The 226,324-nt window shown below is 70.4% G+C and carries 204 protein-coding genes, 1 tRNA gene, 1 other RNA gene and 3 pseudogenes (2 of these 209 cut by a window edge); 79 read left to right on the forward strand and 130 right to left on the reverse strand.

The annotated features are described in order from the left end of the window. Together JOD52_RS14595 and JOD52_RS14600 are read right to left on the reverse strand one after the other, a co-directional pair. Window positions 1-970, reverse strand: partial view of a glycosyltransferase gene (locus tag JOD52_RS14595; RefSeq protein WP_204410768.1) — the 5' portion only. 851 nt of this gene lie to the left of the window's left edge; the window shows 970 of its 1,821 coding nt (coding positions 1-970); its start codon is at window positions 968-970; its stop codon lies off the left edge, out of view. Window positions 971-1,171: 201 nt separating this feature from the next. Next, window positions 1,172-3,040, reverse strand: coding sequence for an outer membrane protein assembly factor BamB family protein (locus tag JOD52_RS14600; protein WP_204410770.1), 1,869 nt, complete (start codon window positions 3,038-3,040; stop codon window positions 1,172-1,174). 191 nt (window positions 3,041-3,231) lie between these two features. Between JOD52_RS14600 and JOD52_RS14605 the strand changes: the two genes are divergently transcribed. Both JOD52_RS14605 and JOD52_RS14610 read left to right on the forward strand, forming a co-directional pair. Beyond that, window positions 3,232-3,693 carry a helix-turn-helix domain-containing protein gene (locus JOD52_RS14605; RefSeq protein WP_204410772.1) on the forward strand — a complete coding sequence of 154 codons (462 nt, stop codon included), beginning with the start codon at window positions 3,232-3,234 and terminating at the stop codon, window positions 3,691-3,693. After that, window positions 3,690-4,115, forward strand: a complete 426-nt coding sequence (locus JOD52_RS14610) for a ribonuclease HepT family protein (protein WP_204410773.1) — start codon at window positions 3,690-3,692, stop codon at window positions 4,113-4,115. The genes JOD52_RS14605 and JOD52_RS14610 overlap by 4 nt, the downstream gene beginning before the upstream one ends. A gap of 96 nt (window positions 4,116-4,211) precedes the next feature. Here the strand turns inward: JOD52_RS14610 and JOD52_RS14615 are convergent, their stop codons facing one another. From JOD52_RS14615 to JOD52_RS14660, 10 genes are all read right to left on the reverse strand, one after another. Continuing rightward, window positions 4,212-5,675, reverse strand: coding sequence for an APC family permease (locus tag JOD52_RS14615; RefSeq protein WP_204410775.1), 1,464 nt, complete (start codon window positions 5,673-5,675; stop codon window positions 4,212-4,214). An 87-nt stretch (window positions 5,676-5,762) separates the two neighbouring features. Further along, on the reverse strand, window positions 5,763-7,055 hold the full coding sequence (locus tag JOD52_RS14620) for a Fic family protein (RefSeq protein ID WP_017823140.1): 1,293 nt from the start codon (window positions 7,053-7,055) through the stop codon (window positions 5,763-5,765). A gap of 139 nt (window positions 7,056-7,194) precedes the next feature. After that, window positions 7,195-8,637, reverse strand: a complete 1,443-nt coding sequence (locus JOD52_RS14625) for a sugar nucleotide-binding protein (RefSeq protein ID WP_204410777.1) — start codon at window positions 8,635-8,637, stop codon at window positions 7,195-7,197. 14 nt (window positions 8,638-8,651) lie between these two features. Next, window positions 8,652-9,656, reverse strand: a complete 1,005-nt coding sequence (rfbB, locus tag JOD52_RS14630; protein ID WP_204410779.1) for a dTDP-glucose 4,6-dehydratase — start codon at window positions 9,654-9,656, stop codon at window positions 8,652-8,654. A gap of 193 nt (window positions 9,657-9,849) precedes the next feature. Beyond that, window positions 9,850-10,743, reverse strand: coding sequence for a glucose-1-phosphate thymidylyltransferase RfbA (gene rfbA / locus JOD52_RS14635; protein WP_017823137.1), 894 nt, complete (start codon window positions 10,741-10,743; stop codon window positions 9,850-9,852). Between the two features lie 25 nt (window positions 10,744-10,768). Then, a complete protein-coding gene (locus JOD52_RS14640) occupies window positions 10,769-12,085 on the reverse strand; it encodes a glycosyltransferase family 4 protein (protein WP_204410782.1) in 1,317 nt (438 codons plus the stop codon). After that, entirely contained in the window at window positions 12,082-12,447 is a 366-nt protein-coding gene (locus JOD52_RS14645; protein ID WP_204410784.1) for a PRC-barrel domain-containing protein, read from the reverse strand. Before JOD52_RS14645 ends, JOD52_RS14640 begins: the two co-directional genes overlap by 4 nt. Before the next feature lie 52 nt (window positions 12,448-12,499). Continuing rightward, entirely contained in the window at window positions 12,500-13,321 is an 822-nt protein-coding gene (locus JOD52_RS14650) for a TetR/AcrR family transcriptional regulator (protein ID WP_204410786.1), read from the reverse strand. Further along, entirely contained in the window at window positions 13,318-14,418 is a 1,101-nt protein-coding gene (locus JOD52_RS14655) for an aspartate-semialdehyde dehydrogenase (protein WP_204410788.1), read from the reverse strand. Before JOD52_RS14655 ends, JOD52_RS14650 begins: the two co-directional genes overlap by 4 nt. Next, complete coding sequence (locus JOD52_RS14660) at window positions 14,415-15,935, reverse strand: aspartate kinase (RefSeq protein ID WP_204410790.1); 1,521 nt, start codon at window positions 15,933-15,935, stop codon at window positions 14,415-14,417. The genes JOD52_RS14655 and JOD52_RS14660 overlap by 4 nt, the downstream gene beginning before the upstream one ends. A gap of 392 nt (window positions 15,936-16,327) precedes the next feature. Between JOD52_RS14660 and JOD52_RS14665 the strand changes: the two genes are divergently transcribed. From JOD52_RS14665 to JOD52_RS14685, 5 genes are all read left to right on the forward strand, one after another. Continuing rightward, a complete protein-coding gene (locus JOD52_RS14665) occupies window positions 16,328-17,191 on the forward strand; it encodes a carbohydrate ABC transporter permease (RefSeq protein ID WP_017823131.1) in 864 nt (287 codons plus the stop codon). A 12-nt stretch (window positions 17,192-17,203) separates the two neighbouring features. After that, window positions 17,204-18,163 (forward strand): carbohydrate ABC transporter permease, encoded by a 960-nt coding sequence (locus tag JOD52_RS14670; protein ID WP_204410792.1) that lies wholly within the window; start codon window positions 17,204-17,206, stop codon window positions 18,161-18,163. 157 nt (window positions 18,164-18,320) lie between these two features. After that, on the forward strand, window positions 18,321-19,682 hold the full coding sequence (locus JOD52_RS14675) for an ABC transporter substrate-binding protein (protein WP_204410794.1): 1,362 nt from the start codon (window positions 18,321-18,323) through the stop codon (window positions 19,680-19,682). Between the two features lie 927 nt (window positions 19,683-20,609). Further along, window positions 20,610-21,533: an ATP-binding cassette domain-containing protein gene (locus tag JOD52_RS14680; RefSeq protein ID WP_204410796.1), complete on the forward strand. Its 924-nt coding sequence runs from the start codon at window positions 20,610-20,612 to the stop codon at window positions 21,531-21,533. Beyond that, window positions 21,533-22,654 (forward strand): ABC transporter permease, encoded by a 1,122-nt coding sequence (locus JOD52_RS14685; protein ID WP_204410798.1) that lies wholly within the window; start codon window positions 21,533-21,535, stop codon window positions 22,652-22,654. The genes JOD52_RS14680 and JOD52_RS14685 overlap by 1 nt, the downstream gene beginning before the upstream one ends. A gap of 20 nt (window positions 22,655-22,674) precedes the next feature. Here the strand turns inward: JOD52_RS14685 and JOD52_RS14690 are convergent, their stop codons facing one another. Beyond that, entirely contained in the window at window positions 22,675-24,381 is a 1,707-nt protein-coding gene (locus JOD52_RS14690) for a hypothetical protein (protein WP_204410800.1), read from the reverse strand. A 69-nt stretch (window positions 24,382-24,450) separates the two neighbouring features. Then, a complete protein-coding gene (recR, locus tag JOD52_RS14695) occupies window positions 24,451-25,044 on the reverse strand; it encodes a recombination mediator RecR (protein ID WP_259840628.1) in 594 nt (197 codons plus the stop codon). A gap of 54 nt (window positions 25,045-25,098) precedes the next feature. Between recR and JOD52_RS14700 the strand changes: the two genes are divergently transcribed. The 3 genes from JOD52_RS14700 (at window position 25,099) to JOD52_RS14710 (ending at window position 27,885) form a co-directional block, all read left to right on the forward strand. After that, window positions 25,099-25,863, forward strand: a complete 765-nt coding sequence (locus JOD52_RS14700; protein WP_204410804.1) for a CDP-alcohol phosphatidyltransferase family protein — start codon at window positions 25,099-25,101, stop codon at window positions 25,861-25,863. A gap of 32 nt (window positions 25,864-25,895) precedes the next feature. Beyond that, window positions 25,896-27,275: a glycoside hydrolase family 125 protein gene (locus tag JOD52_RS14705; RefSeq protein ID WP_204410807.1), complete on the forward strand. Its 1,380-nt coding sequence runs from the start codon at window positions 25,896-25,898 to the stop codon at window positions 27,273-27,275. A gap of 76 nt (window positions 27,276-27,351) precedes the next feature. Next, a complete protein-coding gene (locus JOD52_RS14710) occupies window positions 27,352-27,885 on the forward strand; it encodes a GyrI-like domain-containing protein (RefSeq protein WP_239551919.1) in 534 nt (177 codons plus the stop codon). A 260-nt stretch (window positions 27,886-28,145) separates the two neighbouring features. Here JOD52_RS14710 and JOD52_RS17610 read toward each other — a convergent pair whose 3' ends face one another. The 3 genes from JOD52_RS17610 to JOD52_RS17615 form a co-directional block, all read right to left on the reverse strand. Beyond that, window positions 28,146-31,220 (reverse strand): DNA polymerase III subunit gamma and tau, encoded by a 3,075-nt coding sequence (locus JOD52_RS17610; RefSeq protein WP_338124112.1) that lies wholly within the window; start codon window positions 31,218-31,220, stop codon window positions 28,146-28,148. 45 nt (window positions 31,221-31,265) lie between these two features. Next, window positions 31,266-32,213, reverse strand: coding sequence for a hypothetical protein (locus JOD52_RS14720; protein WP_204410813.1), 948 nt, complete (start codon window positions 32,211-32,213; stop codon window positions 31,266-31,268). A 75-nt stretch (window positions 32,214-32,288) separates the two neighbouring features. Further along, on the reverse strand, window positions 32,289-32,420 hold the full coding sequence (locus JOD52_RS17615) for a hypothetical protein (RefSeq protein ID WP_017823119.1): 132 nt from the start codon (window positions 32,418-32,420) through the stop codon (window positions 32,289-32,291). A 233-nt stretch (window positions 32,421-32,653) separates the two neighbouring features. Here JOD52_RS17615 and JOD52_RS14730 point away from each other — a divergent pair, with 233 nt between their 5' ends. Next, window positions 32,654-33,874, forward strand: coding sequence for an IS110 family RNA-guided transposase (locus JOD52_RS14730; RefSeq protein ID WP_204408911.1), 1,221 nt, complete (start codon window positions 32,654-32,656; stop codon window positions 33,872-33,874). Window positions 33,875-33,894: 20 nt separating this feature from the next. Here JOD52_RS14730 and JOD52_RS14735 read toward each other — a convergent pair whose 3' ends face one another. From JOD52_RS14735 to ffs, 10 genes are all read right to left on the reverse strand, one after another. Further along, complete coding sequence (locus JOD52_RS14735; protein WP_204410815.1) at window positions 33,895-34,317, reverse strand: hypothetical protein; 423 nt, start codon at window positions 34,315-34,317, stop codon at window positions 33,895-33,897. Continuing rightward, complete coding sequence (locus JOD52_RS14740) at window positions 34,317-34,730, reverse strand: hypothetical protein (RefSeq protein ID WP_204410817.1); 414 nt, start codon at window positions 34,728-34,730, stop codon at window positions 34,317-34,319. Before JOD52_RS14740 ends, JOD52_RS14735 begins: the two co-directional genes overlap by 1 nt. Beyond that, complete coding sequence (locus JOD52_RS14745; RefSeq protein ID WP_204410819.1) at window positions 34,727-35,578, reverse strand: slipin family protein; 852 nt, start codon at window positions 35,576-35,578, stop codon at window positions 34,727-34,729. The genes JOD52_RS14740 and JOD52_RS14745 overlap by 4 nt, the downstream gene beginning before the upstream one ends. Window positions 35,579-35,591: 13 nt before the next feature. Beyond that, the gene (locus JOD52_RS14750) at window positions 35,592-36,305 is read right to left on the reverse strand and encodes a hypothetical protein (protein ID WP_259840643.1); all 714 of its coding nucleotides are present in this window, start codon (window positions 36,303-36,305) and stop codon (window positions 35,592-35,594) included. Continuing rightward, window positions 36,302-36,442 carry a hypothetical protein gene (locus JOD52_RS14755; protein ID WP_204410821.1) on the reverse strand — a complete coding sequence of 47 codons (141 nt, stop codon included), beginning with the start codon at window positions 36,440-36,442 and terminating at the stop codon, window positions 36,302-36,304. Before JOD52_RS14755 ends, JOD52_RS14750 begins: the two co-directional genes overlap by 4 nt. After that, window positions 36,439-36,582: a hypothetical protein gene (locus JOD52_RS14760; RefSeq protein ID WP_204410823.1), complete on the reverse strand. Its 144-nt coding sequence runs from the start codon at window positions 36,580-36,582 to the stop codon at window positions 36,439-36,441. The genes JOD52_RS14755 and JOD52_RS14760 overlap by 4 nt, the downstream gene beginning before the upstream one ends. Before the next feature lie 4 nt (window positions 36,583-36,586). After that, the gene (locus tag JOD52_RS14765) at window positions 36,587-37,333 is read right to left on the reverse strand and encodes an ATP-binding protein (RefSeq protein ID WP_338124028.1); all 747 of its coding nucleotides are present in this window, start codon (window positions 37,331-37,333) and stop codon (window positions 36,587-36,589) included. Then, a complete protein-coding gene (gene istA / locus JOD52_RS14770) occupies window positions 37,330-38,892 on the reverse strand; it encodes an IS21 family transposase (RefSeq protein WP_204408388.1) in 1,563 nt (520 codons plus the stop codon). Before istA (JOD52_RS14770) ends, JOD52_RS14765 begins: the two co-directional genes overlap by 4 nt. Window positions 38,893-38,993: 101 nt before the next feature. Next, the gene (locus JOD52_RS14775; RefSeq protein WP_204410825.1) at window positions 38,994-41,282 is read right to left on the reverse strand and encodes a nitric-oxide reductase large subunit; all 2,289 of its coding nucleotides are present in this window, start codon (window positions 41,280-41,282) and stop codon (window positions 38,994-38,996) included. Between the two features lie 523 nt (window positions 41,283-41,805). Next, an RNA gene (ffs, locus tag JOD52_RS14780) (signal recognition particle sRNA small type) lies at window positions 41,806-41,902 on the reverse strand. Window positions 41,903-42,171: 269 nt separating this feature from the next. Here ffs and JOD52_RS14785 point away from each other — a divergent pair. Further along, on the forward strand, window positions 42,172-43,779 hold the full coding sequence (locus JOD52_RS14785; RefSeq protein WP_204410827.1) for an alanine/glycine:cation symporter family protein: 1,608 nt from the start codon (window positions 42,172-42,174) through the stop codon (window positions 43,777-43,779). A gap of 155 nt (window positions 43,780-43,934) precedes the next feature. Here JOD52_RS14785 and JOD52_RS14790 read toward each other — a convergent pair whose 3' ends face one another. Further along, complete coding sequence (locus tag JOD52_RS14790) at window positions 43,935-44,939, reverse strand: aldo/keto reductase family protein (RefSeq protein ID WP_017823112.1); 1,005 nt, start codon at window positions 44,937-44,939, stop codon at window positions 43,935-43,937. Window positions 44,940-45,138: 199 nt separating this feature from the next. Between JOD52_RS14790 and JOD52_RS14795 the strand changes: the two genes are divergently transcribed. From JOD52_RS14795 to JOD52_RS14815, 5 genes are all read left to right on the forward strand, one after another. Beyond that, window positions 45,139-46,848 carry a sodium-dependent transporter gene (locus tag JOD52_RS14795; protein ID WP_204410829.1) on the forward strand — a complete coding sequence of 570 codons (1,710 nt, stop codon included), beginning with the start codon at window positions 45,139-45,141 and terminating at the stop codon, window positions 46,846-46,848. 57 nt (window positions 46,849-46,905) lie between these two features. Next, the gene (locus tag JOD52_RS14800; RefSeq protein WP_017823107.1) at window positions 46,906-47,013 is read left to right on the forward strand and encodes a methionine/alanine import family NSS transporter small subunit; all 108 of its coding nucleotides are present in this window, start codon (window positions 46,906-46,908) and stop codon (window positions 47,011-47,013) included. A gap of 441 nt (window positions 47,014-47,454) precedes the next feature. After that, the gene (locus JOD52_RS14805; RefSeq protein ID WP_204410830.1) at window positions 47,455-48,342 is read left to right on the forward strand and encodes a hypothetical protein; all 888 of its coding nucleotides are present in this window, start codon (window positions 47,455-47,457) and stop codon (window positions 48,340-48,342) included. After that, complete coding sequence (locus tag JOD52_RS14810; RefSeq protein WP_204410832.1) at window positions 48,339-48,770, forward strand: phage holin family protein; 432 nt, start codon at window positions 48,339-48,341, stop codon at window positions 48,768-48,770. Before JOD52_RS14805 ends, JOD52_RS14810 begins: the two co-directional genes overlap by 4 nt. Beyond that, the gene (locus tag JOD52_RS14815; RefSeq protein WP_204410834.1) at window positions 48,767-49,402 is read left to right on the forward strand and encodes a DUF3618 domain-containing protein; all 636 of its coding nucleotides are present in this window, start codon (window positions 48,767-48,769) and stop codon (window positions 49,400-49,402) included. The genes JOD52_RS14810 and JOD52_RS14815 overlap by 4 nt, the downstream gene beginning before the upstream one ends. A gap of 76 nt (window positions 49,403-49,478) precedes the next feature. Here JOD52_RS14815 and JOD52_RS14820 read toward each other — a convergent pair whose 3' ends face one another. The 4 genes from JOD52_RS14820 to JOD52_RS14835 form a co-directional block, all read right to left on the reverse strand. Further along, window positions 49,479-50,303: an energy-coupling factor transporter transmembrane component T family protein gene (locus JOD52_RS14820; protein ID WP_204410836.1), complete on the reverse strand. Its 825-nt coding sequence runs from the start codon at window positions 50,301-50,303 to the stop codon at window positions 49,479-49,481. Then, window positions 50,303-52,192, reverse strand: a complete 1,890-nt coding sequence (locus JOD52_RS14825) for an ATP-binding cassette domain-containing protein (RefSeq protein WP_204410838.1) — start codon at window positions 52,190-52,192, stop codon at window positions 50,303-50,305. The genes JOD52_RS14820 and JOD52_RS14825 overlap by 1 nt, the downstream gene beginning before the upstream one ends. Before the next feature lie 16 nt (window positions 52,193-52,208). Next, the gene (locus JOD52_RS14830) at window positions 52,209-53,228 is read right to left on the reverse strand and encodes a DUF8171 family membrane protein (protein WP_204410840.1); all 1,020 of its coding nucleotides are present in this window, start codon (window positions 53,226-53,228) and stop codon (window positions 52,209-52,211) included. Window positions 53,229-53,300: 72 nt separating this feature from the next. Beyond that, a complete protein-coding gene (locus tag JOD52_RS14835; protein WP_204410842.1) occupies window positions 53,301-54,992 on the reverse strand; it encodes an HAD-IA family hydrolase in 1,692 nt (563 codons plus the stop codon). 185 nt (window positions 54,993-55,177) lie between these two features. On the opposite strand from JOD52_RS14835, the gene JOD52_RS14840 reads away from it, so the two are divergent. Further along, window positions 55,178-56,179 (forward strand): LacI family DNA-binding transcriptional regulator, encoded by a 1,002-nt coding sequence (locus JOD52_RS14840; RefSeq protein ID WP_017823099.1) that lies wholly within the window; start codon window positions 55,178-55,180, stop codon window positions 56,177-56,179. A 91-nt stretch (window positions 56,180-56,270) separates the two neighbouring features. Next, window positions 56,271-56,355, forward strand: a tRNA-Ser gene (locus JOD52_RS14845). 277 nt (window positions 56,356-56,632) lie between these two features. Here JOD52_RS14845 and JOD52_RS14850 read toward each other — a convergent pair. The 4 genes from JOD52_RS14850 to JOD52_RS14865 form a co-directional block, all read right to left on the reverse strand. Then, the gene (locus tag JOD52_RS14850) at window positions 56,633-57,937 is read right to left on the reverse strand and encodes a TRAP transporter large permease (RefSeq protein WP_017823098.1); all 1,305 of its coding nucleotides are present in this window, start codon (window positions 57,935-57,937) and stop codon (window positions 56,633-56,635) included. Further along, window positions 57,934-58,458: a TRAP transporter small permease gene (locus tag JOD52_RS14855; RefSeq protein WP_204410844.1), complete on the reverse strand. Its 525-nt coding sequence runs from the start codon at window positions 58,456-58,458 to the stop codon at window positions 57,934-57,936. The genes JOD52_RS14850 and JOD52_RS14855 overlap by 4 nt, the downstream gene beginning before the upstream one ends. Window positions 58,459-58,544: 86 nt before the next feature. Beyond that, window positions 58,545-59,591, reverse strand: a complete 1,047-nt coding sequence (locus tag JOD52_RS14860; RefSeq protein WP_017823096.1) for a TRAP transporter substrate-binding protein — start codon at window positions 59,589-59,591, stop codon at window positions 58,545-58,547. 7 nt (window positions 59,592-59,598) lie between these two features. Continuing rightward, window positions 59,599-62,352 carry a glycoside hydrolase family 31 protein gene (locus JOD52_RS14865; protein WP_239551920.1) on the reverse strand — a complete coding sequence of 918 codons (2,754 nt, stop codon included), beginning with the start codon at window positions 62,350-62,352 and terminating at the stop codon, window positions 59,599-59,601. 270 nt (window positions 62,353-62,622) lie between these two features. Between JOD52_RS14865 and JOD52_RS14870 the strand changes: the two genes are divergently transcribed. The 4 genes from JOD52_RS14870 (at window position 62,623) to JOD52_RS14885 (ending at window position 67,293) form a co-directional block, all read left to right on the forward strand. Further along, window positions 62,623-63,648, forward strand: coding sequence for a hypothetical protein (locus tag JOD52_RS14870; protein ID WP_204410846.1), 1,026 nt, complete (start codon window positions 62,623-62,625; stop codon window positions 63,646-63,648). A gap of 419 nt (window positions 63,649-64,067) precedes the next feature. Then, complete coding sequence (locus tag JOD52_RS14875) at window positions 64,068-65,219, forward strand: hypothetical protein (RefSeq protein WP_338124113.1); 1,152 nt, start codon at window positions 64,068-64,070, stop codon at window positions 65,217-65,219. Between the two features lie 140 nt (window positions 65,220-65,359). Beyond that, complete coding sequence (locus JOD52_RS14880; RefSeq protein ID WP_204410847.1) at window positions 65,360-66,532, forward strand: LLM class flavin-dependent oxidoreductase; 1,173 nt, start codon at window positions 65,360-65,362, stop codon at window positions 66,530-66,532. A 47-nt stretch (window positions 66,533-66,579) separates the two neighbouring features. Continuing rightward, entirely contained in the window at window positions 66,580-67,293 is a 714-nt protein-coding gene (locus JOD52_RS14885; RefSeq protein ID WP_204410849.1) for a CE1759 family FMN reductase, read from the forward strand. Between the two features lie 115 nt (window positions 67,294-67,408). Here JOD52_RS14885 and JOD52_RS14890 read toward each other — a convergent pair whose 3' ends face one another. Beyond that, window positions 67,409-68,281 (reverse strand): sulfatase-like hydrolase/transferase, encoded by an 873-nt coding sequence (locus JOD52_RS14890; protein WP_204410851.1) that lies wholly within the window; start codon window positions 68,279-68,281, stop codon window positions 67,409-67,411. A gap of 47 nt (window positions 68,282-68,328) precedes the next feature. Between JOD52_RS14890 and JOD52_RS17275 the strand changes: the two genes are divergently transcribed. Together JOD52_RS17275 and JOD52_RS17280 are read left to right on the forward strand one after the other, a co-directional pair. Then, a complete protein-coding gene (locus JOD52_RS17275; protein WP_338124136.1) occupies window positions 68,329-68,778 on the forward strand; it encodes an FAD-binding protein in 450 nt (149 codons plus the stop codon). A 117-nt stretch (window positions 68,779-68,895) separates the two neighbouring features. After that, window positions 68,896-69,324 carry a D-arabinono-1,4-lactone oxidase gene (locus JOD52_RS17280; RefSeq protein ID WP_239551921.1) on the forward strand — a complete coding sequence of 143 codons (429 nt, stop codon included), beginning with the start codon at window positions 68,896-68,898 and terminating at the stop codon, window positions 69,322-69,324. 58 nt (window positions 69,325-69,382) lie between these two features. Here JOD52_RS17280 and JOD52_RS14900 read toward each other — a convergent pair whose 3' ends face one another. Both JOD52_RS14900 and JOD52_RS14905 read right to left on the reverse strand, forming a co-directional pair. Next, the gene (locus tag JOD52_RS14900) at window positions 69,383-70,402 is read right to left on the reverse strand and encodes an aldo/keto reductase (RefSeq protein WP_204411766.1); all 1,020 of its coding nucleotides are present in this window, start codon (window positions 70,400-70,402) and stop codon (window positions 69,383-69,385) included. A gap of 59 nt (window positions 70,403-70,461) precedes the next feature. Continuing rightward, the gene (locus JOD52_RS14905; RefSeq protein WP_204410853.1) at window positions 70,462-71,304 is read right to left on the reverse strand and encodes a DUF1206 domain-containing protein; all 843 of its coding nucleotides are present in this window, start codon (window positions 71,302-71,304) and stop codon (window positions 70,462-70,464) included. Between the two features lie 190 nt (window positions 71,305-71,494). Here JOD52_RS14905 and JOD52_RS14910 point away from each other — a divergent pair, with 190 nt between their 5' ends. The 7 genes from JOD52_RS14910 to JOD52_RS14940 are packed head-to-tail and all read left to right on the forward strand — an operon-like array spanning window position 71,495 to window position 75,629. After that, a complete protein-coding gene (locus JOD52_RS14910) occupies window positions 71,495-72,169 on the forward strand; it encodes a DedA family protein (RefSeq protein WP_017823069.1) in 675 nt (224 codons plus the stop codon). Beyond that, window positions 72,166-73,215, forward strand: coding sequence for a Sir2 family NAD-dependent protein deacetylase (locus tag JOD52_RS14915; RefSeq protein ID WP_083871721.1), 1,050 nt, complete (start codon window positions 72,166-72,168; stop codon window positions 73,213-73,215). Before JOD52_RS14910 ends, JOD52_RS14915 begins: the two co-directional genes overlap by 4 nt. Before the next feature lie 56 nt (window positions 73,216-73,271). Beyond that, window positions 73,272-73,829 (forward strand): hypothetical protein, encoded by a 558-nt coding sequence (locus JOD52_RS14920; protein ID WP_017823067.1) that lies wholly within the window; start codon window positions 73,272-73,274, stop codon window positions 73,827-73,829. 46 nt (window positions 73,830-73,875) lie between these two features. Next, on the forward strand, window positions 73,876-74,103 hold the full coding sequence (locus tag JOD52_RS14925) for a FitA-like ribbon-helix-helix domain-containing protein (protein ID WP_017823066.1): 228 nt from the start codon (window positions 73,876-73,878) through the stop codon (window positions 74,101-74,103). Beyond that, window positions 74,100-74,495, forward strand: coding sequence for a type II toxin-antitoxin system VapC family toxin (locus JOD52_RS14930; RefSeq protein WP_017823065.1), 396 nt, complete (start codon window positions 74,100-74,102; stop codon window positions 74,493-74,495). The genes JOD52_RS14925 and JOD52_RS14930 overlap by 4 nt, the downstream gene beginning before the upstream one ends. Before the next feature lie 43 nt (window positions 74,496-74,538). After that, window positions 74,539-75,288: a phosphotransferase gene (locus tag JOD52_RS14935; protein ID WP_017823064.1), complete on the forward strand. Its 750-nt coding sequence runs from the start codon at window positions 74,539-74,541 to the stop codon at window positions 75,286-75,288. A 20-nt stretch (window positions 75,289-75,308) separates the two neighbouring features. Beyond that, a complete protein-coding gene (locus JOD52_RS14940) occupies window positions 75,309-75,629 on the forward strand; it encodes a nucleotidyltransferase family protein (protein ID WP_017823063.1) in 321 nt (106 codons plus the stop codon). A 170-nt stretch (window positions 75,630-75,799) separates the two neighbouring features. On the opposite strand, the gene JOD52_RS14945 is transcribed toward JOD52_RS14940, so the two are convergent. Next, entirely contained in the window at window positions 75,800-77,026 is a 1,227-nt protein-coding gene (locus JOD52_RS14945; RefSeq protein ID WP_083871719.1) for a cellulase-like family protein, read from the reverse strand. A 158-nt stretch (window positions 77,027-77,184) separates the two neighbouring features. Continuing rightward, window positions 77,185-78,852 (reverse strand): molybdopterin-dependent oxidoreductase, encoded by a 1,668-nt coding sequence (locus JOD52_RS14950; RefSeq protein ID WP_204410854.1) that lies wholly within the window; start codon window positions 78,850-78,852, stop codon window positions 77,185-77,187. Between the two features lie 205 nt (window positions 78,853-79,057). Between JOD52_RS14950 and JOD52_RS14955 the strand changes: the two genes are divergently transcribed. From JOD52_RS14955 to JOD52_RS14965, 3 genes are read left to right on the forward strand one after another with little or no spacing between them, the layout of a single operon-like run. Next, entirely contained in the window at window positions 79,058-79,603 is a 546-nt protein-coding gene (locus tag JOD52_RS14955) for a dihydrofolate reductase family protein (protein ID WP_204410856.1), read from the forward strand. 52 nt (window positions 79,604-79,655) lie between these two features. After that, window positions 79,656-79,913: a type II toxin-antitoxin system Phd/YefM family antitoxin gene (locus tag JOD52_RS14960; RefSeq protein WP_204410858.1), complete on the forward strand. Its 258-nt coding sequence runs from the start codon at window positions 79,656-79,658 to the stop codon at window positions 79,911-79,913. Further along, window positions 79,898-80,296 (forward strand): PIN domain-containing protein, encoded by a 399-nt coding sequence (locus JOD52_RS14965; RefSeq protein WP_204410860.1) that lies wholly within the window; start codon window positions 79,898-79,900, stop codon window positions 80,294-80,296. The genes JOD52_RS14960 and JOD52_RS14965 overlap by 16 nt, the downstream gene beginning before the upstream one ends. Window positions 80,297-80,360: 64 nt before the next feature. Here the strand turns inward: JOD52_RS14965 and JOD52_RS17285 are convergent, their stop codons facing one another. Beyond that, window positions 80,361-81,617, reverse strand: coding sequence for a glycoside hydrolase family 3 C-terminal domain-containing protein (locus JOD52_RS17285; RefSeq protein WP_239551922.1), 1,257 nt, complete (start codon window positions 81,615-81,617; stop codon window positions 80,361-80,363). A gap of 259 nt (window positions 81,618-81,876) precedes the next feature. After that, window positions 81,877-82,710: pseudogene (locus JOD52_RS17290) on the reverse strand (glycoside hydrolase family 3 N-terminal domain-containing protein); the annotation flags it as partial. A gap of 169 nt (window positions 82,711-82,879) precedes the next feature. Here JOD52_RS17290 and JOD52_RS14975 point away from each other — a divergent pair. Further along, window positions 82,880-84,331, forward strand: a complete 1,452-nt coding sequence (locus JOD52_RS14975) for an APC family permease (RefSeq protein ID WP_017823056.1) — start codon at window positions 82,880-82,882, stop codon at window positions 84,329-84,331. Window positions 84,332-84,389: 58 nt separating this feature from the next. Here JOD52_RS14975 and JOD52_RS14980 read toward each other — a convergent pair whose 3' ends face one another. The 4 genes from JOD52_RS14980 to JOD52_RS14995 are packed head-to-tail and all read right to left on the reverse strand — an operon-like array spanning window position 84,390 to window position 86,312. Further along, complete coding sequence (locus tag JOD52_RS14980) at window positions 84,390-84,818, reverse strand: NYN domain-containing protein (protein WP_017823055.1); 429 nt, start codon at window positions 84,816-84,818, stop codon at window positions 84,390-84,392. Beyond that, entirely contained in the window at window positions 84,818-85,684 is an 867-nt protein-coding gene (locus tag JOD52_RS14985; RefSeq protein ID WP_204410862.1) for a hypothetical protein, read from the reverse strand. The genes JOD52_RS14980 and JOD52_RS14985 overlap by 1 nt, the downstream gene beginning before the upstream one ends. A gap of 23 nt (window positions 85,685-85,707) precedes the next feature. Next, on the reverse strand, window positions 85,708-86,097 hold the full coding sequence (locus JOD52_RS14990; protein ID WP_204410864.1) for a type II toxin-antitoxin system VapC family toxin: 390 nt from the start codon (window positions 86,095-86,097) through the stop codon (window positions 85,708-85,710). Continuing rightward, window positions 86,094-86,312, reverse strand: coding sequence for a type II toxin-antitoxin system Phd/YefM family antitoxin (locus JOD52_RS14995; RefSeq protein WP_239551923.1), 219 nt, complete (start codon window positions 86,310-86,312; stop codon window positions 86,094-86,096). The genes JOD52_RS14990 and JOD52_RS14995 overlap by 4 nt, the downstream gene beginning before the upstream one ends. Window positions 86,313-86,447: 135 nt before the next feature. Here JOD52_RS14995 and JOD52_RS15000 point away from each other — a divergent pair, with 135 nt between their 5' ends. Together JOD52_RS15000 and JOD52_RS17795 are read left to right on the forward strand one after the other, a co-directional pair. Continuing rightward, entirely contained in the window at window positions 86,448-87,242 is a 795-nt protein-coding gene (locus JOD52_RS15000) for a 5-oxoprolinase subunit PxpA (RefSeq protein WP_204410868.1), read from the forward strand. Window positions 87,243-87,264: 22 nt separating this feature from the next. Next, on the forward strand, window positions 87,265-88,974 hold the full coding sequence (locus tag JOD52_RS17795; RefSeq protein ID WP_204410870.1) for a carboxyltransferase domain-containing protein: 1,710 nt from the start codon (window positions 87,265-87,267) through the stop codon (window positions 88,972-88,974). A 235-nt stretch (window positions 88,975-89,209) separates the two neighbouring features. Here JOD52_RS17795 and JOD52_RS15010 read toward each other — a convergent pair whose 3' ends face one another. After that, entirely contained in the window at window positions 89,210-89,998 is a 789-nt protein-coding gene (locus JOD52_RS15010; protein ID WP_204410871.1) for a GNAT family N-acetyltransferase, read from the reverse strand. A 179-nt stretch (window positions 89,999-90,177) separates the two neighbouring features. On the opposite strand from JOD52_RS15010, the gene JOD52_RS17295 reads away from it, so the two are divergent. After that, window positions 90,178-91,392: an MGH1-like glycoside hydrolase domain-containing protein gene (locus tag JOD52_RS17295; RefSeq protein ID WP_338124114.1), complete on the forward strand. Its 1,215-nt coding sequence runs from the start codon at window positions 90,178-90,180 to the stop codon at window positions 91,390-91,392. A gap of 28 nt (window positions 91,393-91,420) precedes the next feature. Here the strand turns inward: JOD52_RS17295 and JOD52_RS15020 are convergent, their stop codons facing one another. After that, a complete protein-coding gene (locus JOD52_RS15020) occupies window positions 91,421-91,909 on the reverse strand; it encodes an NUDIX domain-containing protein (RefSeq protein ID WP_204410873.1) in 489 nt (162 codons plus the stop codon). Between the two features lie 126 nt (window positions 91,910-92,035). Here JOD52_RS15020 and JOD52_RS15025 point away from each other — a divergent pair, with 126 nt between their 5' ends. The 7 genes from JOD52_RS15025 (at window position 92,036) to JOD52_RS15055 (ending at window position 98,439) form a co-directional block, all read left to right on the forward strand. Continuing rightward, window positions 92,036-93,499, forward strand: a complete 1,464-nt coding sequence (locus tag JOD52_RS15025; protein WP_017823044.1) for an MFS transporter — start codon at window positions 92,036-92,038, stop codon at window positions 93,497-93,499. Between the two features lie 283 nt (window positions 93,500-93,782). Then, window positions 93,783-93,959, forward strand: a complete 177-nt coding sequence (locus tag JOD52_RS15030) for a twin-arginine translocation signal domain-containing protein (protein ID WP_204410875.1) — start codon at window positions 93,783-93,785, stop codon at window positions 93,957-93,959. A gap of 190 nt (window positions 93,960-94,149) precedes the next feature. Beyond that, window positions 94,150-94,623: an N-acetylmuramoyl-L-alanine amidase gene (locus tag JOD52_RS15035; RefSeq protein ID WP_204410877.1), complete on the forward strand. Its 474-nt coding sequence runs from the start codon at window positions 94,150-94,152 to the stop codon at window positions 94,621-94,623. Between the two features lie 133 nt (window positions 94,624-94,756). Next, the gene (gene istA / locus JOD52_RS15040) at window positions 94,757-96,319 is read left to right on the forward strand and encodes an IS21 family transposase (protein WP_204408388.1); all 1,563 of its coding nucleotides are present in this window, start codon (window positions 94,757-94,759) and stop codon (window positions 96,317-96,319) included. Continuing rightward, a complete protein-coding gene (locus JOD52_RS15045) occupies window positions 96,316-97,062 on the forward strand; it encodes an ATP-binding protein (RefSeq protein WP_338124028.1) in 747 nt (248 codons plus the stop codon). Before istA (JOD52_RS15040) ends, JOD52_RS15045 begins: the two co-directional genes overlap by 4 nt. Before the next feature lie 4 nt (window positions 97,063-97,066). Beyond that, a complete protein-coding gene (locus JOD52_RS15050; RefSeq protein ID WP_204410878.1) occupies window positions 97,067-97,351 on the forward strand; it encodes a hypothetical protein in 285 nt (94 codons plus the stop codon). A 230-nt stretch (window positions 97,352-97,581) separates the two neighbouring features. Next, on the forward strand, window positions 97,582-98,439 hold the full coding sequence (locus tag JOD52_RS15055) for an SMP-30/gluconolactonase/LRE family protein (protein ID WP_017823041.1): 858 nt from the start codon (window positions 97,582-97,584) through the stop codon (window positions 98,437-98,439). 337 nt (window positions 98,440-98,776) lie between these two features. Here JOD52_RS15055 and JOD52_RS15060 read toward each other — a convergent pair. From JOD52_RS15060 to JOD52_RS15085, 6 genes and pseudogenes are all read right to left on the reverse strand, one after another. Beyond that, window positions 98,777-99,031, reverse strand: a pseudogene (locus tag JOD52_RS15060) (glycerol kinase); the annotation flags it as partial. A gap of 110 nt (window positions 99,032-99,141) precedes the next feature. Continuing rightward, the gene (locus tag JOD52_RS15065) at window positions 99,142-99,888 is read right to left on the reverse strand and encodes an ATP-binding protein (RefSeq protein WP_338124028.1); all 747 of its coding nucleotides are present in this window, start codon (window positions 99,886-99,888) and stop codon (window positions 99,142-99,144) included. Further along, on the reverse strand, window positions 99,885-101,447 hold the full coding sequence (gene istA, locus JOD52_RS15070) for an IS21 family transposase (RefSeq protein ID WP_204408388.1): 1,563 nt from the start codon (window positions 101,445-101,447) through the stop codon (window positions 99,885-99,887). The genes JOD52_RS15065 and istA (JOD52_RS15070) overlap by 4 nt, the downstream gene beginning before the upstream one ends. Window positions 101,448-101,609: 162 nt before the next feature. Continuing rightward, window positions 101,610-102,899 (reverse strand): annotated as a pseudogene (gene glpK, locus JOD52_RS15075) (glycerol kinase GlpK); the annotation flags it as partial. Window positions 102,900-103,048: 149 nt separating this feature from the next. Further along, a complete protein-coding gene (locus JOD52_RS15080; protein WP_239551924.1) occupies window positions 103,049-103,801 on the reverse strand; it encodes an MIP/aquaporin family protein in 753 nt (250 codons plus the stop codon). A gap of 274 nt (window positions 103,802-104,075) precedes the next feature. Beyond that, window positions 104,076-105,815 (reverse strand): FAD-dependent oxidoreductase, encoded by a 1,740-nt coding sequence (locus JOD52_RS15085; RefSeq protein WP_204410880.1) that lies wholly within the window; start codon window positions 105,813-105,815, stop codon window positions 104,076-104,078. Window positions 105,816-105,937: 122 nt separating this feature from the next. On the opposite strand from JOD52_RS15085, the gene JOD52_RS15090 reads away from it, so the two are divergent. Continuing rightward, complete coding sequence (locus tag JOD52_RS15090) at window positions 105,938-106,897, forward strand: sugar-binding transcriptional regulator (protein ID WP_017823037.1); 960 nt, start codon at window positions 105,938-105,940, stop codon at window positions 106,895-106,897. A 175-nt stretch (window positions 106,898-107,072) separates the two neighbouring features. Here the strand turns inward: JOD52_RS15090 and JOD52_RS15095 are convergent, their stop codons facing one another. After that, a complete protein-coding gene (locus JOD52_RS15095) occupies window positions 107,073-107,633 on the reverse strand; it encodes an ASCH domain-containing protein (protein WP_239551925.1) in 561 nt (186 codons plus the stop codon). Then, window positions 107,630-108,502: a formate dehydrogenase accessory sulfurtransferase FdhD gene (gene fdhD, locus JOD52_RS15100; RefSeq protein WP_204410882.1), complete on the reverse strand. Its 873-nt coding sequence runs from the start codon at window positions 108,500-108,502 to the stop codon at window positions 107,630-107,632. The genes JOD52_RS15095 and fdhD overlap by 4 nt, the downstream gene beginning before the upstream one ends. A 177-nt stretch (window positions 108,503-108,679) precedes the next feature. On the opposite strand from fdhD, the gene JOD52_RS15105 reads away from it, so the two are divergent. Then, window positions 108,680-109,015, forward strand: coding sequence for a hypothetical protein (locus JOD52_RS15105; protein ID WP_204410884.1), 336 nt, complete (start codon window positions 108,680-108,682; stop codon window positions 109,013-109,015). 203 nt (window positions 109,016-109,218) lie between these two features. Here the strand turns inward: JOD52_RS15105 and JOD52_RS15110 are convergent, their stop codons facing one another. From JOD52_RS15110 to thiD, 11 genes are all read right to left on the reverse strand, one after another. Beyond that, entirely contained in the window at window positions 109,219-109,692 is a 474-nt protein-coding gene (locus JOD52_RS15110; protein WP_204410886.1) for an SRPBCC family protein, read from the reverse strand. A 56-nt stretch (window positions 109,693-109,748) separates the two neighbouring features. Next, entirely contained in the window at window positions 109,749-110,720 is a 972-nt protein-coding gene (locus tag JOD52_RS15115) for an ABC transporter substrate-binding protein (RefSeq protein WP_204410888.1), read from the reverse strand. 171 nt (window positions 110,721-110,891) lie between these two features. Next, window positions 110,892-111,563, reverse strand: coding sequence for an ABC transporter permease (locus JOD52_RS15120; RefSeq protein WP_204410890.1), 672 nt, complete (start codon window positions 111,561-111,563; stop codon window positions 110,892-110,894). Next, the gene (locus JOD52_RS15125; RefSeq protein ID WP_204410892.1) at window positions 111,560-112,342 is read right to left on the reverse strand and encodes an ABC transporter permease; all 783 of its coding nucleotides are present in this window, start codon (window positions 112,340-112,342) and stop codon (window positions 111,560-111,562) included. The genes JOD52_RS15120 and JOD52_RS15125 overlap by 4 nt, the downstream gene beginning before the upstream one ends. Then, window positions 112,339-113,202: a betaine/proline/choline family ABC transporter ATP-binding protein gene (locus JOD52_RS15130; RefSeq protein ID WP_204410894.1), complete on the reverse strand. Its 864-nt coding sequence runs from the start codon at window positions 113,200-113,202 to the stop codon at window positions 112,339-112,341. Before JOD52_RS15130 ends, JOD52_RS15125 begins: the two co-directional genes overlap by 4 nt. 224 nt (window positions 113,203-113,426) lie before the next feature. Beyond that, on the reverse strand, window positions 113,427-114,215 hold the full coding sequence (locus JOD52_RS15135; RefSeq protein ID WP_204410896.1) for a class II glutamine amidotransferase: 789 nt from the start codon (window positions 114,213-114,215) through the stop codon (window positions 113,427-113,429). A 105-nt stretch (window positions 114,216-114,320) separates the two neighbouring features. Next, window positions 114,321-115,148: an amino acid ABC transporter permease gene (locus tag JOD52_RS15140; protein ID WP_204410898.1), complete on the reverse strand. Its 828-nt coding sequence runs from the start codon at window positions 115,146-115,148 to the stop codon at window positions 114,321-114,323. Further along, window positions 115,145-115,843: an amino acid ABC transporter permease gene (locus JOD52_RS15145; protein WP_204410900.1), complete on the reverse strand. Its 699-nt coding sequence runs from the start codon at window positions 115,841-115,843 to the stop codon at window positions 115,145-115,147. The genes JOD52_RS15140 and JOD52_RS15145 overlap by 4 nt, the downstream gene beginning before the upstream one ends. Before the next feature lie 79 nt (window positions 115,844-115,922). Further along, window positions 115,923-116,915: a glutamate ABC transporter substrate-binding protein gene (locus JOD52_RS15150; protein WP_204410902.1), complete on the reverse strand. Its 993-nt coding sequence runs from the start codon at window positions 116,913-116,915 to the stop codon at window positions 115,923-115,925. A 151-nt stretch (window positions 116,916-117,066) separates the two neighbouring features. Further along, window positions 117,067-117,903 carry an amino acid ABC transporter ATP-binding protein gene (locus JOD52_RS15155; RefSeq protein ID WP_017823027.1) on the reverse strand — a complete coding sequence of 279 codons (837 nt, stop codon included), beginning with the start codon at window positions 117,901-117,903 and terminating at the stop codon, window positions 117,067-117,069. A 374-nt stretch (window positions 117,904-118,277) separates the two neighbouring features. After that, complete coding sequence (thiD, locus tag JOD52_RS15160) at window positions 118,278-119,078, reverse strand: bifunctional hydroxymethylpyrimidine kinase/phosphomethylpyrimidine kinase (RefSeq protein WP_204410903.1); 801 nt, start codon at window positions 119,076-119,078, stop codon at window positions 118,278-118,280. A 279-nt stretch (window positions 119,079-119,357) separates the two neighbouring features. Between thiD and JOD52_RS17800 the strand changes: the two genes are divergently transcribed. Both JOD52_RS17800 and JOD52_RS15170 read left to right on the forward strand, forming a co-directional pair. After that, entirely contained in the window at window positions 119,358-120,014 is a 657-nt protein-coding gene (locus tag JOD52_RS17800) for a GtrA family protein (protein ID WP_204410905.1), read from the forward strand. A gap of 132 nt (window positions 120,015-120,146) precedes the next feature. After that, window positions 120,147-121,436 carry an aminotransferase class I/II-fold pyridoxal phosphate-dependent enzyme gene (locus JOD52_RS15170; RefSeq protein ID WP_204410908.1) on the forward strand — a complete coding sequence of 430 codons (1,290 nt, stop codon included), beginning with the start codon at window positions 120,147-120,149 and terminating at the stop codon, window positions 121,434-121,436. A 70-nt stretch (window positions 121,437-121,506) separates the two neighbouring features. Here the strand turns inward: JOD52_RS15170 and JOD52_RS15175 are convergent, their stop codons facing one another. Together JOD52_RS15175 and JOD52_RS15180 are read right to left on the reverse strand one after the other, a co-directional pair. Beyond that, entirely contained in the window at window positions 121,507-122,568 is a 1,062-nt protein-coding gene (locus JOD52_RS15175; RefSeq protein ID WP_204410910.1) for a hypothetical protein, read from the reverse strand. Window positions 122,569-122,702: 134 nt separating this feature from the next. Then, entirely contained in the window at window positions 122,703-124,913 is a 2,211-nt protein-coding gene (locus tag JOD52_RS15180) for a 3-hydroxyacyl-CoA dehydrogenase NAD-binding domain-containing protein (RefSeq protein WP_204410911.1), read from the reverse strand. Window positions 124,914-125,146: 233 nt separating this feature from the next. On the opposite strand from JOD52_RS15180, the gene JOD52_RS15185 reads away from it, so the two are divergent. After that, window positions 125,147-126,367, forward strand: a complete 1,221-nt coding sequence (locus JOD52_RS15185; protein ID WP_204408911.1) for an IS110 family RNA-guided transposase — start codon at window positions 125,147-125,149, stop codon at window positions 126,365-126,367. 295 nt (window positions 126,368-126,662) lie between these two features. Then, the gene (locus tag JOD52_RS15190; protein ID WP_204410913.1) at window positions 126,663-127,433 is read left to right on the forward strand and encodes a hypothetical protein; all 771 of its coding nucleotides are present in this window, start codon (window positions 126,663-126,665) and stop codon (window positions 127,431-127,433) included. Window positions 127,434-127,442: 9 nt separating this feature from the next. Here JOD52_RS15190 and JOD52_RS15195 read toward each other — a convergent pair whose 3' ends face one another. From JOD52_RS15195 to JOD52_RS15205, 3 genes are all read right to left on the reverse strand, one after another. Beyond that, a complete protein-coding gene (locus tag JOD52_RS15195) occupies window positions 127,443-128,327 on the reverse strand; it encodes a hypothetical protein (protein ID WP_017823020.1) in 885 nt (294 codons plus the stop codon). A 25-nt stretch (window positions 128,328-128,352) separates the two neighbouring features. Continuing rightward, the gene (locus JOD52_RS15200) at window positions 128,353-129,189 is read right to left on the reverse strand and encodes a hypothetical protein (protein ID WP_017823019.1); all 837 of its coding nucleotides are present in this window, start codon (window positions 129,187-129,189) and stop codon (window positions 128,353-128,355) included. A 157-nt stretch (window positions 129,190-129,346) separates the two neighbouring features. Beyond that, the gene (locus JOD52_RS15205) at window positions 129,347-130,339 is read right to left on the reverse strand and encodes a hypothetical protein (protein WP_204410916.1); all 993 of its coding nucleotides are present in this window, start codon (window positions 130,337-130,339) and stop codon (window positions 129,347-129,349) included. Between the two features lie 192 nt (window positions 130,340-130,531). On the opposite strand from JOD52_RS15205, the gene istA (JOD52_RS15210) reads away from it, so the two are divergent. Beyond that, complete coding sequence (gene istA, locus JOD52_RS15210; protein ID WP_204408388.1) at window positions 130,532-132,094, forward strand: IS21 family transposase; 1,563 nt, start codon at window positions 130,532-130,534, stop codon at window positions 132,092-132,094. Next, a complete protein-coding gene (locus tag JOD52_RS15215; protein ID WP_338124028.1) occupies window positions 132,091-132,837 on the forward strand; it encodes an ATP-binding protein in 747 nt (248 codons plus the stop codon). The genes istA (JOD52_RS15210) and JOD52_RS15215 overlap by 4 nt, the downstream gene beginning before the upstream one ends. Window positions 132,838-133,202: 365 nt before the next feature. Here JOD52_RS15215 and JOD52_RS15220 read toward each other — a convergent pair whose 3' ends face one another. From JOD52_RS15220 to JOD52_RS15240, 5 genes are all read right to left on the reverse strand, one after another. Next, the gene (locus JOD52_RS15220; protein ID WP_204410919.1) at window positions 133,203-134,525 is read right to left on the reverse strand and encodes a glycoside hydrolase family 32 protein; all 1,323 of its coding nucleotides are present in this window, start codon (window positions 134,523-134,525) and stop codon (window positions 133,203-133,205) included. 38 nt (window positions 134,526-134,563) lie between these two features. Continuing rightward, window positions 134,564-135,385: a carbohydrate ABC transporter permease gene (locus JOD52_RS15225; RefSeq protein WP_017823016.1), complete on the reverse strand. Its 822-nt coding sequence runs from the start codon at window positions 135,383-135,385 to the stop codon at window positions 134,564-134,566. 64 nt (window positions 135,386-135,449) lie between these two features. Next, entirely contained in the window at window positions 135,450-136,331 is an 882-nt protein-coding gene (locus JOD52_RS15230; protein ID WP_204410920.1) for a carbohydrate ABC transporter permease, read from the reverse strand. Beyond that, the gene (locus JOD52_RS15235) at window positions 136,328-137,713 is read right to left on the reverse strand and encodes an extracellular solute-binding protein (protein WP_204410923.1); all 1,386 of its coding nucleotides are present in this window, start codon (window positions 137,711-137,713) and stop codon (window positions 136,328-136,330) included. The genes JOD52_RS15230 and JOD52_RS15235 overlap by 4 nt, the downstream gene beginning before the upstream one ends. Before the next feature lie 192 nt (window positions 137,714-137,905). Then, on the reverse strand, window positions 137,906-138,979 hold the full coding sequence (locus JOD52_RS15240) for a substrate-binding domain-containing protein (RefSeq protein ID WP_204410926.1): 1,074 nt from the start codon (window positions 138,977-138,979) through the stop codon (window positions 137,906-137,908). Window positions 138,980-139,158: 179 nt separating this feature from the next. Here JOD52_RS15240 and JOD52_RS15245 point away from each other — a divergent pair, with 179 nt between their 5' ends. Continuing rightward, a complete protein-coding gene (locus JOD52_RS15245) occupies window positions 139,159-139,905 on the forward strand; it encodes a hypothetical protein (protein WP_204410929.1) in 747 nt (248 codons plus the stop codon). Window positions 139,906-139,926: 21 nt separating this feature from the next. Here the strand turns inward: JOD52_RS15245 and JOD52_RS15250 are convergent, their stop codons facing one another. From JOD52_RS15250 to JOD52_RS15260, 3 genes are all read right to left on the reverse strand, one after another. After that, window positions 139,927-140,409, reverse strand: coding sequence for a hypothetical protein (locus tag JOD52_RS15250; RefSeq protein ID WP_017823011.1), 483 nt, complete (start codon window positions 140,407-140,409; stop codon window positions 139,927-139,929). A gap of 68 nt (window positions 140,410-140,477) precedes the next feature. After that, window positions 140,478-141,758 carry an acyl-CoA dehydrogenase family protein gene (locus JOD52_RS15255; protein WP_204410931.1) on the reverse strand — a complete coding sequence of 427 codons (1,281 nt, stop codon included), beginning with the start codon at window positions 141,756-141,758 and terminating at the stop codon, window positions 140,478-140,480. Continuing rightward, window positions 141,758-142,975: an acetyl-CoA C-acetyltransferase gene (locus JOD52_RS15260; protein WP_204410933.1), complete on the reverse strand. Its 1,218-nt coding sequence runs from the start codon at window positions 142,973-142,975 to the stop codon at window positions 141,758-141,760. Before JOD52_RS15260 ends, JOD52_RS15255 begins: the two co-directional genes overlap by 1 nt. 190 nt (window positions 142,976-143,165) lie before the next feature. On the opposite strand from JOD52_RS15260, the gene JOD52_RS15265 reads away from it, so the two are divergent. The 4 genes from JOD52_RS15265 (at window position 143,166) to pdxH (ending at window position 146,029) form a co-directional block, all read left to right on the forward strand. Next, the gene (locus JOD52_RS15265; protein ID WP_204410935.1) at window positions 143,166-143,729 is read left to right on the forward strand and encodes a GNAT family N-acetyltransferase; all 564 of its coding nucleotides are present in this window, start codon (window positions 143,166-143,168) and stop codon (window positions 143,727-143,729) included. Between the two features lie 142 nt (window positions 143,730-143,871). Continuing rightward, complete coding sequence (locus tag JOD52_RS15270) at window positions 143,872-144,162, forward strand: hypothetical protein (protein WP_204410937.1); 291 nt, start codon at window positions 143,872-143,874, stop codon at window positions 144,160-144,162. Between the two features lie 53 nt (window positions 144,163-144,215). Continuing rightward, on the forward strand, window positions 144,216-145,298 hold the full coding sequence (locus JOD52_RS15275) for an alpha/beta hydrolase (RefSeq protein WP_204410939.1): 1,083 nt from the start codon (window positions 144,216-144,218) through the stop codon (window positions 145,296-145,298). Further along, on the forward strand, window positions 145,295-146,029 hold the full coding sequence (gene pdxH, locus JOD52_RS15280; protein WP_204410941.1) for a pyridoxamine 5'-phosphate oxidase: 735 nt from the start codon (window positions 145,295-145,297) through the stop codon (window positions 146,027-146,029). Before JOD52_RS15275 ends, pdxH begins: the two co-directional genes overlap by 4 nt. A 42-nt stretch (window positions 146,030-146,071) precedes the next feature. Here pdxH and JOD52_RS15285 read toward each other — a convergent pair whose 3' ends face one another. Further along, the gene (locus JOD52_RS15285; RefSeq protein WP_239551926.1) at window positions 146,072-146,476 is read right to left on the reverse strand and encodes an ArsR/SmtB family transcription factor; all 405 of its coding nucleotides are present in this window, start codon (window positions 146,474-146,476) and stop codon (window positions 146,072-146,074) included. Window positions 146,477-146,626: 150 nt separating this feature from the next. Between JOD52_RS15285 and arsB the strand changes: the two genes are divergently transcribed. Beyond that, on the forward strand, window positions 146,627-147,670 hold the full coding sequence (gene arsB / locus JOD52_RS15290) for an ACR3 family arsenite efflux transporter (RefSeq protein WP_275579207.1): 1,044 nt from the start codon (window positions 146,627-146,629) through the stop codon (window positions 147,668-147,670). Window positions 147,671-147,700: 30 nt separating this feature from the next. Here arsB and JOD52_RS15295 read toward each other — a convergent pair whose 3' ends face one another. After that, window positions 147,701-149,668: a heavy metal translocating P-type ATPase gene (locus JOD52_RS15295; protein WP_204410943.1), complete on the reverse strand. Its 1,968-nt coding sequence runs from the start codon at window positions 149,666-149,668 to the stop codon at window positions 147,701-147,703. Between the two features lie 40 nt (window positions 149,669-149,708). Continuing rightward, the gene (locus JOD52_RS15300; protein WP_017823001.1) at window positions 149,709-149,963 is read right to left on the reverse strand and encodes a heavy-metal-associated domain-containing protein; all 255 of its coding nucleotides are present in this window, start codon (window positions 149,961-149,963) and stop codon (window positions 149,709-149,711) included. A gap of 122 nt (window positions 149,964-150,085) precedes the next feature. Between JOD52_RS15300 and JOD52_RS15305 the strand changes: the two genes are divergently transcribed. Both JOD52_RS15305 and JOD52_RS15310 read left to right on the forward strand, forming a co-directional pair. Continuing rightward, window positions 150,086-150,820: a Crp/Fnr family transcriptional regulator gene (locus JOD52_RS15305; protein ID WP_204410945.1), complete on the forward strand. Its 735-nt coding sequence runs from the start codon at window positions 150,086-150,088 to the stop codon at window positions 150,818-150,820. 34 nt (window positions 150,821-150,854) lie between these two features. Next, window positions 150,855-151,640, forward strand: coding sequence for a DsbA family protein (locus tag JOD52_RS15310; protein ID WP_204410947.1), 786 nt, complete (start codon window positions 150,855-150,857; stop codon window positions 151,638-151,640). Between the two features lie 27 nt (window positions 151,641-151,667). Here the strand turns inward: JOD52_RS15310 and JOD52_RS15315 are convergent, their stop codons facing one another. The 4 genes from JOD52_RS15315 to JOD52_RS15330 form a co-directional block, all read right to left on the reverse strand. Beyond that, window positions 151,668-152,531, reverse strand: a complete 864-nt coding sequence (locus JOD52_RS15315) for a GH25 family lysozyme (protein ID WP_017822998.1) — start codon at window positions 152,529-152,531, stop codon at window positions 151,668-151,670. Window positions 152,532-152,540: 9 nt separating this feature from the next. Continuing rightward, on the reverse strand, window positions 152,541-153,284 hold the full coding sequence (locus tag JOD52_RS15320; RefSeq protein WP_204410949.1) for a glutamine amidotransferase: 744 nt from the start codon (window positions 153,282-153,284) through the stop codon (window positions 152,541-152,543). A 163-nt stretch (window positions 153,285-153,447) separates the two neighbouring features. Next, window positions 153,448-154,203, reverse strand: a complete 756-nt coding sequence (locus JOD52_RS15325) for a GNAT family N-acetyltransferase (protein ID WP_259849624.1) — start codon at window positions 154,201-154,203, stop codon at window positions 153,448-153,450. A 106-nt stretch (window positions 154,204-154,309) separates the two neighbouring features. Continuing rightward, entirely contained in the window at window positions 154,310-154,801 is a 492-nt protein-coding gene (locus tag JOD52_RS15330; RefSeq protein WP_204410951.1) for an Hsp20/alpha crystallin family protein, read from the reverse strand. A gap of 183 nt (window positions 154,802-154,984) precedes the next feature. Between JOD52_RS15330 and JOD52_RS15335 the strand changes: the two genes are divergently transcribed. Further along, the gene (locus tag JOD52_RS15335) at window positions 154,985-155,221 is read left to right on the forward strand and encodes a hypothetical protein (protein WP_204410953.1); all 237 of its coding nucleotides are present in this window, start codon (window positions 154,985-154,987) and stop codon (window positions 155,219-155,221) included. Window positions 155,222-155,313: 92 nt separating this feature from the next. Here JOD52_RS15335 and JOD52_RS15340 read toward each other — a convergent pair whose 3' ends face one another. Together JOD52_RS15340 and JOD52_RS15345 are read right to left on the reverse strand one after the other, a co-directional pair. Beyond that, complete coding sequence (locus JOD52_RS15340) at window positions 155,314-156,072, reverse strand: GNAT family N-acetyltransferase (protein WP_338124117.1); 759 nt, start codon at window positions 156,070-156,072, stop codon at window positions 155,314-155,316. Between the two features lie 112 nt (window positions 156,073-156,184). After that, complete coding sequence (locus tag JOD52_RS15345) at window positions 156,185-156,664, reverse strand: Hsp20/alpha crystallin family protein (protein ID WP_204410956.1); 480 nt, start codon at window positions 156,662-156,664, stop codon at window positions 156,185-156,187. A gap of 418 nt (window positions 156,665-157,082) precedes the next feature. Here JOD52_RS15345 and JOD52_RS15350 point away from each other — a divergent pair, with 418 nt between their 5' ends. Continuing rightward, the gene (locus JOD52_RS15350) at window positions 157,083-157,715 is read left to right on the forward strand and encodes a pyroglutamyl-peptidase I (protein ID WP_204410958.1); all 633 of its coding nucleotides are present in this window, start codon (window positions 157,083-157,085) and stop codon (window positions 157,713-157,715) included. A gap of 643 nt (window positions 157,716-158,358) precedes the next feature. Here the strand turns inward: JOD52_RS15350 and JOD52_RS15355 are convergent. The 3 genes from JOD52_RS15355 to JOD52_RS15365 form a co-directional block, all read right to left on the reverse strand. Continuing rightward, the gene (locus JOD52_RS15355) at window positions 158,359-159,282 is read right to left on the reverse strand and encodes a rhomboid family intramembrane serine protease (RefSeq protein WP_204410960.1); all 924 of its coding nucleotides are present in this window, start codon (window positions 159,280-159,282) and stop codon (window positions 158,359-158,361) included. 158 nt (window positions 159,283-159,440) lie between these two features. After that, the gene (locus tag JOD52_RS15360; protein ID WP_204410962.1) at window positions 159,441-160,598 is read right to left on the reverse strand and encodes a winged helix DNA-binding domain-containing protein; all 1,158 of its coding nucleotides are present in this window, start codon (window positions 160,596-160,598) and stop codon (window positions 159,441-159,443) included. Window positions 160,599-160,729: 131 nt separating this feature from the next. Continuing rightward, window positions 160,730-161,266: a peptidylprolyl isomerase gene (locus JOD52_RS15365; protein WP_204410964.1), complete on the reverse strand. Its 537-nt coding sequence runs from the start codon at window positions 161,264-161,266 to the stop codon at window positions 160,730-160,732. Between the two features lie 140 nt (window positions 161,267-161,406). On the opposite strand from JOD52_RS15365, the gene JOD52_RS15370 reads away from it, so the two are divergent. The 4 genes from JOD52_RS15370 to JOD52_RS17635 all read left to right on the forward strand — a co-directional run bounded on the left by JOD52_RS15370 (window position 161,407) and on the right by JOD52_RS17635 (window position 167,513). Continuing rightward, on the forward strand, window positions 161,407-161,772 hold the full coding sequence (locus JOD52_RS15370) for an HIT domain-containing protein (RefSeq protein WP_204410967.1): 366 nt from the start codon (window positions 161,407-161,409) through the stop codon (window positions 161,770-161,772). Between the two features lie 246 nt (window positions 161,773-162,018). Beyond that, window positions 162,019-162,813, forward strand: a complete 795-nt coding sequence (locus JOD52_RS15375) for a hypothetical protein (protein WP_204410969.1) — start codon at window positions 162,019-162,021, stop codon at window positions 162,811-162,813. Between the two features lie 345 nt (window positions 162,814-163,158). After that, the gene (gene gluQRS / locus JOD52_RS15380; RefSeq protein WP_204410971.1) at window positions 163,159-164,073 is read left to right on the forward strand and encodes a tRNA glutamyl-Q(34) synthetase GluQRS; all 915 of its coding nucleotides are present in this window, start codon (window positions 163,159-163,161) and stop codon (window positions 164,071-164,073) included. Between the two features lie 176 nt (window positions 164,074-164,249). Beyond that, entirely contained in the window at window positions 164,250-167,513 is a 3,264-nt protein-coding gene (locus JOD52_RS17635; RefSeq protein WP_204410973.1) for a YhgE/Pip domain-containing protein, read from the forward strand. Here JOD52_RS17635 and JOD52_RS15390 read toward each other — a convergent pair. From JOD52_RS15390 to JOD52_RS15410, 5 genes are all read right to left on the reverse strand, one after another. Further along, window positions 167,491-168,903, reverse strand: a complete 1,413-nt coding sequence (locus JOD52_RS15390; RefSeq protein ID WP_239551927.1) for a UDP-glucose dehydrogenase family protein — start codon at window positions 168,901-168,903, stop codon at window positions 167,491-167,493. The genes JOD52_RS17635 and JOD52_RS15390 overlap by 23 nt on opposite strands. Continuing rightward, the gene (locus tag JOD52_RS15395) at window positions 168,900-169,823 is read right to left on the reverse strand and encodes a phosphotransferase family protein (protein WP_204410975.1); all 924 of its coding nucleotides are present in this window, start codon (window positions 169,821-169,823) and stop codon (window positions 168,900-168,902) included. The genes JOD52_RS15390 and JOD52_RS15395 overlap by 4 nt, the downstream gene beginning before the upstream one ends. A 4-nt stretch (window positions 169,824-169,827) precedes the next feature. Beyond that, window positions 169,828-170,574, reverse strand: a complete 747-nt coding sequence (locus JOD52_RS15400; RefSeq protein WP_338124028.1) for an ATP-binding protein — start codon at window positions 170,572-170,574, stop codon at window positions 169,828-169,830. Further along, window positions 170,571-172,133, reverse strand: coding sequence for an IS21 family transposase (gene istA, locus JOD52_RS15405; protein ID WP_204408388.1), 1,563 nt, complete (start codon window positions 172,131-172,133; stop codon window positions 170,571-170,573). The genes JOD52_RS15400 and istA (JOD52_RS15405) overlap by 4 nt, the downstream gene beginning before the upstream one ends. 159 nt (window positions 172,134-172,292) lie before the next feature. Then, the gene (locus JOD52_RS15410) at window positions 172,293-173,657 is read right to left on the reverse strand and encodes a phosphotransferase (protein ID WP_204410976.1); all 1,365 of its coding nucleotides are present in this window, start codon (window positions 173,655-173,657) and stop codon (window positions 172,293-172,295) included. 233 nt (window positions 173,658-173,890) lie between these two features. Between JOD52_RS15410 and JOD52_RS15415 the strand changes: the two genes are divergently transcribed. Next, window positions 173,891-175,111: an IS110 family RNA-guided transposase gene (locus JOD52_RS15415; protein ID WP_204408911.1), complete on the forward strand. Its 1,221-nt coding sequence runs from the start codon at window positions 173,891-173,893 to the stop codon at window positions 175,109-175,111. A 17-nt stretch (window positions 175,112-175,128) separates the two neighbouring features. Here JOD52_RS15415 and JOD52_RS15420 read toward each other — a convergent pair whose 3' ends face one another. From JOD52_RS15420 to JOD52_RS15440, 5 genes are all read right to left on the reverse strand, one after another. Beyond that, window positions 175,129-177,087 carry an ABC transporter ATP-binding protein gene (locus JOD52_RS15420; protein ID WP_204410978.1) on the reverse strand — a complete coding sequence of 653 codons (1,959 nt, stop codon included), beginning with the start codon at window positions 177,085-177,087 and terminating at the stop codon, window positions 175,129-175,131. Next, window positions 177,087-178,379: a glycosyltransferase family 4 protein gene (locus JOD52_RS15425; protein WP_204410980.1), complete on the reverse strand. Its 1,293-nt coding sequence runs from the start codon at window positions 178,377-178,379 to the stop codon at window positions 177,087-177,089. Before JOD52_RS15425 ends, JOD52_RS15420 begins: the two co-directional genes overlap by 1 nt. Then, the gene (locus JOD52_RS15430) at window positions 178,376-179,665 is read right to left on the reverse strand and encodes a glycosyltransferase (RefSeq protein ID WP_204410981.1); all 1,290 of its coding nucleotides are present in this window, start codon (window positions 179,663-179,665) and stop codon (window positions 178,376-178,378) included. The genes JOD52_RS15425 and JOD52_RS15430 overlap by 4 nt, the downstream gene beginning before the upstream one ends. After that, window positions 179,655-180,866 (reverse strand): glycosyltransferase family protein, encoded by a 1,212-nt coding sequence (locus JOD52_RS15435; protein WP_204410983.1) that lies wholly within the window; start codon window positions 180,864-180,866, stop codon window positions 179,655-179,657. Before JOD52_RS15435 ends, JOD52_RS15430 begins: the two co-directional genes overlap by 11 nt. Before the next feature lie 427 nt (window positions 180,867-181,293). Further along, window positions 181,294-182,964 carry an ABC transporter transmembrane domain-containing protein gene (locus tag JOD52_RS15440; RefSeq protein ID WP_204410985.1) on the reverse strand — a complete coding sequence of 557 codons (1,671 nt, stop codon included), beginning with the start codon at window positions 182,962-182,964 and terminating at the stop codon, window positions 181,294-181,296. Between the two features lie 673 nt (window positions 182,965-183,637). Between JOD52_RS15440 and JOD52_RS15445 the strand changes: the two genes are divergently transcribed. Then, entirely contained in the window at window positions 183,638-184,339 is a 702-nt protein-coding gene (locus JOD52_RS15445) for a DsbA family oxidoreductase (protein WP_204410986.1), read from the forward strand. Between the two features lie 68 nt (window positions 184,340-184,407). On the opposite strand, the gene JOD52_RS15450 is transcribed toward JOD52_RS15445, so the two are convergent. From JOD52_RS15450 to JOD52_RS15490, 10 genes are all read right to left on the reverse strand, one after another. Beyond that, entirely contained in the window at window positions 184,408-185,334 is a 927-nt protein-coding gene (locus tag JOD52_RS15450) for a VOC family protein (protein WP_204410988.1), read from the reverse strand. A gap of 246 nt (window positions 185,335-185,580) precedes the next feature. Beyond that, window positions 185,581-186,573 (reverse strand): NAD-dependent epimerase/dehydratase family protein, encoded by a 993-nt coding sequence (locus JOD52_RS15455; RefSeq protein ID WP_204410989.1) that lies wholly within the window; start codon window positions 186,571-186,573, stop codon window positions 185,581-185,583. Between the two features lie 158 nt (window positions 186,574-186,731). After that, window positions 186,732-187,184, reverse strand: coding sequence for a hypothetical protein (locus JOD52_RS15460; protein WP_204410991.1), 453 nt, complete (start codon window positions 187,182-187,184; stop codon window positions 186,732-186,734). Window positions 187,185-187,189: 5 nt separating this feature from the next. Continuing rightward, window positions 187,190-188,479 carry an amidohydrolase gene (locus JOD52_RS15465; protein ID WP_204410993.1) on the reverse strand — a complete coding sequence of 430 codons (1,290 nt, stop codon included), beginning with the start codon at window positions 188,477-188,479 and terminating at the stop codon, window positions 187,190-187,192. Between the two features lie 95 nt (window positions 188,480-188,574). Next, entirely contained in the window at window positions 188,575-189,258 is a 684-nt protein-coding gene (locus JOD52_RS15470) for an NUDIX hydrolase (protein WP_017823951.1), read from the reverse strand. Between the two features lie 216 nt (window positions 189,259-189,474). Further along, complete coding sequence (gene glpX / locus JOD52_RS15475; protein ID WP_204410995.1) at window positions 189,475-190,482, reverse strand: class II fructose-bisphosphatase; 1,008 nt, start codon at window positions 190,480-190,482, stop codon at window positions 189,475-189,477. Window positions 190,483-190,648: 166 nt separating this feature from the next. After that, a complete protein-coding gene (locus JOD52_RS15480; protein ID WP_259804703.1) occupies window positions 190,649-191,770 on the reverse strand; it encodes an alpha/beta hydrolase in 1,122 nt (373 codons plus the stop codon). A gap of 30 nt (window positions 191,771-191,800) precedes the next feature. Then, on the reverse strand, window positions 191,801-192,310 hold the full coding sequence (locus JOD52_RS15485) for a DUF2871 domain-containing protein (protein WP_204410997.1): 510 nt from the start codon (window positions 192,308-192,310) through the stop codon (window positions 191,801-191,803). A 229-nt stretch (window positions 192,311-192,539) separates the two neighbouring features. Continuing rightward, the gene (locus JOD52_RS17315; protein ID WP_239551928.1) at window positions 192,540-192,668 is read right to left on the reverse strand and encodes a putative transporter small subunit; all 129 of its coding nucleotides are present in this window, start codon (window positions 192,666-192,668) and stop codon (window positions 192,540-192,542) included. 42 nt (window positions 192,669-192,710) lie between these two features. Continuing rightward, on the reverse strand, window positions 192,711-194,414 hold the full coding sequence (locus tag JOD52_RS15490) for a sodium:solute symporter family protein (RefSeq protein WP_239551929.1): 1,704 nt from the start codon (window positions 194,412-194,414) through the stop codon (window positions 192,711-192,713). Between the two features lie 979 nt (window positions 194,415-195,393). Here JOD52_RS15490 and JOD52_RS15495 point away from each other — a divergent pair. The 3 genes from JOD52_RS15495 (at window position 195,394) to JOD52_RS15505 (ending at window position 199,348) form a co-directional block, all read left to right on the forward strand. After that, on the forward strand, window positions 195,394-196,854 hold the full coding sequence (locus JOD52_RS15495; protein WP_239551930.1) for an HNH endonuclease: 1,461 nt from the start codon (window positions 195,394-195,396) through the stop codon (window positions 196,852-196,854). A 195-nt stretch (window positions 196,855-197,049) separates the two neighbouring features. Further along, window positions 197,050-197,964, forward strand: coding sequence for an ATP-grasp domain-containing protein (locus tag JOD52_RS15500; RefSeq protein ID WP_204410999.1), 915 nt, complete (start codon window positions 197,050-197,052; stop codon window positions 197,962-197,964). 295 nt (window positions 197,965-198,259) lie between these two features. Next, window positions 198,260-199,348: a Gfo/Idh/MocA family protein gene (locus JOD52_RS15505; protein ID WP_204411001.1), complete on the forward strand. Its 1,089-nt coding sequence runs from the start codon at window positions 198,260-198,262 to the stop codon at window positions 199,346-199,348. Window positions 199,349-199,363: 15 nt separating this feature from the next. Here JOD52_RS15505 and JOD52_RS15510 read toward each other — a convergent pair whose 3' ends face one another. The 6 genes from JOD52_RS15510 to JOD52_RS17320 form a co-directional block, all read right to left on the reverse strand. After that, complete coding sequence (locus tag JOD52_RS15510; RefSeq protein WP_204411002.1) at window positions 199,364-201,091, reverse strand: AMP-binding protein; 1,728 nt, start codon at window positions 201,089-201,091, stop codon at window positions 199,364-199,366. A gap of 31 nt (window positions 201,092-201,122) precedes the next feature. After that, entirely contained in the window at window positions 201,123-202,481 is a 1,359-nt protein-coding gene (locus JOD52_RS15515; protein ID WP_204411004.1) for an MFS transporter, read from the reverse strand. Continuing rightward, window positions 202,471-204,159 carry an ABC1 kinase family protein gene (locus JOD52_RS15520; protein ID WP_204411006.1) on the reverse strand — a complete coding sequence of 563 codons (1,689 nt, stop codon included), beginning with the start codon at window positions 204,157-204,159 and terminating at the stop codon, window positions 202,471-202,473. The genes JOD52_RS15515 and JOD52_RS15520 overlap by 11 nt, the downstream gene beginning before the upstream one ends. 77 nt (window positions 204,160-204,236) lie before the next feature. Continuing rightward, entirely contained in the window at window positions 204,237-204,686 is a 450-nt protein-coding gene (locus JOD52_RS15525; RefSeq protein WP_017823962.1) for a dihydrofolate reductase family protein, read from the reverse strand. A 190-nt stretch (window positions 204,687-204,876) separates the two neighbouring features. After that, window positions 204,877-205,146 carry a CopG family transcriptional regulator gene (locus JOD52_RS15530; RefSeq protein WP_204411008.1) on the reverse strand — a complete coding sequence of 90 codons (270 nt, stop codon included), beginning with the start codon at window positions 205,144-205,146 and terminating at the stop codon, window positions 204,877-204,879. A 4-nt stretch (window positions 205,147-205,150) separates the two neighbouring features. Next, window positions 205,151-205,564, reverse strand: a complete 414-nt coding sequence (locus JOD52_RS17320) for a hypothetical protein (protein ID WP_239551931.1) — start codon at window positions 205,562-205,564, stop codon at window positions 205,151-205,153. Between JOD52_RS17320 and JOD52_RS15540 the strand changes: the two genes are divergently transcribed. The 3 genes from JOD52_RS15540 to JOD52_RS15550 all read left to right on the forward strand — a co-directional run bounded on the left by JOD52_RS15540 (window position 205,548) and on the right by JOD52_RS15550 (window position 208,682). Then, entirely contained in the window at window positions 205,548-206,483 is a 936-nt protein-coding gene (locus JOD52_RS15540; RefSeq protein WP_204411010.1) for an aldo/keto reductase, read from the forward strand. The genes JOD52_RS17320 and JOD52_RS15540 overlap by 17 nt on opposite strands. Window positions 206,484-206,556: 73 nt before the next feature. After that, window positions 206,557-207,387, forward strand: a complete 831-nt coding sequence (locus JOD52_RS15545) for an MBL fold metallo-hydrolase (protein ID WP_204411011.1) — start codon at window positions 206,557-206,559, stop codon at window positions 207,385-207,387. A 158-nt stretch (window positions 207,388-207,545) separates the two neighbouring features. Further along, window positions 207,546-208,682, forward strand: coding sequence for a glucose-1-phosphate adenylyltransferase family protein (locus tag JOD52_RS15550; RefSeq protein ID WP_204411013.1), 1,137 nt, complete (start codon window positions 207,546-207,548; stop codon window positions 208,680-208,682). A gap of 30 nt (window positions 208,683-208,712) precedes the next feature. Here the strand turns inward: JOD52_RS15550 and JOD52_RS15555 are convergent, their stop codons facing one another. From JOD52_RS15555 to JOD52_RS15590, 8 genes are all read right to left on the reverse strand, one after another. Beyond that, window positions 208,713-209,723, reverse strand: coding sequence for a TolB family protein (locus tag JOD52_RS15555; RefSeq protein WP_204411015.1), 1,011 nt, complete (start codon window positions 209,721-209,723; stop codon window positions 208,713-208,715). Next, window positions 209,723-210,589: a substrate-binding domain-containing protein gene (locus tag JOD52_RS15560; RefSeq protein WP_204411017.1), complete on the reverse strand. Its 867-nt coding sequence runs from the start codon at window positions 210,587-210,589 to the stop codon at window positions 209,723-209,725. The genes JOD52_RS15555 and JOD52_RS15560 overlap by 1 nt, the downstream gene beginning before the upstream one ends. Window positions 210,590-210,642: 53 nt before the next feature. Continuing rightward, window positions 210,643-213,156 carry a glycosyl hydrolase 2 galactose-binding domain-containing protein gene (locus JOD52_RS15565; protein WP_204411018.1) on the reverse strand — a complete coding sequence of 838 codons (2,514 nt, stop codon included), beginning with the start codon at window positions 213,154-213,156 and terminating at the stop codon, window positions 210,643-210,645. Continuing rightward, window positions 213,153-214,013 (reverse strand): ABC transporter ATP-binding protein, encoded by an 861-nt coding sequence (locus tag JOD52_RS15570; RefSeq protein WP_204411020.1) that lies wholly within the window; start codon window positions 214,011-214,013, stop codon window positions 213,153-213,155. Before JOD52_RS15570 ends, JOD52_RS15565 begins: the two co-directional genes overlap by 4 nt. Next, complete coding sequence (locus JOD52_RS15575; protein ID WP_204411022.1) at window positions 214,010-214,942, reverse strand: ABC transporter ATP-binding protein; 933 nt, start codon at window positions 214,940-214,942, stop codon at window positions 214,010-214,012. The genes JOD52_RS15570 and JOD52_RS15575 overlap by 4 nt, the downstream gene beginning before the upstream one ends. Further along, window positions 214,939-215,931: an ABC transporter permease gene (locus JOD52_RS15580; protein WP_204411024.1), complete on the reverse strand. Its 993-nt coding sequence runs from the start codon at window positions 215,929-215,931 to the stop codon at window positions 214,939-214,941. The genes JOD52_RS15575 and JOD52_RS15580 overlap by 4 nt, the downstream gene beginning before the upstream one ends. Before the next feature lie 11 nt (window positions 215,932-215,942). After that, window positions 215,943-216,929, reverse strand: a complete 987-nt coding sequence (locus JOD52_RS15585) for an ABC transporter permease (RefSeq protein ID WP_204411026.1) — start codon at window positions 216,927-216,929, stop codon at window positions 215,943-215,945. Window positions 216,930-217,005: 76 nt separating this feature from the next. Then, window positions 217,006-218,727 (reverse strand): ABC transporter substrate-binding protein, encoded by a 1,722-nt coding sequence (locus JOD52_RS15590; RefSeq protein ID WP_204411028.1) that lies wholly within the window; start codon window positions 218,725-218,727, stop codon window positions 217,006-217,008. A gap of 205 nt (window positions 218,728-218,932) precedes the next feature. On the opposite strand from JOD52_RS15590, the gene JOD52_RS15595 reads away from it, so the two are divergent. Next, on the forward strand, window positions 218,933-220,084 hold the full coding sequence (locus JOD52_RS15595) for an ROK family transcriptional regulator (RefSeq protein ID WP_204411031.1): 1,152 nt from the start codon (window positions 218,933-218,935) through the stop codon (window positions 220,082-220,084). Between the two features lie 16 nt (window positions 220,085-220,100). Here JOD52_RS15595 and JOD52_RS15600 read toward each other — a convergent pair whose 3' ends face one another. Further along, a complete protein-coding gene (locus tag JOD52_RS15600; protein ID WP_259850119.1) occupies window positions 220,101-222,524 on the reverse strand; it encodes a glycoside hydrolase family 3 C-terminal domain-containing protein in 2,424 nt (807 codons plus the stop codon). Window positions 222,525-222,775: 251 nt separating this feature from the next. Here JOD52_RS15600 and JOD52_RS15605 point away from each other — a divergent pair, with 251 nt between their 5' ends. Together JOD52_RS15605 and JOD52_RS15610 are read left to right on the forward strand one after the other, a co-directional pair. Continuing rightward, a complete protein-coding gene (locus tag JOD52_RS15605) occupies window positions 222,776-223,795 on the forward strand; it encodes a LacI family DNA-binding transcriptional regulator (protein WP_204411035.1) in 1,020 nt (339 codons plus the stop codon). Between the two features lie 62 nt (window positions 223,796-223,857). After that, on the forward strand, window positions 223,858-224,892 hold the full coding sequence (locus tag JOD52_RS15610) for an ADP-ribosylglycohydrolase family protein (protein ID WP_204411037.1): 1,035 nt from the start codon (window positions 223,858-223,860) through the stop codon (window positions 224,890-224,892). 27 nt (window positions 224,893-224,919) lie between these two features. Here JOD52_RS15610 and dhaL read toward each other — a convergent pair whose 3' ends face one another. Beyond that, window positions 224,920-225,618: a dihydroxyacetone kinase subunit DhaL gene (dhaL, locus tag JOD52_RS15615; protein WP_204411039.1), complete on the reverse strand. Its 699-nt coding sequence runs from the start codon at window positions 225,616-225,618 to the stop codon at window positions 224,920-224,922. 10 nt (window positions 225,619-225,628) lie between these two features. Beyond that, a protein-coding gene (locus JOD52_RS15620; protein WP_204411041.1) for a dihydroxyacetone kinase subunit DhaK crosses the window boundary here: on the reverse strand, window positions 225,629-226,324 show its 3' portion. The gene runs 303 nt beyond the window's last position; 696 of the gene's 999 nt are visible here — the last part of the coding sequence; its start codon lies off the right edge, out of view; the stop codon is at window positions 225,629-225,631.

A 226,324-nucleotide genomic window follows, 5' to 3' on the forward strand; every position in this document is an offset into this window, starting at 1 on the left:
GCTCCTCGGCCACCGCGTGGGAGGCGATCCACGTCTGCTCGGCCAGGCCCCGCACCTCGTACACCCACGGGATGCCCGTGGCCTCGGAGACGGCCTGGGCCACCAGGGCGTTGGGGTACGGGGTGGTGGCGTGGATGACGTGGGGGCGCAGCTCGCGCACGATCTTCAGGGCCTCGGCGACCTGCTGGGCCAGGCGCTCCTCCTGGGTGGCGCCCAGGCGGGACGGCAGGCAGCGGCGGTAGCGGATCCCGTCGACCACGTCCTCGTCGGCCGCGAGCACCTTGCCCACCATCACCGGGTAGCCGGTGCGGGTGAGCGCCGCCGACTCCACTCCCGCGTCCTTCAGCGCGCGCAGGATCCGGTGGGAGCGCAGGGAGTAGCCGGACTGGGTGTGCGGCAGGGAGTTGGTGAGCACGTGCAGCACCCGCATCGACTCATCGGGGCTCGGCACGGAGGCCCCGCTCGCCGAAGGCGAACGAGCGGCCGTGCCAGGGGCCGGGAGCCGGAAGCCGGGCTGCAGCAGACGCAGTTCGCTCTCCAGCCGGCGGGCGTGGCGAGCGGTGCCCTGCCCGGCCTCGTGCAGCAGCTGCACCGCCTCGTCGAGCCGGCCCTGTGCCCAGGTGGCACGGGCACGGGACAGAGCGGGGGCGTCACCGGGCACCAGCTCGGGCCGGTCCAGCAGCACCGCGACCGCGGCGTGCAGACGGGATCCGGAGGCGGATCGCCGCCGCAGGGCCTGCTCAGCCCCCGTCGGGTCGCCCTCCATGGCGGCACCGAGCGCCTGCAGGGACGTGCCCGGCAGCACGGAACCCGCACGGCGCAGCACGGCGCCGACCCGCGTGCGGACAGGCAGGGGGGTGCGGCGGCTCACCTGGACGGCGAGAAGTGCGGGATCGTCGACAAGATGCTCCAACCCGGATTGGGCGAGCAACTGCAGATTGCGCAGCAGCGGGGGAACGCTGCGAGCCACGCTGCCTCCCGCATGGTCGACGGTCGTGCTTTGTGCACGGCTGACCAGATCGTACCGCGAGGTCTCAGAGTTCTCCCAGGGTCACTACTACGATTCGATCACAGAAAAGCCAGGAGTATCAGGTATTTCTCGCATTTGCGGGCAACACGGCGGCGGTGGTCACCGGCCGACGGGCCTCCAGCCGGTCGTTCCCTCGCCCCCTCACCCCTCGAGGATCACCTGCTCCAGCTCCTTCTCGGGCATCTCGTCCACCGCGGGCTTGCGCAGCACGAAGAACACGATGCCCATCACCACCCAGGCAGCCAGGGCGATCAGCGGCTCGGTGGCCAGGGCGCCCGGGGAGCCGGGCACGACCAGCAGCAGGAAGCCCACCGACAGCACCGCCCCCACGATGGCGATCACCTTTGGCGCAGCGACCCTGAGATCCGCGCCCTGATCCGCGACGGGGAGATCGCCGACGGCATCACGCTCTCGGCGCTGCTGCTCGCCGGGCTCGGGGACTGAGGACGTCAGCGAGCGGCTGGCCCAGCTCGGCCGCGCCCCGATCAGCACCAGCCGGTCCCCGGCGGCGACGGCCACCTGGCCGGGTGCGACGGGCGCGACGACCCAGACGTCGTCGGGTGTGAGCAGCGACCCGGTCACCTGGCCGGTGGCCGTGTCGACGGCGAGGATCCTGCGGGCGAGGGTCAGGTCGTCGACCGCGAGGAAGGGGTTGCGGCCGGGGTGGTCCTCGACGTCGTAGCGCACCACGACCGCGCCGTGCGCCGCCTCGACCCCGGGGACGATCGTGGTGCCGGTGACCCCGAACGACCAGGTCTCCTCGCCGGTCGCAGGATCGACCGCGGTGATCTGCTGGTCCCTCCTCTGCACGACGACATCCGTGCCGGGCACCCCGGTGCGGGGCGCGGCGCGGCTCGAGAAGAAGTCCAGCGGTCCGACCGCCTGCCGGGCCCCGGTCTCCGGATCCAGCGCATACGCCTCGACGGGGACGTCCTCGCCGGGCGTCTCGCCGTCGGCCTCCTGGACGGTGCGCAGGGTCCCGTAGATCCAGTCGCCGATCGCGGCCGCGCCCCGGCCGAGGCACGGCAGATCCCGCTCCCAGGACACCCGGCCGTCGGCGGACCAGCCGCGGGTCGTGCACAGGCCGTCCGGACCCTGCTCCGCCGACTCGTGGACGACGACGTCGCCCATCACCCCGAGGAAGCCCGCCACCTCGAGGGTCCCGAGCACCTCGCCGGTCGCGGGGTCGAGGAGATCCGTCGGCCGCGGCGCGCGGGTCGACGAGTCCGGGCCGTGCACCGCCGCGACCGCCGGGATCTCCCGCGGCTCCCCGGGATCGACGTCGACCTGGCGGACCGTGCGGAGGCCGAGCGGACGGGGATGGGAGGCGCGGGACCAGGCCTCCGTCCCGTCCGGGCCGATGCCGAGCGTGCGGCAGGACTCATGGTCGGCGTCGTCCGCGCAGGTGACGACCACGAGGGCACCGTCAGCGGCGGCGACCGGTTCGCGGAGATGGTGGCCCTCGAGATCGATCTCGACGGGAGCGCCGTCCCCGTCTCCCACCGCCGCCTCGGCGGGATGGCTCCACAGCACCTCTCCGCCCGGGGAGATCCACTGGGTGAGGACCTGGCCCGGTCGGCTCTCGTGCTGCACCAGCACGTGCCCGTCGGTCGCGACATGGAAGCGCCGCGGCGTGCCTGCGCCCGACGGATCGTGCACCCACAGCTCTTCCCCGCTCGCGAGGTCCACCGCGTGGAGGCCCACATCGTCCGAGTACAGCAGCCGTGTCCCGTCGGAGTGGACCCTTCGCACGAACCCCTGGACGTCGAGGGACCACAGTGGGTCGCCGTGCAGCTCCCGGACGGCGAGGCGCCACGGGACGGCGACGGCGAGCGCGAGGGCGAGGACGAGCAGAGCTGTGCCGAGGGCGCGCCAGCGGGTGGTCGGCAGCGCCGTGAGCAGGACGAGCACGCCCACTGCCGCGAGCGCGAGGGCGAGCAGGTACGGGACGAGCCCCCCGCCGGTCCACAGCACCGCGCCGATCGCCGCCGCTGCGCCGAGCACGACCACCGCCCCGATGCCGATCCGCCGGCGCGCCTGCCGCTCCCCCGTGGCCCCTCCCCTGGTGTCCTCACCTCGGGCGGTTCTCCCGCCCTGGTCAGTCAGGCTATCGAGGGCGCGGCCCGGGCGAGGCATTTAGCGGATCGACCGATGCACACTCACCCACCCAGCCGCATACCACGCTGGGTATGCTTAGCGTCATGAGCGTGCCGCTCCAGGATGCCCCCCGGGTGCTCCGCGCCGCCCGCGAGGATGCCGGGATGACGCAGCGTGCGCTGGCCGAGGCGGTCGGAGCCCAGCAGCCGCACATCGCGGCCATCGAATCCGGGCGTCGAGCGGTCTCCGCCGAGATGCTCGCCCGATTGCTCGCCGCGGCGGACTACCGCCCCTCCCTCGCTCTGGCCGCTCATCGGGACGAGCTGCTGGCCCTCGCCGCGCGGCGGGGACTCCACCACGTCAGAGTCTTCGGCTCCGTCGCCCGAGGATCGGACCATCACCAGTCCGATGTCGACCTCCTGGTGTCCCGGGACCCTGACTCCGACCCCCTGGACTATGCGCTCTTCGTCGCCGACGCGTCCGACCTGCTCGGGTTCCCGGTCGACGTGGTGATCGACGGGGTGGAGACGCCCGAGCACCTCCGGGAGACGGCGGTGCCGCTGTGAGCTCGGCAGACGATTCCCCGTCGGCGCGGCACCGGTGGCGGATCCAGGGCCGCGCCGAGTGCGAAGCCCCCGGTGCGCCCTCGCCCGCGGAGGCGCTGCTGGTCGAGCTCGACCGCATCCAGGTCCGCCTCGACGACGTCATCGAGCAGGGGCGCCCGGCCTTCTTCGAGGGCTCGGGCAGCTATGACCGGGCGACAGTGGCCGTCATCCGACTCGCCGCGCTGTTCGAGGATCCGAGCCGCTTCGCACCATTCCTCACCGCAGTGGCGGACGACGAGCGCCGGGGGATCATCACGACCCGGAACATCGCCGCACACAGCGGCTACCGGGCGATGGACGCCGACCTCTTCTGGCAGACCACCACGGAGCACCTGCCGGGCGTCATCGCGCGTCTCCGCACTGAAGTCGAGTCGGCTCCCTGACGGCGCAACTCACCGAATTGTCCGCTGTGCTTCCACTACTGGAAGCACAGCGGGCAAAACCGTGAGGGGCGGGCCTCAGCAAGCCCGCTCGCCGGCTCACCCCTCGAGGATCACCTGCTCCAGCTGCTCCTCGGGCATCTCGTCCACCGCGGGCTTGCGCAGCACGAAGAACACGATGCCCAGCACGACCCAGGCAGCCAGGGCGACCAGCGGTTCGGTGGCCAGGGCGCCCGGGGAGCCGGGCACGATCAGCAGCAGCAAGAAGCCCACCGACAGCACCGCCCCCACGATGGCGATCATCTTCGCCAGCTTGGTCCGTCCCGGCGACCAGTCGTCCTGCTCGGCGATCTTGAACGCCACCAGGCAGGTGACGAAGTAGGCCACGGTGACGCCCACGGAGGTCATGTCCACGATCCACAGCAGCGCCGAGCGGCCGAAGAACGGGGACGGGGAGGCGATCAGGATCGCGACCGCGACCGCCACCACGGGGGTGCCGAAGCGGTGGCTGACCCGCCCCAGCACGGGCGGCAGCATCCGGGCCCGGCCCATCGTCATCAGGATCCGGCTGGCGGAGACGGTGAACCCGTTCAGCCCGGTGATCACGCCCATGAACACGGCGATCACCACCAGTGCGCGGCCCCCCGGGCCCAGCATCGCGGTGATCGCATCGGCCGTGGCCCACACGGAACCGTCGACGCTGCCGCCGGCGTGGGAGGCCGCCACCGAGGTCACCAGGATCATCGTGAGGTAGATGGCGCCGGAGGCGAAGATCGCAGCCACGATCAGGCCCATCGCCTTCTTCGGGGAGAAGTCGAACTCACCGGCCGCCTGGGGCACGTTGTCGAAGCCCACGAACGCCCACGGCGCGAACGCCACCATGACCGCGATCGCCGCGAACGGGGACACCTCCGCGGGGAAGCCCTGGTACAGCGGCACGGGGTCCTGGAGGTACAGCACCGCAGTCCACACCAGGATGATGGCCACCGCCGCCATCATGATCACGCAGGCGTAGAACTGGAAGCGTCCCGACAGCGCCGCGCCACGGGCGTTGAGCGCACCGGCGATGATCATCGCGGCCAGGGCCACCACCACCTCGTGGGCGTGGATCTCCCAGCCGGCGATCGTGTACAGGTAGCCGCGCTCCATGACCGAGGGGAACAGCTGGCGGAACACCAGGGTCATCGCCGAGGCGTTCAGCGCGATGATGCACGCGTACGCCAGAGCCAGGAACCAGCCCACCACGAAGGAGGCGTACCTCCCGAAGGCGTGCAGCGTGAAGGAGAGCTCCCCACCGGTGACCGGCAGCGCCCGGATCACCAGACCGTAGGAGACGGCGATGATCGCCATCAGCACCGTGCCGATCGCGAAGCCGATCAGCGCACCGGCGGTGCCGCCGTCGGCCAGCCACTGCACCGGCAGGATGAACGCACCCCAGCCCACGGCAGAGCCCAACGCGATCGCGAACACCCACGCGGGCTTCATCGTCCTCTCGAGCTTGCGGGCCTCGGCGTGCGCGGCGGCGTCGACCGGGGAGGACGCGGGGCTGTCCGATGCGGACATGAAGAGGCTCCAGTAATCCGGGGGCGTGACTGGGGACACACGCTACCGGCGTTCGGCCTGGCCGGAGACCGACACCTCCGCCGCTGTTCACAGGGGAGGGCGCTGAGGTGGAGCAGGAACCCCCGGGTGCGGAGGCGACTTCCGGGTGTCGAACTTCGTGCTCGCCAATCGTCTTTCAGCCCACGTGATCAGATCCAGGACCTCGCCCGACACATACGCGTGACGACCGGAACCGATCGACCGTCGAGTGAGGATCTCAGCCTCATGCAGCTCATCAAGCGCACGAAGTGCAGCAACCCTGGACACCCCGTGGATCCTCTGCGCCGTATCGACGGTGAGGACGGGTGTACCCACCATGTCCGCCAGGATCAACGCTGTGGCGGAATCACTGCGAAGTGCTCGTTGACTCCCCCGCCGCTGGCGCGACGACGTCAAGCGCTGCTCCCACTCCTCCCGGATCTCCGACAGCTCTCCGGACAGCGTGACGGCCTGTTCGCTCGCCAGAAGGGTCACCTCCGCGAAGAAGCTGATCCATCGCTCACGACCACTGCTCCCGCTCCCCCGGCCCTCGACGTCACGGAACTGCTGAAGATGATCGACGTACCTGTCACGCAGCGTCGAGAGCACGAGGCTCACGGGGAGCACCGAGTCAGGGGTGAGACCTCGCCGGGTGAGAACCGAGTGGATCAGAGCTCGACCAACCCGTCCGTTCCCGTCGGTGAAGGGGTGGATCGTCTCGAACTGGGCGTGGACGAGTGCGGCCTGCACGATAGGTGCGTGCGAGGCACCGTTCATGTAGTCCACGAGGTCCTGCATCGCCGGTTCCACACGGACCGCAGGAGGCGGGACGAAATCCGCGTCGAGTGGATGCCAGTCGGATCCACCGATCCAGTTCTGGACGTCCCTGATCCCGTGATGGTGGGGTTCATCGCGCAGCAGGCTCCGGTGCAGGTCGATGATGCTCTCCACGGTCACCAGCGGCGCGCCGACCAGGCGTGTGGTCGCCTCACGAACCAGTGTCATGTTGTTGGCGACCATCTGTGCCGGTGCGCTGACACCCTGAACGGTCTCGCTCTGGCCGAGTTCGGCGAGCGCCACCTGCCGCGCCGACGGCGCGATCCCCTCGATCCGCGATGAAGCGATCGCCTCGGAGCGCAGCAGGAACCTGGAGATCGCCGGGAGGTCATCGCTAAGGCCGGTCAACGACCTGACCTTCGACTCCGCCGTGGCGAGCAGATGTTCGGCCTCCCGACCCAGCACGAGAGGAGCCTGGACGAGAGTGTCGGGAACATACGCGAGGAACGGCCCGGAGCGCCGGTCGCGCCGTGGCAACCCCGACACCGCGGACGACTGCCATTCCTGTTCTTCCCACGCGTTCATGTAGTCCTCACCCGGCCGCTGACACCTCGATGATGTTCGGATAACTCTTATCCTTACATCTCGGGGCGCCGCCCGCCCGGATAACCGCTACCTGTTCCTGACTTCTCCCAGGCAACGGCGCCCCACATGGTGCTCGCCCTCACCCCCGCTGCAGGTACTCCCCCAGCGCACGCATGTGGTCCCGCACCTCGAAGCCGGTCGCCTCGATCTTCGCCAGGTCCAGCGCGGAGTTGCGCGGCCGGGGCGCCACGGTGCCGTCGCCCTCGGCCTTGCCCTGGGCGGCGTAGTACGCGGCGGTGCTCACCGGGTGCACCCGTGCGCGGTCGTGACCGGCAAGGGCGAACACCTCTGCGGCGATGTCGGCCCAGCTCATCGGCTCCCCTCCTCCGCTGAGGTTGTACACCCCGGGCTGCGGCCGCTGCGTGAGCAGGTGGTCGATCGCGGCGGCGAGATCACTGGTGAAGGTGAGGCGGCCGATCTGGTCGTCCACCACCGTCGGGTCGATCCCCCGCTCGGCCAGCTGCGCCATCGTCCGTACGAAGTTCGTGCCCTCGCCGATCACCCAGCTGGTGCGCACGATGTAGTGATCCGGCACGGTGGCGACCAGCTGGTCACCTGCGGCCTTGGTCTGCCCGTACACGCCCAGCGGACTGAGCGGTTCGGCCTCGTCGTGCAGCTCGCGCTCACCGTCGAACACGTAGTCGCTGGAGACGTGCACCAACGTGGCCCGCTCCCGCCGGGCCGCCTCCACCAGGCGGCCCACACCGGTGACGTTCACCGCCCAGGCCTCGCGCCTGCCCTCGGGGGTCTCCGCGGCATCGACTGCGGTGTGCGCGGCGGCGTTGACGAGCACGGCGTACGGGGAGAAGTCGAAGGCGTCCACGCTGGCGGCGTCGGCGATGTCCAGCTCGTTGCGATCCACGGCGTCGACGTCGGCCCGGCCCTGCCAGCGCTCGGCGAGCGCGCGGCCCAGCTGGCCGCCGGCGCCCACCACCAGGGTGCGGCGCGGCGGCACCGGGGTGACCTCCGAAAGTCGGGGGTGGGCCTTGTCCTTCTCGGACAGCTCCGCCTGCTCCAGGGGGATGGGCCAGGGGATCGCGGCGGTCTCATCGGCCAGGTTCAGGAAGGTGTACTGGGCCTGTGCGGCTTCGGACCAGTGCGCGCTGACCAGGTAGGTGTACGCGGCGGGCGCTTCGAGGGTCTGGAAGGCATTGCCCACCCCGCGCGGCACGAAGATCGCCGTATCGGGGGTGATCTCGTGGTGGTAGGTGGCCCCGAACGTCGGGCCCTCGCGCAGATCCACCCAGGCGCCGAACACGCGGCCGGTGGCCACCGAGATGTACTTGTCCCACGGCTCGGCGTGGATGCCGCGGGTGACACCCACCGCCTGGTTGAAGGAGATGTTGTTCTGCACGGGGCCGAAGTCCGGCAGCCCGGCGGCAACCATCTTCTGGCGCTGCCAGTTCTCCTTGAACCAGCCGCGCTGATCGCCGTGCACAGGCAGGTCGATCACCAGCAGGCCGGGGATCGGGGTGGTGTGGACGGCCAGCTGCTTCGGGCCCGCTGGTGCCGCGGCGGTCATGTCGTCTCCCCCGCTCACTGGCCGGCCCTTGCGTACTTGGCCTCGGTGGCCTCCTTCTGAGGGCGCCACCAGGCCTCGTTGGCCCGGTACCAGTCCACCGTGGCGGCCAGGCCCTGCTCGAAGTCACCGTAGGCGGGCTGCCAGCCCAGCTGCTCGCGCAGACGGGTGGAGTCGATCGCGTAGCGCAGGTCGTGACCGGGGCGATCGGCCACATGGTCGTAGTCGCCCGTGTCGCGGCCCATGATCTGCAGCAGCAGCTCCACGACCTCCTTGTTGTTCTTCTCCCCGTCGGCACCGATCAGGTAGGTCTCACCGATCTGCCCGCGCTCCAGGATCGCGAGCACCGCGGAGGAGTGGTCATCGGCGTGGATCCAGTCGCGCACGTTGGTGCCTGCGCCGTACAGGCGGGGGCGGATCCCGTCGATCAGGTTGGTGATCTGGCGGGGGATGAACTTCTCCACGTGCTGGCGGGGCCCGTAGTTGTTCGAGCAGTTGGAGAGGGTGGCCTGCACCCCGAAGGAGCGCACCCACGCGCGCACCAGCATGTCGCTGCCGGCCTTGGTGGCCGAGTACGGGCTGGAGGGGTTGTAGGCGGTGGTCTCGGTGAACCGCTGCGGGTCATCGAGTTCCAGGTCCCCGTACACCTCGTCGGTGGAGACGTGGTGGAAGCGGGTGCCGTGCCTGCGGGCCGCCTCCAGCAGCGTGTACGTGCCGATCAGGTTGGTGTGCAGGAACGGGGAGGGGTCGGCCAGGGAGTTGTCGTTGTGGGACTCGGCGGCGTAGTGCACCACCGCATCGGCCTGCTCCACCAGCGGGTCCACGGTCGCCGCGTCCGCGATGTCCCCCACCACCAGGCGCACCCGCTCCTCCGGCAGGCCCTCCAGGGAGGCCCGGTTGCCGGCGTAGGTGAGCGCATCCAGCACGGTCACGGTGTCATCGGTGTGGGACAGCACGTGGTGGACGAAGTTGGAGCCGATGAAGCCGGCTCCACCGGTGACCAGCAGGTGACGAGAGGCCACGGGGACTCCTAGCGCGAGGGTGCTTTTCTGCCATTGTGGCACCTGCCTGCCGCGCAGAGCAGCGCAGGCACAGGACGCGCGCTCGCGGCGGGGCGCAGTCCGCCAGCGGAGCGCAGCTGTCGTTTCAGTGCCCTGCGGCCGCGATTCACGCCCGCTCGCGTCGCTGCCGCCCCCTGATTCCGCGCTTCCGCCCTCAGCCCGCGTTCCCGGAGCGGTCGGCCAGTTCCCGTTCGAGCATGTCCAGCAGGTACCGCCCGTAGCCGGACTTCACCAGCGGCTCCGCGCGCTCACGCAGTTCCTGATCGCTCAGGTAGCCCATGCGCCAGGCCACCTCCTCAGGCGCCCCGATGGACAGGCCCTGGCGGTGCTGCACGGTGCGGATGAAGTCCCCAGCAGCGGCGAGGTCATCGAAGGTGCCGGTGTCCAGCCAGGCGGTGCCGCGGGTGAGCACCTCGACCTGCAGGGTGCCCTCCTCGAGGTAGCTGCGGTTGAGGTCGGTGATCTCCAGCTCGCCCCGGGCGGAGGGGGTGAGGGCCTCGGCCCGGGAGACCACGGTGTCGTCGTAGAAGTACAGGCCGGGCACGGCGAGGTTGGAGCGGGGCCGGGCAGGCTTCTCCTCCAGGGAGAGGGCACGGCCGGTGTCGTCGATCTCCACCACGCCATAGGCGGTGGGGTCCTTCACCCAGTAGCCGAACACGGCGGCTCCGTCGAGCTCACGGTAGCGGCGCAGCTGGGTGCCCATGCCCTGCCCGTAGAACAGGTTGTCGCCCAGCACGAGGGCCGCCGGGCCGCCGTCCAGGAACTCCTTGCCCAGCACGAAGGCCTGGGCGAGGCCGTCCGGGGAGGGCTGCACCACGTACTGAAGGTTCACGCCGAAACGGGATCCGTCACCGAGGACCCGCTGGAACGCGGCTTGATCCTCCGGGGTGGTGATGATCAGGATGTCGCGGATCCCGGCGAGCATCAGGGTGCTCAGCGGGTAGTAGATCATCGGCTTGTCGTACACCGGCATCAGCTGCTTGGAGACGCCGATGGTGAGCGGGTGCAGTCGGGAGCCGGTCCCACCGGCCAGGATGATTCCACGCATACTGCGCAGTATCCCAGGTCCGGGCTCAGGCCCCGGCAGTGCGCCCCTCCATCGCGTTGCCCCGCACCACGTCTTCCAGCATTCCCAGGTACCTGGCAGCCAGCACATCATCGTCGGCATGCTCGGCCACCCATGCCCGGCCGCTGTCGCGCACGGCCGCCAGGGAGCGGTCCGCGGCGAGACGGCCCCACAGGCGGACCAGGGCGTCCTCGTCCTGCGGGGCCAGCACGTCCCCGGCGCCCGCCTCCCGCACCACCTCGGCGGCTTCCCCGTCCAGCAGGGCGGTGACGTGGCGGCGGGTGGCCAGCAGTTCGTACAGCTTGGAGGGCACCGTCCACGCGAACGGAGCCCAGCCGCGCAAGGACACCACCACGGTGTCGGCCCAGGCGTACTGCTCCTCCACGTCGCTGTGCTCGATGCGAGGCAGCACCTGCACCGGGGCGTCCAGTTCGTGGGCGAGGGCCGCGAGCGCCGTGGCCTCCACGCCGTGACCGATCATCCGCACCTCGATGGGCACGCCCTGCTCACGGAGCCGGGCGGCGGCCCGTACCAGGGTGTCCAGCCCCTGGGAGCGGCCCATGTTGCCCAGGTACAGGCAGCGCAGCTCCGGATGGTCGCCCGGTGCATGATCGACCTGCGGGTGCACCCCGTCCAGGTCGGTGCCGTTGCGCACCACCTGCGGCTCTGCGATGCCGCGCTCCCGCAGCACCTCGGCGAAGCGCCCGGTGGTGGTGACCACCGTCTGCGCGCCCTGCTGCCAGTGGGTCACGGTGTGGTGGACGGCGCCCTTGGCGTAGCCGATCAGCAGGCCCAGTCCCTTGCGCAGCGGGGCCGGGCTCGCCGCGTGGGCGAGCTCCACCGGCACCGCCCCGGCGGGGCCCACATGGGTGACCAGGTCCGGCCAGGCGTCGCGCATCTCCGCCACCAGCGGCACCTTCCAGTGCAGGGCCAGCACACGGCCCACCAGCAGGCTGGGGATCGCCGGGGCGGTCGCGATCACCACGTCGGGCCGGGCATCGGGCCGGGTGAAGCGGCGCAGCAGCCGGCGCAGGGAGTCGGCGGCGGCCACGACGTGGTCGGCGGTGCGGGTGCCGATGTCGGAGCGGTGCGGGAGGTAGGCGGTGCGCACCACCGTCTCCCCGTGCTCCCCTCGCTCCACGGCCCCCACCCGGTGGTCGCGGCTCTGCTGCGGGGTGGGCCTGCCTGAGGGGTAGTGCGGCACGGGGGCCGCCACTGTGACCTGGTGACCGGCGGCGACGAAGCGCTGGATCAGGGCCGACCAGCGCCGCTGCGGGGCCCCGAACTCCGGTGCGTAGTAGTGCGTGACCAGGAGGATCCTCATGCCCGGGGTGCCTCCTCGATGCCCAGTGCCCGGGCCGCGCGGCGCAGGGTCTGCGGATCGGCGTGGGCCGTGTCCGGCGGGGCAGCGCCGGCGCGGGCCGCGGCGGCGTCCACCACCAGGGTGAGGGCCTGGGAGGGGGTGTCGAACAGCTCGGTGAGGGCTCCTGGGGCGATCGCGACAGCTGGCAGCAACACGGTGCGCCCCCGCAGACGCCCCACGGTCACGGTGATCGCGGCCAGCTGGCCGGTGGCGTCGTGCAGGTAGATGTCCCGCACCCGCCCCACGTGCTCTCCGTCGCTACCGTGCACGGTGGCGCCCGACAGCTCCAGCACGTGCTGGGGCGCGGGGATGTGGCGGGTCACCGGTGGTCGACCTCCTCCTGGGCGGGGCGGCGGTGCGCCCCGGGGACCGTGGTCAGTCCCTCAGGTAATGGTGCACCAGTCTGCGCACATCCTCCACCGGATCGGTCTGGACCGAGGGCTGCAGGGGGCTGACCGACTGTTCCCGAACGGCCAGGCTCAGCAGCAGCGAGAAGGTTGACCGTGCAACGAAGGCGACATCGACGCCGTCTGCCACCCGTCCCTGCTCCTGGAACGCCGTGAGCACCGACTCGAAGACGTGCTCGTGCACCAGGCGCAGGCGGGCGATGCGGAAACGGCCCGGGTGCTCGGGGTTCACGATCTCGGCGGAGAGGGTGGCCAGCAGTGCCATCGGATGCGTGGTGGGGTCCCAGGGGCCGGCCAGCGCCGCGTCCAGGGCAGCGGGCGAGCCGGACATCTGCTCCACGGAGTCCAGCAGTCCCTTGGCGTGGGCCTCCAGGCGGTCGATCACCGAGCCCAGCAGCACGTCCTTGGAGGCGAAGTGGTGCAGCATCCCTGGGTGGGAGATCCCCACTCGGCGGGAGATGTCGCGCAGGCTGGCGCCGTGGTAGCCGCGCTCGGCGAACAGGGCGGCGGCCCCGTCGAGGATCTCCTCGCGGCGGCTGGGTGCCTGCGGGGCGACGGGACCGGCGGTGTCCACTGCGGAGTGGACGTTGCGGATCAGCTCACAGTCGTCGGCAGGCTCGACCTCACCGGATCCCAGGGCCCGCAGCGCCCGGGTGATGGGGTCGATGTCCCCGGCGGGCTCGGGGGCCCGATCGAGGGTCTCCTCCCCTGCCCGGTCGGAGAGGAAGGTGGCAAGGGGCGTGGGACCCGGACGGCCATTGGCGAGCGGGCTGAGCTCCGGCATCGTCATGAGTGATCCTTCCCGGCGAGAAGCTCGGTGATCTGGATGGCGTTGAGAGCGGCACCCTTGCGCAGATTGTCGGCCACGGCGAACAGCACCAGGCCACGACCGTCGGGAACCGATTGGTCCTGACGGATGCGGCCCACGAAGGTGCCGTCGCGACCGGCGGCGTCCAGCGGGGTGGGCAGGTCGGTGACGGTCACACCTTCGGCGTGCTCGAGCACGGCGCGGGCGCGCTCAGCATCCAGGGGCCGTTCGAACTCGGCGTGCACCGCCACGGCGTGACCGGTCATCACGGGCACCCGCACACAGGTCCCGGCCACCGGCAGCTCCGGCAGGCCCAGGATCCTGCGGGACTCGTGGCGCAGCTTCTGCTCCTCGTCGGTCTCCCCGGAGCCGTCCTCCACCAGGGAACCGGCCATCGCCAGCACGTTGAAGGCGATCGGGGCGACGTACACCTCGGGGGCGGGCAGCTCCACAGCAGAGCCGTCGGTCGCGAGCTCCTCCATCCGGTCGGCACCGGCGCGCAGCTGGCGGGCCAGTTCCGCCACACCCTTCACACCGGAGCCGGAGACGGCCTGGTAGGTGGCGATCTGCAGGCGGGTGAGCCCGGCCTCCTCGTGGAGAGCCTTCAGGGCGGGCATCGCGGCCATGGTGGTGCAGTTGGGGTTGGCGATGATCCCGCGGGGACGATCAGCCATCGCCCCGGGGTTCACCTCGGCCACCACCAGCGGCACCTGCTCGTCGCGGCGCCACGCGGAGGAGTTGTCCACCACCACGGCGCCGGCCTCCACGAAGCGGGGCGCGAGGGTCTTGGAGGTGGCGCCACCGGCGGAGAAGATCGCGATGTCGATACCGGCACCGGCACTGTCGGCGCCGGTGAGGTCCGCGCTCTCGGCGTCCTCCACGGTCAGGTCCAGGCCCGCATACTGCACGGTGGAGCCGGCACTGCGGGCGGAGGCGAAGGCGCGGATGGCGCGGTGGGGCACGGCGCGCTCGGCCAGCAGGGTGAGCATCACGCGGCCCACCTGGCCGGTGGCGCCCACCACGGCGATGACGGGCCCGTCGGCCGCGTAGCCGGGGGTGTCACTGAAGTCGGTGCTCATCGTCCGGTCCCTCCGTACACCACGGCCTCGGTCTGCTCGGCGTCCAGCCCGAACGCCGTGTGGATCACGCGCACCGCGTCGTCCAGGCGGGACTGCTCGGTGACCACCGAGATGCGGATCTCGGAGGTGGTGATCATGTCGATGTTGATGCCGGCCTCGCCCAGGGAGCGGAACAGGGTGGCCGAGACACCGGGCGAGGACTTCATGCCGGCACCCACCACGGAGACCTTGCCGATCTGGTCGTCGTAGCGCACCTCGCGGTAGCCGATCGCCTCGTGGGCCACCTCGATCGCGGCCAGCGCCGCGGGGGCGTCGGTCTCCGGCAGGGTCAGAGAGATCGCGACGGTGTCGTCGGTGGTGGAGGTGTTCTGGACGATCATGTCGATGTTCGCGCCGGAGGAGGCGACCACGTCGAACAGCATCGCGGCCTTGCCGGGGGTGTCCGGCACTTCCACGACGGTGATCTTGCCCTGGCTGCGGTCGTGCGCGACGCCGGAGATGATCGGCGCCTCGAGGCCGGGAACTGCGGACTCGTCCACGGGGACCTCCTGGGTGGGGACGGTGGAGCGGGGAGTGGGGGACTGCGGGGTGGAGTGCGACGGATCGGTGGGCACCGGGGTTGCGCTCGAGGAATCGGGGGGCACCGTACCGGCGCTTCCCGGGTTCTGGTCGACGGTTTCCGACCATTCGGTCGGGAGCCACCGGGTGGGGTCGGCGGCGTCGCGGCGGGGCACATCGGCGGCACGCACGGTGACCTCAGGGTCAATGGGGATCTCGCGCTGCAGATCGTCCGAGACGATCGTGCCCAGGCGGCCCGAGTAGGAGCTGCGCACGTGCAGCGGCACCCCGTAGCGGCGCGCGTACTCCACGCTGCGCACCATCAGGATCTTCGCACCGTTGGCAGCGAGGTCCAGCATCTCCTCGCAGCTGATCAGCGGCACCCGACGGGCGGCCGGCACGATCCGCGGATCGGCAGTGAACACCCCGTCCACGTCGGAGTAGATCTCGCACACGTCGGCATCGAGCGCCGCGGCCAGCGCCACCGCGGTGGTGTCCGAGCCGCCCCGGCCCAGGGTGGTGATCTCCTTGCTGAGCTGGGAGACGCCTTGGAAGCCGGCCACGATTGCCACAGCTCCCTCGTCCACCGCGTCGCGGATGCGACCGGGGGTGACCTTCTGGATGTGGGCCTTGCCGTGGGCGCCGTCGGTGATCAGGCCCGCCTGGGAGCCGGTGTAGGCGCGGGCCTTGATCCCCAGCGCGTTCAGCGCCATCGACAGCACCGCCATAGAGATCCGCTCTCCGGCGGTGAGCAGCATGTCCAGCTCGCGCGGCGGCGGCGTGGGGGTGATCTGGGCGGCCAGGTCCAGCAGTTCGTCGGTGGTGTCGCCCATCGCGGAGACCACCACGACCACCTGGTGGCCGGCGCGGGAGTACAGCGCGATCCTGTCCGCCACACGCTTGACCGAGGCCGCGTCGGCCACGGAGGACCCGCCGAACTTCTGGACCACCAGGCTCATGGAACTCCTCAGGTTGGGGACGGCGAGGTCACGGTGCTCTATCGGTGCATCGTCCTGCGATGACGCTGCGGTGACGGCGCAGCGGCGCGCGAGGGCGTCACCCGGAAGCAGCGCCGCGGGGGCGACGGTACGCGAAGGCGCACAGGCGTCAGCGGGACCGCGGGCCCTCGCCACTTCCGGTTGGTGCGCCACCATTCTAGGAGCCGACGGGCCCCGGGGTGCGGAACTGCCATGAACGATGGACGCACCTGGGAACGGTACCCCCTCCCGGTATCGGCCGCGCGTCGGGCCGGCAGCAGTACGCACACCCGCGCAGGGCCCCGACTGCTATAGGTTGAGCCGGTGCCGGAGAAGTCGACAGGCTCCGGCGAGGGTGACGAGGAAGAGGCACGATGAATGCTCGGCGACCGCTGATCGGCTGGCTGCTGATCGCCCCGAGCCTGATCGGCGTGACCGCCTTCCTGATCCTCCCGGTGATCCTCGCCTTCGTGATCTCCCTGTTCAACTGGGACCTGCTGGGCACCCGACAGTTCGTGGGCCTGGACAACTACACCACCCTGATCAGCGGCGGCACCCTCATCAACTCCCTGCTGGTCACCGCGATCTTCACCCTGATCTCCGTGCCGGTGTCCCTGGCGCTCGGGCTGGCGCTGGCCACGCAGCTGGTGCGGGCCCTGCCCGGCTCGGCGATCGTGCGGGTGATCGTGGTGATCCCCTGGGTGTGCGCCCCGTTGGCCCTGGGCGTGGTGTGGAAGTGGATCTTCCAGCCCTCGGTGGGCGCGCTGAACCAGATCCTGGGGGTGCGCATCGAGTGGCTCACCGACCCGCAGCTGGCGCTGCCGGCCGTGGCGTTCGTGGCGATCTGGCAGAACGTCGGCTACATCTCGCTGTTCTTCCAGGCCGGCCTGGGGAAGATCCCCACCTCGATCTACGAGGCCGCCCGGTTGGACGGCGCCGGCTCCTGGCAGCAGATGTGGCACATGACGATCCCGCTGCTGCGACCCACCACGTTCTTCCTGGCGGTGACCCAGGTGGTGGCCAGCTTCCAGGTGTTCGACATGGTGTTCGCCCTCACCGGCGGCGGCCCCCAGCGCCGCACCGAGGTGATCGCCTCCCTGATCTACAACGAGGCGTTCGAGGCCTCCCGCCTGGGCCGCGCCAGCGCCGTGGCCGTGATCCTGTTCGTGATCCTGGTGGTCATCACCCTGATCCAGCAGCGGTACTTCTCTCGCCGCATCACCTACGACATGAGCTGAGAGGAGGACGTCATGACTGCACAGCACCCATTGGACGCCCAGCCCCCATCCGACGCTCAGGCCCCATCGGACGCTCGGACCCCGTCGTCGGGCCGGACCCCGTCGGCCCGCACCGCCCGCGACCGTCGCACCCCGCGCGGCCTGCACTCCCGGCGCCTGCTCGCTCACGCCGGCACCTACCTGGTGCTGCTGGTGGCCGCCCTGCTCACCCTGGCGCCGTTCCTGGTCTCGGTGATGACGGCCTTCACCTCCCGCCAGCAGTTCGCGCAGCAGGGGCCGATGACCGTGCCGGACCCGCCGGTGCTCGACAACTTCGTGCGCCTGTTCACCGACCCCGACGGGTTCGTGACCCCGGTGGTGGTGACCGTGCAGATGGTCGCGGTGATCCTGGCCGGACAGATGGTGTTCTCCGTGCTCGCCGCCTACGCCTTCTCCCACCTGCGCTTCCCCGGGCGCGATGCGCTGTTCTGGGTGTACGTGGCAACCCTGATGGTGCCGCAGGTCGTGGTGGTGGTGCCGCTGTACCTGATGATGAGCGAGATCGGCCTGCGCAACACCTTCTGGGCACTGGTGCTGCCGTTCGTGCTGGGCTCCCCGTACGCGATCTTCCTGCTGCGGGAGAACTTCCGCTCGGTTCCCACCGAGCTGATGGACGCGATGCGCATCGACGGCGCCGGCACCGGCCGCCTGCTGTGGAACCTGGTGGTGCCGCTGAACCGCCCGATCATCGTGACGCTGGTGCTGATCACCGTGGTCACCCACTGGAACAACTTCATGTGGCCAATGGTGATCACCTCCGGACCCACCTGGCGGGTGATCACGGTGGCCACCTCCGCCCTGCAGTCGCAGTACAACAACAACTGGACCCTGGTGATGGCCGGCACCACGCTGGCGATGCTGCCGCTGGTGATCCTGATGATCGTGTTCCAGAAGCAGATCACCCGCTCGGTGGGCGAGACCACGCTGCGCTGAGCGCGTCGTCCGTCATCGGACGTCATCGCAGGTCACGATCCGGCCACCATGTCGACATACCCCCTCCGGGTCTCGTCATAATGGGAGCACCAGCCCACGCCGCCCCAGGCACCCCGGAACTTCCGGCACCCGCCTGGCGCCAACGGAAGGATCCGCCATGCTGAACCGTCGAACGATGCTCGCCTCCCTCGCCGCCGCCGGCCTCGCGGGGACCGCCGTGGCCTGCTCCCCCTCCGCCGAGAACGGAGGCTCCGGTGGCGGCAGCGGCAACGGTGGCAGCGATGGTGGTGGCGGTGCAGCCGGCACCCTCACCTTCCGCCTCTGGGACGAGCTCGCCCAGCCCGCCTACGAGGAGTCCTTCAAGGCGTTCACCGAGCAGCACGGCTGGAACGTGGACATCGACCTGGTGCCGTGGGGCGACTACTGGACCCGCCTGCCCCTGGACGTGGCCAGCGGCGATGCGGCCGACGTGTACTGGATGAACTCCGCCAACTACATCCAGTACAAGGACTCCGGCGACCTGCTGGACATCAACGAGGTCCTCCCCGATGCCTCCGACCAGTGGGAGGACAGCGTGGTCGAGCTCTACTCCCGCGACGGCGGCCTGTGGGGCGTGCCCCAGCTGTGGGACTCGATCGCGCTGTTCTACAACAAGAACCTCACCGACGAAGCAGGCGTGGATCCCAACGGCCTGGCCTTCGACCCGTCGGCCGATTCCGACACCCTGCGCGAGGCCGCCACGGCACTGACCCTGGACGGCGAGGGCCGCCACCCGGGCGAGGACGGCTTCGACCCCGACAGCCGTGCGCAGTTCGGCTTCAACTCCCAGGCCGATCGCCAGGCCATCATCGGCCCGATGCTGGCCTCCAACGGTGCGCAGTGGCAGGACCAGGACACCTACACCTTCGCCTCCGAGGAGGGCATCGCCGCCTTCCAGTACATGGCGGACCTGGTGAACGTGGACCAGGTGGCACCCAGCGCGGCCGACACCAACGAGAACGGCGACTTCAGCCGCGACCTGTTCACCCAGGGCAAGCTGGGCCTGTTCCAGTCCGGCCCCTACAACCTGGGCAACATCTCCGAGGGCGTGGGCGACACCTTCGAGTGGGCGATCGTGCCGCCGGTCGCCGGTCCCGCCGGCCCCAAGTCACTGGTGCACGGCGTGGTCGCCGTCGGCAACGCTAAGGCCGACGAGACCCAGCAGGAGGGCATCGCGCTGCTGCTGGAGTGGCTGGGTTCGGCCGAGGGTCAGCGTCCGATCGCCGAGAAGGGCGTCGCGTTCCCAGGCCACAAGGAGGCGCAGGACGCCTTCATCGCCTTCTGGGACGAGAAGGGGGTGGACGTCAGCGTGTTCGTCGACGCCGCGAAGGATCCGGCCGAGGCCGATACCGGTGCGCGTGCCAACGCCGGCCTCACCGCCGCGATGCCGATCTTCCAGGAGATCTTCATCGGCCGCCTGCCCGCGGCCGAGGGCGTTCCCCAGGCCCAGGAGGAGGGCAACGCCGCGATGGGCGTGTGACGCCTCGCGTGATCGGCGCCTGACGGATGACGCGATGGGCGCCCGCCGATGCCTCGCGTGATGGGCGCCCGCCGCCGCCTCGCATGATGGGCACCTGACGCCTGTCGTGATGGGTGCCTGAGGCCTGGCGTGATGGGTGCCTGAGGCCTGGCGTGATGGGTGCCTGAGGCCTGGCGTGGCCTGCGCAGACTGAGAGCGGGACGCATCTGGGAACCACGATCGGTTCTGAGGTGCGTCCCGCTCTCAGCGTCCACTGCCCCCGTAACCCCGTGACCCCGTAACCCCGTGACCCCGTGCGGCCATTACCCGTTGGTATGCACAGATAGTTGTCGCTTTGGTGCCGCCAGAGCGACAACTATTCGTGCCTCGAGGGCGCGGGACCGGGTGCAAGCGGGGGACCGACCCGAACGGGCGGGACCAGGCTCGAGCGGGGAGGGACCGACGCCAACGGGCACCACCGAGCGCGAACGGGCACTGCCGGGTGCGAACGGGCTGGATGGTTCGAGGCCCCCTCCACCAGCCCCCCACGAATCGTGCCCGTAATGTGCTCGAGTCCAACCCCCGTGGGGCCTGTTCCCGTGGGACGCTCAACGCATGACGCAGAGCACACCGCCGCCCGGGGGGCCGGGGCGCGAGGACCGAACCAACACCGGGTACCAGTACGGCTACGACCCCGCAGAGCATGGATCTGCACCGGCATCCACCCCCGGCGAGCCCGACTCGCCGCACGGTGAGCAGTGGCCGGAGCCCATCAGGCCGGGGCGGCCCGACCGTGGGCAGGCGAGGTCAGGGCCCCGGCCGGCCGCACCCGTGGCAGGGGCGACCCCGGCCTCAGCACCGGCCCCGCCCCCGGATGCACCGAGCACACCCACAGCACCAGTCGCCCCCTCCGCGCAGGAGACCGCTCCCGGTATCCGCGCCGAGCACGTGAGCCGCGCCTTCGGCAGCGTGCAGGCGGTGCTGGACCTCAGCTTCGAGGCACCGCGCGGCGCGGTCACCGCGCTCGTCGGCCCCAACGGCTGCGGCAAGTCCACCCTGATGCTGATGCTGGCCTCACTGCTGGCCCCGGACTCCGGGCGGGTGCTGATCGGCGGGATCGACCCCACGAAGGACTCCCCCGCCGTGCGCCGCATGGTGGGGTGGATGCCGGACCAGTTCGGCGCCTGGGACTCCCTCCGGGTGGCCGAGGTGCTGGAGGTGATGGGCCGCGCCTACTTCCTGCCCACCGCGCAGGTGCGGGAGCGCACCATGGAACTGCTGGACCTGATGGACCTGCAGACCCTCGCCCAGCAGCCCGCCCATGTGCTCTCGCGCGGGCAGAAGCAGCGCCTGGGCCTTGCCCGCACCCTGGTGCACTCCCCGCAGCTGCTGATCCTGGACGAACCGGCCTCGGGCCTGGACCCCGCCTCACGCAGGCGCCTGCTGCGGGTGGTGCGGCAGGCGGCGTCCGACGGCACCACGGTGCTGGTCTCCAGCCACATCCTCTCGGAGCTGGAGGAGATGGCCGACCACGTGGTGTTCATGGACGCCGGCCAGGTGGTGGACGCCAGCAGCGTGCGCGCCCTCGCCGCCCGGCCCCGCACCTGGAGAGTGGAGTCCCTGGACCACGAGGCCCTGGCCCGTGCCCTCGAGGCAGTGGGCGTGCGGCACGGCGGCGTCGCACCACCGGAGAGCACCGCCAGCGGTCACGCCGAGGCCACCATCGACCTGCCCGACGAGGCCACCGCCGCCCGACTGCTGGCCGACCTCGCCGCCCATGACGCCCGGGTGGTCTGCTTCGGGCCCGCCACCGGCCGGCTCGAGGCCGCCTACCTGTCCTCCGCCGCCGCCCAGCGCCAAGGAGCCCTGTGATGAGCACCCCCACTGCCTCCCCGAGCCGCGCCGCGAACGGTGCCCTCTCCCTGCGGCTGCGCGGCCTGCGCCTGGTGACCTCCCTGGAGCTGCGGCAACGGATCCGCTCGCGCCGCTGGTACGTGGCGCTCGCGGTGTGGACCGTGGCGCTGCTGCTGATCGGCCTGGTGATCCTGGCGCCGACGGCCCTGGTGGGCGACGCCACGGGCTTCCGCGCCACCGCCCGCGTGGTGTTCAGCCTGCAGATGCTGCTGGTGCTGTTCGCGATGCTGCTGGTGCTGCCGGCGATGTCGGCCGGATCCATCAACGGCGACCGCACCGCCGGGACCCTGGCCACCCTGCAGTCCACACTGATCTCCCCGCTGGAGATCGTGCTGGGCAAGCTGACGGCCGGCTGGCTGACCGGGCTGGCGTTCCTGCTGCTGGCGATGCCGTCGGTGCTGCCCACGGCCCTGCTGGGCGGGGTGGGCCCGCTGTACCTGCTGCGGCTGCTGCTGATGATCGCCGCGCTCGCACTGTGCGTGACCGCAGTGGGGCTGGGGCTCTCGGCGATCACCGCCCGCCAGCTGGGATCGGTGGTGCTGGCATACGTGGCGGTGTTCGGGGTGACAGTGGTGGGGCCCATCCTGTGGGGCTCCTCGGCCGCGTTCCTGCAGGAGCAGCGGGAGGTCACCGTGCACTACCAGGAGTTCGACCACACCGCGGACGGCAAGGACTCATGGGCCCCGTCGCGCTGCGTCGAGTCCGTCGAGGAGCGCACGGTGATCCGTGTGGATCTCTCCCAGCCGCTGATCTGGCCGAACCCCGTGCTGCTGCTGGCCGATGTGGCCCCGCCCATGCATGACGCGATCGGGCCCAGCCCGGACGAGCCATGGGACCTGCTGCAGGTCATGCAGCTGGGCCTGCGGCACGCCACCCAGCCGCTGCACCCCAGCAACTTCAACTCCTGCTCCGCAGGGAACGAGGGGTACCCCGAGAACGTGGGCAGCCCCGCGAATCGCCCCATCTGGCCGCTGGGCCTGGGTACCTGGTTCCTGGTGGGCGGTGCCTCGGTGGCCCTGGCCACCTGGCGCCTGGCGGTGCCGATCCGGAAGCTCGGCAAGGGGATCCGCATCGCCTGAGCCGGGCAGCACCGGCGGGCTCAGCGCTCGCGCAGCCCGGTGATGCTGTCGGGGATGTGGTGACCTGTCGCCTCCGGGGCCTGGTGGGGCGGGGCTTGGAACGGGGAGCCGTCACCGCCGAAGTCCGGCAGGCGCCCGGCGATCACGTCGGCCTCGCGCACCTCGGTGGTGCGGGCCCCGGGCAGGGACTCATCGATCCACAGTCGTTCCCCGGCGGCGTCGAGGTCGAAGATCTCCAGGGTGTGGTCCTGGCCGTCGGCCTGGAGGCGCTGGCGCAGGTGGGCGCGCACGGCGGGGTCCCGGGCCCGGTCGGCGCGGGTGCCGATGTCCGGGGCGATCAGGGCGTGTGGGGCCTCGCGGCGCATGTACCGGTGGGCGGGCCCGTAGTACACGGCTCGCAGGCCGCTGCGCAGGGCCGATGCCGATCCCAGCCCGAGCAGTGCCACTGCCACCAGTGCGCCGAGCACCACCCAGGTCCACGACAGGCCTGTGCTGGCCCCGAGCAGTTCGAGCACCAGCGCGGTGAACGCGATCGCGGCGAGCGCCGCGCCGGCGACGATCCAGCCGGAGAGCCCCACCACGCGGGCCTCCCAGGGGTTCACGCGGGCTCGGTGCGCCCAGGACGGGTAGGAGCGCTGGTCCGTCACTTGGGCACGCTGGGATCTTGACAGCGGCGCTGCCAGCGCGGGCGCGAACGCGGCGGCGGCCACGGTGACCAGGGCGATCAGGGCCGCCCCAAGGACGGTGGGCCAGTTCAGGGGGGCGGACTGCACCGCCTGCAGGTCCCGCCCCATCCCGGTGAACACCGCGACCACGTCGGCGATGCCGAAGACCATCACGCCCAGTCCCAGCAGCGCGGGCGCCACCCATCGCAGCCAGGCGCCGCCCTGCACCAGCACGGAGGTGGCGAGCCCCCGCGGGGTGAGGGCGCCGGCAGCCTCGGGGGTGCCGGGGTTCGGGGGCAGGTGGCGGCGCTCCTGGGCCAGCACCTGCCGGGCGGCCCGGCGGCGGGCGTCGTGGTCGCGGTCCAGCCGGGCGGTGGTCTCCAATGCTGCGGCGGGGGTGATGCCCAGGACCCGCGGGGCGCTCATCCAGGAGCGGATGCTGACCCAGGCCAGCATGATGGCGAGCAGCCCGGCGCACAGGGCGGTGAGCGGCCCGGGGCTGAGGCTGGGCCAGTGCAGGAACGGCACCCGACCGAAGGGTTGGGCCACCAGGATGATCAGGATCGCGACGGTCACCAGTACCGGTGCCATCAGCACGGCGGTGATGCGGGTGGCGACGGTGCGTTGGAACCCGGCCTCGCTGAGGTGGTGGCGCGGGTTGATCCCGGAGATCGCGATCGCCGCCAGCGGCAGCAGTGCCACGCTGATCGCGGTGGCCGCGGCGGGGAGGAACAGGACGGTGGTCCACAGTCCGCTGGAGGTGAAGCCCAGCGATCCCAGCGCTGCCCGCAGGTAGTGCGGTTCGACCAGGCCCACCAGCAGGCTCAGCGACCAGAAGGTGGGCGAGGCGCCCGAGACGTACACGAACACCAGCACGAGCCACATGGTCATCAGTACCAGGGCGGGCACCCACACGATGCGCAGCATGCGGCGGGTGAGGGCCCTGCGGGAGTCGATCAGGATCTCCCCCGGCGGCACCAGGGCCGGGTTCTCCTCCGGCAGCCGCGGCGGTGAGGGGAGGTCCGTCAGCGGTGGCAGGGCGCGGTCGAACGGTGAGGTCATCGCTGCTCCTGTCGGTCGCGTCGGGCGGGCTGGTACGGGGGGGTAGGGCCGGATGTCAACCGGAGGGGGTCAGACGGAGCGGCGGCCCAGGAAGGCCCGCCCCAGGGTCATCTCGTCGGCGTAGTCGAGGTCACCGCCCACGGGCAGGCCTGAGGCCAGGCGGGTCACGGTGATCTCCAGCGGCTGCAGCAGGCGGGAGAGGTAGGCGGCGGTGGCCTCCCCCTCGATGTTCGGGTCCAGCGCCAGGATCACCTCGGTGGTCTCCCCCGTGGCCAGGCGCTTCATCAGTTCGGCGATGCGCAGGTCGTTCGGGCCCACCCCGCCGATCGGGTCGATCGCGCCGCCGAGCACGTGGTACCGGCCCTTGAACTCGCGGATCCGCTCGATGGCGACGATGTCCTTGGACTCCTCGACCACGCAGATCAGCTCGTCGCTGCGGCGGGTGTCGGCGCAGATGCGGCAGCGGTCCTCGGCCGAGACGTTCCCGCAGATCTCGCAGAACCGCACCGTGTCCTTCACCTTCACCAGCACTTCGGCAAGGCGGCGCACGGAAGCGTCATCGGCGTCCAGCAGATGGAACGCGATGCGCTGGGCCGACTTGGGGCCGATGCCCGGCAGCTTGCCGAGCTCGTCGATGAGGTCCTGGACGATGCCTTCGTACACCCGGCCAACTGTAGTTCCCCAGGCTGACATGCGGACGGCTGGCAGAATCGGGCGATGCTGCGACCTCGGCGAGCGCTGCGCCTCCCCGCTCCACGCCTCACCACCCCGCGTGAGGGGATCGTGCGCGGCCTGCATCTGGGCGTCGCACCCGTGGTCGCAGCCACCACATGCCTGGCCGACGGGCTGGGGCCGGCCCGCGGGGCCGTGGCGGCGGGCCTGGCGCTGGGCGGCTCCGTGCTGACCGATGTGCTGCTGGGCCCGGAGCCGCTGACCCCCGCCGATCACGTGACACGCTTCCGCTCGTCCCTGGTGGCGGCGCAGGCGGGCCGGCTGGTGGCGGGCGGGCTCGCTGGGGGTGGCCACCCGACCCGAGGCGCGCCCGACAAGGGCCGTCGCACCGTGGCGCAGGCGGCCGTGTTCACCCTCGCGATCGGCCTGGATGCCGTGGACGGCCAGGTGGCCCGCCGCACCGGGAGCTCCACACAGCGCGGCTGGCGCTTCGACCTGGAGGCCGACGCGGCCGCGATCGCCGTGCTGGCCGCGACGATGGTGCACCGCACGGGGTGGGTGCTGGTGCCCGGTTCGCTGCGCTACGTCTTCGGCGGGCTGCGTCAGGTGGCACCTGCTCTGCGAGGGGGCTTGCAGCCGCGGCTGTCGCGACGGGTGGCCGCGGGAGCGTCGATGGTGGCGCTGGTGATCACCACCTGGCCTCAGGTGCCGGGGCGGGCCGTGCATGTGCTGAGCGCTGGGGCCACTATGGCTCTGCTGGCCTCCTTCGGCCGGGACAGCGTGGACCTGCTGCGCGGAGCATCCCGCTAGCCTGGATGCCCGCCCCGCTCCCGAGGAGTCCCATGGTCCAGCTGCCGAACACACTGCTCGACGCCGTGCACGCACGCCTGCTCGAGGGCCTGCCCGCCGAGCCCTCCCGCGAGGAGATCGCCCGCCGTGTGGTGGCGTACCTGCGCAACACCGCGGAGACCACCGTGAACGTGGAGGCCGACGGCACCACCTTCGTGATCACCGGTGACATCCCGGCGATGTGGCTGCGTGACTCGGCCGCCCAGCTGACCCCGCTGCTGCGCCTGGTCGTCGGCGGCGTGGGATCGGACGAGGACCGGGCGCAGCTGGTGGCGCTGCTGTCGGGCCTGCTGCGCCGGCACTGGCAGTACATCGCGCTGGACCCGTACGCCAACGCCTTCAACCGTGAGCCCGACGGCGCCAGCTGGGACGAGGACGACACCGACCGCGACAACCCCTGGGCGTGGGAGCGGAAGTTCGAGCTGGACTCCCTCTCCTATGGTCCGGACCTGGCCTGGCGGCTGTGGAAGGCCACCGGGGACATCTCCTGGGCCGATGAGAACTTCCTGCCCGCGGCCCGCGCGATCCTGGAGACGGTGCGCACCGAGCAGCACCACGAGGAGCGTTCGGGGTACTTCTTCCGCCGGGCGGACGTGCCCTCTCAGGACACCCTGGCGCGGGAAGGGCGGGGCTCCCTCACGGCGCACACGGGGCTGGTGTGGGCAGGCTTCCGCCCCAGCGACGATGCCTGCGAGCTGGGCTACAACATCCCCGGCAACCACTTCCTGGCCCTCGCCCTGGAGCGGCTGGGCGAGCTGCTGGACGCGGTACCAACCGCCTCGCAGGGCAGCACCGCGGGTCAGGCGGAGACCGAGTCCGAGGCGAAGGCCGCTCCGGGGCCGGGCACCCTGGCCGCCGAAGCCCGTTCCCTGGCCGCCGAGATCCGCGAGGCGCTCTTCGCCCACGGTCTGATCGACGGCCCGGACGGGGAGCGCATCTGGGCGTACGAGGTGGACGGTCTGGGCAACCACGTGTTCCTGGACGACGCCAACGTGCCCAGCCTGCTGTCCCTGCCGTACCTGGACTGCGCGGACTCGGCCGACCCGATCTACCTGGCCACCCGGCGCGCGGTGCTCTCGCGGCAGAACCCCTACTACTACGCGGGCCTGTTCCTGGAGGGCGTGGGATCCCCGCACACCCCGAAGGACCACGTGTGGCCGATCGCCAAGAACATCGAAGGGCTGACCAGTTCCGATGCCGTGGAGAAGCGGCGGATCCTGGAGCAGCTGATCCGCACCGACGGCGGCACCGGGATGATGCACGAGGGCGTGCACGTGGACGACCCGGCGGTGTTCACCCGCGAGTGGTTCTCGTGGTCCAACTCGATGTTCTGCGAGCTGGCCCTGGACCTGGCGGGCGTGGCGCGCACTTGAGCGGCAGAGTACCGTCGGAGCAGGTCACCGCCCCGAGTCCCACCCCACCACGAACAGGACCACAACGATGACGTCGATGCCGCACCCTTACGACGAGACCGAGCCGATCATCCCGTGCCGGGTGGAGGAGGCCGTCAAGGTCCCCACTGCGGTGGTGAAGAAGAAGGACTTCCCGATGTACGAGATGTCGTCCCTGATGGACGGCACGTTCTCCCATCTGGCGGAGGCGCTGGCCGAGGTGGGGATCGCCCCGATCGGACCCGCAGTGGCACTGCACCATCGGATGCCGGTGGACACCGCTGACCTCGAGGTGGGCTTCCCGATCGACAAGCCCCTGACCGAGACCCTCACCCTGCCCAGTGGGTACGAGGTGGTCGGGTCGGTGCTGCCTGGTGGGCGCGTGGGCGTGGTCTCGCATGTGGGCAGCTACGGCGGGCTCGCGGAGACCTGGGGCGCGTTCACCGAGGACATCGGGCTGTCCGGTGAGCAGATGGTGTACCCGTTCTGGGAGATGTACGTGACCGTGCCCACCCCGGAGGTGGACCCGTCGACCCTGCGCACGGACCTGTTCCACCTGCTGGAGCCGCGCAGCGGCGGCAGCGACAAGTAACGACAGCGACGCCGGCAACACCGAGGGCAAGTAGGCGACCTGCGGGCCACGACCGCCGCGTGCACGGAGCCGAGTGCGGGCATCGAGCCGCAGATTTTGGGGTCTATCCGAGCGGATAAGCCCCAAAATCTACGACTCGCCTGACGCGCGGGTCGAACCCACCTGACGCGCGGATCGAACTCGCCTGACGCGCGGGTCGAACCCACCTGACGCGCGGGTCGAACCCACCTGACGCGCGGGTCGAACCCACCTGACGCTCCTCAGTACTCCGGACGCTCCTCGATCACTTCGAGCACCTTGCCGCCGAGCACGGTCTCGATGACCTCGCGGCCGGTGCGGCGCGTGTACTCCGCGTCCTCGTCGTCACGGGTGGCCCCGCCGGTGGGGTCGTCATCGGCGGGATCGGGTCCCGAGTCGCCTGCAGGGCCATTGCGCACCACCCCGAACTTCCGATTGGCATTGCGGGAGGCAAGGGCGGCTTCCCGCGCCAGATCGGCACCGGAGCGCGGCCGCTGCTGGCCGTCGGCATCCTGCGAGGAGTCGGCACCCTGCACGGAGCGATCCGCTGAGGGGACACCGCTCTGCTGCGGTGCAGACGCCGACTCCCGAACAGGCACAGGCGCAGCGGCCGTCGACGAGGGGGCCGCCTGGCCTGCCGAACCGAGCGAGCCGCGTGGATCTGGGGAACTGGCTGAGGAGCCTGGGTCGCTCGATGCCGGGGTATCCGTCGGCGTCGAGCCCGTCGGGGCGCCTGCACCGGTGGCCGGCCGCGAGCGCACCACACGCCCCTCGGCGAGCGCTCGGCGAAGGGCAGCCTGCCCGTAGGTGCGCGGCTCCCCCTCGGGGAGGCTGTCGCGGCCCTCGTCCTCGACCACGGGGATGTCCCCGTCATCGGCCGCGGGGGCGGAGGCGGGTGCGAAGGCGGGCGCAGTTGAGGTGCTGGGCGCGGGCACGGCGTCGTCCTGGCACGGCTGCGGGGACGGCACCTCGCGCTGCGGCCGGGCCGGCGCGGCTGTCGGTCCGTTCCCGCGCCAGGAGGAGTCCTCCGGGTCCGGCGGGAAGTGGTCCTCCGGCTCCGGCGGGTAGGGGTCGTCGGGCTCCGGAGGGTAGTCCTCCGGAGCCGCCGACGTGCGCGAGGCGCGTCCCTCTGGCCGAGGCGCGGACTCCGGCCGGGACTCTTGCTGCGGGGTGGCCTCGTGCTGGGGCGGTGCGGTCTGAGCCGGTCGCTCCTGCTCGGGGGCCTTTCGGGCCGACCCGCCCAGGGTGGCGACGGCGACGTCACCCCAGCTCTGCGCAGCACGATCCCGTGCCGAACCAGGGGGCGATGCGGGCGGGGCATCCTCCGCGTCCGACGCGGCTGCGGTGTGGGCCGAGCCGGAGTCGGAGCCCTGCGGGCGGGGAGCGCCTCGATCGCTGCCACCGCGCGGGCCAGCGGAACCGCCGGACCCGCTACCCGGACCTCCGGAACCGCCACCCGGCCCCCCGGACCCGCCGCTGGATCCACCGGACCCACCACCGGGGCCAGGGTCCTCCCCCACCACGGCGTCCACCGTGACCTGCACCCGCATGATGCGCTGCACGGCCTCGGCCAGGTTCTGCGCCGCGGTGCCGCGCCGGAACGCCGACAGCAGCCCCTCCGTGCGGAAGCCCAGGATCAGCGTGGATCCCTCCGCGCCGTGCACATGGGAGTTCTGGGACAGAAGTGCCCAGCTGGGGCGCCTGATTTGGGCGAGCTCGTCCATGATCGCGGACCAGTGCCCGCGCACCTCGTCGGGATCGAGGCCGCCGCCGCCACCGCTGTTCGGGGGCTGGGCGGGCGGCTGCACCGGGGCCGCGGGCTGCGCCGGAGCAGAGTCCTGCGCCGGGGCTTGGGGCTGCTCCTGCGCAGGTGGTCCCGCCGGCGGCGAGGTCGGGGCCGACGAGGCGGGCGGCTCCTGCGCAGGGGCCTGCTCAGGAGCGTCGTCGAGCGCCCGGGCGGAGGGCGCGGAGGCGGCGGAAGGAGGCTGAGACTGCTGCGCCGGAGGTTGGGACTCCTGCTGCTGGGCGGGCGCCGGCGGCTGCGCCGGTGCGCGCACCCCTCGCGCCTGGCGGGCGGCGTCGGCCCTCTCCTGGGCGATGCGGCGTGCCTCGTCACGTCCCGACCCGCCAGCGGGCCCGGCCTCACGATCCGCTTGCGCCCCGGGGGCGGCACCACCGGGCGCACCGGCCTGCCCGGCCACCGCGCCGGCACCCGTCTGGTCACGCAGCACCAGGCGCGCGGCGAGCAGCTCCAGGTGCACGCGCGGCGAGGTGGCCCCGCTCATCGTGGACAGCGTCTCGTGGACCAGCTCACCGGCCGTGGACAGGTCCACCGGCTGGAAGGTGGAGGCCTGGGCGTGCATGCGCTCGAGGTCGTCCGCCGGGATGTGCGGCAGCAGGTCACCGCCGCGATCGGGCACGGCGGCCAGCACGATCAGGTCCCGGATCCGCTCCAGCAGGTCCTCCACGAAGCGGCGCGGCTCATGACCGGTGGAGATGACCTCCTCCACCACTCCGTACAGGGTGCCGGCATCACGCTGGGAGATCGCCTCCACCGCACGGTCCAGCAGGGCGGTGTCGGTGAAGCCCAGCAGAGCGATCGCGGTGGGGAAGTCCAGGCCGTCGTCCCCGGCGCCGGCCATCAGCTGGTCCAGCACCGACATCGAGTCACGCGCCGAGCCGCCACCGGCGCGCACCACCAGCGGCAGCACGCCGTCGCCCACGGGGACCTGCTCGGCATCGCACACCTCCCGCAGGTACGGGCCCAGCACCTGCGGGGGGATCAGACGGAAGGGGTAGTGGTGGGTGCGGGAGCGGATGGTGCCGATGACCTTGTCCGGCTCCGTGGTGGCGAACACGAACTTCACGTGCTCCGGGGGCTCCTCCACCAGCTTCAGCAGGGCGTTGAACCCGGCGGAGGTGACCATGTGGGCCTCGTCGATGATGAACACCTTGAAGCGGTCCCGCACGGGCGCGAAGGAGGCGCGCTCTCGCAGCTCACGGGCATCATCCACACCACCGTGGCTGGCGGCGTCGATCTCCACCACGTCCAGGCTGCCGGCACCGTCGCGGGCCAGGTCACGACAGGAATCGCACTCGCCGCAGGGGGTGTCGGTGGGGCCCTGGGCGCAGTTCAGGCAGCGCGCAAGAATGCGGGCCGAGGTCGTCTTCCCGCAGCCGCGCGGCCCGGAGAACAGGTAGGCGTGGCCGATCCGGCCGGCGTTCAGCGCACGCCGCAGGGGCGTGGTGACATGGTCCTGGCCGATCACCTCGGCGAAGGACTCCGGACGGTATCGACGGTACAGAGCAGTGGCCACCCCCACAGGCTAGTGGAGGGGACTGTCAGTCGGAGCCGCTGTGGATCAGTCCGAGGCCCCGCCGGGCTCATCGTCCGGCGCCGACGGGGCGTCATCAGAAGCACCCAGCTGGGACCGGCGCCGCCTGAGCCTGCCCAGGGTCATCCAGAACACCAGCAGCACGAACGCCACCGGGATGCCGACGTCGAACACCCAGTCGGGCACGTCGAACGGCAACGAGAACGAAAGCTCCGGGATCCAACCGAGCAGGGTCTCGCGCAGCCATGCCAGAGCGCGGCCAATCGGCCCCAGGATCGCGTCGATCCACTCCCCCACCGGGCGCAGCAGCTCCGCGATCCACTCCACCGGCGGGCGGATCAGGGACTCGACCCACTCCCGCAGCGGGCGCAGGAGGCCACTGAACAGCGCGCCGATGCCCAGCAGCGGGATCAGGTACTTCGCGGCCGTGAACGCGGCACTGACCAGAGCGAACCGCGCCGGGTGGGCGATACGTCGCTGTTCACGGTGCCAGGAGGCGCTGCCCTTCTCGGGCACGAGCGGAGTTGGGTAGAAACCGCCCATCCGCTCCCCCTCCGCACCGCCCAGCACATCCACCTCGCCCTTGCCGCCCAACCCGGCGGTGCTCACCCGGATCCGCTCGGCGATGCGCAGCTTCCCGTTCTCATCGGGGCGTCGCACCGCATAGTCGACCTTCATGAAGTAGTCCTCGGCGCTGAACGCGAGGCCGTCCGCCGCACCGCTGACCTCGCCGCCGGCCGCCTCCCGGGCCCCGGAGCCCACGCTCACCGTCTCGGTGCGAGGCTTCGACTCCCGGCGGGGGTCGTGGAAGACGCCGTCGATGATCACTGTGGCCCAGGTGTCCATCACGCCGTGACGCGCCCGCACCACGTAGGTGTGGCCCCCGACGGTCCCGCGGTACACGGTGACCTGGGGCTGCTTCGAGGTCTCGTCGACGGGCTCGGTGGTCGTCCCGGCGGGCTGGGTGGTGGCCATGTCTCCAGCCTGCCGAATCTCACCGCGCGCTGCCATCGACCCAATGGCCGAGGCCGGGCCGACGAAGGGATGAGATCAGAAGAGGATGAAGCAACCGGCCCCGAACAGGATCAGGAACGCGAACAGGGCGAAGCTCATGAAATTGTTCTCGGCCGCGGTGGGTTCGCGGTCCTCGGGGACCCAGTCGTCCTCGTGTGCGGTGCTCACTGGTGCACCATCCTTAGTGCGGCCTTGTTCGGTAAGGTCGTGACCACTCGGTCCCGGTGGGTGCACGGCCATTTGTGCGTGCCGTTCGACGGCCACGATGAGTTCTGCCGGCCCCGCCGGGCCGAGGCCATCTGAACGGCGTCAGGAACATGCCCCTTTGAGGGCCGAGCAGTGAGCTTCCGGCAGATGACCTCCACCAAGTGGTGCTCCTTCGATGAACCTGGAGTACGCGCATGTATGTCGGATGGGACTGGGGCAATACCACCCATGCTGTCGCTGTGATCGATGACCAGGGCCAGGTGATCGACCGCTGGCCCTGCCCCCACACCGAGGACGGGATTCGAGCCACCCTGGCCCGCCTGGCCAGCCACGGCCCTCCGGCTAGGCTGCCGGTCGCGATCGAGACCACCCGCGGGCTGGTGATCGACCGTCTCCTGACCGCCGGGCATCCCGTGGTCCCGGTCCATCCCAACGCGTTCAACGCCGTCCGTCCCCGCTGGGGCGCTGCCCGCGCCAAGGACGACCCCGGCGACGCGTTCAAGCTCGCCGACTACCTCCGCACCGACGGGCACCGCCTGCGGACCCTGCGCCCGACCGAGCAGGCGACCCTCGAGCTGCAAGCGCTGGTCCGGGCCCGCGAGGACCAGGTCACCGCCCGCGTGGCCGCGACCAACCAGCTCGCCGCCCTGCTGGCCGAGCACTGGCCCGGCGCCGGGGTGGTGTTCGCCCGCCTGGACTCCGATATCGCCCTGGCCTTCTGCGACAGGTTCCCCACCCCAGCCTCGGCCAAGCACCTGGCCCCGGCCAGAATGCGGGACTGGCTCGCCCGGCAGCACTACTCCGGCCGCGTCGACCCCGCTGCCCTGGTGGCCAGGCTTCGTGGGGCCCCCGCGCCTGCCTCGCGGCTCGGTGAGGAGACGATCACCGCGCTGGTTCGCACACAGGTCCAGGTCATCCGGGCCCTCAGAACAGCGATCGATGACCTTGAAGCCCAGATCGAGACGGCTCTGGCCGCCCATTCCTGGGCAGCGTTGATCCAGCCCCTGCCCCGGGTGGGGATCGTCAACCTCGCCCAGATCATCGGGGAGATCGGACCGTTGCTCGAACACGCCTCCAACGCTGACCAGCTCGCCGCCGAGGCAGGCGTCGTGCCCGTCACCCGCGCCTCGGGTAAATCCCACGCGGTCGTGTTCCGCTACGCCACCAACCGGCGGGCCCGCCAAGCCCTGGTCCGCTGGGCAGACAACTCCCGCCACGCCTCGCCCTGGGCGAAGAACATTTACGAGACCGCACGCGCCCAGGGCAAACGCCATGCCCATGCCGTGCGGATCCTGGCCCGGGCCTGGCTGCGGATCATCTACGCCTGCTGGCGCGACGGCACCTGCTACGACCCCGCCACCCACCAAGCCCACAGAACCGACAGAACACACAAAACCACCGCTCTCGCGGCCTAGAGGTTGACTCAGGGAACTCATCAGATCACTCCTAGTCTGCTCAGTTCGGTGACGGTCGAGATCGCGAGGATCACGAACACGACCGTGATGAACGCGGTGTAGGTCCAGCGGTGGCGGTGGTCGGCCCGCCAGAACCGCCGCAGGCTGACCACGCCGTTGACAGCGGCGATCGCGCACAGCGCCAGGCCCACCGGCGCCGCCACCCAGCCGGCGAGGCTGAGGATCGGGATCAGCACGGGGATCGCCACGTAGGTGATGACGCAGCGCAGCGCCGAGATCACCACCGAGACCCGGAACGCCTTGTGCGCCCCCTCTCCGGAGCGCAGGTCGGTGCCGGTGATGCCGAGCAGGCGTCGCATCGCACGGTCCGCGGTGCCGTCGGAGCGGAACCGGCCAGGGCGCGCTGCCGGGACGTCGACGCCCTGCAGCTCGGAGGAACTCATCAGTGGGCCTCGGATCCCTGGTCGTGCGCGGCCGGCTCGGCGTCACGCGCGTCCTCGGCCCGGCCCTTGGCCCGCCCGTGCCGGATCAGGCTCATCGCACCCATCCCGGCGGCCACCAGGCCCACGATGCCGATCAGCCCGCCGATGAAGAATCCCCAGTACAGCGGCTGCATGCGGATAGCCGAGTCCTCCACCCCCATGCCGCTGCCGATGAGGATCCCGAAGAACGGGGCCAGCAGCGCCACGACCACCCCGAGCAGCACCCTCCACAGTCCGGGCGGGGTGGGCACCAGATGCACCGGTCGGCCCGGGGGCACGGGGGCGTCGTGGTCGGCCTGCGGGGTGGCCGTGGGCGGGACGGTCGTGGTGGGGGCGCCTGCTGTGGCGCCCTGGGTGGAGGTGGTGTCGTTCATCGTGATCGCCCTTCTGCGCGGTCGTCGACGACGGCCAGTCCGTGCGTCTCAGAGGAACTGCGGGGGGTGCCGGTCTCCTGGCGGTTCTCGCCACCGGGCGCGAACTGGTTCAGCGCGCCCATCAGGGGGCCGACGATGTCCATGGGCAGCGGGAACACCACCGTGGAGTTCTGGTCCGCACCCAGCTCCAGCAGGGTCTGCAGATAGCGCAGCTGCAGCGACGCCGGTGCCTCGCTGAGGGTCTTGGCCGCATCGCGCAGCTCCTCGGACGCCTCGAGCTCACCGTGGGCGCTGATCACCTTGGCGCGGCGCTCACGCTCGGCCTCCGCCTGGCGGGCCATCGCCCGCTGCATCATCTCGGGGATCTCCACGTCCTTGATCTCGACGACCACCACGTCCACTCCCCAGGGCACGGCCTGCTGGGCGATCGACTGGTAGAGGTCCTCGTTCAGGTCGGCCCGGTGAGCGAGCAGGGTGTCCAGGTCCGCGCGACCCACCACGGAGCGCAGGGTGGTCTGGGCGAACTGGGAGGTGGCCACCGCATGGTTCTCCACCGCCATCACCGAGCGCACCGGGTCGGCCACCTTGAACATCACCACGGCGTTGACGCGGGCGGTGACGTTGTCGCGGGTGATGACCTCCTGCGGGGGGATGGTCAGGGTGACCACGCGCTGATCCACCCGCACCGAGCGATCCAGGAACGGCAGCATGATCACCAGGCCCGGCCCCAGCGGCCCGCGCAGCCGGCCCAGGCGGAACACCACCAGCCGCTCGTACTCGCGCACCACCTTCAACGAGGCGATGAGCAGCACGATCAGCAGTGCGACCACCACGATCGCGATGATCATGGACGCGGGAAGACTAGACATTCTCCTCAGCCCTCTTTCGTTCCGATGCGTAGCGGGTGCGCCCCAGAGTGAGAGCGACGGGGGCCTCGGAGTCCGGTCGGCGGTCGGAGGCGTAGCTGGTGCGACGACGCTGCACGGCCTCGATCGTCGCCGCCCGCTCCTCCAGGTTCTCGTCCAGCGACTTGAACAGCACCCCGTCGGGGTCCACGGGGCTGTGCCGCAGGTGCGACCACAGCGGGATCCCTGCCACGGCGGTCACCCCCGCGATCACCAGCAGCACCAGCTGGCTGGGCCAGTGCTGCACGGTGAACGAGGCGACCACCGGGAACACCACGGCCAGCACGGTCACCGCGCAGGCGATGCCGCGGTGGAAGCGGGCGGACTCGGAGGAGGGCCAGGCATCGACCGTGCGCCCCACCTCCTTACCGTCGTCCGAGGTGGTGCAGGTGTCCTTGACCGGGCAGGAGTTGCACACCAGCGGGCTGCCGCGGTACCGCATCACCCGGTTGTCCGGGTCGAAGGACTTCGGCCACAGCCACTGGTCCTCCGGGCACAGCCAGGCGTCGTGGTCCTCGTGGTACACGAAGCCCTCGGTGTGCTGCTCGTCGTTGGCGAGGTGCGCGCGCTTGGCCAGCAGGTCGATCCCGTAGGCCACCAGCACCAGGGCCAGCGCGTACCCGGCGGCGAGCCACGCGGTGAGCTCGATGCCACCCACCAGGCCGGTCACGAGGCCGGTCCTTCCCCGTCGTCCCGGCGGCGATCCGAGGCGTACCGGGCGCCGACAGCGACGTGCTCGCCGGTGCGGTCCTCACGGGCCTCCGGGGTCTCCTCCACGAACAGGGTCTCCGGCTCCATCCGGGTCACGGTGGCCTTGATGCCGTGCCGGACGCCCAGCTGAGTATTCGTAGTCGTGGGAGCCACCGAATCTTGCTCTTGGGGACCGCCGATCGTGCCGACGGGGGCCAGTAGCCGCCGCGGTGGGGACCACTGGCTCCCGCCGGCATCGGGTCACTGGGGCAGTGCGGTGTGTTCTCGCATGTTCCTGTCGCCGGTGTCGATCCAGATTGTGTTGTGCACGATGCGGTCCATGATCGCATCGGCGTGGACTGCTCCACCGAGCCGGGCGTGCCAGTCCTTCTTCGGGTACTGGGTGCAGAACACGGTCGAGCCGGTGTCATAGCGGCGCTCGAGCAGTTCCAGCAGCATCGAACGCATTCCCTCGTCAGGATGGTCCAGCAGCCACTCGTCGATCACCAGCAGCGAGAACGTGGAGTACTTCCGCAGGAACTTCGTCTGGCCCTGCGGCTTGTCCTTTGCCAGGGCCCAGGCCTCTTCGAGGTCGGGCATTCGGATGTAGTGGGCTCGGAGCCGGTGCTGGCAGGCCTGCTTCGCCAGCGCGCAGCCGAGGTAGGACTTCCCTGAGCCGGTGAAGCCCTGGAAGACCACGTTCTGTTGCCGCTGGATGAAGGAGCAGGTTGCCAGTTGCGCGATCACGTTCCGGTTCAGTCCCCGTTCCTCGACCAGATCCAGCCGCCGCAGGTCCGCTCCGGGATAACGCAGCCCCGCCCGGCGGATCAGACCCTCGACCTTTCCATGATTGAAGATGGAATGCGCCTCGTCCACGATCAGCTGGAGCCGTTCCTGGAACGACATCCCCAGCACGTGAGCCTCATCCTGGGCATCGATCGCGTCCAGCAGCGCGGTCGCGCCCATCTCGCGCAGCTTCCGCTTCGTGTCGTTATCGATCACGCTCACCGGACACCTCCGGCGTAGTAGTCGGCGCCACGGACGTATCCGCCGTCTTCCGCGGGTTCCTCGCGGGGTGGACGCAGGGCGGCGACCTTGTCCTGCCCGGTGGCCAAGATCGGGTGCAGATGCGCATAGCGCGGTGAACGGACCCGTCCCGTCAGCGCGAGTGCGCAGGCCGCCTCGACCCGATCTACGGAGAAGCGGCGAGAGAGCCGTAGCACCGCCAACGCGGGATCCAGGCCCTGTTCCACGATCGGCACGGACTCGAAGATCCGCTGGATCACGATCACCGTGGCCGGCCCGACCCGATCTGCCCACGCCCGCACCCTCTGCGCGTCCCAGGCCTGGAAACGCTCGCCCGCAGGTAGGTCCGCGTCGTTGGTGCGGTACTCATTGCTCGCGGTCTCCGGGAGCAGCAGGTGACTGGTCAGTCGCTGGCTGCCCTGATAGATCTCCAGCGTCCGGGCCGTGATGCGCAGATCGACCTTCGCGCCGATGTGCGCGAACGGCGCGGAGTAGAAGTTCCGCGCGAACGTGACGTGCCCGTTCCTGCCCACTCGTCGTCCGTAGTGCCATGTCGAGATCTCGTAGGGCACCGCCGGCAGCGGCGTCAGCAGCGGCCGCTCCTCCGCGTCGAACACGCTGGCGCGGGATCCGGGCCGCTTCTGGAACGGCTCCGCGTTATAGGCCTCCATCCGCTGCCCGATGGCGGCTGCAAGTTCGGGCAGGGACGTGAATCGCTGATCCCGCAGCCCGGCGATGACCCAGGTCGCGACGTGCGCGACGGTGTTCTCCACGCTCGCCTTGTCTTTCGGTTTCCGCACCCTCCCCGGGAGCACCGCCGCCGAGTAATGCGCTGCCATCTCGCGATACGCATCGTTCAGGACGATCTCGCCCTCGCGGGGGTGCTTCACCACACCGGTCTTGAGGTTGTCCGGAACGATCCTCGGGACCGTCCCGCCCAGCGCCTCGAACATCGCTACGTGCGCTCGCAGCCAGGACTCCTGGCGCATATCCAGCGCCGGGAAGCAGAACGCGTAACGAGAAAAAGGCAGGCAGGCAACGAACAAGAACACCTTCGAGACCTCGCCGGTGACCGGATCGGCCAGCTCCATCGTGGGGCCGGACCAGTCGACCTCCACGCTCTGGCCGGCCTTGTGACCGACTCTCGAAGCGGCACCGGTGACCATGACGTGGTGCTGGTAGGTGCGGCAAAACCGGTCATACCCCATCGCCGGATCCCCAGCCGCCGTGGTCGCGTCGAAGTACTCGCCGTGCAACAGCTTCAGCGTCACGCCGACCCTGGCCATCTCTCGATGGACCTGTTCCCAGTCCGGCTGTGCGAACACGCTCTCGTGCTCGCCCCGGCCCGGGAACAACCGGGCATACACCTGCTCATCGGCGACGTCCGCGATATCGCCCCACCCGATCCCTGCAGCGTCAGCGGCCTCGAACACCGCCCTCACGGACTTGCGGGACATGCCCTGCGAGGACGAAATCGCTCGCCCCGACAGACCTTCTGCGCGCAGCTGGAGCACCAGCTTCGCCCTGATCTTCCGTACCATTCCAGATTGCTCCTTCCGCCGCGTGCCCTATACACACGGCGGAAGGAGCGTAGACAGAGCGGCCCCAACGACACCACTGGTGGTCCCGAACGACGCCACCGCTACGGCAGCGACGTGGCACCCGAACCCTCGATCAGCGGACCCCAGCGAGGCGAATATTCACCCAGCCAGGCGATGTACACGAAGGGCAGGATCCCGCCGATCAGGAACAGCACGTCACCGGGCATCCGCATCCACTCCAGCGCCACGTTGCCGGGGTTGGAGAGGTAGCCCAGGGTGCGGGCCTCGAAGTAGCCCTGGTTGACCGACGCCCACAGCTGCAGCACGCCCAGCGGCAGCAGCGTCGCGAACATCATCCAGGCCAGGCCGATGTTGAGCGACCAGAAGGAGATCTTGGCGAGCTTCTCGGGCCACTTATCGGGCTTGATGATGTAGCGCAGGGCGAACAGTGCCAGGCCCACGGCCATCATTCCGTACACGCCCATCATCGAGCCGTGCGCATGGTTCGCGGTCAGGGAGGTGCCGATCTGGTAGTAGGAGACGATCGGCAGGTTCACCAGGAAGCCGAACACACCGGCGCCCAGGAAGTTCCAGAAGCCCACGGCCACCAGGAACATGACCGCCCAGCGGTGCGGGAACGGGGCGCTGGACCGGGACTCCTGGCGTGCCCCGAGCTGGAGGAACGTCCACGCCTCGACGGTCAGGAACGTCAGCGGGATGACCTCCAGGGCGGAGAACACCGCACCGAGGGCCATGTGCTCCACCGGGGTGCCGGAGAAGTACAGGTGGTGCATGGTGCCGATCACGCCGCCGGCGGAGTACAGGATCACGTCCAGCAGGATGATCTGGATGGCGATCTTGCGGCGCACCACGCCGAGCATCACGAACAGGTAGGCCACCATCACGGTGGTGAACAGCTCCAGGAAGTCCTCCACCCACAGGTGCACCACCCAGAAGCGCCAGAACTCCGCGACGGTCAGGTGGGTCTCGTTGGTGGCCAGCAGGCCCACCGCGTAGAAGGCGGGGATGGCCAGGGCCGCGTAGGCGAACAGCCAGGGCATGTTGAACTTCGACTCGGTGCGCAGCCGCGAGCGGATCGCCCGGAAGATGATGATGAACCACAGGAACAGGCCGATCACCAGCAGCACCTGGAACACGCGCGGCAGGTCGAGGTACTCCCACTGCTGGGAGAAGAACGGGGAGTCCTTCGCCCATTCGGGGCCGTAGATGCTGATCGCGGTGCCGCCGAACATGCCCACGACCACCAGGGCGACCGCGCCGAGCAGGCCGTAGGACAGCAGGTGCTGCCCCTTGGGTTCTCGTCCGGCGATGATCGGCGCCAGGAAGATCGCGGCTGCCAGGAACGACGCGGCCGTCCACAGCAGCGACAGCTGCACGTGCCAGGTGCGGGCCAGGTTGAACGGGAAGATCTGGGCCAGGTCGAAGCCGAAGAAGCCCTGCAGTTCGACCCGGTAGTGCTCCACGGACGCGCCCACGGTGGCCTGGATCAGGAACAGCAGGGAGACGACCAGGAAGAACCAGGCGGTGGACTTCTGGGCCTTGGTGATGCCCACCTCGCCGGGCTGGAGGAACTTCAGGGCCGTGGTGTCGTTGCCCTTCCAGCCCAGCTTGTTGCTCCAGCGGCCGAAGATCGCGAACAGGATGCCCAGCCCGCCCAGCAGGGCCACCAGGGAGATCGCGGACCACACCAGGATGTCGGCGGTGGGGTGGTTGTCCACGCGCGGCTCGGCCGGCCAGTTGTTGGTGTACGAGTAGTCCAGGCCCGGGCGCTCGGCGGCGCTGGCCCACGCGGTCCAGGCGTAGAAGGCGGTGAGGTCGTGGATCTCCTGCTCATCGGTGATGGCGTTGGGGATCAGGCCGTTCGCAGTGGTGGGGTCGCCGAAGAAGTCCCCGTAGTAGCCCTTCAGCTCCTCGAAGGCGCTGATCTGCTCGTCGGTGAGCACCAGGGTCCCGGTCTCCTCGTCGTACCGGTTGGTGCGCTGCATCTCGGAGGTGGCGGCCGCCGGCTCCTGCACGCCCTGCGCCTCGAGCTGCTCGCGGATGTGCTCGGTGCTGAGCCGCAGGTACTCGGCGGTGTAGTCCGGGCCCAGGTAGGCGCCGTGGCCCACGATCGAGCCGTACTGCTGGATGCCGCGGGACAGGAAGATGTTCTGTCCGCTGGTGATCTGCTCCTGGGTGTAGATCACCTCGCCGTCCTCGCTGACCACCTGCTGGGGCAGGGGCATGGAGTGCGTGTAGGTGCGGTAGGCGAGGACGCCCATCACGAAGAACCCGAACACCAGCACGAGTGCGACGCCCTGCACCCAGCCCTTGGAGATGGCAATTTCCGAACCGGTGCGCTTCTGATCACTTTTCTCTATCACACTCATGCCAGTGATCCGTTCTGTCGAGGATGCGACTCGGAGGGATTCCGGTCGACAGCTTCTCGGAGAGTACTCAGGTTTCTCAGGGCGCGTCAAGCAACCATCACAGCAGGTCAGGTGGTCTTTTCGGGCGCTCTTACAGGCGTCGACACTGTCCTGTGAATGATGCAGATCAAGTAACAGGATGAATTCTCGACGCACAGCATCTGATATCGTGGAACACATTTCGGACACTCGTCCACGGAAATGTCCGGGTGGTGCGAATAGTGCACCCGATCGCGCGTGGAATGACCAGATGGCCGCGCCCTGAACAGGGGCGGCAGCGCGATGGATGACGGCACGATGGGGACTACGGGGCGTTGGAGCGACATTCGTCGTCACTCCCGCGTCCCGCCGGGATGCAGGTGGTCGAGGCCGGATCTCGCGGGCGGTCGGCGGCCTGCGGTGCAGGTCACGCTACGCCGCTTCGGCATCGAAGGCGAGGGCCGGCGCACAGTCCGCGGGGCTGGTCGCGGGCTGGTCGCGGGCATGAAGTGACCCCCCGTGCACCTGCCAGAGCCCGCCTGCCCTTGCTGCCGTCAAGCCCTGGGGGAGTTCAGCGAGATGACACCACACGAGGGGTCGCCCACGAGTGTAGCGGTCCCGGCCGCAAGGTTCGAGGCGGTGTGCGGTATGCCGCTCAGCGCGTGGTTCAGCTCAGCGGCCGGTTCAGCCCCCGGGCGTGAGGCCTTAGGTAACGACACTGCAACGGAACGGGGATCACCCGGTTTCCTGTCACCGTGTCGACTACTGTCCCCAACAGCACAAAGCCGTGATCCCCTTCACACGGCGGTGCTGTCGCCGTCATCGCTGTGCCCCGCAGTCCCCGTCCCCCTCTGTCCCCCAGGAGAGTTCCATGAGTTTCGCCGACATGATCAGTGCCACCAATGGGGTGATCTGGTCGATCCCCCTGGTCGCCCTGTGTCTCCTCGCCGGCCTGTACTTCTCGATCCGCACCGGGTTCGTGCAGCTGCGCGGCCTTCCCGACATGATCAAGCAGCTCATCGGCGGTGAGAAGTCCGTCGACGGCACCTCCTCGTTCCAGTCGCTGATGATGTCGCTCGCCAACCGCGTGGGCATGGGCAACATCGGTGGTGTGGCCACCGCGATCGCCTTCGGCGGCCCCGGCGCCGTGTTCTGGATGTGGACCGTGGCCTTCCTCGGCGCGTCCACGTCGTTCATCGAGTCCACCCTGGGACAGATCTACAAGGAGAAGGACCCGGACACCGGTGAGTACCGCGGTGGCCCGGCCTACTACTTCGAGAAGGCCTACCGACACAAGGCACCCGGTCTCTCCCTCGCCTTCGGCGTCCTGTTCGCCATCACCACGATCTTCGCCATGAGCTTCTTCCTGCCCGGCGTGCAGGCCAACGGCCTCTCCTCCGCGATGAACAGCGCCTGGGGCGTCCCCACCTGGGCCACCGCCATCGGCATGGTCATCCTGCTGGCCTTCATCGTGATCGGCGGCGTCAAGCGCATCGCCATGTTCGCCGCCTACGTGGTCCCGCCGATGGCGATCCTCTACATCCTCGCGGCGCTGCTGGTGTTCTTCGTGAACTTCGACCAGATCCCCCACGTGTTCGGAGAGATCTTCTCCGGCGCCTTCGGCATGCACGCCATCTACGGCGCGATCATCGGCCTGGCCATCAAGTGGGGCGTGCAGCGCGGCATCTACTCCAACGAGGCCGGTCAGGGCACCGGCCCGCACCACGCTGCCGCCGCCGAGGTATCCCACCCGGCCAAGCAGGGCTTCGTGCAGGCCTTCTCCGTGTACATCGACACCCTGTTCGTGTGCACCGCCACCGCGTTCATCATCATCTCCACCGACATGTACACGGTGTTCCAGGACGAGACCTTCCCGGCCGAGGGCGACCCGCTGTACGTGGGTGAGCTCGGCCAGGACGTCGAGCCCGGCCCCGGCTTCGTCCAGGCAGGATTCGACACCTTCGCCCCCGGCCTGGGTGCCAGCTTCGTGGCGATCGCGCTGGCGTTTTTCGCCTTCACCACGATCGTCGCGTACTACTACATGGCCGAGGTCAACGTGGTGTACCTCGCCCGCCGCCTCCGGAACCCCCTGCTGCGCCGCGCGATCATCCGCTTCCTGCAGGGCCTGGTCCTCATCTCCGTCGCCTACGGCGCCGTGACCTCCGCCGGCTCCGCCTGGGGCCTGGGCGATATCGGTGTGGGCTCGATGGCCTGGCTGAACATCGTGGGCATCCTGGTGGTCCAGGTCCCCGCGCTGAAGGCACTGAAGGACTACTACCAGCAGAAGAAGCAGGGGATCGACCCGCAGTTCGATCCCCGCGCGCTGGGCATCCACGGCGCCGAGTTCTGGGAGCACCGGGCCGATGGCCTCGCCCTCCAGGGCCGCACCGGGGCCGACGTGAAGGAGCAGGCCGCCGATCAGGCCGCCCGCCCCGACGGCTACGGCCCTGCGGGCGGACCGGGCTCGCACAGCGCCTGACCCGGGAGGCGGCGCCGCGCTCGGCGATGCCGACCCGCACGGCGCCGCCCCTCCCCCGACGACGAACGACCCGGTCCGCATGGGCCGGGTCGTTCGCTGTGTGGGGCCAGACGGAGCTGCGGCTCCCGACCTCAGGGCGGGCTCTGTGTGGGCCGTCAGGCCAAGCGCTGTGCGGGCGAGACGGTCTTGGCCGGATCCGTCTCGGGCAGGTCGCCAAGGACCTCGTCGATGCGGGCCATGACGTCGGCCTCGAGGCGCACCCCGGCGGCCTTCACGTTCTCCGTGACCTGCTCGGGGCGGGAAGCGCCGATGATGGCGCCGGCCACGTTGTCGTTGGTGAGCACCCAGGCCACGGCGAGCTGAGCCATGGTGAGGTCCAGCTCCTCGGCGATGGGGCGCAGGCCCTGGACCGCCTCGAGAGTGGGGTCGTTCAGGAAGCGCTTGATCATGTCGGCGCCGCCCTTCTCGTCCCGGGCGCGGGAGCCCTCCGGCGGTTCGGCACCGGGCTGGTACTTACCGGTGAGGATGCCCTGGGCGACGGGCGACCACACGATCTGGGAGACGCCCAGCTCCTGCGAGGTGGGCACCACGCGCTCCTCGATCACGCGCCACAGCATGGAGTACTGGGGCTGGTTGGAGACCAGCTGGATGCCCAGATCGCGGGCCAGCTGGTGGCCGGCGCGGATCTGGTCGGCGTTCCATTCGGAGACGCCGATGTACAGGGCCTTGCCGGCGTGGACCACCTCGGCGAAGGCCTGCATGGTCTCCTCCAGCGGGGTCGCGTAGTCGTAGCGGTGCGCCTGGTAGAGATCCACGTAGTCGGTCTGCAGGCGGCGCAGGGAGCCGTCGATCGATTCGCGGATGTGCTTGCGGGACAGGCCGGTGTCGTTGTGGCCCTTGGGGCCGGTGGGGAAGTACACCTTGGTGAAGATCTCCAGCGACTCGCGACGCTCGCCCTTCAGGGCCTCACCGAGCACCACCTCCGCGGCGGTGTTGGCGTAGGTGTCGGCGGTGTCGAAGGTGCTGATACCGGCGTCGAGAGCGGCCCGCACGCAGGCGGTGGCGCGCTCGTCCTCCACCTGGGAGGCGTGCGTGAGCCAGTTGCCGTAGATGATCTCGCTGATCTTGAGGCCGCTGCGGCCGAGGTGTCGGTGTTCCATGTGGAAACACTACGGCGAGCGCCTGCCCCTCCAGAAGGGGCCATACCCGCTGCCCCAGGAGGAGGGCCTCGTGCACCGGGGACCACGGTGCGGACCCCCGTGGCAGACCCACCGGGTGTGACCTAGGATACGGCCACCCTGCAGGCCCGTCCCCCACGGGCCTGCGCGCTTCCCCGACCCGACAGTCCGAAAGCGAACCATGAGCACCTCGCACCCCTCCTCCCCCTCCCCCGGCAAAGGCCCAGCCCCCGGCACAGGACCCACTCCCGGCACCGGCACCGGCGGCGCACCCCGCGCCGACCGCGGCGCCTTCTCGGGCCGCACCGCGTTCATCTTCGCGGCCATCGGATCCGCCGTGGGCCTGGGGAACATCTGGCGCTTCCCCGCCGTGGCCTACGACAACGGCGGCGGCGCATTCATCCTCCCGTACCTGGTGGCCCTGCTGACCGCCGGCATCCCCCTGCTGTTCATCGACTACGCGATCGGCCACCGCTGGCGGGGCTCACCCCCGATGGCATGGCGCCGCCTGACCCGCTGGACCGAGTTCATCGGCTGGTGGCAGGTGCTGATCTGCGTGGTCATCGCCGTGTACTACGCGCTCATCATCGCGTGGGCCGCCAATTACACCGTCTTCTCCGTCGACACCCGCTGGGGCGACGACCCCGGCGCCTTCTTCGGCTCCTTCACCCGGGCCCTCGAAGGGGCCGACGTCACCGTCGCCTTCGACTACGTCCCACCCGTGCTCATCACCTGCATCCTGGTGTGGGTGGCCATCGTGCTGGTGATGGTGCTGGGTGTGCACAACGGCATCTCCAAGTCCGCGATGATATTCATCCCGCTGCTGGTGATCATGTTCGTGATCCTGGTGGTGCGGGCCATGATGCTGCCCGGCGCCTTCACCGGCCTGAACGCCCTCTTCCGGCCCAACTGGGGCGCGCTGCTGAGCCCGGGGGTGTGGGTCGCGGCCTACGGCCAGATCTTCTTCTCCCTGTCGGTGGCGTTCGGCATCATGCTCACCTACGCCTCCTACCTGAAGAAGAACACCGACCTCACCGGCTCCGGCCTGGTGGTCGGCTTCGCCAACTCGAGCTTCGAGATCCTGGCCGGCATCGGCGTGTTCAGCGCGCTGGGCTTCATGGCCCAGGCGCAGGGCGTCGCGGTCGACGAGGTGGTCTCCTCCGGCATCGGCCTGGCGTTCATCGCCTTTCCCGCCATCATCGGCGAGGCCCCCGGGGGTGCACTGATCGGCGTGCTGTTCTTCGGCTCCCTGGTGCTGGCCGGCTTCACCTCACTGGTCTCGATCGTGGAGGTCGTCATCTCGGCGATCGGCGACAAGTTCGGGCTCTCCCGCGTGCCGGCCACGCTGCTGGTGACGGTCCCGCTGGGCCTGTTCTCGATCGCGGTGTTCCCCACCACCATGGGCCTTGCCCTGCTGGACGTGATGGACAACTGGGTCAACCAGTACGGCATCGTCGGTGCCGCCCTGGTGAGCACCGTGGCGCTGGTCTACCTGGTGCGGGCCCTGCCCACACTGCGCGACCACCTGAACCTGCGCGGTTCTTTCCGCCTGGGCATGGGATGGACCGTCTGCGTGGCGGTGATCGTGCCGATCGTGCTGGGCGTCTCGCTGATCGCCTCCACCATCGACCTGATCGGCGGCGAGGGCACCTACTCCGGCTACCCGCTGTGGTTCAACATCGTGTTCGGCTGGCTGATGGCACTGAGCCTGGTGGTGGGCGGCGTGGTGCTGTCCCTGCTGCCCTGGCCCCGCGACTCGAACCTGAACCGGCCGGACTCCGACGGGGATGAACTGGCACCGCCCGTGGTCCCTGGCACCGGCCTGTCCGGCCATGGCGTGGCCACCCCCCACCAGCTGCGCCCGGCCGGGCCACAGGACGGCCGTTCCTGAGGCCCGTATTCCCAGGCACCCAACCTCTCTACTGTTCCCGAACTCCAGGAGGAGTCAATGTCCGTCTCCGCGATCGTCATGATGGCCGTCTCGATCCTCACCGTGTGGGGAGGACTCGTGGCCGCGGTGCTGAACATCATGCGCCACCCCGAGAGCGACGTCTGACCAGCACTGCTCGAGGCCCTGACCGTTGCGCCCGCGCCACGGTCGGGGGCCTCGACCATGTCCGCGGCATCGCTCGAAAGCCCCGGATGTGACCTAGGTCTACCGGTTGGTCATGGATCGGGACGATCCGACACGGACCAGGGACCAACTTCCCAAGTCGGGCACAGCGGTCACCCGGCAAGGGTGCGCCCGCGTCGTCACAAGCGCTACGGCTCACATCACCGCTGGCCAGCGCGAAATGTGGAGGAGAAGGCGAAGGAGTGAGCGACCCCGGGAGGGGTGACGCGCGAATAAGCGCGGAAAATCGCGCGATTATACGACAGCGCTCCGCACCTACCGACCGTTTAGGCTTACGATTCTGCAACATCACACGCTCCCGCCTAGGGTGGGGTCATGGCGCCCACACAACCGGTGTGCGTTTCGAGACCCGGGAGGTATGTCATGACCGATCCCTACCGTGACCAGGACCAGACCCACCGCGGGGAGCCGTGGAACCAGCCGCCCACCCCGGGCGCGCCCGGCACCACGTCCGGTGGTGTGGAGGGCCAGGGAATCCCCGGCCCCGGCGTGCAGGGCACCGCGGTGCCCCCGCCACCCGTCCCCCACGGCGACGACAAGAGTGGAACCGGCCAGCAGGCCAAGGACTCCGCACGCAACGTCGCCGAGGACACCAAGCAGGCAGGCGGCGCTGTGGCCGGCACCGCCAAGGACGAGGCCCTCAGCGTGAAGGACGATGCCGTGCGCGAGGGACGCAAGCTCTGGGACGAGACCTCCTCGACCCTCAGCACCCAGGCCTCCGACCAGCTCAACCGCGCCGCCGGCACGGTGCGCACCTTCACCGACGACCTGGCGCGGATGTCCCGCGGCGAGAAGCCCGAGGACGGCCTGGCCACCGATCTGGCCCAGCAGGTCACCGACCGCACCGGCGCCCTCGCCGACTGGCTGGAGAACCGCGAGCCGGCCGACGTGCTGACCGAGGTCAAGAGCTTCGCCCGCCGTCGCCCCGTCGCGTTCCTGGCGATCGCCGCCGGCCTCGGCTTCGCAGCCGGGCGCCTCACCCGCTCCGTCGCTCAGGTCCACTCCGACGACGACGACCAGGACGTCTGGGCCAGCCGCACCGATACCGCGGGCTCCTACGGCCCGGGCGACGGCCAGTACCGGGCCACCCCCGTGGACCCGTCCGTCGGCCAGGCGGTCCCCGGCACCCCGGGGTACAACGCACCCGGTCAGCAGGGCTACCCCTACGACGCTCCGGTGCCCCCCGCCGAGCCGACCCGTCCGGTGCCCCCGCGCCTGCCCGAGACCGATGGGCGAGGTGACATCCGGTGAGCTCCCAGTACACCCCTCCACCCACCGAGGCCGAGCGCCGGGCGGAGACGGAGTCCTTGGGGACCCTGATGTCCAAGGTCACCACGGACCTGTCCACGCTGATCCGACAGGAGATCGCGCTGGCCAAGGCCGAGCTGACGATCTCCGCCAAGAAGGCGGGCAAGGGCGCCGGGATGTTCGGCGGCGCCGGTGTGGCAGGTCACTTCGTCCTGCTGTTCCTGTCCATCGCCCTGTGGGCCGCCCTGGGCGGCACCGTCATCGGCTACGCATGGGCCGGCGTGATCCTCGCGATCCTGTGGGCGATCCCGGCCGTCATCCTCGCCGTGGTGGGCAAGAAGAACATCGACGAGATCGAGGGCGCTCCGCAGACCGCCGAGACCCTCAAGCAAGTCCCCGAAGCCGTTACTCCCTCTAAGGAACCGCGATGAACCAGCAGCATCCTGACGAGATCCGTGCCGATATCGAGCGGACCCGCTACAACCTGTCCAACGACGTGGACGCCATGGCCGAGAAGGTCACGCCCTCCAACGTCGCCCAGCGCCAGGTCGACAAGGCCCGCGGTGCCGTGCGCGACGCCGTGGGCGGCGTCAAGGACCGCGTGATGGGAACGGCCGACGGCGTCGGCACCAGCGTCTCCGACACCGCATCCAGCGCCAAGCACGGCGTGCAGTCCGCGGCGCAGGACGCCGGTGACGCCGCACGCCGGGCACCCCACCAGATCAAGCGGCAGACCCAGGGCAACCCCCTGGCCGCCGGCCTGATCGCCCTGGGCGTGGGCTGGCTCGCGGCCTCGCTGCTGCCCGCCTCCCAGAAGGAGCAGGAGCTCGCCTCCCGCCTCGAGGATCGCGCACAGCCGGTCCTCGACGACGTCAAGGACCAGGCCCGCCACGTGGCCGAGGAGCTCAAGGAGCCCGCTCAGCAGGCTGCCCAGAACGTCAAGGAGTCCGCTCAGGACAGCGCCGAGAACGTGAAGCTCGAGGCGCAGATCCAGAAGGACGAGGTCACCGACTCGGCCAAGAGCAACGCCGAGGACGTGCGCAAGACCGCGCAGGACGGCTGACACCCTCCTGCTCGTCGACGGCCCGGAGGCCCGCACCGCCTGATGGTGCGCGGTCCCGGGCCGTCGGTGCGCCTGCTCAGCGGTACAGCGGGAACTGCACCCCGAGCCAGAACGCTGCGGCGACGGCCAGCACCGAGGCGGCCACCACCGCCACGTCCAGGGCCGTGACCCTCAGGTACGCCAGGCGCAGGGACCGCCCGCGCGGGTTGGCCGCACCGTAGGTGAAGCCGCGGGTCTCCAGCGCCTCCACGGTGGTGCGCACGTTCTTGGCCGTGTTCAGCATGATCGGGTAGAACGCCGTCACGGCCAGGGTGCACCACTGCAGGATCACGCGCCATCCCAGGATCCCGCGCCGCTGCGGCGGGGCGTGGCGCAGGCGCTGCCCCTCGAACACCGTCACGTACTCGTCCACCAGGATCGGCAGCATGCGGTACCCGTAGCTGACGCCGAAGGCCAGCAGCTCCGGGGCGCGCAGTGACAGCAGGGCATCGGAGAGCTTCTCCGGGTCCAGCGACACGAACGCGGCCATCGACGCCATCGACACCGCCCCCAGCTTGAGGTTCAGCTCCGCCAGGGCCACCAGGGTGTCGAGGTCGCCACCGAACAGGAACGCTGCGATGAACAGACCGATCACGTCGGCCCCCAGGCCGATCACGAACAGCCCCAGCACCAGTGGCCCCACACGGGCCAGCGCCACCGAGACCACCCCCAGGCCGAACAGGCCCAGCAGCACGGTGAGGTTGTGGGTGAACCAGGGGGCGATCGCGAGGATCAGGTACCACAGCAGCACCATCCGCGGATCCATCCGGGAGAAGATCCCGCCGCGGGTGGAGTAGGCGGTGCGCAGCAGTTCCAGGCGCACCCAGTCCACGCTGAGCACGTCGTGGGTCTTGCGGGCCATCAGCGGTGACCTCCCAGGACGAGGGCGGGCGCAGGCACAGGCTCGTGCGCGGAGTCGGAGTCGGGGTCCTGGTGGTCGGGCGGCTCGGCGAGCTGCAGGTGTCCGCGCAGCTCCGCGGCGGTCAGCGGGAGGGGTTCGATGCCCAGCTGGTGCGCGATGCGGGCGGCCTGCGGGGGCACCAGGCGTGCCTGCCGGGTGATCTCCGGGCGGGAGAACAGCTCGCGGGGGGTGAGGTCGGCCAGGACGCGGCCCTGGTCCAGCACGATCACCCGGCTGGCCCAGGTGGCCACCAGCTCCATGTCGTGGCTGGCCACCACCGCGCAGCGCACCGTGTCGGACAGGGAGTCGAGCATCCCGATCACGTCGTCGCGGGAGCGCACGTCCAGGCTGGAGGTGGGTTCGTCCAACAGCAGCAGGGAGGGGCGCATGGCCAGGCCGATCGCGATGGTGGCGCGTCGCTGCTGCCCGCCGGAGAGGCTGCGGCCATCGCGCTCGGCCAGGGGTGCCAGGCCCACCCGGTCCACCACCTCGTCCACCAGGGCCTCGGCGCCGGGCACCCGCCGGCCGGTGGGGAACAGGGCCACGTCCGCCCGCACGGTGTCCTTGAGGAACATCCGCTGGGGGTGCTGGTACAGGTAGGAGACGCGGTCGGCCAGGCGCGCGGCCGAGCGCGAGCGGGTGTCGATGCCGGTGACGGTCACGGTGCCGGAGCGCGGCACGATCAGGCCGGTCAGCAGCTTCATCAGGGTCGTCTTGCCGGCGCCGTTGGTGCCCACCAGGGCCACGCGCTCCCCGGCACGGAGGTCGAGGTCCAGGTCCACCAGCACCGGCGCGAGATCGCCGCGCACGGTGCGGTAGCCGTGGTTGACACCCACGAGCGAGGCGACGACCTCATCGCAGGGGGCGAGCCCGCCTGACGGGGTGTCGCCTCCTGACAGTGCGGTGCCTCCTGGCAGTGCGACGCTGCCGGAGGGCGCAACCACAGGCGCCTCGACCGGGGCCGGTCGGTCCTGCACGTGGGGCCTCAGCATCGGTACGGCACTGTCCACGTCCAGCGCCACCGACTCGGCACCCACCGCAGCGGTGAGGGCCACGGCGTCCGGGGCGGGGATGCCGTTGGCCTCCAGCTCACTGTGCCGGTCCATCGCCTCCTGCACCGGTAGGTGCCACACGGGGGCGCCGTCGGCCATCAGCACCACGGAGCGGGCGAACTCCGCGATGAACTCCGCGTGGTGCTCGATCGCGATCACGGTGATGCCGTGCTCGCGGTTCAGCTCGCGCAGCCGCAGGTAGATCTCGCGGGCCCGGGCGGGGTCGAGCTCGGCCACGGGCTCGTCGACCACCACCACCTCGGGGCGTAGCGCCAGCGCCGCGGCGAGCGCCACCAGGTGCGCCTGACCGCCGGAGAGCTGCCACACGAAGTGATCGCGCAGGTGGGAGATGCCCAGCTGCTCCAGGGCCTCCTCGGTGCGCTCGCGGTAGTCCTCGTGACCGAAGTTCAAGGGTCCGAAGGCGACCTCGTCGCGCACCGTGGGGCGCACCAGCTGGTTCTGGAAGTCCTGGTAGACGTACCCGACACGGCTGGACAGCTCGGCGACCGACGAGTCCCAGGTGTCCACCCCGTCCACGTGGACGTGGCCGGCGAAGTCCCCGTTCCAGTAGTGCGGGACCAGGCCGTTGAAGGTCTTGCACAGGGTGGTCTTGGCGGAGCCGTTGCCCCCGACCACCGCCACGAAGTCCCCCCGCTCGATGGTGAGGTCCACGTTGCGCAGGGTGTCGCGGTCGGTCCCGGGGTAGCGGAAGGAGAGGTCCTTGACCACGATCACCGGGTCGGCAGCGGGGGCGGCGGAAGTGGCGGGGACAGGCGGGGTGGGGGCGGCGGTGTGCACGTCGGGCTCCGGTCCCTCAGCGCTGCGGCTGGTCGGACTCGGCCCGCAGCCCCGGGTCGGTGGGCAGCTCCGGGTCGGTGGGCAGTTCGGTATCAGCAGCGGTGCGGGAGAGGCGGAACAGGATGATGGCCACCAGCATCACCACCGCGATCGCGACCACGGGGACCACCACGAACCAGCTGCCGAGCTGGTCCAGGAAGTCCGGCTCCCATTCGCCGGCGTTCAGGTCGAACGCCTCCAGGAAGGCGAAGCCGAAGGAGGCGACGGCCAGCAGCAGCGCGAAGCCCACGAACAGCGGGGTCCTCGGGGCGCGGCCGGGGATGGGCTCACCGGGGACGCGGGGACGCATGCCCATCAGCGGCTCGATCTTCCCGTGCAGCGCCGGGATCAGCCACATGGCGGGGATGGCACCCAGCAGGATGCCGCTCATCAGCACGTCCACGCCCAGGCCGATGACCTCCAGGGTCAGGACGGACTCGGGCAGGCCCTCGACGAACTCGGCGTCCTCCACGCCGATCCACACCTTGGCCAGGTCCACCACGGCCGAGAGGATCTTGTCGACCAGCACCAGCACGATCGCGCCGATGAAGATCTGGGGCCGGCTGCGGGGATTGCGGATCAGGGAGCCGGCGATGTAGACGGCCAGGAACATCTGCAGGTAGCCCTCCACCTCGGCGAGGCCGGAGAAGTCGCCCATCAGCAGGTCGGTGAAGACGATCTCCCCCAGCGGGGCGCCGAGCGCCGCCCAGAACGGGGAGAACAGGGCCGCCATCGCCAGCGGCACGAACACCATGTAGGAGACGGAGATGTCGACCGGGCCGATGGAGGGGTCCGGGATGATCTCCAGGATGATGTTCGACAGCCCGAACAGGGACATCGACAGCACGAAGATCATCAGCTTCTGGGACGTGGTCAGGTCCATACGGCGCAGGCCGTCGACGGTGCCGCGCAGGGTGCCGCGGCGCCGGTCGCCATCGGAGCTGCGAGGGGTCTGGGGCGTCGGGGGCTGGGTGGACGCAGGGGTCTGGACGGACATGGCGTTCTCCTGGGGTGAGAGAAGGGATGCGGAGTGGGTACGGGACGGAGGACGGGTCAGGTGGAGGACGGGTCAGGTGGCGGGGGTGAGCCGGGCGGCGAGCACGTCGATGAGGTCAGCCGGGGAGTCGAGCACCAGGTCGGCGTGACCAGCGGCGAGGGCCGACTCAAGGGCGGCATCGGGGTCCTTGCCACCGCGCAGCAGGCACACGGTGCCGATGCCGGCGTCCTTCCCGCCGCGGCCGTCGTTCAGGGCCTTGTCGCCCACGTAGACCACGTCGGCACGGTCGGTGGCCAGTCCCGCGAGCGCGGCGTCGAACACGGCGCGGCCGGGCTTGCGCACCCCGATCTCGTCGGAGTAGGCGGCGGGGCCGATCAGGTGGCCCACGCCGTAGCGGTCCAGGATCTCCCGCACCCCACGACCGGAGATGGTGTTGGAGACGATGCCGACCACGACGTCGTTCTCGGCGCACCACCGGATCAGGTCGATCACGCCGGGGCGCGGGGCGGGCAGGGACTTCGCGCGGTGCAGGGCCAGGGACAGCTGCGGGGCCTCCAGGCGCAGGACGGCGCGCAGCGGCTCGGGCAGATCCGCCCCGACCAGGTCGCCCCACAGGACGGCGGGGTCCACCTCGTCGTGGCGGTGGCCCGGATCGGCCAGGGCGTCCCGTTCGCGCTTGCGGGCGCGGTGGCGGTCCCAGCCATCGGCGACGGCCTGCGCGGCATCCTCCAGGGTGAGCTGGATGCCGATGCGCTCGGCGAGGGCGAGGATCATGCCGCCCACCTCGCGGTCCCGCTCCGGGTTCGGGGAGGACTCGGTGATCACGCCCCCGTGGTCCAGGAGCAGGGCGGGGCGGGCGGGAGCGGGTCGCGGGCGGGTGGTCGCGGCGTCCGGCACGGTCGTCCCCGCCATCTGCACGGCCGGGGCTGGGGCCGCATCGAGGGCCTCGCGCAGCGGGTAGATCAGGTCCTCGGGGGTCTCGAGCACCAGGTCGGGGGTGTCGGAGACGTGGAACGGGGGGTTGTCGGTGCGGCGGTCGCGGGTGATCACCACGGCACCGGCGTGGGCCCGACGGCCGGCGGCCACGTCCCGGTCGAAGGTGTCGCCCACGTACCAGGCCTCCTCGGGTCGCACACCCAGGGCGTCGGCGGCCAGGCGGATCATGCCGGGGTGGGGCTTGCGGATCCCCACCTCGTCGGAGTAGATCTGCACGCCGAAGTGGTCGGCGAGGCCGTGCTGCTCGAGGATCCGGCGGTGGGCGCGACCGGAGTGGGCGTTGGAGACGATGCCCAGGCGCAGCCCGCGCTCCCGAGCGAGGTCCAGCAGCGCCGGGATGCCGGGGCGCACGTGGTGGTCGGCCACCAGCGGTGCCATCGCCGCGAGGATCGCCGAGGCGTCCAGGGCGAGGGCGGCGCGCACGGGGGCGGGCAGGTCGGCCAGCAGGAACTCGCCGACGATCTCCCGGGGGTCCAGCTCGCGCGGCTCCTGCCGGCGCGAGGAGGCGTTCTTCCACAGGGACAGGGCGGTGCGGCCGGCCCGCAGCGAGGCCTCGACCTGCGCGACGTCGAGCTCGGCGCCGAGCGCATGCCCGCGGGCGGCCAGCTGGGTCGCCAGGTCGCGGGCCCAGGTCATACGGGCGGTGGTGGAGAAGACCACGCCCCCGAAGTCCAGCAGCAGGGCCCGAGGGGCGGGCAGAGCCGGCGCCGGAGCCGACTGCGCGGTGACCGAGCGGGACTCGGCGAGGAAGGAAGGCGCGGTGCTCACGTCTCTCCGTTCGAGGGGGTCCGACCCGCTCCGGGCCGGCACCTCCCACGCTAGGAGGGCCCGGGGGGCGGCTTGTGAACGCCGGGTGAACCCGGTGACACACCTTCGCCACTGGACCTGAAACTCTTCAGATGCCCACGTCGGGCCGGGGATGCCGACGGCCGGGCAGGTGGTAGACGTGGCCCATGCCGCGCTCCCGCCCCACCCTCGCCGACGTCGCCCGTGCAGCCGGAGTCTCCTCCGCGACTGCGTCGATGGCGCTGAACGACCGGCCCGGCGTGCGGCACGAGACGCGCCTGGCGGTGCTGGCGGCGGCCCGGACGGTGGGGTACCGACGTGCCGGCCGGGGCACCAGCGGGCTGATCGGGGTGCTCCCCACGGACCTGGGGAACCCGTACCACACCGATGTGATCGCAGGGATCGAGGAGCAGGCCGAACGGCAGGGCACGGGGGTGGTGATCGCCCATGGGAGGCGCGACAGCGCCCACCTCGAGCGCCAGCTGCAGCGACTGCTGGACCTGGGGGTGGACGGCGTGATCGCGGTGACGACCTGGCTGAGCCCCACGGCGCTCGAGGCGGCCGCGGCACTGCTGCCGGTGGTGGTGATCGGGCGCATGCAGGATGCGGTCCCGGGCACCGATACCGTGCGCAACGATGACGAGGCGGGGGCGGCGCTGGCCGTGCGCCACCTGGTGGAACGAGGGCACCGGCACCTGGTCCACGTGACGCTGTCCACGCGGCCCGGACCGGCCTCCCGACGCGCCGGGTTCCTGGCCGAGGCGGAGCGCCTGGGGCTGCGGGACCGGGCGCGGGTGATCGGCCCCGACTCCCCGGCGGAGGGCATGGAACTGGTGCTGCGTGCCTTGCGCCGCGGGGACCCTGACGCCCCGACGGCCGTGTTCGCGGCCAACGACATCGCCGCGGTGTCGGTGCTGCACCGCGCCGCCGATCGTGGGATCCGGGTGCCCGAGCAGCTGAGCGTGGTCGGCTACGACAGCTCGACGGTGGCCCTGACGGTGCGCCCGCACCTGACCAGCGTGAACCAGCCTCGATCGGAGATGGGCAGGCTCGCCGCCCAGATGCTGCAGGAGCGGTGGCGGGGCCGGGCGCACGACGCGGTGAGTGTGGTCGCCCCGGTGCTGCGGGTGCGCGGCTCCACCGGTACCGGGCCGGCGCTGCTGTCGTAGGCGGTCCGCGGGATGCCGAATGTGACCTGCGCCGTCCTGGTTCGCGCTGATCGCAGGCGTCAGGTAATCTGTACCTCGCTCTATGAGCGCTGGAGGATTCGCCTAGCGGCCTATGGCGCACGCCTGGAACGCGTGTTGGGTTAACGCCCTCGGGGGTTCAAATCCCCCATCCTCCGCCGTGTCCTGAGTCGCGACATCGTTGACAGACGATGTCGCGACTCAGGCTTTTTTGCGTGGGTTCACTGGCTGGCCGGGGCGGGGTGTCTGGGTGGGTGTGCTGTGGGTTCGCGGGAGCTTGGGCTGGTAGTCCCGGCCGGGGTCGGTGCGGTACTCACCGGTCAACGATCACCAGCACGATCCCTGCCCAGGGCTGTGTCGTGAACTCACACACCCCATCCCGCGCCGTGTGACCAGCGATGATGGTGTTTTCCGTGCTGGTTTGGCTGTGCAGGATCACTCGAGCGAGCCAGTGAGCCCCGGCAGCCACAGCGACAGCGCGGGCACGTACGCGATGAGGATCAGCAGTGCGATAAGCGCGGCGAAGAACGGCAGCAGGCGCGGCACCACCCGCTCGATGCTCACCCCCGTGATGCCGGTGGCGACGAACAGCACCGACCCGACCGGCGGGGTCATGGTGCCGATGCACATCGCCATGATCAGCACCATGCCGAAGTGGACCGGGTCCATGCCTACGCTCTCTGCGATGGGCAGCATGATCGGGGTGAAGATGAGGATCGCCGGCGTGATGTCCAGGAACGTGCCCACGGCCAGCAGCACAATGAGCATCAGAGCGATTACCACCGGCCCGGAGGAAGCGACCGACAGCATGGCGTCGGTGATCGCCCCGGGGATCCCGCTGAACGCCATGATCCAGCTCATCGCGCTGGACGCGGCCACGAGCAGCATCACCACGCCGGTGGCGCTCACGGTGTCGCGGATGATCCGCGCGATCGCCTCCCGGTTCAGCGCCCGGTAGATCAGGGAGAGCACCAGGCAGTACACGACGGCGACGGCTGCACCCTCGGTGGCGGTGAAGACGCCGGCCACGATGCCCCCGACCACAATGATGATCAGCAGCAGCGAGGGGATGGCACGCAGCAGCACAATGAGCCCCTGCCGTAGGCCAACGCCCTCGCCGCCACGCAGCCCCTGGCGCAGCGCGATCACGGTCGCCACCGCGATCACCACGAGGCCCATGAGGATGCCGGGAACGTATCCGGCCATGAACAGCGCTGAGACGGACACGCCACCGGCGATGGTGGAGTAGACGATCGCTGCGGTGGTCGGCGGGATGAGCAGCCCGGTGGAGGCGGAGGAGATGTTCACCGCGGTCGAGAACGCCGGGTCATACCCTTCCTCCTCCTGTCGCCGGTGCAGGGTGCCACCGATCGCGGCAGCGGAGGCCACCGCAGACCCGGACAGGGCGCCGAACAGCATGTTCGCCACCACATTGGTGTGCGCGAGGGAGCCGGGCACGCGACCGACGATCACGAGTGCCAGGTCGATCAGGCGCCGCGCGATACCGCCGCTGTTCATGATGTTGCCGGCGAGGATGAACAGGGGGATCGCCAGCAGCGGGAAGCTCTCTACGCCGCCGGTCATCTGCTGCCCGAGGATGAAGGTGGCGTCGCTCCAGCCGAGCACCGCGACGATGGTGACGAAGCTCGAGACGCCGATCGCAATGGAGATCGGGACCGATGCGAACAGCAGCAGGAAGAACAGCCCGAACAGCAGAAGGGCAGCACCGAGGGCGCTCATCGCTTGTCCTCCGTCCGTGTCGAGGGACGGCTGGTATCCGCCGTGGATCGGGTATCGCCTGCGACGGCTGAGGGCTTAGTCGCCTGGGTCGCCTGCGTCGCCGCGGCTGCCTGGCTGCTCGTGCCGTCGGCCGACGGGTCCAGCAGGGCGGTGACCTGAGCAAGAGCAATCATCAGGCCGCTGATCGGGACGATCGCGTAGACGGCGCCACGGGAGATGCCCAGCAGCGCCGACATATCGCCCAGCGAGGACAGCACCAGCATCACACCGCCGATACCGAGCACGAGCACGGCGAACAGCAGCACCAGCACGTCCACGGCGCGGGTCAGTCCGCGCCGGGCGGGGGCCGACAAGCGGTCCGGAAGGATCGACAGCGCCATGTGCCGACGCTCGAGGAATGCGTACGACGCCGCGAGGAAACTCGTCCAGATCAAGGCGTATCGCACCAGTTCCTCGGTCCAGGCGGTGGGCTGGTTCAGCGCGTAGCGCGTGACGATCTGGATCATGACCAGCACGGTCATGAGTACGAGCAGTGTGCCTGCGCTCCACAGCAGGGCCGTGGCGAGGCCGCGGCGGATGGTTGCGATGCCTCTCATACCAGCTCTCCTCAGCCTCGTGCCTTCTCGATGATGTCCAGAACGTCGGCCACCTCGGGGAAGTCCGCGCCGAACTCGTCGACCACCTCGCGGGTTGCCTCCCGGAAGCCCTCCTGATCGATGTCCTCGATGAACTCCACGCCCATCTCGGCCGCCGCGGAATAGGACTCCTCGATACTGGTGGCCCAGTCCTTCTTGTGGTTCTCGGTGGCGGCTTGCGCGGCCTCCCGCAAGGTGGTGCGGTCCTGTTCATCCAGCCGCTCCCAGGCGGGCGTGCCAATGGTGAGCAGGTCGGGGATGCGCGTGTGCTCGGTGAGGGAGAAACACTTGGCTACTTCGCCGTGCCCGGACTGGTCCAGCGCGGTCTCATTCGATTCGGCGCCGTCGATCAGCCCGGTCTGCAGGGCGGTGTAGATGTCACCGAAGGCCATGACGATCGGGGAAGCGCCCAGCGCGGACATCATCCGCACCTGTGTGCGCATGTCCTGGATGCGGATCTTCAACCCGGCGGCATCCTCCGGTGTACGCACCGGGGTGCTGCCGGTATAAAAGGAGCGGGCGCCGGAGGTGAAATAGGTCAAGCCCAGCAGGCCAGCATCCTCATTCGAGGTGAAGAAGCGCTGCATGGCGTCGGAGTCGAGCGCCGCGTAGTAGTGCTCTTCGGAGTCGAACACGTAGGGCAGTCCGAATGCGTGGTAGCCCGGGTTCCAGGCGGCAAGCCCTGGTGAGCCGACGCGGGTCATATCGACGATGCCCTGGCGCAGCTGGCCGAGCACCTGGGGTTCGCTCCCCAGCTGTCCGCTGTCGAACATGGAGATCCGCAGCCGGCCCTCGCTGCGCTCCTCCACCTCAGTCGCGAAGGCGGCGAGGGCCTTCGACGTCACGTGCTGTGGGTCCAGACTGTTGGCCAGTGACAGCGTGAGCGGTGCGGAGCTGCTGGCGTCCGCACTGGTCATCTGCCGGGAGGGGTCGCCGCAGCTGGCGAGTGCCATCGACCCGAGGCCAACGGCGCCAGCGAGCGCCAGAGCGCGGCGCCGGGTGGGGAGCGCGTGGTTCATCGCAATCTCACATTCCGATCATGTCGAAGGGCTCGACGCTGACCACGATGCGGTGGTCGGCACCGTCGTCCGGCATGCGCACCAGGGCGCGGCCGAGCTCCGGGTCGTAGTGCCAGGCCCGCCGTGCCGCATCGAAGCGCGGGCGGTGCAGCTCCTGGTCAATGCGCTCACCGTCGATCTGCACCCAGTACGGGGCACTGGACGGGCAGATCACCTCCCACTGCACGTGGCTGAGCGGGCTGCGGAAAGAGCCTGAGCGTGTCAGTGTGATCTCGATGCGGTCACCGCCATTGACGGTGATGGTGGATTCGCGCAGGTCGCCGCACTCGTAACCGCGGGTTGCGCCGTCGTCCTCGTAGAGCACGAACTCGGCGGGGCCGTCGGCAGCGGCCGGGGGTGCGCACAGAATTCGCAGACTCTCGGGTCCCGCGCCGGTCAGACTCATCGGCTGCTCGGCAGCGATCGGCAGGATCGCACCATCGGGCAGGAACAGCGGGATGGAGGAGAGGTCCACGTCCAGGGTGATCTCCTGCCCGCCCTCGTGCACGCGTCCTGTGTCGAGCTCGTGGAAACGCCGCCCGGCAGGCAGACGCACGGTGCGGGTCCGCGCCCCCTCTTCGAGCACGGTCGCGACCAGCAGGGCGTCGCCGAGCATGAACTCGCTGCTGGTGGTATCCAGTGCCGGGTCCTGCTGGAAAGCGGAGACCATCGGCTCCATCAGCGGCAGACCCTCGACATACGCGCGGCGCATCAGCGAGTACAGGTAGGGCGTGAGGCGGTAGCGCAGCAGGATCGCCTCGCGCACGAGCGGAGCGACCGACGGATGCATCCACGGCTCAGTGACCGTGTTGTCGCTGTTGACCGAGTGGATGGAAAAGCGCGGCTGGAAGATGCCGTGCTGAACCCAGCGCAGCAGCAGCTCGGGGCCGGGCCGTGGACCGGCGAAGCCGCCGATGTCACAGCCGTGATGGGCCACACCGGACAAGCCCATCCCGAGGATCGTGGCGATGTTGTGCTGCAGCGATCGCCAGGAGGTGAAGTTATCGCCCGCCCACGTCTGGGCGTACCGCTGGATGCCGGCGTGCCCGGCACGGCACACCACGAACGGGCGAGCGTCGGGGTCGACGGCGCGGATCGCGTCATGGGTGGTGGCGCACATGAGGTTCGCCATCACGGTGCGCAGTCGGCCGATGGTGGCGCCGTGGCCTTCGAAGTCGACCCGGGCATCCTGATCCACGATCGAGTCGTACTCGCAGTTGTCGTTCCAGACCGAGAGCGTGCCCTTGTCGAGCACGGCCTCCTGCAGCCAGGTCGCCCAGGCCTCGCGGGCGGCTGGGGACGTGAAGTCGACGAACCGGCCGGGGCCGCCCCACCACATGCCACGCTCGGCGTCGGGGGCGACATCGGCGTCGGCTGCATGGTTCGCTGCGTTGTCGATTCCGGAAGAGCCGTCGGGTCCGGCGGAGCCATCTGCCCCAGCCGGGCCGTTAGCCCCGCCTGCATCGCTCTGCGTGCCCTCTGCTGTGCGCACGAGGACGCCGGCACTCGCGAACTCGCTCAGGCGCGGGTGCACGTCGAGGATGCCGGGCTTCACATTGGGGGAGACGACGATGCCACGCTCGCGCATTGACGCGAAGAACCCCTCGGGATCGGGAAAGCGGTCATCGTTCCACGTGAACACACAGCGTTTCGGCCCGTCGGCCGTGTCCTGGGTGGTGTAGCCGGAGGAGAGCTGGAAGCCGTCCACCGGGATGCCTTCGCTGCGCGCGGTGTCGATGAAGTTCAGCAGCGCCTGGTCGCAGTCGCGATCCAGTTCGGCGTAGAACATGGACGAGGCGAGGTAGCCCAGCGCCTGCCGCGGCAGCATGGCGGAGCGGCCGGTGAGCATCGTGATGCGCCGCACGACGTCACGGATCGACGGGCCAGCGATGACGAACAGATCCAGGTCCCCGCCGTCGGCGCGCATGCGGGTACGGCGCGGCCAGTAATTCGAGTGCTCGCGCGCGAGATCCAGATCCAGCGCCCACGTCGTGTGCCAGAACATGCCGCTGGCTCGCCGGGTGGCGCGGTCCAGGCGGATCCCGGCCGGGATGTGTTTGTACAGCGGATCCGAGTTCTCGGGGTCGAAGCCGAGTGCGTCCTTCGGGCTCAGCGTCAGGGCGCGACGGGACTTGTCCAGGCTCCCGGTGCTCTCACCGAAGCCGTAGAACGCGTCGTGCTCGCCGGCCACGGCATAGTGCAGCACGCGCTTGTTGGTGTCCTGCTGCCAGGCGATCCCCGGCACGTCGCGGTGCAGCACCTGGCCGTCCTGATCCGTCACCGTGATCGCGAAGGGGTTGCGGTCCACACGCACGGTGAGTCGGCCGCCGCTGATCAGCACGTGGTCGTCCTCATCCGCGTCGATCGTGAGCGGGAGGGGATCGACGCGAGTGCGCTCCTCGCCAAGCACGGGATCAAGGCGGTCTTCCCAGGCGGTGGTGACCAGGCTGTAGGAGGCTTCCTCGAAGGCTCCGTCGAAGCTGGCACGGATTCTCAGCACTTCGGGCGTGAGCAGCAGCAAACGGATCTCTGGCCCGTTGGTGAGCAGGCGGATCCAGGGGCCGTCTGTGTAGACGGCTTGCAGCGCACGGGCGATGAGCATCGCTCTCCGACTCCTTCGGCGGTCTCGGCACAGGGCAACGCAGGGAACACAGCAACGGTGTCGAGTCACTGTGACATGCTCCACCGGTTGCCGCGCATTGTCATCGATTGCCGTCCGCAACGAACACGACCCCCGGTTCGTCAACGATGACGCGACTCACCGGTCAACGATCACCAGCACGAGCCCTGCCCAGGGCTGTCAACGATGTCGTGAACTCGCACACCCCATCCTCCGCCGAACGAAAGGCCCCTGACCTGCGATGCTGATCGCGAGTCAGGGGTCTTTCGCATGCTCCGAGCGGCAGCGTTCCGCCACCTGCCCGCACACCGTCCCCCGAGCCCAGGCACCCCGATATCCTTCGTGTGAGCCAGCGCATGGGAGGGGGACGTGATGTCGGCACCAGATTCAGGGGGCTACGGCCAGGCGCCACCGCCGAAGAAGCCCTGGGCCCTGATCACGGTGGCCTCGGGCTGCATCCTCACGCTGCTGCTCGGGATCGGCGGTGGGATCACCTACCTCGCGCTGTCCGACCGCGGCGAGCAGACGGCAGGACCCACCACCACGCCGGAGCCCGAGACCACCACGCCGTCGCCGGCCACCGAGACCCCCACCACGGAGACCCCCACGGCGGAGGCCCCGACCTACAGGATCATCTCCCCGATCGACGAGGTCGAGGGCAGCGCCGATGACGTCTGGGCGATCCTGGCTGCCTCCCCCCTCACCGAGGGCACGATGGAGGCGACCGGCACCTGCGAGCTGCCGGCGACACCGGTGGATCACGACGCCGAGCAGCTGCAGACCCTCCTCGACGCCGCCGGCGCCTGCCTGAACCGGGTATGGGCGACCGCGAGCTCGGACCGGAACCTGCCCTGGATCCCGCCGAGGATCCAGGTGTACACCTGGCCGGACATCCCGGAATCCCCGTGCGAGCCGGACACCTTCGAGCAGACCTCGCCGCGTCAGTGCAATCTCGACGGGGTCCTCTACTGGCCGCTGGGCGCCGGGTACGGGGCACAGCAGGAGGATCCGGCGAAGGTCCCCACCATGTACCTGTGGGACCTGTCGCTCAACTACCTCAACGGCATCACCTGGAACACGGGGATGTGGCCGTACTACCGAGCGCTCGACGCGAAGCTCAAGGACGATCCGGACCGGCAGGCGGAGGCGAATCGGCGCTACTGGCTGCAGCACCTGTGCCTGGCGAGCGCGGTGAGCATGCGCGTACCCGAGGCCTCGCAGCCCTCCCAGCAGGTGCGGGACATGCTCACCAGCGTGGAGCACTGGACCCCGGCTGACGCCTCCACCTCCACCATCGCGCCGGAGTCCCGTGCGCACTGGGTTCGGCAGGGATTCGAGGCCGGGGGCGATCTCACCCGCTGCAACACCTGGCTGGTGCCGGCGGAGCAGGTCGCGTGAGCCGCGGACACGGCCTGGACGGCCCCGGCGCGGGGGTCGACGAGGAGGACACCGTGCTGCGCCCGGCTCTGCCGCCGCAGGAGGACCACTCCTCGTGGGCGCCGCCGCCGGGACCTGGACCCGAGCTAGCGGAGTCCACCCTGGCGCCGTCCGAGGACTTCATCGCCAGCGTTCCCAGCCCGGCCCCGCAGGCACCCGCCGCCGGCTCCGATCAGGACTTCATCGATTCTGCACCGCCGCCCTCCGGGGGAGGCCCAGACCCCGCGTCGCCTCCGTGGGGGACGTACCTGCACAGCAGTCTCACCACCGCGGAGCCCCCTGGCCCGCCGGCACCGGCATCGCCTCCTCCGGCCGCATCCTCAGCGCCCGCGGCACCGCCTGCTCCCGCGGCATCGCCTGCTCCCGCGGCATCGCCGGCGGTGCCGAGCTCCGGCGGCTCACCGGCCCTCGCCGAGCGCGAGTACCGGCCCGCCGACGCCGCCCCGATCCAGCGGTTCGACCAGCGGCCGCGCTTCCAGTTCCCAGTGGACCCCGACCCCGTGGCGAGTCCCTCGTCGGCCGCTGCTGCGGGCTCTGGGAGTGCTGCGGGGGCAGCGGGCCTGCCACCGGGGGTCGATGCGACGTCCCCACGGCAGCGCAGGCTGCTGGCGCCCACCATCGCCCTGGGGTGTGCGGTGCTGCTCCTGCTGGGCATCGGTACCGGGGTGGGCCTGCTGTGGCTGGACCAGCCCGGGACTCCCGCCGCCCCGCAGCAACCCACCGCGAGCTCCGAGGAGGACCCGGTGGATCCCGCTCAGTGGCGCCCCCTGGAGGAGGGCGAGCAGCCCGAGGGGACCCCCGAGGAGCTGCTGCAGGTGATGGCCACCAACCCGCTCACCGCGGCCACGCTCTCGGTCCCGGCCGGCTGCAGCCTGCCGGCCTCGGAGGGGAAGGTTCCGGACGACCAGCTGCAGGCCTACCTCGAGTCGGGCGCCTCATGCCTGGAGACCACCTGGGGCGATGCTCTCGCCCAGCAGGGCGTGGAGTTCACCGCCCCCGAGGTGGTGGTCCACCCCGCCGCGGAGCCGCCCGCCGCATCGAGTTGCGCACCGGAGACCTTCACCGGCACCGCTCCGCGCGCGTGCATCGGTGACGACACCCTGTACTGGCCGGCCGAATGGGATCCCGGGTTCTCCACCACCTCCGCCGTGGAGTCGCCGCAGCTGTACATGTGGCACCTCTCGTACTCGTACGCGGTGTTCGCGGTGGCCGCCACCTCGATGCACACCTACTACGGGGCGCTGCTGGAGAGCGCGGAGGGAGACACCGCACTTACCGACGAGCTGCGTCGCCGGTACGCGCTGCAGCAGTCGTGCTTCGGCTCTGCGGCGGCATTCCAGAAGCCCACCGGGCCGCGCCCCACGGACCGGGTGGAGGAGTTCGTGACCTCGCTGGAGGCGCAGGCGGAACCTGCGAGCGCCGCCGAACCGTCGGCCCGGTCGCGAGCGGCGTGGGTGAACACCGGGAAGGCGGCCAATGGGGACCTCTCGCAGTGCAGCACCTGGGAGGCTCCGGCCGACCAGGTGGGCTGAGGTCGGCTGGATCGGACGGACGTCATCGACGCCACACGGGGCGGCCTTGCGCCCGACCGATAGATAGTTTAGTTTTGAACTATCGCCAGGGGGGTGCGCCTGCACCGACCGGGTCCCACACACCTCGTCAGGAGCGCGACATGCAGTTCGGAATCTTCTCCATCGCCGACATCACCCCGGACGTGAACACCGGGAAGGTCCCCACCGAGAACGAGCGCCTGAAGTCCATCGTGGAGCAGGCCAAGCTCGCCGAGCAGGTGGGCCTGGACGTGTTCGCCCTGGGTGAGCACCACAACCCGCCGTTCGTGACCTCCTCCCCCACCACCACCCTGGCCTACATCGGTGCGCAGACCGAGAAGATCATCCTCTCCACCGCCACCACCCTGATCACCACCAACGACCCGGTGAAGATCGCCGAGGACTACGCGATGCTGCAGCACCTCACCGGCGGCCGCGTGGACCTGGTGATGGGCCGTGGCAACACCGGCCCCGTCTACCCCTGGTTCGGGCAGGACATCCGCAAGGGCGTCGAGATCGCGATCGAGAACTACGATCTGCTGCGCCGACTGTGGCGCGAGGACGTCGTGAACTGGGAGGGCCAGTTCCGCACCCCGCTGCAGCAGTTCACCTCCACCCCCCGCCCCCTGGACGGCGTGGCCCCCTTCGTGTGGCACGGCTCGATCCGCTCCCCGCAGATCGCCGAGCAGGCCGCTTACTACGGTGACGGCTTCCTGCACAACAACATCTTCTGGCCCATGAGCCACACCAAGCAGATGGTGCAGCTGTACCGCGAGCGCTTCGAGCACTACGGCCACGGCACCGCGAAGCAGGCGATCGTGGGCCTGGGCGGCCAGGCGTTCATGCGCAAGAACAGCCAGGACGCCTGGAACGAGTTCCGTCCCTACTTCGACGCCGCGCCCGTGTACGGCGGCGGCCCCTCGATGGAGGACTTCACCCGCATGACCCCGCTGACCGTCGGCTCCCCCGAGCAGGTCGCGGAGCGCTACCTGACCATGGCCGACGAGGTGGGCGACTACCAGCGCCAGATGTTCCTGATGGACCACGCGGGCCTGCCCGCCACAACGGTCCTGGAGCAGATCGAGCTGCTGGGCACCGAGGTGGTGCCGGTGCTTCGCAGGGAGCTGGACGCCCGTCGTCCGGCCGATGTGCCCGATGCCCCCACCCATGCCTCGCTGGTGGCTGCGGCCGAGGCCGAGCGCGGCGCCTTCGACGCCACCTACAAGTTCGAGACCGGTGACAACTGGACGGGTCTGCGCGCGGAGGACTCCCGCAGCGCCAACCGCCTGGCCTGACACCACGCCGACACCCAGCCACCCGCTACCCCGAAGGGAGCACTCCCATGACCGAACCGATCCGCATCGTGGCGCTGGCCGCAGGACTCTCCACCCCCAGCTCCACCCGCATGCTCGCCGACCAGCTCTCCCGCGCCGCCCGCCTCGAGCTGGAGCGCACGGGCGCGGTGGTGGACGTGCAGACCGTGGAGCTGCGCGAACTGGCGCACGACATCACCGACGCCATGCTCACCCGCTTCACCGGCGAGCGCCTGGGCGTGGTGGTGGAGTCCATCCGCACGGCCGACGCGGTGATCGCGGTGACCCCCGTGTTCAACGTGGGCCCCTCGGGGCTGTTCAAGTCCTTCTTCGACGCGATGGACATCGAGATCTGGAAGGACAAGCCGGTGCTGCTGGGGGCCACGGCGGGCACGCCCCGCCACTCCCTGGCGATCGACTACGCGATCCGCCCGATGTTCGCGTACCTCAAGTCACAGATCGTGCCCACCTCCGTGTTCGCGGCAGCGGCGGACTTCGGTGCGGACACCGAGGGGCAGGCCGACGCACTGCCGCTGTCCTCCCGGATCCGCCGCTCCGCTGCGGAGCTGGTCACCATGCTGCGCACCGCCGGTGCAGCCGCTGAGGCCACCCCCCGGTCCTCGACAGGCGCGCCTGCCACCGACGGCTCCCAACCCGATACCGGGGCCGAGGCCTCCGGCAACGGGCTGGACGCCGAGTTCGCCGACTTCGTGCCGATGGGCAAGCTGCTGGGCCGGGACTGATCCCTCGCAAGCTCCGGCCGAGGTCGGTCGACCGAGCCCCCGCCCTGCTGGTGGTGGACATCCGCGACCGCGCCGACGAGCTCTCCCGCTGCCTGGGCGCTGGGCGCCGCGGCTCTCAACCGCCGATGCGCTCCAGCCATGCCTCGCGCAGCGCCAGCAGTTCCTGGACCACCTCGGGGTGCTGGTCCTTCACATCGGCCGCCGCGGACTCGTCGGGGCTCTCGCCTATCGGCACCAGGCTGAGGCCCTGGCCGATGTCCGTATGCTCCACCCTCTGCAGGGCCTCGCGGTGGGGGCCGTCGTCCACGGAGCGCAGCTTCCACTGCGGGGTGCGCACGGCCCACTGGAAGCCGGTGTCGAAGTGCAGAGCGTCGTGGCCGGCGCCGGCCGCCTCCCATGCCGGGCGCAGGTCCTTCCCGTCGATGGGCAGGCCGGCGGGGAGCGTGGCACCGGTCGCGCCAGCGAAGGTGGGCAGCAGGTCCATCGCGGAAACCAGGGCCGGCGAACGCTGCCCGGCAGGCACGGTGCCGGGCCAGGAGACCACGAACGGCACCCGCACCCCGCCCTCGAACAGGCTGTACTTGGTGCCGTGCAGCGGGGTGTTGTCCCCGTAGTTGCAGGTGGAGCCGCCGTTATCGGTCAGGTACACCACCAGGGTGTCCTCCCGGCGGCCCGTGGCCTCCAAGTGGTCCAGCATCCGCCCGATCTCGCGGTCCATGATCTCCAGCTGCGCCAGGTAGTAGGCGCGGCCGTGCTCGAGGTGCGGGGAGATCGCGCCGTCGTACCAATCCACGTAATCGGCGGCATCGGAGTCGAAGTCGTCGTGGGCGGGCAGGGCGCGGGCGTCGAGCTCGTCCTGCGGCAGCTGCCAGGCGAAGTTGTGCACCGCGTTGTAGGCGACCATGCAGAAGAACGGGTCCTGCTCCTGGGCCTCGGCGCCGCCCTCCCCCATGAAGGCGATGGCCTGGTCGGTGAACTCCACGGTCACGTGACGCTCGCACGGTACGGGTCGGGGCCGGGGTGCGCTACGGCCACGTGGCTCAGGCGGCTGCCCGACAGGGTCTGGCTCTGTCCAACATGGGGTCTCTGCCGCACATCTCCGTGGGGGGCTCCAGCTCTACTGGAACGCACGGATCGGGCAGCAGACATCCGGTGCTGGCGGCTTCCGTGCGGGCCATCGAAATGGTGACCGCCGGCGGAGACCTGCTCGAGCTCTCACGGGAGAGCACACCGGACGTGTTCGACGGGGCAGTCCTGTCCCTGGGGTCCCTCGGAGTGTTCACCCACCTCACCCTCGATCTCGTCCCCGCTTTCACCCTCCGGCAGTCGGTGTACCTGGACCTTCCTCCGGAAAATATGTCTCAGGACGTCGTGGCTGCCGCGCTCGACGATGCCTACAGCGTCAGCCTGTTCCACTCCTGGACCGGAAGCATCGACCAGATCTGGGTGAAGCAGCAGTCCGATCTGCCGCGGGAGGATCGATAGCACGGCGCACGTCTCGCAGAGAGCTCGGTGCATCCGTTGCCGAGCATGCCGCCGCACCACTGCACTGATCAGAGCGGCGAACCCGGCCCGTCCTACGAGAGGCTCCCGCACTTCCGCATGCAGTTCACCCCGAGCAGCGGGGATGAGATCCAGTCGGAGTACTTCGTGGCCCGCGAGGATCTGGTCTCCGCGATGACGGCGGTCCTGCCTCTGGCCGAACGCATCCGCCCCCTGCTGCACGTCTCGGAGGTGCGCACTGTCGCCGCTGATCAGCTGTGGCTCTCCCCCGCATACGAACGGGACAGTGCGTGCATCCATTTCACGTGGAAGCGCCTTCCCGAGAAGGTCGAGGCCGTGCTGCCGCAGATCGAGGCGGCTCTCACCCCGTTCTCCCCACGGCCGCACTGGGGCAAGGTTTCCACCATCGCTCCCGAGGTGGTGACGTCCCTGTACCCCCGCCTCGGCGACTTCCAGACCCTGCGGGACCGACTGGACCCTGATCGCACGTTCGCCAACGACTATGTCGACCAGTTCCTCGGGGCGTGAGCAGGCGGACGACTGAGGCAGCGGCTGGCACGAACCACGGATGCAGGTCGCTCCTGATTCACCACTGCGGGTGGATGCTCTCCCGCAGCAGCTCGTCGTAGGTGGCGCGCACGGCGTCGTCGAAACGGTCCAGCACCGCCTGCTGCTCAACGGTGGCCTCGCTGCCGGCGGCGGCGTTCCTGCGGGCCTGCTCGGCGCTGCGGGCACCGGGAATGGCTGCGGTGACACCGGGCCGACCCACGATCCAGCGCAGGCTGGCCTCGGCCAGCGGCATCGCCCCGTCGAGGGCCTCCTCGAGCCGGGCCACAGCCTCGAGGCCCAGGTCGAAGTCCACCCCGGAGAAGGTCTCACCCTTGTCGAACGCCTCGCCGTGGCGGTTGAAGGTGCGATCGTCGTCGGCCGCGAAGGTGGTGGAGGCGGTGTAGCGGCCGCTCAGCAGGCCGGATGCGAGCGGAACTCGGGCGATGATGCCGACGCCCTGGGACTCGGCCAGCGGCACCACCTCGTCCAGCGGCTTCAGCCGGAAGGGGTTCAGGATGATCTGGATGGAGGCCAGATGCTCGCGCTCCAGGGCCTGCAGCGCCTCGCCACAGGTCTCCACGCTCACGCCCCAGGCGGCGAGCTTGCCCTCCTGGACCAGGGTGTCCAGCAGGTCGAACACGCGGTCCTCGCCGTAGATCGCCGGGGGCGGGCAGTGCAGCTGCACCAGGTCCAGGGTGTCCATCCCGAGGTTCGTGCGGGAGCGGTCGATCCAGGCGCGGATGTTCTGCTCGGTGAAGGTCTCCGGGGCGAAGGGATCCGCGCGACGGGATGCCTTGGTGGCCACGAAGTGGGGCTTGCTCGCAGCGTCGGAGTCCGCGGCGCTCTCTGCGCGGAAGGCACCCACCAGGCGCTCGCTGCGGCCGTCGCCGTACACGTCGGCGGTGTCGAAGAAGGTGATGCCGGCACCGTGCGCGGCATCGAGGACTGCGGTGGCGTCGGTCTCGGAGACCTCGCCCCAGTCGCCGCCGAGCTGCCAGCAGCCCTGGCCGATCACGGACAGCGGGCGACCCAGGCGGGCGGGGGTGCGGTACTGCATCGTCATGGCGTGCTCCTCAGGTCGGGGGAACGGGTCATCGCGCGTGGGGCGGGTCCGTCTCACATGGACGCGTAGCGAGAGCGCAGGATCGAGTAGATCCCGTAGAGGATCAGGCCCGCACCCACCACGGCCAGCAGCACGGTGCCCGCCGGCAGCGTGGCCATCTGCTTGATGGCGCCGTCCATGCCGGTGGCCTTCTCGGGGTCCGCACCGATGGCGGCCCAGCCGAACAGCACGCCCACGCCGACCAGCGCGAGCCCCTTGGCGACATAGCCGGCCATCCCGGTGACCACGACGGCCTTGCCCACGTTGCCACCGCCGGTGGCCTTCAGGTCCTCCTCGAACTTGCGGGTGACGCCCTTGACCACGTGATAGATCCCGATGCCGATCACCACCAGGCCGGCGATCCCCACCAGGATGCGACCTGCCGCGTTCTGGAGGAACATGCCGGTGATCTCGGAGGTCTGCTGGCCGGAGTCGCTGCTGCCTCCGGTGGCGAAGCGCAGGGCCGTGAAGGCGAGGGCCGCGTACACCACGGCCTTGCCGGCGGACTTCACCACATGCTTGACCACGTCCTTGGTCTCGCGCTCCCGCTTGCCGCCGAACCAGGCCTCGGCCGCGAACCACAGGGCCAGGGCGATCATGGCGATGCCGCCGATCCACAGCAGGACCATCCCGCCGGGGGCGGAGGCCAGCGTGCTGAGCGCACCGGACTGGTCGGCATCACCGCCACCGGAGCCGAAGCCCACCTGCAGGGCGATCCAGCCGATCAGCAGGTGCACCACGCCGCTCATGATGAAGCCGGCCCTCGCGGCCTTCTCCATCCAGGGATGGTCGGCCACCTGCTCGGCCTTGTCCTCGACGTCCTTCGCTGCGCCGCGGGCGCCACCGTTCTGTGCCATGACCGCAGGATATGTGGCTTCGGAGCCCGCCATGCCGCACACCCCGAGATGACCGTGCGGTCACTGCGCTGTTCCCGCACCGAGGCGTTCACCGGCACGTCACCCGCACCCGTTAGTCTCCGCCTCGGCCCCTGGTTCACCGGACGGCCACGGGCAGCACGCCCCCTGACCTCGCCAGGACGGAGCACGCATGGATCTTGCCGGTCTCGCGATCCGCCTGATGGAGTTCCTGGGCGGCCCCGGCATCGCACTGGTGATCGCCGCGGAGGCGCTGTTCCCGCCGGTGCCCGGGGAGCTGCTGCTGCCGTTCGCCGGGGTGAGCGCCGCAGCGAACGGCCACCACGTGCTGGTGCCGATCTTCTGGACCACCCTCGGATCCGTGGTCGGCGGCCTGGGCGTCTATGCCGTGGGGCGGGCACTGGGGCTGGAGCGCACACGGGCCCTGGTGCAGCGCCTGCCGCTGCTGGAGCAGAGCGATGTGGATACGGCGGTGCGGTTCTTCGACCGTCACGGCTTCCCGGCGGTGGCGATCGCGCGCTTCGTGCCGATGGTGCGCACCTTCATCTCGATCCCCGCGGGCATCGAGAGGATGCCGGTGCTGCTGTTCGCGGCGGCCACCGGGCTGGGCTCGGCCCTGTGGAACGCGGCGTTCGTGGTGGCCGGGTACTACTTCGGAATGGCCGGCGGGGAGGCCCTGGAGGCCTTCGTGCGGATCTACTCGCTGATCGTGGCCGGCTTCGGGATCATCGCCGGCATCGCCTTCGCGACGCAGCGGATCCGCAGCCGCCGTGACGTGGCCGATGATTCGGGCGATACCGAGGATCAGGGCGGCACGGAGGATCAGGGCCCTACCCTGGAGGAATGAGCAGCCACCAGGGACCGACGGGCCGGGCGGGACCCGCCGCGGACGTCGGCCGCTGGTTCTCCACCGCCACCCAGCCCGCAGCACCCCCGACACCAGGGCCCGCATCGCTCCCTGCACCGGTTGTGCCCGATGCCGCGCCGTCGGCCCCCAGCACCTCGCGCCCCCTGTTCCGCCTGCCGGCCTGGGGTCCGGTGCCCGATGCGCAGTACGGGCACCGGAGTTCGCCCACGCTGCTGGCCGAGGCCTGGGACCTGCTGCGCGGGGAGCCGACGGCGGTGCTCACCGGGGCGGGCATGTCCACCTCCTCGGGGCTGCCGGACTACCGGGGCCGGGACGCGGTGCCGCGCGCACCGATGACGTTCCAGGAGTTCATGGGATCCGACCTGGCCCGCAGGCGCTACTGGGCCCGCTCCACGGTGGGATGGACGCAGTTCCTGCGGGCCCGCCCCAACTGCGGCCACGAGCTGTTGGCCCGGCTCCAGGCCGGGGATCTGCCGGTCACCGGGGTGATCACCCAGAACGTAGACGCCCTGCACCAGCAGGCCGGTTCACGCCCGGTGGTGGACCTGCACGGGCGGTTGGACCGGGTGCGCTGCATGGGCTGCGACACCGTGAGCGGGCGCGAGGCCCTGCACCGGCGGATGCTGTCGATGAACCCCGCCCTCGCCTCCCGCCTGGCTGAGCTGGCGGCCGATGCCGCCCAGGCCCCCGACGGCGACGCGGAGGTGGACCGCACCGCCGACTTCCGCTACCCGGCCTGCCCGCTGTGCGGCGGGATCCTCAAGCCCGACGTGGTGTTCTTCGGCGAGTCCGCCCGCCGCGAGGTGGTGCGCGAGGCGTACGCGCTGGTGGAGGAGGCCTCGCGGCTGCTGGTGCTGGGATCGAGCCTCACCGTGCAGTCGGGCCTGCGGTTCGTGCGCGCCGCGGTGAAAGCGGGCACGCCGGTGGTGATCGTCAACGACGGCCCCACCCGCGGGGACGAGCAGGCCACGCTGCGCATCCACGGACGGATCGAGGACGTACTGGCGGCCTGGGCCGGATCGTGACCGAGCGGTGACCTGCAGGCACTGTTCCGGCAGTGCTCGGCGGCGCACACTGAGCCATGAGATCGCGCCGACTCCTGGCCCTGCTGGGCTCCCTGCTGCTGGTCATGCCGCTGTCCGGCTGCAACGCTGCCGGGTGGATCGGCGTACGGCTCGAGGGTGACGTGCTCCAGGTCGCGGTCCCGGCCTGCGTGGAGCAGCCCACCAGAATCATCGTGAGCCTCATCCACGACGACTACGACCCGGACGACGACCCCGACGCCAGCACCAGGCGCGTGGAGCGCACGGTGTGGAGGGCGGAGGGGCCGCTCACGCTGCCGGAGGCCCAGGGTGAGTACCGAGTCATCCCGCTGGACGAGTCCCTGTCCCCGGACACCAACGGCACCTACCAGGGAGCACTCGAGGCCCTGGACCCGCCCCAGAAGGACGTCATGCTAGAGGTGAGGGTGGAGCTGGACAACGCGGTCGCCGCTGCCGGCTTCGTGAGCATCGAGAGCACGCGAGCACTGCGGATCGCGTCCGAGGACGGCCTGTTCTCCTCCGGTGACCACGAGGGGCATCGGATCGAGGACCTGGACCTCGAGAACACGGACCTGTGCCCCACCAGGCGGTGGTGACCGGACAACACCGGCAGGGTTGCTTGCACACTGCTAGCATTCCCCCATGAGCACCCTGTACATCCGCGATGTCCCCGACGAGGTCACCGCGACCCTCAAGCGCAGAGCCGCCCAGGAGGGCCTCTCCCTCTCCGGCTTCGTGGCCCAACAGCTCACAAAGATCGCCTCGACCCCGTCGAATGCCGACCTGATCGACCAGCTCGGTGCCATGCGACGCGACAGCGGCCCCGATATCCAGGAGATCCTCTCGGAGCTGTCGAACGGTCGCCGATGATCGTCGTGGACGCCTCGGCGATGATCGAGGCCCTCGTGGGTCCGTCCCCCCATCCCACCCTGCTGCACGCTCTGGCGCACGAGCCGATAGCTGTCCCCCATCTGCTGGACCTCGAGGTGCTCTCGGTCCTGCGCGGGCTGGAGAGATGTCGTCGGATCGACCCCGTCGATGCGCAACGGAAGCGCCAGATATACGGCGCCCTCACGATCTCCCGCTACGAGACGCTCGCGATCGCGGATCGCATCTGGGAGCTGCGGCACCAGTTCACCGCCTACGACGCCAGCTACCTCGCCCTTGCCGAAGCGCTCGGCTGCACCCTGATGACCTGCGACGCCATGCTCGACACCCCCGGCCACGATGCACAGGTCAGCCTGGTCCTGCCGGCGCCCTGAGGCACCCCCTCCAGTGCGGCATCCTCCTCGTACGGTGGGGCCCATGGATGACGAGATCGAACTGGCCGGCGGGAACATGGGGCCGGTGTTCCGGCGCGGAGACCGGGTGCTGCGCAGCAGTGGGCCGTGGACGCCCTCGGTGCACCGACTGCTGGAGCACTGCCGGGCGGTCGGGATGGACGCTGTGCCCCGCCCGTTCGGGATCGAGGCGGACGGGCGCGAGGTCCTCGAGTTCCTCCCCGGCGTCGTTCCCGCGTACCCGATGCCCGCGTGGGTGTGGGAACCCGCAGCCCTCAGGTCCTCGGCGGCTCTGCTGCGTCGCTTCCACGATGCCTCGGCGAGCGCGGACCGCAGCGGGCCGTGGCGGTCCGCGCCCCGGGAGCTGGCCGAGGTGGTGTGCCACAACGACGTCGCGCCGTACAACGTGGTGTTCCGCGAGGGGCAGGCGGCCGGCCTGATCGACCTGGACTTCGCCTCCCCCGGCCCCCGGATCTGGGACCTGGCCTACCTTGCCTATCGGGTGGTGCCGCTGAGCACCGATCGGGCCGACGGCTTCACCGATGCCGAGCGGCTGGAACGCCTGGCGCTGCTGCTGGACACCTACACCGAGCAGACCCTGCCGGAGGGCACACAGGCCATCACGGTCACGTCCACCCTTGCCACGGTGATCGAACGACTGCAGGCCCTGGCCGCATTCTCACGGCAGCAGGCCGTCGAGCTGGCGAACCCGGAGCTGGCCGAGCACGCGGAGCTGTACGACCTGGACAGTGACTACATCCGATCGCTCAGGTAGCCCGCGACTATCCTGATGCCATGAAGTCCGTGACGGCAGAGAGCTCCACGTTGCGCGCTGCGCTCGTCGCGCAGCGCGATCTCCTCGAGGATGTCATGTCGCGCTATCGCGCAAGCAATCCCCGCATCTTCGGCTCTGTCGCGCGCGGTGACGCCTCGACGCACAGTGACATCGACCTGCTCGTCGACCTCCACCCCGACGGAGGGAACGCCCTGCTGCGGCTGTCCGGCATAGCCGAAGAGTTGAGCAATGCTCTGGGCACGAGAGTGGATGTCGTCTCTGTTCCCATGCTTCGCACAAAGGTCTCACAGACCGCCCTCGACGACGCGGTGGCCCTGTGAGCCGCTCAGACCAGGCACGATGTGGTGACATCCTCGCCGCAACCGAGCGTTGCCGGAGCTATGCGCCCTACTTGCGCTCCGATGAATATGCAGCGATGGCTTATGACGCCGTCCTCCGGAATCTGGCGGTGATCGGAGAAGCCGTTCGATCTCTGCCCGAACAGATTCGATCACACCCGTAGACCACTCCCCCGGACGTGGCCGTCGGCCCGCGCTGCGACCGTCTCGCCGCCCACGTCCCTGGAAGGAACCGTGTCAGCGAGGTCCGCATCGAGAGTCGCCGAGGTGATGGCCCGGGTCAGGCGACGGTGCCACTCCACCTCCCGCCACATCCCCACGAACTGCGGGCCGCAGAAGTTGCTGGTGGCCATCCCTGCCCATCGCCCGGTGCCTGCCGCATACTCCACCGCCCGGGCGTTGAGGTCCAGGATCCAGTCCCACTCCAGGCCGGGCCAGTCCTTGTAGTCCACCAGCGACCAGCACTCCGAGGTGTAGAGGGGCTTCCCGACGGCTCGTGACCAGTCGGCCATGGTGTCGATCATGGTGAACAGTGCCTCGTCGTGGCGCAGGCGGTCACGTTCGTACTCCTCCCGGCCGTGCCGTGCCAGACGTCGATACCCCTCATCGGAGAATCGCGGTTGGTGATACCCGACCCGCCGGTCGTAGTCCCCGGATTCGCTGTTGGCCATCCACACGTGGACCTCCAGCACGTCCAGGAACCCGACCTCCTGGTCGGGCCAGGTCGCCAGCTCGGTGGAGACGGAGAAGGTGAGGTCCAGATCGGGGTGAACGGTGCGCACACCGTCGATCGCCGACCTCATCCACACTGCCACCTCCGGCGTGGAGCGCGCCGCGTACCGTCTGCCCGGCTCTCCCGGGGCGATGCGTCGGATCGACGGATCGGAGTACAGGAACGGGGCCCAGATGTCGAGCGGGAACTCGTTGCAGAGATCGACGAACAGCACGGTGTCGAGCAGACCGGCCTGGTCGAGGTGACGGAGGGTCTCCACCCAGATCCCGGCCAGGTCCTGGGGACTGCGGATCCACATCCGGGTGTCCTCAACGTCCTCCCGGAACCAGCTGGAGAGGATCACTGCCACCCCGTGGCGCCGCGCGGCGGTCAGGAAGGCGATCAGGGCCGGCAGCACGCGCACCCGGACCGGAGCCGGTGCGCCCCACATCTGCTGGTTCCACACGGGCACCAGCTCCCACTCGCGGTACGGACCCGCTGCCACCAGATGGGGGTAGGCATCGATCCGGACGGTGTCGTACCCGCGGTCGGTGAGTTCATCCAGCGCCTGCTCCCAGTCCTCGTAGCCCGCGCCGGGCCATCGGCGCTCCAACCACGAGAAGTCCCACATGGCCAGGGCCACCGGAGTCGTCGTGCTGTGCGTCATGCGTGGGGCACCCATCTCGTCCGAGTCTCGGGAGCGCGGAAGCAACCGATCGTCCTTGGAGCGTAGGGAGCGAGCTGGGAGCTCGTACAGCAGGTCGGCGGAGGATCATTCGCCGTTCACCCGGGAGTGTCCCGTGCGGAGGGGTGTGTCGGCTGCGCCTACCGCACCCGCAGGGGCACGGTGTGCCAGCCGCTGGCGCCGTCCGGTGCGGGGTTGGCCCGCTGGGAGGTCTGGATCTGCCCGGTGCCGTCCACGGCGCGCACGGTCACGGTGTGCTCGCCCGGCAGGGCGTCCTCCCAGGTGAGGGACCACTGCCGCCAGCAATCGTCGTTCGCGGAGGCCCCGAGGTCGGCCTGCTGCCAGTCGCCGTCGTCGATCTGCACCTGCACCTCGGCGATGCCGCGGTGGGGTGCCCAGGCGGTGCCGCCCAGCTCCACGGTGCCGGCTTCGACGGCCACGCCCTGTGTGGGCACGTCCAGGCGGCAGGCGGTCTTGATGGGGCCGCGCTCGGACCAGCCGCGGTCGGACCAGTAGGCACGGTCATCCGCGAAGCGGGTCACCTTCAGCTCCTCCACCCACTTGGTGGCCGAGACGTACCCGTACAGCCCCGGCACCACCATCCGCACCGGGTACCCGTGCTCCGGCGGAAGCGGTTCACCGTTCATGGCGACGGCCAGCAGGGAGGCCCGGTCGTCGGTGAGGGCCTCCAGCGGCGTGGAGGCGGTGAAGCCGTCCACGGAGCACGAGAGCACCATGTCGGCGCCGTGCTGCACGCCGGCCCTCTCCAGCAGGGTGCGGATCGGGACGCCCAGCCAGGTGGCGTTGCCCACCAGGTCCCCACCCACCGAGTTGGAGACGCAGGCGAGCGTCACGTGCGCCTCGGTCATCGGTTCGGCCAGCAGCTGCTCGAAGGTGAGGGTGAGCTCGTGGTCCACCAGGCCCGTGATGCTCAGGCTCCAGGTGGTCGGGTCCACGCGCGGCACCGCGAGGGCGGTGTCGATGCGGTAGAAGTCGTCCGCCGGAGTGAGGAAGGACGGCATGCCGGGGACCCTCACCTGGGCCTGCGGTGGGATCGGGGTGGCGGCGACCGCGGGCGGGGGTGGTCGGAAGCGGGCGCGGGCGGCCTCTGCGGCCGCACGGGCGCTCCCGGCGAGGCGGGAGGGCACGCCCACGGCGAGCGCGAGCACGGCCGTGCCTGCGGCGGTGATCAGGAACCGACGGCGGGCGGCACCGAGCGCGGTGCCCGTCCCCGCCCCGGGAGCTGCCCTCCGGGCTCCCCCGTCGGCCGACCCGGCGGCGGCGCTCCGGGCGAGGCCCAGCATGCGGTGCAGCACAGCGGTACCGCCGAGCGTGCCGAGCAGCGTGGGGACGGCGTCGACGAGGCCGGTGCCGGGACGGGTGATGACCACCAGGGCGGCCAACAGGCCCAGCCCGGCGAGCGCGAGGACGGCCAGGAGCCGGGACCTGCGGCCCAGCAGGCCGATACCGGCGGCGAGGAGGGCGTAGACAGCACCCATGCACAGGAACAGCACCAGCTTGTCGGCGGTGCCGAACAGGCTGATCACCAGGTCCTTCACCGCCGCAGGCACCATGTCGATGAAGGCCCCGCCCACGGCCACGAACGGCGAGGCGGGGGCGGAGGTTCCGGGCAGCAGCAGGGAGAACAGTTCAGCCAGTGCCACCAGCACCCCTGCGCCGACGATCGCGGACAGCACCGCGAACGGACGAGGGATCAGGGTGGGCCGGGCCTCGCCCGGGCCGACAGTTCGGGCCGTGCCCGAGGATCTCTGCGGCGCAGCGCGGGGTGCCTGCGTGGGACTGGCCATGGGGCCTCCCTCTCGGATGGGCGCTCAGCGTAGGCCTGTCCACTGGGAGTCCCCGGCGAGGACCGGGCACGTCGGCTCCGACGGGAGTTCGGTGGGACCGGTGCATCAGCCCTGTCGGATGACGGGGACCAGGAGGATAGTGGGACGGTACGGGAGCCGGGGCCCGAGCCACGGCACCGCACCGGACCGCACCGGGAGGCCTGCCATGACCCGCACCGTCTACTACGCCGCATCCACGCTCGACGGCTTCCTGGCCGACGAGCACGACTCCCTGGACTGGCTGCTCCACCAGGACATCGACCCCGAGGGCCCCGGAGGCAACGACGCGTTCATGCGCTCGGTGGGCGCGATCGTGATGGGCCGGGCCACCTACATGTGGCTGCGCGACCATCTGGAGGCCGACGGCGACGGCTGGCCGTACACGGTGCCGGCCTGGGTGCTCTCCCACGCGGAGCTGCCCGGCATCGAGGGGGCCGACCTGCGCTTCGCCTCCGGGCCCGTTGTTCCCTTGCACGCCGAGCTGGTGGCGGCGGCCGGTGCCAAGGACGTGTGGGTGGTGGGCGGCGGGGGCCTGGCCGGGCAGTTCGTGGATGCGGGCCTGCTGGATCAGCTGGTCATCGCGATCACCCCGGTCACGCTGGGGGCAGGGAAACCGCTGCTGCCCCGCCGGCTCGACCTGACGCTACGAACGGTGGCCCGGAACCGGGCATTCGTGTGCGCCACCTTCGACGTGCTCGGGCCGATGCGGTAAGTGCCCTCGCTGGCATCTATCCAGATATCTGATTATCAGATAGGGTGGACGGATGCGGACCATCAGCGCGACGGAAGCCTCCCGGCACTTCTCCGATCTGCTCGACGCGATCGAAGCCGGCGATGCTGTCGTGGTCACTCGCGGGAACCGGCCAATCGCTGAGATCCGTCCTGCCCCGCGCCACACCGGGCGGGACCTTCGAGAAGCACTGCAGAAGATCCCCCCTCCGGATGACCGCTTCCGTACGGACATCGCCGAAGCCCTGGACTACGTCGTGGACATGACGGAGAACCCGTGGGACGACGACTGATCTTCGACACCAACCTGCTGATCGACTACGAGCGCGGCAGGCTGGATCAGCGATCCTTCGACGACGATGAGCTGGCGATCGCCTCCATCACGGTCGCGGAGTACCGCATCGGCATTGAGTTCGCGCAGACTGCGCAGCAGGTCACCCACCGCGAGAGCGCACTGGAGGCGATCATCGATGCGGTCGAGGTGCTGGACTATACGGAGGCGACAGCTGCCCATCATGCGCGGCTGATCGCACACGCCCGTCGTTCGGGCAGGCCGCGCGGGGCGCACGATCTGATCATCGCCGCACACGCCGCGCAGACCGGCAGGATCGTGCTGAGCCGCGACGCCGCGGCACGCTTCGGCGACCTGCCCGGTGTCCTCCCGGAGAGTCCCTGACCCGCACCGCCCGGCCCCACCGCGGCATCCACCCACAACACCACAATGTGACCGCGCAGGGATCTCACATGGCGGCGTTGATGGCGTCCACCAGCTGCTGGATCATCGCGCGGTCCAGACCCCCGAGGCCGGAGAGCCGGTTCAGGGGCATCTGCGCGATCATCTTCTGCATCTCGGGGTCCTCGGCGATCGGCATCTGGGCGAACAGGGGTGCCAGCACCGCCTGTGCGGCAGGCAGTGCCATCACCTCGCCGACGGTCCAGGTGGTGTCCACCACCGGCGTGGGCTCGTCGCCTAAGACCTCCACCTCGGCCCGCAGCGGCAGGTCGCGGCTGGAGAACCCGACCTCGACGGCGTAGGTGCCGGTCTCGACCACCCAGGTCCCGTCCACCACCGACCAGAACTGCAGGTCCTCGCGGGGGATGCGGATGCTGAGCTGTTCGGAGGCGCCGGGCTCCAGCGTCACGTCGCCGAAGCCCTTCAGCTCCCGCAGGGCCCGGGTGACCGTCGAGCCCTCGACGGACACGTAGGCCTGGACCACCGCACGGCCGGCCCTCTCCCCGGTGTTGGTGACGGTGACGGTGACGTCCAGGCCGTCGGCCCCGGAGGTCACGGCCAGGTCCCCCAGCTCGAAGGTGGTGTAGGACAGGCCGTGGCCGAAGGGGTAGGCCACCTCGGTGCCCAGGGCATCGAAGCCGCGGTAGCCCACGAACAGTCCCTCCCCGTAGCGCACCCTGGAGTGGTCCCCGGGGAAGTGCAGATAGGAGGGGGTGTCCTCGAGGCGCAGCGGGATGGTCTCGGCGAGGTGACCGGAGGGGTTCGCGCGGCCGAACAGCACGTCGGCCACGGCCTCGCCACCGGCCTGGCCCAGCAGCCAGGTCTCCAGCACTCCGGGAGCGGCGGTGACCGCTGCGGGCAGGCGCACGGCGGAGCCGTTGGACAGCAGCACCACCACCCGGCCCGTGACCTGCCGGATCGCCTCCAGCAGCTCGACCTGGGCGGCCGGCAGCTCCATGTCCTCGCGGTCGTAGCCCTCGGACTCCACGTCCTCACCCAGGCCCAGGAACAGCAGCACCGTGCCGCCTGCCTCGGCGGTGCGGCGCGCGAGGTCCACGGCCTCGCCCTGCAGGCCGGCGTCGGCGTCCTTGCCGGGCTCGAAGCCGCGGGCGAAGGGCACCTCGGTGCCGGTGAGGGACCGGATCGAGTCCAGGGCGGTGGTCAGGCGCGGCGGGTTCACGTGGGAGGAGCCGGCGCCCTGGTAGCGGGGCGTGGCGGCGAAGTCGCCGATCACGGCGAGGGGGGGTGGGGCCGGTGCATGCATCGCCCGTCCCGGAGCCCCCGGCGCCGGGATCCTTCCCGCCGCCAGCGGGCACGTCCAGCGGCAGGATGCCGTCGTTCTGCAGCAGTACGATCGCGCGGCGAGCGGCCTCGAGTGCCACCTGGTGGTAACCCTCCACGTCGATCTCCGTCTCGGCCTCGGAGAGGTTCTCGACGCTGCGGCGGATCAACTGCTCGACCAGGCCCGCGGCCCGGTCCACGGCAGCCTGGTCCACGGTGCCGTTCTCCAGCCCTGCCCGCAGGTCCTCCTCACCGGCGGGATCGGCGGGCATCTGTAGGTCCAGGCCCGCAGCGACAGCGCGCCCGCGGTCGGCCACCGCGCCCCAGTCCGAGACCACCAGGCCCTCAAATCCCCACTGGTCCCGCAGCACCTCGGTGAGCAGGAACGGGTTCTCCGAGGCCAGGGTGCCGCCCACGGCGTTGTAGGAGCACATCACCGTCCACGGCTGGGCCCGGGTGACCACGGTGCGGAAGGACCGCAGGTAGATCTCGTGCAGGGTGCGCTCGTCCACCTCGGCGCTCACGCGCAGCCGGTCGGTCTCCTGGTTGTTGACCGCGAAGTGCTTCAGCGAGGTGCCCACGCCCTGCTCCTGCACGCCATCGACGTAGGCGGTGGCCAGCTCCCCTGTCAGGTGGGGGTCCTCGGAGAAGTACTCGAAGTTGCGCCCGCACAGCGGTGAGCGCTTGATGTTGATGCCGGGGCCCAGCACCACCGAGACCTGCTGGGAGCGGGCCTCCTCGGCGATCGCGCGGCCCACGGCGGCGGCCGTCTCGCGGCTCCAGGTGGCGGCCAGGCCCACCGCCGGTGGGAAGCAGGTGGCGGGCTCGGTGTCGTTCAGGCCCAGGTGGTCGCCCTCGGAGGACTGCTTGCGCAGCCCGTGCGGCCCGTCGGTCACCATGATCGAGGGCAGCTCCTGCGAGGGCACCTCGTGCAGGTGCCAGAAGTCCCGACCGCCGGTCAGCGCGATCTTCTCGTCGGCGGTGAGCCGGCTCCTCTCGCTGGCGGTCGGGTTGACGGAGTTCTCGGAGTTCTCGGAGTTCTCGGAGTTCTCGGAGTTCTCGGAGCTGATGGTCATGCGGGTCCCCTCCCGGGCCGGACGTCCTCGTGCGGTCAGTGAAGGCTATACCGAGACGGGGGCCGGGCACATCGCGGTGGGGCCGCGGTTCCAGCATTGCCTCTGGCAGGTGTGCTGGGCAGGCACAATGTGGGGCACACGTGGGATCGACATCAACGGAAGGACCTCCATGGCGGAGCTCAAGAAGTCCCTCGGCCTGCCCTCCCTGATCGCGCTCGGCGTGGCCGGGGTGGTGGGGTCGAGCTGGATCTACACCTCCTCGACCTTCTTCGCCGACCTCGGGGCCGGCGGCATGATCCTGGGCCTGCTCGCCGGCGCCGCGCTCGCGGCCTGCGTAGCCCTGGCCTACGGGGAGCTCACCTCCGCCATTCCCCGCGCCGGCGGCGAGGTGGTGTGGGGGTACGCGGCACTGGGGCGCAGTGCCGGTTTCGCCACCGGCTGGTTCCACATCGGCGCCTACATCGCCTCCCTGTCCTTCTACGTCACGGCGCTGGGCACACTGCTGGCCAAGTACATCCCCGCGATGAGCGAGATACCCCTGTACACGGTGGCCGGTGAAGCAGTGACCCTCCCGGTGCTGGCCGTGGGCGTGGTGCTGGCCCTGGCCGTATTCGCCCTGAACTGGTTCGGGGTGTCCCTGGGTGCGCAGATCCAGGTTGCGCTGTTCGCGGTGATGATCCTGATCGGTGTGGTGCTGGTGGGAGCGGCCCTGGTGGTGGGCGAGCCCTCGAACCTGTGGCCGATGTGGACCCCCGAGCAGTCCCCCGCCGAATCCACCCTGCGGATGGTGGTCCCCGGCATCACCTACGTGGTCGGCTTCTCCCTGGTGGCGGTGCTGGCCGAGGAGTCAAGCCTGAAGCCCCACCAGGTGGGCCGCGCCGTGGTGCTCACCGTGGCCGTCGCCGCCGCCTTCTACACCGCGGTGCTGCTGGCCACCGCCTATGTGGTGCCCTGGGAGGACGTGGCCGGCATGGAGCTGGGCACCATCGACGCCTTCACCGCCGCCGGCATGCCGGTCCTCGGCTTCGCCGCGTTCCTGATCTCGGTGCTGGGCCTGGTCACCAGCTTCATCGGCCTGTTCGTGGCCTCCAGCCGCGTGGTGCTGGCCCTGTCACGGGCGCGCCTGCTGCCGGCCGGCCTCGCCCACATCGACGAGCGCTCCGGGGTGCCGCGCCGGGCCCTGCTGTTCGTGCTGGCTGCCACCCTGGGACTGGGCTGGCTGGGCCCGGGCGCGATCGTGTGGTTCCTCGACGCCGGCGGCGTGTTCCTGGGCATCGTGTGGCTGCTGGTGGTGATCGCCAAGTACCGCATGCCGCGCCGCTACCCCGGCCTCGAGTACGGCTACCGGGCCCGGCCCGCGTTCCTGCCGGCCCTGGGCGCGATCGGCGCGGTGCTGGTGATCGCCTTCGCCCTGATCCCGCAGACGGGCATGTCGCTGATCTGGCCCGAGGAGTACATCCTGCTGGCCGCCTGGGCGGTGCTGGGCGCGATCCTGTTCCTGATCACCCCGGCACCGAAGGACCGCGAGGGCGCGTTCCGGGACCTGCTGGGCCCGCACGCCGAGATGCTGCTGGCCGCGCGGCGGGAACCTGCTGGCAGGGAGTCGGCCACGCGGGGCTGAACGGGGCGTGGCTGAACGAGACGGGCCTGACCTGGCCGAGTGATGACGCGCTACGGGCTCACTGGTCCAGGCTCACCCGGAGCTCCCGTGGACCCAGGGACGCGACCCCCAGCGGGGCCAGTCGGGAGAGCAGGCCGCGGTCTGCCGTCGCGACGGTGACCTGCGTGCCCCTTGCTGCCAGGGCGTGACAGCGGGTGACGATCTCGTCGTCGCCGGAGCCGTCAGCGTGCACAACCTCCAGCCGCTCGATTGTCCCGGTTGGTACGCCCGCGCGCGCCTTCCCCTCCAGCACCAGCTCGATCAATTCGTAGGGGAGGGTGGCCGACGCCAGCTGACGGGTGAGCCTGGCGGCAGCCCCCGCCCGGTCCTTCCACCACCCGTCGGGCACGCTGCCGACCACGTTCGCCCCGTCCACCACCAGGACCCGCTCGGCGATCGGCCGCTCGGGCGATGAGTCCGGCTGCTCGGACCACGCGGACCCGCCCATCAGGCCTCGAAGGCGATCAGCTGCTCCGCGACCTGCCGCAGACCGTCGGCATCCAGCACCCGGGCGTGCACCTGCGCATCGGCCCCCTCAATCAGCAACAGCTCCTGCGCGGTGGCGGCGAGGTTGCACTGCTGGACGCCCCCGCCGGCGGCCCGCACCACCGTCACCACGCTCATGGCGAGGGTGCCGGCCAGGCGCTGCGCGAGATCCTGCACGCGGTCCTGCACGCCGTCCTGCGCTGCGTCCTGGCCGAGCTCGCCACCCCCTCCCGCCGCTGCGGTGGAGACGCCGGCGGGGTCCACCAGGGCGGCGATGCGCTCCGGGACCTGGCCGGGCCGCAGGGGTGTGAAGTGGTGGATGCCGGAGGCGGTGACCTCCTCCTCCAGCACCCCGCTGGGGTGGGCGTAGTAGTACAGGCGGTTCAGCTGGGTGCCGCCGGTGGTGTTCATGGTGCGCTCCACGGAGGCGACCACGTTGGCCGCGCGGCGCAGCACCAGGCAGCCGTCGAGCACCGGCACGGCCTGCCAGCGCCTCCCGGTGCCGCCCTCGGTCCGATCGATGAGGATCTGCACCTGACCGGAGGCGACCAGGGAGCGCAGCCCCACGCCGGCGGCCAACTCGCGGTGCTCGGCGTGCTCGGCCAGCCACGGCAGGGCAGTGAGCTGATCGGCACGGTCACCGTCCATCCCGGCCAGCTGCTCGTCGGTCAGCGACAGCACCGGGGCGGGGGCGACGTCGTCGGCCCGTCGCAGGACCTGGGCCGCACTGTCGAGGCTCCCGGCGGTGTACGCGGGACCGTCGGTGCTGTTAGCGGGGATACCAGCAGGCAGGTCCGGGTGGGGCGTCGCGGTCGAGGTGGCGTCCATCCTGCGAGCGTATCGGGGCGATCTCAGCGGCGAGCATCGAGCAGGCCAGGTCGATCCAGTGCCAGCAGCACGCGATCGGACGTGATCAAGTAGCAGTCCTCCACCTGTCTCTGGGCAAGGAGCATGCGGTCGAACGGATCGTGTCGTGCCAGGTCCGGCTCCCCCAGCAGCGCCACAGCGTGATCAGATCGGAACGGCAACTCGACCAGGCCGGAGCCGCTGAACACCCCGGGGAACGTATCCGAGCCGGGCAATGTCAGCCTGCCGAGCATGTGCTTGATGGCGATCTCCGAGACGGAGATCGCTGAGAAGCACACACGGTCCTGCTGGATGAGCAGTCGCCGGGACTCAGGACCAAGACGGGGATCGTCATCGACCAGCCACAGCAGGGCGTTCGTGTCGAGGAGGATCATGCTGGCCCGTAGAACATGTCGGCGATCTCCTCATCAGCCCCGTCGAAGACCTCGGGGTCGCACGCGAAGGCACCCCTGGCGAGACCGAAGTCCACCCGCCGGGCACGATGGGGGACGAGATCCACCAGAGGCTCCCCCGCACGGGCGATCGTGATCTCCTCGCCATCGAGTGCGCGCTTCACCAGCGCGGAGAGACTCGATTTCGCCTCATGCATGTTGACTGTCGTAACCATGCTCTCAAGGTAGTGGACTAGACCGGGCTAAGTCTATAGCTGCCGTCGTCGTGCGTTCTATGCCTTCACGACGGACAATGGTCTGCACGGCCATCGACCGTCCTGGAAGGAGCCGATGTGAACCGCACCGCCACTGACACGGACGTCCCTGCCTCGATCGACCTCAACGCCGACCTCGGGGAGGGCCTGGGGGTGTGGCCGATGGGGGACGACGAGGAGATGCTGCAGGTGGTGGCCACCGCGAACATCGCCTGCGGCGCCCATGCCGGGGACCCGTCGACCATGCGTCGGGCCTGCGCCGGGGCCGCCCGGAACGACGTGGCGATCACCGCCCATGTGGCCTACCCGGACCTGCTGGGCTTCGGTCGGCGCTTCCTGGACATCGCCCCCGGCGAGCTCACCGACCAGGTGATCGCCCAGGTGGGAGCACTGCGTGCGATCGCCGCGGCCGAGGGCACGCGGGTGCGCGGGGTGAAGCCCCACGGCGCGCTGTACAACGCCCTCGCGCACCACGAGGTGCAGGCCGCCGCAGTGCTGACGGCCCTGATCGAGCTCGGGATCGAGGGCCCGCTGCCGCTGGTGGCCGCGCCGGGCTCCGTCGTCTCCCGCCTGGCCGACGATGCGGGGATCCCGGTGGTGCTGGAGGCGTTCACCGACCGTGCCTACACCGCCGACGGCACGCTGGTGCCGCGCTCCGTGCAGGGCTCCGTGCTCACCGACCCGGATCAGGTGGTGGCGCAGGCGCTGTCGATCACCCGCGAGCACCGGGTGCGCACGCTGGACGGCACGTGGATCCCGATCCGGGCCGGCAGCCTGTGCCTGCACGGAGACACTCCCGGAGCGGTGGCCCTGGCCCAGCAGGTGCGGGCGGCGCTCGAAGCGGCCGACGTGCAGGTCAAGGCCATCCTGTGACCGTCCGCCCGGGAGCTGCCCCGTGACCGCCGAGCCGGCGACCGTGCGGCAGGCCGGGGAGCACGCGATCCTCGCCGAGTACCCCGACACCACCACCGTGCTGCAGGTCGCCGCGGCCCTGCACGACCTCGCCCCGCCGCGGCTCCGTGAGGTGGTTCCGGCCGAGCGCACCCTGCTGCTCGTCGGCACGCCGCTGTCGACCCCGGACGAGCTCGCCCATCTGCTGACCGACCTCAGCGTGCGGCCCCTCGACCTCACCGGTGGCACCGAGGTGGTGATCCCGGTCGTGTACGCCGGGGAGGATCTGGATGATGTGGCCGACCTGCTGGGCCTCTCCCCCACTGCACTGGTTGACGCACACACCGCAACCATGTGGACGGCCGCGTTCGGTGGTTTCGCTCCCGGGTTCGCGTACCTGATCACGGGGGGTGGGCCGACGTCCGGCCCACCCGGCCGGGGCGGCGCGGCGGGGACGGAACGGACTGATCGAGCATCTGAGGACCTGGTGTGGGACGTGCCCCGCCGTTCCGAGCCTCGCACCACGGTCCCCGCCGGATCGGTGGCCCTCGCCTCCCGGTACAGCGGCATCTACCCGCGCCCCTCCCCCGGCGGCTGGCAGCTGATCGGCCACACCGACGCCGTCCTGTTCGACCCCTCGCGTCGGGAACCGGCCCTGCTCACCCCGGGTGCCAGGGTGCGTTTCGAGGCCCGACGGGGCAGGGTGTCGGCGAGCTCGGTGGGGCGGCTCGCCGCTACGATCAGGCCGCGCACCGGTGGATCCGTGCGCGTGCCTCGTCAGCCGGATCAGCCCGTCTCCCACGCTGCGTTCACGATCCTCGCCCCGGGGCCGCTCGCCCTGGTGCAGGACGGCGGACGGCCCGGGCATGCCGCGATCGGGGTGAGCCGCTCAGGGGCGTTCGACCGCAGCGCCCTGGTGCGCGCCAACCGCGCCGTGGGCAACGAGCCCTTCACCCCCGCGCTGGAGCTGCTGGTGGGGCCGATGCGCCTGCGGGCCGAGGCTCCGACCGTGGTGGCGGTCGCCGGGGCGCCCGCCCCGGTGACGGTGACCAGGCGCGATACGGAGACCGGCCACCTGGAACTCTCCCCTGAGGTCGAGAGAGGGCGGGCGATCGCCCTGGATCCCGGTGACCTGGTGGAGATCGGGCCCGTCACGCACGGCCTGAGGATGATGCTCGCGGTGCGCGGCGGCGTGGTGGTGCCACGCCAGTTGGGCTCCGCATCCCGCGACACGCTGTCGGCTCTCGGGCCCGAGCCCCTGGCCACCGGGGACACGGTGCACGTGGGCCCGGAGCACGGGCTCGACGCCGTCCCCTGGTGCGACGCCGGGGTTGCCGGCGGGCTCGCGGTCGACGAGCACCCCGCCCCCGCCGAGGTGCCGATCGTGCTGGGCCCCCGCCACGTCGAGCTCGGCGAGGCGGCGGTCACGGCACTGCTGGGCCAGGAGTGGACCGTCCGGGCCGATTCGGACCGCATCGGTGTGCGCCTTGACGGCACGCCCCTGCCGGTGCCGGACGGGGCTGGGTCCCTGCCCAGTGAGCCGATGGTGCCCGGGGCGATCCAGGTGCCGCCCTCGGGCCTGCCGGTGGTGTTCGGACCCGACGGGCCCGCGACCGGCGGCTACCCCGTGATCGGGGTGCTGACCCCGGAGGGTCTGGACCTGCTGGCCCAGGCCGCACCGGGGTCGACGCTGCGGTTCAGGGACGCCGCATAACGGAGCGAGTAGCGGCGCTGCAGGACGAGCCGGCCGCACTGGATCGGCCCGGGTTCTCTGCCGCTCCTTTGTGGGAGCTTCCCGCGGGTCACGCCTCCTCGTCGGCGAGGCCCTCCAGGGCGTTGTGGGCGGCGTGCTCGCACAGGTGGTCGGCGGGACGGCGCTCGGTCCAGGACCCGCTACCCCCGAGGGGGCCGATAGTGCCGCTCGCAGCTACTGAGGCCCACGCACCGGCTCAGCAGCGCCACTCGTAGGGCGTGGTGGTGGAGACCTTCACCAGTCCCTGCCGTTCGAGGATCGGGCGGGAGTACTCGGTGGAGTCGCTGTGCACGAGCGTCTTGCCGGCGGCGAGCGCGGAGCGGGCCCGGGCTGCGGTGAGCGCCCGGTAGATGCCGCGCCCCCTGTGCTCGGGCAGGGTCACCCCGCCCCAGATGCCGGCGAACTCGGTGCCCGGCACCGGTTCGAGGCGTCCGGCGCTGACCATCCGCCCCTCCAGCTCCGCCACCCACAGCTCCATGCCGTCCGCGCGGGCCAGGCGGGCCAGGAGGGCGTCGGCCCGGGCGGGGTCCGGATCCTCGCCGAAGCCGATGTCGGCCATGGCGCTCATCGCGCGCACCTCGCGCTTCTCCTGAAGGGTGCGCAGGGTGACGCCGGGAGGGGGCGGGGTGTCAGCGGCGAGGGCCTGGAGCGGGCCGACCATGATCGACTCGGTCTCCTGCGGTGCGAACCCGGCCTCGACCAGGGCGTCGTGGAGCCCCGGGGCATGGTCGTGACCGCGGGTCTTCCACTCGATCCGGGTGACCGACGGGGCCTCGCGGTAGTGGTCCAGGGCGGAGGCGACCAGGTCACGGACCCGGGGCTCGTCGGCCCCTGCGAGGTCGCGGTAGGTGACGAACCCGCGGCCGCCGGGGAAGGTGACCAGGCGCAGCGGGCCCAGGGTTCGAACGGCGGTCGCGCTGGGAGTCTCGGCGTCGGTGCGCAGCTGCTGGTCGTATGCGCGCAGGTAGAGGGCGGCTGTGCTCATGCACGGAGTACACCACGCCACGTGCACCCGGGCGAGCGAGTGCCTGCCGGCAGCGGGGCGGCGGATCCCCCGCCCCCGTCCTGCTGGCTTCCCCAGCACCCGCCCAGGTGGCGGGCGTAGACACACCTCCACCGCATCACCACCGAGCTCCCCACCCCGCCCGTTTGGAGGACCCGCCCGTGGCAGCACCCCGTTTCACCGTCGACCCCTGGATGCTGCGGGAGGACCCCGTGGACGTGGACGCCCTGGCGGTCTCCGAGACGGTGCTGTCGCTGCCCAACGGGTTCCTCGGGATCCGGGGCAGTCTCGACGAGGCCAGCCCCAGCTCGAGCCGCGGCACGTTCCTCGCCGGTGTCCACGAGACCCACCCCCTGGCCTACCCGGAGGGTGGCTACGGCCTGCCCGAGGAGGGTCAGGCGATCGTCTCGGCCGCGGACGGCATGTCGATCCGGGTCACCGTCGACGGCGACCCCCTGGACGTGCGCACTGCTGACGTGGAGCACCACTCGCGCACACTCGACCTGCGCGGCGGCACCCTGGACCGGACCCTGCGCTGGCGCTCCCCCGCAGGTGCGCGCCTGGAGCTGACCACCCGGCGCCTGGTGTCCCTGGCACGCAGGTCCGTCGTGGTGATCCGCTGGCAGCTGTGCTGCCTGGAGGGATCCGCACGCATCACGGTGCGCTCGGAGCTCACCGTCGGCGTCGCCCCGCCGGCGATCTCGGCCGACGACCCCCGCGTCGCCGAGGCGCTCGACAAGCCGTTCGAGGCGCTTGCTCTCAAGCGCACGGCTGCGGGTGGCGCCCTCAGCCAGCGCACCTGCCGCACCGGGATCGGGCTGGGGGCAGCGGTCGCCCATGACCTGCATGAGGGATGCCCGGCCACGATCGACACCGTCGTGGAGGACCACTGGTGCCGCGACGAGGACGGGCCGTACATCGCCCTGGCACTGGACGGGACGAAGCAGCGGGTGGACGGGGTGGCTTCGAACATGGGGCACCTGCTGGGCACCGGCCTGCTGGATGCGGAGCAGGAGCGGATCGTGGTGGACCGCCTGGTGGATCCCACCATGTTCACCGGGTACGGGGTGCGCACCCTGTCCTCGGACAACGGTGCGTACTGGCCGCTGCGGTACCACGGTGGCAGTGTGTGGACCCACGACACCGCCTACATCCTGCGCGGGATGCTACGGGCCGGATTCAAGGCCGAGGCCGCCGTGCTGGCGCGGGGCCTGCTGAGGGCGGCGGGTGGCTTCGAGGACCGACTGCCGGAGCTGTTCAGCGGGGAGGACGCCATCACCGCGGTGCGGCCGATGCTGTACCCGGCCTCGTGCCGTCCGCAGGCCTGGGCGGCGGCCAGCGCGGTGCCTGTCGCGCAGGCGCTCGGGGGTCTCTGAGCCCCTGCAGTGCTCAGATGAGAGCTGCTCAGTCCTGCCAGCTGAGCAGGTCCGGCTCCGCCTCACCGCGCAGCACCGCCAGGGCGCGCAGGGTCCGCTGCTCGCCCCAGGGGGAGAGCAGGTGCGCCTGGTCGTCGGCGACGAGCATCCAGTCGTCCAGCTCGGAGCGCTGCAGCACGACCCGCTCCTCCAGCTCCGCCGCGGGGATCACCCCGGCGTCGAACACGAAGTGCACCCCCATCGGCGCGCCTGCCGCGGCCCGGGCCGGCACCCAGTTCACGGCGACCAGCCGCCCCACCTCGACGTCCAGGCCCAGTTCCTCGAGCACCTCGCGGCGCGCGCACTGGCGGGCGTCCTCCCCCGGATCCACGGAGCCGCCAGGCAGCAGCCAGTGGTCGCGGTAGTTGGGCTTCTCGATGAGGAACCGTCCGTGCTCGTCGCGCAGGATCACCGCGCCGGAGGTGATGGTCTTCGGCAGAGTGGCGAAGTAGGCGGGAGAGGGCAGCAGCTTCGGCATGGCTCCATCGTCCCAGAACCCCTCCCCCCTGCCTCGCCGGTCGATCCCGCCTTCCCCCCCCTTCCCGTCACTGTGGCAAGATGTGCGCGCCCGTCCCGAACTCCCCCACCCCGGATCGGAGCATCCATGACCACCGGTTCCGCCGCACCGTCGCCCGGCGCCTCCTCCCCCCGCTCACAGTCGGCCGTCCTCACCCGCGCCGAGCGCCTGGACCGCCTGCCCTTCACCCGCAAGCACGGCAGGATGCTGGGCGCCTCCGGCATCGGCTGGGCGCTGGATGCGATGGACGTCGGCCTCATCTCCTTCGTGATCGCCGCGCTCAGCGTGCACTGGCAGATCACCAAGGCCGACGCCTCCTGGATCGCCTCGGCCGGTTTCGCGGGAATGGCGATCGGCGCCACCCTGGGCGGGCTGCTGGCCGACCGCATCGGCCGGCGCAACGTCTTCTCCCTGACCCTGCTGGTGTACGGGCTGGCCACCGGGGCCTCCGCCCTGGCCGGCGGGGTCGCGGTGCTGATCGCGCTGCGCTTCGTAGTGGGCCTGGGCCTGGGGGCCGAGCTGCCGGTGGCCTCCACCCTGATGAGCGAGTTCGCCCCGGCCCGCATCCGCGGCCGCGTAATCGTGTGGCTGGAGGCTTTCTGGGCACTGGGCTGGATCCTGGCTGCCGTGATCGGCACCTTCGTGGCGGCCGAGGGTGAGAACGGCTGGCGCTGGGCACTGGCGATCGGCATGGTGCCGGCTGCGTACTCGCTGGTGGTGCGGCTGGGGATGCCCGAATCGGTGCGGTTCCTGGAGACCAAGGGCCGTCACCGCGAGGCCGAGCAGATCGTGCGCGGCTTCGAGGAGTCCGCCGGGATCGATGCCCCCGCCAGGACCGACGCAGCCGAGACCCCCGACGCGACGCTCTCCCCCGCCGGGCCGACATCGGCTCCGTCGGACCGCAGCATCGCAGCCACCGACCCAGCCACCGGCACCGCCGCGAGCGCCACCGCCGTCGAGCCCCGCGACAGCATCTGGTCACCGGGCCTGCGGGCCCGCACCGCCGGGCTGTGGACGGTGTGGTTCTGCATCAACCTCTCGTACTACGGGGCGTTCATCTGGATCCCCACCCTGCTGGTGGACCGCGGGTTCGACCTCACCAAGTCCTTCACCTTCACCCTGATCATCACCCTCGCGCAGATCCCCGGGTACGCGGTCGCGGCCTGGCTGATCGAGGTGATCGGCCGCCGCTGGACCCTCACCCTGTTCCTGGCCGGCTCCGCCGTGGCGGCCGGCGCCTACGGCATGGCCGACTCCGAGCCGATGATCATCGCCGCCGGCTGCGCCCTGAGCTTCTTCAACCTGGGCGCCTGGGGTGCGCTGTACGCGATCGGCCCGGAGCTGTACCCCACCGCAGTGCGGGGCACCGGCACCGGGGCAGCCGCAGGGTTCGGCCGCATCGCCTCCCTCATCGCCCCGTTCCTGGTGCCGGTCCTGGTCGCCTCCGGCACCCAGGTGCTGGCCTTCGCCGTGTTCGCGGGGGCCTTCGGCATCGCAGCGGCAGCGGCCTTCACGCTCCCAGAGCAGCAGGGGCGCGCTCTCGAGGAGTGAACGGCGTCCCCCGCTCGTGCCCAGCCCGCGCCCCGTGAGAGGCATGCGCAACCGACACCGACCGTGAGCCCTGTCTCACCCCGGAGTGCTCGTCACCCGCCGACCAGCCCGGCTGCGCCGCCCATCCCGGACAAACCGCCACACACTGCACGGTAACGATTCGATAACCGGGACGTCGGTCGTTTCTGACCACCCCGCGCCTCCAGACTGATCTTGCTTCTTTTCCATCGAATCACCCGGAAACGCGCACAGGTGCGCGTTTCGAGATCTGTCAGGAGCTCCCATGACCACCGCTCGCATCAGCCGCCGCCACGCCCTCGCCGGTGGCGCCGCTGTCACTTCCCTCGCCGCCCTCGCCGCCTGCGGCTCCGACGACTCCGGCTCCGGCGGCTCCGGTTCCGGCGGTTCCGGCTCCGATTCCGGCAGCGGCTCCGGCGAACCCGTCGAGCTCACCTACTAGCATCGCCTGCCCGACGGTGAAGGCATGACCAAGGTCGCCGACATCGTCCAGCGCTGGAACGACGAGAACCCGGACATCCAGGTCAGCACCCAGAAGTTCGACGGCAGCACCCAGGAGTCCTATGCCAAGATCGCCCAGGCCGTCAGCTCCGGCGACGCTCCGGACCTGGCCCAGGTGGGCTACGGCCGAGGTGGACTACGAGACCACCCTCGCGATCTTCACCAACGTCCAGCACTTCGCCTCGATCCACTACGTGATCCAGGAGGACGGCCACATCACCCAGATGGTCCGCACCCAGGACGTGGCCTGGCACGCGGGCAACTGGACGTTCAACGGCTCCTCGATCGGCATCGAGCTGATCGGTGTGGCCGAGGACCCCTCCCACTACACCGACGCCCAGTACCGCGCCACTGGGACGCTGATCCGCTACCTGACCGACCGCTACGACATCCCCCGCGACCGCGACCACATCCTGGCCCACGAGGACCTGCCGGGTGTCAATGCTGCTCGCCAGGCTGCGATGCACTGGGACCCGGGCGCTTACTACGACTACGAGAAGCTGCTGCGCCACGCGGGTGCCGATGACCGCAACGGACCTCTGCGCGAGCGTGACGAGACGGTCACCATCGCCCCCTTGAATATTCGCCTCGCTGGGGTCCGCTGATCGAGGGTTCGGGTGCCACGTCGCTGCCGTAGCGGTGGCGTCGTTCGGGACCACCAGTGGTGTCGTTGGGGCCGCTCTGTCTACGCTCCTTCCGCCGTGTGTATAGGGCACGCGGCGGAAGGAGCAATCTGGAATGGTACGGAAGATCAGGGCGAAGCTGGTGCTCCAGCTGCGCGCAGAAGGTCTGTCGGGGCGAGCGATTTCGTCCTCGCAGGGCATGTCCCGCAAGTCCGTGAGGGCGGTGTTCGAGGCCGCTGACGCTGCAGGGATCGGGTGGGGCGATATCGCGGACGTCGCCGATGAGCAGGTGTATGCCCGGTTGTTCCCGGGCCGGGGCGAGCACGAGAGCGTGTTCGCACAGCCGGACTGGGAACAGGTCCATCGAGAGATGGCCAGGGTCGGCGTGACGCTGAAGCTGTTGCACGGCGAGTACTTCGACGCGACCACGGCGGCTGGGGATCCGGCGATGGGGTATGACCGGTTTTGCCGCACCTACCAGCACCACGTCATGGTCACCGGTGCCGCTTCGAGAGTCGGTCACAAGGCCGGCCAGAGCGTGGAGGTCGACTGGTCCGGCCCCACGATGGAGCTGGCCGATCCGGTCACCGGCGAGGTCTCGAAGGTGTTCTTGTTCGTTGCCTGCCTGCCTTTTTCTCGTTACGCGTTCTGCTTCCCGGCGCTGGATATGCGCCAGGAGTCCTGGCTGCGAGCGCACGTAGCGATGTTCGAGGCGCTGGGCGGGACGGTCCCGAGGATCGTTCCGGACAACCTCAAGACCGGTGTGGTGAAGCACCCCCGCGAGGGCGAGATCGTCCTGAACGATGCGTATCGCGAGATGGCAGCGCATTACTCGGCGGCGGTGCTCCCGGGGAGGGTGCGGAAACCGAAAGACAAGGCGAGCGTGGAGAACACCGTCGCGCACGTCGCGACCTGGGTCATCGCCGGGCTGCGGGATCAGCGATTCACGTCCCTGCCCGAACTTGCAGCCGCCATCGGGCAGCGGATGGAGGCCTATAACGCGGAGCCGTTCCAGAAGCGGCCCGGATCCCGCGCCAGCGTGTTCGACGCGGAGGAGCGGCCGCTGCTGACGCCGCTGCCGGCGGTGCCCTACGAGATCTCGACATGGCACTACGGACGACGAGTGGGCAGGAACGGGCACGTCACGTTCGCGCGGAACTTCTACTCCGCGCCGTTCGCGCACATCGGCGCGAAGGTCGATCTGCGCATCACGGCCCGGACGCTGGAGATCTATCAGGGCAGCCAGCGACTGACCAGTCACCTGCTGCTCCCGGAGACCGCGAGCAATGAGTACCGCACCAACGACGCGGACCTACCTGCGGGCGAGCGTTTCCAGGCCTGGGACGCGCAGAGGGTGCGGGCGTGGGCAGATCGGGTCGGGCCGGCCACGGTGATCGTGATCCAGCGGATCTTCGAGTCCGTGCCGATCGTGGAACAGGGCCTGGATCCCGCGTTGGCGGTGCTACGGCTCTCTCGCCGCTTCTCCGTAGATCGGGTCGAGGCGGCCTGCGCACTCGCGCTGACGGGACGGGTCCGTTCACCGCGCTATGCGCATCTGCACCCGATCTTGGCCACCGGGCAGGACAAGGTCGCCGCCCTGCGTCCACCCCGCGAGGAACCCGCGGAAGACGGCGGATACGTCCGTGGCGCCGACTACTACGCCGGAGGTGTCCGGTGAGCGTGATCGATAACGACACGAAGCGGAAGCTGCGCGAGATGGGCGCGACCGCGCTGCTGGACGCGATCGATGCCCAGGATGAGGCTCACGTGCTGGGGATGTCGTTCCAGGAACGGCTCCAGCTGATCGTGGACGAGGCGCATTCCATCTTCAATCATGGAAAGGTCGAGGGTCTGATCCGCCGGGCGGGGCTGCGTTATCCCGGAGCGGACCTGCGGCGGCTGGATCTGGTCGAGGAACGGGGACTGAACCGGAACGTGATCGCGCAACTGGCAACCTGCTCCTTCATCCAGCGGCAACAGAACGTGGTCTTCCAGGGCTTCACCGGCTCAGGGAAGTCCTACCTCGGCTGCGCGCTGGCGAAGCAGGCCTGCCAGCACCGGCTCCGAGCCCACTACATCCGAATGCCCGACCTCGAAGAGGCCTGGGCCCTGGCAAAGGACAAGCCGCAGGGCCAGACGAAGTTCCTGCGGAAGTACTCCACGTTCTCGCTGCTGGTGATCGACGAGTGGCTGCTGGACCATCCTGACGAGGGAATGCGTTCGATGCTGCTGGAACTGCTCGAGCGCCGCTATGACACCGGCTCGACCGTGTTCTGCACCCAGTACCCGAAGAAGGACTGGCACGCCCGGCTCGGTGGAGCAGTCCACGCCGATGCGATCATGGACCGCATCGTGCACAACACAATCTGGATCGACACCGGCGACAGGAACATGCGAGAACACACCGCACTGCCCCAGTGACCCGATGCCGGCGGGAGCCAGTGGTCCCCACCGCGGCGGCTACTGGCCCCCGTCGGCACGATCGGCGGTCCCCAAGAGCAAGATTCGGTGGCTCCCACGACTACGAATACTCACCCCCTCCTACAAGTCGAACGAACTGGGGTTCACCAGCTGCAATCCCGGTGGCGGGGTGCTGGCTCCGAGGTCCACGGCGGCCGTGATGGTGCGTACCGAGCCTTCCGATGACGCTCCCTTCCTGGAGGACCCGGCGCTCGCTGCTGTGGGCGCCGAGGACGTGGTGGACGTCTGATCCGCCGGGCGTCACGGGGAGCCGTGCGGGCCACGGTGCTCCACACGGCTCCCCGGACCTACGACGCCCCGACGACCTGACACCCCGACCACCCTGGCGCAGTTTCCCCGGCTCCTCGCCATGGCCCTGCCAGGTGGGGCACGTACCGTGGGTGGGGCCAGCCCGCGCCACCCCGGGGCTCCATCGGTATCCCGGGGACTGCGGGGACAGCCACGGAACCGGAGGCCACCATGCACGCGGACCGCATCACCGACTCGATCTGCTACCACGCCGAGGGGCCGTACTGGTCGGACACCTGGGGCGGGCTGCGCTGGGTGGACATGCTGGCCGGCGACATGATGCAGCTGGGACCGGACGGCACCGCGTCCCGGATCCGCACCCCCAGCCCGGTGGTGGCCTGCGTGCGACCGGCCTCCAGCGGCGGCGCGGTGCTCGCGGTCGAGAAGGGCTTCGCCTTCGAGGACCCCGACGGCTCCATCGAGCAGCTGCCCCCGCTGTGGGACGCGGATGTGCGGATGAACGAGGGCGCCGTGGCCCCGGACGGCTCGTTCCTGTGCGGCTCGATGGGCTACGACCAGGCCGACGGAGCCGCTTCCATGTGGCGCCTGATGCCCGACGGCACCACCACCCGCATCCTGGGAGGCCTCACCGTCTCCAACGGCCTGGCGTTCTCGGCCGACGGCACACGCGCCTTCTACGTGGACACCCCCACCGGGCGGGTGGACCTGTTCGATTGGGACGACCAGGAGGGCCTCGTGCAGCGACGCACCTTCGCGGACCTGAACGACCAGGACGGCCACCCCGACGGTCTGTGCCTGGATGCCGAGGGCAACGTGTGGGTGGCCATGAACAGCGGCTCCCAGGTGCTGGGCCTCGACTCCGACGGCGGAGTGGCCGAGAACATCGCGGTGGGTGCCCGCCAGGTGACCGCCTGCACCTTCGGCGGAGCGGACCGCGCGACCCTGTTCATCACCACCAGCCGGGAGAACCTGGAGGACGGCGAGGATCCGAAGGCCGGGTCCCTGTTCGCCGTGCAGCCGGGCGGCGGGGTGCGCGGTGCCGTGGAGGAGCGCCTCTTCGCCGGCTGAGCCGCACTCGTTGGGCAGCTGAGCCGCGCTCGTTGGGCAGCTGAGGCCCGGCCCGTGCTCACGCTGGCGGGCCGCGGTTGCGCCGGTTGGCCCGCGGTACGACGAGGCGGTTACTCGTCGAGGCACGAGAGTTTGTCGCTTCGCGGCCCTCATTCCGACACTTCCTCGTGCCTCGGCCCCTGCCTCGGCCCACCCATCCGGTGCGACGCCCCACACATGCGGACGCGGCGCTATGAAGGTCTCATAGCGCCGCGTCACCATGTCTCGACGGGGTCGACAGCGCGGGGCGGACCCCAGCACCGAGATCAGTCAGCGCGAGGCAGACCCCGCGCTGAGGTCAGGCCTGCAGGGCCTCGACGTCGTCGTCGATCCAGTCGAAGGTGCGCTCCACGGCCTTGTTCCACAGGCGCATGTAGCGCTCGCGGGTCTCGTCGTCCATGGTGGGCTCCCAGCGCTTGTCCTCGTCCCAGTTGTCGATGACATCCTGCTCGCCGTCCCAGTAGCCCACGGCGATGCCGGCCGCGTAGGCGGCACCCAGCGCGGTGGTCTCGATGACCTTGGGGCGCACCACGGGCACACCGAGGATGTCTGAGTATTCGTAGTCGTGGGAGCCACCGAATCTTGCTCTTGGGGACCGCCGATCGTGCCGACGGGGGCCAGTAGCCGCCGCGGTGGGGACCACTGGCTCCCGCCGGCATCGGGTCACTGGGGCAGTGCGGTGTGTTCTCGCATGTTCCTGTCGCCGGTGTCGATCCAGATTGTGTTGTGCACGATGCGGTCCATGATCGCATCGGCGTGGACTGCTCCACCGAGCCGGGCGTGCCAGTCCTTCTTCGGGTACTGGGTGCAGAACACGGTCGAGCCGGTGTCATAGCGGCGCTCGAGCAGTTCCAGCAGCATCGAACGCATTCCCTCGTCAGGATGGTCCAGCAGCCACTCGTCGATCACCAGCAGCGAGAACGTGGAGTACTTCCGCAGGAACTTCGTCTGGCCCTGCGGCTTGTCCTTTGCCAGGGCCCAGGCCTCTTCGAGGTCGGGCATTCGGATGTAGTGGGCTCGGAGCCGGTGCTGGCAGGCCTGCTTCGCCAGCGCGCAGCCGAGGTAGGACTTCCCTGAGCCGGTGAAGCCCTGGAAGACCACGTTCTGTTGCCGCTGGATGAAGGAGCAGGTTGCCAGTTGCGCGATCACGTTCCGGTTCAGTCCCCGTTCCTCGACCAGATCCAGCCGCCGCAGGTCCGCTCCGGGATAACGCAGCCCCGCCCGGCGGATCAGACCCTCGACCTTTCCATGATTGAAGATGGAATGCGCCTCGTCCACGATCAGCTGGAGCCGTTCCTGGAACGACATCCCCAGCACGTGAGCCTCATCCTGGGCATCGATCGCGTCCAGCAGCGCGGTCGCGCCCATCTCGCGCAGCTTCCGCTTCGTGTCGTTATCGATCACGCTCACCGGACACCTCCGGCGTAGTAGTCGGCGCCACGGACGTATCCGCCGTCTTCCGCGGGTTCCTCGCGGGGTGGACGCAGGGCGGCGACCTTGTCCTGCCCGGTGGCCAAGATCGGGTGCAGATGCGCATAGCGCGGTGAACGGACCCGTCCCGTCAGCGCGAGTGCGCAGGCCGCCTCGACCCGATCTACGGAGAAGCGGCGAGAGAGCCGTAGCACCGCCAACGCGGGATCCAGGCCCTGTTCCACGATCGGCACGGACTCGAAGATCCGCTGGATCACGATCACCGTGGCCGGCCCGACCCGATCTGCCCACGCCCGCACCCTCTGCGCGTCCCAGGCCTGGAAACGCTCGCCCGCAGGTAGGTCCGCGTCGTTGGTGCGGTACTCATTGCTCGCGGTCTCCGGGAGCAGCAGGTGACTGGTCAGTCGCTGGCTGCCCTGATAGATCTCCAGCGTCCGGGCCGTGATGCGCAGATCGACCTTCGCGCCGATGTGCGCGAACGGCGCGGAGTAGAAGTTCCGCGCGAACGTGACGTGCCCGTTCCTGCCCACTCGTCGTCCGTAGTGCCATGTCGAGATCTCGTAGGGCACCGCCGGCAGCGGCGTCAGCAGCGGCCGCTCCTCCGCGTCGAACACGCTGGCGCGGGATCCGGGCCGCTTCTGGAACGGCTCCGCGTTATAGGCCTCCATCCGCTGCCCGATGGCGGCTGCAAGTTCGGGCAGGGACGTGAATCGCTGATCCCGCAGCCCGGCGATGACCCAGGTCGCGACGTGCGCGACGGTGTTCTCCACGCTCGCCTTGTCTTTCGGTTTCCGCACCCTCCCCGGGAGCACCGCCGCCGAGTAATGCGCTGCCATCTCGCGATACGCATCGTTCAGGACGATCTCGCCCTCGCGGGGGTGCTTCACCACACCGGTCTTGAGGTTGTCCGGAACGATCCTCGGGACCGTCCCGCCCAGCGCCTCGAACATCGCTACGTGCGCTCGCAGCCAGGACTCCTGGCGCATATCCAGCGCCGGGAAGCAGAACGCGTAACGAGAAAAAGGCAGGCAGGCAACGAACAAGAACACCTTCGAGACCTCGCCGGTGACCGGATCGGCCAGCTCCATCGTGGGGCCGGACCAGTCGACCTCCACGCTCTGGCCGGCCTTGTGACCGACTCTCGAAGCGGCACCGGTGACCATGACGTGGTGCTGGTAGGTGCGGCAAAACCGGTCATACCCCATCGCCGGATCCCCAGCCGCCGTGGTCGCGTCGAAGTACTCGCCGTGCAACAGCTTCAGCGTCACGCCGACCCTGGCCATCTCTCGATGGACCTGTTCCCAGTCCGGCTGTGCGAACACGCTCTCGTGCTCGCCCCGGCCCGGGAACAACCGGGCATACACCTGCTCATCGGCGACGTCCGCGATATCGCCCCACCCGATCCCTGCAGCGTCAGCGGCCTCGAACACCGCCCTCACGGACTTGCGGGACATGCCCTGCGAGGACGAAATCGCTCGCCCCGACAGACCTTCTGCGCGCAGCTGGAGCACCAGCTTCGCCCTGATCTTCCGTACCATTCCAGATTGCTCCTTCCGCCGCGTGCCCTATACACACGGCGGAAGGAGCGTAGACAGAGCGGCCCCAACGACACCACTGGTGGTCCCGAACGACGCCACCGCTACGGCAGCGACGTGGCACCCGAACCCTCGATCAGCGGACCCCAGCGAGGCGAATATTCAGATGTCGGCCTGGAACTGCATCAGCAGCTCGTTCTTGACCATGCCGCCGTCCACCTTGAGCTCGGTGAGATCCACGCCGGAGTCGGCGTTCATCGCATCGAGCACCTCACGGGACTGGAAGGCGGTGGCCTCCAGGGCCGCACGGGCGATGTGACCCTTGTTGTGGAAACGGGTCAGGCCCACGATGGCGCCGCGGGCGTCGGCCTTCCAGTGCGGGGCGAACAGGCCCGAGAACGCGGGGACCACGAAGCAGCCGCCGTTGTCGTCGACCTGCTCGGCGAGCTTCTCGATCTCCGGGGCGTCCTTGATCAGGCCCAGGTTGTCGCGCACCCACTGCACCAGCGAGCCGGTCACCGCGATGGAGCCCTCCAGGGCGTAGATCGGCTTGTTGTCGCCGATCTTGTAGCACACGGTGGTCAACAGGCCGTTCTCGCTGCGCACCAACTCCTCACCGGTGTTGATCAGCATGAAGTTGCCGGTGCCGTAGGTGTTCTTGGCCATGCCCACCTCGAAGCAGGCCTGGCCGAAGGTGGCGGCGTGCTGGTCGCCGAGGATGCCGGCGATCGGGGTGTCGATGAGCAGGCCCTGCTTGCGACCGTAACCGTAGATCTCGGAGGAGGACTTGATCTCCGGGAGCATGGACAGCGGGATGCTCATGTCCTTGGCGATGTCCTCGTTCCAGTCGAGGGTGTCGATGTTCATCAGCATGGTGCGGGAGGCGTTGGTGACGTCGGTGACGTGCACGCCGCCGTTCACACCGCCGGTCATGTTCCACACCAGCCAAGAGTCGGTGTTGCCGAACATTAGGTCACCGGCCTCGGCCTTCTCGCGGGCACCCTCGACGTTGTCCAGGATCCACTTGACCTTGGGACCGGAGAAGTACGTGGCCAGGGGCAGGCCCACGCGCTCCTTGTACTTGTCGGCGCCCTCGTCGCCCGCGAGCTCGTCGCAGATCTTGGCGGTGCGGGTGTCCTGCCAGACGATTGCGTTGTAGACGGGCTCGCCGGTGTTCTTGTCCCACACCACCGCGGTCTCGCGCTGGTTGGTGATGCCCACGGCTGCCAGCTGGTGGCGGTTGATCTCGGCACCGACGAGGGCATCACCGACCACCCTTCGGGTGTTCCGCCAGATCTCCATGGGGTCGTGCTCGACCCAGCCGGACTTCGGGAAGATCTGCTCGTGCTCCTGCTGGCCGGTGGAGATGATCTGGCCGTCGTGGTCGAACACGATGGCGCGGGTGGAGGTGGTGCCCTGGTCGATGGCCAGGATGTACATGGTCTCGTCGTTCATCGGGTCTCCTTCGATGATGATCTCGAGCGGTGGTGATGGTGCGCCCGTCGACGGGGCCCGTCGTCGGGTGGTTCGGGGATGGGGCGCATCGCGGCGCGCCCCGGGGATGTGGAGCGGGGGCCGCCCGGGAAGGACGGCCCCCGCACAGGTCAGGCGAGGATCTTCGCGACGAGGCCCGCGAGGATGCCGCCGATGATCGGGCCCACGATCGGGACCCACGAGTAGCCCCAGTCGGAGCTGCCCTTGTGGGGGATCGGGAGGACGGCGTGCGCCAGGCGGGGGCCCAGGTCACGCGCAGGGTTGATGGCGTAGCCGGTCGGGCCGCCCAGGGAGGCGCCGATGGACACCACCAGCATGGCCGCAGCCAGCGGGCCCAGGCCCGAGGGGGTGGCACCGAACATGATGATCACGAGCACCAGCACGAAGGTGGCGATGACTTCCGTGACGAAGTTCCAGCCGTAGTTGCGGATCTCCGGGCCGGTGGAGAACACGCCGAGGATCTTGCCCGGGTCCTCCTCCACGTCGAAGTGGTTCTTGTAGGACAGCCACACCAGGATGGCGCCGATGAAGGCGCCGATCAGCTGGGCCAGCAGGTAGGCCAGCACGTTGGGGATGGTGCCGGGGATGGCCGCCAGGCCCGCCTCGGCGTTGCCCGGGAACATGTCCGAGCCGTTGGCCAGCAGGCCCAGGGTGACGGCTGGGTTCAGGTGCGCGCCGGTCTTGTAGGCCACGTAGACACCGGCGAACACACCGAGGCCCCAGCCGAAGTTGATCATCAGCCAGCCGCCGCCGAAGCCTTTGGTCTTGGCCAGGATGTTGTTGGCGACCACGCCGCCACCGAGAAGCAGCAGCATCGCGGTGCCGGCGATCTCGTACAGGAAGATCGTTCCGATCGCTTCCATAGGTTCTCCTCATCGAGTCCTGTGCCGCGTCGGTGCGGCACGGGGTCCACACAGAGTAGGTGCTCGTGCGGGGATTGTCATGGTGCCCAGGCCGGTCGGCCTGAGCGGGGGCCCACCGGATCGGCGGGTTTGTCGGCCCCCGCGGGGTGGCGGGGACCGGGTCCTGGGGGAGAAGCCGAGCGGGGTGGGGCCGCAGGCCCGCGAAAAGGACAGTTCCGCGCACGGAACGGTCCCTCGAGCGGGGCCGTGCAACCCCCGGTGGGGGCGCTCGACGTCAGGGGAGGACAGGCACCTCCGGGGCCCGGGAGACGGCCTGGGCCGCTTCGTCGTCGCTGTGGGTGGCCTCGCCCTCGAGGCGGGCCGCGATGAAGGCGCGGTAGGTGTCGACTTCGGTGCGGGTGCGGTCCTCGTCCCAGCCCAGCTCCGGGCCGACAATCGCGGCGATCTCCTCGGCGGCCGCCGCTCCGCGGTCGCGCACCTCGTAGTCCAGGCGCAGGCGGCGGGTGATCACGTCGGCCAGGTGCACCACACCCTCGGCACGGGCGGCGTACAGCACCTCGGCGCGCAGGTAGCGGGCGGCGTGCTCGAGGGGCTCGACCAGCGAGGGGTCCTCGTCGATCAGGGCCAGCACCTCGGTGAGCAGGGAGCCGTAGCGGAACAGCAGGCGGTCGGTGCGCAGCTCGTCGAAGCCGTGCTTCGCGGCGATCTGCTGCTTGTCGCGCACCAGTTCCTGATAGCCCTGGGCGCCGATGATCGGCACCGTGCGGGTGAGGCTGGGGCGGCCCGGGAAGGTGTCCTTGATGGCGAAGTCCACCACGTCCTCGGCCATCACCCGGTAGGTGGTGTACTTGCCGCCGGCGATCGCTGACAGGCCAGGTTCCACGGCCATCACGGTGTGCTCGCGGGACACCTTGGAGGAGGAGCCCTCGGACTTGCGGATCGGCTGCAGCAGCGGGCGCAGCCCGGCGTAGACGCCGATGACGTCCTCGCGGGTGAGGTCCTCGGAGAGCACGGCGTTGGCGTGCTCGAGCACATAGTGGATGTCGTCGCTGGTGGCGGCCACCAGATCGGGGTCGTGCTCCCAGGGGGTGTCGGTGGTGCCGATGACCCAGTACTCGTCCCAGGGGATCAGGAACAGCACCGACTTCTCGGTCTTGGTGATCACGCCGGTGTCAGGGGCGGCGGGGATGCGGTCGCGGGCCACGGTGATGTGGATGCCCTTGGAGGCCAGCACCTGCAGGCCCTTGTCGGCCCCGGCCAGCTCCTGCTGCTCCTGGGTCCACACACCGCCAGCGAGGATGGTCTCGCGGGCATGGATCTCGAACTCCTCACCGGTGATCTCGTCGCGCACGCGCACGCCGAACACGCGCTCGCCCTCGCGGAGGTAGCCGATCACGGTGGTGTAGTTGGCCACGGCAGCCTCGTACTGGGCGGCGGAGCGGACCAGCATCATCACGAAACGGGCGTCGTCCACCTGCGCGTCGTAGTACTCCAGGGCGCCCACGATCTTCTCGCCGTCCAGCCCCGGGAAGTGCTTGAGCATCTTGTCGTGCATGAGGTGGCGGTGCATGGGCACGGCGCGCTTGCGGCCGATCATCTGCATCGCGTCGTACAGCATCACGCCGGATCCGATGAAGGCGCGGTCGAACACCTTCTTGAAGAAGGGGAACACGAAGCTGATCGGCTTCACCAGGTGCGGGGCGGTGCGCTGGATCAGCAGGTCGCGCTCGCGCAAGGCCTCGGCCACCAGTTTGAAGTCGAGCATCTCGAGGTAGCGCAGGCCGCCGTGCATCAGCTTGGAGGAGCGTGAGGAGGTGCCGGAGGCCCAGTCCTTGGCCTCGACCAGCCCCACGGAGAGGCCGCGCGTGGCGGCGTCGAACGCAGCGCCGGCGCCGTTGACGCCTCCGCCCACCACCAGCACGTCCAAGGGGTTGTCGGCCGTCGCGCCGCGGAGCTGGTCCAGGTGCTCCTGGCGGGAGGCGGGGGTGAGTGCTGCACGCGTCTGAGACGGCACGGGAACGCTCCTTCGCGATCGATCTCGGGGCCGACGGCGACTCCGCCGGGACTTAAGACCCAGGATGACGCTTCCGTGCGGCCACCGGCAAGCCGTGTGCACGAACGTGCAACACTGTGAGCATGGTCCAGGCTTCCCGCCAGCAGAGCGCCTTCGAGGCTGCACGGATGTACTACGACGAGGGTCAGACGATGGATGCCATCGCCTCCACCTTCGGCATCTCCCGCTCCACGGTCTCGCGCCTGCTGCGCGACGCCCGGGAGCAGGGCATTGTGCGAATCACCCTGCGGCCGCCCGGGGTGCGGCGCCTGGCGGACCTTCGCTCGGCCATCGCCCAGCGGTACGGGGTGCGCACGCACGTGGTCCCCACCAGGCCCGACAGCTCCGAGCGGGAGCGGCTGCGGGCGGTGGCGACCGATGCCGCCGGGGTGGTCGAGGACCTGCTGCAGCCCGATCAGGTGGTGGGCATCGCCTGGGGCACCACAGTCACAGCGGTGGTGGAGCAGCTGACCCCGCGCCCGGTGCTGGGCGCGCAGATCGTGCAGCTGAACGGGGCGGTCAACACCGAAGGCTCGGGCCTGGCGAACGTGTTCACGGTGCTGGACCGGGCGGCCTCCCGCTGGGCCGCGACCGTGCACCCCTTCCCCGTGCCCGCGTTCTTCGACTACCCCTCCACCCGCGAGGCCATGTGGCGGGAGCGCTCGGTGCTGCGGGTGCTCGAGATGCAGCGCCGCTGCCGCCTGGCCGTGTTCGGGGTAGGCGCCTTCGACTCCGAGGTGCCCAGCCAGGTCCACGCCTCCGGGTACCTCGCCGAGGAGGACCTGGCCCAGCTGCGCAGCGACGGCGCGGTGGGCGATGTGTGCACCGTGTTCCTGCGTGCCGACGGCAGCTGGCGCGACGTACGCATGAACACACGCAGCTCCGGCCCCAGCCCTGCGGCCCTCGCCTCGATCCCCCGCCGGGTGCTGGTGGCCTCCGGCGCCCGCAAGGCGGTGCCCCTGCGGGCGGCGCTGCGGGCCGACTGCGCGACCGACCTGGTGCTGGACGAGGCCACCGCCGCGCGGCTGCTGTCCCTGGACTGAGGCCCCAGGGCCGCGCGGCCGCAGGCCACAGGGCACAGGCCCCAGGCCCCAGGCCCCAGGCCGACGCAAACTCATCGAGAGCGACGTTATGAACAGTTGGAGGCAACTGAACTGTTCACAACGTCGATCTCGATCTGCTCCTTTGCGCTATGAGCAGCAGGATCCCGGGCTTTTGTCAGACAGTTGCGGGTGCCGCAACCACCCGGATCCGCTCACACACCACCGGCATGTCCGGAGCGAAGCCGCGGGGGTCCTCGCTGTGGGTGCGCCAGAACGCCTCGTGCACATGCCGCCAGTACTCGAGCGACCGGTCCCCCTCCCCCTCGGCGTGGGCATGGGCTGGGCCGACCTGGTCGAAGGGCACCACCTGCACGTCGGTGGTCTCGAGCACCGCACGGGACCGGCCGGAGCCGTCCAGCACGATCGCGACCTCTCCCACCTGCGGGAGCGGATCGCCTGCAGCTTCGTAGTCCCACAGGGAGGATGCGGTCGCGGTCTTGGTGCCCTCCAGCACCAGGGCCAGCAGCTCGTCGGCCTGCGCGGGAGTGGCGCCGAAGGCCCACGCCTCGGGGCGCTCGACGGGGAGGTCAGGCTGGTCAGCTCGCACTGCGGCCCAGAAGGCGTCGAGCCTGGCCGGGTCGGGAGAGCCAGTCATCATCGGGCCCGGGGCATCCAGCGGGGCCGGGGCATCCAGCGGGCCCAGGGCATCCGGCGGCTCCGGTGGAGCAGCGCTCATCCCTCGACGTCCGAGAGGTCCAGGCGCTCGGCGTGGGTGTACACGTTCATGCGGCCGTCGCCGTCGTCGAAGGCGCGGGTGAAGCCCACCAGGGTCATCCCCACCTCCTCGGCGGTGTCGATCGCCAGGGAGCTCGCTGCGGAGACGCAGGCCAGCAGCGGGATGCCCGCCATGAACGCCTTCTGGGCGATCTCGAAGCTGGCACGGGAGGAGACCAGCAGGAAGCAGTCCGTCAGTGGTAGGCGTTCCTCGAGCAGGGCCCAGCCGATCACCTTGTCCACCGCGTTGTGGCGGCCCACGTCCTCCCGCACCGCCAGGACTTCGCCGTCGGCGCGCACCAGGGCGGCGGCGTGCACTCCCCCGGTTCGGGCGAACACGGCCTGGTCGTCGGTGAGGTTACGAGCGGCGTCGAGGATGGCGCGGGGGTCCACCGACCAGTCCTCGGCGAGCGCGTAGCGGCCCTTCTGACGCACCGCGTCGATGCTCTCGGAGCCGCACACCCCGCAGGCCGAGGTGGTGGTGAAGCGCTTGGAGATCACCGGCAGCAGCTGCGGGCGGGCGGTGGTGAAGTCCATGACGTTGTAGGTGTTCTGCGCGAAGCCGGTGCCGTCGTCCACCACTGCGCCGTCGCAGTAGCGGGCCTCGGCGATGTCCTCGCGGGACTTGATCAGGCCCTCACCATGGAGGAAGCCGTGGATCAGCTCCACGTCGTTGCCGGGGGTGCGCATGGTCAGCGAGAGCTGCTGGCCGTTCAGGCGAATGTCCAGCGGTTCCTCGACGGCCACGTGGTCGCCCTTGCGGCCGGCGTACAGCCGGCCATCACGCACCCGTACGGTGCGGATTCGCTTCGTCTCGGTCACCCTGCCCATGGGTCGAGCCTAGTGCGGGAAGGAACGGGGTGTCGCGGCCAGCGCAGCCCATTGTGCCCAGAGTGGCCCGTTGTCCCCAGCCCGGCCCGTTGTCCCCAGCGACCCCAGCCGTTGTGCCCGGCGGCCCCGGCCCGTACGGTGCTGGGTGGCTCGACCGACTCGTAACGGGAGGCACCCATGTACCGCACCCTGATCTGGCCCCTGATCATCCTCGCCATCATCCCGGTGCTGGCGTGGGCCATGTTCGAGCGCACCGGCTGGGGCTACGTCGCAGCGCTGACGGTGGTGGGGCTGATGCTTGCCTCGCTCGCCTTCACGCAGGACCGTCTGGACCAGGCCACACTGCGCACCGCAGTCGTGGTGACCATCGTGCTCAGCATCGCCGGGACGTTGTACACCGGCGTCGCGTTCGGCGACCCGCTGCTGGCCGTGCCGTTCCTGGCGTCCCTGGGCGGGGCAGTGGCGATCTCCCGCGCTGCGGCCAAGGACTCCGCGGAGCGATCCCGCCGCTGAGTGCCGGCGGCTGAGCATCGGCGGCCGAGTCCCGACGGCTGAGCCCCACGGCCGACAACCTGGCCGACGCTCCCCTGAATACGACGAATGCACTGATCCCCCGCGATTCTTCGCAGGGGATCAGTGCATTCGCTCTGCCGACTCCGAGGAGCCGATGGTCATCGCCGAATCGGAACCCCGGGAGGACAGACGGCCGTGCAGTGTCAGTTCTTGACGACGGCGCCGGCCAGGAGGTTCAGGGACTCCTCGAGCTTCTCCTTGGGGACGGCCGGGAAGCCGACCTCCTTGGCGAGCTTCTCGTCGACCTTGGACCAGTCGTAGGTCAGGGAGACCTCTGTGGTGTCGGCGTCGACGGGCTTGAGCTCATAGAGCCACTCCCAGCCCTCGGGCTCGTCCTTGCTCTGCTCCTGCGCGGGCTGCCAGCCGATCATCTTGTTCTCGTCGAAGGCGGTCACGTGGTTGTGCATCACGTAGTCTCCGCCCATCATCTCGGCGTGCATGTTCATCACGAACTTCTCGCCGCTCTTGGTGACGCGCTCGGTGTTCTCGGCGTTGCGCACCATGCCCGAGCCGTCGAACTCGTGGTGACGGGCCGGGAGGGTGAGCACCTCGAAGATGTCCTTCGCAGGGGCGTCGATGGTGCGGGTCACGGTGATGGAGGTCTGGTTCTGGTTCATGCCGCCACCATGCCCCACGAGTCTGGATCTGTCACTCAGGCGGCCCTGGAAAGCCCTCAGACCAGGCCCTTCTCCACCAACCAGTCGGTGGCGATGGTGGCGGAGTTGGCCTGCTCCTCGACACTGCGCTGGTTCATGGCCACCAGGTCGTCGGCCGTGAGCTGTTCGATCACCGTGCCGATGGCGGCGGCGGCCGCCTCGTCCACCTTCTCGGTGACCAGGGGGACCACGTTCTGCGGGAGGATCATCGACTCCGGGTCCTCCAGCACCACCAGGTCGTTGGCGGCGATGGCGGGGTCGGCGGTGTAGATGTCGGCCAGCTGCACGTCGCCGCTGGTGAGGGCCTGCACGGTGAGGGGGCCGCCGGAGTCCTCTACAGGCACCACCGTGACGTCAACCCCGTAGATGCTCTTGGCACCCTCGGGCCCGTAGGGGCGCACCTCGAACTCGCTGTTCGCGGCGATCTTCAGATCGGCGATGCCGGCGAGGTCCGCGATGGTGGTCAGGGAGTGCTCCTGCGCGAAGGCGGCGGTGGTGGTGTAGGAGTCCTGGTCGGAGGCCTCGGCGAAGTCGAGCACGCGCAGGGAGTCCGGCAGGGCCTCCCCGAGGGCCGACCGGATCTCCTCCGGCGATGCGCTGGGGGCGTCGGGCTGGTAGTGCTGCAGCAGGTTGCCCAGGTACTCGGGCAGCACGTCCAGGGAGCCGTTCTCCAGTTCGGGAACATAGACCTCGCGCTGGCCGATCTGGAACTGCCGCTCCACGGTGTAGCCGCCGGCCTCGAGCACCTGGGCGAACAGCTCGGCGATGATCTCGTTGGAGTAGTAGGCCTGGGAGCCGACCACCAGGGTGCCGCCGGCGCCGCCCGCCGCACCACCGCCGTCGGAGCCGCCGTTGCCGCTGCCTCCGTCACCGCCCTGCGGGGAGTCCCCCTCGAAGGGATCGGAGCTGGAGCAGGCGGCCGCGCCCACGGCGACACCCCCGGCACCGAGCAGTCCCAACAGTGTGCGTCGCGTGCTGCGGGTGGTCATGGCGTGCTCCTTCAGGTCAGGGGTCGAGGACGCCGAGAGGGGATGCGAACGGCAACGGCAGGTCGCGTCCTGTCAGCGGACACTCACAGCGTACGTACCCGGGCTGGGTCCGCGCTCGATGCGCAGAGGCAGGAGGGGTCTCCACCCAGGCCGCCGCGTCGGACCGCTCGGTCACGCCGCGCTGAGCCCCCGCGGTGCGGTGACGCGCTGCAGGAGCAGCAGCATCAGGTCCAGCACCAGCGCCAGGGCGATCACCAGCAGGGAGCCGGCGATCATCTGCGGGTAGTCCTGGGACCCGAGCCCCAGGAAGATGTAGCGCCCCAATCCCCCGTTGCCCACGTAGGCGGCGAGCATGGCGGTGGCGATCACCTGCACGGTCGCGCCTCGCACCCCGCCGATCAGCAGCGGCAGCCCCAGCGGCAGCTCGACCCGGGTGAGGATCTGCCACTCGGTCATGCCCTGGGCGCGAGCGGCGTCCACGGTGGCGGGGTTCACGGCTTCGATCGCGGAGTAGGCGCCCGCCAGCAGGGACGGCACCGCCAGGATCACGAAGGCGAGCAGGGGCGCGGTGAGCCCGATGCCCATCATCAGGGCGAACAGGGTGACCAGGCCCAGGGTGGGCAGAGCACGGGCAGCGCCGGCGGCGGCCACGGCGATCGCCTTGCCGCGACCGGTGTGGCCCACCAGCAGACCCAGGGGGATCGCGATCAGCGCGGCCACCGCGACACCGAGGGCGGTGTACCCGAGGTGCTCGAGAAGCCGCATGGGGATTCCGGAGGGTCCGCTCCAGCGCGCGGGATCCTGCAGCCACTGCAGGGCCTGGCCGAGGGGGCTCTCGTTCATGCGGTCACCTCCGGTCGGGCCACGGGGGCCGGTCCGTCGGTGGGGCCCGTCTGCCCGCTCGTTCCGCTGGACCGGGGCCGACGGGCCAGACCCTCCCGACGGGTGCGACCGTCCCGACGGGTGCGACCGTCCCGACGGGTCCGGTTTCCCTGTCGGATCCATGGCATCAGCGCCCGACCGACCAGCACCAGCAGGCCGTCCAGCAGCAGGGCCAGCACGGCGGTGAGGATCACGCCGGTGAGGATCTCCGCCTGGATGCCGCGGCGGAAGCCGTCGATGAACAGCATCCCGAGGCTGGACACACCGAGCACTCCACCCACGGTGACCAGGGAGACGGTGGAGACGGCCACCACCCGCAGCCCGGCCAGCAGTACGGGCCCGGCCAGTGGCAGCTCCACGCCGAAGAACCGGGCCATCGGGGCGTATCCCTGGGCGGTGGCGGAGCGCAGCACATCACGGTCCACGGAGCGGAACGCATCGGAGGCTGCCGGGACCATCAGCGCCAGGCCGTACAGGGTGAGCGCGATGACGATGTTCAGGGGGCTGCGGAAACCCGTGCCGAGCAGGCCGGGCAGCAGCACGAACAGTGGCAGCGAGGGGATCGCGTACATCACGCCGGAGGTGGTGGTGACCCCGGCGCGCAGCCAGCCGCGGGAGTTGGCGAGCTTGGCCAGCGGCAACGACAGCACGAAGGCCAGCAGGATCGGCGGCAGGGCCTGGGCCAGGTGCGCGCCGGTGGAGGACGCGATCAGGTCGAGGTTGTTCGAGATCCAGTTCATGGCCGCATCTCCCCGCGCACGCCGGCGGGGCCCTCGAGCACGTCGGCGGGGCCCTCGAGCACCCCTGCGGCGCGGCCGTCGGCATCCACCACCACCTGGCGGCCGTCCACCTGCTCGAGATGCAGGCTGCGGGCCCCGCGCTCGGCACCGACGAAGCTGGCCACGAAGTCGTCGGCCGGGGCGGCGAGGATCTCCTGCGGGGTGCCGACCTGGGCGACCACGCCGCCGGGCCGCAGGATCACCACCCGGTCGCCCACCAGGAAGGCCTCGTCGATGTCGTGGGTGACGAACACGATGGTCTTGCGCAGGTCCCGCTGCAGGCGCAGCAGTTCCTGCTGGAGGTCGGCACGGACGATGGGGTCCACCGCCCCGAAGGGCTCGTCCATCAGCAGGATGTTCGGGTCTGCCGCGAGGGCGCGGGCCACCCCCACCCGCTGCTGCTGTCCGCCGGAGAGCTGGGCGGGGTACCGGGAGGCGAGCTTCTGGTCCAGGCCCACCAGCTCCAACAGCTCGGCGGCCCGGGAGCGGGCCTCACGGCGGGGGGTTCCCCGCAGCACGGGGACGGTGGTGACGTTGTCCAACACGGTGCGGTGGGGCAGCAGGCCGGAGGCCTGCATGACGTACCCGATGCTGCGGCGCAGCTGCACCGGGTCCAGGTGCGCCACGTCGTCGCCGTCGATCAGCACCCGCCCGGAGGTGGGGTCCACCATGCGGTTGATCATCCGCATCAGGGTGGTCTTGCCGGAGCCGGAGGTCCCCACCAGCACCACGGACTCATGGGAGGCGACCTCCAGGCTGAAGTCCTCCACGGCGACGGTGCCGCCGGGGTACTCCTTGCGGACGTTCTCGAATCCGATCACCGGGTGCTCCAGACGAGATGGGGGCGGGGGCGCCCGTGGAGGCGCGGGTTCACTGTACGAGAACCGCTCCGGGGTGTCGGGTCGGGCAGTCTGCCGATCGGTCGGGCTGCCCCATCGTCGGCGTGCTGGCTGACGCCGGCCAGCGGTCCTATGTGGGCCTGCGCCCGCACGCCGGCCGCGGGCCGGTGCGACCCTGCGGCACGCTCAGGCGGAGATCGTCGCACTCAGGCCGGGATCGGCACGATCGACGGATGCACCACGGCGCTGAGAGTGCGGCGGTCCACCACCAGCGCGTCCCCCTGGGACAGCTCGAGGTAGTCGGGCTGCGGGATGCCGGAGGAGGCCACGATCACCCGATCCGGATCCACCCGGTAGCGCAGGGAGTAGTTGTCGGGATCGTGGTGGGGCTTAGCCTGGGCGGGATCGGACTGCTGGTACGCGATCAACTGGTCCGGGGTCATGTACAGGCAGTTCAGGGCCTCGGGCACCCGGGTGCCGAACCGCAGGCACAGCGAGGTGATCTCGGAGGCGGCCAGCTGGATGGCAGTGGCAGGGTCCTCGGTGCGGGCGTGCAGCTCGATCAGGGAGAAGAACAGCTCGGAGTCGGTGGTGCCCTCGGGGGTGCGGCCGCCGCGGGACAGGATCTCCTCGCGCAGTCCCTCGGAGAGGTCGAACTGGCCGTTGTGGGCGAACACCACGTCGCCCTCGCGGAACGGGTGGGTGTTGGTGATCTGCAGGGGCAGGCCGGGGCTGGCCTTGCGCAGGTGCACCAGCATCATGGGGCCGTGGGCGGCGGCGAGGGCCTCCCGGTAGGCGGCGGACTCGCGGGCCACGTCCAGCTGGCGCAGGATCTGCGGGGCGGGGCGGTGGCCGCCGTCGGCCGATTCGAACCAGGCCACGCCCCAGCCGTCGCGATGGATCTCGGACAGTTCGGTGAAGGGTTCGATCTCCTCGCGCACCGCCTGGTCCAGGGCGATGGGTTCGCGGGAGACGACGCCGAGCAGACGGCACATGGGAACGACCAGCTTTCCGACGGGGGTTCGGGGTGTGGTGTGGGGGCGGGAGGGGAGACCCGGCGGGGGCTCCGGAACGACGGCCGACAGGTGGACGGATCCGGCTCAGCTGCTGGCGGCGCGGGCCTTCATACGGGCGTCCAGCATCAGCGCCACGCGGGTGAGCAGGAAGTTGATGGCGATGTAGATGACCGAGACCACCACGTAGGTCTGCACCAGGTAGCGGGTGATGGAGACCATCGTCTTGCCCTGGAACTGCAGCTCGTTGTAGCTGACCACGAAGCCCAGGGTGGAGTCCTTCAGCAGCGACACCAGCGCCAGGATCAGGCTGGGCAGCACCAGGCGCACCGCCTGCGGGAGGATCACGCTGAACATGGTGTCGAAGCCGCTCAGCCCGATGGCGGCGGCGGCCTCACGCTGCCCCTTGTCCACGGCCCTGATACCGGCGCGGAACACCTCGGCGGTGGTGGCGGAGGAGACCAGGATCATCGGGATCACCAGCATCCAGAACCGCGGCACGTTCACCCCGTAGGCCGGCAGGGCCAGCAGGAACGCGTACACCACCAGCAGCATCGGGATGCCGCGGAAGAACTCGATCCACACTGCCACCAGGTGGCTGAGCCCGGGGATCTGCGCGTGCCGACCAAGTGCCAGCACCAGTCCCAGGGGGAAGGCGACCACGGCGGCCATGCCGGTGGCCTTCAGGGTGCCCATCAGGCCCTGACCGAGGAAGGCCAGGTAGTCGGCACGCAGGTACACGACCCAGCGGCCCGGGTCGAGCTGGCCGTTCTTGGCGAACTGCCACAGGCCCAGGGCGATCAGGCCCGCGATCACCAGCACGCTGAGGATCGAGAGGATCAGGATCCGACGGCGGCCCTTCGGGCCCGGGGCGTCGAACAGGACCTGGGTGGCGGTGTTGCTCTTCGCGCTCATGCCTGGGCCCCCGCGGTCACGTCGAGCTCCCGGTCGGGGCTGCGGCGGCGGGTGTCGGCCGGGGAGGCGAACCTCTCGAGCACACCGCCCACGTAGGCACCGCCGAGCGACAGCGCCAGGTACACGGCGCCAGCCACCAGGAACATGGCCACAGCCTGGGCGTACTGGATATTCAGGCGCTGGGTGACGCCGGTGATCTCCATGACCGCGATCGCGGAGCACAGGGAGGAGCCGATCACGGTGCCGATGAACACGTTCACCAGCGGCTGGATCATGGTGCGGAAGGCCTGCGGCAGCACCACGTGGCGCAGGGTCCCGAAGAACCCCAGGCCGATGGAGCGGGCGGCCTCCGCGTGGCCGATGGGCACGGTGTTGATGCCGGAGCGCACGTTCTCGCACACGAAGGCGGCGGAGGACAGGGTCAGGCCCAGCACGCCGCACCAGAAGTACGGCAGGGTCAGGCCCACGTCGGGAAGGCCGAAGGCGATCAGGATCAGCAGGCTCAGCAGCGGGATGTTGCGGAATATTTCCACGTACACGGTGGCGGCCCAGCGCAGGGGCGGGATGGGGCTCACCCGGCCCACGGCCAGCGCGGTGCCCACGATCAGGGCGAAGAGGTAGCCCAGGAACGTGAGCGCGATGGTGGTCCCGATGCCCTGCAGCAGCAGGGGGATGTTCTCGCTGATGGCTTGCATGGTGCCCTTCCGGAGGATGCGGGGCGGTGGGCCGACGGGGCCGCGCCGGTGGGCGGGCCCCGTCGGTCACGGGATGGGATCAGGCAGGCAGTTCGCCGGGGACGGGCGGCTCGGGGGCCTCGCCGTCGATGACCTCACCGACGGTGGCGGTCCAGAGCTTCTCCCAAGTGCCGTCGTCGATGATCGCCTGCAGGAAGGTGTTGACGAACTCCAGGGCGTCCTCGTTCTCCTTGGACAGGCCGATGCCGTAGGGGTCGTCCACGAAGGGCTCGCCCACCACGGTGACGTCCGGGTCGGCCTTGGAGTTGCCCAGCAGCACGCCCTGGTCCAGCACGTAGGCGTCGGCTCGGCCCTGCTTCAGTGCGGCCACGCAGGACTCGTTGTCCGGCAGCTGCTGCACGTCGCCCGGGTCGGTGACGTGGTCCTCGATGGCCTGGATGCCGGTGGAGTTGGACTGGGTGACCAGGTTCTTGCCGGTGAGGTCGGCGGGGCCGGAGATCGACTCGGCGTCCTCGGTGCGCACCTGGATGGCGGTGCCGGAGAGGTAGTACGGGCCGGCGAAGTTGATGACCTCGAGGCGCTCGGGGGTGATCGAGTAGGTGGCGATCACGCAGTCCACGGTGCCGTTCTGCACCAGGGTCTCGCGGGTGTCCACGGTGGTGTCGATGTACTCGACCTTGTCCGCGCCGTCCTCACCGAGGATGTAGCGGGCCAGTAGCTGGGTGATGCCGGCGTCGAAGCCGGTGGGGTTGCCTCCGGAGGTGTCGGCCAGGGAGAACACCTGGTTGGCGACGGTACCGCCGCGCTTCAGCTGGCCGGCCTCCTTGATCTTGGTGGCCCAGGCGCTGGCCTGGACCGCGGCGTCATCGGCCACGGGGCCCGCGTTCACGGCGTCGGTGAAGGCGTTGGCGTCGCCGCCACCGCCGTCGGATCCGCCGTTGCCGCCGTCGCCCCCCAGGGACGGGCCGTCACCGGTGTCGGAGCCGCAGGCGGCCAGGGCCGCACCGATCGGCAGGGCTGCGGCGGCGGCGACCAGGGCGCGGCGGCCGGGGCGGAAGGTGCTGGTGGACATGGTGTTCTCCGTTTCGTCGGGGATCGAGGTTCGTGGGAGTCGGTGGCGGCGGTGCCTGGCGGGCGCGGCCTGCTGGATGAGGGGCCTGCTGGGTGCCGGGCGGGGGTCCTGGGGCGGGAGTCCTGGAGCTGGCGCGTCAGTGGGGCTGGGGTCAGTGGGGCAGGATCTTGGACAGGAACGCCTTGGCGCGATCGCTGCGGGGGGCGGTGAAGAAGGCCTCGGGTTCGCCCTGCTCCACGATCTCGCCCTGGTCCATGTACACGACGCGGTCGCACACGTGGCGGGCGAAGCCCATCTCGTGGGTGACCACCAGCATGGTCATGCCGGCCTGTGCCAGCTCGGTCATCACGTCCAGCACCTCGTTGATGACCTCGGGGTCCAGGGCGGAGGTGGGCTCGTCGAACAGCATCGCCTTGGGCTTCATCGCCAGTGCCCGGGCGATGGCGACGCGCTGCTGCTGACCGCCGGAGAGCGCTGCGGGAAGCGAGTTCGCCTTGTCCGCCAGGCCCACCCGCTCCAGCAGCTCATGGGCCTGCGCCTCGGCCTCGGCCCTGGGCACGCCGCGCACCTTGCGAGGGCCCAGGGTGACGTTGTCGATCGCCTTGAGGTGGGGGAAGAGGTTGAAGCTCTGGAAGACCATGCCCACGTCGGAGCGCAGGGCCGTCAGTGCCTTGCCCTCCTCGGGCAGCGGCTGGCCGTCGATCAGGATCTCGCCGTCGGTGATGGTCTCCAGGCGGTTCACGCAGCGGCACAGGGTGGACTTGCCGGAGCCGGAGGCGCCGATCAGGGCCACCACTTCGCCGCGGTGGATGTCCAGGTCGATGTCCTTCAGCGCCTGGAAGTCGCCGAAGAACTTGTTGACGCCACGCACGGAGATCAGGGGCTCGCCTTGCGGGCCGGCGGCGCCGGGGCGTTCCGCGAGGCCTGGGCGCTCCGCTGAGTCAGGGCGCTCCGCGGGTGCGTCGGGCCTGCTGCTGGTCTCTTCCATGAGTTGAGAATGTACGGTCCGACCACCCGTTGTCCATGTCTCGGGATTCTTGTTCACACTTCGGAACGATTTTGTGACCGTACTATGGCGCGCGTGTGACGGGCGACGCAGGCCGACCCGATGGTCACCTGCGGCCCCTGGCGGCGGCCTGCGCGGGGCCCGGGTACTGGCTACAACCCACCGGGCCCCGCGCAGGCCGCTCTGGGCAAACCGAGTGCGACATTATGAACAGTTCAGCGCTGTCGAACTGTTCATAACGTCGCAGTCGATCCGGATCGCACCACGGGGACCGCGTAACAGTGTCAGCCCTCGTCAGGCCTGCGTCAGCCCAGCTCAGTCCGGATCAGCCCTCGTCAGGCCTGCGTCAGCCCAGCTCAGGCCTGGTAGGCGCGCTGGTACACGGCGTCGAAGGGGGTGTGGCCGCTCTGGCGGTGCTCGATGGAGCTGGTCACCACATCCTTGGCCACCTGGGCGGCCTGCAGCGGGGTGGCGCCCTTGGCGAGCTCCGCGGTGACAGCAGCGGCCAGGGTGCAGCCGGCGCCGGAGACCCGCTCCTCGCCGATCTTGGGGGTGCGCAGCTCGACGACCTGCTCGCCGTCGTAGAACACGTCCACCGCGTCGGGGCCGTCCAGCACCACGCCGCCCTTGGCCAGCACCACCACGTCGTAGGTGTCGTGGATGCGCTTGGCGGCCTCGGTGAGGTCCTCCACCGACTCAATCGCGTCCATGCCGGACAGGCTGAGGGCCTCGAAGTGGTTGGGGGTGACGAAGGTGGCCAGCGGCAGGATCTGGTCCTTGAGCGCGTTGTCGGTGTCCAGCGCCGCACCGGGCTCCTGGCCCTTGCAGATCAGCACCGGGTCCAGCACCACGTGGGTGAAGGCCTGCTCGGTCAGGGACTCGGCCACCGCGTCGATGGTGACCGGGGTGCCCAGCATGCCGATCTTGACGGTGTCGATGTCGTGCACGGCGCAGGTGGCCTCGATCTGGTCCTTGATCACCTGCGGGTCCACCGGTACGAAGCGGTGGCCCCAGTCGTTCTTCGGGTCGAAGGCGACGATGCAGGTCAGCGCGGCGGTGCCGAAGGTGTCGAGCTGGTGGAACGTCTTGAGGTCGGTCTGGGCGCCGGCGCCTCCGGAGGCCTCGGATCCGGCGATGGTGAGAGCGACGTGGGTCATGGGTCCCTTCCTGGACGTGATACGTCCGAGTGATGCGTGACGGTACGGCGACATGTGCCCGTGGGACGGGTCGCCGGTGATGAGCGTGCCGCGGGCTCCCAGGGCCACCCGTTCCCGGGGCCCGTCCCTGCAGCGGTGGCCGCGCGCTCCCAGGGTTCCCCGGTATCGAGGACCCGTCGCAGCGGCCGGGCCGCGCGCTCCCAGGACCCTCCGTGAGGGGCAGGTCCGTCGCAGCGACCGATCCCCGATCCTACTCACCTCTCCGGTACAGTGCCGTGCGTGTCCAGCCCCGATGCCGTGACGGCCGACGCGGCCGGCACCTCCCCCCGCTCTGCCGTCCGGCATGCCGACGGCAGGACAGGCAGGCACGACGGCCGGGCCGACAGCGACGCAGCGCCCCACGCGCCCTCCCCTTCGGGCTCGCCCTCCCCCGCGGACACCTCCCCACCCTCGGACACTCCGTCGCCCACGGGCACCTCACCGCGGCCCACCTCGCTCGCCGCCGAGCACCTGCGTCCCACCCTGAAGTTCCTCGCCGTGGGCGGGGCGGTGTTCCTGTTCGACGCGGCGATGTACAACCTGCTGGTGTTCTGGGACCCCGGCAGTGGTTGGGGCCACGGACTGATGCACGGCCAGCCGCTCATCGCGAAGCTGCTGACCATCGCGGTGGCCTCGTGTCTGACTTACCTCGGCAATCGACTGTGGACCTTCGGGGATCGTCCGCGGCCCCGCACGGCACGCTCCATCGCGCTGTTCATCCTGGTCAACGTGATCGCCGCGGGACTGCAACTGGGCTGCCTGGGCTTCTCCCGCTACGTGCTGGGGCTGGACTCGGTGCTGGCCGACAACATCTCCGGCACGTCCATCGGGCAGATCGTCTCCACCTCCTTCCGGTACGTCACCTACGGCAGGTTCGTGTTCCCGAAGGAGCGCTGACGGCGCCCGACTGGCCCAACAGGACCGACCAACTCGACAGGCCCGACTGGCCCGAGCAGCCCAACGAGCCCGGCTCCCCCGCGCTCACCAGTTGCTGCGCTCCCGCTCCCCCCGCTCTGACACACTCGGGCCATGGACACCTCCGGCCCCTGGACCCGAGCCTCCCGCGCCACCGGCCTGCTCTCCGACCCCGGCGGCCCACACCCCGCCCGCACGGCGCGCCCCACCGTGTTCGCCCGCATCTCGGCCCTGGCAGCGCAGCACGATGCAGCGAACCTGGGGCAGGGCTTCCCCGACACCGACCCGCCCCCGCTCGTGGCCGAGGCGGCGATCGAGGCGATCCGTGCGGGCCGCAACCAGTACCCGCCCGGTGCAGGCGAGGCGGTGCTGCGGGAGGCGGTGGCGGAGCACCAGCAGCGCTGCTACGGGCTCGACTGGGACCCGCACTTCGAGGTGCTGGTGACCACCGGTGCCACGGAGGCGCTGGCTGCGACAGTGCTGGCACTGGTGGAACCGGGTGACGAGGTGATCACCCTGGAGCCGTTCTACGACCAGTACGCGGCGCTGATCGCCCTGGCCGGAGGTGTGCACCGCACCGTCCCGCTGGCCATCGCCCCCGGGGCCGACGGGGATCTGGTCACCAGCGTCGACACCGTGGCGCTGCGGGCCGCGTTCGGGGACCGCACCCGCATGATCATCGTGAACTCCCCGCACAACCCCACCGGGCTGGTGCTCGGCCGCGAGGTGCTGACGGTGATCGCGGAGGAGGCCGCCCGCCACGACGCGCTGATCGTGACCGACGAGGTGTACGAGCACCTCACCTACGGGTCCGCCCACGTGCCGATCGCGACGCTGCCGGGTGCCCGGGAGCGCACCGTGTCGATCTCCTCGGCCGGGAAGACCTTCTCGGTGACGGGATGGAAGATCGGCTGGGTTACCGCACCGGCGGAGCTGATCACCGCGATCACGGGGGTGAAGCAGTGGCTCACCTACACCTCCGGCGCACCGTTCCAACCGGCGGTTGCGGCAGGCCTGCGCATGCCGGCGTCGGTGGTGGCAGACATCGCCGCGGACCTCCGCTCGCGACGGGACCTTCTGGTGGAAGGCCTGCGCTCGGTGGGATTCACCGTCAGTGTGCCGGGGTCCGGGTACTTCGTGGTGGCCGATGCCGCTCCCCTGGGCGAGACGGACGCCGAGGCGCTGTGCGAGCGTCTGCCGCGAGAGGCGCAGGTAGCCGCGATCCCATTGTCCGCGTTCTACCGGCCTGCCGCTGCCCCGCCGGAGGCTCCCGCAGCGCACCCGCATGGAAGCAGGCCCGGGCCTGCTCCGGAGGCCGCCTCACTGCTGCGGTTCGCCTTCTGCAAGGACCGCGCCACCATCGAGAAGGCGATCGAGCGGCTGGGGGCATGGGCCGCGCGCTGAGCCCTGACCATGCGAACGGCCCGCCCTCCCCTGATGGGGTGGGCGGGCCGTAATGCCTCAAGGGCGCAGGTCACTGAGCAGCGACCCACACCTCCTCGCCGGAGAAGTCCAAGAGGACGGACACGTTGAACTTGCCCTTCTGGACCGTGTCGGCCGGGATGGTGAAGGGGACGTTGTACGTGGCGGTACCGCCGTCGTACAGCTCACCCTGATCCAGGCTGCCGTTGGGGACCACCAGGGACGCCTCGCTGAAGGAGTTGCCGGAATCGACCACGTAGTCGATGCTCAGCAGGAAGGACGGGGAGACGCTGTCGGGACCGTGGTAGGTGATGGTCACGGGCACCATGATGTGCACCTCGCCCTCACCCGGATCCTCGTTGAACTGGTTCTCCTCCTTGATCTCCGCGGTGGCATCCCAGTTCACGGCACCGAAGCTGACCTCGACCTCGCCGCCCTCACCATCGGGCATGGTGAACTTCTCGTCCACGGCGTAGGGGTTGTCGCGGGTGCCCTTGTCGCCGTCACCTGCGGGCTCGGTCGTCTCGTCGCCGCCGGGCTCCGTGGTCTCATCGCCACCAGGCTCGGTCGTCTCGTCGCCACCGGGCTCCGTGGTCTCATTGCCACCGGGCTCCGTGGTCTCATCGCCACCGGGCTCGGTGGTCGTGGTGCCACCGCCGGTGGGCTCGCCACCGTCACGGGTGAACAGGAAGATGCCGCCGCCCACGAGGCCCAGCAGCAGTGCCAGCACCGCGCAGCCGGCACAGATCAGCAGAGGCAGCTTGGAGCCGGGCTTCTTGCCGCCCTGCTGGATGTCGCCGGCAGGCTGGCCGTCGGGGCCGAAGCCCGCGCCGTAGTCATTGGCGGACGGCTGGCCGTACCCAGCGTTCGGGGAGGCCTGACCGTAGTTGCCGTACTGGTCCTGACCGTAGCCGGGCTGGTCCTGGCCATACCCGGCGTTCGGAGAGGGCTGGCCGTACCCGGGCTGGTCCTGGCCGTAGCCGGCGTTGGGGCTGGGCTGGCCCCAGCCTGCGTTCGGGTCCTGGCCCCGGTTCGGGACCGGGTTCTGGTTCGGGTCCTGGCCGTAGGGCTCTCCGGACTGCTGACCCCACTGGTCCTGCGGCGGCTGCGACATGTTCTCTCTCCCCGGCGCGGATTCTCAGCGCCGTCCCCTTCTCATGACACGACGGAAACGCCGGGCACTTCGCCCGGCGCCCCCATCGTACGTGTCTGTCTGCTCACATCATGCGGGAAATGACCCTCTACAGGTCACGAATCGGACGCAGAACCGAACCGTGCTCCATGGAAGGTGCGATCGGCGCCTCGACGGGATGCTCCGCTGCTGTCCAGGTAGGGGGTGATGCCGCCACGGTGGCGGGGGAAGCCGGCTCCCAGGATCAGCGCCAGGTCCACGTCCTCCACCCGTTCCACCACGCCCGCGTCGAGCATCAGGGCGATCTCCTCGGCGAGCCCTTCCAGCACACGCTCCAGCAGGGCCTCGCCCACCGGTGCCTGACCGCCGGCACCCATGCTCGCGCCGCCTGCCGCCCCGCCGTCCTTCGCCGCATCACCGGCACCGAACACCTCGGCGACCACGGGCGAGACCACCGGCTGCGTGCTGCCGCGGCGCTTCTCGGTGAAGTGCGCCTTCCGCTCCACCATGGCCGACAGTCCCGGGGAGGCGTGGAAGCGGTCGCCCAGCTCCGCGACCAGCACCTGGCCCACGTGATCGGCCACCGCGTGGCCCACCAGGTCGAGCAGCGCCAGCGGCCGCATGGGCAGGCCGATGGGGTCCAGGGAGGCGTTGACCTCGTCGGGGTCCGCCCCGGCGTCGAGGGAGGCGAGCACCTCGCCGAGCACGCGGAATAGCAGGCGGTTGACGATGAAACCGGGCGCATCGGCGCTCTGCACCGCGAACTTCCCCAGGCGCCGCACCACCTCCAGGCCGGTGGCCAGGGTGGCCTCATCGGTGGCGTCGGTGTGGATCACCTCCACCAGCGGCATCTTGGCCACGGGGTTGAAGAAGTGCAGGCCCACCACGCGCTGGGGGTGCTGCAAGTCCTCCGCCATGGCGGTGACCGAGAGGGAGGAGGTGTTGGTGACCAGCAGCGCATCGGCCTCCAGCACACCCTCGAGCTCGGCGAACACGGACTTCTTGATGCCGAGCACCTCGGGGACGGCCTCGAGCACCAGGTCGCAGCCGGCCAGCTCGGCGACGTCCGCGGTGGCGGAGAGCAGGCCGGCCACCTCGGTGGCGGTGGCCTCGTCGAGGCTGCCGCGGGCGGCGGCCTGGGCGATCACGTCGCGGGCCCCGGCCAGGCCCTTCTGAGCGATGTCCTCGTCGAGGTCGCGCATCACCACGGGCACCCGCAGGCCCAGGGCCAGCTGCGCGGCGATCTGGGAGGCCATCAGGCCTGCCCCGGCCACGCCCACACGGGTGATCTCCCGGGCGCCGTCCACCGGGGTGCGGCCGGGCTTGCCGCGGCGCAGCATCTCGGCGGAGTACAGGGATGCCTTGGCACCGTCGGACCGTGCCAGCTGCCCGAGCGTGGCGGCCTCGCGGGCGAGCGCCTCGGTCAGCTCGCTGCCGGGCAGCTGCTGGAGCAGCTCGAGGGCGCGCGCCGTGGCGGGAGCCCCCTGGCCCTCCATCCGGGCGGTCCACTCGCGGCGGGTCTCGCCTGTGGGCAGGGGTGCGTCCAGGGCGTCCCGCAGGGCGTCGGCCTCGGCGGAATCGGCGGCAGGCAGGGGGTGGGCATGGGAGACGACCGCGGTGTCCGGGCCGTCGGCGGCATCGACCACCTCGGCGGAATCCCCGCGGGCGGCGAGGATCGCGGCGAACTCGTCGAGGGCCGAGGAGAGGTCCTCCGCCAGGGCGTCCACCAGGCCCACCTCGGCCGCCTGGGCGGCGCTCAGCAGGCGGTCACGGGTGGGGTCCTCGAGGATCATCCGCACGGCGACCTCGGGGCCCACGACGGACTGCAGCAGGGTGGTTCCGCCCCAGCCGGGCAGGATGCCCAGGCCGGTCTCGGGCAGGCCGATGCCGCGGGCGCCGGGGACGGCGGTGCGCACGTCGGCCATCAGAGCCACCTCGAGGCCGCCGCCGGGAGCCACGCCGTTGAGGTGGGCGAGGATCGGAACGGCACTGGCACGCACCCGGACCTGCAGGCCGTGGGCGGCGCGGGTCATCTCCTCGACGCGGTCCACGGCGGAGGGATCGGCGAACATCGACAGGTCCGCCCCGGCCAGGAACACCTTGCCGGTGCCGGTCATGGCGATCGCGCGCACCTCGCCGGCCTCGGCGCGGTCCAGCGCGGCACCGATGGCGCCGGTGACGGCGTCGATGGACTGCGGGCCCAGGGTGGCGGGCCGGCGCTCCTCACCCTCCGGCGGGGCGAAGGTCAGCACCGCCACGGTGCCGAGCGCGGGGTGGTCGACGTCCTCGGTGATGACGCGGGTGACGTGCTCGGTGTAGGTGCTCACTGGTGCACCATCCTTAGTGCGGCCTTGTTCGGTAAGGTCGTGACCACTCGGTCCCGGTGGGTGCACGGCCATTTGTGCGTGCCGTTCGACGGCCACGATGAGTTCTGCCGGCCCCGCCGGGCCGAGGCCATCTGAACGGCGTCAGGAACATGCCCCTTTGAGGGCCGAGCAGTGAGCTTCCGGCAGATGACCTCCACCAAGTGGTGCTCCTTCGATGAACCTGGAGTACGCGCATGTATGTCGGATGGGACTGGGGCAATACCACCCATGCTGTCGCTGTGATCGATGACCAGGGCCAGGTGATCGACCGCTGGCCCTGCCCCCACACCGAGGACGGGATTCGAGCCACCCTGGCCCGCCTGGCCAGCCACGGCCCTCCGGCTAGGCTGCCGGTCGCGATCGAGACCACCCGCGGGCTGGTGATCGACCGTCTCCTGACCGCCGGGCATCCCGTGGTCCCGGTCCATCCCAACGCGTTCAACGCCGTCCGTCCCCGCTGGGGCGCTGCCCGCGCCAAGGACGACCCCGGCGACGCGTTCAAGCTCGCCGACTACCTCCGCACCGACGGGCACCGCCTGCGGACCCTGCGCCCGACCGAGCAGGCGACCCTCGAGCTGCAAGCGCTGGTCCGGGCCCGCGAGGACCAGGTCACCGCCCGCGTGGCCGCGACCAACCAGCTCGCCGCCCTGCTGGCCGAGCACTGGCCCGGCGCCGGGGTGGTGTTCGCCCGCCTGGACTCCGATATCGCCCTGGCCTTCTGCGACAGGTTCCCCACCCCAGCCTCGGCCAAGCACCTGGCCCCGGCCAGAATGCGGGACTGGCTCGCCCGGCAGCACTACTCCGGCCGCGTCGACCCCGCTGCCCTGGTGGCCAGGCTTCGTGGGGCCCCCGCGCCTGCCTCGCGGCTCGGTGAGGAGACGATCACCGCGCTGGTTCGCACACAGGTCCAGGTCATCCGGGCCCTCAGAACAGCGATCGATGACCTTGAAGCCCAGATCGAGACGGCTCTGGCCGCCCATTCCTGGGCAGCGTTGATCCAGCCCCTGCCCCGGGTGGGGATCGTCAACCTCGCCCAGATCATCGGGGAGATCGGACCGTTGCTCGAACACGCCTCCAACGCTGACCAGCTCGCCGCCGAGGCAGGCGTCGTGCCCGTCACCCGCGCCTCGGGTAAATCCCACGCGGTCGTGTTCCGCTACGCCACCAACCGGCGGGCCCGCCAAGCCCTGGTCCGCTGGGCAGACAACTCCCGCCACGCCTCGCCCTGGGCGAAGAACATTTACGAGACCGCACGCGCCCAGGGCAAACGCCATGCCCATGCCGTGCGGATCCTGGCCCGGGCCTGGCTGCGGATCATCTACGCCTGCTGGCGCGACGGCACCTGCTACGACCCCGCCACCCACCAAGCCCACAGAACCGACAGAACACACAAAACCACCGCTCTCGCGGCCTAGAGGTTGACTCAGGGAACTCATCGGGGGCCTTTCGTGTTCTCGTCCTCGAGGGCACGGCGCAGGGGCGGGGTGCTCGGTCGGGTCATGCCCCGCCACTTCCTGATACCGCCGGTTTCAGGTACAGCATGCCGGAGTGGCGCCCCGGTGTCCACCGCAGGACGCGTCCCCTCCCCGGATCCGCGCCGTTACCTGACAGAGCCGTTACCGGACAAAAGGGGAGTTCTCCCCATCGCGCATGCGAATCCGTCGCCCCTACGGTGGGAACGAGGGAACCGCTACGGGGAGAGGAACCACCATGAGGACCACCACGACCAGCCGGGGCCACCGCGCCCGCGCCGCCCTGTTCGCACCGCTGGCGGGACTCGCCCTGGTCGTCTCCGGCTGCGGCGCATCGGGCGGGGACGAGGACCCGGCCCCGGAGCCCACCGCCGAACAGACGGAGGAGGCCCCCGAGCCCACCGACGACGGCACCGACCCCACCGATGCGCAGGAGCCCTCGGACGGCGGCGGCGAGGCGGGATCCGACGACCAGACCGGCGCCTCCGGTGCCGACACCGAGCTCGCGGCCCCCGGCACGCAGGTGAAGGTGGGCGAGCCCGCCACCATCCACGTGCAGGTGCTGGAGAAGGGCGAGGAGTACTACGGCTACGGCGTCGTCTCCACCACGGTCACCGAGATCGCCGAGGGTGATCCGTCGATCATCGACCAGTTCGACGAGGACGACAAGGCGGACCTCGAGGGCATGACCCCGTGGTACGTGAAGTCCGAGCACGAGATCCTGAGCTTCGAGGGCGATCCGAACGCGGACATGACCCCGTCGCTGGAGGTGCAGGACGCCCAGGGCAACCGCGTGACGGTCGGGATTTCCTTCGGCGGCAACCTCGATGATGCCTGCGACCTGCAGCTGTTCGACGAGGCGAAGCCCGGTGCGACCGCCTCCACCTGCACCGTGGTGTTCACCGATGGGGAGGCGCCGGCGCAGGTGGCCTGGGAGGGTGACGACAAGGCCGACGGGGACGACAACCCCTACGAGGACGAGCCGGTGGTGTGGGTCAACGAGGGCTGACGCCTTCGATCACCTGGGCACCGCGTAGTACAGGGGCATCCCCTCCGGGGTCTCCACGGAGAACTGCAGGGTGTCCAGGTCGCCCTCCGGGACCACCACCGCCACGGCGACGGTGAGGGTCTGGCCGTCCGCCAGTGCCGCTCCCTCGGACAGGGGGTTCGGCACCAGGCCCGCCACTTCGGGGTAGGTCATCAGATCGGTCTCCCCGCGCGCCCACACCTCCTCGTTGATCCGCACGGAGCTGTCGCCCTCGTAGGTGACGTCGAGCGTCATCACCACCAGCTGGTAGCCGGGCTGGAGCACGTCGACGCCACCGGCGAGGGGGACGGTGGCGTCGGGGTCGATGGCGGTGGCCCGCACGCTCACGGTGCCGCCGTCGAGGGTGGGCCAGGTGAAGGTGTGCTCACCCACCGTGGCCGGCTGGCCGAACATGCCGGTGCCGTCGGTGACCTGGTTGCCGGAGGCATCGAGAACCACGCCATCCGTGAACGCCGGCCCGTCATCGACCTCCACCCACACGGTGTCGTCGGCGATGAAGCTCCGCACGGCAGACACCAGCAGCCCGAGACCGGCCAGCAGCGCCAGCAGCACCACCGCGACGATCGCCACGACAGCCCAGGCGGGGAATCCCTTGGATGTCTTGGGTGTGGTCCAGGGCCGGGCACCGCCAGCAGGGTGGGTGGCGTCGAGGCCATCGATCTCGCCGGGCGGCTCGGGTGAGTGCCCACCGGCCGATGGCGAGGGGTGCGCCCAGGTCGCGGAGGCGGCGGGAGCAGCCACCGCAGGCGCGAGGTCGGCGTTCCCGGCGGCGGGGCCGGGCCCGGTGCCCCCGGCAGTGGGGTCGGGCTCGGTGTCCCAGTCATAGGTCGACGATGTCGACGGCGTCGTTGCCATGAGCGGAGCATAGACCCCAGCGGGGTCAGGCCGGGACCTTGGTGAACAAGTACCACTGGCCGTCGTGGGGATCGGATGTGGGGCCGCGCTGGGCGATGGCTTCCCAGGTGCCGTTGCCACCGTCGGGCGCCCCGGTCACCTGGCAGCTCGCGGTGATGCCACCGTCTGCCATCTCGCAGGTGGCCTCCATGCCGGGGACCGGCTGCCCATCCCCCTTGATTGCGAAGTTGACGGAGTTCACCAGCGCATCGGCCACCTGCTGGCCGGAGACCTCGGCGGGTATCGGGGTGGCGACCTTGCCGAAGCCGATCTCGGCATCGGCCGGGACGGTGAAGTCGGTGGGACCGTCGGCGTCGGCGAACATCAGCAGGGCGGGGTTGCCGAAACCTGCCGGCACCACGCGGACCGTGACGGTCAGTTCCGGCCCGGTGGGCTCGGCCATCTCGTCGTGCTCGACGAGTGTGCAGGTGGCGGCCGAGCCGTTGACCACGGCCTCCCCCTCACAGGTGCCGCCCTGGGAGCCGATGAACTCGGTGGCCTCGAGCTCATCCGCGCTCATGCGCCCCCGCTCGTCGAGCTGCTGGTAGAGGTTCTCGATGACGAAGTAGGAGACGCCGTCGGTCTCGGGCATCTGCTCGGCGCTGACGGTGCCGGTCCAGTCCGAGGACGCCTCCTGCTGCTGCTCGCCAGCGGCGCTCGGTCCGTCATCGTCGGCCCCTGCCCCGCCTCCCCCGGTGCAGCCGAGGAGCAGCGCACCGACGGCGGCGGCCGAGAGAGCACCCCCACCGAGTCGGGAGATGACGCGACCGGTGGCGGCGCCGGGAGCGGCAGCGCTGCGGGAGGACGTGTGTGAGGTGGTCATACGCATGGGTCGGGGTCCTCAAGGGTGGTGCCGCGATGCAGCAGGCTGCTGGGGCCCGCGGCCGCAGGTGGGTGGACAGGCAGGAGGAGACAGGCAGGAGGAAGGGTGGGAGGGGCCGCCCGGCGCCTGTGCCGGACGGCCCCTCAGGCACGTGCGATCACTCGATGAACTGGGTGTACAGGTAGGTGTAGCCCTCGTAGTCGGATCCGGGCTGCACGGTGGCGTACCAGAAGCCGGAGGTGCCCTCGTCGAGAGCGGACAGCTGGCACACCGCGTGGGACTCGTCGCCGTGGATCTTGCAGGTGACCTCCGCGTTGTCCGTCACCTCACCGTCGGGACCGGCGGCCTGCCGGGCGGCCTCGACCAGACCGGCACCGATCATCTCGCCGGTCACCTCGTTGCCGTGATCGACCTTCCCGAGCAGGAGCTGGGTGCCGTCGGGGAGGGCGAGCTCGGTGGTCTCCCCCTCCCCCACAGCCATCAGCAGTGCGTGGTTGCCTGCACCGGAGCGCACCAGGTGGACGGTGGCGGTCAGGTCCTTGCCGGCATACTCCTCGCCCTCGAACCCGGTGAGGGTGCACAGCGCGGGCGAACTGCCGACCTTCACCTTGCCGGTGCACGTGGCGCTGTGGGATCCGAGGTACTCGGTGCTCTCGAGCGCTGCGGCATCGAGGGTGAGGCCGTGGGAGGAGGCGTACAGCTCATGGCTGATCAGGAACGGCAGCCCGTCGGGGGAGGCGAGGGTCTCGACGCTGACGGTGCCGGCCCACTGCCCGAGTGCGCTGTCGATGACGGCGGAGTCGGGCCAGGCCTCGTCGCCACCGGAACCGGATCCGCTCCCGTCAGCGCTGCCGGCGTCGTCCTTGGCTGCATCGCCCTCGCCTGCATCGTCCGTGCCGGCGCTGTCGGTGTCCTCCGCAGCGTCGTCGGCGGGCTGATCCTTCTTCTCGCCGTCCTCGTCCCCGGCGGCGGTCTGGTCCTCCCCCTTGTCGGTCGTGGCGGGCTGCTCGGTGGCGGCCGGCGCCTTCGTCCCCCCGGCAACGGGTTCGGCCCCGTCGCCACCTCCGCCGCAGGCGGCGAGCAGTGCCCCGGCGGCCAGCAGCGAGAACGCTCCTGCGGTGAGGCGGGCGGCAGAGCGCGGCGGAGTCATGGATCGCATGGTGATTCGGTTCCCCTCGGGTGAATATTCGCCTCGCTGGGGTCCGCTGATCGAGGGTTCGGGTGCCACGTCGCTGCCGTAGCGGTGGCGTCGTTCGGGACCACCAGTGGTGTCGTTGGGGCCGCTCTGTCTACGCTCCTTCCGCCGTGTGTATAGGGCACGCGGCGGAAGGAGCAATCTGGAATGGTACGGAAGATCAGGGCGAAGCTGGTGCTCCAGCTGCGCGCAGAAGGTCTGTCGGGGCGAGCGATTTCGTCCTCGCAGGGCATGTCCCGCAAGTCCGTGAGGGCGGTGTTCGAGGCCGCTGACGCTGCAGGGATCGGGTGGGGCGATATCGCGGACGTCGCCGATGAGCAGGTGTATGCCCGGTTGTTCCCGGGCCGGGGCGAGCACGAGAGCGTGTTCGCACAGCCGGACTGGGAACAGGTCCATCGAGAGATGGCCAGGGTCGGCGTGACGCTGAAGCTGTTGCACGGCGAGTACTTCGACGCGACCACGGCGGCTGGGGATCCGGCGATGGGGTATGACCGGTTTTGCCGCACCTACCAGCACCACGTCATGGTCACCGGTGCCGCTTCGAGAGTCGGTCACAAGGCCGGCCAGAGCGTGGAGGTCGACTGGTCCGGCCCCACGATGGAGCTGGCCGATCCGGTCACCGGCGAGGTCTCGAAGGTGTTCTTGTTCGTTGCCTGCCTGCCTTTTTCTCGTTACGCGTTCTGCTTCCCGGCGCTGGATATGCGCCAGGAGTCCTGGCTGCGAGCGCACGTAGCGATGTTCGAGGCGCTGGGCGGGACGGTCCCGAGGATCGTTCCGGACAACCTCAAGACCGGTGTGGTGAAGCACCCCCGCGAGGGCGAGATCGTCCTGAACGATGCGTATCGCGAGATGGCAGCGCATTACTCGGCGGCGGTGCTCCCGGGGAGGGTGCGGAAACCGAAAGACAAGGCGAGCGTGGAGAACACCGTCGCGCACGTCGCGACCTGGGTCATCGCCGGGCTGCGGGATCAGCGATTCACGTCCCTGCCCGAACTTGCAGCCGCCATCGGGCAGCGGATGGAGGCCTATAACGCGGAGCCGTTCCAGAAGCGGCCCGGATCCCGCGCCAGCGTGTTCGACGCGGAGGAGCGGCCGCTGCTGACGCCGCTGCCGGCGGTGCCCTACGAGATCTCGACATGGCACTACGGACGACGAGTGGGCAGGAACGGGCACGTCACGTTCGCGCGGAACTTCTACTCCGCGCCGTTCGCGCACATCGGCGCGAAGGTCGATCTGCGCATCACGGCCCGGACGCTGGAGATCTATCAGGGCAGCCAGCGACTGACCAGTCACCTGCTGCTCCCGGAGACCGCGAGCAATGAGTACCGCACCAACGACGCGGACCTACCTGCGGGCGAGCGTTTCCAGGCCTGGGACGCGCAGAGGGTGCGGGCGTGGGCAGATCGGGTCGGGCCGGCCACGGTGATCGTGATCCAGCGGATCTTCGAGTCCGTGCCGATCGTGGAACAGGGCCTGGATCCCGCGTTGGCGGTGCTACGGCTCTCTCGCCGCTTCTCCGTAGATCGGGTCGAGGCGGCCTGCGCACTCGCGCTGACGGGACGGGTCCGTTCACCGCGCTATGCGCATCTGCACCCGATCTTGGCCACCGGGCAGGACAAGGTCGCCGCCCTGCGTCCACCCCGCGAGGAACCCGCGGAAGACGGCGGATACGTCCGTGGCGCCGACTACTACGCCGGAGGTGTCCGGTGAGCGTGATCGATAACGACACGAAGCGGAAGCTGCGCGAGATGGGCGCGACCGCGCTGCTGGACGCGATCGATGCCCAGGATGAGGCTCACGTGCTGGGGATGTCGTTCCAGGAACGGCTCCAGCTGATCGTGGACGAGGCGCATTCCATCTTCAATCATGGAAAGGTCGAGGGTCTGATCCGCCGGGCGGGGCTGCGTTATCCCGGAGCGGACCTGCGGCGGCTGGATCTGGTCGAGGAACGGGGACTGAACCGGAACGTGATCGCGCAACTGGCAACCTGCTCCTTCATCCAGCGGCAACAGAACGTGGTCTTCCAGGGCTTCACCGGCTCAGGGAAGTCCTACCTCGGCTGCGCGCTGGCGAAGCAGGCCTGCCAGCACCGGCTCCGAGCCCACTACATCCGAATGCCCGACCTCGAAGAGGCCTGGGCCCTGGCAAAGGACAAGCCGCAGGGCCAGACGAAGTTCCTGCGGAAGTACTCCACGTTCTCGCTGCTGGTGATCGACGAGTGGCTGCTGGACCATCCTGACGAGGGAATGCGTTCGATGCTGCTGGAACTGCTCGAGCGCCGCTATGACACCGGCTCGACCGTGTTCTGCACCCAGTACCCGAAGAAGGACTGGCACGCCCGGCTCGGTGGAGCAGTCCACGCCGATGCGATCATGGACCGCATCGTGCACAACACAATCTGGATCGACACCGGCGACAGGAACATGCGAGAACACACCGCACTGCCCCAGTGACCCGATGCCGGCGGGAGCCAGTGGTCCCCACCGCGGCGGCTACTGGCCCCCGTCGGCACGATCGGCGGTCCCCAAGAGCAAGATTCGGTGGCTCCCACGACTACGAATACTCACTCGGGTAAAGCCGACCAGCAGCACGTCGCTGTGTGGTCCGGCTCTGACCTGCACCCCCAGGAGCAGGTCATACCGGAAATTTACGAAGCCTTTACCTTCTGTGCAATCACCGCCCCGTCACAAAACGGTCTCGGAATCAGGCCGGATCCCCTGGCTCTCCATGGGTCCCCGCCAGGCCCGGTCCCGGGGCCCGAGCGCGTGCGCAGAGCAGGGCTTGCGCGACGCTGCGGGGACTGTGGGAGATCGCCGTCCTAGCCGCCCAGCAGCCACCCGTCGACGAGCGCGCCGCGGACACGGATCACGTCACCCTCAGCGGGGTAGAGACGCACGGTGCTGCTGGTGCTCGCGGCCGGGAGCAGCTCGAGGATGCCGCCGTCGATCATCACGGCGGCATCGCCTCCGTCGTGCACGGCAAGGGATTCGACCCGGCCGTCGCCACGGATCTGCTCCACGGTGGCGGGCCCCTGGATCGCGACCTCGGCGCGGAAGGGGGCCGGCAGATCGACCTGCGCCTCCACCCCCTGCCCCCGGGCGATGTCCAGCGGCTCTCCGCGCAGCGCGCGCAGCTCGGCCGGGAAGCGTGCCACCAGGCGATCCCCGTCGAGCCCGAGCTCGCGGGGGAAGGTGAGGCAGCCGGACCAGCCCTGCTCGTCCGTCTCGTCCTGGGTGCGAGCGAGCCCCTCCCAGGACCAGCCCCACATCAGCACGCGGCCCTGCTCGGCATCCACGACAGCCTGAGGCGCGTAGAAGTCGGGGCCCTGATCAACCCGTCCCCCGCCGACAGGCTCGAAGCGGGGGGAGCCACCCGGCGCCGCCACCAGGTCACCCACCAGATAGTTGACCTGCACGGTCGAGCGGGCCACCATCTCGGGGCGGTACCAGAGGGAGAGCATCAGCACCCATCGCTCCCCCACCTGCACCAGCTGGGGGCACTCCCACAGCTCAGCGGGTGCGTGCTGGGCCGCCACCGGATGATCCCCGCGCAGCAGCTCCCCCACGTACTCCCAGTGCTCGATCTCGTCGCAGGAGTACAGCAGGATCACCGGGGCCACATGCTCATCGCTCTGGATCCCGGCTCCCTGGATGGCCCAGCGGCGCCCCTCGAACTCGAACACGAAGGGGTCCCGCACGCCGATCAGCCCGGGGATGTCCGGCACCTCGGCGACCACGCGACCCGGGTCGACCAGCTGCTGAAGGCCCCGGTCGGTGCGCGCCACCACGACCCGCGAGAGGGCGTTGTCCACCCCGTCGACAGCGGAGTAGACGAGGGTGGGCACGCCTGCTCCATCCGGCCGGCCCCCGGGACCCCGGTCGAGCAGGCCGACGCCGCTCCAGCAGCCGCCGGAGTCGGCCTCGCCCTCGCGCGGCACCGGCCCCATCGGCTCCTCGCGCCAGTGCGCGAGATCCGCGGAGGACACGTGGCCCCAGTGGATCTGCTCGTGCCGCGCCGAGTAGGGGTTGTACTGGAAGTAGACGTGCCAGCGGCCGTCCACGCGCATGATGCCGTTGGGGTCGTTGATCCACCCTCGGGGGTGGGTGCGGTGCAGTGCGGGGAAGTGGAGGGCGCTGGTCATGCCGGGAGCTCCTGGTCGTCGAGGTTCGTGGGGAATGGTCACTTCGATGCTCCGGCCGTGAGGCCCTCGCGCAGGTAGCGCTGGCCGAAGAGGAACACCACCACCGCCGGGATCATCGAGAGGATCACGCCGGCCAGCACGATCGAGATCGAACCGGTGCCGAGGTTGCCCTGCAGGGTGACCAGGCCCAGCGGGAGGGTGTAGTTCTCCTCGGAGATCATGAAGATCAGCGGACGGAAGAACTCGTTCCAGTGGAAGTTGAAGGCCAGCACGCCCACGATCGCCATGCCCGGCAGGGCCAGCGGCGCGTAGATCGAGAAGAAGGTGCGCCAGGGGCTGGCACCGTCGATCGCGGCTGCCTCGCCCAGGTCCAGCGGCAGGCCCAGGAAGTACTGGCGCATCAGGAAGGTGCCGAAGGCGGTGGGGATGGCCGGGAGGATCAGCGCCAGCAGGGTGTCCGACAGCCCCATCCCGCGGATGATCATGAACACCGGCACGATCGTGACCTGGGCGGGCACCATCATGGTGGCCAGCACGATCGCGAACAGGGCGTTCTTGCCGCGGAACTCCATGCGGGCGAACACGTAGCCGGCCATCGCTGCGGTGATCATCTGCCCTGCGGCGATGAGTGCGGTCACCAGGCCGCTGTTGAGCACCAGCAGCGGGATCTTGATCTGCTCGAAAACCGCGGCGTAGCTGGAGAAGTCGGGGCTGAGCGGGAAGAAGCTGGGCGGGAGGCTGAAGGACTCAGCCGCAGGGCGCAGCGAGGTGGTGAAGGTCCACCACACGGGACCCAGGGTGAGCAGGGCGGCCACGATCAGTACGGCGTAGGTGGCGAGCCCGGGAAGCTTGCGTGTCATGGGATGTCCTCCGGGACGGGAGCGGCGGGGATCACGGCGTTGAGATCGGGTTCCATGGGCACGCTCACTGGTAGAAGACGAATCGGCGGGCCAGGCGGAACTGCAGCGCGGTGATCAGCATGATCAGCACCATCAGCACCAGTCCGATAGCGCTGGCGCGCCCGAACTCGAGCTGGCGGAAGGCGCTCTCGTAGATCACCATCACCACGGTGCGGGTGGAGTCGCCGGGGCCGCCGCGGGTGAGCACGTAGGGCTGGTCGAACACCTGCAGAGCGGAGATGATCGCCATCACCGAGGCCACCAGGACGGTGGGGCTCACCAGCGGCAGGGTGAGGTCCTTGAACTTCTTCCAACCGGTGGCGCCGTCGATGGCGCCGGCCTCGTACACCTCTGTGGGGATCGAGGAGAGGCCGCCGACGAACAGCAGGAACGAGAAGCCGAAGTTCTGCCACACATACACCGCGATCACCACGACCATCGCCCACTGGGGGCTGGTCAGCCACGGCACCGCGGAGATCCCCACCAGGGACAGCGCCCAGTTGATGACGCCGTAGGACTCGTTGAACAGGTAGCGCATCAGGATCGACACGCTGGCCGCGGAGAGCACCAGGGGGAAGAAGAAGGTGGAGCGGAAGAACACCCGCAGCCATCCGGGCATCCTCGACTGCAGCAGCACCGCCAGCAGCATGGCCACGGCCAGCTGCACGATCACCGCGACCACCACGAACAGTCCGGTGTTGAGGAAGGAGATGGCGACCGTCTGATCGGTGGCCAGGTCGGTGAAGTTCTGCAGGCCCACGAACTGGGGGGAGGTGATGATGTCCCAGCGGAAGAAGGCCAGCAGCAGCGAGCCGATGATGGGCAGCAGGACGAAGATGCCCACGCCGATCATGGTGGGCGCCAGGAACAGCCAGCGCAGGATCACGCTGGATCGGTCGGTGCTCATGCTTCCTCCTCGGCGAAGACGTCGCGCAGGTCGCGATCCAGGGATTCCAGGGAACGGGCCACCTGGTCGGGCCCGCCGGACAGGGCGGTGGAGACGTTGCGGATCAGTGCCGTCTCCACGGCGGCCTGCTGCGGGGGTGCGGGGATGGGGCCGGTGCTCGGGAAGCGATCAAGGGTCTCGTAGAAGCGGGACCAGTGCTCCGGGCCGATGCCGGTGTAGAGGTTGTCGTTGACCATGGACCGCCGGGTGGGGGTGGTGGCCGGGGTGGGGAAGGCCAGTTCCATCGCCTGCTTGGAGGCGGTGAACTTGATCCACTCCCAGGCCTGGTCGGCCTTCTGGGTGGTGCGCATGACGGCGTAGCCGGCCCCGCCGAACTGGTGACGCTGGGTGCGCCACCTGGGGAAGAACTGCACGTCGTACTGGTCGGGCTGCATCCCGCCCTCGGCCAGGCCCTGGACCCAGTAGCCGCCGGCGGGGGTGGTGCCGATACGGCCGGAGGCGAACAGGCCGACGAGGGTGTTGCCGCCGCCCTCCTCGGGACGCACGGCGAGGCCCTCCTGGATCAGCTGGCGCATGTATTCGAAGGTCTCGTGGACGCGGTCGTCGGTGGCGTTGGAGGCCTGCCAGAGGTAGCCGCCGGAGCGCTCCTGGCCGGGGTAGAAGGTGGACCAGAACTCCTGGCCCCCGTCGGCCCGCTCCTCGACCAGGAAGGAGGTGTCGTTGACGTACAGCCAGGGGACGACGCCGCCGAAGAGGCGGTTGGTCCAGTAGTACGGGGTGGCGTCGCCCTTCATGCCGCGCAGCAGCTCCGAGAAGTCGTCGCGGCTCCAGTCCTCGCCGGGCATCTCCAGGCCGTTGCGCTCGATCACGTCGAGGTTGAGGTACATGTTGGCGGCGTTGAAGTCCAGGGGCAGCTGGAAAAGCTCCCCCTTGTACATGAACGCCTCGATGAGTGAGGGGTGCACGTCCTCGAAGTAGTCCCGCATCGCCTCGGCATCACGGGCCACGTACTCGTCCAACGGCAGCGCGAGGCGTTCGGCGAACAGCTGCGCGCCCTCGGTGGCGGTGTAGATGATGTCCGGCTCCGTACCGGAGGCCACCATGGTGAGGATCTTGGCGAAGAAGTCCCCCCAGTCGGTGGCCTGCACGGACTGGATCAGCACCGGGATGTCGGGGTGCTCCTCCATGAAGGCGTCGGCGATCACCTGGCGGCCGGCGGCGTCCTGGGCGGTGCCCAGGATCAGCACGGTGAGCGCGTCCTCGCCGCGGCCGGGGATGTCGGTGCCGGTGAGGCGGGGCCAGGCGGCTGCGGTGCCGGCGATGCCGGCCACCCCGGCGGCGCCCAGCAGCGCCCGGCGGGTGAGGTTCGAAGAACTGGTCATGCCGTCCTCGTCGTCGAGAGTCGGGAAACGGGAGTGGAGCAGGAGTCGGGTGAACCACGGGGATCGCTCCCGGCCCTCACTTACACACGTGTCAAAGTACGACGCGCACCAGTATGGAGGAATGCTTTTACACGTGTCAAGGCTCCGTTGGGATCCTTGCGGGAATCGCGACGGGACGAGCGGCCGCAGCCGTCAGTCGAGCGGCGGGCGCCCCACGGACTCGCGCTCGACGAGCGGACAGTCGATCAGGAAACGTTCCCGCGGGAACGCCTCAGGCTCACCCGCACTCCCCTGTGCCCGGTCGCCCGTCGGCTCCAGGCGCTCCAGCAGCAGGGACATCGCTCGCTGCCCCATCTGCTCGTGCGGCAGCGCCATGGTGGTCAGTGGCGGGGTGAGCTTCTCCGCGAAGAAGTCCTCGTCGTCGAAGCCGATCACCGACAGATCGCGCGGCACCTCGAGCCCCTCGCAGGCTGCGGCATGGATGGCGCCGGCCGCGACCCGGTCCCGGATGCAGAAGAGCCCGGTGGGCGGCTGATCCTCGGCGAGCAGGCTCCTGCTCGTCCGATAGCCGTCGTCCATCTGCCACCCGGCGGCGAGGATCCTCGCCGACATCCCGGCCTCGGCCAGCTCGTCACGGAACCCGGCCTCCCGCTCCAGCACCGCCAGGGAGCGGTCATCACCGGAGAGCATCACGATGCGCTCGTGACCGACATCGAGCAGTCGACGCGTGGCGCGCCTGGCCCCGTGGTAGTCGTCGGGCACGACGGTGGGCAGCTGCTCCTCACCGGCTGCACTGTCGAGCTCGCAGTTCAACAGCACCAGCGGCAGGCCCGGGGGGATCTGCGGCACCGGGACCCGCACCCGGCCCATGGTCGCGTAGATCAGCCCGTCGACCTGGCGCTCGGCCAGCAGCCGGGCCGCGTCGGCCACGGAGTGGTCCCGCAGCGAGAGGTCCACGGTGATCACCAGGTAGTCGCGCTGCGCTGCGGTCATCGAGGCGGCACGGGCCATGCGCCCGGCGAAGGGCGAGGTGGCGATCTCGTCAGTGATCAGGCCGATGGTGCGGGTGTGCTGCTGCTTCAGCGAGATCGCCAGGGCGGAACGGGTGTAGCCCAGCTGCTCGGCCGCGTCCAGCACCCGTTGCTGGGTCGCGGCGGCGACCGTGCCCTCGACCCTGCCGTTCAGCACCATGGACACCGTGGCCCGCGAGACGCCGGCGAGCGCGGCGACATCGGCGGAGGTGGGGCGGCGTGCGGGCGGGGTCACGGGAACAAGCGTAGGTGCTGCCTGGCCGAGTGCCTGTCCCACGGGAATCGGGGCCTCCTATGCTGTGCCCCTGTGGATGTGCGGCCAGGCGCAGTAGCCGTGGGAGTTGCCCGGAGGGGATCGGAGGTTCGATGGAAGACCAGCCCACTGCCGGTCCATGGGGAGAGCAGGCCGGCGTATTGCTCGATTCCCTGACGTGGCAGTGGTTCGAAGCCGTCGACATCAAGGGCCCGAGCAACCGCACACGCCTTGTCACTTCACGCGGCTGGGTGCTGTGCGGCTCGGTCACCGTCCCCGGCGGCCCGGTGACCACGGATGATGCCCGGTTCTCGGGTGCTGTGATCGCCGGTTGCGCACTGAGCCCCTCCGGGCCGCTCACCCTGACGATCGCGGACGAGGGCGGCTCCCGATGGAGCGAGCTCGTCGTCCAGGCGCCATGGGCAGCCGAAGGCCCGCGTGGCGAGGCCGTGGCGATGCGATCCGATGCTCGGCTCGGGGTCCGCGAGGAGAGTGGTCCGCGCTTTGCCACCGACAACGCCCTGGCCACCTGGGCGCGCTCCGAACCGGCCCCCATCGAGATCGATCTTCTGGAGGGCGCGGAGGACGACTGGCTGAGCCCGGGGGACGTCGTCTCCGCCCTGCGGCGCGTCGGTATCACCGACGACGCCGAGATCCGGACCCGCGGGATCGACCTGCTGGCCCGGCTCATCGTCCGTGGTGACGTGGTCGCCGGGCGCGTTGGCGCCGAGGGCTTCATCGCCTCGGAGGACCCGGGCCCGGCTGTGATCGAGCACGTAGGCACGGTGTGGTCGGCTCTCGGCAGCCGGCGACCGGGACCGGGCCAGATCGCATGGTTCGACCTCACCGAATCCGGGCAGGCCCGCCTGGATGAGGCCCGCCGGGGCGCGACCCATGTCCGTCGTTGATCTGGATGACGGGGCGCGCGATCAGTCCTCGAGAGTGACCAGCTGCTGATCACCCGGGGCGATGATCCGCACCTCCGGCCCGAAGGTCGCGTTCTGCACCTCGTGCTCGAGGACATCGGCGGAGACCATGGCCGCAAGCACCCCCCGGCCGCCGGTACGGAACAGGAACAGCTGGGTCGAGGACTGGTAGTACTTCCCGTTCAGCAGCTTGCCCCCGGCCGCCTCGTTCACCCGCTCCGCCGATGTGCCCTCGAAGAACACCATCAGGTCGTCGAACTGGATCTGCGTGATCTCGGACAGTGCGCGCTCTCCCCCGTTGTTCCACAGGGCATCGATCGCCTCGTCGATCTCCGGGGCCGCCGTCAGCTCCAGCGGCTCCGTCCCGTCGTCCGGATCCGGATCCGGGGTCAGCACCCCGCAGCCCGCCGCCCCCAGCACGAGGGGGACGGCGAGGAGGGCGCGGCGGGTGAGCGCCCCACTCCTCGCGTCGTCGAGTGCCGTCATGTCAGAAGATGTCAGAGGGCCCGTCATCTCAGAACGCCCGATCTCGCGGAGAACTCACACGACGATCCTCACACGAAGGCGCTCATCCCGGTCACGGAGCGGCCCACGATGAGGGACTGCATGGTGTCGGTGCCCTCGTAGGTGTGCAGCGCCTCGACGTCCGCCATGTGCCGGATCACCTGGTTCTCCAGCAGGATGCCAGAGCCGCCCAGCATGTCCCGGGCATCGGCCGCGATGGCGCGGGCCGAGCGGGTGCAGAACACCTTCGCCAGCGAGGCCTGCTCGGGCCGCAGGGCGCCGGCGGCCTCCAGGTCCGCAAGGCGGCGGCAGTGCAGCTGCATGGAGGTGAGGGTGGCCAGCATGTCCGCCAGGCGCACCTGGATGTGCTGGGCCTTGGCCAGCGGCCGGCCGAACTGGATGCGGGTGCGGGCGTGCTCGAGTGCCGCCTCGTAGCAGGCCACGGCGTGGCCGAGGGCTCCCCATGCCACGCCGGCGCGGGTCGCGAACAGCACCCGGGAGGTGTCCTTGAAGGACCGCGCCTCCGGCAGACGGGCATCCAGCGGCACCCGCACGCCGTCGAGGCGGATGTGGGCCTGGTGGATGGCGCGCAGGGAGACCTTCCCGCGGATCACCTCGGCCTCGTAGCCGGGCAGGGACTGCTCCACCAGGAAGCCGGAGACCTGCCCGTGGAGGGCCTCGTCGGAGGGGTCGTCCACGCGGGCCCACACCACGGTGAGGTGGCCGTCCACCCCGTTGCCGATCCAGCGCTTCTGCCCGCTGATCACCCACTGGTCGCCGTCGCGGCGGGCCACGGTCTCCAGGGACACGGAGTCGGAGCCGTGGTCGGGCTCGGTCAGGGCGAACGCGGCGAAAGCCTGCCCGGTGACCACGGGCTCCACCCACTTCTGCTTCTGTTCCTCGGAGCCCAGCAGCACGATGGAGCGCAGCGCGAGGCCGCCCTGCACGCCCACCATGGTGCCCACGGAGCCGTCCAGGCGGGACAGCTCCATGGTGACCAGGCCCGTGGCCAGCGGGCTGAGGCGGCGGTGGCCGGGAATGTCCATGCCGTCGGTGAACAGGTCCAGCTCACCCAGGCGCGCGATGAGGTCGGTGGGGTACTCGGCGCGATCCCAGCAGTCGTCGATGCGGGGCAGCACCTCGGGGGCGAAGGAGCGGGCCACCGTCCAGGCCTCGAGGTCCTCCCCTGCCACGTCCTGGAACAGGGCGTAGTGGTCGGCGGCGCGGGGCAGCAGCGCCTCGGGGGTGGCGGCGCCTGCGTCGGGAAAGGAGATCACGGGGCCGGTGCCAATGCTGTCCGGGCGGCCGCTGGTGCTGTCGGTGCTGGTCATCAGTTCATCCTCTCGATGATGAGGGCCATGCCCTGTCCGCCTCCGACGCACAGGGTGGCAAGGCCCAGCGTGCCGTCACGCTCGCGCAGGCCGTTGATCAGGGTGGTGGTCATACGGGCGCCGGTGGAGCCCCAGGGGTGTCCCAGCGCGATGGCGCCGCCGTGGACGTTGAGCTTGTCGTGGTCGATGCCGAGGTCATCGGCTGACGGGAGCACCTGGGCGGCGAAGGCCTCGTTGAACTCCACCAGGTCGATGTCGGCCATGGTGAGGCCGGCGAGCGCGAGGGCGCGGCGGGTGGACTCCACCGGGCTCAGGCCCATGATCTCGGGGCTGAGACCGGAGACGCCGGTGGCGAGGATCCTGGCCAGCGGGGTGATGCCGAGGTCCTTGGCGTGGTCGGAGTCCATCACCACCAGGGCAGCGGCTCCGTCGGAGAGCGGGCAGCAGTTGCCGGCGGTGACGGTGCCGTCTGGGCGGAACACGGGGTCCAGGGAGGAGACGGCCTCGAGGGTGACGCCGGCGCGCGGGGAGTCGTCGGTGGTGACCACGGTGCTGTCGGGGGTGGTGACCGGGGTGATGTCGCGCTCGAAGAAGCCGGAGGCGATCGCGGCCTCGGCGCGGTTCTGGGAGCGCACGGCGTACTCGTCCTGGGCCCGCTTGCTCACGCCGCGCAGTTCGGCGACGTTCTCGGCGGTCTGGCCCATCAGGATGTACGGGTCGGGCAGCTCGCCGTCCTCGCGGGGGTCGTGCCAGGGGGCGGGGATCTCTCGGGTGGCGCGGCGGGCGGTGCGCTTCCAGGCGTCCTGGTACAGCGGGTCGCGCAGTTCGTCGTCGATGAACTTCCCGGGCACCATCGTCAGCGACTCCACGCCGGCGGAGACCACGGCCCTGGCCTCACCGGAGAGCACGGCGTGGAAGGCGTTGCGGGTGGTCTGGATGCTGGAGGCGCAGAAGCGGTTCACGGTGCTGCCGGGCACGGTGTCCAGCCCCAGGCGCACGGCGACGATGCGGGCCAGGTTCGCGCCCTGGATGCCTTCGGGCAGGCCCACGCCGAGCTGGATGTCGTCCAGGGTGGTGGGGTCCAGCTCGGGGACCTGGTCGAGGGCGCCTTGAACCATCTGGGCGGCGAGGTCGTCGGGGCGGATGTCCTTCAGGGAGCCCTTGCGGGCGCGGCCGATGGGGGAACGGGCGGCGGCGACGATGACGGCCTCGGGCACGTGTTTCTCCTTTGATGACGGTGCACGGCGTCAGCGCGGCGAGCTGCAGGGTGCGAAGGCGCGCGAACAGCACGCGGACAACAGCAGCGGGAGCACCGCGACCGACTGTTCTTGATACTACGGGTTGCAGTTACTTTCGGGAAGCCGAGCGGCGGATGAGCGGACGTCGTCGCCCCTCTACGATCGCGTCATGGCTTCCACCCCGACCGACGCTGCCGACCTCACCGGCACCCCTGCCCCACCTGCCAGCACTGCCTTCACGATCGACACCCCACGCCTGGAGGACGCTGCCGGGTGTGCCCGCATCCACGTGGAGAGCTGGCGGGATGCCTACGGGGACCTGCTGGAGGACCACGTGCGCTGGTTCGGGAAGGCCGCGCTGGAGCGCCGCACCGCGCAGTGGACGGCGATGCTCACCCCGGGGGATCCGCAGTACGGGCGCAGCACGATCGCCGTGGGCCGCGCACCCGATGGTCAGGTGGTCGGTTTCGCCACCGGCGGTGAGACCCGCGACGAGGATGCCCCGCGGCCGCTGGAGCTGTTCGCGCTGTACACCGACAGTGCCTGGCACGGCACGGGACTGGGGCGGGCGCTGGTCGAGGCGGTGATCGGGGATGAGCCGGCCAGTGTGTGGGTGGCGGCGGAGAATCCGCGCGCCCGACGCTTCTACGAGAAGCTCGGGTTCAAGGCCGACGGCGCCGAGAAGGTCGAGGAGCACCTGGCGAACCTGCGCGACATCCGCATGGTGCGGTGACCGGAGGGCCTCGAGGTGCACCGGCGTACGGCCCCTCCGACCCCGGGGCCGATCCAACGCCCGCCAGGATCATCCCGCAGGCTGACCGGGACACCACTGGGGCCTGATGCGCAGGTCAGGGCCTCGGAAGGAAGGTGGAGCCATGAGAGACGCCACCATCGCCACCAGCCGCACCCGAGCTTCCGACACCCCTGATCTGATCGACTACCGGCCCGCTCCCCAGGAGTGGGGTGGCACCGAGGCCCTGTACCGTCTGCGCGCCGCCAAGGCCCGCGCCGCCGAACAGGGACTGGACCCTTCCGTGCTCGAGATCGCCACGGAACCCACCGCCGGTTCGCCCTGCCCCGTCGGCCGATCCGCACGGCGTCGGATGCCCGTGGCCCGTCACCGGCGTCAGCCGCTCTGGCGCACCCCGTTCTCCTTCGCGTCCTGAACGGAACGTCCTGCCCGCCGGTAGCGCCGAAGCCCAGCGCCTAGGATCCAGATATGACATCGACGCCTTCCGCACCTGACCCAGTGGGCCCCGTACGAGGCACCGCCGAGCCGGTCGTCGGCGCGACAGATCCCGTGCGCCCCGGCGTCCTGGACCGGGCCGTGCGCGCCGGGGTCACGGCACTCGGTGCGCTCCCCGACGCGGTGCTGCGTCGCCTGGCAGGCACGCCCACCGTGATCGACGGGCAGAGGCTCGAACCGGAGGTCCAGCTGGCCCTCTCGGTGCTGCACCGGCTTCCGGGCAAGACCTTCGAGGAGTTGGGTCTTGCCAAGGGGCGCCGCCAGATCGACGTCGAGGCCTGGCAGTTCGGCGGCAGGCCCGCCCCCGTCGGCCGCATCCAGGACATGCTGATCCCGGGAGCCGACGGGCCGATCCCAGCCCGGCTGTACCACCCCGTGGGCGCGACCCCGGAGACCCCGGACGGCGCGACCCCGGAGTCACGCACCACGTCGAGTCCCGGGGCGCTCCGCTCCCCCGGCGCAGCTGCTCCCCCGCTGGTGCTCTACTTCCACGGCGGAGGGTTCGTGCTGGGGTCGATCGCCTCCCACGAACCGATCGCCCGCTTCCTGGCCCACCATGCGCAGGCCGCGGTGCTGCTGGTGGGGTACCGGCTGGCCCCGGAGCACCCCTTCCCCGCCGCCCACGAGGACGCCATCGCGGCCTACGCCTGGGCCGCCTCCCACACCGAGGACCTGGGCGTCGCGAACCGGATCGCGGTGGCCGGGGACTCCGCCGGCGGCAACCTCGCCCTGGCAGTGTCGATCGCGGCGCGGGACCGGGGACTGCCCGCATCGGACGATGCCGGCCCCCTCGCCACGGACCCGCGCGTCTCCCCGCTGCGGGAGCCCGACCTGACCGGTCTGCCGCCCACCTACTTGGCGTACGCGGGCTTCGATGTCCTGCGGGACGAGTCACGGGAGCTGGCCGACCGGCTGCGCGAGGCCGGGGTGCCGATCACCGAGCGCTGCCACACCGGCCACATCCACCCGTTCTCCAACGTGCTCGGCGTGGGCCGCACCGGCCGCGCCGCGGCACTGGAGATCGCCCGGGCCGTGCGCGAGGGACTGCAGCGATGAGCGACCGCACACCCGCCGACCGCCTCGCCGCCGAGCGCACGGACTACGGGACGGGGAGCCTCGCGGACGAGGCCGCGAACGATCCCCTGGCCCTGTTCGATGCGTGGATGGCGGAGGCCTTCGAACGTCGGGAGAGCCACGGTGACCTGGCCGAACCCACCGCGGTGGTGCTGTCCACGATCGCCGTCGGCACCAACGGTGGGGCCGCCGATGGGGCCGACGGCGGGGTCGATAGAGTGATCCGCCCGCGCTCCCGCACCGTGCTGCTGAAGGGCCGCGACGAGCGCGGGTTCGTGCTCTACACCAACCTCGACTCCGACAAGGGCCGGGAGGTGGCCGCGAACCCGTCTGCCTCCCTGCTGCTGCCCTGGTACCCGCTGCAGCGGCAGGTGCGCATCGAGGGGCTGATGGAGCCCGTCGATCCCGCGAAGGCCGATGCCTACTTCGCCTCCCGCCCCCGTGGTTCGCAGATCAGCGCCTGGGCCTCCCGTCAGTCGCGCCCGGTGGACTCCCGGGCAGCGCTGGAGGCGCAGTACACCGCGGCCCAGGAGCGCTTCGAGGGTGCAGACGTGCCGCGCCCGCCCTTCTGGGGAGGGCTGCGCCTGGTGCCGGACCGCATCGAGTTCTGGCAGGGCCGCCAGAACCGCCTGCACGACCGGATCGTGGTCACCCGAGTGGGGGTCGACGAGCAGCACGATGCCGCCTGGGAGCAGCACCGGCTCCAGCCGTGACAGGGACCGGAGCAGGGGCCGACGGGGCGGGCAGTCTCCCGGTCAGCGCAGGTCGAGGAAGGCGCGCAGTTCGGCGAAGGCCGCAGGCAGCACGGAGTAGTGCGCCCACCTGCCTCGCTGCTCGCGGGTGACCAGACCTGCCTCCACCAGCTTCTTCATGTGGTGGCTCACGGTGGGCTGGCTGATCCCCATCAGCTCCGTGAGGTCACAGGCGCACACGGAGGCGCATCCCTGATCCGCGACATGGGCGAGCAGCCGCAGCCGGGTCGGGTCCGACAGCGCCTTGAACGCCTCCGAGAGCCGCTGGGCATCTGCGGCGTCGAGCGGTCCGGTGGCCAGGGTGCAGCACTCCTCGTCCCCCCGCGTGCCTCCCGCGGCGGTCGCGGCGAGCGGGACGTCGTCGCGCACGGCGACTCGGCTTGCGCTCGGGGCAGGCGGGCTGGACATGGGCACACCATACATTGACGAGCATCGATATGACGCCCTACAGTGCGAGCGGTCGACACATCGACGCCCATCGATAGAACTGAAGGCGAGCCACTCACCGTGAGCACCCCCACCGCCACCGCGGACACCCGTTCCCCCGTGCTGCAGGAGATGTCCTTCCTGGACCGCTGGCTGCCGGTGTGGATCCTGCTGGCCATGGTCACCGGCCTGCTGCTGGGCCGCTTCGTGCCCGGCCTGAACACCGCTCTGGAGGCCGTGAAGATCGGCGGGATCTCGGTCCCCATCGCACTGGGCCTGCTGGTGATGATGTACCCGGTGCTGGCGAAGGTGCGCTACGACGAGACCCGCCGGATCAGCGCGGACCGCAGGCTCATGATCTCCTCCCTGGTGCTGAACTGGGTGGTGGGCCCCGCCCTCATGTTCGCCCTGGCCTGGATCTTCCTGGCGGACCTGCCCGAGTACCGCACGGGGCTGATCATCGTGGGACTGGCCCGCTGCATCGCCATGGTGCTGATCTGGAACGACCTCGCCTGCGGTGATCGCGAGGCCGCCGCGGTGCTCGTCGCCATCAACTCCGTGTTCCAGGTGATCGCCTTCGGTGCACTGGGCTGGTTCTACCTGCAGCTGCTGCCCACCTGGCTGGGCCTGCCCACCACCAGTGCCGAGTTCTCGGTCGGCACCATCGTGCTCAGCGTGCTGGTGTTCCTGGGCATCCCCCTGCTGGCCGGCTTCCTCACCCGCCTGATCGGCGAGCGCACCAAGGGCCGCGCCTGGTACGAGGAGCGCTTCCTGCCCCGCATCGGCCCGTGGGCGCTGTACGGCCTGCTGTTCACGATCGTGCTGCTGTTCGCCCTGCAGGGCGACGCGATCACCTCCAACCCCCTGGACGTGGCCCGCATCGCGGTACCGCTGGTCGCCTACTTCGCGATCATGTTCCTGGGTTCCCTGCTGCTCACCCGCGCCATCGGACTGAACTACGCGAAGTCCACCACCGTGGCGTTCACCGCGGCGGGCAACAACTTCGAGCTCGCGATCGCAGTCGCGATCGGCACCTTCGGCGTCACCTCCGGCCAGGCCCTGGCGGGTGTCGTCGGCCCCCTCATCGAGGTGCCCGTGCTGGTGGCCCTGGTGTACGTCGCCCTGTGGCTGGCACCCAAGCTGTTCCCGGGCGACGCCACCGTCCCGGCCCGCTGAAGCGGACCGGGACCGGGACCGGAGGCGGCGTCAGCGGCGTGCGGGCCGCAGCAGGCGCATGGCGTTGACGATCACCAGCAGCACGCTGGCCTCGTGCACCAGCATCCCCAGGGACATGGTGACCCCTCCCAGCAGCACACCCAGCAGCAGGATCCCCACGGTGACCAGGGCGATCACAATGTTCTGCCGCATCACCGCGACGGTGCGGCGGGCCAGTCGCAGCGACTGCGCCAGGGCCGACAGCGAGTCCCGCATCAGCGCGATGTCGCTGGTCTCGATGGCCACCGCACTGCCGGCGGCCCCCATCGCGATGCCGATGTCGGCCGAGGCCAGGGCGGGGGCGTCGTTGACGCCGTCGCCCACCATCGCCACGGTGCGGCCGCGCGCCTGCAGCGCCGCGATCTGATCGAGCTTGCCCTCGGGCAGCAGACCGGCGTGCACGGTGTCGATGCCGACCTCGGCGGCCACGGCCTGGGCCACGCGGGGCTGGTCACCGGTGAGCATCACGACCTCGCGCACTCCCGAGCGGCGCAGGGCGGTGATCGCGTCGGCGGCCTCGGCGCGCGGGGGGTCGGCCAGTCCGATCACGCCCAGCACCGAGTCGTCCAGGGTGACGATCATCGGGGTGCGGCCGCGCCGGGCCGTCTCATCGGCCAGGTCGATCGCCTCCCGGGCCTCGGGGCGGTCGGCGATGTCGGACTCGCGCAGCATCGCCTGGTTGCCCACGGTGATGGCACGGCCGCCGTGGCGGGCCAGCACACCGCGCCCCACCACCGCATCGGCCTGCTCGGGGATCTGCCCCAGGTCGAGCCCGTCGGCCCGGGCGGCCTGGACCACGGGGGCGGCCAGGGGGTGGTCGCTGGTGAGCTCGGCGCGGGCGGCCCACAGCAGCACCTCCTCGCGGGTGCGCCCCGGCAGCGGGAGCACGTCGGTGAGCACGGGCCTCCCGGTGGTGAGGGTGCCGGTCTTGTCCAGGGCCACGGTGTCGATCCGGGCGGAGGTCTCCAGGTGCTCGCCGCCCTTGATCAGCATGCCGTCGCGCGCACCGCGGCCGATGCCCGCCACGATCGCGACCGGGATGGAGATCACCAGCGCGCCGGGGCAGGAGATCACCAGCAGCGTGAGCGCCAGTTCGACATCCCCGGTGAGCACCCCGAACACGACGGACAGCACGATGATCGCCGGGGTGTACCAGCGGGCGAAGCGGTCCATGAAGGCCTGCGTGGGGGCCTTGGCGTCCTGCGCCTCCTCCACCCGGCGGATGATGCGGGCCAGCGTGGTGTCCGCGCCGATGCCCTCGGCGAGGACGGTGAGCAGTCCACCGGTGGCGACGGTGCCGGCGTAGACGGGGTCCCCCTCGGACTTCTCGGCAGGAACGGACTCGCCGGTGATGCCGGCCTCGTCGATCGCGCCGCGGCCGGCCAGGACGTGCCCGTCCACGGGCACCCTGGTGCCGGGGCGCACCAGCACCTGCTCCCCCTGCCGCACCTCGGTGGCGGCGATGGTCTGCTCGGTGCCGTCCCGCAGCACCACGGCCTGCTCCGGGGCGGTGCTCACCAGGTCGGTGAGGGCCCGACGGGTGCGCTGCAGGGTGCCCTTCTCCAGGGCGTGGCCGATGGCGAACAGGGTGGTGACAGCCGCCGCCTCCCAGTACTCGCCGATCACGATCGCGCCGATGGTGGCGATGGAGACCAGCAGATCGATGCCGATCACCCGGTGGCGCAGCGCCCTCACGGCGGCGATCAGGATCGGGGTGCCGCTCACCAGGGCCGCACCGACCATCAGCAGGTCAGCCGGCCCCGGCAGCACCGATCCAGTGGCCGGGGAGCCGGTCAGGGCGTCGAGCAGCCAGGACAGGCCGATCAGGACGGCGGCGATGCCAGGGCGCACCCAGGCGCGGGCCGGGAGCAGACCCGGCCCGGCCCCGCCTCCCCGCTCGGGGGCGGCGGGGGTGCCCGTGGTCTCCTCCTCTCGCAGGGTGGGGGTGGGGCTCGTCATGACGGTTCCTCTCGTTCCCGGGGGAGTCGGCTGGTTGTGATCAGAAGGCGGAGGGGCGGGCGGTGTAGCCGGCGCGCTCGACGGCATGCACCAGCTCGTCGACGCCGGTCACGGACGGGTCGTGGTTCACCTCGATGCGGGAGGAGGCGAAGTGGACGGTGGCGTCGGTGACGCCCGGCAGGGACCGCAGGGCCTTCTCGATCTTGGAGACGCAGGAGGGGCAGGAGAAGCCCTCGGCGCGCAGCACGGTACGAGTGGCAGCGGGGGCAGCAGTGGTGGTGTCGTCGGTGGTCATGGGGTTCCTTCCGGTCGGGTGAGCGGCCGTTCCGCTCATGACAGGAAACTTAGATCCGTCAGAACCGCAGTGCCTTGACGTCGGTCTAGCGCCGCTGCCGGGCCGCATGCCACAGTGATGCCATGGCCACCGATCCCCCGAGCAGCAGAACACCGGCGAGCCTGCCCGAGCCCGCCGGCGCACCCCGGGACACCTGCGTTGCGCGGGTGCCGATCTTCTCCCTGCTGAGCCCCGAGGACCAGCAGGCGGTGGCCTCCTTCGCTCACCCCGTGGACCTCGAGCGCGGGCAGCAGCTGTACCGGGCCGACGACCCGCTGCGCCGCCTGTTCGTGGTGCACCATGGGAAGCTGAAGCTGGTGCGCACCTCCGTCACCGGTCGCGAGCACCTGCTGCGCGTGGTGGGGCCCGGGGACGTGGTGGGCGAGCACACCTTCCTCACCGGGACCCGGCCGGACTTCGCGGTGCAGGTGCTCGAGCCTGCGCAGATGTGCGTGTTCGACCACCGGGACCTGGCCACGCTCGTGCGGCGGTTCCCCGCGATCTCCGTGGCCATGCTGCGGTCGCTGAGCGATCGTCTGGTCGCGAGCGAGAACCGCCTCGCGCTGGCGGGGGCGGAGGTGCCGGTGCGGGTGGCGGAGTACCTGCTCGCCCTGCCCTCGCAGGCGACGACGGCCGAGGGGCATCCGCTGGTGCGCTGGCCGCTGCCCAAGCGGGACGTGGCCGCCCTGCTGGGCACCACCCCGGAGTCGCTCTCCCGCGCCCTGGCCCGTCTGCGGGACGAGGGCCTGGTGATCCCGGCGGGGGAAGCGGTGGCGCTGCCGGACCTCGACGCACTGGAGGAGCGGGCGCGATACTGAGGGCGCCATCCGCACTCCCCGAAGGTAGCCACCCATGAGCACCGCCCCTGAGCAGCCTGCAGCACCGCCCCCCGCCGGCCCGGCACCGAACCGGAAGCGGAACCTGATCCTCGGGATCGTCGGCGGCCTGGCCTGCCTGGGGCTCCTCGCGGCCGTGGTGATCGGGCTGATCGGCTTCGCCCTGTTCCGCGCCCAGCCCTCCGATCCCGTCTCCAACGGGAATCCTGGCACGCCGAACCCGGACGCCCCGGCAGCAGAGGCACCACTCACTACCCCTCCCGGCACGGCGGACGACCAGCCCTACCTCGAGCTGAGCAGCGCGGCCGACGGCCCCGTGGTGGACGTGTACCTGGACTTCCTGTGCCCGCACTGCGCCACCTTCGCCGAGAGCAACGGCTCGGACCTGCAGGAGCTCGCCGAGGCCGGCACCATCACCCTGCGGGTTCACCCTCGGCCGATGCTGGATGCGAACTCCTCCCCCGCCGGATACTCGGGCCGCGCCGCGAACGCTGCGGTGTGCGCCTACGCGGAGGACCCGGCCCTGTGGTTCCCCGTGGAGGAGGCCCTGTTCGATGAGCAGCCCGGCGCCGAGGGCCTGACCGACCAGGAGCTGACCGAGGTCGTCACCGACGCGGGTGCGAGCGACGCCGTGGGCGAGTGCATCACCGCCGGCACCTACCTGCCGTGGATCCAGGACGTGGTGGAGCCGCAGGCCCGCGAGAGCACCCAGGGCACCCCGACCGTGCTGATCGACGGCGTGCAGTACACCGGGACCCTCGACACCCCCGGCGCGCTGCGCGAGGCGATCGAGGCCGCCTGATTACTGACTGCTCCTGCTGAGCGCTGCCTACTCCTGGTCGGGGGCGGGCAGGCGCAGGTCCTCGCCGCGGGCGATCGCGGCGTGCTCACGCAGCACCTCGATGCGCACCACGTCGATGTCCACGGGGCCCTCGATGCCGGCCACGGTGCCGTCGAACCGCAGCTGCCACACCGACCAGTCCTCCAGCGAGGGCCGCCCCAGGTCCGAGTACAGCCAGTCCGGGCGGGAGTCCGCCACGGGCAGCCCGTAGTGTGCGCGCCACTCGCTGGAGGAGTAGATGACCATGCGACGACCCCAGGCCTTCTCCACCTCGTACGTGAAGGCGTCGATCTGGGCCTGGGCGTCGGCCGCTTCGGGGCGCGCATCGCAGGCCCCGTCGAACTCGAGGTCCAGCGCCGGCGGCAGGGCGGCGTCGTCCGGCGGTGCGGCGGCCAGGAACGAGGCGGCCTGCTCGGCGCCCGGGGAGCACAGGGTGAAGTAGTGGTAGGCGCCGGGGGTGATCCCGGCGGCGCGGGCCCCGTCCCAGTTCTGGCGGAAGTGGGTGTCCACGAAGCCGGTGCCCTCGGTGGCCTTGATGTAGGCGAACACGTAGCCGTCGCCGGCCACCTGCTCCCAGTCGATGTCCCTCTGGTAGCTGGAGACGTCGATCCCCATGGCCTCCTCCGCGGTGAGCTGCGCACCCTCGGGCAGCTGAGTGAGGGCGGGGGCATCGGCGGGGGTGGCGCCCACGGTCATGGCGGCATCGTCGGCCCGGCGCGGTGTGTCCCCGCCACCTGCCAGGTTCGCCACCAGGGCGGTGCAGCCGCCGATCACCAGCAGCAGTACGAGCGCGAGGGCGGCCACGGCGATGCGCTGGCGGCGTCGGACCTGCTCACGGGTGAAACGGGGCACGAGCGGACACTACCTGCCGCGGGCGTGCACGGTCGCGAAGGCGCGCAGCAGATGGGGCGGCAGATCCGCGGTGCGGCGTCCCAGCAGCGCGAAGATGTCCTCCATCTCGCCGGGGTCGAAGTAGCCGTGGTCGCGGTAGGCACGGGCGCGCTCCATCACCGCGGGCACGTCCATCTCGGGGTGGAACTGGGTGGCGTACTGCTTGGTGCCCACGCGGAACATCTGCACCGGGCACTGCTCGCCGGTGGCCAGCACGGTGGCGTGCGCGGGCAGCGCGGTGACGGCCTCCTTGTGGCCCACCAGGCCCGTGAACACCTCCGGCAGGCCGGCCTCCACGACCACCGGGTCCTCCCTGCCGGCCTCGGTGAGGGTGATGGGCACGGCCCCGAGGGGTTCGCCGTGGGTGCGGTCGATGGTGGCTCCGGCGTGGGTTCCCAGCACCCCGATGCCGTAGCAGGCGCCCAGGAAGGGGATGTCCTGCTCCATCACCTGGTCCAGCACCTCGGTGAGGGCCTTCTCGGCGTGGATCTGCTGGGCGCTCTTGGACTCCACCGGGTCCGAGACGGTGAAGGGGCTGCCACCGAGGTAGATCCCGGAGATCTCCTCGGCGCGGATGCGGGGGGCGTCCTCCCGCTCCAGGCGGATCCACTGCAGGTCGGCGTGGTCGAGCTCGCTGAAGCGCTGGAAGGAGGCGGCCTCGGCGCGGGCCACGTCGTCCTCGGGTCGGGTGGTGAGCAGCAGGAACGGTTTCACGCGAGAATGCTACGGCCACGCGACCAAGGAGAATGCCCGTGCCCCCCACCGCCAGCATCCCAGGCACCGCGACCGATCCCGCCGAGCCCGCGACCGCCGAGCCCACCGGCCGGATACGCAGGTCGGGAGTGCAGGCCGGGAGCCCAGGTCTTGGGGGGCGGGTTCAGCTGTTCGCGCCGAGGCGGGTGCGCAGGGCGTCGGTGAGCCCCTCGACCTCGACCCTCACCTCGGGGCGGCGGAAGGACTCGGGGGTGAGGCTGAAGCGCTGCGTGGTCTTGGCCTTCCCGTTCTCCTCGATCACCTCGAGGCCGTCCTCGCGGTAGCCGCAGGCGCGGGAGACGCCGCAGGAGGGGCCGTTGCCCACCACGGCACTGGTCTCGGCGCGCTCGGCTCCGAGGTGGTCGAAGGCCAGCACCAGCACGGCCTGGCGCATGAGCTTCCCGTAGCCCTGGCCCTGCTGGTCCAGGGTGAGCCACGATCCGGATCCCACCACGCGGCGCACCGCGAAGTGGGAGGCACTCAGGTCCTGCATGCCGATCAGCTGATCGCCCAGGAAGATCCCGAAGGAGATCACCCAGCCCTCTGCGCGGAGCTCGGCGCGCAGATGCCACTGGAACTGCACGGAGTTCGCCACCCGCTGCTCGGGGTCCACGTCGTACCAGGGGAACACCTGGTCCGAGGTCATGTCCGCGAACACGGGCCGGCGCAGCAGGGCGGTGTACGCAGGCAGGTCCGCATCGCGCAGGGGGCGCAGGGTGAGGGGGCCGGCGGTGATCCGCAGACCGAAGGGCGGGTAGGCATCGATCAGTGCGGCGTCCGAGATCAGTGCGGCGTCCGAGATCAGTGCGTCGTCCGAGATCAGTGCGTCGTCGGTCGACATGGTCGGCTCGTCGGCCGACGGAGGCGGGGAGGTGGTCACCGAGCCAGCGTACCGATGGCCCGGTCCGTGCCTCCTGCTCCGGGACGCACTAGCGCCCCCTGTATCCCGGAGGACACAGGGGGCGCGCGTCAGGGCCGCATGCCGGTCAGGACTGCGAGTCACCCTCGACGGTGCGGTCGGTGTCGGAACCGGCGGTAATGCTGTTGCCGCTACCGGAGCCGACGGCGGTGGAGCGCTCGGAGTGGGCCACGTTGATCTTGCGCGGCTTGGCCTCCTCGGCCATCGGGATGGTCAGGCGCAGGACGCCGTCGGAGTACTCGGCCTGGATCCGGTCCAAGGACACCCGGCTGCCCAGGGTGAGCTGGCGGGCGAAGGTGCCGGTGGGACGCTCACGGGTGAGCCATGCACGGTCGGCGTCGCTCGCGGAGGCCGGCTTGCGCTCGGCACGGACGGTGAGGGTGCGGTCCTCGACGTCCACGTCGACGCTGGCCGGGTCCACGCCGGGCAGGTCGATCTCGGCCACGAAGCGGTCGCCGTCGCGGTACAGATCCATCGGCATGCCCACCGAGGCGGGCGTGCGGGTGAGGTCGGAGAAGAAGCGGTCCACTTCCTGGAACGGGGGGAAGCTGCGAGCCATGGTGTACCTCCTGCAGTACGGATGTGCGGATCGAGCGGTGGGGCCGGTGGCTGGTAGCCCGCCGGCACCCCTGTCACCCAGCATGGCACAGACGGCCCTTCCTGTCTGCTCCCGGGGCGGAGAAATCTGGGCGGCGGTGACGGGGCTTCGACCGATCCTGCCACCGGCGCTGTCGAGCTCGCCGTGAAGCAGGTCAGCTCTGACCCCATCGACCCGTCGCTGCAGGCGGTAGAGCTCATGGCCTGGGGCGACTCGGGCTATGGGACGTGGGCGGAGCCGATCCTGGCGCGACTGGAACCGGCCTCACCAGATCAGCCGACGGACGGGGACCTGGCCTGCACCGGCCTCATCGAGACCGGGCAGTTCCTCACCCCGTCGGCCGCGTTCACCATGCCGGAGCGGGTGCGCGCCCCGCAGTGACCGGCCCGGGTCGGATCCCACGCTGACCGGCTGGGCCGCATCCGGCGGTGGCAGGCTGGACCGCATCCCGCGGCGAGCGCTTGGCCGCCGGGTCAGCCCTGTGCGCCGAGCCGCGCGCGCAGGGCATCGGTGAGGCCCTCGACCCCGACCTCGACCCGAGGCCGACGGAATTGCTCGGGGGTGAGGCTGAAGCGCTGCACGGTCTTGGCGCGGCCGTTCTCCTCGATCACCTCGAGGCCGTCCTCGCGGTATCCGCAGGCGCGGGAGACACCGCAGGACGGTCCGTTGCTCACGACGGCGCTGGTCTCGGCGCGGCGGGCGCTCAGGTGGTCGAAGGCCAGCACCAGCACGGCCTGGCGCATGAGCTTCCCGTGGCCCTTGCCCTGCTGGTCCAGGGTGAGCCAGGAGCCGGAGCTCACCACGCCGCGCACGGCGAAGTGGGAGGCGATCAGGTCCTGCATACCGATCAGCTGCTCGCCCAGGAAGATCCCGAAGGAGATCGCCCAGCCCTCGGGGCGCACCTTCGAGCGCAGGTGCCACTGGAACTGCACGGCACTCGACACTCGCTGCTCGGGATCCATGTCGTACCAGGGGAACACCTGGTCCGAGCTCATGTCGGCGAAGACGGGCCGGCGCAGCAGCGCGGTGTAGGCGGGCAGGTCCGCATCCCGTAGGGGGCGCAGGGTGAGGTCCCCGGCGCTGATGCGCAGCCCGAAGGGCGGGTAGGCGTCCACCAGGGCGGTGTCGACCACAGCGGTGTCGCTCGGAGCGGTGTCGCTCGGAGCGGTGTCGACCACAGCGGTGTCGATCTCACGGGTGCCGGAGGCTGGCGGAGGGGTGGTGGGGCTCACCGGGCAAGGGTATCGGCCGTCCCCGCGCATGGACGCGCCCCCTGCATCGGGAGGACGCAGGGGGCGCGAGTGAGGGGGCGATCAGGGATGTCCCGATCGGGTCCGGGGCCGATCAGGCCTGGACGTCGCCCTCGATGGTGCGGTTCTCGTCGGTCGAGGTCCCGGATCCGGAGCCGACGGCGGTGGAGCGCTCGGAGTGGGCCACGTTGATCTTGCGCGGCTTGGCCTCCTCGGCCATCGGGATGGTCAGGCGCAGGACGCCGTCGGAGTACTCGGCCTGGATCCGGTCCAAGGACACCCGGCTGCCCAGGGTGAGCTGGCGGGCGAAGGTGCCGGTGGGACGCTCACGGGTGAGCCATGCACGGTCGGCGTCGCTCGCGGAGGCCGGCTTGCGCTCGGCACGGACGGTGAGGGTGCGGTCCTCGACGTCCACGTCGACGCTGGCCGGGTCCACGCCGGGCAGGTCGATCTCGGCCACGAAGCGGTCGCCGTCGCGGTACAGATCCATCGGCATGCCCACCGAGGCGGGCGTGCGGGTGAGGTCGGAGAAGAAGCGGTCCACTTCCTGGAACGGGGTGAAGCTGCGAGCCATGGTGTACCTCCTGCAGTACGGATGTGCGGATCGAGCGGTGGGGGCCGGTGGCTCCCTGCTGACATGCAGGACAACGCGGCGCCTGCCGCCCCTATTCCAGAGTTGAGCCTACCGGACTCATGTCTGCTGTGCCACAGAGGCGCAGGACGGGGTGCAGCCTGCCTCGTCCGGCCGGGACAGGGGGAGGGACCCATCGGCGAGCAGCACTCCCCCGCCCGCTCCTCCCCAGGTCCCAGGGACGCAAGCCCCAGGGAAGCTAGTCCCCCGGGCAAGCAAGTCCCAGGGAAGCAGGGCCCGGTCCGCCCCTCCCCCAGCATGGCGCAGACGGCCTGCACTGTCTGCCCCTTCGCGGTGAACACTGATCGACGATCCGGAGCGTCGACCCTGCCCGGCCGCCCCGCGCACCTACCGTGGGGCCATGACGATCGACGTGCTGCTCTCGGGTTTCGCTCCCTTCGGCGGGGCCCCGCTCAACGAGTCCTGGCAGGCCGTCCAGCTCGCGGCCCGGGAACTGCGTGGGCAGGGCGTGGCAACCCAGATCCTGGAGCTGCCCGTCGAGTTCGGCACCGCGGGCCAGCAGCTGGCTGCGGCCGTACGCGAGCACCGCCCGCGCCTGGTCGTGGCCACGGGTCTCGCCGCCGGCCGTACGGGGGTCACTCCGGAGCGGGTGGCAATCAATGTGCGCGATGCCCGAATCCCTGACAACGCAGGCGAGAGCCCGGTCGACCAGCCCGTGGTCGATGCCGGGCCCGTCGGCTACTTCTCGACGCTGCCGGTGAAGGCGATGGTCGCCGCCCTCGGCGAGGAGCCACCGGTCCCGGGGTCGGTGTCGCAGACAGCCGGCACCTATGTGTGCAACGACGTGTTCTACCTGCTGCAGCACCTGCTGGCGACCGAACAGGGCCTGGCGGGGATCCGTGGCGGCTTCGTGCACGTCCCCGCCGCGGAGGAGCTGCCGGTGGAGGAATCGGCCCGGGCACTGGCGCGGATGGTGCTCACGGCCCTGTCCACACAGCAGGACGCCCCGGTGGCCGGCGGCGCGGAGCACTGAGCCGGGCCCTCGCAAAGAGCTGGGCCGCCCCCAAACCTGATTTATCCACAGAGTTGTCCACAGTTGGGGATGAATGACAGCCTTGTAGTTCCGCAGGTCGCTCGCCCGGGGACTCTCTTGGGGTGCTGATCTCAGCCGGACTCCGGGGGGCGAGGCCATGGCGAGGAGCCCGAGTTGCTCCCTTGCGACCACCGGCTGTCCACATCGACACCACAGTTGTCCACAGCAAGATCGTGAAATCCCCCGCGCATCCCGAGTTATCCACAATCTTGTCCACGGCTGGGGATAGTCACACCGTTGTCATTCCCCGCCCCGAAGCCGCTGGCGCCGCTGCCGCTGGCTCCTCGCGCCCCTGGCCCCCCTGACTGTCCCTCATTCCGCCACCCCATCTGGTCCCCCTGGCTGGCCTCATCCCGTTCCCCATCTCGTGACCCCCTAGCTACCGATAGGTATGGAGCGTGAGGTGTCGGAATGGGCGTCCCATTCCGACACCTCACGCTCCATACCTGCGAGTAACCGGGGACTTGCGAGTAACCGGGAACCTGCGAGTACCTGGGAACTTGCGAGTAACCGGGAGCCTGCGAGTGACTGGGAACTTGCGAGTAACCGGGAACCTGCGAGTACCTGGGAGCTCTGGGGCGGCTCAGAAGAACAGCGACGGCAGCGTCATGTACTTGATCATCACCGCGCCGATGCAGATCAGCACCGCGCCTGCGATCAGGAGCGAGTGGATCAGTGCGGAGCGCCTGGCCGCAGCCTGCCGGTCATCCCCGGCCTTAACCTTCGGACGCATCGCGAACATGGCTGCGGCCAGCGCCGTTCCCACCACCAGGCCGCCCAGGTGCCCCTGCCAGGAGATGTTGGGGACGGTGAAGGTGATCACCAGGTTCAGGCCGATCAGCACCAGGATCTGGGCGCTCTGGCCGCCCATCCGCCGGTTCACGATGAACATGGCGCCGAACAGGCCGAACACGCCGCCGCTCGCGCCGAGGGTGGCGGTGGTCCACTCCAGGGACAGGGGGTTCGCCAGCAGGTACACGGCGGTGTGGCCACCCAGCACGGAGGCCAGGTACAGCCCGGCGTAGCGGGCATGACCCATGGTCTGCTCGACGTACTGGCCCACGATCCACAGCGCCCACATGTTCAGTGCCAGGTGCAGCAGCCCACCGTGCAGGAACCCGGCGGTGAGGAACGTCCACGGCATCGCGATCGCGCGGAACGGGGCGAACAGACCCAGCTGCTCGACGATCCCCGGCACCAGCATCTGCCCCAGGAACGCCGCCACACACAGGGCCATCAGCGTGTACGTCACGTAGGGGGTGCGCCCACCCATGGAGGCACCCATCGCGTTGCGGGGCCGGGTGCTGGCCTGCTGGCGGGCGATGTCCTTCTCGCAGTCCACGCACAGCACGCCCACCTGGGTGGGCCGCTGGCACTGGGGGCAGGCGGGTCGGTCGCACCGCTTGCAGCGCACGTAGCTGATGGTGTCCGGATGGCGGGGGCAGACGGGCTGGCCCTGCGGCTCCGGGGCGTCCTGGGCGCTGTAGCCGTAGGTGGGGCGATTCATGGGGTCATTCCTACACGACGGCCCTGAGGCCAGGGCCCCGCCCGCGCGAGCTCACGCCCCGCACCGGGCCTGGCCGACGCCCGCACCGGACCTGGCTCACGCTCATCCCGGCGCACACGCCACCGTGTGCAGGCACTCGCGGCGCCGTGCACCGGCGCTCAGACCACCGTGTAGGGGAAGGCCCGGAACAGCTTCTCGAAGCGGCGCCGCTGGGCATCGCTCACGTCCGCGAGCTCCTGCAGCGCCAGCTTCCGCTTCCCTGCGCCACCACTGCGACCCCAGGTGCCCACCACCTCGCCACGACGGATCGCGGCCCGCTTGAACACCCCGTTGTTGCCCGGCACCAGGGCCTGGTGGCGCTCGGGGTCCATCAGGAACAGACGGTCGCGGTAGCCCAGCACCAGTTCGTCGAACCCGGGCAGCAGCAGCTCGGCCATGGTCTCCTTCTGGCGCTCGGCGTACTCATCGGCGAGACCCGGCCGGAACCACAGCTGCTCCCCGTCGCCGCCCCTCGCCGCAGCGGCATCGGCATGGAGTGCACCGGCGGCATCGGCCCAACCGCTCTCGAGCTGATCCTCCACCTGCGGCAGCGCCTCACGGATGCGCCCCATCGGCAGCTTCGACCACCAGGCCAGGTCGCGCACGCTCGCGGGACCGTGGGTGGTGAAGTAGCGCAGGGCGAGCTCGGCGATCGCCGCGGTGCGGTCACCGCCGAAGGTGCCCTCGAGGTCGGAGCCGTGGGGCAGCCACTGCTCGGCCAGCACCACCGCCGTCTCGCCCTCGTCGCGCCAGGGCCCGTACGCCGCGACACCGGTGGAGATCAGGTGGGTGAGCACGTGGTAGCCGCGTCCGCCGTCGGTGGCGAGGCCCGCGTCCTGCCAGGCGGCCATCAGCTCGGAGCGCAGCACGCCCTCCCCATAGCCGGCCTCGGAGTGCTCGCCCGCAAGGTCCTCGAGCACCCGACGGGCGGTGGTGAAGTGCTCCTCCTCCAGGCCCAGGCCAGCGCGGCGCCCGATGGCCGAGCGCACCGGGCCGTCGGCGCACAGCTCGGTGAGCCAGGCAAGGGTGTCGGCCGCCACCACGAACACGGTGCCGCGCATCGGGTAGCCGCGCACGATCAGCCCGCTGTCCAGGGCGGCGAACACCCGGGTGAGGTCGCCACCGGTGCGCAGGGCCAGAGAGGCGAGGACACCAGGGAGGTCCTGCCCCTGGTGGGCGCCGAAGGCCCGCGCCGCCTCCAGCGGCGTCGCGAACTGCACGGGACCGACGAGGCCCTGGGCGAGGATGCGGGCTCCGGCGAGGTGGCGCTGGGTCATGGGAGGAGCGTAACGACAGCGCCCCACCGCGGAGGACTGCTCCGGGGTGGGGCGCTGTGCCGCGTCAGCGACGCGGTGTCGTCATTGGCCGTCGGCCCTGGTCAGGGCGCGCTGGGCCGGGTGGGCGCTGGTCAGCGCTCGATGCTGACCGACTGGATGACGACGTCCTCGAGGGGACGGTCGCGCATGTCGGTCTTGGTGGCGCCGATCTCGTCGACGACCTTCTTGGAGTCCTCATCGGCCACGACACCGAACACGGTGTGCTTGCCCTGCAGGTGCGGGGTGGGGCCCACGGTGATGAAGAACTGGGAGCCGTTGGTGCCGGAGGGGCGGCCGGTGATGGCGTTCATGCGCTTGCCGGCGTTGGCCATCGCGAGCACGTAGGGCTCGTTGAAGTTCTTCTCGGAGATCTCGTCGTCGAAGTTGTAGCCGGGACCGCCGGTGCCGGTGCCCAGGGGGTCACCGCCCTGGATCATGAAGCCGGAGATCACGCGGTGGAAGATCACGCCGTCGTAGAAGGGGCGGGTGACCTTCTGGCCGCTCTCGGGGTCGGAGAACTCGCGGGTGCCCTCGGCGAGGCCCACGAAGTTCTCGACGGTCTTGGGGGCGTGGTCGGGGAACAGCTCCAGGCGGATGTCCCCATGGTTGGTGTGCAGAGTTGCGAACATGCGGTCATCCTCGCACACGGCCCCGACACGCAGCCGAGGGCCCCGGCGCGCCTCGCCCAGGGCTGAATCCATGGTGCCCACCGTGCCCGTGGACCCGCCAGGCCCTCTGCTCCGACCGACCCTCGCCCTAGTCTGGATCCATGAGTCTTCCCACGGGATCCACGGGCTACTACGACGGCCAGGACTTCTACTGCGACGTCGCGATCCCCAGGCGGCAGCCCATCGAGGTGGTCCACGAGGACGAGGAGGTGCTGGCCTTCCGCCACACCCGCCCCTTCTGGCCGGTGCACATCGTCGTGGTCCCCAAGCGCCACGTGGAGTCCCTGCTCACCCTGGAGGACCAGGCGCTCGCCGCGAGACTGCTCGCGGTGGTCCAGCAGGTGGCGGCCGACGTGGTGGCACGTGAGGGCAAGGCGGGGGTCCTGACGAACCTGGGCGAGTACCAGGACTCCAAGCACCTCCATATCCATGTGCACGCGGGCTCGCCCCTGGACCGCAGCTCCTGACCTGCGGCGCGCGCCTCCCGTCCGGTCCAACGCAGCTCATCGCGGGCGGGCGGCCCCTTCCGACCGACCAGCAGCGGGCATCCTCTCCCCGCGCCTTCTTCCCGTGACGAACCGCTCGGCTGGGAACGATGTCGGTGGGGCGCGCTAGAGTTGTGCCACACGGATAGCCGGCTCCTCACGGGAGGCGGTGCTCCAGGGACCGCCGTCGGCCCGATCCGGCGGATACGACCGAAAGGGGAACCCCTCATGGCGTTGACCACCAAGCGGGAGACCAAGAAGGCCAAGAAGCAGGCCAAGAAGACCGCGGCTGCTGCCGGCTCCACCCAGCAGCAGGCCGAGAAGGCCCTGATCGAGCTGCAGAAGCTCGCCGCGACCATCGGACCGGTCGTGTCCGAGGGCGCTCGCGAGGCCCGCAGCCGCGGCAAGGGCCTGGTCGACCAGTACCTCCCCACCGTGGAGGACAAGCTGCGTCACCAGGGCGACAAGATCGCCGGCCTGACCGCCACCGTCGGCCCCCGCGCCGACAAGTTCATGCACGACGTGCAGGACGACTACTACCCCCGCGCCCGTCGCACTGCCAGCACCACGAACAACGTGCTGCGCGCCGCGATCGACGCTGCCCGTGCGGAGCTGGACAAGGGCCAGGCGGACATCCGCGCCGCTGTGCTCACCCCCACCCCGCAGAAGAAGAAGGGCAGCGCGGGCAAGGTCCTGCTGGTCCTGGGCCTGGCCGCGGCCGGTGCCGCCGCCGGGTACGTGGCCTGGCAGAAGACCCGTCCGGTGGAGGACCCCTGGGCCCCGCCGGCCGACTTCGCCCGCGCGCACTACCCCGCCTCGGCCTCCACCGAGACCGACTCCTCGACCGTGTCCGACACCGTCGGCTCGGCCGATGCCGGTGACGTGGCCCAGTCCCTGAAGGGTGAGGACCGCTCCTCCGACGTCGAGCCGAAGACCATCAAGGTCGAGTCGGACCTCGATGAGAGCAAGACCAACGGTGAGGTCGACGGCGAGAAGCGCGGCAACCACCGCGGCGACGCCTGATCCCACCGGCTGGGAACACAGCTAGACACGACCGGCGCGGCGGCCCCCTCCTCGGAGGGTGGTCGCCGCGCCGTTCTCATGCCCGAGGCCGGGTCCCATGCCCGATCTGGCCCGCATCGCCTCACAAGCCACACAAGCCTCTGTCCGAACCGGCCCTCACCGTCACACAAGCCTCTCTCCGAACCGGCCCTCACTGTCGAGACGCGTGCTTTGAGGGGTATTCGTCGAGATATGCCCCAGAATCCACGTCTCGCTAGGACGGGGGCCGGGCTTCCTAGACTGGCGTGCATGCCCGACGCCCCCGCCCCACCTCCGGAACAGCCCTCCATGCCGACGGGTCCGCCCATGACCCCCCATCCCGCGGGTGCCGGCCGCTACGCCCCCGCCTCCTCCGGTGACCTGCACCTGGGGAACCTGCGCACCGCGATCCTGGCCTGGGCCCTGGCCCGCCGCACGCACCGTCGCTTCCACCTGCGCGTGGAGGACCTGGACCGGGTGAAGGAGGGTTCCGAGGCACGCCAGCTGGAGGACCTCGCGGCCCTCGGCATCGACTGGGACGGCGAGGTGGTGCGGCAGTCCGAGCGCGGTGAGGCGCACGAAGCGGCGATCGAGCAGCTCGAGGCCGCCGGTGGCGTGTACGAGTGCTACTGCACGCGTCGCGAGATCCTCGATGCCCCCAGTGCCCCGCACTCCCCTCCCGGGGCTTACCCCGGCACCTGCCGCGACCTCACGGACGACGAGCGGGAGGCGGGCCGGGAGAAGATGCGCGAGCTGCGACGCGAACCGGCGCTCCGCCTGCGTGCCGAAGTGGATGAGTGGGCCGTCACCGACCTGTGGGCCGGACAGGTCACTGCGGCGGTGGACGATCTGGTGTTGCGCCGCGGCGACGGGGTGGTGGCGTACAACCTCGCCGTGGTGGTGGATGATGCCGCAGCCGGGGTGGACCAGGTGACCCGCGCCGATGACCTGCTCACCTCCGCCCCCCGCCAGGCCTACCTCGCGCACCTGCTGGGGCTGCCCGAGCCCACCTACGCGCACGTGCCTCTCGCGGTGAACAGGGACGGGGCCCGCCTGGCCAAGCGGGACGGCGCGGTGACACTGCGCGACCGCCTGGCGCGGGGCGAGAGCGCGGCCGACGTGGTGGAGCGGATCGGTGACTCACTGGGCCTTCCCGGCTGCCGCACCGCCGCGGACGTGCTGGAGCGATGGGCCCCGCAGAGCCTGCCCCGTGAGCCGTGGGTGGTGGACCTGAAGGACTGACGAAACCCCAGTTCCCCGCGACCCCACTCCCCCGCGACCCCCCAGCTCCCGGCCACGCCACCATGCGTCTCGCCCCACGGGGCCATGCCTCGCGCACCACGGGACCTTCGTCTACCGCGCCACACCTACCACGGAGTAATACCGCAACTCGGTACACGAATGTATCGTTTCGGCTCATGATGCGAATCCTGCGCTTCTTCCTGGCCGTGCTGACAATGGCGGCACGTGGCCTGACCACGGCGCTCCGTTCGGCGGCCCGTGCTCTCGGCGACGGCATCAGCACCGTTGTCCATGCCGTCGGCCGAGGCGTCTCCGCCATTGCCCACGCCGTCGGCCGAGGCACCTCCGCCACAGCGCGCGGCGCAGCAGCCCTGCTGCCCCGGGAGTGGAAGAAGCCGATCGCAGCTGTGTTCGTGCTGGGTCTGGCGCTGGTGCCGGTGATCTACTCCGGCAACATGACATGGTCCTTCCGGGACCCCGCCCACAGTCTCGACCAGATCACCGCAGCCGTGGTGAACCAGGACCAGCAGGCGTCGTTCACCCCTGCCGGAGGTGAGCCCACCACCATCGACGTGGGGGCCGAGTTCACCGAGTCCCTGCTCGAGATCGACGAGGAGACCGTCTTCCACTTCGTGGAGGTCTCTCCGGCCCAGGCCCGTCGCGGCCTGGAGGACGGCACCTACGGCGCCACGGTGGAGATCCCCTCCGACTTCTCCTCGAACATCGCCGCCCTGGGCAGTGACCCGGAGCAAGCCGCCCAGGCTGCTCCGGCCATGCTCACCGTCACCACCAACGACGCCGTGAACTACGTCGGCGGCAACTTCACCAAGTCCGTCGGTCAGGCCCTGACCGACTCCTTGCGCTCCACCGTGCTGGAGCAGTACCTGGACGGCATCTACGTGGGCTTCACCTCCATCCACAGCGGGATCGCCGACGCCGCTGACGGCGCCACCGACCTGGCTGACGGTGCCGCGCAGCTCTCCGACGGCACCGGCGATCTGGTCAACGGCGCGGGAGAGCTGGTGGACGGCACCGGGCAGCTCTCCTCCGGCGCGGACGACCTCGCCGCCGGGACCTCAACCCTTCACGAGGGCGCCCTCGACCTAGTGGTAGGGCTGGATCAGCTCAGCGACGGTGCGGTCACCCTCCGTGACGGCACCGCCTCACTCAGCGCGGGCGCGGACCAGCTCAGCGGTGGCCTGGCGACCCTGGACCGCGCGGGCCAGCCGCTGCGCTCCGGGGCCCAGCAGCTCGCCGATGGCACGGACCAGCTCGCCGAGGGTGCCTCTTCCCTCGCCGACGGCGCTGATCAGGTCGCGGACGGCACCCGGCAGCTGGATGACACCGTCCGCGCGGCACAGGACAGGGCCGAGGAGCTCGGAGTCACCACCGAGAGCGTGCAGGCCACCAGCGACGACCTGATCGCCGCGATCGACGCCCTCCAGGGCGCAGCGGAGGCCCGATCCAATGGCCTGGACCAGCCTGTGGGGGCCGACGCCGGCGCCCTCTCCTCCGCGGCGACCGCTCTGGACGCGGATGCCACCGCGGTGGACGCGGACGCGCAGGCCCTCGCCTCGGAGACAGCGGACAGGTCCACTGACGCGACCACCCTCAAGGAGGGTGCCGCGAGCATCGGGGAGGACGCCTCTGCCCTCGATACCGCCGTCCAGGATGCCAAGACCGCCACCGCGACCGCCGCCGACAGTGCTGCGGCGTCGTCATCGGGCACCCGCTCGTACACCGAATCGGTGGACGACCTGGCCACCACGTACTGCAGCAACCCGGAAGCACCCGCCGAGCCCTCCGCCGATCCGGCCACCGACCCGGCGGGCACCCCCGCAGCGGAGCCGTCCGCTGCCTCGAACGTCCCGGCACTGTGCGCGGAGCTGGAGCGCATCACGGGCACCTCGCAGCAGGTGCGGGACGATGCCGCGAGCGCTTCTGCCGATGCGACCGCCGCCGATGACGCCGCGTCCACCGCCTCCCAGAAGTCCACCTCGATCGCCGAGACCGCCTCGGGCATGACGGAAGCAGCGGACCGCACCTCCACCTACCTGGACGGCCTGGTGGGCACCACGTCCGCCATCGCCGACGCCACCGCCGGTATCGCCGGCTCCACCGGGACCCTCGCCGCCGACGCCTCCTCCCTTGACTCCTCCCTGGCTTCCGCGCTCGAGCCCCCCTCGCCCGGCGACGGGCAGAGCAGCCCCACAGCGCGCGACCTGGCCGCGGAACTCACAGGGCAGGCCCGCGCGGCGGCCGAGGCGATGCCGGGCACCTTGGCCACCCTCCAGCGCGGTGCGCAGGATGTGCACCGCCTCGACGCCGGTGCCCAGCAGGTCGCCAGCGGTGCGGATCGTCTGGCCACCGCCTCCGGCACCGCTCGCGACGGCGCCAACGAGCTGGCCGGCGGCGTCGGCCGGTACACCGACGGGGTGAGCACCGCCCGCTCCGGCGCCGACGATCTGGCCTCGGGTGCGCGCGAACTCTATTCGGGTGCGGACCGCCTGGCCGACGGGGTCCGCACCGCTCAGGACGGCGCCCAGCAGCTGGCCGACGGCTCCGGTCGACTCGCTTCCGGCGCCGCCGAGCTCGCCGACGGCGCCGGCGCCGTGGACGACGGGGCTCGGGAGCTGTCCCAGGGAGCAGAGACCCTCAACGAAGGCGCCGGGGAGCTGGCCGACGGTTCCGCTGACCTGCGAGACGGCCTCGAGGACGCCAAGGACGAAGTGCCTTCGTACACCGACGAGCAGAGCTCCGCGATCGCCGCCACCGCTTCTGACCCGGTGCAGATGGACTTCGTCCGCGACCATGAGCTGACCCGCTTCGGTGAGGGCCTCGCCCCGCTGTTCCTCGCGATCAGCCTGTGGGTCGGTGCCATGGCGATCTTCCTGATGATGCCGCCGTTCTCCATGGAGGCAGCCGCCGCTGGAGCTGGCCCGGTGCGGCTGCTGGCAGGCGGTCTGCTCCCGGCCCTCGCCCTGGGCCTGGTGCAGTCCGCGATCGCGGTGGCGGTGCTGCACGGACCGGTGGACATCACCGTCACGGACCTGCCGCTGATGCTGGGCATGGCGGCACTGACCAGTGCGGTGTTCGTGGCGCTGAACCACGGCTTCGGGGCCCTGTTCGGGCCGGTCGGGAAGTTCGTGGCGCTGGTGCTCGTGGCCCTCCAGATCTCCGCAGCCGGCGGCACCTACCCCACCCCGACGTTGCCGGGCTTCTTCCGCGCCATCCACCCGTACCTGCCGATGACCCATGCCGTGGACGCCTTCCGCGGGGCGATCAGCGGGAGCTGGATCGACCCCGCGGGGGATCTGACCTGGCTGGGCGGATGGCTGGCGATCGGGGTGTCGCTGGGCCTGGCGGGCGCCGTGGTGCAGCGCCGCCGGACCATGGTGGTGGAGGACCGCGTCCCGGTCACGGACGCCCCAGCGACCTGACCTCCCAGCCGGCCTCGCGCCACTGCCGCGGCTCCAGCACGTTGCGGCCATCGATGATCCGCGCATCGGCCACCAGCTCCCGCACCCGGGCGGGGTCCAGTTCCTTGTACTGGCCCCATTCGGTCAGCAGCAGCACCAGCTCGGCTCCGCGCAGCGCCTCATCGAGATCGGCCTCGGTGGGCATGCCGGGCACGCGCTTCTCGACACCGCCCAGGGCTTCGGGGTCGGTGACGGTCACGGCCGCCCCCGCGGTGCGCAGACGGCAGGCCACGTCCAGGGCCGGGGAGTCGCGCACGTCGTCGCTGTCGGGCTTGAAGGCGGCACCCAGCACGGTGACGCGCCGGCCCTCGAGGCCGCCCAGCATCTCGGCGGCAAGGTCCACCACCCGGGCCCGTCGGCGCTCGTTGATCGCATCGACCTCGCGCAGGAAGGCGAGGGACTCGCCGATGCCGAGGTCCTCGGCACTGGCCATGAAGGCGCGGATGTCCTTGGGCAGGCAGCCACCGCCGAAGCCCACACCGGCCCGCAGGAACTTCGCTCCGATGCGGTCGTCCATGCCGATGGCGCGGGCCACGTCGGTGACGTCGGCCCCGGTGGCCTCGCACATCTCGCTGATGGCGTTGATGAAGGAGATCTTGGTGGCCAGGAACGCGTTGGCGGAGACCTTGACCAGCTCGGCGGCCTCGTAGCCCATCACCAGGCGGGTGGTGCCGCGCTCGAGGATCTGCGCGTACACGGCATCCAGCATCCCCACGACCTGCTCGGTCTCCTCGACGTCCTCGGGGTCGCGCACCCCGTACACCAGGCGGTCCGGGGCCAGGGTGTCCTTGACAGCGAAGCCCTCGCGCAGGAACTCGGGGTTCCACACCAGGCGCACCCCGTCGATCTGCTCGAGCTGATCGGCGAGCATGCGGGCGGTGCCGGCCGGGACGGTGGACTTGCCGACCACCAGGGTGGGGGCGCCGTCGCGGGCGGGCAGCACCTCGCACAGGGCGTCGACGGCGGCCTGCAGGTAGGTGAGATCGGCGCCGTTGCCGTCGGCCCGCTGCGGGGTCCCCAGGCCCAGGAAGTGCACGTCGACCTGGGCGAGCTCGGCGTAGTCGGTGGTGAAGCGCAGCAGGTCCCTGTCGCGGCCGCGGCGCAGGATCTCCTCGAAGCCGGGCTCGTGGAAGGGGGCACGGCCGTCGTTCAGGGCCCCGACGCGGTCGACGTCGACGTCCAGGCCGATCACCTCGTGGCCCAGCTCCGCCATGCTGGCGGCGTGCACGGCGCCGAGGTAGCCCACACCGATCACGGAGACGGTGGTGCGCACGGGCGTGGTGCCGTGGGCGCTCCGGGCGGTCTCCGCACCGAGGGTGCGGCCGAGATTCTGACTGGTCAGGATGGTCATGACGCACTGCTCCTTCGGAGGGGGGTGGAGGATGCGGTCCGCAGGGTGCGGGCCAGGTCGGTGGCGGCGGCGCGCCAGCGGGGTCTGAGGGCGTACAGGCAGGTGAGGCGGGCCAGGGTGGCCGTCTCGTAGGCGGCGAGGGCGGCGGGGTCGATGCCCAGTGCGTCGGCACCGAGGCAGACCCGGTCGATCTCGGCGCGCACCTGGGCGGCCTGCTCACCGGTCCACTGCCCCTGCCGCTCGCGCCAGGTGGCGTGGGCGCGCAGGTTCCCGGCGTCCAGGGCGGGGTCGCCCAGGCAGGCGGTGTCCACGTCGAGCAGGCCGGGGCCTCTCTCCGGGCCGTGGTCCTGGTCCTGATCCTGGTCCTGGTCGGGGTCCCAGAGGATCTGCTTGTCGTGCAGGTCGCGGTGGATCAGGGCGGGCCTGTCCAGGGCGGGCAGGTGGGTGAGCAGCTCGCGGGCCAGGGCGACGGCCCGGTCGCGGTGCTCGGCGCCCTCGGGGTCGACGTGGCAGGCGCGCTCGTGCCACTTCTCGAGCACCGCGATCTCCTCGGCGGGTCCGTGGAGCGGGCCCTCGGGCGGGGCGGTGCGGGAGGTGCGCACGGCCTGGGCCCAGGCGTCCATGGTGGTGCGCCAGGCGCGCTGCCAGGTGCCGTCGGCGGTGGGCAGTCCCTCGTGCAGGGGGGTGCCGGACAGGGCGGCGAAGGTGAGGCTCTCGTCCTCGGCCGCCACCACCTGCGGGGTGCGGAAGGGGCCGTCGAAGGCGGCTGCCCGTTCGATGGCGCCGAGCGCCCGGCGGGTGCGGCCCTTGTTGAGTATTCGTAGTCGTGGGAGCCACCGAATCTTGCTCTTGGGGACCGCCGATCGTGCCGACGGGGGCCAGTAGCCGCCGCGGTGGGGACCACTGGCTCCCGCCGGCATCGGGTCACTGGGGCAGTGCGGTGTGTTCTCGCATGTTCCTGTCGCCGGTGTCGATCCAGATTGTGTTGTGCACGATGCGGTCCATGATCGCATCGGCGTGGACTGCTCCACCGAGCCGGGCGTGCCAGTCCTTCTTCGGGTACTGGGTGCAGAACACGGTCGAGCCGGTGTCATAGCGGCGCTCGAGCAGTTCCAGCAGCATCGAACGCATTCCCTCGTCAGGATGGTCCAGCAGCCACTCGTCGATCACCAGCAGCGAGAACGTGGAGTACTTCCGCAGGAACTTCGTCTGGCCCTGCGGCTTGTCCTTTGCCAGGGCCCAGGCCTCTTCGAGGTCGGGCATTCGGATGTAGTGGGCTCGGAGCCGGTGCTGGCAGGCCTGCTTCGCCAGCGCGCAGCCGAGGTAGGACTTCCCTGAGCCGGTGAAGCCCTGGAAGACCACGTTCTGTTGCCGCTGGATGAAGGAGCAGGTTGCCAGTTGCGCGATCACGTTCCGGTTCAGTCCCCGTTCCTCGACCAGATCCAGCCGCCGCAGGTCCGCTCCGGGATAACGCAGCCCCGCCCGGCGGATCAGACCCTCGACCTTTCCATGATTGAAGATGGAATGCGCCTCGTCCACGATCAGCTGGAGCCGTTCCTGGAACGACATCCCCAGCACGTGAGCCTCATCCTGGGCATCGATCGCGTCCAGCAGCGCGGTCGCGCCCATCTCGCGCAGCTTCCGCTTCGTGTCGTTATCGATCACGCTCACCGGACACCTCCGGCGTAGTAGTCGGCGCCACGGACGTATCCGCCGTCTTCCGCGGGTTCCTCGCGGGGTGGACGCAGGGCGGCGACCTTGTCCTGCCCGGTGGCCAAGATCGGGTGCAGATGCGCATAGCGCGGTGAACGGACCCGTCCCGTCAGCGCGAGTGCGCAGGCCGCCTCGACCCGATCTACGGAGAAGCGGCGAGAGAGCCGTAGCACCGCCAACGCGGGATCCAGGCCCTGTTCCACGATCGGCACGGACTCGAAGATCCGCTGGATCACGATCACCGTGGCCGGCCCGACCCGATCTGCCCACGCCCGCACCCTCTGCGCGTCCCAGGCCTGGAAACGCTCGCCCGCAGGTAGGTCCGCGTCGTTGGTGCGGTACTCATTGCTCGCGGTCTCCGGGAGCAGCAGGTGACTGGTCAGTCGCTGGCTGCCCTGATAGATCTCCAGCGTCCGGGCCGTGATGCGCAGATCGACCTTCGCGCCGATGTGCGCGAACGGCGCGGAGTAGAAGTTCCGCGCGAACGTGACGTGCCCGTTCCTGCCCACTCGTCGTCCGTAGTGCCATGTCGAGATCTCGTAGGGCACCGCCGGCAGCGGCGTCAGCAGCGGCCGCTCCTCCGCGTCGAACACGCTGGCGCGGGATCCGGGCCGCTTCTGGAACGGCTCCGCGTTATAGGCCTCCATCCGCTGCCCGATGGCGGCTGCAAGTTCGGGCAGGGACGTGAATCGCTGATCCCGCAGCCCGGCGATGACCCAGGTCGCGACGTGCGCGACGGTGTTCTCCACGCTCGCCTTGTCTTTCGGTTTCCGCACCCTCCCCGGGAGCACCGCCGCCGAGTAATGCGCTGCCATCTCGCGATACGCATCGTTCAGGACGATCTCGCCCTCGCGGGGGTGCTTCACCACACCGGTCTTGAGGTTGTCCGGAACGATCCTCGGGACCGTCCCGCCCAGCGCCTCGAACATCGCTACGTGCGCTCGCAGCCAGGACTCCTGGCGCATATCCAGCGCCGGGAAGCAGAACGCGTAACGAGAAAAAGGCAGGCAGGCAACGAACAAGAACACCTTCGAGACCTCGCCGGTGACCGGATCGGCCAGCTCCATCGTGGGGCCGGACCAGTCGACCTCCACGCTCTGGCCGGCCTTGTGACCGACTCTCGAAGCGGCACCGGTGACCATGACGTGGTGCTGGTAGGTGCGGCAAAACCGGTCATACCCCATCGCCGGATCCCCAGCCGCCGTGGTCGCGTCGAAGTACTCGCCGTGCAACAGCTTCAGCGTCACGCCGACCCTGGCCATCTCTCGATGGACCTGTTCCCAGTCCGGCTGTGCGAACACGCTCTCGTGCTCGCCCCGGCCCGGGAACAACCGGGCATACACCTGCTCATCGGCGACGTCCGCGATATCGCCCCACCCGATCCCTGCAGCGTCAGCGGCCTCGAACACCGCCCTCACGGACTTGCGGGACATGCCCTGCGAGGACGAAATCGCTCGCCCCGACAGACCTTCTGCGCGCAGCTGGAGCACCAGCTTCGCCCTGATCTTCCGTACCATTCCAGATTGCTCCTTCCGCCGCGTGCCCTATACACACGGCGGAAGGAGCGTAGACAGAGCGGCCCCAACGACACCACTGGTGGTCCCGAACGACGCCACCGCTACGGCAGCGACGTGGCACCCGAACCCTCGATCAGCGGACCCCAGCGAGGCGAATATTCACTTGTTGGCGACCTTCACGTACAGCACCTGTCCGTCGCGGTCGCGGGTGCGCAGTACGGCGCGCTTGCCGGGCCGGTGGGAGACCACGGTGGCGCCGGGGTGGGCGGCCAGCGCCCGGGTGAGGGAGGGCAGGGCCTCGTCGGTCGCGGCATCGAGGACGCGTCGTGCCTGGTCCAGGCGTTGCTGGACCTGCAAGGGCCAGTCGGGGTGGTGGCGTCGCATCGGGTCCAGTGCCGCGGCCAGCAGTGCCCGGGCGGTCCAGGCGGCCAGCTGCGCGGGCTCGGGCAGGTCCAGGTGCTCCGCATAGGCGCGGAGGAACGGCCCGGTCAGGTGGTCGGTGCTGGCGCTCAGGCAGGAGGCGATCCAGGAGCCCAGGTCGGCGCCGCGTGGTCCCGGCCCGGAGCGGTCCAGGTCCACCACGCGGATCTCGGTGCCGGCGCCCAGCAGCACCTGGTCGGGGCTGAGGTCCCCGTGAATCAGGCAGCGGTCGCCGTCGCGGTCCGTCGGCAGCAGCTGGTCCAGGCGCGTCGCCAGCTCTCGCACCTGCTCGGCCCGCTGCGGCAGCAGGTCGTCGAGCACCTCGGTGGTGCAGGGCACACGGCCCCCGATCCGGGCGGCAGGCAGCTCCGGAGCCGACGGTTCCAGGCCGCTCAGGTCCGCGCCGTGGAGGCGGGCGATCGCAGCTCCCAGCCCTGCCGCGGCGGCAGTGGCCCGCGGATCCTCGGCCAGCGTGGCCAGGTCGCCGCGGCCCCAGAACTCCCCCACCAGCACGGTCGGTCGGCCCTTCCAGAGCCTCTGCGGGGTGGTGGGGATACCGAGGCGCTGCCACTGCTCGCTGATGAGCAGCAGATCATCCAGGGGGCGGGCGGCCACCCGCAGCACCTCGCCGGTGCCGGGAAGGTCCAGCACCAGGTGGCGGCTGGGGTTGTAGCTGAGCACGCGGGGGGTGGGCTCACCCGTCAGGCGGCGCAGCACACCGTGGACCTGCTTGCCCAGGCGGGGGTCGCTGTCGACACCACCGCTGAGCAGGAAGGGAGTGTCACCGCGGTGCTCGGTGACGACGGCCCCGGTCCTCTCGGCTCGTCGCAGCACGCCGTCACGCTTGTCCGGGGAGGCCACCAGCAGCGCCCAGCCGACGTCGGCCAGGGCCCGGCCGCACCCGGTGCTCGGCCCTGCCGCTCCGGCCGAGGCGAGCGCGCGGTAGGAGACCAGCACCGAGGCGCCGGGCTTGATGCGCACCCGGTCCAGGGCCACCTCCTGGCCCAGCAGGGCGGAGAGCCGGGCGGAGTCCAGCACCTGCTCGGCCCCGGGCAGGGCGGCGTGGGAGGTCATCAGAGCGGTCACGTCCTGGGTGGTGCTCACTGGTGCACCATCCTTAGTGCGGCCTTGTTCGGTAAGGTCGTGACCACTCGGTCCCGGTGGGTGCACGGCCATTTGTGCGTGCCGTTCGACGGCCACGATGAGTTCTGCCGGCCCCGCCGGGCCGAGGCCATCTGAACGGCGTCAGGAACATGCCCCTTTGAGGGCCGAGCAGTGAGCTTCCGGCAGATGACCTCCACCAAGTGGTGCTCCTTCGATGAACCTGGAGTACGCGCATGTATGTCGGATGGGACTGGGGCAATACCACCCATGCTGTCGCTGTGATCGATGACCAGGGCCAGGTGATCGACCGCTGGCCCTGCCCCCACACCGAGGACGGGATTCGAGCCACCCTGGCCCGCCTGGCCAGCCACGGCCCTCCGGCTAGGCTGCCGGTCGCGATCGAGACCACCCGCGGGCTGGTGATCGACCGTCTCCTGACCGCCGGGCATCCCGTGGTCCCGGTCCATCCCAACGCGTTCAACGCCGTCCGTCCCCGCTGGGGCGCTGCCCGCGCCAAGGACGACCCCGGCGACGCGTTCAAGCTCGCCGACTACCTCCGCACCGACGGGCACCGCCTGCGGACCCTGCGCCCGACCGAGCAGGCGACCCTCGAGCTGCAAGCGCTGGTCCGGGCCCGCGAGGACCAGGTCACCGCCCGCGTGGCCGCGACCAACCAGCTCGCCGCCCTGCTGGCCGAGCACTGGCCCGGCGCCGGGGTGGTGTTCGCCCGCCTGGACTCCGATATCGCCCTGGCCTTCTGCGACAGGTTCCCCACCCCAGCCTCGGCCAAGCACCTGGCCCCGGCCAGAATGCGGGACTGGCTCGCCCGGCAGCACTACTCCGGCCGCGTCGACCCCGCTGCCCTGGTGGCCAGGCTTCGTGGGGCCCCCGCGCCTGCCTCGCGGCTCGGTGAGGAGACGATCACCGCGCTGGTTCGCACACAGGTCCAGGTCATCCGGGCCCTCAGAACAGCGATCGATGACCTTGAAGCCCAGATCGAGACGGCTCTGGCCGCCCATTCCTGGGCAGCGTTGATCCAGCCCCTGCCCCGGGTGGGGATCGTCAACCTCGCCCAGATCATCGGGGAGATCGGACCGTTGCTCGAACACGCCTCCAACGCTGACCAGCTCGCCGCCGAGGCAGGCGTCGTGCCCGTCACCCGCGCCTCGGGTAAATCCCACGCGGTCGTGTTCCGCTACGCCACCAACCGGCGGGCCCGCCAAGCCCTGGTCCGCTGGGCAGACAACTCCCGCCACGCCTCGCCCTGGGCGAAGAACATTTACGAGACCGCACGCGCCCAGGGCAAACGCCATGCCCATGCCGTGCGGATCCTGGCCCGGGCCTGGCTGCGGATCATCTACGCCTGCTGGCGCGACGGCACCTGCTACGACCCCGCCACCCACCAAGCCCACAGAACCGACAGAACACACAAAACCACCGCTCTCGCGGCCTAGAGGTTGACTCAGGGAACTCATCGCGGGACCTCCTGACCGGTGTCGGTGCCGGTGATCTGCCCTGCGGATCGGCCAGAGGCCTGCTCGGCGACCTGCTCGGCGACCTGTTCCGCGTCCTGTTCGGCGGTGCGCTGCTCGAGGATCCAGCGGGCGTAGCGGGAGTCGGGGTCGGCGGCGAGCTGGGCGGGGGTGCCGTCCTCGAGGATCTGTCCGTCCTCCAGCCACAGCACCCGGTCTAGGCCCGCCACGGTGGTGGCGTCGTGGGTGATGGAGATGGTGGTGCGGGACCGTGCCAGCTCCCGCAGCGACTCGTTGACCTGTGCCTTCGAGGCGGGGTCCAGGCCCGTGGTGGCCTCGTCCAGCACCACGACGGGGGCGCGGCGGATCATGGCGCGGGCGATGGCGATGCGCTGGCGCTGACCGCCGGAGAGGGTGTCGCCGCGGTTGCCGAGCACGGTGTCGTAGCCCTCGGGCAGCCCGACGATGAAGTCGTGGGCACCGGCGCGACGGGCGGCCTCCTCGATCTCCGAGTCGGAGGCGTCGCGGCGGCCGAAGCGGATGTTCTCCCGCACGGACACGGAGAACAGCACCGATTCCTGCGGCAGGATCGCCACGTGACGGCGCAGGTCCCCGAGGCTCACGGAGCGGGTGTCGTAGCCGCCCACCCGGATCCGCCCGTGCTGCGGCTCGGCGAGCCGCAGCAGGTAGGAGACCAGGGTGGACTTGCCGCCGCCGGAGGGCCCCAGGATGCCGATGTGCTGACCGGCGGGGATCTTCAGGTCCAGGCCCTCGAACAGGGGGCGGCCGTGGCCGTCGGGAGAGGTGATGGCCTTGAACTCGACGGTGCCGCGCACCTGCCGCATCGGTACGGGGCGCTCCGGGTCGGCGATCTCCACCTGCTCGTCCAGCAGGTCGGCGATGCGCTCACCGGAGGCGGAGGCGCGGGCGATGCGGCCGGTGTACTTGGCCATGTCCCGCAGCGGCTTCATGGCGATCTTCAGGTACATCAGGAACAGCACCATGTCGCCGGGGGTCATGGCTCCGCGCAGCACCTGCAGGCTGCCGATCAGCAGCACGGCTGCCTGGGCGAAGCCCACCAGCACGTCGGTGGAGCGCTCGAGCCCGGCGGCCAGCTTCTTGGCCTTGACCCCGGCTTTCATGGCTTTCTCGTTGCCGCCGGCGAACTCGTGGGCGACCGTCTTCTCCAGGCCGTAGGACTGGACCACGCGGATGGCGCCCAGGGCCTCGGCGGCCGCCCCCACCAGGGAGCCCTCTCCCTTGCGGGTGGAGCGGGAGGCGGTGACGATCTTCGGGGAGGAGCGGCGCGAGAGCAGCAGGTAGCACAGCGCCGCGGCGACCACCACCGCGCTCAGCAGCGGGTCCAGGATCACCATCACCACCAGCAGCACGGCCAGGGTGATCACGTTGCCCACCAGCGGCAGACCGGCGGTGACGGCCACGTCCTGCAGCCGGCCCACGTCGCCCACCAGGCGCTGGGAGGTGTCGCCGATGGAGGCCCGGGAGTGGTAGCGCAGGGACAGTGACTGCACGTGGTCGAACACGCGGGTGCGCAGCTCGGTGGCGATGCGGGCGCCCACCTTGGCGAAGGACACGGTGGACAGGTAGTTCGCACCGGCGCGACCGGCGATGATCACCACCAGGCCCAGGGCCGCGGCGACCACGGTGCCGCGGATGTCCAGGCCGAAGAGGGTGGACTGGGGGATGTTCGCGCCGAGGGCGGAGGTGACGGCGTCGACCGCGAACTTCAGCGGCCACGGCTCCAGCACCCGGAACACCACGTCGGCCAGCAGGGCGATCATGCCCAGGATGCACAGCGCGAGGTGGCGCGGCAGGTGGGGGCGGATCACCGCGAGGGTGCGCCTGAGGGCCGACGGGTCCAGCTTGCCCTTCTTCGCCTTGCTCGAGGTGGGCTTCGGCTTCTTCCGCGCCTGGTCCTCGGCGCGCGGGGCCGCCATCAGGCCCCTGCTTCCACGGGGGCACCGGCGGGCACCACGGCATCGGTGGGACGCGCGGTGACCGGAGCGCCGTGGGCACCGGCCGGGGCGACCGAGGGGCCCAGCACCCGATCGAGCAGTTCGCGGCAGCGGATCCGCCAGCCGTGCTCGGCCACCGCGCTCTCGCGGGCGGCGCGGCTGAGGCGGGCACGGTGGGCGGGGTCGGCAACCAGTTCGTCAAGGGCGTCTGCGAGCGCGTCCACGTCCCCGGGCGCGACCAGCACGCCCAGTTCGCCGTCGCGGAGCACGGCAGGGATGGTGCCGATGGCGGAGGCCACCACGGGCAGGCCGGCGGCGAGGTACTCGTACACCTTCAGCGGGGAGAAGTAGTGCTCCCCGGGCGGGTAGGGGGCGGTGGCGATGTCCATGCCGTGCAGCACGGCGGGCACCTGCTCGGGGGCGACGGCGCCACGGAAGGTCACCTTCTCGGCGATGCCCAGTTCGAGGGCGAGCTCTTCGAGGGCGGGCTGCTGGGGGCCGGTGCCGCACACGTCCAGGCGCAGGTCACCGTGGGTGCGGGCCAGGGCCCGCAGCAGCACGTCGGTGCCGTGCCAGGGCTTCAGGGTGCCCACGAAGCCGACGGTGACCGGGCCCGAGCCGTCCCCCTCCTCGGGGCGGGGGGTGATGCGGGTGGTGTTGACGCCGTTGGGGGTGACCACTACGTGGGAGGGGTCCGCGCCCTCGGTGAGGGTCCAGTCGGCCACGGCCCGGCTCACGCAGGAGACCAGGGTGGCGCCGCGCAGCTGGGCGCGGGTGGCGGCGATCGCGGCGGGCTCGTCGACCAGGCTGCGGTGCTCGCGCTGCTCGGCGATCAGGGGGGCGTTGACCTCGAGGATCGAGGGGATCGATCCGGTCAGCCGTGCGGCGACGTCGGAGAACAGGGAGTAGCGCTCGTACACCAGGTCGTAGCCACCGGCGGCGATCTCGTGCGCGATGTCGGCGGCGGCGCGGGCGACGGCCTGCTCCCGCTCGGCGCCCTTGCCCTTGGGCAGGCGATGGCGGCGCACCTCGAGATCGGCGAGGTCGGCGGGGACGTGCTCGTCGGTGCGGGTGCAGAACACGGTGACGTGGTGGCCGTCGGCGCGCAGCGCCCGCACCACTTCCTGCACGTGCACGGAGGCTCCCTTGGTGCCGAACACCCCGATGCCGGGGTCCAGCAGGGCGTAGGCGATCCGCAGCGGGCGGGCGCTGGCGCTGGTGCTGGTGCTGGTGCTGGTGCTGGTGCTGGTGCTGGTGCTGGTGCTGGTGGTCATCGTGCGGTCCTTCCGATGGGAGCCTCGGCCAGCTCGCGCAGGGCGGCGGCCTGGAGGCGGGAGTCGTAGTTCGCCTCGACCAGTGCCCGGGCGGCGTCGGTGCGGCGGGCGATGTCGGTGGCGGGATCGAGGGCCCCGGCGATCGCGGCGGTGAGGGCGTGGGTGTCCCCGGCGGGCACCAGCCAGCCGGTCTCCCCATCGATCACAACCTCGCCGACGGCGGTGACGCTGGCCGCGACACAGGGGATACCGCTGGCCATGGCCTCGAGCAGCACGGTGGGCAGGCCGTCGGCGTTGCCGTCGCCGGCGATCACGAAGGGCGCCACGAACAGGTGGGCCTCGGTGAGGTGGGCGCGCACCTCCTCCTGGGTGCGGGGGCCCAGCAGGTGCACGTGCTCGGTGACGCCGCGCTGCTGGATGCGGGCCTCGAGGTCTGCGCGCAGGGGCCCGTCTCCGATGATCTCGACGCTCACGTCGTGGCCGTCCTCGCGCAGGGTCGCGACGGCGTCGATCAGCTGGTCGAAGCCCTTCTTCTCCACCAGGCGGCCCACGCCCAGCAGTCGCACCGGTCCCTCCCCCGCGGATCCCGCAGCGCTGTGCAGGTCACGGCGGTGGTAGGGGAAGCGCTCGAGCTCCAGGCCGTTGCGCACCAGGTGCAGGCGGGCGGTGTCGGCGGTGCCGAAGCGGCTGCGCAGGTGGCGCAGGTTGTAGTCGCTGATGGTGATCGCGTGGTGGGCCCCGGCCAGCTTGCGGCGCAGGTCCTCGGGGTCCACGTCCTGGTGGAAGATGTCCTTGGCGTGGGCAGTGAAGGAGTAGGGCAGGCCGCTGACCAGGCCGGCCAGGCGGGCCACGGTGGTGGCCATGGACGCGAAGTGGGCGTGCAGGTGGGTGACGCCGTGCTCGCGGGCCAGGCGGGCCACGGCGACGGCCTGCTCGGCGTCGTCCACACCGGCCGCCACCAGCTCGTCCAGGTGCTCGGCCATCCCTGCCGCGAGCGCGGGCCGGGCCATGGTCTCGCCCCAGGTCTCCCACAGGCGGCGGGGGCTCGATGCGCGGCCGACGTGGATCACGGGGGCCTGCACGCGGGCCAGCTCGGGGTGGAAGCGGGCATCGGTCGGGGGTCGCAGGGAGAAGATCACGATCTGCTCCCCGGCGGCCTCCCGGGCCAGGATCTCCGAGACGATGAAGGTCTCCGAGAAGCGCGGGTACATCTTCAGCACGTACCCGACGATCGGGGTCGGCGTCCCGTTCTCCGGGGTGGTCACGGCAGTGGTCTCAGACGGCATGGGAGGTCACCTCGGGGGCGGTGCGGACGGAGGAGGTCAGCAGGCGGGCGGCCAGGTGGGGCACCACCGAGAGGCCGTCGAAGTCGATGCCGGTGCGGTCGGTGCGGGTGGTCACCGAGCGCTCCCACCAGGCGGTGATGTCCTGGGGGGTGAGGCCGGCGGCGTCGAGGGTCTCCACGGCGCCCAGTGCGGCCAGGGCCGCGGCGCGGCGGGGCTGCTCCTGGCGGCGGCGGGCGCGGGGCACCACCAGCGCGGGGGTGGAGGTGGCCATCACCTCGGCGAGGGTGTTGTACCCGCCCATGCACACCACGGAGACGGCCTCGGCGATCAGCTCGGGCACGTCGGGGGCGGAGTGCACCACGGTGGTGGCGTCGCCGCTGTGGGCGGCGATCTCCCGCACTTCCTGCAGGTCCGCGTCGGACATCTGGGGGCCGGTGATCAGCAGGTGGCGGTGGCCCTCGGGCAGCGTCGCGCGGGCGGCGATGCGGGCCAGGTCGCCGCCGTCGGAGCCGCCGCCCAGCACGGTGAGCACGTAGGGCGGGGGCGGCTTCGGGGAGGTGCGGCCGCGGGAGGGGCGACCGGCGGGACGGCCGTGGCCCAGGTAGCCGGTGGTGACGGCCAGGCGGGCCAGGGGGCCGGGCAGCTCGCCGGTGAGGCGGGGGTCGTACACGTGGTGGTCGCCGTACACCCACACCGCGTCCAGCAGCTCGGCGACCTGCTCGGCGCCGCCCAGGGCGTCCCATTCGGCGGCGGCAACACGGGGCGTGTCCAGCACTTCGCGCAGGCCCAGCACGGTGCGGGTGCCGCGGGCACGGACGTTGGCGAGGACGGGGCGCAGCTCGCCGTCGATGCCGAAGGGGTGGCGGTCGGCGATCAGCAGGTCCGGGTCGAAGGCGGCGAGCGCCGCGTCGATGGTGGCGCTGCGCAGGTCCCGCAGTCGCTCACCGTCCATGTCCAGGCGACGGGGACGGAATCCCTTGCCGTCGCTGGAGCGGGTCATCCCCGGCAGCACCAGCCAGTCCCAGCCCTCCGGCAGCGGGTCGCGGCCCGCGTCGGGGTGCCCGGCGATCAGCAGCCCACGGACGGTGCCGCCCACGAGGGCCGGCAGGTGGGCGGCCAGCGCGTAGGCGAGTGCGCGGTTGCGGCGGGCGTGGCCCAGGCCCACGGAGTCGTGGGAGTACAGGACGATCGAGATGTCCATCGGGGTCTCCTGGTGAAGCGATGATGACCAGGAGGATGCCGGGTGGCTGTGAGGTGACGATGAAGTGTCGATGAGGACTCTCTCACCGACGATCCTCATCCGTCCCCTCCCCTCTCACCTGCACGCACGTTTCCTCACGCCCACGCCCACGCTCCGCCGGGCCCGGTTCCGATCCCGGCCCTGCACGAGGCGCGGCCCTGCACAACGAGCGGCCCCACACCCCGGATGGGGGCGCAGGGCCGCATGGTCTCAGGGCCGGACGACGCCCCGGTGTCGGGACGGTGGCCGGGCGGTATCGGACTTCGCGAGAACGGTGAGTGGACACTGGTGGCTGTTCTTCGGATCTTGAACAGCCACTGGCGTCCACTCACCCTCGGGGGCGGCAGTTCACAGCTCGCAGCCACCGCCACAGCCAGCAGCCTCGCGCTCAGGCGCCGCGGTGCTCCAGCCAGGCGCTGAGCCAGCTGTCGGGATCCTCGGCGAGGACCTGCGGGGCGCCGTCCTCGACCAGTTCGCCACCGTCGATCCACAGCACCCTGTCGGCAGCGAGCACGCAGTGGGCCTCCCGGCTGCGCACCAGGGCGGTGCGCCCGGTCATCAGCACCTGCAGGGCGTGCTGCACCTCGGCCTGCTCGGCGGGGGCCACGTCGTCCCCGGCCCGGTCCAGCAGCACCACGGGGGCGTCGCGCAGCAGGGCCCGGGCGATCGCGATGCGACGCAGCTGACCGTCGGTGAGCACCGGGTCACGAGGGTCGATCATGGTGTCGTAGCCGTCGGCCAGCATCACGATGAAGCCGTCGGCCCGGGCGCCGCGCGCGGCGCGGGTGACCTCGTCGTCGGTGGCCTCGGGGCGGCCGGCGCGGATGGCCTCCCGCACGGTGCCGGTGAGCAGGGCGGGCTCGCGCTCCACCACGGCAAGGTGGGCACGCACATCGGCCACGGGGGCTCCGGCGATGTCCTGTCCGTCCAGCAGCACGGTCCCGTACTCGGGGGCCGCCGATCGCATCAGGTAGGCCAGCAGGGCGGCGCTCTCGCGACCGTCACGGTCCAGCAGGGCCACGTGCTGGCCGGCGGGGACGGTGGCGGTGAGGCCGTCCAGCAGGGGGTCGTCGGCGGTGAGGGACTGCAGGGTGATCTCCCCGCGCACCTGGTCCAGTTCCCGGGCCTCGGCCGGGTCGGCGACGCCGCTGGAATGGTCCAGCAGGTCGCGCAGACGGGTGCCGGCACTCGCGGCGGCCGGCAGCTCCTCGAGATGGCCGATCGCGCGGTGCATGAGCAGCACCGCCAGGGTCACGGCCCCCAGGGCCAGCACTCGGTCGGTGCCGCTGAGCAGGGCCGTCACGGCAGCGGCGACGGCGATGACGGTCGCTGCCAGGTCGACCAGGGCCCGGGCACGGCGGGCGGAGGCGCGGGCTGCGCCGGCGCGGCGACCAGCAGCGGCAAGGCCCTCGGATGCGGGGTCCTCCAGTGCGTAGGCGCGGATGGTGCCGCGAGCGTCCAGCAGTTCCTGGGTGAGATCGGTGAGGGTGCGCTCCTCGGCGGCGGCGCGCTGCTCACGGGCGGCCACCCGGCGCCTGCCCAGCAGCACCACCAGGGTGTACACCGCCGCGGTCACGCCGACCAGCAGGGCGGTCATGGGGGCGTTCAGCACCAGCACCACCAGCAGCGCCATCAGGGTCAGCACGCCGGTGGCCAGGCACGGTCCGGTGCCGGCCACCAGGTCGCGCAGAGTGGCGACGTCGGCGGTGAAGCGGGTGGGGGGCATCGTCCCCTCCGCACGGTCCTCGGGGCTGCCGTGGCGGTGGAGGTGCTGCAGCAGCCGGCCGCGCAGATCGGTAGCGGCACGCGCCCCGGCGCGTTCGAGCAGGGCGGTGCGCAGGGCTGCGACCAGGCCGTACAGGGCCAGCAGCCCGCCCAGCAGGAGCGCACCGTCACGGGTGGGCGGTTGCAGGGCGTGGTCCAGTGCCAGCGGGGTAACCGCGAGCATCCAGATGCCCAGCACCAGCAGCACGCCGGCGCCGAGCACGGACCAGCGGTGGGTGCGCAGGTGGGGGTCGATCAGATCGACTGCTGCCGTGAGTCCGCCGCGGCGGGGCACGGGATGGGTCTCACCCTGACCGGCAGCGCCCGATGCATCCTCACGTCGACCTCCGGGATCCGTGCTCGGAGGGGCTGCGTTCGCGGGGGTGGTACCGGAGGTTCCGGTGCGGGAGGTGCCGGCGCTCGCGGTGCGGGGGCTCGCGGTGCGTGGGCTCGCTCCCGTCGATCCTGCTGACCGTCCGACGCCACCGGGGGCGACCGCGGCTTGGCCGGCCTGCGGCTGCAGGCTGGCGGGATGCTCCTGCGTCGGGGGCTCCGTGGGGGTGGGCGCAGGATCCGCTGTCGGAACGGGGTTCGCGGTCGGCGCCATGTTGGCCGTCGGCACCAACGCCGCCGCAGGCGACAGGCTCGATGACGACGCGGGCAGCGGCGCCGGGGCGGGCTGCGTCCCGGGGGCGGAGGGGGGCCCCGAGGCAGACGGAGTCCCCGAGGCGGGCCTGGCCGGCGCCGCGGAGGGAGAGGTGCGGCGACGGGGCGTGCCCACCTCGATCCAGGGCAGCTGCTCGTCCCAGGGCAGGTCCTCGCGCACGGGGGTGTCGGGGGCGGTGGGACGCGATGGCATGGCTCTCCTCCGGTCGGGGCGACTGGGTGACCCATGCTGTCCGGGCGGGGTGAGCCAGGGGTGAGACGATGATGAGGACATTCTCAGCAACCGATCCCCGGAGGCCCGCATGGACACCGACCAGCCCGTGACCAGCGAGGACCGCATGATCCTGGTGGACCTGTGGACCGACCTGGTGTGCCCGTGGTGCTACCTGGGCGAGGCGCGCCTGCACGATGCGATCGAGGCGGAGGGGCTCACGGGCCGGGTGCACCTGCGCCTGCACTCCTTCGAGCTGGACCCCACGGCCCCCGTGGGCGAGGCGCGCAGCAACATCGCCCACCTGGTCCAGGCCAAGGGCATGCCGGAGCCGGATGTGCGGGCCATGGAGGCGCAGATCCAGCAGCTTGCCGGGGAGCTGCACCGCGACTACGCCCCGGAGCGGCCGATGGCCAATACCCGTGCCGTGCACCGAGTGATGCAGGCGGTCCACTCCTCCGCAGGCGAGTCGTCTGCCGGCGAGCAGGCTGCCGCCGCGTTCTTCCTGGGCCTGCAGCGTGACTACTTCGCCGGCCGCGTGGATCCCTTCGATGCGGAGCAGGTGATCGCGCGGGCCGTCGAGGCCGGCCTGGACCAGGACACGGCCCGCTCCGCCTGGGAGGGCGCCACCGGTGAGGAGGCCGTCGCGGACGACGTGGCGCTGGCCCAGGAGATCGGCGTGCGAGGGGTGCCGTTCTTCGTGTTCGACGAGACGTACTCCGCGCCCGGCGCGATCCCGCTGGATGCCTTCCGCCAGGTGCTGCGCTCCCTGGCCGACGGCACCGCGCCCTGACAGCTGCACGGGTCGCCCTGAGAGCTGCACGGATCACCCTGACCGGTGCTCTGACCACGCCGTCCTGATCAGCGGGCCAGCAGCTGCTCCACCTCGGTGCCCGGGAGGCTCGCGGTCACGGGGGTGCCCCAGGGATCGGTGACAGAGATCGAGCGGCCGTCGTCGGCGAACTCGAGGCCGGCGGTGCGGAGCCGTGCCGCGAGGGCGTCGAGGTCCTCGCGGGCCGGGAGGGTGAGGGCCACGTCGGCCAGGCCCAGGGAGGCGGCACGGGGGCCGGCCCCGCGGCTGTTCCAGGTGTTCATGGCGACGTGGTGGTGGTAGCCGCCGGCGGCGGCGAACAGCGCTCCGGGGTGGGTGCCCACGGTGGTCTCGAAGCCCAGGGTGTCGATGTAGAAGCGGCGGGCGGTCTCCACGTCGCCCACCTGCAGGTGCACGTGGCCCACCACGCCCGGCAGCGCCCCGGTGCCGGTGGCGGCCTGCTCGGTGAGGTGCTGGTCGAGGTAGGCCTGGGGGTCGATGTACAGGGTGTCCATGACGACCTGGCCATCCTTCCACTGCCAGCTGTCCCGGGGTCGGTCCACGTACAGCTCGATGCCGTTGCCCTCGGGGTCGGTGAAGTAGAACGCCTCGGAGACCAGGTGGTCGCCGGTGCCGGCGAAGCGGGAGCGGGGGTCCTGGGCGGCGCGCAGCACGGTGCCGGCCAGGGAGGCCTGGTCCGCGAACAGGAACGCCGTGTGGAACAGCCCTGCCTCGCGGGGGTCCACGGCCGGCAGGCCCGGGGTGGAGATCAGCCGCACGAACGGCACCTGGCCGCGGCCCAGCACCCGGTGCACCTCCCCCGCGCGGCGCGAGGTCTCCTCCAGCGGTGTCAGCGCCAGGGCGTTCTCGTAGTACGAGCTCATCATCTCCAGGTCGCCCACGCGCAGGGTGACGGCGTCCATCGCGAGGTCGGCGGAGAGGTGCCGATCATCGACCGCGGCAGCATCGAGGTTCATGGAGCCATCCTCACCCCTCGTGGTTGAGATATCAACTACTTGTGGTGTACTTCGCGCAGTGCGGCCATGGTGCGCTTCGCGGCGAGGCCATGATGAGCTTCGGGAGCAAAGAGAAGGGCGGCGGGCACATGGCCCACCGCCCTTCGGCCGAGTCCGCTCTCCCCTGCGAGCTCGGCGTCTGTCGCTGCGCTCCGGTGCGCAGCAGGTCTTCACATGCCGGGGATGCTCAGCGCATCGCCCGCCTCGTCACTTCCCCTCGTCGCGCAGCACCACCTGGATGGTCTCGTCGATCGCCGCGGGTACGTCGTCGTCCTCGTAGCCGAGCACGCCCTGGGTGAGGGCCGGGTCGATGGAGAGGTCCACGGCGCGCAGGCGCGAGGCCTCCACCATCGGGATGCCGTGCTCCAGGCCCTGGGAGGCGGCGTGGGCATCGGCCTGGGCGACCTGCTCCTCGATGGCCTCGAAGGGGATCAGCGGCACCTGGGTGTCCTGGCCGAGGGCGGTGATGATGGTGCGGTAGAAGGCCTCGTGCGAGAGGGAGTAGCCGCTGATGGGGTAGGTGCCGCGGTGCTCGCCGTTCTCCATGGCGCCCACGGCGGCCTGGCCCACCTGGCGGGTGGTGACGGCGGCGGTGCGACCACCCGGGTGGGCGGGGAACACCTCGACGCCGCGGATCATGTCCACGAACATCTTCCACAGCGGCATGCGGCCGGGCATGGTGCCGAAGATGTAGGGCAGGCGCAGGCTGGTCACGTCCATCGCGCCGTCGCCCTCGGCGAAGGCCACCTGCTCCTGGAGCAGGCGGGTGAGCGGGTAGCCGTACTTCTTCAGGCCCAGCTCGGGCATGGTCTCGGCGAACTCGGCGAAGTAGGAGCCGTACACCACGAACTTCTTCACCCCGGCCTTGCGGGCCAGAGCCGCCAGGCGCTGCGTGGGCAGCACGTTGGCCTCGTAGAAGAAGCGGGAGGCGGGGGCGGGCGGGGTCACGCGCTCGTCGGCGCCGATCGCGTACATCACCGCGTAGCAGCCCTTGAGCAGCTCCAGCACCTCCTCGTCGCTCATCTCAGTGACATCGGCGAGGCGGGAGTCGACCGCGTCACCGAACTCCTCGAAGAGGTCCTCGGTGGGCATCGGCGGCAGCGCCACGGAGGTCACGGTGTACCCGCGGGCAACCAGCTCGCGAATGGTGGAGTGGCCCAGCAGGCCGGTACCACCAAGGACGAGGACGCGCTGGGACACGGGGATCAGCCTCCAGGGAGAAGAGCGGGCGATACGTCGACGTTATCCGTTCTCACCAGGCCATCCTGAGGACCTTCGCCCTTGCTCAGGGCCGTCCATCCCTCGCTCCGGGCCGCCCACCCCTCGCTCCGGACCGCCGTGGCTGGCCCCGGGCCCGGTCACAGCCGGGCGGCGATCTCCTCGGGCAGTTCCGCGGCGGGCTCCTTGCTCCAGCCGCCCTCGGCGCGAGGGGCGATCCGGAAGATCTCCCCCGCGGGTCCGCCCGCCACGTGGTCGCCCGGGACCACCCACAGCACATCGGCCTCGGCCTCCCACAGCAGTGCCGGGGGCTCGGTGCGGGAGTACCCGTAGTCGTCTCCCCAGACGTCCTGCCCGGAGGCGTCGCGCAGCAGCACGCCCACGCTGTCGCCGGCCGCATCGATCACCGCGGTGTACTCACCCGAGGGCGATGCCACCTCGGCCCCCACCTCCGTGATCGGAGCGGGCCCGACGGGCTCCGGCTCCTGCTCAGCGCAGGCCGGGAGCAGCCCTGCGATGCCGACCGCAGCGAGCCCGAGCAGCAGCGACCGCCTGCTGGCGCCCGGGCCGGGCACCAGGGGCGGCGAGGGCATCATGCTCACGCGACGCCGTTGCCCGGACCGTCGGCGTCGCGTCCGGCCGACTCACGGGCGGCCAGCTCCCGGGCCGTGGCGAGCACCCGCTCCCGACGCTCCGGATCGGCGGCGACGGACTGGATCGCCCAGGCCATGGCCAGTGCCGCGTCGTCCATCAGGTGGTAGGCCTCGTCGGTGGCGGCGGCGGCCGCGAACTCGCGGGTGTGCAGGGGCACGTCCACCCCGGTGATGCCCACGAAGGGATGCAGGGAGGGCACCCGCTGGGACACGTTGCCCATGTCGGTCGAGCCGGCCATCACACCGAGGCTCCCGGCCAGCGGCCTGCCCAGCACCTCCATGCCCTCGTTCCAGGCCTGCCCCAGCACCTCGTCCTGCAGCAGAGGCTCGTAGACGGGCTCGGTGGCGGTGATGTCCAGTTCGCAGCCGGTGGCGACCGCGCCGGCTCGCAGGCAGTCGAAGAGCCGGTCGCGCAGGGAGGTGAACTGGTCCATGGTCAGCGCCCGGCACTCGAGGTCGATCTCGGCCTTCTCCGGGATGATGTTGGTGACGCCGGACTGCTGCGGCACCAGGGCCAGTCGCTGCCCATCGGCCACCTGCTGGCGCAGCAGACCGGCCGCGACCTGGGCGATCACGGCGGCGTCGTTGGCGTTCAGGCCGTCGGCAGGGTTGGCGGCGGCGTGGGCGCCGCGGCCCGTGTAGGTGGCGCGCCAGCGGCCGACGGCCTGGCTGGTGGAGCCGATGGGGTCGTAGGTGTCGGTGTGGCTCATGGCGTGGGTCATCAGCGACAGGTGCACGCCCTCGAACACTCCGCGTTCGATCAGCAGCTGCTTGCCGCCGCCGTGCTCCTCGGCAGGGGTGCCGATGACCTGCACTGTCACGTCCAGCTCGGGGGCCGCCTCGACGAGTGCGAGGGCTGCCCCGAGCGAGGCGCCGGCGATGAGGTTGTGGCCGCAGCCGTGGCCGATGCCGGGCAGGGCGTCGTACTCCACGCACAGCGAGGCCACCAGGGATCCGCCGCCCAGGGTGGCGCGGAAGGCGGTGGGGAGATCGGCGATGCCGCGCTCCACGGTGAAGCCGGCCTTCTCCAGCAGGTCGGTGACGCGGTCGCGGGCGCGGTGCTCCTCGAAGGAGATCTCGGGGTCCGCGTGGATGGCGCGGGCGACGTCGAGCACCTCGGCCCGGCGGGCACGGTAGGCATCGGCGATCCGTGCCTTCGCGGGGTCGGGGTGGACCGGAGAGGTGGAGTCGGGGGCAACAGGGGCGGGGGCGGGGGCGGCGTCGTCGGCGGTCACAGGTCGATCCTGCCACGCCCGCACGCGCCCGTCAGGGGGTGTCCGGCCCTCGTCCGCCCGCCAGGAGTTCAGACCTCCAGCTGGCTGCCCGGCCCTCAGCCCTGCCGCATCAGCGGCGGGTTCAGGGAGGTGCCCTCCCCCGCGCGGTACAGACGGGCGGGCCGGCCACCGGTGAGCAGGGCCCGGGTGCCCAGCTCCTCCACGAAGCCGGGGGTGCGGGTGGCCTTGCGGTGGAAGTTCCCGGCGTCCAGGCTCACGCCCCACACGTCCTCGTAGACCCCGCGCAGCTGGGAGATGGTGAACTCCGGCTCCAGGAAGGTGACGGCTAGGGTGGTGTACTCGAGCTTGGAGCGGGCGCGGTCGATCGCCACCTCCAGCACGGTGGCGTGATCGAAGGCCAGGTCGATCTCGGCGAGGTCCTTGACGGCCCACCAGCGGGCGTCGGCCACGGCCTCGCCTCGCTGCGGCTCGGGCAGGTTCGCGCCGAGCGCCATGAACGCCACGGAGATCACGCGGCCACGGGGGTCGCGGCCGGGCCGGCCGAAGGTGCGCACCTGCTCGAGGTAGACGGTCTCGCTGCCCAGGGACGCCTCGTCGGACAGCACCCGCTGGGCGGCGTCCTCGAGGTCCTCCTGGGCTGTCACGAATCCGCCGGGCAACGCCCAGCGACCGCGGTGCGGTTCCTCGTCGCGCTGCACCAGCAGCACGCTCAGCTCGCGCTCGCGAAGGGTGAGGATCACCAGGTCAACCGCGACCCGGAGGGGCTCGTCGTAGGGCATGGCGGCAGGATACGAGCGTTCTGGTCGAAATGACTACTAGTGCGGCGGTGGTCACAGCGGAAAACGGGAGTTCTAGCTCGCATAGAAACGAAAGGGCGCCCCGGGACCGACCAAGGTCCCGGGGCACTCCCGTGTCGGGGTCGCCTCGTACCGACCGGATCACGTGACCGGCCGGGCCGGCGCACGAGTCGATCCGAGTCGATCAGAGGACGATGATCACGCCTTCAGCCAGCGCTCCCACTTCTCCACGCGGTGCTCGGCCTCCACGAAGCGCACGGTGCCGGAGGTGGCGCGCATGACGATGGACTGGGTGTGCACGTAGTCCTTGTCGTAGCGGACGCCCTCGAGCAGGTCACCGTGTGTGATGCCGGTGGCGGCGAAGTAGCAGTTGTCGGTGGTGACCAGGTCGTTGGTGGTGAGCACGCGGTCCAGGTCGTGACCAGCGTCGATCGCGCGCTGCTTCTCCTCGTCGTCCTTGGGGGCCAGGCGGCCCTGGATCATGCCGCCGGTGGCCTTGATGGCGCAGGCGGCGACGATGCCCTCGGGGGTGCCGCCGGCGCCCAGCAGCATGTCCACGCCGGTGCCGCGGGCGGCAGCGATCGCCCCGGCCACGTCGCCGTCCATGATGAACTTGACGCGGGCTCCGGCGTCACGGATCTCCTTGACCAGGTTCTCGTGGCGGGGGCGCTCCAGCACGCACACGGTGATCTGCTCGACCGGCTTGCCCAGGGCCTTGGAGACCAGGTTGATGTTCTGCTTGACCGGCAGGCGCAGGTCCACGAAGTCGGCGGCCTCGGGGCCCACCACCATCTTGTCCATGTAGAACACGGCCGAGGGGTCGTACATGCTGCCGCGCTCGGCCACTGCGAACACCGACAGGGCGTTGTCGTAGCCGAGGGCGGTCAGGCGGGTGCCGTCGATCGGGTCCACCGCGACGTCAACGTCGGGGCCGGTGCCGTCGCCCACCTTCTCGCCGTTGTACAGCATGGGCGCTTCGTCCTTCTCGCCCTCACCGATCACCACGGTGCCGTTCATGCGCACGGTGTCCATGAAGGACCGCATGGCGTCCACGGCGGCGCCGTCGGCCTTGTTCTTGTCGCCGGCGCCCACCCAGCGGCCACCGGCGATGGCGGCGGCCTCGGTGACGCGCACCAGTTCGAGGGCGAGGTTGCGGTCGGGGGCGGTCAGGTTCGCGGGGGATTCGCTGTTCACCATGGTCTCCATCGTCGAGGTGGGGTCCGACGGGCGGGTGAGGGATCGTCGTGATCGCTCCGCCCGTCTGACGTGCGGATTCACTCTACCGCGAGGCCCCGACCGCCACAGGGGCCCAGGGACCCCGGGCCGGCCCGTCCACCGCGGCGTGCCTGCTCAGAACGGGCAGGCGCAGCCGTCATGACCTCCGAAGCCGCTGCGCGATCGCATCCATGGTCTCGCCGGCAGCGGCGAGGCCCCGACGGTTCAGGTGGCCGTGGGGCACGCCGCGGCGCAGCACCAGCTCCACGTCCGCCCCGGCCGCCTGCAGCTGCTCGACGTAGCGGGCCCCGGAGATGCGCAGGTCGTCGAACTCGCTGATCTCCAGGTAGGTGGGCGGCAGCCCGGCGAGCTGCTCGCGGGTGGCCAGTGCCGGGAAGTCGTGCGCGGTGGCCTCGGCCAGCGGCCGTCCCAGGTAGTTCTCGCTCATCTCCCGGTACACCTCGGGGCTGAACCGCAGGGGCAGCGGGACGTGGGCGAGCGCCGCGGCTTCGTCCTCGGTGGGTTCTGGCAGCTCCCCGTGCAGCGCCGGGTAGATCGGCAGCGACTGGGCGATCGCGATGCCGTCGTGGGTGGCGCGCAGGGTGGCGGCCGCGGCGAGGTTGCCACCCGCACTGGCACCGCCGACGCAGATGCGTTCCGGGTCGCCGCCCAGCTCACGGGCGTGCTCGACGGTCCACCGCAGTGCCGCCATCACGTCGTCCAGCGGCACGGGGGCGTGCACGCCGGTCTCCCCCTCGGGGTTCGCGGCGGGCTTCGCATCGGCCCAGGTGGCGGGCTCGTCGACGAGACGGTAGAAGACGGAGACGACGACGGCGTCGGCCCTGCCGGCGACGCCGCGGGCCACGTCGTGGGCCTCGGGCATGTCCAGGTCGCCGTGCATGAACGAGCCGCCGTGGATCCACACCAGCACGGGTCTCCCACCGTCCGGCACCAGGCCCTCGGGGGTGTAGATCCGCACCGGCACACGGCCGTGGGGGCCGGGCAGGTCGCGGTCCTCGATCATCAGGTCCCAGCTCTCGGCGGGGCCGTAGTCGGCGGTCCACTGCTCGAAGGTGCCGGCGGGGGCGTCGGCGAAGGAGTCGAGGTGCTGCACCAGCGGCAGCCGTTCGGCGATCTCGGGGCGGAACGCAGGGGTGGGCGACGGGACGGCGGGGGTGGGCGACGGGACGGCGGGGGCGGGCGACGGGAACGCGGGGGCGGGCGACGGGAACGCGGGGGCGGGCGCGGCGGGAGCAGGAAAGGCGGGGTCGATGGGCATGCGGCCATTCTCCCCCGCCCGTCTGTCGGATCAACGCTGAGTGGCCTCGGGTGTCGTGCTCGCGGGCGTCGCCTCGAGTGCCGCATCAGCCGAACGCACTCGGGCCTGTGGCTGTGCCTGGGCCTGTGCTAGGCCGACAGCACCGCGCAGGGCGATGAAGAGGGCCACCAGACCGACGGCCAGCAGCATGTGGCCCAGACCCGCGATGCCGGGGATGGCCGCAGTGGTCTGGGTCGGGTCGGCCCCGTCGAGGGTCAGGACCCCGCGCACCACCATCATCACGATCGTGATCACCAGGCCCACGTTGTAGGTCCAGTAGAAGACGGTGAAGGAACGTCGGCCGCTGACGTGCAGCATCGCCTCCAGCGCCAGTACCACCAGGAACATCAGCATGCCGAGCACCAGCAGGTGGGTGTGCAGGGTGCTGAGCTGGGAGGGCTCGCCCAGGTTGCCGGTGAGCTTCGTGTACTCCCGGTAGAACACGCCGGAAACGAGGCCGAGGACCATGTAGACGGCAGCGGTGTTGAGCAGGCGTTTCATGCTTCCACCGTAGGAACCGCGCGGGGCGCGAGGCATCCATCGAATGGTTGAGGTCGAGGCCGAGGGGGTGTGAGAGGGGGTGGGGGTGCGGGAGAGGTGCTGGACGCGAAAGCCCGCGGCACCACAGGTTCGTGATGCCGCGGGCCAGCGCTCGGATCCCGGCCCGGCGTGATGCCACGGGCCGGCTGGGCCCCGAGCCTGCTGGGCCACGGGCCTTTGGGGACGCCGATCAGATGATCGGGCGACCCTCCTTCTTGGCCTCGCGCATGTCGCGAATGAAGCCGCGGGCGATGGTCACCAGGATGCCCAGCACGATCACGGGCCACATCAGCACGTAGGCGGTCAGCAGAGCAGTCATGAGCTTGTCCTCTCGGTAGGGACGGTCAGGGAGATGCGGGGGTCAGCGGGCGGCATCGGGGTTGTCGTCCCCGCGGGGCGCGGTAGCCCACGTGGGGGCAGTCCCGATAGCACCGGCGCTGCCCACGGCGCCGGTGCTGCCCACAGCGCCGGCATCGTCCGAGCTCGAAGCGGCAGCGGCGACCGGGTCCTCGGGGTCGAAGTCGCCGGTGACGTGGCGGATGGTGTCGAAGTCGAAGTCCTGCTTCGAGCGGAACGACAGCAGGTAGCACACCAGGAACGACACGGCGTAGGCCACCAGCGAACCGGCCAGCACCTCGTAGTCGCGCAGGAACCCGAAGCCCAGCGGGATCATCACCACGGTGGCGAGGGCGCCCACGATCACGGCGACGTTCCTGCCGAAGAACCCGAAGGCCATGATGCCCAGCACCACGCCCACACCGATGATCGACAGGGCCTCGACGATCACGGCCCAGGCGCCGGTGATCGGGATCCACTGGAAGCGCACCGGCAGGAACACGGCCAGCGCCGCCAGCACGCCCAGGGTGAAGCCCAGGTTGGTGACCTTCTTCCAGTAGAAGGAGGCGATCACCGGGAACACCAGGCATCCCCACAGGGCACCCACGAACACCAGCAGGTTCAGGATGTTGAACTGCGCGGTGGCGAAGAACAGCGCCGCACCGGTGGCCACGATCATGGTGATCCGGCCGATCAGCAGCATCAGCTTCGGCTTCGCGTTGTCGCGGCCCACGGACTGGCCGTACACGTCGGCCATCACGATGGAGCTCAGGGCCGAGAGGTCGGAATCAGCGGTGGAGGACAGCGAGCCGATGATCATCAGGAATGCCAGGCCCACCAGGATCAGCGGCAGGTAGGTGCCGGCCATCTGGGGCAGCAGGTTGTTGACGTCGCCGTCCATCGGGGTGATGCCCAGGTACAGGGCCATCACGCCCACCATGCCGATGCCGATCACGGTGCCGCCGTAGCCGACCGTGGCGGTGATGAAGGTGGGCTTGATCAGGTCCTCACGCACGGCGAACAGGCGCTGGGCGATGGTCTGGTTGCCGATCGCGTAGGCCAGCACAGCGGCGATGTACGGGGCGCCCTGGTTCATGAACGCGTCGGAGGAGAAGAAGCTCTGCTGCTGGGCGGTGACGTTGCCGACGGCGACCCCGTCGGCGAACATCGAGGGCCCGCCGGCGGCGAAGAAGATCACCGGGATCACGATCACGGTGGCGCCGAGCATCGCCATGACCTGCGCGAAGTCGGTGAGCACGGAGGCGCGGAAACCGGACCACAGGGTGTACAGCAGCACACCGCCGGCCACGATCAGGATGCCGGCGCCGAAGCTCAGCGGGGACAGCATCGCGATGATGGCACCACCGGCGATGAAGTTGGAGGTCAGCGAGATGACCGAGCCCAGCACGTTGGAGCCGGCCAGCATCAGCTGCGAGGAGCGGCCGTGGCGGGCGTACATCACCTCGGCCAGGGTGTGGGCCTTGGGGGCGACCTTCCGGATGCGTCGACCGAAGGGGTAGATGAACAGGATCATCAGCGCACCCCACAGCCCGTAGTGGATGGGGCCGGAGACGCCGTAGGTGTAGCCGGCGGTCACCGAGGCGTACATCGAGGACGCCCAGATCCAGGTGGCGGTCATCGACGCGGCCGAGACGCCGAAGCCGATCCGGTTGCCGGCGGTCATGTAGCCGTCGGCGTTCTCCTTGCGTCGGCTGATCGCCACCGACATTCACATGGTGCCGCCGTAGAACAGCAGCAGCAGGAGCAGCACTCCGATGGTTCCTAGCTGGGCGATCTCCCCGTTGGGCGTCGACGGCACAGTGAATCCTCTCGTCGGCGTTCGTTCGGTCGTTCAAGCACGCAGGTCTTCTGCAGCCGACGGGCGCGCAGCGGTCCCCGGGCGCGGTGCGGCCTCGCGGTGTCCGTACATCGGGGTCCGCAGGTCCATCGCGCTCGAGCACAGGGGATCTCCACCACGTGCCGTTCGGCGTTCGTAGCCCGTCACCGGTGCCGTACGACGTCGACCCGAGCTGCGCATCGCGCTCGCTCCGAGGACGTGAACCACGACGGCGACGGCGGGACCAAGGTCTCTGGTGTGACCTTTTCCTGCACGTCAGAGCCGCGTTCGGGGCCTCGTCGATGGAGGCATACTCCGCGTGGCTTGGCCAGCGAGCAGGTCACTGATCGGTAACACCTGCTGGCAGGAGCCTGAAAGAAGACTGGTGGCAACATGTGGCAACCAGACAGGCTGGGGGGCAGGCCGCGGTGTATGCGGCGGGATCACACCCCTTCCCCCCCGCACCGACCCCTCCCTCGCCCCTCCCCGCCCGGAGCCGGTGGCGCCTCTCACGCCACACCTCCTGGCAGGTCGACGATCACACCTCCTGACAGTTCAAGGTTCCTCCCCAACAGCAGGTTCTCCACCGGCTTTTCCACATTTGTTTCCACATTCTGGGGACCACCCACGAGTTATCCCCATTTCATCGAACCTGCTTTCGATTGTCAGTGCCGGGTCGGAGAATGAACACATGGAACCCCAGCTCCCGCCCGATGAGGACACCGCACCCGGTACCGGCCGGCCTGCGGGGGATGCTCTGTCGCTGGTATTGGAGCGCACTGCTGATCTGCCTCGCTCCGGCGCGGTGAGGAATGTCGTCGCAGAGGTAATGGTCCGCACCCTTGCTGCATTCACGGCAACCATTTCCGTGATGGACCCCGTCCCCGACACTGCTCCCGGCTCCTCCCAGGAGGCTCTGGCCGTCGTCGCGGGGATCGAACAACTACGCGCAGGGATCGCCGCACTGGACGCCTCATGGCAGGTCACCACGGAGAACCGCATCCGCGAGTCCGATGCTGCTCACGATGTGCGCGAGCAGGATCAGGGGCGCGCCGCCGCGCACGAGGTGGCCCTGGCTCGCCGTATCTCCCCCAGCTCGTCCTCCATGTCGCTGGCCTCCGCCCGGAGGCTGGTCGCTCAGATGCCGGCCACGTACCTGCAGCTGGCCGAGGGCCGCCTCCCGGAGCGAAACGTCCAGGCGATCACGCGTGCCCTGGACAATGCGCGCCCTGAGACCTGCGCTCTTATCGACCAGTGGGTCGAGGAGGACCCCACCCGCATGGACGGGCTCGGCACCCGTCGCACGACGCAGCTGGTGCGGGAGATGGCTCAGGCGCTGGATCCGGGGGACTCCCGGGCCAGGGCTGAACGAGCCGCCCGGAAGCGGAACGTCACCATGGAACCTCTCGGGGACGGCATGGCGCGCATCTCCGCCACCCTTCGCGCGCTGGACGCCTCCGCTGTGATGAAGCACCTCCACGCGGGCGCGGAGGCTTCTCGCGCAGCGGGTGCTCGCGATTCGTTCGGCGCTCTGCAGGCAGATCACCTGGTCGCGAGCATCGTCGGTGGTCCGACGGAACTCGACCCGACACTTCCGGCACCCACAGCGAGCGCCCCCGGCGCCCGGCTCGATGTCGGTGTCGTGATCACCGACCGCGCCCTGCTGGGGTGCGCCGATGAGGCCGAGCACGCTCGGATCGAGGGCTATGGGCCTGTGCCGGCGCACATCATCACCGATGCCCTCCTCGGTCGCCCTCCCGGCATGATCACGCCGAAGGCGCCCGAACGGGGCTGCGGCGAGCACACCGATACGTCCGCGGCGGCAGTCTTCCGCCGCCTCTACTCGCACCCCGTCACCGGCGAGCTGGTGGCGATGGAATCACGTGCCCGCGCCTTCCCCGTCGGCCTGGCACGGATGATCCGCTGGCGGGACCAGACCTGCCGCACCCCCTGGTGCAACGCTCGAATCCGCCACCTCGACCACATCGCCCCCCACGCACGTGGCGGCGCCACCAGCTACGACAACGGTCAGGGGTTGTGCGCACGCTGCAACTACCTGAAGGAGCACGGACAGTGGTCGGTGCACCGGACCACCACGCCCTCGCCCGTCGCTTCCTCCCCCGTCGCCCCCTCCCCCGCGGACGACCCCACCGCGATCAGGTGGGCCAGCCCGCACGGAGCCCGCGGCATCTCACCGACCCCTCCATCAGAACCCCCTCCCCCGCCCCGGTCAGCACAGCTCGAACCACCACCGGGCCCGACACATGAACACGGAGCGACGAGCACCCCACCGACCCCGCCACGCCTGGAGTTCGACGACCCTCCGTTCTGATCTCACCACGCGCCCGGACACCGATCATGCCTGGACGAGGAACCGGGCTGGGGAGACAGGGCGGGGGCGGGGGCGGGGACCGCCGGACAGCCCGGTACGGACAGCAGCAGGCCGGCGTCGTACCAAATGACCTATCGGTATCAGCGGGACGGAGATGTCGAACCCCGTGCTCAGAGATGTCCTAGAGTCCGAAGCATGACCCGTATCGCCCTTGTCGTGACCGATCCCGAGTTCTACGCCGACGACCCCGATCCCGACACCCCTCTCATCCTCGACTTCCTCCTCAACCAGGACGTGCCGGCCGAGATGGTCGTCTGGCACGACCCGGAGGTGGACTGGTCCGCCTACGACCTCGCCGTGCTGCGCAGTCCCTGGGACTACCCACTGCGGCCGGCCGAGTTCGACCGCTGGCTGCAGCACGTCGCACCCCGCACCCGGGTCCTCAACGAACCGCACATGGTGCGCTGGAACATGGACAAGCACTACCTCGATGACCTCGCCTCCGCCGGCATCACCGTGGTGCCCACCAGCTACCACCGCTCCCCCGGCTCTGCGGCCGAAGCCCTCACCCGCGCCGCACAGGAGGGCGTGACTGGCGGGGCCGACGGCCCCGCCCACGTGGTCGTCAAGCCCACCGTCGGCTCCCGCTCCCGACTGGCCGGCCTGTTCCGGGCCGACGACCCGGGCGCTCAGCAGCTCGCCGAGGCGATCATCGCCGACGGTGCCGCAGCGATGATCCAGCCCGAGGTGCCGGAGCTGTCCGAGGGCCTGGAGAAGGCCGTGTACATGGTGGACGGCCAGTTCACCCACGCGATCGCCAAGGGCGCTCTGCTGGCCCGGGGCGGCGGCATGATCGGCGGCATCTACGGCGAGAACGCCCAGGTGGTCGAGGTGACCGAGGAGGAGAAGGCGTTCGTGCGGCAGGTGCTCGAGGCCGTCATGAAGGTCAACGGCACCGAGATGCCGCTGTACGCCCGCATCGACATCGTGGACACTGCCCGGTACGGGAAGGTGCTGCTGGAGGCCGAGCTGATCGAGCCCCTGCTGAACCTGCACCATGCCCCCGGCGTGGAGCATGTGTTCGCCGAGGCGATCCGCGCCCGCGCGTGAACGGCACCGGGAGTACTGCACGCCCACGCGCGAGCAGCTCCGTGGGCGGCTCCGCGAGCAGCTCCGGAGCAGCTCCGGGGCGCCGAGGGCCCGCCTCTCGGCCATGTCGAGCCCCGGCATCCGCTCTGGCAACCTCCGGCATCCGCCCCCGAACCCCCAGGGGATACGGGACACTCGCGATGGTGACGCAGGACACTCTGCCTGCTCGTCGATGGGGAGCTGAGCTGCTGCCCGGTCGGCGGGGCAGAGCACTTCCCAGAAGACACGCCACCGCCCACGAGCGAAAGGACCCTCGATGAGCGCCTCCGACGGAGCCAACTACGCCCCCGCGGCCATGCCCAAGCCGGTGGTGGGGCCCGGCGAGTTCGTGTTCGCCGCCATGCACCTGGACCACGGTCACATCGTCGGCATGACCGAGGGTCTGATCGGCGGCGGCGGCACCCTGAAGTGGGTGTACGACCCGCAACCGGAGCGTGCTGCCGCCTTCGCCGAGAAGTTCCCGCAGGTCACAGTGGCCACCAGCGAGGAGCAGGTGCTCGAGGACCCCGAGATCCACATGGTGGCCGCCGCCGCGGTGCCCGCCGACCGCGCGCCCCTGGGGATCCGGGTGATGGAGGCCGGCAAGGACTACTTCACCGACAAGACCCCGCTGACCACCCTCGAGCAGCTGGCCGCCGCGCGCGAGGCCACCGCCCGCACCGGTCAGAAGTACGCCGTGTACTACTCCGAGCGGATCCACGTGGAGGCCGCGGTGCTGGCCGGCCAGCTGATCGACCGCGGCGCCATCGGCCGCGTCATCCAGGTGATGGGCATGGGTCCGCACCGACTCGGCGATCCGGCATCCCGCCCCGACTGGTTCTACGAGCGCGCCCGCTACGGCGGGATCCTCACCGACATCGGCTCCCACAACTTCGAGCAGATGCTCACCTTCACCGGGTCCGACGACGCCGAGATCCTCTCCAGCTCCATCGGAAACTTCGGGCACCCCGACCATCCCGAGCTGGACGACTTCGGCGACGCCCACATCGCACTGAGCTCCGGGGCCTCCGGGTACGTGCGGGTGGACTGGTTCACGCCGGACGGTCTGCGCACCTGGGGCGACGGCCGCAGCTTCATCCTGGGCACCGAGGGCTACATCGAGCTGCGCAAGTACGTCGACATCACCACCGACCACGGCCCCAACCAGGTGTTCCTGGTCAACGGCGAGGGCGAGCACCGCATCGAGGCCGCCGGCCAGGTGGGGTACCCGTTCTTCGGGGAACTGATCCTAGACGTGCTGAACCGCACCGAGAACGCCATGACCCAGGAGCACGCCTTCAAGGCCGTCGAACTGGCTCTGAAGGCCCAGGAGCAGGCGCGGGTGCTGACCGCACCGCAGGGCTGATCGGGCCCCCGCCCCTCACACCTCGGCGCTGATCTGCTCCCGCACCTGGGCCCGCAGCACCTTGCCGATCAGCGAGCGGGGCAGGTCCTCCACCACCACGATGCGGCGCGGGACCTTGTAGGCCGAGAGGCGCTCCTTGGCCCAGCCGCGCACCTCGGTCTCGTCGATCTCACCGGATGCGATGACCGCCGCGACCACCTTCTCGTCGCCGCGCTCCTGACGCACGCCCACCACGGCGGCCTCCTCGATCGCGGGGTGGTCGCGCAGCACGCGCTCCACCTCGCTCGGGGAGACGTTGAAACCGCCGGTGATGATGATCTCCTTCTTGCGGTCCACGATGGTGGCGAAGCCGTCCTCGTCCAGGGTCACCAGGTCACCGGTGCGCAGCCAGCCGTCCTCGGTCATCGCCTCGGCGGTGGCCTCGGGCTTGTCCCAGTACCCCTGGAACACCTGCGGGCCCTTCACGATCAGCTCGCCGGCCTCGCCGGGGCCCACGTCGTTGCCGTCCTCGTCGACCACGCGGCGCAGGGTGGAGGGGAAGGGGATGCCGATGGTGCCGGTCTTGCGGGTCTCGGAGAAGGGGTTGCCCATCGCGATGGGCGCGCACTCGGTGAGGCCGTAGCCCTCCACCAGGCGGCCGCCGGAGACGGACTCCCACAGCTCCACCACGTCGTCCGGGAGGGTCATCGCCCCGGAGATGCACCACTTCACGCCCTTGAGCGAGATGCCCTTCTCCTTGGCGCCCTTGGCGGTGCGCTCGTACAGCGGCGGCACCGCGCAGTAGATCGACGGCGGGTTCTTCTTCATCGCCGCGAGGGCCATGTCCACGTCGGGCCGGGGGAACAGCACCTGGCGGACCTGCTTGTACACGCCGAAGGTCACGTACAGCACCATGCCGAAGGCGTGGAACATCGGCAGCATCGCGTAGCTGGTCTCCTCACCCGTGCGGGCGCCGTGCATCCACGCCACGCCCTGCAGGGCGTTGGCGTACATGTTGCGGTGGGAGAGCATCACGCCCTTGGGCACACCGGTGGTGCCGGAGGTGTACTGGATCGCGCCCAGGTCGTCGATCGTGGGACGCGGGTGCGAGGCGGGCAGCGCTGGGTGGGCCACCAGCTGCTTCCAGGTCATGTCGCCCTTGGCACCGCTGGTGAGCTGCTTGCGCTGGGCGGCGAGCTTCGGCACCGGCAGGTGCAGCGCCAGGCGCTTCACCATCGGGAAGGCGTCCAGCAGGTTCACCGCCACGACCTTGGGGGCCGACGGGATCGCGCGCAGCTTCGGCACCACGGTGTCCATCGCGATCGCGACCTTCGCACCGTGGTCGGAGAACACCTCTCCCAGCTCCCGCTCGGTGGACAGAGGGTTGTGCTCGCACACGATGCCGCCCAGGCGCAGCACCGCGTAGAACGCGATCAGGTGCTGGGGGCAGTTGGGCAGCAGGATCGCCACCCGGTCACCGGGGCGCACACCCATGCGACGCAGGCCCTCGGCGGCGGAGGCGATCCGCTCCCCCATCTCGGTGTACGTCATGGTGGCGCCGAAGAACTCGGTGGCCACCCTGTCCCCGGCCTCGGCGCAGGAGCGCTCGCACATGTCGCTCAGGGACTCGTCGGGGATGTCGATGCTGGCGGGCACCCCGGGCTCGTAGAAGCGCACCCAGTCGGGGGTCGCATCGGCGCCGGGGGCGTCGTTCGCGGAGGTGTTCGGGGAGTCGGGCGTGGTGGGGGTGGCGTCACTGGTCATGATGCCGTCGAGTGTAGTGACCGGTGCGGGGTCAGCGGGTCCCGTCCACCGGCTGCGCCGCCGCCCCTCCGGACGGCTCTGCGCGGTCGAGCAACCGCCGCCGCACCAGCAGGTGCCAGCCCCACAGGGCGCTGCCTGCCAGGACGAAGCACAGGGCGGTCGCGGCGAGGGTGACCAGGCTGGCGGTGACGATCGGGGCGATCACCCCGGCCAGCAGGGCGTTGGTGAGCAGCGTGAAGAAGGTGCCCAGCGAGGCGGCGGCGCCGCGCTCGTGGGGGAACAGGTCCAGGATCTCCAACTGGATCGGCGCGAAGAACAGCGAGGCCGTGAAGCTCATCAGCATCGGCCCCACCAGCACCGGCAGCAGTGAGGCGTCGAAGCTGCCGCTGGGCGTTGGGGCGATGATCACCAGCAGCAGGTTCACGGTGGTGGTGACGATGGTGGCGAGGTAGCCGATGGTGATCAGCCGGGAGCGGTCCACCGCGTCGGCCGTGCGGCCCACCACCCAGGAACCGCAGATCATCCCGATGATCAGGGGCGCGAACAGCACCCAGAAGTCCTGCTCGCCCAGCCCCAGCAGCCGCACCACGATGATCGGCGCGGAGGCCACGAACACGAAGTGCGCCGCGAACCCCAGGGCCGTCGCCGCCGCGATCCGCAGCATCACCGGCGAGCGCCCCACCCGCCACAGTGCCCCCACCACGGAGCCCAGGCGCAGCGGGGTGCGGTGCTCGCGCGGCAGGGACTCCGGCATCATCGCCGTCAGCACCAGCACCACCACGCCGTAGATGCCGACGCCGGCGAACACCCAGCGCCAGTCCCCCAGCAGCAGGAGCCACCCGCCCAGCACCGGCGCCAGCACCGGCGCGAGGGCGAAGATCATCATCACCCGGGCCATCAGGCGCTGCGCCTCCGGGCCGTCGAACAGGTCGCGGATCACCACGCGGGAGACGATCGTGGCCGCTCCCGCGCTCGCGCCCTGCAGGATCCGCAGGGCGATCAGCACGCCGAGGCCGCCGGCGAGGATCGCGCCGAACATGGCCAGCAGGTAGATCACCAGGCCGCCGATCATCACCTTCTTGCGGCCCAGGGCGTCCGAGAGTGGGCCGTGGAACACGCTGAGCACCGCGAAGGCACCCAGGTAGGCGCTGATCAGCTGCTGCAGCTGGGCGTCGGTGGCGCCGAACTCCTCGCCGATCCGGCTGAAGGCGGGGAACACCGTGTTGATGGTGAAGGGCCCCAGCATGGCCAGGGCCGCCAGGGTGAGGGTGATGCGGGCGCTGGCTCGGGCCCGCGGGGTGAGGTCGGGGCGGGAAGCAGGGTCGGTCGGGTCCGCAGGGTCGGCGCGTCGGGCTCCGCCGTCGGCCGACGCTGCCTGATCAGCTGCCACGCAGGTTCCGCCTGACGAAACGGCCAGCGGTGCGCACGGGCCCGGCTCCGGCGGCCAGCAGCATGCCCATCAGGGCCGTGGTGCCGCCCGCGCCGATCAGCAGCGGGTCCCGCATGCGACCGACGGCCGACGGCTGGGAGGCCAGCACGGTGCTGATCCCCACCAGCAGGGCGCTCATGGTCATGCCCACGATGAGCCGGTCGGCGGTGTTCTCCATGCGGGTGATGACCTTGTCGAGGTCCGCGGCGTCGATGTGCACGTCCACGCCGCGGGTCTCGTAGTCGTCCAGCAGCCGCAGGGCCCGCTGGGGCAGTTCGGAGCCCAGCCGCAGCGCGGTGCGGGACGCGCTGCCCATGCGCCGGGCCAGGGCGTCCGGGCTCAGCAGCTCACCGATCGCGATCGGCAGCACCTCCTCCAGCACCGTCGCCACCCGGAAGTCGGGGTCCAGGGCGATGGCGCTGGACTCGGTGAGCACCAGCATGCGCAGCAGGGAGGACACGTCGGCGGGCAGCTGCAGGCGATGCCGGCGCAGCAGCGCGGTGATCCGCTCCACCACCGCCGCCACCGAGATCTCCCCCAGCGGCTTCTCGGTGATCAGGTCCACCAGCTCGGAGACGTCGCGGGTGAGGCGGCGGCGGTCCACCCCGCGTCGCGGCGGGGCCAGCTGCAGCAGGGCGGAGGCGACCGCGTCCTCGTCCTGCCTGCCCAGGGCCACCGCCAGCCACAGCAGGTGCTCACGCACCTCCGGGGTCAGGGTGCCCACCATGCCGAAGTCGATCAGCCAGATGGTGCCGTCGGACTCCACGAACATGTTGCCGGGGTGGGGGTCGGCGTGGAAGAAGCCATCCACCAGCACCATCCGCAGCAGGGAGTCGGTGGCGTCGTGGGCGACCTTGCGGCGGTTGATGCGGGCCGCATCCAGGGCGGCGGCGTCGGTGATGCGCATGCCGGTGACGAACTGCTCGGTGAGCACCCCGGAGGTGGTCAGCTCGTCGTACACCCGCGGGATGTGCACGGTGCGGTCCTCGGCGAGGTTCCTGCGCAGGCGGCGGGCGTTGGCGGCCTCGGTGCGGTAGTCCAGCTCGCGGCGCATCATCTTGTCGAAGGAGGCCACCACCGATTCGATGTCGGCATCGCGGGCCAGCGACCACTCGCGGGAGGCCAGTGCGGCCAGCGACTTCATCAGGTCCAGGTCCGAGCGGATCATCTCGGCGGCGCCGGGCTTGCGCACCTTGACGATCACCGCGGTGCCGTCCCTCAAGCGCGCCTTGTGGGCCTGGCCGATGGAGGCCGATGCCAGCGGGGTCTCCTCGAACTCGTCGAACAGCTCGTGGGGGTCCGCGCCCAGCTCCCGGCGGATGGTCTCGGCGATCTGGGGATAAGTCACCGGGGAGGTGCTGGTCTGCAGCTTCTCCAGCTCCGCGGTGTACTCCAGCGGCAGCATGTCGCGGCGGGTGGAGAGCATCTGGCCGAGCTTGACGAACGTCGGCCCCAGGTCCTCCAGGGCGCGGCGCAGGCGGGTGGGGCCGGGCACGGGGCCGGAGTCGTCGCCGGAGAGGTGGCGGTACACCAGCCCGGTCATGTGCTCGCGCAGGCCGATCTGGTCGGCCAGGGCGGACATGCCGTTGCGCACCAGCACCTCGGCGATCCGGCGGTATCGGGCGGTGACGGAAGGCATGGTGGTCATGCTACTGGCGGGCCCTGGGGCCGAGGGGTTCCGGCCTCCGCCCGGGCGGTCGGCTCAGCGCCGGTGAGTCAGTGCACGGGCACGATGTACAGCAGGCACTCGTCGACCAGCCCCGCATCCAGCGCCTGGGCGGCCAGGTCCGCGCCGCCGATGATGATTGGCCCATCGGCCATAGCCTTCAGCTCGCGCACCGCCGCCGGATCGAAGCAAGGCTCGATCCGGGTGCGGACGGTCGGCACGGTGGTCAGCGTCCTCGAGCAGACGATCTTGTCCGCCGCCTGCCAGGCGGCCGCGAACCGGGCCATCGGTGCGGACTGCGCTGCGAGCGCGGGGTCGGTCTCCCACACCGCCATCGCCTCGTACAGCCGCCGCCCGTACAGGAAGGTGCTCGCGCCCTCCAGCAGCTCCGTGTGGGAGGCGAACACCTCCTCGTCCACGGGGAAGAAGTCGGGGGCACCGCTGGGGTCCTCGATGAATCCGTCCAAGCTCATGTTGTTCACGTAGACCAGTGCGGCCATGGCGCACCTCCTTCGAGGGTGTCCTGCCCATGCTCCGCTCCGGCCGGGCATCCCGCATCCACCCCCGGGGCGATTGCTCCCCGTGATCGACCCGCCGGAGCTGCTGGAGGAGTTCGCGGCGATCACCCGCCGGGCGGGGGGCAGTGACGGGGGCTGGGTGAGGGGCCTGACACCGGGGCTTTCCAGGGGGTCAGAGAGCGTCGTGGAGGTCGCGCATCAGCTGCGAGGGCGTGATGTGGCGAGCCTGCGCAGCATCGGCCAGCTTCGCCCGGCGCGCTGCATCGAGACGCAAGGTGAACGGTTTCGCCTGCGCACCGACGCTGATCGGCCTACCGGGCGCTGAGGGGCCGAGGTGCTTACCCGCATACCCCTGCTCGGTCTCGGCCGCCCAGCGTTCGATGTCTGCTTCAGTGAACGGGGTCCCGTTCACATCGGTGTACTCCGTGGTGTGCTCAGCCATCGGTCTACCTCCTCAGTCCTACCTCGGTGAGAACCTTCGCCGTCGCCTGCATCGCATAGAACACCAGCCAACCGTCGGGTTCGTCCTCGACCGCGACGTATTCCAGCAATCGCCCTCTCCCGTCGACTCCCACGCCGACCCACTGGATCGGATCGGTGTCCCGCGCTCGAGATCGGAGCGTGCTCTCGAACGCCGCAACCACCTCGGGTTCAGTGACGTCCGAATGCCGACGGAGGACCCTCGGATGGACACGTACCCGCACCGAACCCTCCAGCCCTTTACGTACGACACTCATCGTAGTACGAAACTCTGCGTCGTAGTACAGAACCTCGTCGGCGAGTTGATCCGTGATCGGCAGTCGTAGGCTTTGACGCCACCACGTTCGCACCAGGAGGCCCACGTTGAAGCAGTTCACCATGCCCCACACCGAGATCACCGCGCCGCAGGTGGTGCTGGGCCTGATGCGCATCGCCGAGAAGTCCGACGAGGAGATCCGCACCCTGGTGGGCGCGGCCCGCGACGCCGGCATCGACTTCATGGACCACGCCGACGTGTACGGCGGGCAGCTGCACGAGTGCGAGCGCCGCTTCGCCCAGGCCCTGAAGCTCTCCCCCTCCGAGCGCGACGAGCTCACCATCCAGACCAAGGCCGGGATCGTGCCGGACGGCCCCTACTTCGACTTCTCCTACGAGCACATCATCGAGTCGGTCGAGGGGTCACTGAAGGCCCTGGACACCGACCGGATCGACATCCTGCTGCTGCACCGCCCCGACGCCCTGGTGGAGCCGGAGGAGGTGGCCCGCGCCTTCGACGAGCTGCACGCCGCCGGCAAGGTGCTGCACTTCGGCGTCTCCAACCACACCCCGCGCCAGATCGACCTGCTGAAGAAGCACGTGAACCAGCCGATCGTCGCCAACCAGCTGCAGCTCTCGATCACCCACTCCACGATCGTGGCCCAGGGCGTGGCGATGAACATGCAGGCCGAGTCCCAGTCGGTGACGCTGGACGGTGGCGGCATCGTGGACTACTGCCGCCTGAACGACATCACGATCCAGGCCTGGTCGCCGTTCCAGGCCGGCTTCTTCGACGGAGTGTTCCTGGGTAATGACGACTACCCCGAGCTGAACGCCGTGATCGACCGCTTGGCCGCGCAGTACGACGTGGCACCGGAGGCCATCGCGACCGCCTGGATCACCCGCCACCCCGCGCAGATGCAGGTGGTTCTGGGCACCACCACTCCGCAGCGCGTCACCGACTCCGCCGCCGGGGCCGACGTCCCCCTCACCCGCGGCGAGTGGTACGAGCTGTTCCGTGCCGCCGGCTGGAAGGTGCCGTGAGCCGTCCCCCTGCCGACCCGCTGAGGGCGTCGGCCGCTCCCATCCACAGCCCCGCCGGCACCGAGGAGTCCCGATGAACGCGACGACCGCGCCGCTCCACCGCAGCCCTCAGGGACAGGCCATGGCCCCCGCATCCATGCCGATCCCACCGGAGGCCTTCGAGAGGACCGGCGGTACCGTCCTGACCTGGCTCGGCATGGCCGGCTTCCTCCTCAACTCCCGCGGCACCCTCCTCGCCGTCGATCCCCTGCTCGAGGGCTTCGACATGCCGCTGCTCATCGACTTCCCGATCCGGGCGGCCGATGTGCCCCGTCTGGACGCGGTCCTCGTCACGCACTCGGACAACGACCACTACAGCGTCCCCACCTGCACCGCCCTGGTGCCGGTCACGCGATGCTTCCACTCCACGCAGTACGTCGCCGGCCTGATGCGCAAGGAGGGCATGCCGGCCGATGGTCACGACATCGGCGACGTGCTCACCGTCGACGACCTGCGGATCACGGTGACCCCGGCGGATCATGCCTGGCAGAACGACTCCCCCGAGCCCGGGCAGCGCACGTTCCGGGACGAGGACTGCTCCGGGTTCTGGATCGAGACCCCGGACGGGACCATCTGGGCGCCCGGGGACTCGCGGCTGATCCGCGACCACCACTTGGAGATGCCTGCGCCGGATGCGCTGCTGTTCGACTTCTCCGACAGCGAATGGCATTTCGGCTTCGCGGGCGCGGTCGAGATGGCGAACGCCTACCCGGGGGCGGATCTGCTGCTGCACCACTGGGGTTCGGTGGACTCCCCGGATTTCACCCCGTTCAACGCCGACCCCGAGACGCCGAGGGATGTGGTGGTCGATCCTCAGCGCATCCGGGTGCTGGCCCCGGGGGAGCCGTTCCACCTCGGCAGCTGACCGGTGCCCCGCCCGGTGGAGCACGGTCCTCCTCGGGATCGCACCCCCGCAGTGAGCTCAGAACCCGCCCTGATCTGAGAAGCCTTCCAGGACCCGCGCCCTACTCTTGTGTCCTCCCACCGGGACAGAGCACCACGATCACCTGAGAGGCGACCACCATGCGCATCCCTCGAGTCCTCGCGATCGTCCTGGCCGGCGGGGAGGGATCCCGGCTCGGGGCTCTGACCGACCATCGCACCAAGCCCGCGGTGCGGGTGGCCGGCAGCTACCGGCTGATCGACGTGGCACTGTCGAACCTGGCCAACAGTCACGTGCGCGACGTGTGGATCGTGGAGCAGTTCCTCCCGCACGCCCTGAACGAGCACCTCTCCAACGGCAGGCCCTGGGACCTGGACCGCACCCACGCGGGCCTGCGGATCCTGGCACCGTTCACCGGCGGCACCGGGGAGGGCTTCCCGGAGGGCAACAGTGACAGCCTGTGGCACTTCCGTCAGCAGATCGCCTCCTTCGACCCGGGCCTGGTGCTGGTGCTCAGCGCCGACCACCTGTTCACCATGAACCTCACCGACGTGGTGGACACCCACCAGCAGGCCGGGGCCGACCTCACCATGGTCACCACTCGGCACGACGGCGACGCCAGCCGCTACGGCGTGGTGAAGGTGGGCACGAAGGGCAGGGTCGAGGAGTTCTGGTACAAGCCCGAGGAGCCGCCCACCGACCTGGTGGTCACCGAGACGTTCTGCTTCTCCGGCCCCGCGCTGCTGGAGGCCCTCGAGGACCTCGGTGGGGACGAGGGCGACCTCAGTGACTACGGGGAGGACCTGATCCCCTACTTCATCGACAAGCACACGGTGGTGGAGCACCGCCTGGAGGGGTACTGGCAGGACATCGGCACCCTCAGTGCCTACTGGCGCTCCCACATGGAGCTGCTGGACGGCACCGGTGTGGAGCTGGATGACCCCGACTGGCCGATCCTCACCGCTCCCCCGCAGCTGGTTCCCGCCCGCGTGGCCGACGGCGCCGTCGTCGCCGATTCGATGCTCGCCTCCGGCGCCGTGGTGCGCGGCACCGTGCGCCACAGTGTGCTCGCGCCGCGGGTGATCGTGGAGGAGGGCGCGGTGCTGGAGGACTGCGTGGTGCTGGACGGGGTGCGCATCGGCAAGGACGTGCACCTCAGCGGCTGCATCGTCGATGAGGGCGCCCAGCTCACCGGCCCTCTCGAGGCCGGCACCAACGGCTGCGTGACCCTGATCGACGGGGCCGGCGACGTGGTGCGCACCGAGCAGATCGACTGAACGATCCTTGGTCGACCTGGTCCGTGGCCCTCACTCGTCACTGGCTCGGGTGGTGTTCTGGAATGGATAGGCGACGAAGGCGAACCGCTGGGAGTCCGGTGCCCACGAGGGCACGTTCAGGGTGCCCTGCCCGCCGAACACCGGGTAGCGCACCACGGGGGTCTCCCAGTCGTCGGTGGAGACCACGCGCACCTCGACCGGCAGATCCGCCGGGTGGCCCACCGTCCCCGGCGGGTAGGCCAGGTAGCAGGCCCAGCGGCCGTCGGGCGAGACGTGAGGGAACCAGTCCACACTCTCGCTGTGGCACAGGCGCCTGAGGCGTTCCTGCCCAGGTGAGGCACCGAGGGCGGGTGAGGTCTCGGGGCCGAGCGGGGTCCCGGGACCGGGTGAGGTCGCGAGGTCGATCCGGGCGAGCTGCGCATGGCCGGGTTCCTCGGTGAACGCCTCGGTGTTCAGCACGATCGCGGCACCGTCGGGCGTGAACTCGGGGCCGTCCAGGTGCCCCTCCCCCACCGGCAGTTCCCGCACCTCACCGGCCTCGAGGTCCTGGAGCATCAGGTGCGCAGAGCCCTCCGGTCCCAGGTCCACGTAGGCGATGGTGCGGCCGTTAGGAGAGATGCCGTGCAGGTAGTGGCCCCCGGGACCGGAGGTCAGGCAGCGCACCGGGCCTCCGCCGAGCTGGCCGGCCTCGAGTTGCCGGGTGTCGATACGGCCCGAGTAGATCTGCCCGTCCTCCGCGGTCATCAGCACCCGGGTCCCGTCGGGGTGGAGCACGTGGTCGTTGTTGATCGCCGGCAGTCCCTCGAACGGGATCCGCACCGGCGCCCCGGCGCGTTGTTCGCCCCCGCCACCCTGCCCGCCCTCGTCCCCGAGGACGAGGGCGAACAGGGCCCCGTCACCGTTCAGCAGCAGACGCCCGTCACCGGTCCAGTTCGGTGCTTCCAGCAGCACGTCGTCGACCTCGGCCAGGACCTGTGGCTGCGGCAGGTGGGGGCCGCCGATCAGTACGCGGGTGATCTGGCCGGGGGCGAGCTGGCGCATCAGGACTCCTCCACGGATCGCATCGGGTCGCCGATGGGTGCGACCGGATCGACAGGGGCGGCCATCGTCGCGCGGGGCAGCAGTATGGCGCTGGGGTACTCGACGCTCCGACGGCGGGGTGACCGGTCCAGCAGCTCAGCAGCGAGATGACCGGCATCGAGACCGATCTGGTGTGGCACGTGCGCAAGAACTGCCAGGGGCGGGTCGTGCAATTGGCAGGCCAACGAGTCGTCCCACGCAACGATCGACAGTTGCTCTGGTACCTCCACACCGAGCTCCTGGGCCCGACGGAAAGCACCGATCGCCATCACGTCGTTGTCGAAGACGATGGCCGTGGGAACGGGGGCCTCGAGCATGATCTCGTCCACGGCACGAGCGCCGCTCTCTGCGGAGTAGTCCCCCGTCCAGGTGCGCGGAGCACCGCGATGCTTGTCGACGAACGCCAGGTACGCCTCCCTGCGCCACTGCGAGTGGAGCAGGGTGAGCGGACCGCAGACATGTCCGATCTCCCGGTGACCGGCCTCCACGAGCGTGCTCAGCAGTCGATTCATGTCCGCGGTGTTGTCCGAGAGCACACCCGGCCCCAGGTCCTTCTGCTTCACGTCACCGATGATGACGTAGGGCATCTTCAGGTCCCCCATCCGACCAGGACGGGGGTCGTCCGGCCCGAGATCCTTGAGGACGACGATGTCGACGAAGCCGCGTGTCGCCCAGTCCTCCAGGATGGCCAACTCCTGCTCAGGGGTGCCGACCACCTGGGAGACCACGGCATTGCCACATGCCAGCGACGCGTCCTCGAGTCCGCGTAGCACCTGTGTGTAGAACTGCTCAGACCGGGCGGACCACACCGTTCGGGGGATCGCCACGCCTACTCTTCCCAAGGAGATCCTCCGTCCAGGTGATCCACCGACCCTGGGAGTCATCTCGGGTCGGCAGTGGAACGAGCGCGCGCCACCAGACCGTTTGCGCTCATCAGGACAGTCTCCTTCAGGAACTCCTCCGGATCCACCTCTCGCTGCGATCGGACCGTGATGACCGCTGTCTCGCCGGCCAGCAGGGTCGCCAGCTGTCCCTCGACGGTCGCGTCAGGATCGACCTTGTCGGCGAGCACGCAGGCGTCCCGCACCGTACCGGTGGCGCGCAGCGTGATCTCGTACCCGTCGCCGGTTCGAGCCGCAGTCGCCTCCAGGGCGTGGAACGGCAGGTTCCCGTCCTTGTCCTCCGCGAAGAAGTGGACCGTTCGCCCGGAACCGTCACCGAGCTCGGCGACGAGTACTTCGTCAGCCACCTCGTCAGCAGTTGACAGCTCGGGGGGGATCGGGACGGAGACTGCACCGCGTGCTTCGACCGTCACGTCCTCCTCAGTCTCGGCGAGCACGTGGCCCGCATGGTCCTGGCGCCGGAGGCGCAGCGTCGTGGCCAGTTCATCGTCGGAGTCGTTCCCGATGGACACGATCAGCCCGGCCTCGCGGGGCTGCACCGTCACCAGTACAGGCGCATAGATGTCCTTCAGCGCGTGCCACAGCAGCTTGCGTCGGCCGGCGCCGTCCACCGCGGCCCAGCTGGTGACTGGCCAGCAATCGTTGAGCTGCCAGACGATCGTGCCGGCGCATACCGGCCAGTGGGACCGGTAATGACCGATGCCACAGATCAGGGCACGGGCCTGGTTCAGCTGGGTGGTGAAGTGGAAGTCGTCGAAGCCCTCGGGCAGGGGCAGATGGGACGAGAACCCTCGGACCAGCTTGTCCTGCCCACCTATCGCCTTCTGGTGCGAGAGCATCGCTTCGGAATCCTCCCGCAGGGGGCGTTCGGTGATCGCTTCAGCCACCGTGGCGAAGTTGGCGGGCCCCTGGTAGCCGAACTCGGCAGAGAACCGCGAGATCGTGTCCCGATAGCGCGTGTAGTCGTTGTTCTCCTCGTTCCCCCAGGCCACCCAGTTGTGAATGGTCCCGTGATGAGGATTGCGGGGATCGGAGACGATCGGCCGGGAGTACGGGCTCGATGGGGTGTAACTGCGAGTCGGGTCGAGTTCAGCCAGCAGTGCGGGGAAGAGCTCGGTGTAGTAGGTGTTGCCCCACCCCACTCCCTCCTCAAGGGTGTCCTTCCAGCCCCATTCGTAGTAACCCTCGACGTTCTCGTTGGAGCCGTTCCAGTGGACCAGCGACGGGTGCCAGGCTAGGCGCACGATGTTCTCGCGGGCCTCGGCCTCGATCTCGCTGCGCATCGGCTCGAGTTCCGAGTAGGCGGCGCACGCCATGGTGAAGTCCTGCCACACCATGATCCCGAGTTCGTCGCACAGGTCGTACAGCAGGTCCGACTCGTACAGACCCCCTCCCCAGATACGGAGGATGTTCATACCGGCATCGATTGCATCGCGAACGCCCCGACCGTAGTCGTCCGGGGTCAGTCGCGTGGGGAAGCAGTCGTCCGGGATCCAGTTCGCACCCTTGGCCAGGATGGGGCGCCCGTTGACAGTCAGCGTGAAGGACGTACCGATCTCGTCAGGCTCCTCCACCGCACCTGCGGTGCGGAACCCGATGCGGTGGCTCACTGCATCGAGTTCGGCCCCGTCTGCATCACGGAGGGTCACCTCAACTGTGTACAGGGGCTGCTCACCGTATCCTCGCGGCCACCACAGGGCGGGCCGCTCGACACGTATCGAGCTCGTCGCGTCACCGCTGCTCCCAGGTACGTCGATGACGTCCGTCGCGACCGTTCTGCCGTCGGGGTCCTTGACCTCGACGATCACGTCAGCGGTCGCCGGATCCGCTGCGCCGGCCTGCTCGAGACCGAGCGAGAGGGAGACAAGACCATCGTCGCCCTCGACGGTGACCTGTGGCCGCACCGTCCTCAGCCGCGCACCGGACCACTCCTCCAGGCCGATGGGTCCTGCGATACCGCTGGTGACGAGGACCGGCCCCCAGTCCCACCCGAAGTTGCAGGCCATCTTCCTGATCGCGTTGTAGGGCAGATCGTTGCCGACCTTCGGCATGTCACCGAGGACCTTGATGTTCTCCCGGGCGACCCGCAGAGGGGCTGCGAACAGGATCTCGAGCGTGTTCTCCCCCTCCACCAGGAGGTCCTTGACATCGAACCGCCATGAGCGGTGCTGGTTCTGGACCTGGGCGACCTCGTGCCCGTTCAGGGTGATGGTCGCGGCGGTGTCGAGGCTCGCCGCGACCAGGTCGACCCGGTCGGCACCGGAGTCCTCCCAGGTGAACACGGTGCGGTAGAGCGCATCGACCTCACCGGTCCAGGTGAGCTGGTGCTCGTTGCGGTCCAGGTACGGGTCGGGGATCAGGTCGGCTGCGAGCAGGTCGGTGATGAGCGTCCCGGGGACATCCGCAGGGACGTCCCGTACCTCGAACGGGACAGGCCCGTCGACGACGGAGAGGGTCCAGTCCTGGTGCAGGTCGCGATGGGTGATGGTCACGTGAGGTCCTCCGCGTGAGCGAGATGATCGGGCATCGGGACGCCGCGACGCTTGGCCTCGGCGATGAAACGGGGGTTGGCGCCTGGCTCCGGTGCGGCGACCAGGAGCTTCTTGGTGAACTCAGCCTGCGGGCGCAGGATCACGTCGTCCGCCGAGCCCTGCTCGACGACCTCGCCGCGGTACATCACCAGGATCTCGTCGGAGAAGTGACGGGCGGTGGCCAGGTCGTGGGTGATGTACAACAGCGCGAGGTTCTCCTCCCGCTGCAGGCGGGCCAGCAGGTTCAGCACGCCGAGCCGGATGGAGACGTCGAGCATCGACACGGGCTCGTCGGCCACCAGCACCGTCGGCTCCGGTGCCAGCGCGCGGGCGATCGCCACGCGCTGCCGCTGGCCACCGGAGAGCTCATGGGGCCGACGGTCGATGTAGGACTCCGCCGGGGTCAGGTTCACCCGCTCGAGCAGCGCCAGGGCCTTCTCACGGACCGTCCTGCGGGTGGCCTTGCCATGGAGCAGCAGGGGCCGCTCCAGGTGATGGCCGATGGTGTGGAAGGGGTTGAGGGAGGCGAAGGGGTCCTGGAACACCATCTGCACCTGGTCGCGGTACTCGCGCAGCGCCTTGCCCCGGGTGCCGATCGGCTTGCCCCCCAGCGTGATCGAGCCGGAGGTGGGGCGTTCGAGCTGGGAGATCAGCTTGGCGATGGTGGACTTCCCCGAGCCGGACTGGCCCACCAGGGCCACGGTCCTCCCGGGGACGAGCTCGAAGCTCACGTCCTTGACCGCATGGAGCTTCGAGAACTTCAGGCCGTTGCGCAGGGTGTAGTCCTTGCACAGGTCGGTGACGGCGAGGGTGGTCATCGCGCTTCCTCCTGGGAGAATCCCGCACGGATGAAGTCGCCGGCCTCGCCGGTGAGCGAGGGGAAGGAGCCCAGCAGCTTGCGGGTATAGGGGCTCCTGGGCTCGAAGTAGAGGTCCTCCGCCGTGGCCAGTTCGACGATGCGCCCGTCCTTCATGACGGCGATGCGGTCGGCGATCTCCAGCAGCATCGGCAGGTCGTGGGTGATGAACACGACCGCGAATCCGAGCTCCTGGCGCAGTCGCAGAATCTCCTGGAGGATCTCCCGCTGGACCACCACGTCCAGTGCGGTGGTGGGCTCGTCCATGATCATCAGTTGCGGGTCCAGGGCCAGGGCCATCGCGATCATCACCCGCTGCCTCATCCCCCCGGAGAGCTCGTGGGGGAACGCACCGATGCGGGTGCGGTCCACCCCGACCAGTTCGAGGAGGTCCTCGCTGCGGCGCCGACGCTCCTCGGCGGCCATGCCGGGACGATGGGTGGTGAAGACGTCGTTCAGCTGGGTGCGGACGCTGAGCACGGGGTTCAGGGAGTTCATCGCGCCCTGGAAGACCATCGCGATCTTGGACCAGCGGAAGGAGCGGAGGGAGTCGCCCTCCAGGGACAGCACGTCGATGTCCTGGGTGGAGTCCTGGTCGTGGAAGGTGACGCTGCCGCCGATGATCCGCGCAGGCGGACGGTGCAGTTGGTTGAGTCCGTAGGCGAGGGTGGTCTTCCCGCACCCGGATTCGCCCGCCAGGCCCAGGATCTCACCGCGACGCAGGACGAAGGACGCGTCCTGGACGGCGTCGACCGGAGGCGACACCTCGTAGCGGATCGAGAGGCCCTCGACCGTCAGGACCGGCTCATCCTGCACCGGTGTGCCCTCGGTGACGTCCGTCCTGTCGGCATCGTGCGGCGGTGGTGGGGTGTTCGCTACGGGGACGCTCATGCCATGGCCTCCTGTTCGGCCTTGCGCACCTGCTTGGCCTGCTTCGGGGCCGTGCGCAGTCGGGGGTTGATGATCCCGTCGATGGAGAAGTTGATAAGGGACAGGCCGCAGCCGAGCATGGCGATCATCAGCCCGGGCGGGACGAACCACCACCAGGCACCGAGGGTGAGTGCCTGGGCGTTCTGGGCGTAGAAGAGCATCGAGCCCCAGGTCTGCGTGCCGTAGACGCCCAGACCGATGAAGCTCAGACCGGCCTCGCCGAGGATCGCGGTGATCAGCGCGAACACGAATCCGCTCGACATCACGGGCAGAAGGTTGGGGAGGATCTCCACGGAGATGATCCGGTGCGGCTTCTCCCCCGCGATGCGTGCGGCGTGCACGTAGTCGCGGGTGCGGATCGAGAGGGTCTGGCTGCGCAGCACGCGGGCGGAGGCCGCCCAGGAGGTGATGGCCAGGATCACGGAGATCAGCAGCAGGCCGCGCTGCTGGACGTAGGAGCCGATGACGATCATCAGCGGGAGCCCTGGAAGGATCAGCACCACGTTGGTGAACAGGGAGAACAGCTCGTCGAGCCATCCCCCGAGGTAACCGCCGAGGATGCCGAAGAAGGCGGAGAGGAACAGCGCCAGCGAGGCGACGATGACGCCCACGATCAGGGATCCACGGGTGGCCCACGCCAGCTGGGCCAGCACGTCCTGGCCGGTCTGGGTGGTGCCGAGGACGTGCTCGGCCGACGGCGGCTGCATCCCCTCGTTGGAGATCGCCAGCGGGTCCTGGACCAGGAACGGACCGATCACCCCGAACAGGACGATGACGGTCACGATCCCGGCACCGATGATCAGCGACGGGGTCAGCAGAGCACGACCTCTGCGAGGACGGCGACTGGGTCGGGTCGTTGGGGAGCCCGAGTCAGCAGTCGCATCGGCAGCATCGAGCTCCTGGACGGCACGGGTCGGATCGGGAGTGCTCTCGGGGACGATTGCGGTCATCACGTGCCTCCTCAGCCGCGTGCTCGCGTACGCGGGTCGATGATTCCGTACAGCAGGTCCACGACCAGGTTCGCTGCCAGCACGGAGACGGTGATGATGAGGAACAGTCCCTGCATCAGCGCATAGTCGTTGTTCTGCACCGCCTGCAGCATCGTGAAGCCGATGCCCGGGTAGGAGAACACCGTCTCCACGACGATGGATCCGGAGACCACGAACCCGAGGGAGATGGCGAAACCGGAGACGCTCGGCAGCACGGCGTTGCGTGCGGCGTACATGACCATCACCCGGCGCGGGGAGAGGCCCTTGGCCTCCGCGGTGAGGATGTAGTCCTCGCTCAGCGTGGAGACCATCATGTTGCGCATCCCCAGCAGCCAGCCGCCCAGGGAGGACAGCACGATCGTGAGAGCGGGCAGGAACCCGTGGTAGACGGCGTTGGAGATGAAGGGGTAGTCGAAGGCGGGGCGCACCAGCGTCACGTCGTAGCCGCTGCCCACCGGGAACCAGCCGAGGTTCACCGAGAAGATGTAGATGAACAGCAGGGCGAGCCAGAAGTACGGGACCGCCTGCATGATCGTGGTCGCAGGGATGATGCTGTCCAGCCAGGATCCCCGCTTCCAGCCGGCGATGGTCCCCAGGCTGATGCCCAGCAGGAACGTGATCGTGGTGGCGAGGCCTACCAGGATGAGCGTCCAGGGGAGGGACTGGCCGATGATCGTCGTCACGGGCGTGGGGAAGTAGGTGACCGAGACTCCGAGGTCACCGCGCAGGAGACCACCGATGTACTGGAAGTACTCCACGATCAGCGGTCCCTGCTGGTCGGCACCGAGCATCACCTCGATGGAGCGACGGGTGTCCGGCGAGACGGGCCCGCGCAGTGCGAGCTTGGCGAGCACTGCGTCGACGGGGCTGCCCGGCAGCGCTCGGGGGATGAAGAAGTTCAGGGTGATAGCCGCCCACAGGGCTACCAGGTAGAAGCCGAGTTTTCGTGCGATCTGCACGGCACCGCTCCCTTCCGGTCTGGGTCACGGAGAGGTGTCGCCGCAGCCCGGGGGGCGGGCTGCGGCGACACCGCTGTCATTCGGCGGGGACGACGGCCTTGAGGACCATGGCTGCGTCGGGCGCGGCCCAGCTCATCGGGTAGGCGTACAGGTTCTCCTGGGTCGGCCACCCGGTCGCCCGAGTGCTGTTGTACTGCGTCATGCTGGAGCCGACGGCGACCGGGATGGCCGGCATCACCTCCCAGAGCTTCTTCTGGATGATCGCGAACTGTGCCTTCTTTTCTTCCGGGTCCGCGGTACCGGCCGCAGCATCGAGCGCCGCGTCCACCTCGGGGTCGGAGAACCTCGTGACGTTCTGGTACGGGTTGCCGTTCTCTCCCACCGCGACAGTGTTCTCGGTGGAGAAGTAGGTCTGGTAGGGGTAGTACGGGTCCGGGGCGGGGCCCTGCGCCATGCCGTCGATGACGAGCTGGAAGGTGCCGCGGGCCTTGGCGTCGTTCCACTCATTGACGGACACCTGCTGCGGGGTCAGCTCGATGCCGATCGCCTTGTACTGCTCGGCCAGCGTGTCGAGGGCGGTGACGTAGTCCGCCCAGCCCGTCGGGCAGCTGATCGTCATGGACACGCGCTCGCCGTCCTTGGCATAGATGCCGTCATCGCCCTTGGTGTACCCGGCGTCCTCAAGGACCTTGGTGGCCTCCCCGGGCTGGGCGTTCCAGGGTGCGAGCTCGATCGAGGGGTCGATGAAGTCGGCGTCACGTTCCGGAAGTGCCAGGGCCGGGGAGATGTCCGTGGCCAGGTCGAAGAAGGCGAGCTTGGAGAGCTGCTCACGATCCATGCCGTAGTACAGGGCCTTGCGGACGGCGGGGTCCGTCTGCGGGCCGGTGCATCCCAGATCAGGGTTGGAGGCGGCGAACAGGACGATCTGGGAGACACCGGTGTTGGTGTAGCTGAGCTCCGGGTTGCTCTCGACGTGACCGTCGATGTTGGGGATCTGGGAGGACATGTAGTCGATGTTCCCGGCCAGCCACTGATCGGTGGCCGACTGGTTGCCCGACAGCGAGATGCAGCGGACTCCGCCGATGCCCGGCTTCCCCTCCTCCCAGTAGTCCTCGTTCGCGCTCATCAGGTAGGACTCGGGGGTGAAGTCCGTCAGCTTGAAGGGACCGGTGCCCACCGGCTCCTCGTTGGCGAAGGTCGAGAGGTCGTCGACGTCGGCCATCAGGTGCTCCGGGATGATCCAGGTGCGCCCCAGCACGTTGGGGCCCTCGGTGAAGGAGGGCTGTTGCCAGGTGATGACGACAGTCCTGTCGTCGGTAGCCTCGCCGGACGGCGCCTGGCCACCGTTGTTGAGCGCCTCGGTGTCCTTGATCTTGTTGAAGGTGAAGGCAACATCCTCGGCTGTGAAGGGCTCGCCGTCGGTCCAGGTGACGCCCTCGCGGACAGTCACAGTGAGCGCGGTGCCGTCTTCGTTCCACTCGAAGCTCTCGCCGAGCTGGGGCACAGGCTCCTGATCGATCGCTTCGAGCGGGTTGAAGTAGAACAGCGACTCGTAGATGAGTCCCTGGACCATGTGCACCACGGTGGGTGAGTGCGGGTTGAAGTTCTTGGTGAAGCTACCGGTGGCGCCGTTGTAGGCGGAGATGATCGGCTTGTCGCCGCCACCACCGCCATCACTGCCGCCGTTGCCGGAGCCGAGGTTCGAGGACTGCCCGCAGGAGGCGAGCGTCAGGGGCACGGCACTGACGGCGGCACCGACAGCAGCGAATTTGCCCAGGTCACGACGGGTGAGGTGCATCTTTGCTCTCCTTTGTCCACGCAGCATTGCGCGAGACGTGTGTCATCAGCTGTCCGGGCCGACGGTGGCCCTTCGAACTAACTTCAGTTGTTTAATGAAGTAAGGATAGTGTGACCCTTGTCGCCGGGACCGTCAAGCCGTGGAGGTCCCGGATCGATCACGGAAGTCGGGGACAATCGATCTCGACGACGGAGAGGAGCGGGACATGGCAGCAGAGCGCTCGCGCCCCCGGACCACCATCGACTCCACGGTCCTGGAGACCATCCGTCGCCGGTCGGTCACCACCCGTGTCGAGATCGCCCGGGAACTGGGGGTCACCCCCGCCACGGTCACCAATGCGGTGAAACGGCTGATGGCGGCCGGTCTGGTCATCGAGGCAGGGCACGCTCGATCCACGGGAGGCAAACGGGCATCCCTGCTCCGCATCAACGACGAGGCACGATGGGCGCTGGGCTGCACCATCGAACCCGCCCGGCTCTCGCTGGCGGCGGTGGACACGACAGGGGCGCTGCGCTCCCGCAGCGTGCTCCCCCTGCCGTACGGCAGCCCGACAGGGACCGTGGTGGAGACGCTCCGCAGTGGCCTCGGGCTGATGTCGGCACGCGACTCCCTGTCCTCGACGACAGGCATCGGCTTCGCCATGCCGTCGACGCTCCCCGCAGAGCTGAGGGCGGCCCTGACCGCCACCGCGAAGGAGATGGGCATCCCCGCCCTCGTGGCGGAGGAGGCGACCTGTGCCGCCCTCGGGAGCTTCTGGTCGGGCGAGCAGCCGGAACAGGGGCTCACCGCCACCGTCCACGTCAACAGCCATCTCGCCATCACCCTGCTCCAGGACGGCGTGCCGGTCCAGCACGCCGCCGACGCCGTGTCGGTGCTCGACCACGTCTGCATCGACCCGAACGGTCCGCCGTGCGAATGCGGCTCGGTCGGCTGCCTGCACCTCTACGCCTCGGGCAGTGCGCTGGTCGAGCAGGCGCGACGCACCGGGCTCGCCTCCGGCCTCGGCATCGACGGCCTCGAGGAGTCCGTGAACGCGGATGCCGTGCTGATCGCCCTGACGGCGACGCGGGGCGACGCCCGTGCCGAGCAGATCATCGACAGCGCGACCCGGGCACTCATGCAGGCCGTCTGGCCGGTCGTCGCAGGTCTCGGGGTGACGACCGTGATGCTGACCGGAACGTGGATCCAGGCCGCACCCGCCGCCTCCTCCCGCGCAGCGGTCCACTACGCCCGCGACCACGAGCGGGGATTGGGCAGGCTGGTGACGGTCAAGGTCTCGGAGGTCCAGCCCCATCCCTGCGCCGTCGGAGCAGCGGTGCTGGCACTGAAGGCGTTCCTCAGCACCACCGGCGACTGAACCGACGGCGTCCGGATCAGTCCTCCGCGCGCTCCCCACGACCCATGCGGTGCCCTTGCGGGCGCACCGCAGCGAGGTAGGTGAGCACGTGACGGGCGGTCCGCTGCATCTCACCGAGCGTGAGACCGTCCGGAGACCGGTGGCTCTCGTACACGGAGTCCTCTTTCGTAGCACCCGAGTGCTCGATGGAGCCAGGCATCAGCACATCCACGCCGGCCCGGACACGGTAGGCACTGTCCCGCAGAGCAGGGAAGTCGGGATCCGGTGCCATGCGCATCCACCAGTCGGTCATCACCAGTCCCTCGAACCCCCATTCGCCGCGGAGGATCGTGGTGACGAGGTCGTAGTGGTAGTGGCCCCACACCCCGTTGATCTTGTTGTAGCAGGTCATGATGGTCCACGGCGAGGACTCCCGCACCATGATGCGGAACCCTCGCAGGTAGATCTCCCGCAGCGCCCGCTCCGAGACCCTGGCATCGACCCAGATCCGCTCGAACTCCTGGTTGTTGCACGCGAAGTGCTTGGGGCACGCCGCCACTCCCTGGGACTGGATGCCCGCCACCTGGGCCGCGCCGGTGAGACCGGACACCAGCGGGTCCTCCGAGAAGTACTCGAAGTTCCTCCCGCACAGCGGATCACGGTGGATGTTCATCCCCGGGCCGAGCAGGATGTCCGAGCCCTTCCGGAGCATCTCCTGGCCGTGCAGGGCGCTCAGCTCCCGGACCGCGGCCGGATCCCATGCCGAGGCCAGCGCGGTGCCGCACGGCAGCAGCGAGGCGTAGTCCGCGATCCGGATCCCGGAGGGGCCGTCGGTGGTGATCGCCGGGATCACTCCTCGTGCCCGCAGCGCCGCGCTCACCCCGCCGATCGCACCCGCGTTCCCGGCAGCTCCGAGGGGGCTGTCCATCGTGACGTCGCCGTAGGCGATGTCGGAGAGCTCGCGCGGGGTGAGTGAACCGATGAAGGCCCCCAGGTCGACACTCCCGTCGAGGACGTCCTGGAAGGAGGGCTGCTCACCCTCCGGTGCGGCGACGGCCCCGGGCAGGCGCGAGAGGATCCGCTCCCGGAGCGACTCGGTGCGTGTCGGGACCGGTTCGTACCCGACCTCGGGCCGGCCGTCGGCACCCGTGCGGACGACCATGCGGTCGAAGCCGTGCTCGGGGTCGACGGCCGCCGCCTCCTCGAGCTGCTCGACCACCCGCAGCTCCAGGACCTCGGCCGTCCCGGCCTCGGAGGTGCGCCGCACGTCATGGCCCACGTGGAACCGGTAGGTGCCAGGTTCCAGCACGAAGGCCGAGCGGTGGCCGGTCACCCCGGCGTCGTCGTACGAGGCGATGTCGGCCCAGTCGACCGAGAGCCGGAGCTCATGGCTCTCACCCGGGGCCAGCTCGGGGGTCCGGGCATAGGCGGCAAGGGCTCGCGCGGGCTGGGACAGCGCGACCCCAGGGACCTCCACGTAGGCCTGGACCACCTCGCTGCCGGGGCGGCCGCCGGTGTTCGTGACCCGGACGCTCAGCTGGATCGTCCCCTCGGACGTGGTGAGGTCGACCGGGCTCAGGTCGAACTCGGTGTACCCGAGTCCGAAGCCGAAGGGGAACAGCACCGCGTCCTGGGCGAAGGTCTCGAAGTAGCGGTAGCCGACGAAGATGTCCTCGGCATAGTTCGTGACCGCTGCGTCGCCGAAATTCGGGGCGGCCGGGCAGTCCTCGTACCGGCGGGCGATCGTCGCCGTGAGACGGCCGCCGGGCTCGACAGCGCCGGTGAGCACATCGGCGATGGCGTTCCCGGCCTCCATCCCGCCCGCCCAGGCGAGGACGAGGGCGTCGACCGAGAACTCCTCCAGCCACGCGAGATCGATGAGGTTCCCCGTGTCGACGACCACCACCGTCCTCTCGAACGCCTCGGTGACCTGGGCCAGCAGGCCGCGCTCCTCGTCGGTGAGGTAGTAGGAGCCGGGCTCCAGCAGGGCGTCGCGGTCCTCCCCGGCGGCGCGGCCGATGACGACCACGGCGACATCGTTGCGCCGTGCCGCCTCGTTCACGGCGGCGTCCTCGAGGGGCATCTCGGGGTAGTGGCGGGGCCAGGCACCCCAGATCTCCCCCGGGTCGGCCGGGTTCTCGGCGCACCAGGCCTCGTATCGAGCGGCGAGCTGCTCGTCGACCTGGACGGACCCGCTCTCGCGCAGGGAGTCCAGCAGGTTGGTGACGTACGGGGGGTTCACGTCCCCACCGGAGCCGTAGCCCACGGCGATCCAGTCCTTCTGGATGCGGCCGAACAGCGCCGTACGGGTGCCGGCCGCGAGCGGGAGGGTCCCGTCGTTCGTCAGCAGGACGGTGCCGCGGGCTGCCAGTGCGCGGGACGCATCGGCGAGGGCCGGGTCGACGGTGCGGTCGCCGGCCTCAGCGGTGGTCGATTTCTGGGACAGCAGGGTTTCGCTCACGTTCGTCCTCCATGACTGGGGAGCGGGGTCGTCGATGCGTTCTCCTGAGCCGGGGCCTGCCGCTGGGGCCGAACTGCTCTTGGGAACGTTCTCAAACCGTAGCCCATGGGGACCCGGAAGGGCAGCCAGAGGTCCCCTGCTGACGACATGGGCGCGCTGTTCATGCGGGATGGACGGATGCACCCCGAGGACTGTCCCCTGCAGGTTCGTGCGATCCTGGTGCGCGAACGGCCCGACCGAGGGGAGCACTGATGAGTCCGAGACGGTCGCTGTCATCGGCTCCGACCATCCGGGACGTCGCCCGCGCCGCCGGCGTGTCCACCGCCACCGCCTCCCGCGTGGTCAGGGGCGAGGACAAGGTGCGACCGGAGAAGGTCGCCGCGGTCGAGCGTGCCGTTTTGGAGCTGGGGTATGTGCCGAACTCAGCAGCTCGTGGTCTGGTCGAGCGCAGGGTCAGTGCGGTCGCGCTGGTCTTCCCCGAGAGAGAGGGTCGAGTCTTCACTGATCCGTTCTTCGGGGCCGCTGTCTCCGGCGTCTCTTCGGCACTGGACGACGCCGGGCTGCAGCTGCTGCTGGTGATGACCGGTTCCGATGACAGTGGTGAACGAATGCGGCGCTTCGTGCGGGGCAACCACTGCGATGGGATCGTCCTGGCTTCCCAGCACGAGGAGAGCATGCTCGACATGGCACTCGCGGAACTGATGGCGCCTGTGGTGTCGATCGGCAAGCCACCGCGGCAACGGGACATGCCGTACGTCGACCTCGACAATCCGGGGGGCGGCCAGCTGGCGGCTGAGCATCTCCTGGAATCCGGCAGGAAGCGGATCGCCCTGATCGGGGGACCGCACGACATGGCTGCGGCGCGGGAGCGCGCTGCCGGTTTCGAGGCGGAGCTGGCCCGGCACGGCGTCACTCTGGCGGGTCGCGTGGACGGGGACTACTCCTATGCGTCAGGGGCCCGAGCTTTCGACCGGCTGGTGGAGGACGTGGTCGACCTCGATGCCGTCTTTGCTGTCAACGATCTGATGGCTTTCGCCGCGATCCAGAGAGCCAAGGCACAGGGACTGTCCGTCCCCGGTGACCTCGCGGTGATGGGCTTCGACGACATCGACGTCGCTAGAGCCGAAGCAGCAGGGCTCACCACCGTCCACAACCCGGTGCGAACTATGTCTGCCCAGGCCACACGCACCCTTCTGACACTCATCGACGGCGGTGAGGTCGCGGAGCGCATGATCGCCGAGCCCCGCCTGGTCCTGCGCACGACGGCCTGAGCCTGCTCCGCCCGTCGCACCCGCACTACATGATGAGGGCAGTCGAGAGTGAGGATCTGCTGATGGGTGTGAACGTCGAGAAAGTGCTGGACCGCGCGGCCGGCACCCTGCTGGGCACAGCCTGCGGGGACGCCCTGGGTGTTCCCTACGAGTTCGGCAGCGCGCCCTACGATCCGCGGCAGGGGCCGGAGCCGATTGGCGGCGGGCTGGGCGACTACGCCCCCGGCGAATGGTCGGACGACACCCAGATGGCGATGTGCATCGCCCGTGTGGCGGCCTCCGGGGTGTCGATCGACAGCCCCGAGGGGCTGGACGCGATCGCCTCGGGGTTCCTGGAGTGGATGGCCGGGGATCCGGCAGACGTGGGCAACCAGACCCGCGCCCTGCTCACCCCGATGCTCGCGGACCAGGAGTGGACTGAGGGGGCCGTGGCCGGGATCGCCGCGCGGATGACGCAGCGCGCCCGCGCCCTGCACGAGAGCACCGGTCACACGGCCGGGAACGGGGCGCTGATGCGCACCGCCCCGGTGGCGCTGGCATTCCTCGATGACCGCGAGCGCACCGCCAAGGCTGCCCGGCGCATAGCCGAGCTCACCCACACCGACGCCCTTGCCGGCGACTCCTGCGTTCTGTGGTGCGAAGCGATCCGCACCACGGTGCTCACCGGGGAGCTGGTAGGTCCCGAGGCGGGCCTGGACCTGTTGCCTGCACCGCGGTGTGAGGCGTGGGCGGCCCTGGCCGACGGCAGCTGGCGCGACGGCGGTCCCGCGGCACTGCGGGGCAACGGGTTCACGGTGACAGCGCTGTACGCGGCGCTGCACGCGGTGGAACAGGCCGCGGAGCAGGCCATCGAGCAGGTCGATGATCGGGACCGGGAGCACGCGGGCGCATCCGAGGACACGTTCCGCGCAGGGATCACCACGGCCGTGGCCATCGGCGGCGATACCGACACCGTGGCCGCCATTGCCGGGGCCCTGCTCGGGGCGCGGGTGGGTGTCGCCGGCGTGCCTGCTGCGTGGCGCCGAGTGGTGCACGGCTGGCCCGGCATGGACGCGGAGGACCTCACCCGGATGGCCGGGAAGATCCTCCGCGCATGACGTGGGCCATGATCGGGGCGTTCGGGATCAGCTGATCCAGCTGGTGTCGACGTCCTTCTTCCCCGCGGCGGCGGCGCGGGCGGCACCGATCACCAGGGCCATAGCCGCAGCACCCGGGTCGATCACGCCCTTGGCGGCGTCGCCCACGTAGCTCGCGCGGCCGCGCTTGGCGGTGGACTCCGCGGTGTCACGGGCACCCTTGATCGCGGCGTCCTCCGCTGCGGCGAGCGCCTGGGCGGGATCGGAGGAACCTGCCTCGCGCAGGGCGGCGACCGCCGGGTCCAGGGCATCGATCATGGTCTTGTCCCCCACCTTGGCCTCGCCGTACTTCTGCACGGTGGCCTGGCCGTCGGCGAGGGCCTGGGCGAACTGCTCCAGGGTGGGGGCCGAGTCGTCGGCCCCGGCCTTGGACACGTCGCGGAAGAACATGCCGAACAGGGGCCCACTGGTGCCGCCCACGCCCAGCCACCCCATGTACATCGCGGTCACCCACTCGCGGTAGGTGCTCGGCGAATCGTCGTCGATGTTCTTCGCGGCGCCCTTCATGGCCACGCGCACGTTGGTGCCGAAATCGCCGTCGCCGGCGCGACGGTCCAGGTCACCGAGGGCCTCGGCGGCATCGGAGAGGGTCTGATGGGTCAGGGTGATGAACTCTCGGCCGAAGCCGTCGGGCAGCGTCGCAGGCGAGCTGCTGCCGGCGTGAGAGCTGGTGCTGTTCTCGTTCATGTCGGTCTCCTTACCAGGTCAGGGCGGGGGTGCGGACGGGGGCGTCCCAGAGGCGGCTGGTCTCGTCGTCCAGCGGCATCAGCGTGAGGGACACGCCGTGCATGTCCAGGCTGGTCACGTAGGAGCCCACCAGGGAGCGGCTGAGGTGGATGCCGCCGTCGGCCAGGCGGTGGTGCAGAGCGCGGGCCACCACGCTCAGCTCCAGCGGGTAGGCGGATCCCAGGCCGTTGACGATCGCCAGCACGTCATCACCGCGGTCCAGCTCGAGCTCCTTGACCAGCGGGTCCACCAGCTGCTCGGTGAGGTCATCGGCGCTGGTGAAAGGCACGCGCTCCTTGGCGCGCTCCCCGTGGATGCCCACCCCGAACTCGACCTCGTCGGCCTCCAGGGTGAACTGGGGCTCGTCGTCCCCGGGGTGGGTGCCTGCCGCGAGCGCCAGGCTGAGGCTGCGGGAGCGGGCGGCGACGCGGCGGCCGATCTCGGCGACCTCTTTCAGGCTGCGGCCCTCCTCGGCGGCGGCCCCGCAGATCTTCTCCACGATCACGGTGGCGGCGGTGCCGCGGCGGCCGGGGCCGTCGTCCTCGCCGGTGTCGCTGGCCAGGTCGTCGTCCACCAGGACGATCTCGGTGTCGATCGCGTCGTCGCCGCTGATCTCGCCGGCGATGCGGAAGTTCAGCACGTCGCCGGTGTAGTTCTTGACGATCTG

The organism is Brachybacterium muris (genome assembly GCF_016907455.1).
Classification (GTDB): domain Bacteria; phylum Actinomycetota; class Actinomycetes; order Actinomycetales; family Dermabacteraceae; genus Brachybacterium; species Brachybacterium muris.

Excerpts from the sequence above, each read along its gene's own strand:
- JOD52_RS14960 (WP_204410858.1), top strand. The coding sequence starts at position 79,656 with ATGCGGACCATCAGCGCGACGGAAGCCTCCCGGCACTTCTCCGATCTG.
- JOD52_RS15135 (WP_204410896.1), bottom strand. The coding sequence starts at position 114,215 with ATGTGCCGTCTGCTCGGCGTCGTCTCCCGCGAACCCATCGCCCTGGAC.
- JOD52_RS15235 (WP_204410923.1), bottom strand. The coding sequence starts at position 137,713 with ATGACCAGTTCTTCGAACCTCACCCGCCGGGCGCTGCTGGGCGCCGCC.
- JOD52_RS15140 (WP_204410898.1), bottom strand. The coding sequence starts at position 115,148 with ATGAGCGCGAAGAGCAACACCGCCACCCAGGTCCTGTTCGACGCCCCG.
- JOD52_RS14650 (WP_204410786.1), bottom strand. The coding sequence starts at position 13,321 with ATGACGATGCCGGAGCTCAGCCCGCTCGCCAATGGCCGTCCGGGTCCC.
- JOD52_RS14675 (WP_204410794.1), top strand. The coding sequence starts at position 18,321 with ATGCTGAACCGTCGAACGATGCTCGCCTCCCTCGCCGCCGCCGGCCTC.
- JOD52_RS17635 (WP_204410973.1), top strand. The coding sequence starts at position 164,250 with ATGATGCGAATCCTGCGCTTCTTCCTGGCCGTGCTGACAATGGCGGCA.
- JOD52_RS15185 (WP_204408911.1), top strand. The coding sequence starts at position 125,147 with ATGTATGTCGGATGGGACTGGGGCAATACCACCCATGCTGTCGCTGTG.
- JOD52_RS15425 (WP_204410980.1), bottom strand. The coding sequence starts at position 178,379 with ATGACCACCAGCACCAGCACCAGCACCAGCACCAGCACCAGCACCAGC.
- JOD52_RS15110 (WP_204410886.1), bottom strand. The coding sequence starts at position 109,692 with ATGAACCAGAACCAGACCTCCATCACCGTGACCCGCACCATCGACGCC.
- JOD52_RS15150 (WP_204410902.1), bottom strand. The coding sequence starts at position 116,915 with ATGTCCACCAGCACCTTCCGCCCCGGCCGCCGCGCCCTGGTCGCCGCC.
- JOD52_RS15050 (WP_204410878.1), top strand. The coding sequence starts at position 97,067 with ATGCCGGCGGGAGCCAGTGGTCCCCACCGCGGCGGCTACTGGCCCCCG.
- JOD52_RS15500 (WP_204410999.1), top strand. The coding sequence starts at position 197,050 with ATGACCCGTATCGCCCTTGTCGTGACCGATCCCGAGTTCTACGCCGAC.
- JOD52_RS14930 (WP_017823065.1), top strand. The coding sequence starts at position 74,100 with ATGATCGTCGTGGACGCCTCGGCGATGATCGAGGCCCTCGTGGGTCCG.
- JOD52_RS15595 (WP_204411031.1), top strand. The coding sequence starts at position 218,933 with ATGGCAGCAGAGCGCTCGCGCCCCCGGACCACCATCGACTCCACGGTC.
- JOD52_RS15115 (WP_204410888.1), bottom strand. The coding sequence starts at position 110,720 with ATGACCACCCGCAGCACGCGACGCACACTGTTGGGACTGCTCGGTGCC.
- JOD52_RS14900 (WP_204411766.1), bottom strand. The coding sequence starts at position 70,402 with ATGCAGTACCGCACCCCCGCCCGCCTGGGTCGCCCGCTGTCCGTGATC.
- JOD52_RS17280 (WP_239551921.1), top strand. The coding sequence starts at position 68,896 with ATGCAGTTCACCCCGAGCAGCGGGGATGAGATCCAGTCGGAGTACTTC.
- JOD52_RS15175 (WP_204410910.1), bottom strand. The coding sequence starts at position 122,568 with ATGTCGCAGCCGCCGCAGGACCAGTGGGGTCAGCAGTCCGGAGAGCCC.
- JOD52_RS15485 (WP_204410997.1), bottom strand. The coding sequence starts at position 192,310 with ATGAAACGCCTGCTCAACACCGCTGCCGTCTACATGGTCCTCGGCCTC.
- glpX (WP_204410995.1), bottom strand. The coding sequence starts at position 190,482 with ATGGAGACCATGGTGAACAGCGAATCCCCCGCGAACCTGACCGCCCCC.
- JOD52_RS15145 (WP_204410900.1), bottom strand. The coding sequence starts at position 115,843 with ATGCAAGCCATCAGCGAGAACATCCCCCTGCTGCTGCAGGGCATCGGG.
- JOD52_RS14940 (WP_017823063.1), top strand. The coding sequence starts at position 75,309 with ATGAAGTCCGTGACGGCAGAGAGCTCCACGTTGCGCGCTGCGCTCGTC.
- JOD52_RS14690 (WP_204410800.1), bottom strand. The coding sequence starts at position 24,381 with ATGACCTCACCGTTCGACCGCGCCCTGCCACCGCTGACGGACCTCCCC.
- JOD52_RS15460 (WP_204410991.1), bottom strand. The coding sequence starts at position 187,184 with ATGCCCTCGCCGCCCCTGGTGCCCGGCCCGGGCGCCAGCAGGCGGTCG.
- JOD52_RS14670 (WP_204410792.1), top strand. The coding sequence starts at position 17,204 with ATGACTGCACAGCACCCATTGGACGCCCAGCCCCCATCCGACGCTCAG.
- JOD52_RS15190 (WP_204410913.1), top strand. The coding sequence starts at position 126,663 with ATGAGGACCACCACGACCAGCCGGGGCCACCGCGCCCGCGCCGCCCTG.
- JOD52_RS15550 (WP_204411013.1), top strand. The coding sequence starts at position 207,546 with ATGCGCATCCCTCGAGTCCTCGCGATCGTCCTGGCCGGCGGGGAGGGA.
- JOD52_RS14745 (WP_204410819.1), bottom strand. The coding sequence starts at position 35,578 with ATGATCATCGCGATCGTGGTGGTCGCACTGCTGATCGTGCTGCTCATC.
- JOD52_RS15155 (WP_017823027.1), bottom strand. The coding sequence starts at position 117,903 with ATGGAAGAGACCAGCAGCAGGCCCGACGCACCCGCGGAGCGCCCTGAC.
- JOD52_RS15435 (WP_204410983.1), bottom strand. The coding sequence starts at position 180,866 with ATGGACATCTCGATCGTCCTGTACTCCCACGACTCCGTGGGCCTGGGC.
- dhaL (WP_204411039.1), bottom strand. The coding sequence starts at position 225,618 with ATGAACGAGAACAGCACCAGCTCTCACGCCGGCAGCAGCTCGCCTGCG.
- istA (WP_204408388.1), bottom strand. The coding sequence starts at position 172,133 with ATGGTACGGAAGATCAGGGCGAAGCTGGTGCTCCAGCTGCGCGCAGAA.
- JOD52_RS15220 (WP_204410919.1), bottom strand. The coding sequence starts at position 134,525 with ATGACCAGCGCCCTCCACTTCCCCGCACTGCACCGCACCCACCCCCGA.
- JOD52_RS14615 (WP_204410775.1), bottom strand. The coding sequence starts at position 5,675 with ATGTCCGCATCGGACAGCCCCGCGTCCTCCCCGGTCGACGCCGCCGCG.
- JOD52_RS14920 (WP_017823067.1), top strand. The coding sequence starts at position 73,272 with ATGAGATCGCGCCGACTCCTGGCCCTGCTGGGCTCCCTGCTGCTGGTC.
- JOD52_RS15360 (WP_204410962.1), bottom strand. The coding sequence starts at position 160,598 with ATGACCCAGCGCCACCTCGCCGGAGCCCGCATCCTCGCCCAGGGCCTC.
- JOD52_RS15255 (WP_204410931.1), bottom strand. The coding sequence starts at position 141,758 with ATGACCAGCACCGACAGCACCAGCGGCCGCCCGGACAGCATTGGCACC.
- JOD52_RS15205 (WP_204410916.1), bottom strand. The coding sequence starts at position 130,339 with ATGACTCCGCCGCGCTCTGCCGCCCGCCTCACCGCAGGAGCGTTCTCG.
- JOD52_RS14705 (WP_204410807.1), top strand. The coding sequence starts at position 25,896 with ATGGTCCAGCTGCCGAACACACTGCTCGACGCCGTGCACGCACGCCTG.
- JOD52_RS15345 (WP_204410956.1), bottom strand. The coding sequence starts at position 156,664 with ATGGCTCGCAGCTTCACCCCGTTCCAGGAAGTGGACCGCTTCTTCTCC.
- JOD52_RS15470 (WP_017823951.1), bottom strand. The coding sequence starts at position 189,258 with ATGCCCTACGACGAGCCCCTCCGGGTCGCGGTTGACCTGGTGATCCTC.
- JOD52_RS15370 (WP_204410967.1), top strand. The coding sequence starts at position 161,407 with ATGAGTCTTCCCACGGGATCCACGGGCTACTACGACGGCCAGGACTTC.
- JOD52_RS14945 (WP_083871719.1), bottom strand. The coding sequence starts at position 77,026 with ATGACGCACAGCACGACGACTCCGGTGGCCCTGGCCATGTGGGACTTC.
- JOD52_RS14700 (WP_204410804.1), top strand. The coding sequence starts at position 25,099 with ATGCTGCGACCTCGGCGAGCGCTGCGCCTCCCCGCTCCACGCCTCACC.
- JOD52_RS15520 (WP_204411006.1), bottom strand. The coding sequence starts at position 204,159 with ATGCCTTCCGTCACCGCCCGATACCGCCGGATCGCCGAGGTGCTGGTG.
- JOD52_RS15605 (WP_204411035.1), top strand. The coding sequence starts at position 222,776 with ATGAGTCCGAGACGGTCGCTGTCATCGGCTCCGACCATCCGGGACGTC.
- JOD52_RS14775 (WP_204410825.1), bottom strand. The coding sequence starts at position 41,282 with ATGAGTGTGATAGAGAAAAGTGATCAGAAGCGCACCGGTTCGGAAATT.
- JOD52_RS15295 (WP_204410943.1), bottom strand. The coding sequence starts at position 149,668 with ATGACGAGCCCCACCCCCACCCTGCGAGAGGAGGAGACCACGGGCACC.
- JOD52_RS14685 (WP_204410798.1), top strand. The coding sequence starts at position 21,533 with ATGAGCACCCCCACTGCCTCCCCGAGCCGCGCCGCGAACGGTGCCCTC.
- JOD52_RS14935 (WP_017823064.1), top strand. The coding sequence starts at position 74,539 with ATGGATGACGAGATCGAACTGGCCGGCGGGAACATGGGGCCGGTGTTC.
- JOD52_RS15510 (WP_204411002.1), bottom strand. The coding sequence starts at position 201,091 with ATGACCAGTGACGCCACCCCCACCACGCCCGACTCCCCGAACACCTCC.
- JOD52_RS15270 (WP_204410937.1), top strand. The coding sequence starts at position 143,872 with ATGAGAGACGCCACCATCGCCACCAGCCGCACCCGAGCTTCCGACACC.
- JOD52_RS15200 (WP_017823019.1), bottom strand. The coding sequence starts at position 129,189 with ATGACCACCTCACACACGTCCTCCCGCAGCGCTGCCGCTCCCGGCGCC.
- JOD52_RS14800 (WP_017823107.1), top strand. The coding sequence starts at position 46,906 with ATGTCCGTCTCCGCGATCGTCATGATGGCCGTCTCGATCCTCACCGTG.
- JOD52_RS15020 (WP_204410873.1), bottom strand. The coding sequence starts at position 91,909 with ATGCCGAAGCTGCTGCCCTCTCCCGCCTACTTCGCCACTCTGCCGAAG.
- JOD52_RS15480 (WP_259804703.1), bottom strand. The coding sequence starts at position 191,770 with ATGCCCATCGACCCCGCCTTTCCTGCTCCCGCCGCGCCCGCCCCCGCG.
- JOD52_RS14995 (WP_239551923.1), bottom strand. The coding sequence starts at position 86,312 with ATGCATGAGGCGAAATCGAGTCTCTCCGCGCTGGTGAAGCGCGCACTC.
- JOD52_RS15305 (WP_204410945.1), top strand. The coding sequence starts at position 150,086 with ATGGCCACCGATCCCCCGAGCAGCAGAACACCGGCGAGCCTGCCCGAG.
- JOD52_RS14855 (WP_204410844.1), bottom strand. The coding sequence starts at position 58,458 with ATGACCGTGCTGGTCATGATCCAGATCGTCACGCGCTACGCGCTGAAC.
- rfbA (WP_017823137.1), bottom strand. The coding sequence starts at position 10,743 with ATGCGTGGAATCATCCTGGCCGGTGGGACCGGCTCCCGACTGCACCCG.
- JOD52_RS17315 (WP_239551928.1), bottom strand. The coding sequence starts at position 192,668 with ATGACTGCTCTGCTGACCGCCTACGTGCTGATGTGGCCCGTGATCGTG.
- JOD52_RS14655 (WP_204410788.1), bottom strand. The coding sequence starts at position 14,418 with ATGAGCACCGACTTCAGTGACACCCCCGGCTACGCGGCCGACGGGCCC.
- JOD52_RS15195 (WP_017823020.1), bottom strand. The coding sequence starts at position 128,327 with ATGGCAACGACGCCGTCGACATCGTCGACCTATGACTGGGACACCGAG.
- JOD52_RS15555 (WP_204411015.1), bottom strand. The coding sequence starts at position 209,723 with ATGCGCCAGCTCGCCCCCGGCCAGATCACCCGCGTACTGATCGGCGGC.
- JOD52_RS15285 (WP_239551926.1), bottom strand. The coding sequence starts at position 146,476 with ATGTCCAGCCCGCCTGCCCCGAGCGCAAGCCGAGTCGCCGTGCGCGAC.
- istA (WP_204408388.1), bottom strand. The coding sequence starts at position 38,892 with ATGGTACGGAAGATCAGGGCGAAGCTGGTGCTCCAGCTGCGCGCAGAA.
- JOD52_RS14710 (WP_239551919.1), top strand. The coding sequence starts at position 27,352 with ATGCCGCACCCTTACGACGAGACCGAGCCGATCATCCCGTGCCGGGTG.
- JOD52_RS15375 (WP_204410969.1), top strand. The coding sequence starts at position 162,019 with ATGGCGTTGACCACCAAGCGGGAGACCAAGAAGGCCAAGAAGCAGGCC.
- arsB (WP_275579207.1), top strand. The coding sequence starts at position 146,627 with ATGTCCTTCCTGGACCGCTGGCTGCCGGTGTGGATCCTGCTGGCCATG.
- JOD52_RS14730 (WP_204408911.1), top strand. The coding sequence starts at position 32,654 with ATGTATGTCGGATGGGACTGGGGCAATACCACCCATGCTGTCGCTGTG.
- JOD52_RS15025 (WP_017823044.1), top strand. The coding sequence starts at position 92,036 with ATGACCACCGGTTCCGCCGCACCGTCGCCCGGCGCCTCCTCCCCCCGC.
- JOD52_RS14735 (WP_204410815.1), bottom strand. The coding sequence starts at position 34,317 with ATGAGTTCCTCCGAGCTGCAGGGCGTCGACGTCCCGGCAGCGCGCCCT.
- JOD52_RS14830 (WP_204410840.1), bottom strand. The coding sequence starts at position 53,228 with ATGTCCGTCCAGACCCCTGCGTCCACCCAGCCCCCGACGCCCCAGACC.
- JOD52_RS14990 (WP_204410864.1), bottom strand. The coding sequence starts at position 86,097 with ATGATCCTCCTCGACACGAACGCCCTGCTGTGGCTGGTCGATGACGAT.
- JOD52_RS15125 (WP_204410892.1), bottom strand. The coding sequence starts at position 112,342 with ATGAACTGGATCTCGAACAACCTCGACCTGATCGCGTCCTCCACCGGC.
- JOD52_RS15350 (WP_204410958.1), top strand. The coding sequence starts at position 157,083 with ATGACGATCGACGTGCTGCTCTCGGGTTTCGCTCCCTTCGGCGGGGCC.
- gluQRS (WP_204410971.1), top strand. The coding sequence starts at position 163,159 with ATGACCCCCCATCCCGCGGGTGCCGGCCGCTACGCCCCCGCCTCCTCC.
- JOD52_RS14870 (WP_204410846.1), top strand. The coding sequence starts at position 62,623 with ATGTCGGCACCAGATTCAGGGGGCTACGGCCAGGCGCCACCGCCGAAG.
- JOD52_RS15275 (WP_204410939.1), top strand. The coding sequence starts at position 144,216 with ATGACATCGACGCCTTCCGCACCTGACCCAGTGGGCCCCGTACGAGGC.
- JOD52_RS15445 (WP_204410986.1), top strand. The coding sequence starts at position 183,638 with ATGGACACCGACCAGCCCGTGACCAGCGAGGACCGCATGATCCTGGTG.
- JOD52_RS15610 (WP_204411037.1), top strand. The coding sequence starts at position 223,858 with ATGGGTGTGAACGTCGAGAAAGTGCTGGACCGCGCGGCCGGCACCCTG.
- istA (WP_204408388.1), top strand. The coding sequence starts at position 94,757 with ATGGTACGGAAGATCAGGGCGAAGCTGGTGCTCCAGCTGCGCGCAGAA.
- JOD52_RS14915 (WP_083871721.1), top strand. The coding sequence starts at position 72,166 with ATGAGCAGCCACCAGGGACCGACGGGCCGGGCGGGACCCGCCGCGGAC.
- JOD52_RS15495 (WP_239551930.1), top strand. The coding sequence starts at position 195,394 with ATGGACCCCGTCCCCGACACTGCTCCCGGCTCCTCCCAGGAGGCTCTG.
- JOD52_RS15230 (WP_204410920.1), bottom strand. The coding sequence starts at position 136,331 with ATGAGCACCGACCGATCCAGCGTGATCCTGCGCTGGCTGTTCCTGGCG.
- JOD52_RS15490 (WP_239551929.1), bottom strand. The coding sequence starts at position 194,414 with ATGTCGGTGGCGATCAGCCGACGCAAGGAGAACGCCGACGGCTACATG.
- JOD52_RS15300 (WP_017823001.1), bottom strand. The coding sequence starts at position 149,963 with ATGACCACCGACGACACCACCACTGCTGCCCCCGCTGCCACTCGTACC.
- JOD52_RS14760 (WP_204410823.1), bottom strand. The coding sequence starts at position 36,582 with ATGCCGGCGGGAGCCAGTGGTCCCCACCGCGGCGGCTACTGGCCCCCG.
- JOD52_RS14740 (WP_204410817.1), bottom strand. The coding sequence starts at position 34,730 with ATGAACGACACCACCTCCACCCAGGGCGCCACAGCAGGCGCCCCCACC.
- JOD52_RS15590 (WP_204411028.1), bottom strand. The coding sequence starts at position 218,727 with ATGCACCTCACCCGTCGTGACCTGGGCAAATTCGCTGCTGTCGGTGCC.
- JOD52_RS15395 (WP_204410975.1), bottom strand. The coding sequence starts at position 169,823 with ATGCCGGCGGGAGCCAGTGGTCCCCACCGCGGCGGCTACTGGCCCCCG.
- JOD52_RS14925 (WP_017823066.1), top strand. The coding sequence starts at position 73,876 with ATGAGCACCCTGTACATCCGCGATGTCCCCGACGAGGTCACCGCGACC.
- JOD52_RS15265 (WP_204410935.1), top strand. The coding sequence starts at position 143,166 with ATGGCTTCCACCCCGACCGACGCTGCCGACCTCACCGGCACCCCTGCC.
- JOD52_RS14850 (WP_017823098.1), bottom strand. The coding sequence starts at position 57,937 with ATGAGCGCCCTCGGTGCTGCCCTTCTGCTGTTCGGGCTGTTCTTCCTG.
- JOD52_RS15570 (WP_204411020.1), bottom strand. The coding sequence starts at position 214,013 with ATGACCACCCTCGCCGTCACCGACCTGTGCAAGGACTACACCCTGCGC.
- JOD52_RS15355 (WP_204410960.1), bottom strand. The coding sequence starts at position 159,282 with ATGAATCGCCCCACCTACGGCTACAGCGCCCAGGACGCCCCGGAGCCG.
- JOD52_RS14950 (WP_204410854.1), bottom strand. The coding sequence starts at position 78,852 with ATGGCCAGTCCCACGCAGGCACCCCGCGCTGCGCCGCAGAGATCCTCG.
- JOD52_RS15415 (WP_204408911.1), top strand. The coding sequence starts at position 173,891 with ATGTATGTCGGATGGGACTGGGGCAATACCACCCATGCTGTCGCTGTG.
- JOD52_RS14910 (WP_017823069.1), top strand. The coding sequence starts at position 71,495 with ATGGATCTTGCCGGTCTCGCGATCCGCCTGATGGAGTTCCTGGGCGGC.
- JOD52_RS15095 (WP_239551925.1), bottom strand. The coding sequence starts at position 107,633 with ATGAGCGCTGCTCCACCGGAGCCGCCGGATGCCCTGGGCCCGCTGGAT.
- JOD52_RS15580 (WP_204411024.1), bottom strand. The coding sequence starts at position 215,931 with ATGACCGCAATCGTCCCCGAGAGCACTCCCGATCCGACCCGTGCCGTC.
- JOD52_RS14905 (WP_204410853.1), bottom strand. The coding sequence starts at position 71,304 with ATGGCACAGAACGGTGGCGCCCGCGGCGCAGCGAAGGACGTCGAGGAC.
- JOD52_RS14795 (WP_204410829.1), top strand. The coding sequence starts at position 45,139 with ATGAGCACCTCGCACCCCTCCTCCCCCTCCCCCGGCAAAGGCCCAGCC.
- JOD52_RS15420 (WP_204410978.1), bottom strand. The coding sequence starts at position 177,087 with ATGGCGGCCCCGCGCGCCGAGGACCAGGCGCGGAAGAAGCCGAAGCCC.
- JOD52_RS15120 (WP_204410890.1), bottom strand. The coding sequence starts at position 111,563 with ATGAACGAGAGCCCCCTCGGCCAGGCCCTGCAGTGGCTGCAGGATCCC.
- JOD52_RS15390 (WP_239551927.1), bottom strand. The coding sequence starts at position 168,903 with ATGACCATCCTGACCAGTCAGAATCTCGGCCGCACCCTCGGTGCGGAG.
- JOD52_RS14640 (WP_204410782.1), bottom strand. The coding sequence starts at position 12,085 with ATGAGGATCCTCCTGGTCACGCACTACTACGCACCGGAGTTCGGGGCC.
- JOD52_RS15225 (WP_017823016.1), bottom strand. The coding sequence starts at position 135,385 with ATGACACGCAAGCTTCCCGGGCTCGCCACCTACGCCGTACTGATCGTG.
- istA (WP_204408388.1), top strand. The coding sequence starts at position 130,532 with ATGGTACGGAAGATCAGGGCGAAGCTGGTGCTCCAGCTGCGCGCAGAA.
- JOD52_RS15310 (WP_204410947.1), top strand. The coding sequence starts at position 150,855 with ATGAGCACCGCCCCTGAGCAGCCTGCAGCACCGCCCCCCGCCGGCCCG.
- JOD52_RS15170 (WP_204410908.1), top strand. The coding sequence starts at position 120,147 with ATGGACACCTCCGGCCCCTGGACCCGAGCCTCCCGCGCCACCGGCCTG.
- JOD52_RS15545 (WP_204411011.1), top strand. The coding sequence starts at position 206,557 with ATGAACGCGACGACCGCGCCGCTCCACCGCAGCCCTCAGGGACAGGCC.
- JOD52_RS14880 (WP_204410847.1), top strand. The coding sequence starts at position 65,360 with ATGCAGTTCGGAATCTTCTCCATCGCCGACATCACCCCGGACGTGAAC.
- JOD52_RS14720 (WP_204410813.1), bottom strand. The coding sequence starts at position 32,213 with ATGGCCACCACCCAGCCCGCCGGGACGACCACCGAGCCCGTCGACGAG.
- JOD52_RS14660 (WP_204410790.1), bottom strand. The coding sequence starts at position 15,935 with ATGAGCCTGGTGGTCCAGAAGTTCGGCGGGTCCTCCGTGGCCGACGCG.
- JOD52_RS14815 (WP_204410834.1), top strand. The coding sequence starts at position 48,767 with ATGAACCAGCAGCATCCTGACGAGATCCGTGCCGATATCGAGCGGACC.
- JOD52_RS15030 (WP_204410875.1), top strand. The coding sequence starts at position 93,783 with ATGACCACCGCTCGCATCAGCCGCCGCCACGCCCTCGCCGGTGGCGCC.
- JOD52_RS15450 (WP_204410988.1), bottom strand. The coding sequence starts at position 185,334 with ATGAACCTCGATGCTGCCGCGGTCGATGATCGGCACCTCTCCGCCGAC.
- JOD52_RS14860 (WP_017823096.1), bottom strand. The coding sequence starts at position 59,591 with ATGAACCACGCGCTCCCCACCCGGCGCCGCGCTCTGGCGCTCGCTGGC.
- JOD52_RS15055 (WP_017823041.1), top strand. The coding sequence starts at position 97,582 with ATGCACGCGGACCGCATCACCGACTCGATCTGCTACCACGCCGAGGGG.
- pdxH (WP_204410941.1), top strand. The coding sequence starts at position 145,295 with ATGAGCGACCGCACACCCGCCGACCGCCTCGCCGCCGAGCGCACGGAC.
- JOD52_RS15090 (WP_017823037.1), top strand. The coding sequence starts at position 105,938 with ATGGTCCAGGCTTCCCGCCAGCAGAGCGCCTTCGAGGCTGCACGGATG.
- JOD52_RS14790 (WP_017823112.1), bottom strand. The coding sequence starts at position 44,939 with ATGGAACACCGACACCTCGGCCGCAGCGGCCTCAAGATCAGCGAGATC.
- JOD52_RS15530 (WP_204411008.1), bottom strand. The coding sequence starts at position 205,146 with ATGGCTGAGCACACCACGGAGTACACCGATGTGAACGGGACCCCGTTC.
- JOD52_RS15105 (WP_204410884.1), top strand. The coding sequence starts at position 108,680 with ATGTACCGCACCCTGATCTGGCCCCTGATCATCCTCGCCATCATCCCG.
- JOD52_RS15505 (WP_204411001.1), top strand. The coding sequence starts at position 198,260 with ATGAGCGCCTCCGACGGAGCCAACTACGCCCCCGCGGCCATGCCCAAG.
- JOD52_RS17320 (WP_239551931.1), bottom strand. The coding sequence starts at position 205,564 with ATGGTGAACTGCTTCAACGTGGGCCTCCTGGTGCGAACGTGGTGGCGT.
- JOD52_RS14980 (WP_017823055.1), bottom strand. The coding sequence starts at position 84,818 with ATGGGCGGGTCCGCGTGGTCCGAGCAGCCGGACTCATCGCCCGAGCGG.
- JOD52_RS15365 (WP_204410964.1), bottom strand. The coding sequence starts at position 161,266 with ATGTTCGCAACTCTGCACACCAACCATGGGGACATCCGCCTGGAGCTG.
- JOD52_RS15575 (WP_204411022.1), bottom strand. The coding sequence starts at position 214,942 with ATGAGCGTCCCCGTAGCGAACACCCCACCACCGCCGCACGATGCCGAC.
- JOD52_RS14955 (WP_204410856.1), top strand. The coding sequence starts at position 79,058 with ATGACCCGCACCGTCTACTACGCCGCATCCACGCTCGACGGCTTCCTG.
- JOD52_RS15525 (WP_017823962.1), bottom strand. The coding sequence starts at position 204,686 with ATGGCCGCACTGGTCTACGTGAACAACATGAGCTTGGACGGATTCATC.
- JOD52_RS14625 (WP_204410777.1), bottom strand. The coding sequence starts at position 8,637 with ATGACCGCCGCGGCACCAGCGGGCCCGAAGCAGCTGGCCGTCCACACC.
- JOD52_RS14885 (WP_204410849.1), top strand. The coding sequence starts at position 66,580 with ATGACCGAACCGATCCGCATCGTGGCGCTGGCCGCAGGACTCTCCACC.
- JOD52_RS15430 (WP_204410981.1), bottom strand. The coding sequence starts at position 179,665 with ATGCCGTCTGAGACCACTGCCGTGACCACCCCGGAGAACGGGACGCCG.
- JOD52_RS14985 (WP_204410862.1), bottom strand. The coding sequence starts at position 85,684 with ATGGACGCCACCTCGACCGCGACGCCCCACCCGGACCTGCCTGCTGGT.
- JOD52_RS14805 (WP_204410830.1), top strand. The coding sequence starts at position 47,455 with ATGACCGATCCCTACCGTGACCAGGACCAGACCCACCGCGGGGAGCCG.
- JOD52_RS15010 (WP_204410871.1), bottom strand. The coding sequence starts at position 89,998 with ATGAGCACAGCCGCCCTCTACCTGCGCGCATACGACCAGCAGCTGCGC.
- JOD52_RS14665 (WP_017823131.1), top strand. The coding sequence starts at position 16,328 with ATGAATGCTCGGCGACCGCTGATCGGCTGGCTGCTGATCGCCCCGAGC.
- istA (WP_204408388.1), bottom strand. The coding sequence starts at position 101,447 with ATGGTACGGAAGATCAGGGCGAAGCTGGTGCTCCAGCTGCGCGCAGAA.
- thiD (WP_204410903.1), bottom strand. The coding sequence starts at position 119,078 with ATGACCCACGTCGCTCTCACCATCGCCGGATCCGAGGCCTCCGGAGGC.
- JOD52_RS15250 (WP_017823011.1), bottom strand. The coding sequence starts at position 140,409 with ATGACGGCACTCGACGACGCGAGGAGTGGGGCGCTCACCCGCCGCGCC.
- JOD52_RS14975 (WP_017823056.1), top strand. The coding sequence starts at position 82,880 with ATGGCGGAGCTCAAGAAGTCCCTCGGCCTGCCCTCCCTGATCGCGCTC.
- JOD52_RS15080 (WP_239551924.1), bottom strand. The coding sequence starts at position 103,801 with ATGGAAGCGATCGGAACGATCTTCCTGTACGAGATCGCCGGCACCGCG.
- JOD52_RS14820 (WP_204410836.1), bottom strand. The coding sequence starts at position 50,303 with ATGGCCCGCAAGACCCACGACGTGCTCAGCGTGGACTGGGTGCGCCTG.
- JOD52_RS17285 (WP_239551922.1), bottom strand. The coding sequence starts at position 81,617 with ATGCATGCACCGGCCCCACCCCCCCTCGCCGTGATCGGCGACTTCGCC.
- JOD52_RS14605 (WP_204410772.1), top strand. The coding sequence starts at position 3,232 with ATGAGCGTGCCGCTCCAGGATGCCCCCCGGGTGCTCCGCGCCGCCCGC.
- JOD52_RS14620 (WP_017823140.1), bottom strand. The coding sequence starts at position 7,055 with ATGAACGCGTGGGAAGAACAGGAATGGCAGTCGTCCGCGGTGTCGGGG.
- fdhD (WP_204410882.1), bottom strand. The coding sequence starts at position 108,502 with ATGGGCAGGGTGACCGAGACGAAGCGAATCCGCACCGTACGGGTGCGT.
- JOD52_RS15330 (WP_204410951.1), bottom strand. The coding sequence starts at position 154,801 with ATGGCTCGCAGCTTCCCCCCGTTCCAGGAAGTGGACCGCTTCTTCTCC.
- JOD52_RS14840 (WP_017823099.1), top strand. The coding sequence starts at position 55,178 with ATGCCGCGCTCCCGCCCCACCCTCGCCGACGTCGCCCGTGCAGCCGGA.
- JOD52_RS14785 (WP_204410827.1), top strand. The coding sequence starts at position 42,172 with ATGAGTTTCGCCGACATGATCAGTGCCACCAATGGGGTGATCTGGTCG.